Annotated in this window: 213 protein-coding genes and 1 other RNA gene (1 of these 214 cut by a window edge); 69 read left to right on the top strand and 145 right to left on the bottom strand. The window is 55.1% G+C overall.

Features of this window, described 5'->3' with window-relative positions:
- Positions 1-65, bottom strand: the beginning of a protein-coding gene (gor, locus tag AB3X55_01070) for a glutathione-disulfide reductase (protein ID MEX0502169.1). The gene continues 1,291 nt to the left of window position 1, outside the view; 65 of the gene's 1,356 nt are visible here — the first part of the coding sequence; it begins with the start codon at positions 63-65; the stop codon falls past the left edge of the window.
- Positions 66-186: 121 nt separating this feature from the next.
- Positions 187-630, bottom strand: coding sequence for a hypothetical protein (locus AB3X55_01065; protein MEX0502168.1), 444 nt, complete (start codon positions 628-630; stop codon positions 187-189).
- Positions 631-876: 246 nt separating this feature from the next.
- Between AB3X55_01065 and AB3X55_01060 the strand changes: the two genes are divergently transcribed.
- Positions 877-2,847 carry an acetoacetate--CoA ligase gene (locus tag AB3X55_01060; protein MEX0502167.1) on the top strand — a complete coding sequence of 657 codons (1,971 nt, stop codon included), beginning with the start codon at positions 877-879 and terminating at the stop codon, positions 2,845-2,847.
- A gap of 7 nt (positions 2,848-2,854) precedes the next feature.
- Here AB3X55_01060 and AB3X55_01055 read toward each other — a convergent pair whose 3' ends face one another.
- Both AB3X55_01055 and AB3X55_01050 read right to left on the bottom strand, forming a co-directional pair.
- Entirely contained in the window at positions 2,855-3,376 is a 522-nt protein-coding gene (locus tag AB3X55_01055; GenBank protein ID MEX0502166.1) for a hypothetical protein, read from the bottom strand.
- Positions 3,377-3,455: 79 nt separating this feature from the next.
- Positions 3,456-4,358: a DMT family transporter gene (locus tag AB3X55_01050; GenBank protein MEX0502165.1), complete on the bottom strand. Its 903-nt coding sequence runs from the start codon at positions 4,356-4,358 to the stop codon at positions 3,456-3,458.
- Between the two features lie 253 nt (positions 4,359-4,611).
- Between AB3X55_01050 and AB3X55_01045 the strand changes: the two genes are divergently transcribed.
- Complete coding sequence (locus AB3X55_01045) at positions 4,612-5,040, top strand: cytochrome c (GenBank protein ID MEX0502164.1); 429 nt, start codon at positions 4,612-4,614, stop codon at positions 5,038-5,040.
- A 19-nt stretch (positions 5,041-5,059) separates the two neighbouring features.
- Here AB3X55_01045 and AB3X55_01040 read toward each other — a convergent pair whose 3' ends face one another.
- Positions 5,060-5,746, bottom strand: coding sequence for a cytochrome b/b6 domain-containing protein (locus AB3X55_01040; GenBank protein MEX0502163.1), 687 nt, complete (start codon positions 5,744-5,746; stop codon positions 5,060-5,062).
- A 145-nt stretch (positions 5,747-5,891) separates the two neighbouring features.
- Here AB3X55_01040 and AB3X55_01035 point away from each other — a divergent pair, with 145 nt between their 5' ends.
- Positions 5,892-6,533: a DNA-3-methyladenine glycosylase gene (locus tag AB3X55_01035; protein ID MEX0502162.1), complete on the top strand. Its 642-nt coding sequence runs from the start codon at positions 5,892-5,894 to the stop codon at positions 6,531-6,533.
- A gap of 6 nt (positions 6,534-6,539) precedes the next feature.
- On the opposite strand, the gene AB3X55_01030 is transcribed toward AB3X55_01035, so the two are convergent.
- Positions 6,540-7,229, bottom strand: a complete 690-nt coding sequence (locus tag AB3X55_01030) for an SOS response-associated peptidase (protein MEX0502161.1) — start codon at positions 7,227-7,229, stop codon at positions 6,540-6,542.
- A gap of 230 nt (positions 7,230-7,459) precedes the next feature.
- Here AB3X55_01030 and AB3X55_01025 point away from each other — a divergent pair, with 230 nt between their 5' ends.
- The 3 genes from AB3X55_01025 to AB3X55_01015 all read left to right on the top strand — a co-directional run bounded on the left by AB3X55_01025 (position 7,460) and on the right by AB3X55_01015 (position 10,595).
- Positions 7,460-8,473: an L-threonylcarbamoyladenylate synthase gene (locus AB3X55_01025; protein MEX0502160.1), complete on the top strand. Its 1,014-nt coding sequence runs from the start codon at positions 7,460-7,462 to the stop codon at positions 8,471-8,473.
- 86 nt (positions 8,474-8,559) lie between these two features.
- Entirely contained in the window at positions 8,560-9,993 is a 1,434-nt protein-coding gene (locus AB3X55_01020) for an FAD-binding oxidoreductase (protein MEX0502159.1), read from the top strand.
- 50 nt (positions 9,994-10,043) lie between these two features.
- A complete protein-coding gene (locus tag AB3X55_01015) occupies positions 10,044-10,595 on the top strand; it encodes a DUF924 family protein (GenBank protein MEX0502158.1) in 552 nt (183 codons plus the stop codon).
- Positions 10,596-10,601: 6 nt separating this feature from the next.
- Here the strand turns inward: AB3X55_01015 and AB3X55_01010 are convergent, their stop codons facing one another.
- Positions 10,602-11,543: a glycosyltransferase family 9 protein gene (locus AB3X55_01010; protein ID MEX0502157.1), complete on the bottom strand. Its 942-nt coding sequence runs from the start codon at positions 11,541-11,543 to the stop codon at positions 10,602-10,604.
- 114 nt (positions 11,544-11,657) lie between these two features.
- On the opposite strand from AB3X55_01010, the gene AB3X55_01005 reads away from it, so the two are divergent.
- Positions 11,658-12,821, top strand: coding sequence for a glycosyltransferase family 4 protein (locus AB3X55_01005; protein MEX0502156.1), 1,164 nt, complete (start codon positions 11,658-11,660; stop codon positions 12,819-12,821).
- 100 nt (positions 12,822-12,921) lie between these two features.
- Complete coding sequence (locus AB3X55_01000) at positions 12,922-15,078, top strand: LPS-assembly protein LptD (protein MEX0502155.1); 2,157 nt, start codon at positions 12,922-12,924, stop codon at positions 15,076-15,078.
- Between the two features lie 61 nt (positions 15,079-15,139).
- Here the strand turns inward: AB3X55_01000 and AB3X55_00995 are convergent, their stop codons facing one another.
- From AB3X55_00995 to AB3X55_00980, 4 genes are all read right to left on the bottom strand, one after another.
- The gene (locus AB3X55_00995; GenBank protein ID MEX0502154.1) at positions 15,140-15,598 is read right to left on the bottom strand and encodes a GNAT family acetyltransferase; all 459 of its coding nucleotides are present in this window, start codon (positions 15,596-15,598) and stop codon (positions 15,140-15,142) included.
- Positions 15,595-16,062, bottom strand: a complete 468-nt coding sequence (locus tag AB3X55_00990) for an N-acetyltransferase family protein (protein ID MEX0502153.1) — start codon at positions 16,060-16,062, stop codon at positions 15,595-15,597. The genes AB3X55_00995 and AB3X55_00990 overlap by 4 nt, the downstream gene beginning before the upstream one ends.
- Before the next feature lie 345 nt (positions 16,063-16,407).
- Complete coding sequence (locus AB3X55_00985; protein ID MEX0502152.1) at positions 16,408-17,004, bottom strand: hypothetical protein; 597 nt, start codon at positions 17,002-17,004, stop codon at positions 16,408-16,410.
- A gap of 15 nt (positions 17,005-17,019) precedes the next feature.
- Positions 17,020-17,652 (bottom strand): hypothetical protein, encoded by a 633-nt coding sequence (locus AB3X55_00980; GenBank protein ID MEX0502151.1) that lies wholly within the window; start codon positions 17,650-17,652, stop codon positions 17,020-17,022.
- Between the two features lie 138 nt (positions 17,653-17,790).
- On the opposite strand from AB3X55_00980, the gene AB3X55_00975 reads away from it, so the two are divergent.
- Together AB3X55_00975 and AB3X55_00970 are read left to right on the top strand one after the other, a co-directional pair.
- Positions 17,791-18,228 (top strand): recombinase family protein, encoded by a 438-nt coding sequence (locus AB3X55_00975; protein ID MEX0502150.1) that lies wholly within the window; start codon positions 17,791-17,793, stop codon positions 18,226-18,228.
- 173 nt (positions 18,229-18,401) lie between these two features.
- The gene (locus tag AB3X55_00970) at positions 18,402-19,385 is read left to right on the top strand and encodes an SDR family NAD(P)-dependent oxidoreductase (protein MEX0502149.1); all 984 of its coding nucleotides are present in this window, start codon (positions 18,402-18,404) and stop codon (positions 19,383-19,385) included.
- A 42-nt stretch (positions 19,386-19,427) separates the two neighbouring features.
- Here AB3X55_00970 and AB3X55_00965 read toward each other — a convergent pair whose 3' ends face one another.
- Positions 19,428-20,339, bottom strand: coding sequence for an AraC family transcriptional regulator N-terminal domain-containing protein (locus AB3X55_00965; protein MEX0502148.1), 912 nt, complete (start codon positions 20,337-20,339; stop codon positions 19,428-19,430).
- A 723-nt stretch (positions 20,340-21,062) separates the two neighbouring features.
- A complete protein-coding gene (gene glmS / locus AB3X55_00960; GenBank protein MEX0502147.1) occupies positions 21,063-22,883 on the bottom strand; it encodes a glutamine--fructose-6-phosphate transaminase (isomerizing) in 1,821 nt (606 codons plus the stop codon).
- Positions 22,884-23,077: 194 nt separating this feature from the next.
- Between glmS and glmU the strand changes: the two genes are divergently transcribed.
- Positions 23,078-24,430: a bifunctional UDP-N-acetylglucosamine diphosphorylase/glucosamine-1-phosphate N-acetyltransferase GlmU gene (gene glmU, locus AB3X55_00955; protein ID MEX0502146.1), complete on the top strand. Its 1,353-nt coding sequence runs from the start codon at positions 23,078-23,080 to the stop codon at positions 24,428-24,430.
- 6 nt (positions 24,431-24,436) lie between these two features.
- Entirely contained in the window at positions 24,437-25,870 is a 1,434-nt protein-coding gene (gene rfaE1, locus AB3X55_00950) for a D-glycero-beta-D-manno-heptose-7-phosphate kinase (GenBank protein MEX0502145.1), read from the top strand.
- 9 nt (positions 25,871-25,879) lie between these two features.
- On the opposite strand, the gene AB3X55_00945 is transcribed toward rfaE1, so the two are convergent.
- The 10 genes from AB3X55_00945 to miaA all read right to left on the bottom strand — a co-directional run bounded on the left by AB3X55_00945 (position 25,880) and on the right by miaA (position 37,380).
- Positions 25,880-26,896: a putative transporter gene (locus tag AB3X55_00945; protein MEX0502144.1), complete on the bottom strand. Its 1,017-nt coding sequence runs from the start codon at positions 26,894-26,896 to the stop codon at positions 25,880-25,882.
- 106 nt (positions 26,897-27,002) lie between these two features.
- Positions 27,003-28,109, bottom strand: coding sequence for a rod shape-determining protein RodA (gene rodA, locus AB3X55_00940; GenBank protein MEX0502143.1), 1,107 nt, complete (start codon positions 28,107-28,109; stop codon positions 27,003-27,005).
- Positions 28,109-30,061 (bottom strand): penicillin-binding protein 2, encoded by a 1,953-nt coding sequence (gene mrdA, locus AB3X55_00935; GenBank protein MEX0502142.1) that lies wholly within the window; start codon positions 30,059-30,061, stop codon positions 28,109-28,111. The genes rodA and mrdA overlap by 1 nt, the downstream gene beginning before the upstream one ends.
- 30 nt (positions 30,062-30,091) lie before the next feature.
- Positions 30,092-30,631, bottom strand: a complete 540-nt coding sequence (gene mreD / locus AB3X55_00930; protein ID MEX0502141.1) for a rod shape-determining protein MreD — start codon at positions 30,629-30,631, stop codon at positions 30,092-30,094.
- Positions 30,628-31,542 (bottom strand): rod shape-determining protein MreC, encoded by a 915-nt coding sequence (gene mreC, locus AB3X55_00925; GenBank protein ID MEX0502140.1) that lies wholly within the window; start codon positions 31,540-31,542, stop codon positions 30,628-30,630. Before mreC ends, mreD begins: the two co-directional genes overlap by 4 nt.
- Before the next feature lie 15 nt (positions 31,543-31,557).
- On the bottom strand, positions 31,558-32,595 hold the full coding sequence (locus AB3X55_00920) for a rod shape-determining protein (protein MEX0502139.1): 1,038 nt from the start codon (positions 32,593-32,595) through the stop codon (positions 31,558-31,560).
- Positions 32,596-32,715: 120 nt separating this feature from the next.
- Positions 32,716-33,735 (bottom strand): ketol-acid reductoisomerase, encoded by a 1,020-nt coding sequence (ilvC, locus tag AB3X55_00915; GenBank protein ID MEX0502138.1) that lies wholly within the window; start codon positions 33,733-33,735, stop codon positions 32,716-32,718.
- Positions 33,736-33,864: 129 nt separating this feature from the next.
- Positions 33,865-34,389, bottom strand: coding sequence for an acetolactate synthase small subunit (ilvN, locus tag AB3X55_00910; GenBank protein MEX0502137.1), 525 nt, complete (start codon positions 34,387-34,389; stop codon positions 33,865-33,867).
- Between the two features lie 50 nt (positions 34,390-34,439).
- Complete coding sequence (locus AB3X55_00905; protein MEX0502136.1) at positions 34,440-36,251, bottom strand: acetolactate synthase 3 large subunit; 1,812 nt, start codon at positions 36,249-36,251, stop codon at positions 34,440-34,442.
- 169 nt (positions 36,252-36,420) lie between these two features.
- Positions 36,421-37,380, bottom strand: coding sequence for a tRNA (adenosine(37)-N6)-dimethylallyltransferase MiaA (gene miaA, locus AB3X55_00900; protein MEX0502135.1), 960 nt, complete (start codon positions 37,378-37,380; stop codon positions 36,421-36,423).
- 55 nt (positions 37,381-37,435) lie between these two features.
- Between miaA and serB the strand changes: the two genes are divergently transcribed.
- Positions 37,436-38,326, top strand: a complete 891-nt coding sequence (gene serB / locus AB3X55_00895; protein MEX0502134.1) for a phosphoserine phosphatase SerB — start codon at positions 37,436-37,438, stop codon at positions 38,324-38,326.
- A gap of 114 nt (positions 38,327-38,440) precedes the next feature.
- Here serB and AB3X55_00890 read toward each other — a convergent pair whose 3' ends face one another.
- The 3 genes from AB3X55_00890 to hflK all read right to left on the bottom strand — a co-directional run bounded on the left by AB3X55_00890 (position 38,441) and on the right by hflK (position 41,983).
- Complete coding sequence (locus AB3X55_00890; protein MEX0502133.1) at positions 38,441-39,871, bottom strand: DegQ family serine endoprotease; 1,431 nt, start codon at positions 39,869-39,871, stop codon at positions 38,441-38,443.
- A gap of 116 nt (positions 39,872-39,987) precedes the next feature.
- The gene (gene hflC / locus AB3X55_00885; GenBank protein ID MEX0502132.1) at positions 39,988-40,866 is read right to left on the bottom strand and encodes a protease modulator HflC; all 879 of its coding nucleotides are present in this window, start codon (positions 40,864-40,866) and stop codon (positions 39,988-39,990) included.
- Position 40,867: 1 nt separating this feature from the next.
- Complete coding sequence (hflK, locus tag AB3X55_00880; GenBank protein ID MEX0502131.1) at positions 40,868-41,983, bottom strand: FtsH protease activity modulator HflK; 1,116 nt, start codon at positions 41,981-41,983, stop codon at positions 40,868-40,870.
- A gap of 195 nt (positions 41,984-42,178) precedes the next feature.
- On the opposite strand from hflK, the gene AB3X55_00875 reads away from it, so the two are divergent.
- The gene (locus AB3X55_00875; protein MEX0502130.1) at positions 42,179-43,297 is read left to right on the top strand and encodes an Mrp/NBP35 family ATP-binding protein; all 1,119 of its coding nucleotides are present in this window, start codon (positions 42,179-42,181) and stop codon (positions 43,295-43,297) included.
- A gap of 52 nt (positions 43,298-43,349) precedes the next feature.
- Here AB3X55_00875 and AB3X55_00870 read toward each other — a convergent pair whose 3' ends face one another.
- Together AB3X55_00870 and AB3X55_00865 are read right to left on the bottom strand one after the other, a co-directional pair.
- Entirely contained in the window at positions 43,350-43,892 is a 543-nt protein-coding gene (locus AB3X55_00870; protein MEX0502129.1) for a dihydrofolate reductase, read from the bottom strand.
- Between the two features lies 1 nt (position 43,893).
- Complete coding sequence (locus AB3X55_00865; protein MEX0502128.1) at positions 43,894-44,688, bottom strand: thymidylate synthase; 795 nt, start codon at positions 44,686-44,688, stop codon at positions 43,894-43,896.
- Positions 44,689-44,775: 87 nt separating this feature from the next.
- Between AB3X55_00865 and ssrA the strand changes: the two genes are divergently transcribed.
- The 3 genes from ssrA (at position 44,776) to AB3X55_00850 (ending at position 47,377) form a co-directional block, all read left to right on the top strand.
- Positions 44,776-45,184: a transfer-messenger RNA gene (gene ssrA / locus AB3X55_00860) on the top strand.
- Positions 45,185-45,238: 54 nt separating this feature from the next.
- The gene (locus AB3X55_00855; GenBank protein MEX0502127.1) at positions 45,239-45,739 is read left to right on the top strand and encodes an SspB family protein; all 501 of its coding nucleotides are present in this window, start codon (positions 45,239-45,241) and stop codon (positions 45,737-45,739) included.
- A gap of 30 nt (positions 45,740-45,769) precedes the next feature.
- The gene (locus tag AB3X55_00850; GenBank protein MEX0502126.1) at positions 45,770-47,377 is read left to right on the top strand and encodes a fumarate hydratase; all 1,608 of its coding nucleotides are present in this window, start codon (positions 45,770-45,772) and stop codon (positions 47,375-47,377) included.
- Between the two features lie 12 nt (positions 47,378-47,389).
- Here the strand turns inward: AB3X55_00850 and glcF are convergent, their stop codons facing one another.
- From glcF to pgk, 6 genes are all read right to left on the bottom strand, one after another.
- Positions 47,390-48,673: a glycolate oxidase subunit GlcF gene (gene glcF / locus AB3X55_00845; GenBank protein ID MEX0502125.1), complete on the bottom strand. Its 1,284-nt coding sequence runs from the start codon at positions 48,671-48,673 to the stop codon at positions 47,390-47,392.
- Between the two features lie 11 nt (positions 48,674-48,684).
- On the bottom strand, positions 48,685-49,884 hold the full coding sequence (locus tag AB3X55_00840) for an FAD-binding protein (GenBank protein ID MEX0502124.1): 1,200 nt from the start codon (positions 49,882-49,884) through the stop codon (positions 48,685-48,687).
- Positions 49,885-49,933: 49 nt separating this feature from the next.
- Positions 49,934-51,421 (bottom strand): FAD-linked oxidase C-terminal domain-containing protein, encoded by a 1,488-nt coding sequence (locus AB3X55_00835; GenBank protein MEX0502123.1) that lies wholly within the window; start codon positions 51,419-51,421, stop codon positions 49,934-49,936.
- Positions 51,422-51,620: 199 nt separating this feature from the next.
- Positions 51,621-51,746 (bottom strand): type B 50S ribosomal protein L36, encoded by a 126-nt coding sequence (ykgO, locus tag AB3X55_00830; GenBank protein ID MEX0502122.1) that lies wholly within the window; start codon positions 51,744-51,746, stop codon positions 51,621-51,623.
- 131 nt (positions 51,747-51,877) lie between these two features.
- The gene (msrA, locus tag AB3X55_00825) at positions 51,878-52,516 is read right to left on the bottom strand and encodes a peptide-methionine (S)-S-oxide reductase MsrA (protein ID MEX0502121.1); all 639 of its coding nucleotides are present in this window, start codon (positions 52,514-52,516) and stop codon (positions 51,878-51,880) included.
- A 31-nt stretch (positions 52,517-52,547) separates the two neighbouring features.
- Complete coding sequence (gene pgk / locus AB3X55_00820) at positions 52,548-53,753, bottom strand: phosphoglycerate kinase (GenBank protein ID MEX0502120.1); 1,206 nt, start codon at positions 53,751-53,753, stop codon at positions 52,548-52,550.
- A 191-nt stretch (positions 53,754-53,944) separates the two neighbouring features.
- On the opposite strand from pgk, the gene AB3X55_00815 reads away from it, so the two are divergent.
- The gene (locus AB3X55_00815) at positions 53,945-54,802 is read left to right on the top strand and encodes a glycosyltransferase family 25 protein (GenBank protein MEX0502119.1); all 858 of its coding nucleotides are present in this window, start codon (positions 53,945-53,947) and stop codon (positions 54,800-54,802) included.
- Positions 54,803-54,844: 42 nt separating this feature from the next.
- Here the strand turns inward: AB3X55_00815 and AB3X55_00810 are convergent, their stop codons facing one another.
- Positions 54,845-55,243: a DUF6165 family protein gene (locus AB3X55_00810; protein MEX0502118.1), complete on the bottom strand. Its 399-nt coding sequence runs from the start codon at positions 55,241-55,243 to the stop codon at positions 54,845-54,847.
- Between the two features lie 160 nt (positions 55,244-55,403).
- Here AB3X55_00810 and AB3X55_00805 point away from each other — a divergent pair, with 160 nt between their 5' ends.
- Both AB3X55_00805 and AB3X55_00800 read left to right on the top strand, forming a co-directional pair.
- Positions 55,404-56,129 (top strand): AzlC family ABC transporter permease, encoded by a 726-nt coding sequence (locus tag AB3X55_00805; GenBank protein MEX0502117.1) that lies wholly within the window; start codon positions 55,404-55,406, stop codon positions 56,127-56,129.
- Positions 56,126-56,440 (top strand): AzlD domain-containing protein, encoded by a 315-nt coding sequence (locus AB3X55_00800; GenBank protein ID MEX0502116.1) that lies wholly within the window; start codon positions 56,126-56,128, stop codon positions 56,438-56,440. Before AB3X55_00805 ends, AB3X55_00800 begins: the two co-directional genes overlap by 4 nt.
- Before the next feature lie 6 nt (positions 56,441-56,446).
- Here AB3X55_00800 and AB3X55_00795 read toward each other — a convergent pair whose 3' ends face one another.
- Positions 56,447-56,830 (bottom strand): 4a-hydroxytetrahydrobiopterin dehydratase, encoded by a 384-nt coding sequence (locus AB3X55_00795; GenBank protein ID MEX0502115.1) that lies wholly within the window; start codon positions 56,828-56,830, stop codon positions 56,447-56,449.
- Between AB3X55_00795 and AB3X55_00790 the strand changes: the two genes are divergently transcribed.
- Positions 56,808-57,272 (top strand): flavodoxin family protein, encoded by a 465-nt coding sequence (locus AB3X55_00790; GenBank protein MEX0502114.1) that lies wholly within the window; start codon positions 56,808-56,810, stop codon positions 57,270-57,272. The genes AB3X55_00795 and AB3X55_00790 overlap by 23 nt on opposite strands.
- 27 nt (positions 57,273-57,299) lie before the next feature.
- Here the strand turns inward: AB3X55_00790 and AB3X55_00785 are convergent, their stop codons facing one another.
- From AB3X55_00785 to AB3X55_00775, 3 genes are read right to left on the bottom strand one after another with little or no spacing between them, the layout of a single operon-like run.
- Entirely contained in the window at positions 57,300-57,821 is a 522-nt protein-coding gene (locus tag AB3X55_00785) for a copper chaperone PCu(A)C (GenBank protein ID MEX0502113.1), read from the bottom strand.
- 49 nt (positions 57,822-57,870) lie between these two features.
- Positions 57,871-59,025, bottom strand: a complete 1,155-nt coding sequence (locus AB3X55_00780) for an alpha-hydroxy acid oxidase (GenBank protein ID MEX0502112.1) — start codon at positions 59,023-59,025, stop codon at positions 57,871-57,873.
- 57 nt (positions 59,026-59,082) lie between these two features.
- Positions 59,083-59,433: a cytochrome c family protein gene (locus AB3X55_00775; protein MEX0502111.1), complete on the bottom strand. Its 351-nt coding sequence runs from the start codon at positions 59,431-59,433 to the stop codon at positions 59,083-59,085.
- Between the two features lie 195 nt (positions 59,434-59,628).
- Here AB3X55_00775 and ccmE point away from each other — a divergent pair, with 195 nt between their 5' ends.
- Positions 59,629-60,078 carry a cytochrome c maturation protein CcmE gene (ccmE, locus tag AB3X55_00770; GenBank protein ID MEX0502110.1) on the top strand — a complete coding sequence of 150 codons (450 nt, stop codon included), beginning with the start codon at positions 59,629-59,631 and terminating at the stop codon, positions 60,076-60,078.
- Here ccmE and AB3X55_00765 read toward each other — a convergent pair.
- The gene (locus tag AB3X55_00765) at positions 60,075-61,088 is read right to left on the bottom strand and encodes a DMT family transporter (GenBank protein MEX0502109.1); all 1,014 of its coding nucleotides are present in this window, start codon (positions 61,086-61,088) and stop codon (positions 60,075-60,077) included. The two genes, ccmE and AB3X55_00765, sit on opposite strands and share 4 nt — an antisense overlap.
- A 191-nt stretch (positions 61,089-61,279) precedes the next feature.
- On the opposite strand from AB3X55_00765, the gene AB3X55_00760 reads away from it, so the two are divergent.
- Complete coding sequence (locus AB3X55_00760; GenBank protein MEX0502108.1) at positions 61,280-61,684, top strand: GFA family protein; 405 nt, start codon at positions 61,280-61,282, stop codon at positions 61,682-61,684.
- Here AB3X55_00760 and AB3X55_00755 read toward each other — a convergent pair.
- The 7 genes from AB3X55_00755 to AB3X55_00725 form a co-directional block, all read right to left on the bottom strand.
- Positions 61,672-62,346, bottom strand: a complete 675-nt coding sequence (locus tag AB3X55_00755) for a class I SAM-dependent methyltransferase (protein MEX0502107.1) — start codon at positions 62,344-62,346, stop codon at positions 61,672-61,674. The two genes, AB3X55_00760 and AB3X55_00755, sit on opposite strands and share 13 nt — an antisense overlap.
- A gap of 16 nt (positions 62,347-62,362) precedes the next feature.
- Positions 62,363-63,802: an aldehyde dehydrogenase family protein gene (locus AB3X55_00750; protein MEX0502106.1), complete on the bottom strand. Its 1,440-nt coding sequence runs from the start codon at positions 63,800-63,802 to the stop codon at positions 62,363-62,365.
- A 26-nt stretch (positions 63,803-63,828) separates the two neighbouring features.
- The gene (locus AB3X55_00745) at positions 63,829-64,737 is read right to left on the bottom strand and encodes a DMT family transporter (protein MEX0502105.1); all 909 of its coding nucleotides are present in this window, start codon (positions 64,735-64,737) and stop codon (positions 63,829-63,831) included.
- Complete coding sequence (locus AB3X55_00740) at positions 64,734-65,585, bottom strand: ABC transporter permease (GenBank protein MEX0502104.1); 852 nt, start codon at positions 65,583-65,585, stop codon at positions 64,734-64,736. The genes AB3X55_00745 and AB3X55_00740 overlap by 4 nt, the downstream gene beginning before the upstream one ends.
- Positions 65,586-65,595: 10 nt before the next feature.
- Entirely contained in the window at positions 65,596-66,861 is a 1,266-nt protein-coding gene (locus AB3X55_00735; protein MEX0502103.1) for an ABC transporter permease, read from the bottom strand.
- A 148-nt stretch (positions 66,862-67,009) separates the two neighbouring features.
- On the bottom strand, positions 67,010-68,116 hold the full coding sequence (locus tag AB3X55_00730; protein ID MEX0502102.1) for an extracellular solute-binding protein: 1,107 nt from the start codon (positions 68,114-68,116) through the stop codon (positions 67,010-67,012).
- 121 nt (positions 68,117-68,237) lie between these two features.
- Positions 68,238-69,338 (bottom strand): ABC transporter ATP-binding protein, encoded by a 1,101-nt coding sequence (locus AB3X55_00725; GenBank protein ID MEX0502101.1) that lies wholly within the window; start codon positions 69,336-69,338, stop codon positions 68,238-68,240.
- Positions 69,339-69,557: 219 nt separating this feature from the next.
- Here AB3X55_00725 and AB3X55_00720 point away from each other — a divergent pair, with 219 nt between their 5' ends.
- A complete protein-coding gene (locus AB3X55_00720; protein ID MEX0502100.1) occupies positions 69,558-70,772 on the top strand; it encodes an aminopeptidase P family protein in 1,215 nt (404 codons plus the stop codon).
- Between the two features lie 53 nt (positions 70,773-70,825).
- On the opposite strand, the gene AB3X55_00715 is transcribed toward AB3X55_00720, so the two are convergent.
- Positions 70,826-71,932: a serine/threonine protein kinase gene (locus AB3X55_00715; GenBank protein ID MEX0502099.1), complete on the bottom strand. Its 1,107-nt coding sequence runs from the start codon at positions 71,930-71,932 to the stop codon at positions 70,826-70,828.
- A gap of 67 nt (positions 71,933-71,999) precedes the next feature.
- On the opposite strand from AB3X55_00715, the gene AB3X55_00710 reads away from it, so the two are divergent.
- The gene (locus AB3X55_00710) at positions 72,000-72,290 is read left to right on the top strand and encodes a hypothetical protein (protein ID MEX0502098.1); all 291 of its coding nucleotides are present in this window, start codon (positions 72,000-72,002) and stop codon (positions 72,288-72,290) included.
- A 31-nt stretch (positions 72,291-72,321) separates the two neighbouring features.
- Here AB3X55_00710 and AB3X55_00705 read toward each other — a convergent pair whose 3' ends face one another.
- The gene (locus tag AB3X55_00705) at positions 72,322-72,636 is read right to left on the bottom strand and encodes a hypothetical protein (protein MEX0502097.1); all 315 of its coding nucleotides are present in this window, start codon (positions 72,634-72,636) and stop codon (positions 72,322-72,324) included.
- A 361-nt stretch (positions 72,637-72,997) separates the two neighbouring features.
- Positions 72,998-73,951 carry an agmatinase gene (speB, locus tag AB3X55_00700; protein ID MEX0502096.1) on the bottom strand — a complete coding sequence of 318 codons (954 nt, stop codon included), beginning with the start codon at positions 73,949-73,951 and terminating at the stop codon, positions 72,998-73,000.
- Positions 73,952-74,133: 182 nt separating this feature from the next.
- On the opposite strand from speB, the gene AB3X55_00695 reads away from it, so the two are divergent.
- A complete protein-coding gene (locus AB3X55_00695) occupies positions 74,134-74,964 on the top strand; it encodes a phytanoyl-CoA dioxygenase family protein (GenBank protein MEX0502095.1) in 831 nt (276 codons plus the stop codon).
- Positions 74,965-75,040: 76 nt separating this feature from the next.
- A complete protein-coding gene (locus tag AB3X55_00690; GenBank protein MEX0502094.1) occupies positions 75,041-76,183 on the top strand; it encodes a diaminopropionate ammonia-lyase in 1,143 nt (380 codons plus the stop codon).
- Here the strand turns inward: AB3X55_00690 and AB3X55_00685 are convergent.
- From AB3X55_00685 to AB3X55_00675, 3 genes are all read right to left on the bottom strand, one after another.
- Positions 76,180-77,316, bottom strand: coding sequence for an L-lactate dehydrogenase (locus tag AB3X55_00685; GenBank protein MEX0502093.1), 1,137 nt, complete (start codon positions 77,314-77,316; stop codon positions 76,180-76,182). The genes AB3X55_00690 and AB3X55_00685 overlap by 4 nt on opposite strands.
- A gap of 82 nt (positions 77,317-77,398) precedes the next feature.
- Positions 77,399-79,042: an ABC transporter permease gene (locus tag AB3X55_00680; GenBank protein ID MEX0502092.1), complete on the bottom strand. Its 1,644-nt coding sequence runs from the start codon at positions 79,040-79,042 to the stop codon at positions 77,399-77,401.
- Positions 79,036-80,097, bottom strand: coding sequence for an extracellular solute-binding protein (locus AB3X55_00675; GenBank protein ID MEX0502091.1), 1,062 nt, complete (start codon positions 80,095-80,097; stop codon positions 79,036-79,038). Before AB3X55_00675 ends, AB3X55_00680 begins: the two co-directional genes overlap by 7 nt.
- Before the next feature lie 313 nt (positions 80,098-80,410).
- On the opposite strand from AB3X55_00675, the gene AB3X55_00670 reads away from it, so the two are divergent.
- Positions 80,411-81,085 carry a TerC family protein gene (locus tag AB3X55_00670; GenBank protein ID MEX0502090.1) on the top strand — a complete coding sequence of 225 codons (675 nt, stop codon included), beginning with the start codon at positions 80,411-80,413 and terminating at the stop codon, positions 81,083-81,085.
- Position 81,086: 1 nt separating this feature from the next.
- Here the strand turns inward: AB3X55_00670 and AB3X55_00665 are convergent, their stop codons facing one another.
- Together AB3X55_00665 and AB3X55_00660 are read right to left on the bottom strand one after the other, a co-directional pair.
- Positions 81,087-82,010 carry an amidohydrolase family protein gene (locus tag AB3X55_00665; GenBank protein ID MEX0502089.1) on the bottom strand — a complete coding sequence of 308 codons (924 nt, stop codon included), beginning with the start codon at positions 82,008-82,010 and terminating at the stop codon, positions 81,087-81,089.
- A 12-nt stretch (positions 82,011-82,022) separates the two neighbouring features.
- Entirely contained in the window at positions 82,023-83,081 is a 1,059-nt protein-coding gene (locus AB3X55_00660) for a 4-oxalomesaconate tautomerase (GenBank protein ID MEX0502088.1), read from the bottom strand.
- A 228-nt stretch (positions 83,082-83,309) separates the two neighbouring features.
- On the opposite strand from AB3X55_00660, the gene AB3X55_00655 reads away from it, so the two are divergent.
- Genes AB3X55_00655 through AB3X55_00645 form a run of 3 tightly spaced genes read left to right on the top strand, consistent with a single transcriptional unit; the run spans position 83,310 to position 86,191 of the window.
- Positions 83,310-84,209: a DUF1932 domain-containing protein gene (locus AB3X55_00655; protein ID MEX0502087.1), complete on the top strand. Its 900-nt coding sequence runs from the start codon at positions 83,310-83,312 to the stop codon at positions 84,207-84,209.
- 4 nt (positions 84,210-84,213) lie between these two features.
- Positions 84,214-85,158 (top strand): Gfo/Idh/MocA family oxidoreductase, encoded by a 945-nt coding sequence (locus AB3X55_00650; GenBank protein MEX0502086.1) that lies wholly within the window; start codon positions 84,214-84,216, stop codon positions 85,156-85,158.
- Positions 85,159-85,180: 22 nt separating this feature from the next.
- The gene (locus tag AB3X55_00645) at positions 85,181-86,191 is read left to right on the top strand and encodes an amidohydrolase family protein (protein MEX0502085.1); all 1,011 of its coding nucleotides are present in this window, start codon (positions 85,181-85,183) and stop codon (positions 86,189-86,191) included.
- Here AB3X55_00645 and AB3X55_00640 read toward each other — a convergent pair.
- A complete protein-coding gene (locus AB3X55_00640) occupies positions 86,181-87,089 on the bottom strand; it encodes a DMT family transporter (GenBank protein ID MEX0502084.1) in 909 nt (302 codons plus the stop codon). The two genes, AB3X55_00645 and AB3X55_00640, sit on opposite strands and share 11 nt — an antisense overlap.
- Before the next feature lie 110 nt (positions 87,090-87,199).
- Between AB3X55_00640 and AB3X55_00635 the strand changes: the two genes are divergently transcribed.
- Positions 87,200-87,955 carry a fumarylacetoacetate hydrolase family protein gene (locus tag AB3X55_00635; protein ID MEX0502083.1) on the top strand — a complete coding sequence of 252 codons (756 nt, stop codon included), beginning with the start codon at positions 87,200-87,202 and terminating at the stop codon, positions 87,953-87,955.
- Positions 87,956-88,046: 91 nt separating this feature from the next.
- Here AB3X55_00635 and AB3X55_00630 read toward each other — a convergent pair whose 3' ends face one another.
- The 11 genes from AB3X55_00630 to AB3X55_00580 form a co-directional block, all read right to left on the bottom strand.
- Positions 88,047-89,213: a MalY/PatB family protein gene (locus AB3X55_00630; protein MEX0502082.1), complete on the bottom strand. Its 1,167-nt coding sequence runs from the start codon at positions 89,211-89,213 to the stop codon at positions 88,047-88,049.
- A gap of 175 nt (positions 89,214-89,388) precedes the next feature.
- Positions 89,389-90,627: an aminotransferase class V-fold PLP-dependent enzyme gene (locus AB3X55_00625; GenBank protein MEX0502081.1), complete on the bottom strand. Its 1,239-nt coding sequence runs from the start codon at positions 90,625-90,627 to the stop codon at positions 89,389-89,391.
- Positions 90,628-90,662: 35 nt separating this feature from the next.
- The gene (locus AB3X55_00620; protein MEX0502080.1) at positions 90,663-91,712 is read right to left on the bottom strand and encodes a proline racemase family protein; all 1,050 of its coding nucleotides are present in this window, start codon (positions 91,710-91,712) and stop codon (positions 90,663-90,665) included.
- Positions 91,709-93,382, bottom strand: a complete 1,674-nt coding sequence (locus tag AB3X55_00615) for a thiamine pyrophosphate-dependent enzyme (GenBank protein ID MEX0502079.1) — start codon at positions 93,380-93,382, stop codon at positions 91,709-91,711. The genes AB3X55_00620 and AB3X55_00615 overlap by 4 nt, the downstream gene beginning before the upstream one ends.
- A 39-nt stretch (positions 93,383-93,421) precedes the next feature.
- On the bottom strand, positions 93,422-94,609 hold the full coding sequence (locus AB3X55_00610; GenBank protein MEX0502078.1) for an aromatic amino acid transaminase: 1,188 nt from the start codon (positions 94,607-94,609) through the stop codon (positions 93,422-93,424).
- A 143-nt stretch (positions 94,610-94,752) separates the two neighbouring features.
- Positions 94,753-96,066: a branched-chain amino acid ABC transporter permease gene (locus tag AB3X55_00605; GenBank protein MEX0502077.1), complete on the bottom strand. Its 1,314-nt coding sequence runs from the start codon at positions 96,064-96,066 to the stop codon at positions 94,753-94,755.
- The gene (locus AB3X55_00600; GenBank protein ID MEX0502076.1) at positions 96,063-97,076 is read right to left on the bottom strand and encodes a branched-chain amino acid ABC transporter permease; all 1,014 of its coding nucleotides are present in this window, start codon (positions 97,074-97,076) and stop codon (positions 96,063-96,065) included. Before AB3X55_00600 ends, AB3X55_00605 begins: the two co-directional genes overlap by 4 nt.
- Before the next feature lies 1 nt (position 97,077).
- Positions 97,078-97,782 (bottom strand): ABC transporter ATP-binding protein, encoded by a 705-nt coding sequence (locus AB3X55_00595; protein ID MEX0502075.1) that lies wholly within the window; start codon positions 97,780-97,782, stop codon positions 97,078-97,080.
- A complete protein-coding gene (locus AB3X55_00590; protein ID MEX0502074.1) occupies positions 97,779-98,567 on the bottom strand; it encodes an ABC transporter ATP-binding protein in 789 nt (262 codons plus the stop codon). The genes AB3X55_00595 and AB3X55_00590 overlap by 4 nt, the downstream gene beginning before the upstream one ends.
- A 103-nt stretch (positions 98,568-98,670) precedes the next feature.
- Complete coding sequence (locus tag AB3X55_00585; protein ID MEX0502073.1) at positions 98,671-99,852, bottom strand: ABC transporter substrate-binding protein; 1,182 nt, start codon at positions 99,850-99,852, stop codon at positions 98,671-98,673.
- Positions 99,853-99,984: 132 nt separating this feature from the next.
- Positions 99,985-101,883 carry an AMP-binding protein gene (locus tag AB3X55_00580; GenBank protein ID MEX0502072.1) on the bottom strand — a complete coding sequence of 633 codons (1,899 nt, stop codon included), beginning with the start codon at positions 101,881-101,883 and terminating at the stop codon, positions 99,985-99,987.
- 203 nt (positions 101,884-102,086) lie between these two features.
- Here AB3X55_00580 and AB3X55_00575 point away from each other — a divergent pair, with 203 nt between their 5' ends.
- Positions 102,087-102,479, top strand: a complete 393-nt coding sequence (locus AB3X55_00575) for a rhodanese-like domain-containing protein (GenBank protein ID MEX0502071.1) — start codon at positions 102,087-102,089, stop codon at positions 102,477-102,479.
- Positions 102,480-102,545: 66 nt separating this feature from the next.
- Here AB3X55_00575 and AB3X55_00570 read toward each other — a convergent pair whose 3' ends face one another.
- The 15 genes from AB3X55_00570 to AB3X55_00500 all read right to left on the bottom strand — a co-directional run bounded on the left by AB3X55_00570 (position 102,546) and on the right by AB3X55_00500 (position 117,309).
- Positions 102,546-103,721 carry a serine hydrolase domain-containing protein gene (locus AB3X55_00570; GenBank protein ID MEX0502070.1) on the bottom strand — a complete coding sequence of 392 codons (1,176 nt, stop codon included), beginning with the start codon at positions 103,719-103,721 and terminating at the stop codon, positions 102,546-102,548.
- A 25-nt stretch (positions 103,722-103,746) separates the two neighbouring features.
- On the bottom strand, positions 103,747-104,442 hold the full coding sequence (locus AB3X55_00565; GenBank protein MEX0502069.1) for an RraA family protein: 696 nt from the start codon (positions 104,440-104,442) through the stop codon (positions 103,747-103,749).
- Positions 104,435-105,139 carry an alpha/beta fold hydrolase gene (locus AB3X55_00560; GenBank protein ID MEX0502068.1) on the bottom strand — a complete coding sequence of 235 codons (705 nt, stop codon included), beginning with the start codon at positions 105,137-105,139 and terminating at the stop codon, positions 104,435-104,437. Before AB3X55_00560 ends, AB3X55_00565 begins: the two co-directional genes overlap by 8 nt.
- Positions 105,140-105,147: 8 nt before the next feature.
- Positions 105,148-106,281 (bottom strand): cobalamin-independent methionine synthase II family protein, encoded by a 1,134-nt coding sequence (locus AB3X55_00555; GenBank protein ID MEX0502067.1) that lies wholly within the window; start codon positions 106,279-106,281, stop codon positions 105,148-105,150.
- On the bottom strand, positions 106,281-107,282 hold the full coding sequence (locus tag AB3X55_00550) for a cupin domain-containing protein (protein MEX0502066.1): 1,002 nt from the start codon (positions 107,280-107,282) through the stop codon (positions 106,281-106,283). Before AB3X55_00550 ends, AB3X55_00555 begins: the two co-directional genes overlap by 1 nt.
- A 4-nt stretch (positions 107,283-107,286) precedes the next feature.
- A complete protein-coding gene (locus AB3X55_00545; GenBank protein ID MEX0502065.1) occupies positions 107,287-108,255 on the bottom strand; it encodes an ester cyclase in 969 nt (322 codons plus the stop codon).
- 4 nt (positions 108,256-108,259) lie between these two features.
- Positions 108,260-109,297 carry a LacI family DNA-binding transcriptional regulator gene (locus AB3X55_00540; protein MEX0502064.1) on the bottom strand — a complete coding sequence of 346 codons (1,038 nt, stop codon included), beginning with the start codon at positions 109,295-109,297 and terminating at the stop codon, positions 108,260-108,262.
- Positions 109,297-110,064, bottom strand: coding sequence for an SDR family NAD(P)-dependent oxidoreductase (locus AB3X55_00535; protein ID MEX0502063.1), 768 nt, complete (start codon positions 110,062-110,064; stop codon positions 109,297-109,299). The genes AB3X55_00540 and AB3X55_00535 overlap by 1 nt, the downstream gene beginning before the upstream one ends.
- Positions 110,061-111,107, bottom strand: coding sequence for an ester cyclase (locus AB3X55_00530; GenBank protein MEX0502062.1), 1,047 nt, complete (start codon positions 111,105-111,107; stop codon positions 110,061-110,063). Before AB3X55_00530 ends, AB3X55_00535 begins: the two co-directional genes overlap by 4 nt.
- Positions 111,104-112,414 carry a histidinol dehydrogenase gene (hisD, locus tag AB3X55_00525; GenBank protein ID MEX0502061.1) on the bottom strand — a complete coding sequence of 437 codons (1,311 nt, stop codon included), beginning with the start codon at positions 112,412-112,414 and terminating at the stop codon, positions 111,104-111,106. Before hisD ends, AB3X55_00530 begins: the two co-directional genes overlap by 4 nt.
- 11 nt (positions 112,415-112,425) lie before the next feature.
- Positions 112,426-112,962, bottom strand: a complete 537-nt coding sequence (locus AB3X55_00520; GenBank protein MEX0502060.1) for an ester cyclase — start codon at positions 112,960-112,962, stop codon at positions 112,426-112,428.
- Positions 112,963-112,964: 2 nt separating this feature from the next.
- Positions 112,965-114,041 carry an ABC transporter ATP-binding protein gene (locus AB3X55_00515; GenBank protein ID MEX0502059.1) on the bottom strand — a complete coding sequence of 359 codons (1,077 nt, stop codon included), beginning with the start codon at positions 114,039-114,041 and terminating at the stop codon, positions 112,965-112,967.
- 11 nt (positions 114,042-114,052) lie between these two features.
- Positions 114,053-114,925, bottom strand: a complete 873-nt coding sequence (locus AB3X55_00510) for a carbohydrate ABC transporter permease (protein ID MEX0502058.1) — start codon at positions 114,923-114,925, stop codon at positions 114,053-114,055.
- Positions 114,926-114,933: 8 nt separating this feature from the next.
- The gene (locus AB3X55_00505; GenBank protein MEX0502057.1) at positions 114,934-115,965 is read right to left on the bottom strand and encodes a carbohydrate ABC transporter permease; all 1,032 of its coding nucleotides are present in this window, start codon (positions 115,963-115,965) and stop codon (positions 114,934-114,936) included.
- 108 nt (positions 115,966-116,073) lie between these two features.
- Complete coding sequence (locus AB3X55_00500; GenBank protein MEX0502056.1) at positions 116,074-117,309, bottom strand: ABC transporter substrate-binding protein; 1,236 nt, start codon at positions 117,307-117,309, stop codon at positions 116,074-116,076.
- Between the two features lie 296 nt (positions 117,310-117,605).
- On the opposite strand from AB3X55_00500, the gene AB3X55_00495 reads away from it, so the two are divergent.
- Positions 117,606-118,649, top strand: coding sequence for an ester cyclase (locus tag AB3X55_00495; GenBank protein MEX0502055.1), 1,044 nt, complete (start codon positions 117,606-117,608; stop codon positions 118,647-118,649).
- A 9-nt stretch (positions 118,650-118,658) separates the two neighbouring features.
- On the opposite strand, the gene AB3X55_00490 is transcribed toward AB3X55_00495, so the two are convergent.
- The gene (locus AB3X55_00490) at positions 118,659-119,288 is read right to left on the bottom strand and encodes an ATP-binding cassette domain-containing protein (protein MEX0502054.1); all 630 of its coding nucleotides are present in this window, start codon (positions 119,286-119,288) and stop codon (positions 118,659-118,661) included.
- Between the two features lie 135 nt (positions 119,289-119,423).
- Between AB3X55_00490 and AB3X55_00485 the strand changes: the two genes are divergently transcribed.
- The 4 genes from AB3X55_00485 (at position 119,424) to AB3X55_00470 (ending at position 124,009) form a co-directional block, all read left to right on the top strand.
- Positions 119,424-120,674: an ABC transporter substrate-binding protein gene (locus tag AB3X55_00485; protein MEX0502053.1), complete on the top strand. Its 1,251-nt coding sequence runs from the start codon at positions 119,424-119,426 to the stop codon at positions 120,672-120,674.
- 65 nt (positions 120,675-120,739) lie between these two features.
- Positions 120,740-122,407 (top strand): ABC transporter permease, encoded by a 1,668-nt coding sequence (locus AB3X55_00480; GenBank protein ID MEX0502052.1) that lies wholly within the window; start codon positions 120,740-120,742, stop codon positions 122,405-122,407.
- A 42-nt stretch (positions 122,408-122,449) separates the two neighbouring features.
- Entirely contained in the window at positions 122,450-123,118 is a 669-nt protein-coding gene (locus AB3X55_00475) for a GDSL-type esterase/lipase family protein (GenBank protein ID MEX0502051.1), read from the top strand.
- A 3-nt stretch (positions 123,119-123,121) separates the two neighbouring features.
- Positions 123,122-124,009 (top strand): DMT family transporter, encoded by an 888-nt coding sequence (locus tag AB3X55_00470; protein ID MEX0502050.1) that lies wholly within the window; start codon positions 123,122-123,124, stop codon positions 124,007-124,009.
- Here the strand turns inward: AB3X55_00470 and AB3X55_00465 are convergent.
- The 5 genes from AB3X55_00465 to hflX all read right to left on the bottom strand — a co-directional run bounded on the left by AB3X55_00465 (position 123,985) and on the right by hflX (position 128,469).
- Positions 123,985-124,662: a DUF1028 domain-containing protein gene (locus AB3X55_00465; protein ID MEX0502049.1), complete on the bottom strand. Its 678-nt coding sequence runs from the start codon at positions 124,660-124,662 to the stop codon at positions 123,985-123,987. The two genes, AB3X55_00470 and AB3X55_00465, sit on opposite strands and share 25 nt — an antisense overlap.
- A 27-nt stretch (positions 124,663-124,689) precedes the next feature.
- Complete coding sequence (locus AB3X55_00460; GenBank protein MEX0502048.1) at positions 124,690-125,829, bottom strand: aromatic ring-hydroxylating dioxygenase subunit alpha; 1,140 nt, start codon at positions 125,827-125,829, stop codon at positions 124,690-124,692.
- Positions 125,830-125,832: 3 nt separating this feature from the next.
- Positions 125,833-126,255: a RidA family protein gene (locus tag AB3X55_00455; protein MEX0502047.1), complete on the bottom strand. Its 423-nt coding sequence runs from the start codon at positions 126,253-126,255 to the stop codon at positions 125,833-125,835.
- A 3-nt stretch (positions 126,256-126,258) separates the two neighbouring features.
- Positions 126,259-127,134 (bottom strand): aminotransferase class IV, encoded by an 876-nt coding sequence (locus AB3X55_00450; protein ID MEX0502046.1) that lies wholly within the window; start codon positions 127,132-127,134, stop codon positions 126,259-126,261.
- A gap of 93 nt (positions 127,135-127,227) precedes the next feature.
- Positions 127,228-128,469 carry a GTPase HflX gene (gene hflX, locus AB3X55_00445; GenBank protein ID MEX0502045.1) on the bottom strand — a complete coding sequence of 414 codons (1,242 nt, stop codon included), beginning with the start codon at positions 128,467-128,469 and terminating at the stop codon, positions 127,228-127,230.
- A gap of 236 nt (positions 128,470-128,705) precedes the next feature.
- On the opposite strand from hflX, the gene AB3X55_00440 reads away from it, so the two are divergent.
- On the top strand, positions 128,706-129,443 hold the full coding sequence (locus tag AB3X55_00440) for an SDR family oxidoreductase (GenBank protein MEX0502044.1): 738 nt from the start codon (positions 128,706-128,708) through the stop codon (positions 129,441-129,443).
- 37 nt (positions 129,444-129,480) lie between these two features.
- Here the strand turns inward: AB3X55_00440 and cysQ are convergent, their stop codons facing one another.
- The 7 genes from cysQ to hpaE form a co-directional block, all read right to left on the bottom strand.
- On the bottom strand, positions 129,481-130,269 hold the full coding sequence (gene cysQ, locus AB3X55_00435; protein MEX0502043.1) for a 3'(2'),5'-bisphosphate nucleotidase CysQ: 789 nt from the start codon (positions 130,267-130,269) through the stop codon (positions 129,481-129,483).
- A gap of 35 nt (positions 130,270-130,304) precedes the next feature.
- Positions 130,305-131,831, bottom strand: coding sequence for an FAD-binding domain-containing protein (locus AB3X55_00430; GenBank protein MEX0502042.1), 1,527 nt, complete (start codon positions 131,829-131,831; stop codon positions 130,305-130,307).
- Between the two features lie 130 nt (positions 131,832-131,961).
- Complete coding sequence (locus AB3X55_00425) at positions 131,962-132,732, bottom strand: aldolase/citrate lyase family protein (protein ID MEX0502041.1); 771 nt, start codon at positions 132,730-132,732, stop codon at positions 131,962-131,964.
- Between the two features lie 54 nt (positions 132,733-132,786).
- A complete protein-coding gene (gene hpaH, locus AB3X55_00420) occupies positions 132,787-133,590 on the bottom strand; it encodes a 2-oxo-hept-4-ene-1,7-dioate hydratase (protein ID MEX0502040.1) in 804 nt (267 codons plus the stop codon).
- A 9-nt stretch (positions 133,591-133,599) separates the two neighbouring features.
- Positions 133,600-134,475 (bottom strand): fumarylacetoacetate hydrolase family protein, encoded by an 876-nt coding sequence (locus tag AB3X55_00415; protein MEX0502039.1) that lies wholly within the window; start codon positions 134,473-134,475, stop codon positions 133,600-133,602.
- 33 nt (positions 134,476-134,508) lie between these two features.
- A complete protein-coding gene (gene hpaD, locus AB3X55_00410; GenBank protein ID MEX0502038.1) occupies positions 134,509-135,489 on the bottom strand; it encodes a 3,4-dihydroxyphenylacetate 2,3-dioxygenase in 981 nt (326 codons plus the stop codon).
- Positions 135,490-135,498: 9 nt separating this feature from the next.
- A complete protein-coding gene (hpaE, locus tag AB3X55_00405; protein ID MEX0502037.1) occupies positions 135,499-137,019 on the bottom strand; it encodes a 5-carboxymethyl-2-hydroxymuconate semialdehyde dehydrogenase in 1,521 nt (506 codons plus the stop codon).
- 114 nt (positions 137,020-137,133) lie between these two features.
- Between hpaE and AB3X55_00400 the strand changes: the two genes are divergently transcribed.
- Together AB3X55_00400 and AB3X55_00395 are read left to right on the top strand one after the other, a co-directional pair.
- The gene (locus AB3X55_00400; GenBank protein ID MEX0502036.1) at positions 137,134-137,538 is read left to right on the top strand and encodes a 5-carboxymethyl-2-hydroxymuconate isomerase; all 405 of its coding nucleotides are present in this window, start codon (positions 137,134-137,136) and stop codon (positions 137,536-137,538) included.
- Positions 137,531-137,977 carry a MarR family transcriptional regulator gene (locus tag AB3X55_00395; protein ID MEX0502035.1) on the top strand — a complete coding sequence of 149 codons (447 nt, stop codon included), beginning with the start codon at positions 137,531-137,533 and terminating at the stop codon, positions 137,975-137,977. The genes AB3X55_00400 and AB3X55_00395 overlap by 8 nt, the downstream gene beginning before the upstream one ends.
- Here the strand turns inward: AB3X55_00395 and AB3X55_00390 are convergent.
- Together AB3X55_00390 and AB3X55_00385 are read right to left on the bottom strand one after the other, a co-directional pair.
- Entirely contained in the window at positions 137,974-138,987 is a 1,014-nt protein-coding gene (locus AB3X55_00390; protein ID MEX0502034.1) for an NAD-dependent epimerase, read from the bottom strand. The genes AB3X55_00395 and AB3X55_00390 overlap by 4 nt on opposite strands.
- Positions 138,988-139,062: 75 nt before the next feature.
- A complete protein-coding gene (locus AB3X55_00385; GenBank protein MEX0502033.1) occupies positions 139,063-139,989 on the bottom strand; it encodes an MBL fold metallo-hydrolase in 927 nt (308 codons plus the stop codon).
- A gap of 180 nt (positions 139,990-140,169) precedes the next feature.
- Between AB3X55_00385 and pcaF the strand changes: the two genes are divergently transcribed.
- Positions 140,170-141,378 (top strand): 3-oxoadipyl-CoA thiolase, encoded by a 1,209-nt coding sequence (gene pcaF / locus AB3X55_00380; protein ID MEX0502032.1) that lies wholly within the window; start codon positions 140,170-140,172, stop codon positions 141,376-141,378.
- A gap of 21 nt (positions 141,379-141,399) precedes the next feature.
- Here the strand turns inward: pcaF and AB3X55_00375 are convergent, their stop codons facing one another.
- The 3 genes from AB3X55_00375 to AB3X55_00365 form a co-directional block, all read right to left on the bottom strand.
- The gene (locus AB3X55_00375; GenBank protein ID MEX0502031.1) at positions 141,400-142,443 is read right to left on the bottom strand and encodes an LLM class flavin-dependent oxidoreductase; all 1,044 of its coding nucleotides are present in this window, start codon (positions 142,441-142,443) and stop codon (positions 141,400-141,402) included.
- A gap of 111 nt (positions 142,444-142,554) precedes the next feature.
- Positions 142,555-143,940 carry an MATE family efflux transporter gene (locus tag AB3X55_00370; GenBank protein MEX0502030.1) on the bottom strand — a complete coding sequence of 462 codons (1,386 nt, stop codon included), beginning with the start codon at positions 143,938-143,940 and terminating at the stop codon, positions 142,555-142,557.
- Positions 143,941-144,109: 169 nt separating this feature from the next.
- A complete protein-coding gene (locus tag AB3X55_00365; protein MEX0502029.1) occupies positions 144,110-145,318 on the bottom strand; it encodes an MFS transporter in 1,209 nt (402 codons plus the stop codon).
- 117 nt (positions 145,319-145,435) lie between these two features.
- Between AB3X55_00365 and AB3X55_00360 the strand changes: the two genes are divergently transcribed.
- Complete coding sequence (locus AB3X55_00360; protein MEX0502028.1) at positions 145,436-145,885, top strand: CoA-binding protein; 450 nt, start codon at positions 145,436-145,438, stop codon at positions 145,883-145,885.
- On the opposite strand, the gene nfsA is transcribed toward AB3X55_00360, so the two are convergent.
- A complete protein-coding gene (gene nfsA, locus AB3X55_00355) occupies positions 145,875-146,633 on the bottom strand; it encodes an oxygen-insensitive NADPH nitroreductase (GenBank protein MEX0502027.1) in 759 nt (252 codons plus the stop codon). The genes AB3X55_00360 and nfsA overlap by 11 nt on opposite strands.
- A 57-nt stretch (positions 146,634-146,690) precedes the next feature.
- Here nfsA and AB3X55_00350 point away from each other — a divergent pair, with 57 nt between their 5' ends.
- Genes AB3X55_00350 through AB3X55_00325 form a run of 6 tightly spaced genes read left to right on the top strand, consistent with a single transcriptional unit; the run spans position 146,691 to position 151,666 of the window.
- Positions 146,691-147,548, top strand: a complete 858-nt coding sequence (locus tag AB3X55_00350; GenBank protein ID MEX0502026.1) for a succinate dehydrogenase/fumarate reductase iron-sulfur subunit — start codon at positions 146,691-146,693, stop codon at positions 147,546-147,548.
- On the top strand, positions 147,548-147,880 hold the full coding sequence (locus tag AB3X55_00345; GenBank protein ID MEX0502025.1) for a succinate dehydrogenase: 333 nt from the start codon (positions 147,548-147,550) through the stop codon (positions 147,878-147,880). The genes AB3X55_00350 and AB3X55_00345 overlap by 1 nt, the downstream gene beginning before the upstream one ends.
- Positions 147,877-148,227, top strand: coding sequence for a succinate dehydrogenase (locus AB3X55_00340; GenBank protein ID MEX0502024.1), 351 nt, complete (start codon positions 147,877-147,879; stop codon positions 148,225-148,227). Before AB3X55_00345 ends, AB3X55_00340 begins: the two co-directional genes overlap by 4 nt.
- A 21-nt stretch (positions 148,228-148,248) precedes the next feature.
- Positions 148,249-150,009 carry an L-aspartate oxidase gene (locus AB3X55_00335; GenBank protein MEX0502023.1) on the top strand — a complete coding sequence of 587 codons (1,761 nt, stop codon included), beginning with the start codon at positions 148,249-148,251 and terminating at the stop codon, positions 150,007-150,009.
- A gap of 50 nt (positions 150,010-150,059) precedes the next feature.
- Positions 150,060-151,022, top strand: a complete 963-nt coding sequence (locus tag AB3X55_00330; GenBank protein ID MEX0502022.1) for a fumarate hydratase — start codon at positions 150,060-150,062, stop codon at positions 151,020-151,022.
- Positions 150,986-151,666, top strand: coding sequence for a fumarate hydratase C-terminal domain-containing protein (locus AB3X55_00325; protein ID MEX0502021.1), 681 nt, complete (start codon positions 150,986-150,988; stop codon positions 151,664-151,666). Before AB3X55_00330 ends, AB3X55_00325 begins: the two co-directional genes overlap by 37 nt.
- A gap of 27 nt (positions 151,667-151,693) precedes the next feature.
- On the opposite strand, the gene AB3X55_00320 is transcribed toward AB3X55_00325, so the two are convergent.
- Genes AB3X55_00320 through AB3X55_00265 form a run of 12 tightly spaced genes read right to left on the bottom strand, consistent with a single transcriptional unit; the run spans position 151,694 to position 164,942 of the window.
- A complete protein-coding gene (locus tag AB3X55_00320) occupies positions 151,694-152,524 on the bottom strand; it encodes a class II fructose-bisphosphate aldolase (protein ID MEX0502020.1) in 831 nt (276 codons plus the stop codon).
- 9 nt (positions 152,525-152,533) lie between these two features.
- Entirely contained in the window at positions 152,534-153,370 is an 837-nt protein-coding gene (locus AB3X55_00315) for a 5-deoxy-glucuronate isomerase (GenBank protein ID MEX0502019.1), read from the bottom strand.
- 28 nt (positions 153,371-153,398) lie between these two features.
- A complete protein-coding gene (locus AB3X55_00310; GenBank protein MEX0502018.1) occupies positions 153,399-154,379 on the bottom strand; it encodes a PfkB family carbohydrate kinase in 981 nt (326 codons plus the stop codon).
- Positions 154,376-155,275 carry a myo-inosose-2 dehydratase gene (iolE, locus tag AB3X55_00305; GenBank protein ID MEX0502017.1) on the bottom strand — a complete coding sequence of 300 codons (900 nt, stop codon included), beginning with the start codon at positions 155,273-155,275 and terminating at the stop codon, positions 154,376-154,378. The genes AB3X55_00310 and iolE overlap by 4 nt, the downstream gene beginning before the upstream one ends.
- Positions 155,276-155,330: 55 nt before the next feature.
- Entirely contained in the window at positions 155,331-156,164 is an 834-nt protein-coding gene (locus AB3X55_00300) for a phytanoyl-CoA dioxygenase family protein (protein ID MEX0502016.1), read from the bottom strand.
- Positions 156,161-156,958 (bottom strand): 5-deoxy-glucuronate isomerase, encoded by a 798-nt coding sequence (gene iolB, locus AB3X55_00295; protein ID MEX0502015.1) that lies wholly within the window; start codon positions 156,956-156,958, stop codon positions 156,161-156,163. Before iolB ends, AB3X55_00300 begins: the two co-directional genes overlap by 4 nt.
- 22 nt (positions 156,959-156,980) lie before the next feature.
- Positions 156,981-158,822 carry a 3D-(3,5/4)-trihydroxycyclohexane-1,2-dione acylhydrolase (decyclizing) gene (gene iolD, locus AB3X55_00290; GenBank protein ID MEX0502014.1) on the bottom strand — a complete coding sequence of 614 codons (1,842 nt, stop codon included), beginning with the start codon at positions 158,820-158,822 and terminating at the stop codon, positions 156,981-156,983.
- Between the two features lie 16 nt (positions 158,823-158,838).
- A complete protein-coding gene (gene iolC / locus AB3X55_00285; protein ID MEX0502013.1) occupies positions 158,839-160,737 on the bottom strand; it encodes a 5-dehydro-2-deoxygluconokinase in 1,899 nt (632 codons plus the stop codon).
- On the bottom strand, positions 160,730-161,560 hold the full coding sequence (locus AB3X55_00280; protein ID MEX0502012.1) for a MurR/RpiR family transcriptional regulator: 831 nt from the start codon (positions 161,558-161,560) through the stop codon (positions 160,730-160,732). The genes iolC and AB3X55_00280 overlap by 8 nt, the downstream gene beginning before the upstream one ends.
- A gap of 42 nt (positions 161,561-161,602) precedes the next feature.
- Positions 161,603-162,391, bottom strand: coding sequence for an ATP-binding cassette domain-containing protein (locus AB3X55_00275; GenBank protein ID MEX0502011.1), 789 nt, complete (start codon positions 162,389-162,391; stop codon positions 161,603-161,605).
- 1 nt (position 162,392) lies between these two features.
- A complete protein-coding gene (locus tag AB3X55_00270) occupies positions 162,393-163,979 on the bottom strand; it encodes an ABC transporter permease (GenBank protein MEX0502010.1) in 1,587 nt (528 codons plus the stop codon).
- Positions 163,980-164,036: 57 nt separating this feature from the next.
- A complete protein-coding gene (locus AB3X55_00265; GenBank protein ID MEX0502009.1) occupies positions 164,037-164,942 on the bottom strand; it encodes a sugar ABC transporter substrate-binding protein in 906 nt (301 codons plus the stop codon).
- Between the two features lie 239 nt (positions 164,943-165,181).
- Between AB3X55_00265 and AB3X55_00260 the strand changes: the two genes are divergently transcribed.
- Both AB3X55_00260 and AB3X55_00255 read left to right on the top strand, forming a co-directional pair.
- The gene (locus AB3X55_00260; protein ID MEX0502008.1) at positions 165,182-166,306 is read left to right on the top strand and encodes a Gfo/Idh/MocA family protein; all 1,125 of its coding nucleotides are present in this window, start codon (positions 165,182-165,184) and stop codon (positions 166,304-166,306) included.
- 38 nt (positions 166,307-166,344) lie between these two features.
- The gene (locus tag AB3X55_00255; protein ID MEX0502007.1) at positions 166,345-167,127 is read left to right on the top strand and encodes an SDR family oxidoreductase; all 783 of its coding nucleotides are present in this window, start codon (positions 166,345-166,347) and stop codon (positions 167,125-167,127) included.
- 49 nt (positions 167,128-167,176) lie between these two features.
- Here the strand turns inward: AB3X55_00255 and galE are convergent, their stop codons facing one another.
- The 4 genes from galE to AB3X55_00235 form a co-directional block, all read right to left on the bottom strand.
- Positions 167,177-168,190: a UDP-glucose 4-epimerase GalE gene (gene galE / locus AB3X55_00250; protein ID MEX0502006.1), complete on the bottom strand. Its 1,014-nt coding sequence runs from the start codon at positions 168,188-168,190 to the stop codon at positions 167,177-167,179.
- Positions 168,191-168,240: 50 nt separating this feature from the next.
- Positions 168,241-169,407, bottom strand: coding sequence for a nucleotide sugar dehydrogenase (locus AB3X55_00245; protein ID MEX0502005.1), 1,167 nt, complete (start codon positions 169,405-169,407; stop codon positions 168,241-168,243).
- Between the two features lie 55 nt (positions 169,408-169,462).
- Positions 169,463-170,458 (bottom strand): inositol 2-dehydrogenase, encoded by a 996-nt coding sequence (iolG, locus tag AB3X55_00240; protein MEX0502004.1) that lies wholly within the window; start codon positions 170,456-170,458, stop codon positions 169,463-169,465.
- Between the two features lie 87 nt (positions 170,459-170,545).
- Entirely contained in the window at positions 170,546-170,737 is a 192-nt protein-coding gene (locus AB3X55_00235) for a hypothetical protein (protein ID MEX0502003.1), read from the bottom strand.
- 189 nt (positions 170,738-170,926) lie between these two features.
- Here AB3X55_00235 and AB3X55_00230 point away from each other — a divergent pair, with 189 nt between their 5' ends.
- On the top strand, positions 170,927-171,238 hold the full coding sequence (locus AB3X55_00230) for a hypothetical protein (protein MEX0502002.1): 312 nt from the start codon (positions 170,927-170,929) through the stop codon (positions 171,236-171,238).
- Between the two features lie 615 nt (positions 171,239-171,853).
- On the opposite strand, the gene AB3X55_00225 is transcribed toward AB3X55_00230, so the two are convergent.
- The 14 genes from AB3X55_00225 to AB3X55_00160 form a co-directional block, all read right to left on the bottom strand.
- Complete coding sequence (locus AB3X55_00225; protein ID MEX0502001.1) at positions 171,854-173,851, bottom strand: polysaccharide biosynthesis protein; 1,998 nt, start codon at positions 173,849-173,851, stop codon at positions 171,854-171,856.
- An 18-nt stretch (positions 173,852-173,869) separates the two neighbouring features.
- A complete protein-coding gene (locus AB3X55_00220; GenBank protein ID MEX0502000.1) occupies positions 173,870-174,427 on the bottom strand; it encodes a sugar transferase in 558 nt (185 codons plus the stop codon).
- Positions 174,424-175,365: an NAD-dependent epimerase/dehydratase family protein gene (locus AB3X55_00215; protein MEX0501999.1), complete on the bottom strand. Its 942-nt coding sequence runs from the start codon at positions 175,363-175,365 to the stop codon at positions 174,424-174,426. Before AB3X55_00215 ends, AB3X55_00220 begins: the two co-directional genes overlap by 4 nt.
- Before the next feature lie 29 nt (positions 175,366-175,394).
- Positions 175,395-176,162: a glycosyltransferase family 2 protein gene (locus AB3X55_00210; GenBank protein ID MEX0501998.1), complete on the bottom strand. Its 768-nt coding sequence runs from the start codon at positions 176,160-176,162 to the stop codon at positions 175,395-175,397.
- A gap of 347 nt (positions 176,163-176,509) precedes the next feature.
- The gene (locus tag AB3X55_00205; protein MEX0501997.1) at positions 176,510-177,925 is read right to left on the bottom strand and encodes a capsule biosynthesis protein; all 1,416 of its coding nucleotides are present in this window, start codon (positions 177,923-177,925) and stop codon (positions 176,510-176,512) included.
- Positions 177,926-177,953: 28 nt separating this feature from the next.
- Positions 177,954-179,372, bottom strand: coding sequence for a polysaccharide biosynthesis C-terminal domain-containing protein (locus tag AB3X55_00200; protein ID MEX0501996.1), 1,419 nt, complete (start codon positions 179,370-179,372; stop codon positions 177,954-177,956).
- Between the two features lie 11 nt (positions 179,373-179,383).
- The gene (locus AB3X55_00195; GenBank protein ID MEX0501995.1) at positions 179,384-180,961 is read right to left on the bottom strand and encodes a hypothetical protein; all 1,578 of its coding nucleotides are present in this window, start codon (positions 180,959-180,961) and stop codon (positions 179,384-179,386) included.
- Complete coding sequence (locus AB3X55_00190; GenBank protein MEX0501994.1) at positions 180,958-182,355, bottom strand: surface carbohydrate biosynthesis protein; 1,398 nt, start codon at positions 182,353-182,355, stop codon at positions 180,958-180,960. Before AB3X55_00190 ends, AB3X55_00195 begins: the two co-directional genes overlap by 4 nt.
- Before the next feature lie 207 nt (positions 182,356-182,562).
- Positions 182,563-183,255 carry a pseudaminic acid cytidylyltransferase gene (gene pseF, locus AB3X55_00185; GenBank protein ID MEX0501993.1) on the bottom strand — a complete coding sequence of 231 codons (693 nt, stop codon included), beginning with the start codon at positions 183,253-183,255 and terminating at the stop codon, positions 182,563-182,565.
- Complete coding sequence (pseC, locus tag AB3X55_00180) at positions 183,252-184,412, bottom strand: UDP-4-amino-4,6-dideoxy-N-acetyl-beta-L-altrosamine transaminase (protein MEX0501992.1); 1,161 nt, start codon at positions 184,410-184,412, stop codon at positions 183,252-183,254. Before pseC ends, pseF begins: the two co-directional genes overlap by 4 nt.
- Positions 184,412-185,410 carry a UDP-N-acetylglucosamine 4,6-dehydratase (inverting) gene (gene pseB, locus AB3X55_00175; GenBank protein MEX0501991.1) on the bottom strand — a complete coding sequence of 333 codons (999 nt, stop codon included), beginning with the start codon at positions 185,408-185,410 and terminating at the stop codon, positions 184,412-184,414. Before pseB ends, pseC begins: the two co-directional genes overlap by 1 nt.
- Positions 185,411-185,440: 30 nt before the next feature.
- Positions 185,441-187,687: an N-acetylneuraminate synthase family protein gene (locus tag AB3X55_00170; GenBank protein MEX0501990.1), complete on the bottom strand. Its 2,247-nt coding sequence runs from the start codon at positions 187,685-187,687 to the stop codon at positions 185,441-185,443.
- Positions 187,688-187,691: 4 nt separating this feature from the next.
- A complete protein-coding gene (locus AB3X55_00165; protein ID MEX0501989.1) occupies positions 187,692-188,375 on the bottom strand; it encodes an acylneuraminate cytidylyltransferase family protein in 684 nt (227 codons plus the stop codon).
- A gap of 70 nt (positions 188,376-188,445) precedes the next feature.
- Positions 188,446-189,315 carry an NAD-dependent epimerase/dehydratase family protein gene (locus tag AB3X55_00160; GenBank protein MEX0501988.1) on the bottom strand — a complete coding sequence of 290 codons (870 nt, stop codon included), beginning with the start codon at positions 189,313-189,315 and terminating at the stop codon, positions 188,446-188,448.
- A 1,225-nt stretch (positions 189,316-190,540) separates the two neighbouring features.
- Here AB3X55_00160 and AB3X55_00155 point away from each other — a divergent pair.
- The gene (locus AB3X55_00155; protein MEX0501987.1) at positions 190,541-191,659 is read left to right on the top strand and encodes a hypothetical protein; all 1,119 of its coding nucleotides are present in this window, start codon (positions 190,541-190,543) and stop codon (positions 191,657-191,659) included.
- 68 nt (positions 191,660-191,727) lie between these two features.
- On the opposite strand, the gene AB3X55_00150 is transcribed toward AB3X55_00155, so the two are convergent.
- The 4 genes from AB3X55_00150 to AB3X55_00135 form a co-directional block, all read right to left on the bottom strand.
- Complete coding sequence (locus tag AB3X55_00150; GenBank protein ID MEX0501986.1) at positions 191,728-192,372, bottom strand: hypothetical protein; 645 nt, start codon at positions 192,370-192,372, stop codon at positions 191,728-191,730.
- A gap of 1 nt (position 192,373) precedes the next feature.
- Positions 192,374-195,970, bottom strand: a complete 3,597-nt coding sequence (locus tag AB3X55_00145) for a hypothetical protein (GenBank protein ID MEX0501985.1) — start codon at positions 195,968-195,970, stop codon at positions 192,374-192,376.
- Between the two features lie 123 nt (positions 195,971-196,093).
- Entirely contained in the window at positions 196,094-197,278 is a 1,185-nt protein-coding gene (locus AB3X55_00140; protein MEX0501984.1) for a class I SAM-dependent methyltransferase, read from the bottom strand.
- Positions 197,279-197,281: 3 nt separating this feature from the next.
- Positions 197,282-198,760 (bottom strand): hypothetical protein, encoded by a 1,479-nt coding sequence (locus AB3X55_00135; GenBank protein ID MEX0501983.1) that lies wholly within the window; start codon positions 198,758-198,760, stop codon positions 197,282-197,284.
- 1,084 nt (positions 198,761-199,844) lie between these two features.
- On the opposite strand from AB3X55_00135, the gene AB3X55_00130 reads away from it, so the two are divergent.
- The 4 genes from AB3X55_00130 (at position 199,845) to AB3X55_00115 (ending at position 205,024) form a co-directional block, all read left to right on the top strand.
- The gene (locus tag AB3X55_00130) at positions 199,845-200,717 is read left to right on the top strand and encodes a GNAT family N-acetyltransferase (GenBank protein MEX0501982.1); all 873 of its coding nucleotides are present in this window, start codon (positions 199,845-199,847) and stop codon (positions 200,715-200,717) included.
- 16 nt (positions 200,718-200,733) lie between these two features.
- Positions 200,734-201,801, top strand: coding sequence for a pseudaminic acid synthase (pseI, locus tag AB3X55_00125; GenBank protein ID MEX0501981.1), 1,068 nt, complete (start codon positions 200,734-200,736; stop codon positions 201,799-201,801).
- Positions 201,802-201,885: 84 nt separating this feature from the next.
- Positions 201,886-203,952, top strand: coding sequence for a hypothetical protein (locus AB3X55_00120; protein ID MEX0501980.1), 2,067 nt, complete (start codon positions 201,886-201,888; stop codon positions 203,950-203,952).
- Complete coding sequence (locus AB3X55_00115; GenBank protein ID MEX0501979.1) at positions 203,939-205,024, top strand: N-acetylneuraminate synthase family protein; 1,086 nt, start codon at positions 203,939-203,941, stop codon at positions 205,022-205,024. Before AB3X55_00120 ends, AB3X55_00115 begins: the two co-directional genes overlap by 14 nt.
- Positions 205,025-205,553: 529 nt before the next feature.
- Here AB3X55_00115 and AB3X55_00110 read toward each other — a convergent pair.
- From AB3X55_00110 to AB3X55_00100, 3 genes are all read right to left on the bottom strand, one after another.
- Positions 205,554-206,339 carry a formyltransferase family protein gene (locus AB3X55_00110; protein MEX0501978.1) on the bottom strand — a complete coding sequence of 262 codons (786 nt, stop codon included), beginning with the start codon at positions 206,337-206,339 and terminating at the stop codon, positions 205,554-205,556.
- Entirely contained in the window at positions 206,336-207,241 is a 906-nt protein-coding gene (locus tag AB3X55_00105; protein MEX0501977.1) for a polysaccharide deacetylase family protein, read from the bottom strand. The genes AB3X55_00110 and AB3X55_00105 overlap by 4 nt, the downstream gene beginning before the upstream one ends.
- 283 nt (positions 207,242-207,524) lie before the next feature.
- A complete protein-coding gene (locus AB3X55_00100) occupies positions 207,525-209,237 on the bottom strand; it encodes a carbamoyltransferase (protein MEX0501976.1) in 1,713 nt (570 codons plus the stop codon).
- A gap of 1,607 nt (positions 209,238-210,844) precedes the next feature.
- Between AB3X55_00100 and AB3X55_00095 the strand changes: the two genes are divergently transcribed.
- The 7 genes from AB3X55_00095 to AB3X55_00065 all read left to right on the top strand — a co-directional run bounded on the left by AB3X55_00095 (position 210,845) and on the right by AB3X55_00065 (position 218,230).
- On the top strand, positions 210,845-211,783 hold the full coding sequence (locus tag AB3X55_00095; GenBank protein MEX0501975.1) for a methyltransferase domain-containing protein: 939 nt from the start codon (positions 210,845-210,847) through the stop codon (positions 211,781-211,783).
- Positions 211,784-212,475: 692 nt separating this feature from the next.
- Positions 212,476-213,201: a hypothetical protein gene (locus AB3X55_00090; GenBank protein MEX0501974.1), complete on the top strand. Its 726-nt coding sequence runs from the start codon at positions 212,476-212,478 to the stop codon at positions 213,199-213,201.
- A complete protein-coding gene (locus AB3X55_00085; GenBank protein ID MEX0501973.1) occupies positions 213,194-214,189 on the top strand; it encodes a GDP-mannose 4,6-dehydratase in 996 nt (331 codons plus the stop codon). The genes AB3X55_00090 and AB3X55_00085 overlap by 8 nt, the downstream gene beginning before the upstream one ends.
- Positions 214,179-215,321, top strand: a complete 1,143-nt coding sequence (locus tag AB3X55_00080) for a DegT/DnrJ/EryC1/StrS family aminotransferase (protein MEX0501972.1) — start codon at positions 214,179-214,181, stop codon at positions 215,319-215,321. Before AB3X55_00085 ends, AB3X55_00080 begins: the two co-directional genes overlap by 11 nt.
- Position 215,322: 1 nt before the next feature.
- On the top strand, positions 215,323-216,423 hold the full coding sequence (gene neuC / locus AB3X55_00075) for a UDP-N-acetylglucosamine 2-epimerase (GenBank protein MEX0501971.1): 1,101 nt from the start codon (positions 215,323-215,325) through the stop codon (positions 216,421-216,423).
- Positions 216,424-216,426: 3 nt separating this feature from the next.
- Positions 216,427-217,473 carry a sugar phosphate nucleotidyltransferase gene (locus tag AB3X55_00070; protein ID MEX0501970.1) on the top strand — a complete coding sequence of 349 codons (1,047 nt, stop codon included), beginning with the start codon at positions 216,427-216,429 and terminating at the stop codon, positions 217,471-217,473.
- Positions 217,474-217,795: 322 nt separating this feature from the next.
- Positions 217,796-218,230 (top strand): H-NS histone family protein, encoded by a 435-nt coding sequence (locus AB3X55_00065; GenBank protein ID MEX0501969.1) that lies wholly within the window; start codon positions 217,796-217,798, stop codon positions 218,228-218,230.
- A 487-nt stretch (positions 218,231-218,717) separates the two neighbouring features.
- On the opposite strand, the gene AB3X55_00060 is transcribed toward AB3X55_00065, so the two are convergent.
- Genes AB3X55_00060 through AB3X55_00035 form a run of 6 tightly spaced genes read right to left on the bottom strand, consistent with a single transcriptional unit; the run spans position 218,718 to position 224,051 of the window.
- A complete protein-coding gene (locus tag AB3X55_00060) occupies positions 218,718-219,587 on the bottom strand; it encodes a DMT family transporter (GenBank protein MEX0501968.1) in 870 nt (289 codons plus the stop codon).
- Positions 219,587-220,996 (bottom strand): dipeptidase, encoded by a 1,410-nt coding sequence (locus AB3X55_00055; protein MEX0501967.1) that lies wholly within the window; start codon positions 220,994-220,996, stop codon positions 219,587-219,589. Before AB3X55_00055 ends, AB3X55_00060 begins: the two co-directional genes overlap by 1 nt.
- A 17-nt stretch (positions 220,997-221,013) precedes the next feature.
- A complete protein-coding gene (locus AB3X55_00050; protein ID MEX0501966.1) occupies positions 221,014-221,757 on the bottom strand; it encodes an SDR family NAD(P)-dependent oxidoreductase in 744 nt (247 codons plus the stop codon).
- Positions 221,754-222,773, bottom strand: a complete 1,020-nt coding sequence (locus AB3X55_00045; protein ID MEX0501965.1) for a ketopantoate reductase family protein — start codon at positions 222,771-222,773, stop codon at positions 221,754-221,756. The genes AB3X55_00050 and AB3X55_00045 overlap by 4 nt, the downstream gene beginning before the upstream one ends.
- Positions 222,770-223,474 carry a creatininase family protein gene (locus AB3X55_00040; GenBank protein ID MEX0501964.1) on the bottom strand — a complete coding sequence of 235 codons (705 nt, stop codon included), beginning with the start codon at positions 223,472-223,474 and terminating at the stop codon, positions 222,770-222,772. The genes AB3X55_00045 and AB3X55_00040 overlap by 4 nt, the downstream gene beginning before the upstream one ends.
- A 37-nt stretch (positions 223,475-223,511) precedes the next feature.
- Positions 223,512-224,051 (bottom strand): MarR family winged helix-turn-helix transcriptional regulator, encoded by a 540-nt coding sequence (locus tag AB3X55_00035; GenBank protein MEX0501963.1) that lies wholly within the window; start codon positions 224,049-224,051, stop codon positions 223,512-223,514.
- A gap of 93 nt (positions 224,052-224,144) precedes the next feature.
- Between AB3X55_00035 and AB3X55_00030 the strand changes: the two genes are divergently transcribed.
- The 5 genes from AB3X55_00030 (at position 224,145) to AB3X55_00010 (ending at position 229,696) form a co-directional block, all read left to right on the top strand.
- Positions 224,145-225,797 (top strand): ABC transporter substrate-binding protein, encoded by a 1,653-nt coding sequence (locus tag AB3X55_00030; GenBank protein MEX0501962.1) that lies wholly within the window; start codon positions 224,145-224,147, stop codon positions 225,795-225,797.
- Between the two features lie 65 nt (positions 225,798-225,862).
- Positions 225,863-226,837, top strand: a complete 975-nt coding sequence (locus tag AB3X55_00025; protein MEX0501961.1) for an ABC transporter permease — start codon at positions 225,863-225,865, stop codon at positions 226,835-226,837.
- Positions 226,834-227,715: an ABC transporter permease gene (locus AB3X55_00020; GenBank protein MEX0501960.1), complete on the top strand. Its 882-nt coding sequence runs from the start codon at positions 226,834-226,836 to the stop codon at positions 227,713-227,715. Before AB3X55_00025 ends, AB3X55_00020 begins: the two co-directional genes overlap by 4 nt.
- Positions 227,712-228,695 carry an ABC transporter ATP-binding protein gene (locus AB3X55_00015; protein ID MEX0501959.1) on the top strand — a complete coding sequence of 328 codons (984 nt, stop codon included), beginning with the start codon at positions 227,712-227,714 and terminating at the stop codon, positions 228,693-228,695. Before AB3X55_00020 ends, AB3X55_00015 begins: the two co-directional genes overlap by 4 nt.
- The gene (locus tag AB3X55_00010) at positions 228,692-229,696 is read left to right on the top strand and encodes an ABC transporter ATP-binding protein (protein MEX0501958.1); all 1,005 of its coding nucleotides are present in this window, start codon (positions 228,692-228,694) and stop codon (positions 229,694-229,696) included. Before AB3X55_00015 ends, AB3X55_00010 begins: the two co-directional genes overlap by 4 nt.
- A gap of 62 nt (positions 229,697-229,758) precedes the next feature.
- On the opposite strand, the gene AB3X55_00005 is transcribed toward AB3X55_00010, so the two are convergent.
- Entirely contained in the window at positions 229,759-230,457 is a 699-nt protein-coding gene (locus AB3X55_00005) for an RraA family protein (protein MEX0501957.1), read from the bottom strand.
- Positions 230,458-230,686: the final 229 nt, after the last annotated feature.

Here is a 230,686-nt window from a genome sequence, read left to right as displayed (position 1 = left end):
ATCCGCGAGGCGCGGACACCGCCGGAACCGGCGCCGATAACAATCAGATCATAATCAAAGGACATGGGACGGGACTTTCGCGGGACATTGCTTTACGCCCCTAACCTAATCCGCATCACACTTTATGCAAGGGGCGGCAGCAGGTTCGACAGATCAGCGCCGCGGCCATGGCCGGGCGTGCCATCGTCAGACGATCTCGCGATCAACAACCGGCATGACATCAGGCAGGCCAATGCCGCGCCTGACAAGCAATGTCGCCGCCAGCTGGGCAAAATCCATCATTTCGCGATAGATCGCTTCCGGCGTCGCATCCCGAAGACCGACCCGTTTGAACACAGTGACGGTGGCTTCACCGGAACAGACACCATAGGGGCACATCGCGGTGGCAATGGTGTCTTCAAGAAGCAGCATGGTGAGAAAGGACGCACGTAATGGCCCGCTGCCATCCCGGGCGGCCGTCGCATAGATGAAGGCTGTCAGATCATCATCGAGAAGCTCAAGCTGTACGACGGGCCCTGTCTCGCCCTCGATCATCCAGCGGCGCTGCGACAGCGCTGTCACCATACATGGACCCGAGTCCGGCGGGTTCTGGACAAGCTCGTTCATCCGGGCCTTGATTGATCTGCGCATTCAAAAATCCTCTGGGTCAGCCCGATAATCGCTGGCTGATTTCACCACATTGTTACCATGCGTTAACTTACTGTTAACGATAATTTTTACCTTGGCCTCTGCATCATCCTATTGGTTGATATGAAAGGATGAAACCCAATACGCCGATCATGTGGCCCTGGACTGTGCGCCCTGTTGTATGGGCTTGATATCACGGATATGGTGCATTCTGACCTGTTCTGTGTGTTCTCGACAAAGGCGCTCTGTATGACCGAATCAGCCTCCTCACCTGCCGGAAACTTGTTGTGGTCGCCCGCGCCGGACGCCAGCACCACAAGCCAGGTTGCGGATTTTGCCAGCTTTGTGGCCGCGCGCACTGGCATGGACTGGCAGGGCGATTTCCAGAAACTGTGGCGCTGGTCAGCCGACCGGAATGTTGCTTTCTGGGATCTGTTCTGGGACTGGCACGGCGTTGTCGGCGACAAGGGCCAGCGGCTGATCGAGCATGAACATGCGATGCCGGGTGCAAGGTTCTTTCCCGACGCATCACTGAACTATGCCGAAAACATGCTTGCCAACGCCGATGGCAGGCTGGCGCTGTCGGCACATTACGAAGATGGCAGACATGTCAGCCTGACACGCCGGCAGTTGAAGGACCGTGTCATGCGCCTTGCCGGATGGATGCAGGCGCATGGCATCACAAAAGGCGACAGGGTGGCCGCCTATATTCCGAATATTCCCGAAGCGGTAATCGCGATGCTGGCAACGGCGGCACTTGGCGGCATTTTTTCCAGCTGTTCGCCTGATTTCGGGGTCGGCGGGGCCAGCGACAGGTTTGGCCAGATTGAACCCAAACTTCTGATTGCCTGTGATGGCTATCACTATGCCGGCAAGAGATTTGACCGGCTTGATCTGGTGCGCGATCTGGCGGCATCCATGCCCTCGCTTGAACAGTGTCTGATCATTCCGTTTCTTGATGACCATCCCGATCTTTCCGGTCTGCCATCGGCCCGCCTGTTCGCCGAGGCCGAGGACCATGCGCCCCTGTCATCCTTTGTCCGTGTCGGGTTCAATGACCCGCTCTACATACTCTATTCAAGCGGCACCACCGGGGCACCGAAATGTATTGTTCACGGCGTTGGCGGAGTGACGTTGCAACATGCAAAGGAACTTCGTCTTCACAGCAATCTGACGCCGGATGACAGGCTGTTCTTCTTCACCACCTGTGGCTGGATGATGTGGAACTGGATGGTGTCGGGACTGATGGTGGGCGCGCCGGTGGTCACCTATGAGGGCAATCCCTTCCATCCCGGACCGGAACGGCTATGGGAAATGGCGGAAGCGGAAGGGCTGACGCATTTCGGCGTTTCGGCGAAATATGTCGATGCCGTGCGGAATGCCGGGTTTGCGCCGGGCCGGGCTCTCGATCTGTCGCGACTGCGGGTGATGATGTCGACAGGATCACCGCTGTCTGCTGACGCCTTTTCCTTTATCTATGAAGAGGTCAGTCCCGATCTGCAGCTTGCGTCGATTTCCGGCGGCACCGACCTGATTTCCTGCTTTGTACTCGGCACCCCGACACAGCCCGTCTTTGCCGGCGAAATCCAGACACGCGGCCTTGGCATGGCTGTCGAGGTTCTGGATGACGATGGCAGACCTGTGACAGGACAGCAGGGTGAGCTGTGCTGCATGAAGCCCTTTCCGTCGATGCCGGTGCAGTTCTGGAACGATCCCGACGGCGCCAAATACAGAGCCGCCTATTTCGAGCATTTCGAGGGGGTCTGGCGGCATGGTGACTGGGCAACCCTGACCGCACGGGGCGGCTTGATCATTCATGGGCGCTCGGACGCCACTCTCAATCCGGGAGGTGTTCGCATCGGCACTGCCGAAATCTATCGCCAGGTCGAGGCCTTTGACGAAATCGAGGAGGCGCTTGTTGTCGGGCAAAGCTGGCAGAATGACGTTCGTGTGATCCTGTTTGTGCGCATGGCCGACGGCACGACTCTGGATGACGACCTTGCCGCCGCCATCAAGGCCCGTATTCGCAGCGGCGCAACACCCCGCCATGTGCCCGGTCATATCATCGCCGTACCTGACATTCCACGCACGCGATCAGGCAAGATCACGGAGCTGGCGGTCCGCGACATCATTCATGGTCGACAGGTCAAGAATACCGAGGCGCTGGCAAATGCCGAGGCGCTGGCGCATTTCAGGGATCTGCCACAACTTGCCGAGTAGTGTACCCCTACAGCCCCTGGCGGATCAGAGTCTGCACGGCGCTGCTGTTGGCATAGCGCTTTCGGTTCTGGCGGTAATTGGGAAGCGCCATCATCAATTGCGCCGTTTCCGACTGTTTCAGCGCGGCATCGTCGTGCAAATCATCCAGTTTCGCCGCGGCACAGATGTTGGCAAGATAGGTGTGAGACGCCCCCACCCGGTCGGCAATCAGCCGGTATTTCGATTTTGACCCAACCGGCCATTTTTCCCGAAGAATCGTCATCACAACGAAGTTAACTTCGCTACCCCAGGTGGCGGCGACTGCCTGTTCGGCCAGGAATGCCGCGCCGATGGCGGTCATCGCCAGCATCGTATCGGGGTCATCCGACATGGCCTCGCCCTGGTCATGGTCAAGCCAGTGACCAAGCAGATTGATCCGGTCCGCTGCATCCAGCCCCATCAGGCGCGGATGCGCTGCCCCGTCAAATTCTGACGGGTCGATATCGATAATGTCGGATTCACCCATCAGGCGAAGCAGGGTTGTTGGCATGGCGCGGCCTCCTGAAACCAGACTAGACACCGATAGGCTTTTAGGCACCATCGCATCGACTGGCAACCGCTTCCTGTTTTCAGGCGTCCGACACTATGTCGGCGCGGGATTGTCTGGCGCGGACAAATTCCCGCCAGGCAATGAACAGGCAGCTGCCCATCACCACGACGCCGCCGACAATTTCAACAGGTGACATAATCTCGCCGAACATCATGAACGCCACCAGGGCGGCAAGCGGGATCTGCAGATACCGCATCGAGGAAATCACCACCGCCTCGGCATATTTATAGGCCGATGTGATCGACAGCTGCAGCCCTGCCGCCACCGCGCCAAGAAGAATCAGATCGTACAGAACCGGCTGGCTGACCATCATCGGCACATCCGGCACAAGAAAGGCCAGCATGGTAAGAAGCACCGCACCGCTGCCATTATACCAGACGGCAACACTGAACGGATGGTCGGCCTTGCCGAGCCGCCGCAACAGGATCGCCAGCACGGCGCTGGCCAGCGCGCCGGCAACACCGAACCCGACACTTGGCGAAAACCCGCCAACGAAGGGGTCTGTCAGCAGGATGATCCCGATCATGCCGGTGACGACCGCACTCCAGCGATATATGCCGATCACCTCGCCAAGCAACAGCGGCGACAGGATGGTGATGAAGATCACCGAACTTTGCAGCAACGCGGTCGCCTGACCCAGCGGCAACAGCCTGATCGAGGTGAACCAGCATGCCATGGCAACACACCCGAACCCGATCCGGACAATCAGTGTGCGCCGCGCATTGATCTGCAGAAACGATTTGCCACGCACAAGAACCGTCAGCAACAGCAACAGTGGCACGGAAAAGATGAAGCGATACATCAACAGCGTTATCAGGGGAATGCCGTCACCAATCAACTTGACGATCAGCCCCGTTCCCACGCCGAACATAACCGTCATGAGGGTCAGCAGAATACCGATAAAGGATCGCGGAAGAAGCACCGGAACATCCATATGTATGGACTGTCGAGATTACGGGCATTGCGTCATAAAAACCATCGCAGAATCTATCCGCGTGCCGAAAAAGCACGGTTTTAACCATTGGTGTCACTTTACTTCGCCGCCACCATCCCCATTTATCAGAAGGTGACAGTTCGGCGGCAGCGTCGTGACCTGCGCCGGACACAGCCATATGACCAACGTCATACGACCAACGTCATGCGACCAACGCCATCGGCCAGGAGACCGTCATCCCATGCGTAAATCCACATTTGCAGCCGCCGTTGCGGCAATTGTAATTGGCATATCAGCCATGTCTGCAACCGCCGGTGTGATCGAAGACCGGAAAGCCAATTTCAAGGCCAACAATATCTCGATGCGCACCATAGGCGCGGCGCTGGCCGCCGATGATTTCGATACCGTGGCAAGTGAAGCCGAAAAAATCGCCGCCTGGGCGATGATCATGCCTGATTATTTCCCGGAAGGCAGCGGCGAGGGCACCAGCGCAAAGCCGGCAATCTGGTCCAACTTCGCCGGGTTCAAGGCAGCAGCCAAAGCCAATTATGACGCCGCAAAGGCTGTTGTTGCCGCCGCGGGCCAGCAGGATGCCGCCCAGACCGGGGACGCGTTGCAATCACTCGGCGCCACCTGCAAGGCATGCCACCAGAGCTTCAAAAGCTGGTAGGCCCCGCCGCATCGTCTGATTACCAGGCAGGGCGCAGCAATGGCAGCATATGTGCCGCCAATTGCAACCCTGCCATCAGCGCCAGTCCGACCACCAGCCTGTGACGGCTGATCCGGCTGTCGGGGCCGACGATCCGGCCCGGTGCCTCGCTGGCACGGCCAGTCACCATGGCGGCTGTCAGGTTTACCTTCTTGCCGAATTTATAGACCAGAATGGCAACAAGGTGCATGACCACCAGAATGATCAGCGCCAGCTTGCCGAGATGATGGACCTTGGTGACCGTCCCGGATTGGGCCGGCACCAGATGCGCCAGCGGCCCGTCAAACAGAATGCCGTCAGTCGAAAACATGCCGGTCATGGCCATGAACCCGGTGACCAGCAGCAATGCCAGTACGGACAGCGCCGCCAGCGGCGAATGCCCTGCCTGACGAGGGGCTGACCAGTCCGACGGTTTGCGAAGCCAGGCCAGCACCGCCAGGGGCGTTTTGACAAAATTGGCAAATCTGGCGTGGTGGCCGCCCATAAACCCCCACAGCAACCTGAAGGCAACAAGTGCCAGAACGGTCAGACCGGAGCGTTCATGGATATCCATCCGTCCCATATTTGCCGTTATCACATTGGTGATCACGGCTGCCATCAGACCCCAGTGGAACAGCCGCAGCGGCAGATCCCAAACCAAGAGCCTGTCCTGAGATGTTTCAGACATGCGCGCCTCCCCTCTCTCGAGATCAAAGACTTAGCAGATTAAACAATTTAGCAAACTGCCTGCGATCGTCTTTTGGTTCCATTGGCCCCTGTTGGCCAGCTCCACTGCCACTGCTATCCTGCACAGCATGAGCAGAATGCAGCAAATGCTGTTTCACGATGCCGGTCATGGCGAAGGCGGCGCGCTCGACGCGCTCGCGGCCCGTGATGCCGATATTGCCCGTATCCTCGCCGCCTATGGCCCGCCGCCAGACAGGTCACTGCCAGCATCCTACGACACGCTGGCACGCGCCATCGTCGGCCAGCAGGTCTCGCGGGCGGCGGCGGCGGCCATTCTGGGCAAAATGCGGGCGCAGGATCTGACCAGCATTGAAAATGTTGCCAGAATGACGCCGGACCGGATGATGACAGCCGGGCTGTCACGCCGGAAGGCGGAATATCTGATCGGCCTCGCCGACGAAATTGTCAGCGGGCGTCTTGATCTGGCAAGTCTGGCAACCATGCCCGGAGATGCAGTGCAGCAGCGCCTTGTCAGGCTGCGTGGTGTCGGCGCATGGACAGCCGACAATTTCAGGCTTTTTGCGCTTGCCGACATGGATGCCTGGCCGGCCAATGATGTGGCCTTGCAAGAGGCGATGCGGCGTTTGAAATCATTGCCGACACGCCCTGCCCCCGCGGCGATGGAAGAGCTGGCACAGCCCTGGCGGCCCTATCGGGGCGCGGGCGCGCTGGTGTTGTGGCATCTGTATGCCATCGAGGTTCGCAAGGTCACCGTTGCCGACATCTAGCCGACCCTAGCCGAACAGATCGCCCTGCCCGTCTTGCGGCACCCTGGCGCCGCTGCGTTCGGCGGCGAGCGCGGCGTCATCCAGCGGCGTCACCAGTTCAGGATGATCCTGTGCGACCCGGCCGACAGCCGGTCCGACCCGGTACCAGTTGAACCAGCTTGCCGGGGCGGCGACACACAGTTCGGCGGCATCCGCCCCCGTCCCTGTCAGCCAACGCTGCCATCTGTCGGGCGACAAGACCAGCGGTTGCCGATGATGTATCGAGGCAAGATCGCCATTCGCAGCGCTTGTCATAATGACGAACCTGTCCTCATTGCCGCGCCGCACCAACAAGCCGCCAAACGCCATCACGCCGCCATCGGAAAGCTGAACATGCCAGGGCGTCTTGGGGGCCGACCATTCATACCATCCGCTGGCGACGACCAGACAACGACGATTCATGAAGGACTCCCGAAAAGTGGGCTTCTCGGCAACCGTTTCCATTCGTGCATTGATCAGGAAACTGCGGCCCTCGCCGGCCGGTGGCAGACCCCAGGGGACAGACCGCGCTTCAGGCTGAAGTCCGGTCTGGGCAATGACAAGCGCGGGTTGCGACGGGGCCACATTCCATCGTGGCCGCAGATTGTCCATCACCGTGACGCCGAACAGACGCATCAGTTCTTCAGGCGATGCCGTGCTTGTGAAACGGCCACACATGCTCAGGCCCCGTGAAATGAAACTTGCTTCGACCCTTTTATCAAATTCCCGTCGGAAAGCGAGGGGGCATGCATCTGCCGATATCGAGCGCATGGTTAATCACGATACGCGCCTGATGGATATGATCATGGGCATCCTTCGGTGGCGACCTTCGGAGATGAAATTCGGTGGCACTGACAGGCAAGCTGCGCTACACCCGCGTCACTGTATTTTCACAAGGATAACAGGCAATGTCCGGGACAGGCCGGGAACGGCAGACACAATGCCTAGATGTATCGCCATCGGCTCTGGAGGCGGGTGCCGCGATGCTTGCGAATGGGGGCCTCGTCGCCTTTCCAACCGAAACCGTCTACGGGCTGGGTGGGGACGCCTGCAACGCCGAAGCCGTTGCCGCCATCTTTGCCGCCAAGGGTCGCCCTGCCTTCAACCCGTTGATCAGCCATGTCGATACTGCGGAACACGCATTTGCACTGGGTGTTGAAACACCGGCGGCACGCGCACTGGCCGACCGTTTCTGGCCCGGACCGTTGACACTGGTGCTGTCACGACAGCCCGATTGCCCGATTGCCCGTCTGACAAGTGCCGGTCTCGACAGCATCGCCATTCGTGTGCCGGCAAGTGACGCCGCACGCCGGATGCTGTCGATTTTTGGCGGCCCGGTGGCCGCGCCAAGCGCCAATCCGTCAGGCCGCATCAGCCCGACACGCGCCGCGCATGTCATGGCTGGATTGGCCGGCAGGGTCGATATCATTCTTGACGGGGGGCGCTGTGACAGCGGCGTTGAATCAACCGTCGTCGATTGCAGTGGCGACAAGGCGGTCATATTGCGGCCCGGCGGCATTACGCGTGAAGAACTGGCAGCATGCCTTGTCATATCGGGTCTGGAACTGGCAACAACGATACCGGCATCCGAGTCCGGCCAACCCGCCAGCCCCGGAATGCTGGCAAGCCATTATGCACCCCGCGCCGCACTGGAAATGAATGTCACACATGCCAAACCCGGCATGGAACTGATCGGCTTTGCCGATATTCAGGGAGACGGGACGGAAAAGATCAATCTCAGCCCGACAGGTGATCTTGTCGAGGCCGCCGCCAATCTGTTTGAGATGCTGCATCGGGCCGATGCCCATGACAGCACGATCATCGGCGTGGCGCCCATTCCCACGGATGGAATTGGTGAGGCCATCAATGACAGGTTGCGCCGCGCGGCGGCACCCCGCACAGACGCATACAAAGACGCATAACAGAGTCGTCCGCGGCGTTGCGTCGGTTGTCGTCACGCCACCGACGGGGCTATGATGGCGTTCCAAATCCGAAGGAGACACCCACCTTGTCCACAGATCTGATCAAAGGCCTTCATAATATCGTCGGTGACGCCGGGCTGAAAACCGACAGCGCCGAGACGTCGTCATTTCTGACCGACTGGCATGGCCAGTATCATGGCCAGGCGCTTGCCGTTGTGATGCCCGACACGACGGATCAGGTTTCACAGGTGATGGCCTTTGCCGATGCGCATGACATCGTGGTCGTGCCACAGGGTGGCAATACCGGATTCATGGGAGGGGCCACGCCTGACGAGACGGGCCACAGCATCGTTCTGTCACTGCGGCGGATGAACCGCATACGCGAGATCGATCCCACCAACATGTCTATGATAGTCGAAGCGGGGTGCGTTCTGCAAACGCTGCATGAAGCCACCGAGGCAGAGGGCCTGTATTTCCCGCTGAATCTCGCCGCCAAGGGAAGCTGCACCATTGGCGGGAATCTGGGCACCAATGCCGGCGGTCTGAACGTCGTGCGCTATGGCACCACGCGTGACCTGACACTTGGTGTCGAGGTTGTTCTGATGGGAGGGCGCGTGCTGAACCTTCTCAGCGGATTGCGCAAGGACAATACAGGCTATGACCTTCGGCATCTTTTCGTTGGCTCCGAAGGCACACTTGGCGTGATCACTGCCGCCACCATGAAGCTGTTTCCGCAACCTGCTGCACGCGCCACCGCCTTTGCTGAAGTTCGTGATGTCGAAGCGGCAGTGCAGCTGCTGCACCGGCTTCAGGCGGCTTCAGGCGGCGGTGTTGAGGCGTTTGAACTGATCCCGGCCGATATTCTGCATGTTGTGTTTCGGCATTTTCCCAACATCCCGCAGCCGCTTGCCACCCGCGGCGCGATGAATGTGCTGATGGAAATCGCCAGCACCAATCCGGCCAGCGGCATGGCCGATGAAACAGGTCAGGCACCGTTGCAGACAATTATTCAGGATACGCTGGCCAGCGCCTTTGAAGATGGGCTGGTGCTTGATGCCACCATCGCCGCCAGCGAAGCGCAGCGCCGCGCATTGTGGGATGTTCGCGAGATGGCGCCGGAGTCGCACAAACTGTCAAAGGCGGTGGCCCGGTCCGACATATCGCTGGCACAGTCCTCGCTCGCGCCCTTCTATGCCGAAATGGTGGACGGGGTGAAAGCCATTGACCCCAATCTGTGGATCTGTGGATATGGCCATATCGGCGACGGCAATCTGCATTTCAATCTTGTGGCAGACGAACGAAGCAACAGTGACTTCGACGTGAAAAAAGCGGATCTGTACGACCTGATCTATGACAAGGTCGCCAAATATGGCGGATCCATAAGTGCCGAACATGGCATTGGCCAGACAAAACGCGCGCAGCTTGCCAAGGTCAAGGCCCCGGAAGTGCTTGATGTGATGAGAGCCATCAAGGCGTCGATCGATCCAAAAAATTTGATGAATCCGGGTAAGATGATCTGAGCAGCACAGCACCTGTCAGCGCATCCCGGCGGCAAATCCTGGAGACTTTCATGCCAAAGCCACAATCATCAGAGGCGGTTCTTGCCTTCTGGTTCGAGGAAAGCACACCTGCGCAATGGTACAAGAAGGATCCCGCATTCGATGACGCCATCCGCGACAGGTTTGAAACAACCGTTGTGGCGGCACTGGCCTCGCGGCTGGATGGCTGGGCGGACAATGCGGCGGGGTGTCTGGCGCTGATCCTTGTGCTTGACCAGTTCACGCGCAACATCTATCGCGACACCCCGCAGGCATTTTCGGGCGATGACATGGCGCTGGCGTTGAGCCTTCGCTGTGTCGACCGGGATTATCTGGCCCATGATGACGCGGCATGGCGACAATTCATGCTGATGCCAATGATGCACAGCGAGGATCTGGCCATTCAGGAAATGTCGCTGCCACTTTTTGAACGGCTGACCGGCCCGTTGACCCATGAATATGCAGTGAAGCACCGCGACATTATTGCGCGCTTTGGCCGCTTTCCGCATCGCAACGCCATTCTTGGGCGGCCGTCGCGTGACGAGGAAATCGAATTTCTGAAACAGCCCGGGTCGTCATTCTGAAGCCTGTCAGGCGTCCGCACGAAGTGTGGCCAGCGCGTCGATTGCCTGCTGCAGGGTGACGTTGGCGACATCGTCCTGCCTGACCCATCCAGCCCGCGCGCCAACGGGCGCCGACATTGACGGGTCGGTATCACCACCCATCACCATCAGGGTGGCCACGCCAGTCCTTGCCGCCAGAAAAACCGGACCTGTATCATTGCCAATGACAGCATAGGCCTTGCGGAACAGGTCAGCCAACGCATCGAGGCTGGTTTGCCCAACCAAATCAAGACAGTCCGGAGCGTCACCAAGCACCGCATCGGCAGCCTCGCGGTCCGCAGCTGTGCCAACAATCACCACTTTGCGGCCCTCGGCGAGAAAGCTGTTTGCCAGTGCCGCATAGGACGCTGCCGGCCATCGTTTGCTTGGCTTTGCTATCGAGCATCCTGGAACGAGAATGACCGCATCCCTGCCGTCATGAGCTGCGCCGCCGCCAGATGCAAGCCAGTCAAGAGACGCCCGCGCATCTGCATCCCCGCCCGCCATCGCAATGGCCACCCTCATTCTGTCAGCGTTGTTCACGCCGGTGAAATCCGGATAGGGGTCGCTGGCACCAGCTGCGGTACCAAACCAGCGCGTGTCGGACGAGACCAGGAATTGATGATAGCGGGCCGTTCGCCGGCTGCATTGCAAGTCGACAACCATATCCCAGCCGGACTGAAGAAAGCGGCGCATGCGAAACAGCTGAGGCAGATTGATCACCGATGCGCGGGGATCTTCAACAACTTCGTCGAACCAGGGTGTCCGTCGTGAAAAAGCAGCAAAGGCGGGCGATGTCAGCAGCGTTATGTGGGCATCCGGCCTGCCGACCCGCAAACCGGCAAAGGCGTCGAATCCCTGGACCAGATCGCCAAGGGCACCATGCTTGATCACCAGAATACGCTGCTCGTTCACCCGGAGACCTTTCATCAATTTTTTTGATAATAAGCTCTGCAAACACGCAAAGTCTTTCATCTTGCCAAGGCTGTAGCATAGACTGGCCATATTCCGCCATCAATCATGCCATCAGGACCACGACGCTTCATGCCATCTGCCACGCCAGCGCCGACAGCCTCACTTGCCAATATCACGCCGCTACCGCGGATTGATATCCTGCTGCCGTCGAAGGAACGTTTTGGCCCGGCGAATGCCGGCGCCATTTCCGGTGTTGTGCTGGACCAGATCCGAAGCAGCGCCACACCGGCCTGTTTCCGCATTGTCGGCACAGCTGTCGACCAACCATTCGACGATACTGTCTTTCTTGGACTTCACCCCCGCCATCAATGGCTTCATGGCAGCAATATAGGCCTCGCTGCGGCCTATCTGCATGCGCTGCGGGACGCCCCGCCGCCCGACCTCGTCGAGGTTCACAGCAGATGCCATGTTGCCGCCTATCTGAAAGCCAGGCGCCCGGACATGCGCGTGGCGCTCTATCTTCACAATGACCCCCGTGAGATGAAAGGAAGCCGAACGGTATCGGATCGGCGCAAACTGCTTTCCAGCCTGTCGGCGGTGATCTGCGTCAGTGACCATATCCGGGATTGTTTCCTCGACGGAATTGCCGATGCGGGAGAGCTTGCCAGCAAAGTGGCAACGGCACGTAATGGCGCCACAAGATGGCTGAAGGCACCAGCGGCAAAGGAGAAGATGATCCTGCTTGCAGGCCGGATGGTTCCCGAAAAGGGCATTCTGGAATTTGCCCAGGCACTGGCAAAGGTGATGCCGGATCACCCTGAGTGGGACATTGTGATCGCCGGCGCACGCCGCTTTGAGGACAGCGCACCGGGAAGCTATGAAGGCCAGATTGCCAAGGCGCTCGAACCACTTGGCACACAGGCTCGGATGACAGGATTTCTGCCGCTGGAACAGGTCCATGAGCTGCAGCAGAAAGCGGCCATTATCGCCTGCCCGTCAATCTGGCATGACCCGATGCCAAAGGCGGTGTTGGAGGCACTTGCCGCCGGAAGCGCGCTTTTGACAACGCGACGCGGCGGCATTCCCGAGGTTGCCGAGGGACGGGCCCATATTGTCGATACGCCCGATGTGCAGGGGTTTGCAGATGCACTTGGCAAACTTGTCAATGACGACGACTATCGCACAATGCTGCAGCAGCGGGCATGGAGCGATTTTCCGTTCACCGCGGACCAGATGGCGGCCGACGCCGATTCCATCAGAGCCACCGCGCTGATATCAAAGGCTGGTTCCTGAAATGACAGCGTGGCATGGCACTGTGAAATAGTGACGGCGGATGGACTTGGCGCAAAAAACACGCTAGCTGTTATGACTGTCCTGTGGGAGTGAAAGCTGAATGCTATTCAATCACATGTTGCGCGTTCTTATACTTCTGATTCTGGGTCTGGGCTGGTTCAGCGTGTCATTCGCTGCCGAAGGTGAGATCAGTTTCGAGGCTGACAGTGTTGCAATCAATGAAGAGGACGGGAGCCTTTTCGCCACCGGCAATGTGATCATGAAGCAGGCCGGGATGACCCTTTCAGCTGATGAGGTCAGATACAACAAGAACGAAGACCGGGCTGTCGCCAACGGCAATGTCGTTTTCGTCGAAACCAACGGGACAACACATAAATCCGATGTGATGACACTGGACAGCGAGTTTACCCACATCATTGCCGAGACGCTGCGCACCCGCAATCCTGACGGGTCATTCTTCACCGCCAAAGATGGTGACATCAAAACGGAGAGCCTGTCGATTTTTGATGCGTCGCGGTTCAGCGCCTGCAACTGCGATTTTGAAAACGGCGAAACACCCATCTGGGACCTAAGGGCGACATCAACCAGACATAATGTCGAGACCAAGACGATCGTGCATCGGAACGTGCGGATGCACATCATGAATGTGCCGATTGGCTATCTTCCCTATCTCGCGCATCCAGACTGGACGGTGCGGCGGCAAAGCGGCTTCCTGACGCCGACGTTCTTGCTAAACACCGATCTTGGGTTCACGTCCTCAATACCCTATTTCATGGTCATCGACGATACGCGCGACGTAGAATTTACGCCCTTCATCTATCAGCGTCGCGGCAAGGCGCTGCGAACACGTTACCGTCAATATTGGGACAGGTCCGAACTTGGCGTCAGCCTGTACACGGCGTCTGTTGAAACCTACAAGAAAAATCGCGAATCCGTCGCGGCGATTGATGCCGGTTATGGGGCACGAATTGGAAACGGGTGGGATGTGAAGGCCCGACTGCGCCGCGCAAGCCAGGATACATTCATGCGCCGCTACAAGTTCAACGGCGACACCAAACTTCAGTCCGATGTGGTGGCTGAACGGCTGAGGCGAGATCGCTATTACCGTGTTGAAGTATCGGATATCCAGGGTTTGAACGCAGCCGATACCCCGGACCGTGAACCAACAATCCTGCCGCATGTTGTCTATGAAAAGATCACACCCGGCCTGCGCCCCGGACAAAGACTGAAAACCGAAATCACCGCCATTCAGGTGGACAATGATGATGGCCACAACATGTCAAGATGGACGGGCAATATAGAGCTGCGCGACGAAATCAGGACCGGACGCGTCGTTACCGACCTGAAGGCAGCCGCAATCGGCGCCCATTACAGCATTCAGAAAAAACCGGCAGCCGCCACCACAAAGACCGATGATATCAGCCGCCTGACGCCACTGGTGTCAGCAGGCTGGCGCGTGCCAATCGCGGTCAGCACGCGCAATCGCTCGACAATTCTCGAGCCTCGCTTGCAATTTGTGCATGTCGGCGGCCTCAACAAGACCGACGACATTCCAAACCGTGATTCTGCCGACTACCGCATCGACGAAGGCAATCTTTTCCTGCTGAACCGCTATCAGGGTTATGACTACCTGCAACCGGGTTCACGCGCCGATATGGGCGTTTCAGCAATTGCCAGAGATGCCATCCTCGGTGATGTCACGGGCTTTGTCGGCGCCAGCTATCGCCTGTCAGGAAAAGCCTCCAAAGGACTCGCGGTCAATGAACGTGACGCTCTGTCGGACATTGTTGCGAGCCTGTCCGTCAACCCGGACCTGCCCGTTTCGGCATCTTGGGCCGGACGCATGGCCTCGAATGACCTGGAACTGAACGAATCGCGGACGAATATCACCGGCAGCTATGGAAAATTCGGCTATACCGTCGAACATCAGCAGCTGGCCCAATCATACTTTGCAAGCGCCGCGTCCAATCTTGAAGAACTCAAACTGACCATGTCATATGACCTTCCAAAAGGATGGACAGTGAAGGGCACGCAGGTCTGGGATCTGTCAAACGGACGCAGCAAACGCGATTCCGCCACGGCCGCTTTGCAGTGGACCGGTGGTCTTCAGGACTGTCTGACCTTTACGCTTGATTATGACCGCGATCTCGAAGCCGACCGGGATATTTCAGGCAATGAACAGTTCATGCTGACGATCAATTTCAAATATCTTGGATCCATCACACAAAAAGATATCTGGAAGACAAATTCACCCTGATCCAGCCAGCCCAGTCCGATGCTGATTGCCTGTGTTTAACCCGGCGGCGTTCCAGACCAGCTCAGTCATCGGGGATCAACCGCTTGCCAAACAGATGGACATCATCAACCGCATAGCCCAGCTGGTTGTAAAAGGCACACACCGCTTCATTGTCCTTGCGCACACAGAGATTTACCTTGGGACAGCCCTGGTCCACCAGAAAGGCCTCTGCCTGACGCATCAGGTGCGCACCGAGGCCAGTTCGCTGCCATGCGGCCGCCACGGCGAGATAATTGATGCTGCCGCGGTGCCCATCATATCCAATCATGACCGAGGCAATGACATCATCGGCGACATCATCGGCGACATCATCGGCCGATGTCGCAACCCAGAAAGCACCATTGCGATCCGCAAGCTTGCGCAGGATATCCCGATGCGGGTTGTTCCAGGCTCTTATCAGGCCACACTCGTCCCAGAGCGCGACCACGGCATCGGCATCTTCTGGCTGAAAATTCCTGACCACAAAAAGGGGATCACTCATGCCTCTTTCCGGCCCGTCGATGCTGCTGTCATTTCATAGGTTATCCAGTCTGAACGCACTGCCAGCCGGTCATACAAACTACGGGCACGGTAGTTGTTGTCCCGGGTGATCCACCTGACAATATCCCATCCCCGCACTGCCGCAATGGTATCGATTTCACGCAGCAGTGTTTCTGCAGCGCCACTTCCCCGATGCTCCGGATCGACAAAAAGATCGTCAAGAAACCCCACCTCGGCCCCCCGCAATGGCGACGGCATGGCCCGTATATGCGCAAGACCAACAAGATCACCCGACGCTGTCTGGGCAACGAGGCCTTCGCATACATGCACGGGGTCAAGCAGCCACCCAAAGAAGGTCTGCAGCTTCGCATCATCCGTGGCAACGCTATAAAAATCAGCATAGCCGCGATACAGGCGCTCCCATCCGGCATGGTCAGCGGCCTCTACCGGTCTGACAGTGATCATGGTTTCAGTCTCCTGTGACTCAGTCGCCCAATGGTAATTCAGTCGCCCGATGGCAAGGGGGACGCCGCAATTCGGCAGGTTGCACACGCAGGACCGGACGGTGACATGCACCCGGCAGGACGTCAATGTCCGCCACGCATCTGCACAGGATTGCGAACACAACTGAACGATTTCTTTACAAATTTGAAGATAATCCGGTTCTGAAGCCGGAATTGTTTTTGGTCCGCCATCCACACTCTGACCTGACACAAAGTCCAGCCAGATCATCAGATCAGGGCCTGCCGATCCAGACTGATGATGCTGGATCGACAGTGTGTTTGCAGACCTGCCTGGCTGTTGGCAGACCTACTGGCCTTCGCCAAGCGCAGCTTCCGCCGCCATATGCTCAGCGATCGCGGCATCGGTCTGGGCATTATGCTCCTCGATATATTCGATGGCCTGTTCAAGGTCAGCCGTGGAGATTCCTTCCCAGGCAGCTTCCGTCGCAGCTCTTGCGGCCTCGTCAATATCGACAGAGGCCAGAGCCGCCGACACCTCCTCCTTGGTTGCTTCGATATGCTCTTCGGTTATGCCGCGCGCGAGGTCAGAGGCATCAGGCGCATTGGTGCCAAGCTGTTCACCGGCAGCATCTGCAATGATATCCATCATCTGTTCCTTGGACTTGCCACGCACACCTGTCAGTGGAACAAACACCACATCCTCGCCGATAACGACAAAGATATTGGATCCGCTTACTCCGGCTTTCTTGCCATCCCCAAACAGGCCACTGCTTTTCGACCTGGCAATAATGGCCTCTTTCTGGTCTGGCGAGGCGCCGGCATAGACCTGACCATCGCTCGACAACACCTCTCCCGATTTCAATGTCAGGGCATTGGCTCTACCAGATGTGACGACAGTGAACAGAGGGGCAATCGCGAACAGGAGACATACTAGTCTGATCATCCTACCGCCCCCCATTCAACAGCCGTCGGCGGAGCCAGGCCCACCGGCACATTTTTGCGCATGGGCTGCCTCAAAGGCGGCTTCATAGCTTGCTTCGGCGGCCGCCACCTCGGCAGCATTGTCGATATCCACCGTGGCAATCGCCAGCGTGGCCTCGGTCAGTGCCTCGGCCATGGCAGGGTCGCCTGCGGCGTCCTCGGCAATCTGCGCCGCGATCTCGGCTGTCACCGGATCATTGGCCAGTTCGTTGAGACGCTCCATTGTTTCTGGATCGATGCTGCCCTCGCTGGCAATGATCTTCGCTGTGGTATCCGCCATCAGGGTATCGACAATACGGTCCTTGATGACCTTGGTAATGCCTTCCTTGGACTTGCCCTTGATATCTTTCAACGGCACAAAGACAAGCTCATCCTGCACAACAACATAGACGCTGCTTCCCTGAACGCCGGATTTCTTGCCCTCGGCGCCGAACCAGCCTGTTTCCTTTGACTTTGCGATCAGGGCTTCCTGCTGTTCGGGGCTGGCACCGTCATAGACCTGCCCGTCCGAGGACAGAACCTGCCCTGATTCCAACGTCAATGCGGCGGCACCGTGAGTGAGCCCAAAGATCAGGAGAGCTGTGAAATAGGCACATCGTAATTTGCTCATTTTCAATATCCTCTAAAAAATCGACCCTGCCGGATGGTTAATCTGGTCAAGGTACAGACAAATAAAAAATCTATTATTCCATAATTCTTATTTAGTTTTAACTAATATTATACTGAGAACCTGTCGCTATATGGTCTGGTGCCGACGAACCGGCTGATCATTAAAGGATTCTGGTGTGGGTGGCCCGCCTACTCGACCGTAGCAAAAGGACGGTGTAGGGGTGCAAGTTCTGTTGCTGACTTAACTTTCAATTTCACACTCACCTGTCGTTCCCCTGCCCTTAGTGGCAATCATTACTCCGAATACCAACTGTTCCTCTATCAGACCATTTCAGAGCATCGAGAGCAAGGAATGACCTTTGATGCCATTGCTGAGTGGATGAATAAGGAAGGATACCTAACCGTGCGAGGCAAACGGTTCAGAGGTGCTCACGTCCATTCCATCTTGAAGAAGAGGTTAGCAAAGGAAGAGTTGCTTAACCGAGAGTATCCAAAAGTGTGGTCAGACTTCAGCATGGAAGTTGTAGATAAAACTATTTTGATGAGTGATTTTGGGTTTCACAGTGAAAAAAAGTGACACTAAGAACTGCCTCTAGAGGTCATGCCCATCTGACACAGAACTTTAGTATGTTTTTACAAAAACAAAGTAGAAACTCACAAACATTCTAAATCATCGCTCAGTATGCTCTGCACACACTGAATGAATAATTCATTCGACATGTGAGTCTAATTAAACTGCAGGAGCATAAGATGAAGTCAAAAAATGAGACAAATAACCCAACAAAAGAACCAGAGAGTCCAAGCAGAAGAAGTGCAATTATAACTGCTGGAGCAGGTGTGGTTGCCGCTGTTGGAGCAACTTCCCAAACTAGCGCTGCTGAAAGTGCAACCAATAAAAATGCCCTCAATATGGACGGTGCAACATCACTTATAACAGGCGGCGCACGAGGGATTGGTCTAGCGAGCGCAATTGCGCTCGCTAAGGAAGGTTCCAACATTGTTCTTTATGATGTCGCAGAAGACCTTCCTGGCGTCAATTATCCACTTGCAAGGGAAAGTGACTTATCCAAAGCGAGAGAAAAGATAGAATCGCATGGTGTCAAATGTTCGGTCTACAAAGGAGATGTGAGAGACCGAAATCGTATGTCACAAGTGGTTGGTGAGACAGTCGAGCAGTTTGGTTCGTTGGACCATGTTGTTGTTAATGCCGGCGTTACTCAAATAGGTATGATTGAATATTTCACTGATGAAGAGGTTCAGACTGTTATCGATATCAACGTTACAGGTGCGGTGAGGACGGTCCAATCAGTAGTGCCTATAATGCGTGAACAAAACTCAGGTGGAATAACGATTATTTCTTCTGTGTTGGGACGACAAGGTGAGGAATGGTTTCCGATATATTCCGCAACCAAATGGGCAGTTATTGGATTAGCAAAGAGCACTGCGCTAATCATGGGCAAACACAATGTTACCTGTAACGCTATTTGCCCAACGGTGGTGAAAACCGACCTTATGAACAATGACTACGTTTTAGGGGCAATGTCTCCCCAAAACCCTACATGGGATGGATTGGAAGATTTGATGACACAGTGGCGTAATCCACTTCCGATGGGCGCATATGAACCCGCTGATATTGGAGAAATAGTGAGATATTTTGCAAGTGAGCAAGGAAGAAAAATCACTGGTGAAGTTTTCGGTGTTACAGCAGGTTTGTTCGCACGAAATACTGCCTAACTAAACCCTGACCCTTAGAAAAAGGTTTTTCTGAGGGTCAAATCATTTCCAAACCGCATTTGTGTAACCTAGTTGCTCTCTAGTCCTGTCCTGCAAAGGACTTCTACCAAATTTTGCCTTATATTCTTTGCTCAAATGAGCAAGACTATTATATCCCACCTCGTATGCAAGATTGGAAACTGTCTCCCCACTGTTACGCAAACGTTCACGCACTTTCATTAACCGAAGGTCACTTTGCATTTTTTTGGGTGTGGTTTTTGTTATTTTCCTGAAGTGTGCATGGAATGAAGAGGTGCTCATTCCGACCAATTTGGTGAGTTCATCAATAGACAAATCTGAATGATAATTTGATTTAATATGAGTAACTGCCCGATGAATTTTGTTGGCGTGACTATCTGCAATAAGAAGTTCTCGCAACATTGATGCCCCTTCATCGATTAGCACACGAAAGTAAATTTCACGAAGAACACTGGTTGCTAAGATGTCCATCTCTTGTGGGCGTTGTAGAAGTCTCACATACCTTAAAACCGCATCTTCCAGTTCAGATGAAGTAGTCCCTACACTTATTGCGCTTTGGTTATGCCGCTCTTGCTCTCGAAATGACATTTCAAGGGCAATGTCACGCAACTTCTGAACGTCAATTGGAATTACGATAGCAAGATAAGGTCTATCAGTTTCCGAAACTTGAATTCGTGCTTTAACATTTATGTCGTGGGTTATGATTAAAGTCTGCCCAACGCCCGCCCTCACAACCTCACCTGAGGAAATGATTTCTTTTTCGCCTTGGATGATTATACAAATAACAGGTTCATAAGTTATAAACTCAAGGGATGTATTTCTGCTCTCTTTCGTCAACACTAACCAAGAATTTCCAATCGGAACTTTGGCGTTATATTCAATCGACTTTTTTGACAATTGACAAATAAAATCAACTAATTCATTCGTTCTATTCATATTAAGTCAGTCATCAGGTTCAGAGATTAATCCATCGTAAGAAAATTGATAGATGAAATAAAGTAAGACCGACTATTTTTGGACAAAATGACAAATCAATAGGATTATTTAACAAATTTCTGTAGAGGAATAATTCGAAAATTACTGGTTCTAACCGAACAAGTTAGGCAGGTTATCTTTTCTGACTCTTCCAAGTGCCACCGTATTGGTAGGTTTTCTCAAATCTTGATTTAACGTCCGTCAGGCACTTCCCACAAAGAAACACCCAATCCTTCAAATCATCGTATCGACACCTGTACAGGACTTGCTTTGCGTCATTACAGAGATAACAGTCCTTAGTTCTGACTCTCATTGCACCATCGTCTGACTTCATCTTTGTAGTCGGAGAAATACCTCGAAATTACGTTGATATCGAATGATGACAGGATGGATGTGTTTGGTTCTCTCTCTAAAAGAAACCTAAACGAGAACTCTAACAATTGTGTCTTCGTCACATTGCTGTCGGAAAGGTCACTAAGACTTTGGTCAGTGACTGTCACCGTGTGAGTAGTTATTGAGGTTTTTGCAACAGTCACCTCAAAGACATCATCACTTAATTTTTTGATTGAAACAGACATTTCATAAATTCACTTCGAAGATATTGGGCAATATCAGAAATACATACCCACAGAAACGCTCACCTTATCAGTCTGTAATGTATTTTTATACAATAAAACCAATGAATTATTCTACAGTCACGGACTTGGCCAGATTGCGTGGCTGGTCGACATCCGTGCCCTTTTCAAAGGCTGTCAGATAGGCAAGGATCTGCACCGGCACCGTCAACAGCAGCGGTGCCAGAAGCGGGTCGATGTTCGGCACCGTGACAACCTCGTCCGCAAAGTCACCTGCACCGGCGGCGCGTTCTTCGGTAACAAGAATGATCCGCGCACCGCGGGCCTTGGCCTCCTGAAGATTGCTTGCCGCCTTGTCCATGACCTCGTCAGCCGCCAGGAGCGCGATCACAGGCAATCCATCCTCGATCAACGCAATCGGTCCATGCTTCATTTCACCCGACGCAAAGCCTTCAGCGTGGATATAGCTGAGTTCCTTGAGCTTCAGCGCCCCTTCCATCGCTATGGGGAACAGAACATCACGCCCAAGATACAGGGCCGATTTTGCCTTGATCAGCGAATGTGCCAGCGGGCGGATATCATCAAACAGGCCAACCGCCTTGCCGATGATTGAGGGCAGCCCCTTGATATGGGTGTGGATTTCATCCCGCCGGCGGACATCGATCTGTCCCTTCGCCTCGGCCAGCGCCGTTGCAAAACAGATCAGCGCTGTCAGCTGTGCGGTGAACGCCTTGGTGCTGGCAACACCAATCTCCGGCCCGGCACGTGTTGGCATCACGAGGTTCGCCTCGCGGGCAATGGTGCTTTCGGGAACATTCACCAGTCCAATCGTTCGCAATCCGGCCCCACCGGCATGATGCATCGCCATCAGCGTGTCGAGGCTTTCCCCCGACTGGGAAATCGCTATGGCGGTGGTGAATGAACCGGTGACCGGCTTGCGGTACCTGTATTCGGATGCGATCTCGCAAGACACCGGAACACGTGCCAGACCTTCAATCCAGTACCGCGCCACCATCGCTGCATAATAGCTTGTGCCGGCCGCCAGCATGACAATGCCGTCAATGGCCTGCAACTCGTCACGCGACAGGGGCGTTGACAGCGTCCCGTCAGCCCCCGTCATTGCCGCCAGCGTATGCGCAATGGCGTCGGGCTGTTCATGGATTTCCTTTTCCATGAAATGCCGATAGCCACCCTTGTCAACAAGCCCCTGACTGGCCGCAACGATCACCACCTCGCGGTTGACAGGCACCGCCGCGGCGTCAAAGACCTGCGCGGAGTCGGGGGTGACAATGGCAAAATCCCTGTCTTTCAGATAGATAACACTGCGGGTGAGATGGGACAGGGCAACCGCATCGGACCCGATATAGCTGGCCCCGTCGCCAAGACCGATGGCCAGCGGTGATGCGTTCCTGGCAACAATCATCATGTCCGGATGATCGATATGCATGGCGGCAAGGGCGAATGTTCCCTCGATCCGGGACAGCACATCGGCCGCCGCCTCGCGCGCCGACAATCCCCGGTCAAACGCGGCGAGAAACAGATGCGCCAGCACCTCTGAGTCCGTCTCGCTGGCAAATTCATGACCTGCCTTGCAGAGATCCTCGCGCAGCGCTGCATGATTTTCGATGATGCCGTTATGGACAATGGCAACCTTGTTTCCGGCGATATGCGGGTGCGCATTGCGCTCGGACACACCGCCATGCGTCGCCCATCTGGTATGGCCAAGTCCCGAACGGCCGGCCAGCGGGGCTTCCTGCATTATGGCTGCCAGCGCGCTCAGCTTGCCAACCGATCGGTTCATCGCAAACCCGTCATCCAGCTGGGTCACGATTCCGGAGGAGTCATAGCCCCGATATTCCAGTCGTTTCAGCGAATCAAGAAGCGTGTCCGCGCAATCCTGAAGGCCGACAACTCCAACTATACCGCACATGAGCATGACTCCGCTTGATGGGATCCGAACGCCACCCGCCGCGCATCCGAACCTGATAGTCACTTGGCGCCCACAATAGCGGCAGACCAAGGCAGAAAAAAGCACCATTCACATTCTTTTTCCACAGCAGGGTAATCATCGTCGAAAACACGGTTCGGATTGATGAATGACGCCCATTACGGTTATATGGGCATATGGAATTTACAGCCATTATCCTTGCCGCCGGCAAGGGCACCAGAATGAAATCGTCGCTTCCAAAGCCTTTGCATCGTGTCGGGGGTCATCCGATGCTGGGATGGTCGATTGACGCTGCCCGTGCGGCCGGGGCCGCCCGGATTGTTGCGGTGCTTTCACCCGATTCGACCGAAATCCAGCAATGGTTGCAGGATACCGACATCGCCATCCAGACAGAGCAGCTTGGCACCGGAAGCGCGGTTGCAGCCGCGGACGGGCTTTTGCAGCGGGAGGCCGGCATTGCGGTGGTCATGTTCGCTGATACACCTCTTGTCAGGGCGGACAGTATCGCGGCGCTTGTCGGCAAGGTGGCGGACGGCGCGGCGATTGCCGTCGCAGCCTTCGAACCCGCCGATCCGACCGGCTATGGCAGGCTGGTGCAGAATAAGGACGGCAGCATCGACAGCATCGTCGAGCATCGTGACGCCACCGACGCGCAGCGACGCATCGGTCTGTGCAATGGCGGCATCATGGCAGTCAGAATGCCCCTTCTGTTCGACCTGCTCGATCAGGTGACCAATGACAATGCCAAGGGGGAATATTACCTGACCGACATCGTTGCGCTGGCATCCGCCGCCGGGCATCCGGTCGTGCATCTGTTTATTGATGAACTGGAAATTCTTGGGGTCAATGACCGTGTGGATCTGGCGGCGGCCGAAGCGGCGCTGCAATCACGTCTGAGGGTTGCTGCAATGCAGGCGGGCGTGACAATGGTCGCCCCGGACACGGTTTTCCTCGCTGCCGATGCCGTTATCGAACAGGATGTGATTATCGAGCCGCACGTTGTAATCGGCAGCAATTGTCATATTGGCGAAGGCAGCATCATCCGCGCCTTCTCGCATATCGAAGGTGCCAGACTTGGCGCCTGTTGTATCATCGGTCCCTATGCAAGATTGCGTCCGGGAACCGAGGCAGATGACGGTGTGAAGGTCGGCAATTTTGTCGAAACCAAGAATTCCCGACTTGGTGCCGGTGCAAAGGCCAACCATCTGACCTACCTTGGCGATGCCACGATCGGCGCCGGGGCCAATATCGGTGCCGGCACAATCACCTGTAACTATGATGGCTTTGGCAAGCATGAGACGCTGATCGGTGACGGTGCCTTCATCGGCTCGAACACCGCCCTTGTCGCGCCGGTCACAATCGGTGCCCGTGCCATCATCGGGGCCGGCAGCACCATCACCCGTGACGTCGGTGACGACAGTATTGCGGTTGAGCGGGCCCACACGTCCGAGCGCGAGGGTGCAGCGGCGAAATTCCGGCAAACCCGCCAGAGTAAAGACAAGACACCCAAGACAAAGCCGAGGAGCTGAGACCCCATGGAAGCAACCCGTCTCGCCGCGCAGCTTCTGTCGTTTCAGGGCCGCCCGATCATGGTTGTTGGCGACGTCATGCTCGACAGATTTGTCGATGGTGCGATCAACCGCATCTCTCCTGAAGCACCTGTCCCGATCCTTGAAAAAACCGAAGACAGTATCATGCCGGGCGGCGCCGCCAATGTGGCCATCAACCTTGCCGGGCTTGGCTGCGAGGTCAGGCTACTGTCGATCACAGGCAGCGATGCGGCGGGACTGACGCTGGCACAGCTCCTTGGATCAAATCTGGCCATCGACTTTCATCAGATCGTTGATCATGACCGGCCAACCACCACCAAGACCCGTTTTCGCGCCAACAAACAACAGGTGCTTCGTGTCGACGAAGAGGTGACCAGGCCGATTACAGACGGGATCGCCAGCCAGTTGATATCCAGCTTTGCGGAAAGCCTGCCCGGTGTGAGCCTCGTTGTTCTGTCCGATTACGCCAAGGGAGTTTTGCCGCCGGCGGTGATCGCGCAAATCACGGCGATGGCGCGACAGGCTGGCATTCCAGTTGTGATCGATCCCAAGCTTGCCGATTTTTCGGTCTATGCCGGGGCGGATCTTCTGACGCCGAACCTGTCCGAACTCAAAAGCGCCATCCCGGTCACGGGGAATGGGTTGGAAGATATCGCGGTGGCGGCAAGTCAGCTTGCCACATCACATGATCTCGGCGCGGTTCTTGTGACACTCAGCGCGCGCGGAATGTTGCTTGCAAACGCTGACGGCACCTGGGAACACGACCCCACAAGGGCGCGCGACGTCTTCGATGTATCAGGCGCGGGCGATACTGTCATCGCGATGATTGCCGCCGCAATGGCCGGTGGTGGGACATGGGCCGATGCGGTGAAGATCGCGAACATCGCGGCCGGCGTTGTCGTAGGCAAGGTTGGCACCGCCACCGCCAGCCCGGGTGAAATTATCGCGATGGCCGGGCCAGCCACGCCCGACCTTGATGTGTCGGAACTGGCAGCGCGCTGCGCCGACTGGCGCGCCGACGGTGAGCGGATCGGCTTTGCGAATGGGTGTTTCGACCTGCTTCATCCGGGCCATCTGCATCTGCTGACCGCCGCCAGCCAGTCCTGTGACAGGCTGATAGTCGGCCTGAACAGCGATGCCTCGGTCAAACGCCTGAAAGGTGAAGGCAGGCCCGCACAATCCGTTCTTCAGCGCGCCGCCATCATAACCAGCCTGCCGATGGTTGCGGGGGTGGCCGTGTTTGAAGAAGACACGCCGCTGAATCTCATCACAGCACTTCAGCCCGACATCATCTTCAAGGGCGGTGATTACCGACCTGAAGATGTTGTTGGCGGTGATGTGGCAAAGGCACGGGGTGGAGAGGTGATTATCATCCCCACCCTCGGCAGCCATTCAAGCACAGCTCTGATCACGGATTGACGACTGCCATCATGACTTTGCGTCGTCGGCGCTGCCGGCTTGTCCGTCTGCTTCAATGCTGTCATTGATCTGTCGTTCAAACTCGCGAAGTCGTTTGTAGACACTGGCAAGCTCGACGATTGTCGGCCAGCTGCGGAACAGATACTGCATCGAGCCTTCAACACGACCAAAGGCCCGGATAATCTGCTGCATCACGCCAAGCGTGATCATGCCCCCGATAATGGCTGGAGCCAGAAAGATATAGGCGACAAGGACATTCGTCTGGAGATAGGCAAGACGCCCCGTGTTGAAATAGATGTAGCGAAGATAGCTCTTGAAATGAATGCGGCGCACATCGTCAAACAGCTCTTCAAGCGACTTCGGACGCACAGACCCGTCATCCTCGGCAATCACAAGAAGCTTTCGATAGGCTGCTTCCTTTTTCTGAAGGTCATACTCGATCCCGACAAGGCGCAGGATCCAGGCAAGGATGATCATCAGCACGGTGCCGCCAACTGCCCAGATCAAGGCACCCGTCACCAGCCCATATTTCCAGTCACCAAACCACATGATGGTAATGCCAGCACCAAGACCAAGCAGGATCGGGAAAAACTCGATCAGGACCAGAACACTCTCGATAAGAGATGTCCCAAGCCCCTCGACAATCCGGGAAAACTTGATGGTATCTTCCTGAACACGCTGTGCGGCACCCTCAATCGAGCGTGCGCGGTCATAGACCTCGTGATACCATTCCACCATTGCCGTGCGCCAGCGGAACAGAAAATGGCTGGTCAGAAAGCTTGTCGCAAGTCCAAGCGTGATGGCCACAGCCGCCAGTTTCCCAAAACTGAGCAGACCGCCGATATATTCACTCATCGACACCGCGTTCGGCTCGCCAAGCGCCTTCTGGATCATGTCATAGAATTCACCGAACCATTCATTGATCTTGACGTCGATCTGTACCTGCACCCACAGCGACCCCAGAATGACAATTGATCCGAGATAGGCCCAGACGGCCCATTTCGCCGTGGTAAAGAATCTGAACATGACTTGGCACTCCGTTAACGTTCAGGCCGGGCGACCCGCCTGTTATAGGTGTAGTATCACAGGACAAAAGGAAGGGCGTGCGGCAAATCACCCTTCTTGCAGCCGGTCATTCCACATCCGGGCGGTCATGGACAACGGCGCTGGTGACAATGCCAAGACCAAGAAAGACCGTCAGCATCGCCGTGCCGCCATAGGAAATCAATGGCAGCGGCGCGCCGACGACCGGCAACAGACCGGTGACCATGGCAACATTGACGAAGACATAGAGAAACAGCATCACCCCCACGCCAACACAGGTCAGCTGGGCAAAGCGGCTTTTCACCCGCATGCTGATCGTCAGCACACCGCCAATCATCAAAAGATAGAGGCCAAGGATAGACATGTTGCCAACAAGGCCGAATTCTTCGCCGATCATCGTGAACACGAAATCTGTCTGCTTTTCCGGCAGATAGTTCAGCTGGCTCTGGCTTCCCATCAGAAAGCCCTTGCCGAACATGCCCCCTGAACCCAGGGCGATCTTCGACTGAGTGATCTGGTACCCGGCTCCAAGCTGATCCGCACCGGGATTGAGGAAGGTCATCACCCGCGCCTTTTGATAGTCGTGCAGCTGCGACCACAGAACGGGAACCGCGGATACCCCCAGAACAATTGACGCCAGCAGATAGCGCCACGGAAGCCCGGCAACAAACAATATCGCCACCGACCCCAGCGCCAGTGCCAGCGCGGTGCCAAGATCGGGCTGTTCGACAATCAGCATGAAAGGCACACCAGTCATCACAAGCGGTGGCAGATAGGTCAGCACCGAGCGCATGCGTTCAAGCGGCTGGCTGTCGAAATAGCGTGCCAGCGCCAGCAGAACCGCAATCTTTGTCGGCTCGGAAGGCTGGAAGGTAAAGCCGCCAAAGGTGATCCAGCGCGCCACCCCCCCATCACCGCCAACCGCCAGCAAAGCAACAAGCATCACGATCGACGCCATATAGATCGGATAGGCCCAGATCCGGAGCAGCCTGAAATTGATAAAGGCGAGAATCAGAACCATGCTTGCGCCAATCGCCCCGCGAATGGCATGGCGGCCAGCCCAGGGTGCCCACGAACCCTCGGACGCGGAATACAGGGCCATCGCCCCTATCACCACCAGCACCCCTGCCACAAAAAGGAGGTGCCAGGGAATGCGCAGGATGGTTTGCAGAATGCCAACGGTTTCCGACTTCATCAGACCTCTCCGTTGACTTCCATCACGCGCTGCAGTGCGGCACGGGCAATTGGTGCCGCCATCGACGAGCCGCTGCCGCCATGTTCGACCACCACGGCAACGGCATAGCGGGGGTTGCGAACCGGCGCATAGCCGACAAACAGCGCATGATCACGCTCTTTCCAGGGGCGTTCGATATTCTTGGTGATTCCGGCTTCGCGCTGTTCCTTGGTGATCCGCTTGACCTGAACGGTACCTGTCTTGCCACACATCCCGCCCTGATTTGATGACAGATTGTGGCTCCGGGCGGTGCCCAGACTTCCATGCATCACCTCGAACATGCCTTCCCGAACAATGCGAAGCGCACTTTCCGAGATGCCCAGCTCTGGAAATTCAACATCACCCTCAATTTTCCTGAGCGATGGGCTGATCGCCCTGGCACCGTTGGCAAGCCGCGCGGTCATAACCGCAAGTTGAAGCGGCGTGACCAGCACATAACCCTGACCGATGCCGGCAACCACCGTTTCACCCGGGGTCCAGACAACGCCATGCGTGGCAAGTTTCCATTCATGGTTCGGGATGATCCCCGGCTTTTCACCAGGAATGTCGATGCCCGTGACGTCACCAAGGCCCAGCTTGTTGGCCATTGCCTTGATCCGCTGAATTCCGGTCTTCAGGGCGATTTCGTAGAAAAACACGTCGCAGGACCGTTCCAGCGCCCGCACCACATTGACCGACCCATGACCGTTCTCGAACCAGCAATGGAAGGTCGCATTGCCAAGCTCCATGCGTCCATTACAGAAATGGCGGGTGCTTTCATTGATGATGCCAGCCTCGAGGGCTGCCAGCGCCACAATCATCTTGAATGTCGAACCCGGCGCATACATGCCGGCTGTTACCCTGTTCAGCAGCGGATTGCGCGGATGGGCGTTCAGCCGCCGCCAGTCACGAGTCAGCAATCGGTCGGTGAACATGTTCGGGTCATAGGTTGGCGCCGACACCATCGCCAGTATCTCGCCGCTGTGGACATCCATCACGATTGCCGCACCCGACTCCGGGGGCGTGATCTTGCCGATGGGATCACGAAGCAGCATGTTCTCGCCAGAGGCAAGGTGAAGCTTGAGGTCGCTGTCTGACGCAATGGCCTGCTGGACCGACGGGCTTGCCATATCCACCTGTTCGGACTGGCCACGGCGCAGGACATTCGTCACATGCTGCTGCAAACCGATATCAAGCGCCAGCTGCACATCGGTGCCGGATTGTGGATCAAAGTCACGGAAGACGCGAATTGCCTGACCACGGGCATTGACCTCGACACGTTCATTGCCGGGCTGTCCCCGCAATTCAGGCTCCAGCGCAAATTCAACCCCGATCTTGCCGGTCGCCAGATTGGGAAGATCGCCGAGTGACCTGTTCTCCTCGACTTCGCGGCTTGTAATGGGAGATACATATCCCGTCACATGGCCGGTCAGCGCACCCTGCGGATAGATCCGGCGAAGCGTCTTTTCAAATGTCACGCCGGGAAGATAGGCTGATCGCACGGCAAGACGCGCCAACTCCCGCTGGGTCAGGCTTTCACGGACCAGGATCGGCCGGAAGGACGGGCCTTTGCGGGCCGCCTCCTTGACCCTCGTCACATCATCCTCACCAAGCTCGACAAGCTGGCCAAGCTGGGCTAGCGACCGGTCGAGATCATCGGCATAGAGCGGTGTGATATGCAGAAGATATGACTCGGCATTGCCAGCCAGAAGCCGGTTCTTGCGATCAATCAGCCTGCCACGACGCGGGGGCACAATCCGCAAATCAAACTGGTTACGGTCCGAGAGCCGCTTGTAGCGGTTATTCTGCGCCACCTGAAGCTGGTACAACCGACCGGACAGAAAACTTGTGACCAGCACCATGCCGCTGCCAAGAAGCAGCGTGCGCCGCCCCATTGTGCGGCGGCCCTCCTTCTGTTTGGCCTTCCTACTCATCGTGTCGGCCTGCTCATAGTGTCGGCCTGCTCATGTTGACAGCCTGATCTTGTTCAAAGCGAAATAGAGGCTGCTCAGTATAACATAGCCAATCGGGAACAGGATCATGGTCACGCCGATCTGGAAGATGACCGGGGTCAGCGACGGAATGGACAGGTTCAGGGCGCTGAAGATTACCAGCTGGAACAGCACCACACCAAAGACCGTTAACGCAAATTCTCCCCAAATATCGCGAAATTCGCCCTGGAGAAGCTTTTGTCGACGCCAGTTCATGGCAAAGAGGACCACGATATAGGCAGTCGCCCGACCACCCAGAAGGTCGGAAAACAGAATGTCGCTGGTCAGCCCGATCAGAAAACCGGTCACAAGCAGGACATATTTCTCGTGATGAAGGGCGATCCAGTAGAGGAATATCAGCGACAGCATCGGCGTCGCGCCGTAAAAGACCGGCCACAGCGCCAGCCCCCCTTCGGCCATCGCCAGCACCATGCCGAAAATCACAACAAGGAACTGGAAAGGCCAGTCGGATTCAAGCTCGGCTTTCTGGAAAAAACGACCGCGACGGATCATTGCCGCTCTCCCGCCGCGTTCATCCCTTCAAACAGGCGCTCTCCGGCTGCCTCGGGAAGCGGCGTGTAATAATCTTCAAGATCGAGATCAGCCCGGTCCACACCCTCGGTGCCCCCGACAAGGATCGACACATAGCTCAGATGCCGAAGATCGACCGCCGGTCGCACCAGAACATTGCCATCCTGCACGATATCGACACGCCCAACCGGAACACCAGCCGGCAACACGCCGCCATGGCCCGATGTCAGGACAAGTTCGCCAACCTTTGGTGCCGCCTCGTCGGGCAGGAACCGCAGGGACAGATAGGTACCATTGTTGCCTACCGTGACTCCAGGCCATGAGGAGGAGGACAGGATTACCGGAATCTGCGCGTTGATGTCACTGACCATCAATACACGCGCATAGGTGTCACCAACGTCGACAACAAGACCGACAAGACCGTCCGCCGTCACAACCGGATTGCCGACTTCGATGCCGTCTTCACTGCCATTTGCGACAAGCACGGTATGGGCAAAAGCCCCCCCCGGTGCGGTGACGGCGCGCGCCGTCAGCGGCTGGCGCCGTTCAGGCGACACGGCGCCGGCAACACTTCGCAGCTGCCGGTTTTCGCTTTCAAGGATCTCGGCCCGCCGGCGCCACCGCTTGAGCATCGAATTTTCAGCCTGAAGGCGGACATTCTCGGCCCGCAGCGACGCCACTGTGCGGATCCCCTGCGCCATCGTCTCGATTCCACGAATGGGCGCGGATACCAGATCGACAAAGGGTGCCATGAAGTCACTGGCCCCCATGCGGGCGTGACGCAGGGCGCTGAAATCAGCCTTGCCAAGAAACATCAGTGAAAAGCTGAATACGACAAGAAGCGTGTGCGCAATGCGGCGCTGCCTGATCTTTGCCTTCTCAGACGCGCGCATTGTACAAGCTGCTCCCTATGCGCCGATGAGGACGTTCCGAAGCGTCTTCAGTTCCTCAAGGCACCGGCCGGTTCCAAGAGCCACGCAAGACAGCGGATCCTCGGCAATCGAAATCGGAAGACCCGTCGCATCGCGAAGGACACCGTCCACGTCACGAAGAAGCGCGCCGCCGCCGGTCATCACAATACCCTTTTCAACGATATCGGCCGCAAGTTCGGGCGGCGCCTGTTCAAGCGCCATTTTCACGCCGTCAACAATCTGGCGAACGGGATCGGAAATCGCCTCGGCAACCTGTGCCTCGGTGATGGTGATTTCCTTGGGCACGCCATTGACCAGATCACGACCCCGCACCTCGATCTTGATACCTGTGCTTTTCTCGGGTTTGCGCGCCACACCGATGCTCTTCTTGATCCGCTCGGCACTCGCCTCGCCGATCAGCAGGTTATGGGTGCGCCGCATATAGGCGATAATCGCCTCGTCGATCTTGTCACCACCGACGCGCACCGAATGCGCGAAAACGATATTGCCAAGCGACAGAATGGCCACCTCGGTGGTGCCACCACCAATATCGACAACCATCGAGCCGGACGGCTCGGTCACCGGCAGGTTGGCACCGATGGCCGCGGCCATAGGCTCTTCGATCAGGAACACGCGCCGCGCGCCAGCCGCCTCGGCGGACTCCTGGATGGCCCGGCGTTCGACCGCGGTGGATCCCGACGGCACGCAGATAATCACCTGCGGGCTGGTGAAATTCAGTCGTCCGTTTACCTTGCGGATGAAGTGCTTGATCATTTCCTCGGCGACTTCAAAGTCGGCGATCACCCCGTCGGCCATCGGACGAATGGCGCGAATGTTGCCGGGGGTCTTGCCAAGCATCACCTTGGCTTCCTCGCCAACCGCCAGCACCTGGGTGCGGCCCCGCACTTCTGCCATCGCGACAACCGACGGCTCGTCAAGAACGATGCCCTTGCCCTTCACATACACAAGGGTGTTGGCAGTCCCGAGGTCAATACCGATGTCAGCGGTAAAAATATCGAGTATCGATCTAAACATTCAAACTCCCCCGCGTTGTCAAGGACAACCCTGTAAACGAGAAATGGCCGGCAACGGAAACCGCAGCATTCGCGGTTCCTGTCACCAAAGCCATTTTGTAGCTGATAAAAAAGGCGAAATCTAGTTCTTCGCCTTATCGACCAGACGGTTCTCACCAATCCATGGCATCATGCCGCGGAGTTCCTCGCCAACCTTCTCGATCGGATGCTCGGCATTGCGCCGACGTGTCGCCTTGAAGTTGGTCTGGTGAACCCTGTTTTCCAGCATCCAGTCACGGGTGAAACGGCCCGACTGGATGTCGTCAAGAACACGCTTCATCTCGGCTTTTGTTTCAGCGGTGATGATCCGTGGGCCAGTGACATACTCGCCATATTCGGCTGTGTTCGAGATCGAGTAATTCATGTTCGCGATGCCGCCTTCATAAATCAGGTCGACGATCAGCTTGACCTCGTGAAGACACTCGAAATATGCCATTTCCGGTGCATAACCGGCCTCGACAAGGGTTTCGTACCCTGCCTTGATCAGCTCGACCAGACCGCCACACAATACCGCCTGCTCACCGAACAGGTCCGTCTCGCATTCTTCCTTGAACGTTGTCTCGATGATGCCGGAACGGCCCCCACCGACAGCCGAAGCATAGGACAGGCCGACATCATGGGCGTTGCCCGAAGCGTCCTGATGAATGGCCAGCAGACAAGGCACGCCGCCGCCGCGGACATATTCGGAACGGACTGTGTGCCCCGGACCCTTTGGCGCGACCATCAGACAGTCAATATCGGCGCGTGGCTCGATCAGGTTGAAATGCACGTTCAGACCATGTGCAAACGCAATGGCAGCGCCAGGCCGGATATTGTCGGCGATCTCGTCGCGATAGATATCAGCCTGCAGCTCGTCCGGGGTCAACATCATCAGCATGTCGCCCCATGCCGCAGCTTCGGCCACATCCATGACCTTGAAACCGGCGGCCTCGGCCTTGGCACGGCTTGTCGAGTCCGGACGCAACGCAACGGCCACATCGGCGCAGCCACTGTCCTTCAGGTTGGCGGCATGGGCGTGACCCTGGCTGCCATAACCGACGATGACGACTTTCTTTTTCTTGATCAGGCCGACATCGGCGTCACGATCGTAATAGACTCGCATGAACTTGGTTCTCCTTCATGAAAATGGCCGGCAGCTGTTCAGGCACCGGCCCCAACGCGTTTGGCGGATAGCCACTGAATGACCGCCACCGGATCTTTACCCGGCCCGGCGCCGCGGCGCCAGCCCGTGTTACTTTGCCTCCAGATCAATCCTGTTGCCGCGCGAAATGGCGGAAACACCGGTACGCGCCACCTCGACATCGCCAAGCGAGCGCATCAAATCGACAAAGGCGTCGACCTTGGAGGAATTCCCCGTGACTTCAAATACAAAACTATTCAGCGTGCTGTCCAGTGTCCTTGCACGGAAGGTGTCGGCAATTCTGAGTGATTCGATACGATCATCACCAAGATTGATGATTTTCACCAGCGCCAGCTCGCGTTCGATCGCCACATCATTCTCGGTAAGATCGCGAACCGAGTGAATGGGAACCAGCCGTGCCAGCTGGGCCTTGATCTGCTCAATGACCATCGGTGTTCCCGATGTCACCACCGAGATCCGTGACAGCGCGTTATGGCCATCCGTCTCGGCCACGGTCAGGCTTTCGATGTTGTAGCCCCGGCCCGAGAACAGGCCAATCACCCGCGCCAGGACGCCGGGCTCGTTGTCAACCAGAACGGAAATGATGTGCCGTTCGATAATGGGAGTGTCAGACATGTTATATTCCTTGCCAGATCTGGCGAGACTGAAGGGGACGTGGCCTGGCGCTACACCAGAACCATGCCTTCTTCGGATACCGGCTTTTGTGCCTGGTCATCGGGGCCAAGCAGCATATCGTTATGCGCGGCACCGGACGGGATCATCGGGAAGCAGTTTTCTTCCTTCGCCACGCGAATATCGGCGATCACAGGGCCCGGTGTCTCCAGCATTTCGGTGATGACCTGGTCCAGATCGTCAGCCTGCTGTGCCACCAGCCCCTTCATGTTGAAAGTGTCCGCCAGCTTGACGAAATCCGGCAGCGAGGCACTGTAGGATTCAGAATACCGACCGCCATGGATCAGCTCCTGCCATTGGCGTACCATGCCCATCCATTCATTGTTGATGATGAACATCTTCACCGGCAGGTTATATTGCGCCAGCGTCGACAGTTCCTGCATGTTCATCATGAAGGACGCCTCGCCGGCGATATCGATTACCGTCGATTGCGGATGGGCGACCTGCACGCCAAGCGCCGCCGGAAGACCATATCCCATGGTGCCCAATCCACCCGATGTCATCCATCGGTTGGGAAGATGAAAATCGAAATATTGCGCCGCCCACATCTGATGCTGGCCCACCTCGGTGGTGATATAGACATCATGGGCAGCCGTCATTTCACACAGACGCTTGATGGCGTATTGCGGCTTGATGATCTTGCCGGTCTGGTTGAACTTCAGACAGTCGCGCTTGCGCCAGGTTTCAATCTGCGCCCACCATTTCTCGAGCGACGGCTTGTGCGGCTTGAATTTGCGCGTCTTCATCTCGGCAATCAGCGCCTCGAGAATCCGCGTCGCATCGCCAATCACGGACAGATCGACCCGAACATTCTTGTTGACCGATGACGGGTCGATATCACAGTGGATCTTTGTAGAGTTCGGCGAAAAGCCGCTCAACACCCCGGTTACACGATCATCGAAGCGCGCCCCGAGATTGAGCATGGTATCACAGCCATGCATCGCCAGATTGGCCTCATAGGTGCCGTGCATCCCAAGCATGCCAAGGAAATGCCTGTCATCGGCCGACAGCGCGCCAAGACCCATCAGGGTCAGCGTCGTTGGCCAGCCTGTCATATGCACAAGTTCGGTCAGCAATTCCGAGGCGCGCGGGCCGGAATTGATCAGCCCACCGCCACCATAGATGATCGGGCGCTCGGCGCGCATCAGAACATCGACAGCGGCGCTGATTGCCGCCGCATCGGGTTCGGTCTGCGGATTGTAGCGGGCCTGTGCCGATACCCTGTTGGGCTCCATGCGATAGGCGACATTCGCCATCAACACGTCCTTTGGCAGGTCGATCAGCACCGGACCGGGACGACCCGATGATGCCACATGGAACGCTTCGATGACCGTCTTCTGAAGTGTTTCAACATCCTTCACAAGGTAGTTGTGCTTGGTACAGGCACGGGTGATGCCGGTCGTATCGGCTTCCTGAAACGCATCATTACCGATCAGATGCGTTGGCACCTGTCCTGTCAAACAGACAACCGGCACCGAATCCATCAGCGCATCGGTCAGGCCGGTCACAGCATTGGTCGCGCCCGGCCCGGACGTGACGAGAACAACACCGGTCTTGCCGGTCGAACGCGCATAGCCTTCAGCGGCATGTACAGCTGCCTGTTCGTGCCGGACCAGGATGTGTTTGATCTTGTTGTTCTTGAACAGCGCGTCATAGATCGGCAGCACGGCACCTCCGGGATAGCCGAACACAACCTCGACACCCTCGTCCTCAAGCGCCTTGAGAAGCACCTCGGCACCCGGCATCATCGCCGTGGTGTCCGCGTCGTCCCTTGTTTCACCTGCCGCCGGTGCGGATTTTGGCATTGTCCTGTCCTCTGCACAGCCCACCTGCCGGGCCTTACCGTTTGTCGCCATTAAAAAACGCCCTCCCTGCCGGGGTGGCGTCAGTTGATAAGTGGCGGAATTTGTATAAAAACCACAGGGATGTTCATCCCTAACATACAGCAGTGATAGCGCATCAGCATGATGGCCGTCAACTGGTTTTTGACAGAATTGCAAAGATTTCTTTGACGTTTCTTTCTGATTCTTGCTTTGTAAGCGTAATTTCAGCATTAAAATTATTTCGAATCCAGGTCATCTGCCGTTTTGCATAGCGTCGGCTGTCGCGGCTGGCCTGTTCGACCGCCGTTGACCGCGATATTTCGCCAGCCTGCATCGCCATAACCTCACGCACGCCGATAGCCTTCATGACAGGCAGCGAGGCATCAAGACCACGTGCCGCCAGCGCCGCCACCTCTGTGTCAGCCCCCGTATCCATCATCACCTCAAACCGCCTGTCGATGGCGGCATATGTGACGTCACGAGGCGGCATCATGGCGATGCGGAGATGCGGCCCCATCAGAGCGCCCTGGTGGGGGTCGGTCTGCCAGTCGCTCAACGGTCGGCCGGTGGCAAGCGCCACGCCCATCGCCCGCACGAGGCGCTGGCTGTCACCATCATGAAGCCGGTCCGCCATTGCAGAGTCGAGTTTGGCAAGCGAGGCGCGGACCATCGCGCCACCTTGGTCGGCAAGCTGCCGGACACAGCTGTCATGAATGTCGCGCGGCACGTTTGGAACCGGCGCGATACCGTGTATGGCAGCGTGAAAATAAAGCCCCGTGCCGCCAACGATGATCGGCAGCGCGCCGCGCTGGCGGGCCCTTGCCACCTCAACCGATACCATATCCAGCCAGCCCGCCACCGACGCACGCTCGGCGCCATCAATCACACCGTAAAGGCGATGCGGTGCCAGTGCCATTTCGGCATCATCCGGACGCGCTGTCAGAACGCGCAGATCGCGGTAAAGCTGCATCGAGTCCGCATTGATCACCACACCGCCGGCCTGTTGCGCCAGCGCCAGCGCTAGGCTCGATTTACCGGCGGCCGTCGGGCCGCAGATCATCACGATGGCGCCAGCGCCGCCCGGTTGCGTCATTTCTGAGTGGTCAGCCATACCGATCTATGGTTTATCCTGTTGCCTCGATCGACGGAAAAAGGGACAGGCCAAGGTGCATCATTTTGCGGTTTTTTCAAGTTCCGAACAGCAGCACCTGTCCGTGGATGACGGGCTGGCACTGCTTTCCGCTGCCAATGTCGCCGCCGCACCGGACAGCATCAGATGGCTTCATGCCGGCAGGGCATGGGACGTGCCTGTCACAGAAAACGGCGTGGACGCCCTGCCACAGCTGCGACAACAGGCATCGCAATCCGGTGTCGACATCAACATTTTGCCGGCCGCAGGCCGACGCAAACAGCTGTTGATCGCCGATATGGACAGCACCATCATTACGTCGGAATCTTTGGACGACATGGCCGAGATCGCCGACCTTGCCGCGGAGATTACGCCAATCACCGAACGCTCCATGCGTGGTGAGCTTGATTTCGAGGCGGCACTGGATGAACGGGTGGCGCTGCTGAGAGGCCAGCCTTCGAGCCTTGTCGATCAGGCGCTGGCAGAGGTCGAACTGACAGGCGGTGCGGAATGTCTGGTCCGGACGATGCGCGCACATGGCGCGTCCTGCTTTCTGGTCTCGGGCGGCTTTACCGACATCACCGGCCCGGTGGCGGCGATGTGCGGATTTGATGACCATCATGCGAATGTTCTGGAAGCGGAAAATGGATATCTGACCGGCACCGTTGCCAAGCCGGTCCTGGATCGCGAGGCGAAACTGACATTTCTTGACCACTATTGCGCCAGGCTTGGGATCACTCGCAATGATGCTGTCTGTGTCGGTGACGGTGCCAATGACATGGTGATGCTGCAGGCTGCCGGCCTCGGTGTTGCCCTGAAAGGCAAACCTCTTCTGCGCGAGGCCGTGTCGACACAGGTGAACCATACCGATTTGCTGGGACTGCTGTATCTTCAGGGCTACAGCGAGGCACAGTTCGTGACCGGCTGAACGGACAGGCACACCAGATTGCAAACATCAAAAAGGGGGCCGGATAACACCGGCCCCCTTTAATATGCAAGGTGATTATGCAAGGTGATTATGCAGCGTTCAACGGCAGCGCCGTCACTCCTTGGTAAAGCCGATCTGAATGAAGCGCTCGCGGCCTTCACTCTCGACAAGAAGCAGAACACCGGCGCGACCGGCTTCCAGCGTCTCGGCAACCGATTTTCCAAGATCGGCAGCGTCCTCGACCCGGCGCTGGCCAAACCGCTTGATGATATCGCCAACCTGCAGCCCTTTGGCCGCGGCTGGGCCACCTTCGGCAACCTCAGTCACGACAACACCGCGCGCGCTGGCATCCAGCCCAAGTTCAGCCGCCAGTTCGGCGTTCAGGTTTTCAACCGCAAAGCCAAGCCTGTCGAAGCTTTCCGTATCACCGGCGGCCTCGCCATTGACGATGCCGACAAGCTCGGCCTTCTCAAGCTCGCCAAGCGTGACCTGAACTTCCATGCTCTTGCCGTTGCGGATCAGCTTGACCGGCACCGTTGCGCCGATTTCGGTTTCCGCCACGATCCGCGGCAGGTCGCGCATCTTGTCGATCATCTTGCCGTCAAAGCTGACAATCACGTCGCCGGGCTCAAGACCGGCGGCCTGTGCGGGACTGTTTTCATTCACCGTGCTGACAAGCGCCCCGGCGGCAACGTCAAGACCAAGCGATTCAGCGATATCAGGTGTGATTTCCTGAATGAAGACACCAAGCCAGCCACGCCGCGTTGTGCCGAACTCGGCAAGCTGCGCCGTCACACGTTTGGCGAGGTTCGATGAGATGGCAAAGCCGATGCCGACCGAGCCACCCGTCTGCGAGAAAATCGCCGTGTTGATACCGATCACCTCGCCATCCGTATTGAACAGCGGGCCACCTGAGTTGCCTCGGTTGATCGACGCATCCGTCTGGATGAAATCATCATAGGGGCCGTTACCGATATCGCGGCCACGCGCCGAAACGATACCTGCCGTAACCGTGCCGCCAAGGCCGAAGGGATTGCCGATCGCCAGCACCCAGTCACCAACACGAAGACTGTCGGAATCTCCGAACGGCACCGCTGTCAGGTCGACATCGCCGGGATCGATCTTCAGAACCGCAATGTCGGTTTTCTGGTCCTGACCAAGAACCGTGGCGGTGAAAGACGTCTCATCGGCAAGGGTAACCGTGATTTCCTCGGCATTCTCGATCACATGAAAATTCGTCACCACGATGCCGGCGTCATCGATGATAAAGCCCGAACCAAGCGACGAGGCGCGCCGCTTGCGGTCATTGTCACCAAAATTCTTGAAGAAGTCCTCGAACGGCGAACCCGGTGGGAATTGCGGCATATCCATTGCCGGACCTTCGCTCACGATGGTCGTCGTGGAAATATTCACCACGGCCGGCGACAGACGTTCAACCTGGTCCGCAAAACTGTCCGGACGGTCGGCGGCTCCGGCCTCGATCGTCATGAACATGATCGCCAAACCGGCGAGCGCCGGCATCGGGCGAAGCAGTTTCATCAACATGGGATCTGATCTCCTGTCAGAAAATATTACGAAACAACTGGCGGGAGCGACCGGCGCTCCCGCTGTCTGCCGTGATCAAAGAAAAGCTCCGTGACCAAAAGATGGCAGAGGTTTGGCTATTTCTGTACCGACCCGCTCTTGTCCTTGAAGAACCGGAAGAAGCTGCTGTCGGGTGACAACACCATCGAGGTGTCGTTCTGCCCCATCGACTTCCGGTAGGCCTCCATGGACCGGTAAAAGGCAAAGAATTCAGGATCCTGTCCAAAACTGTCGGCATAGATCTGAATGGCCTGGGCATCTCCCGCACCGCGGGTTTCCTGTGCCGTACGCTGCGCCTCGGACAGGATCACTGTCCGGGTCTTTTCCGCGTCGGCACGGATCTTCTGGGCCTCTTCCTCACCGGTGGCGCGGAATTCCTTCGCCTCACGCTCACGCTCGGACTTCATCCGGTTGAAGATGTTCTGGCTGGTCGCGGTCGGATAATCGGCACGCCGCAGCCGCACATCGATGATCTGGATGCCAAGCGAGGATACGGATGCGTTCACTTCCTCGCCGATCGACCTGACAATGTCATTACGCTGACCTGTCAGGATCGAGGCAAGCGTTTCCCGGCCAAGCGCCCGACGAACGGATGAATCGATGATTGCCTCGAGTCTGCCGCGAGCCCCCCGTTCATTCCGGACTGTCTGATAGAACAGCAGAGGGTCTTCAATGCGATAGCGGGCATAGGCGTCAACCTGAAGTCGCTTCTGGTCAGACAGGATCACCTCTTCGGCGTCCTGTGGAATCAGGCTGAGAACACGCTTTTCGTAATAGGTGACGTCCTGAATGAACGGCAGTTTGAAGGCAAGCCCCGGCTCCTGGATGGTACGCTTCGGCTCGCCGAACTGCAGCACCAGTGCCTGCTGGGTCTGGTTGACGGTAAACAGCGAGCTTGTTGCCGCCGTGATGAGAAGAACGATCGCGACGATCGATACAAGACGAGTGGCACCCATGTCAGTTTCCTCCCGACGACTTGTTCAGCTCGCGAAGTGGCAGATACGGCACAACGCCGCTGCCACCGGCAGGCTCGTCGATGATGATCTTTTCGACATTGGCGAAAATCTCTTCGACGGTTTCGATATAGATACGCTCCTTGGTGACATCGGGATTCGTCTTGTAGGCCTGATAGACCTGATCAAAACGCGATGCGTCACCCTCGGCGCGGTTCACAACCTCGGCAAGATAGGCCTCGGCCTCGGCAACGAGTTTTGCTGCCGCACCACGCGCCCGTGGCACAACATCATTCCGGAACGCCTCGGCTTCGTTCTTCAGCCTGTCACGGTCCTGACGCGCACGCTGGACTTCGTTGAATGCGTCGATGACGTCGGATGGCGGATCGACGGCCAGAAGCTGGACGTCACGTACACGCACGCCCGATCCGTATTCATCAAGCAGCTCCTGCAGCTGGGCACGGGCCTGCACCTGAATGTCCTGACGACCTTCGGTCAGTGCTGTCTGGATGGGGGTGCGGCCAATGATCTCACGCATCACCGCCTCGGCAGCGACCTTGATCGTTTCATCTGGCTCGGCAAGGTTGAACAGATACTGGCCGGCATCGGCAATCCGCCAGAACACCACAAAGTCGATATCGACGATATTCTCGTCGCCAGTGATCATCTGGCTTTCATCGGCGATATCGCGACGCGACGAGCTGTTGCCGCTGACGTCACGAAAGCCGATTTCGATCCGGTTGTCGCGTGTGACTTCCGGGGTCATCACAGTCTCGACCGGATAGGGGATATGGTAATGCAGCCCCGGCGCGGTGGTGCGAACCCACTCGCCAAAGCGCAGAACGACACCCTGCTGCTGGGGATTGACGCGGTAAAACCCGCTCATGGCCCAGATCGCAATGGCAATGATCACCAGAAGCGACATCGACTTGCCGCCGGACGGAACAAGCCGCCCCAGCGCATCACGGCCCTGACGAACGACCTTGTCGAGATCCTGCTGCGAACCGCCGCCGCCGGACCCCCACGGGTTGCCGCCATTGCCGCCACCGCGACCTCCACCGCCACCAGATCCGCCCCACGGGCCGCCCTGATCGCCTCCACCCTGATTATTCCATGGCATGATGCGCCTACTCCATCGACTTCGGTTTCAAGTTGGCGCCACCACCCGCCCTGTACCAGCGGCAGGCAACAGCACCTGAATCTGTTGAAGAGCCTTGCCGCTGTGCGGCGGCTGTGCAGTTGCAAAACCACCCCGGACGGCTTATGTCACCCTCAAGTCATCCACATATTTGCACACAGGCTGGTGATTTCAAGCATGGCAAACGAATTGACAGACGCAATGATCAAGGCGGCACTCGCGACGGTGACGGCACCGGGACGGGACACCGATATTGTCACCTCGGGACAGGTGTCGGGCATCGTCATAAAAGACGGACATGTCGGCTTCACAATCGAGATCGATCCGGCCGAAAAAGACCAGGCCGACAGTCTGCGCGCTGCCAGTGAAGGCGCGGTCAAGGCGCTTGCCGGCGTCTTGTCGGCGACCGCCATGCTGACCGCGCATCAACCCGCGGCAAGCCAGCAGGGCCAGCCAGCACCACAGGGCGGCGCCGGCAATGGCGCGGGGGCGCCATCACGCGAGCCGCTGAAGCCAGCCGGGCATCTGATCGCCGTGGCCTCGGGCAAGGGCGGCGTCGGCAAATCGACCACCGCCATCAATCTGGCGCTGGCCATCGCGGCAACGGGCCAGCGCGTCGGCATCCTCGATGCCGATATCTATGGCCCCTCCCTGCCACGGCTGATCGGCCAGAACCGCAAGCCGCAGAGCGATGGCAAGAAGATCGTGCCGATTGACGCATGGGGACTGCAGACAATGTCGATTGGCTATCTTGTTGCCGAGGACGCGCCGACGATCTGGCGTGGCCCGATGGTGATGAGCGCCATCGAACAGATGCTTCGCGATGTCGCATGGGACAATCTGGACGTGTTGATCATCGACATGCCACCGGGCACCGGCGATGCCCAGCTGACACTCTCGCAGCGGGCCGCCCTGTCGGGCGCGGTGATTGTCTCTACACCCCAGGATCTGGCGCTGATCGACGCCCGCAAGGGTCTCAACATGTTCCGCAAGGTCAATGTACCGGTGCTGGGAATTATCGAGAATATGAGCCATTTCATCTGCCCCGACTGTGGGGGGCGGCATGACGTGTTCGGCAATGGCGGCGCCGCCGCCGAGGCAGCGCGCATCGGCGCGCCCTTCCTTGGTGATGTGCCGCTGGAAATGACGATCCGGGCAACCTCCGACGCCGGCACGCCTGTGGTCGCCAAGGATCCGGACGGCCCGCATGCCGCGCATTACCGCGCCATCGCCGACAAGGTGATGGGACAGCTTGCCTCCGCGCCGAAGGCAGGTCCGAAGATTGTCATGGATTAGGCGGCCTCACGGCCGGACGGACAGCATCTGGCCAGCACGGACGGCAGTCAGATCACACCAGAACCGGCACCTTGCGGGTCAGTCTTTCATAGCGATGGGCGGGCACCTCGCCATCAGCCGGCACCTGTTGCAGGATCTGCCGGTCCCAAATATCGGCATCGAGATCGGGAAAAACTGCCGCCGCCGGTCCGCCATCAGGGTCAATCTCGACAACCGTCAGCTCGATCCGGTTGGTCAGCGCCATCCCGGCAGCATAGATTTCCCCACCACCAAACAGAATGACCTCGCGGCGCGCGCCCTCGGTCATCTGGATCCAGTCGCGCGCCAGTGCCAGCGCGTTGTCCATGCTGGCGGCACGAAGCGCCCCCTCGCCGGTCCAGTGCGGATCCCGCGTCATCACGATGCTGGCACGGCCCGGCAGCGCCCGACCGATCGAATCCCACGTCCGCCGTCCCATGATCAGCGGACAGCCCATCGTCAGCGCCTTGACGCGCTTCAGATCCGCCGGAAGATGCCATATCAACCCGCTGCCATCGCCGATCACACGGTTCTGCGCCATCGCCACGACGGCGACCATTTCAAGACCATCCGCCATGTCAGACAGCAATCGGTGCCGGGATGGTGGGCGCCGCCGCATAGTCGGTGATCTCGAAATCATCAAAGGCAAAGCCGTCAATCGTGTCCGGAACACGCCGCAACACAAGCCGTGGCAGCGGCCCCGGCTGGCGGGTCAGTTGCAGCCGCGCCTGGTCGAAATGGTTGGAATAGAGATGCGCGTCGCCAAGCGTGTGAACGAAGCTGCCGGGCTGCAGGTCACAGACCGCGGCGATCATATGCGTCAGCAACGCATAGGAGGCAATGTTGAACGGCACGCCAAGAAAAATATCGGCGCTGCGCTGATACAGCTGACAGGACAGCCTGCCATCGGCGACAAAGAACTGGAACAGACAATGGCAGGGTGGCAGCGCCATATGGGGAAGATCGGCCGGGTTCCAGGCCGACAGCATCAGCCGTCGCGATTCAGGCGTTGTCTTGATGGCCTCGACAAGATCGGCCAGCTGGTCGATCTCGCGTCCATCCGCCCCCTGCCAACGACGCCACTGCTTGCCATAGACCGGGCCGAGATCACCATTTTCATCAGCCCATTCATCCCAGATCGAGACGCCGTTTTCCTGAAGATAGCGGATATTGGTGTCACCGCGGACAAACCACAGCAGCTCATGAATGATCGATCGTGTGTGCAGCTTCTTGGTTGTCAGCAACGGGAAGCCGGCCTCGAGATCGAATCGCATCTGGTGGCCGAACACGGCGCGGGTGCCGGTGCCGGTGCGGTCACCACGATCAACCCCTTCGTCAAGGACACGGTTCAGAAGATCAAGATATTGCTGCATGGGAGGCGCTCGCGGCTGTCATGATGATGCCCCGGCAAGGTCGCATGACGACCGCACCCGATCAAGCCGCAATCACATTTGTGAAAACAGCTTTCAAAGCGCGGCTGCCAGACCTATATTGTAGGGGCTGGCTTGCCAGCTATGGCGATAAACGTGCTGTGAAATAAGCAGAGCGGACCCGGGGGCGGTACCCGGCGCCTCCACCATTTCAGCCGGCCCTGTTCTGTTCCATATATATCAGGGAACATATGTCAAAGACAGGCGAAGGCGGCTGAAAGACTGGGGGCGAAATAGGATCGACGCATGTAATAAAGACAGTATTTTCGCTCGGTATGGTACCCGCCGTTATCGGGCCATGTAGTAGTTGCAAATGACAACACTGCTCCGGTAGCAGCAGCAGCCTAACGGCAGCTTAAGCAACCGATCTTAAAGTCCAGTCCGCTTGAGCTCGGGCTGGCGGGGTTTGGAGCGCACCTGGCAACAGAAGCGTTCCTCTTCTTTTCAATGGTGCCACTTTTCAACAATGTCGGACGAATCAGGTTAATGCGCGATGGATGATGACGGGCAGGAATTCACCGGATTGAATTACGAACTTCTTGTCGAGGATTCGCTTCGCATGGTGGTGCGCGCCGCCTTGCAGATCACCGAAGTCAGCGGACTTCCCGGCGAGGCGCATTTTTACATTGCCTTCAAGACCGGTCATCCGGGCGTGACCATGGATGAGGCGCTTCGCGCCCAACACCCCGACACCATAACCATCGTGTTGCAGCACCAGTTTGCCGACCTCATTGTTGGCGATGACAGTTTCAGCGTGACGCTGTTCTTTGGCGGCAAGCCTTCGGCGATGACCGTTCCCTTTGCCGCGGTTACAAGCTTCAATGACCCGTCGGTCGGTTTCGGCCTGCAATTCGGCACCGATGACGATGATGACGGGCTTGACGACGATGACGGGACGATGGTGGATGCCCCGGACGAAGAGCAAGCACCCGCCGACCCGGGGGCATCAGCCGAAGTTGTGTCCCTGGACAGCTTCCGTAAAACCCCCTCCTGAGCGCCCCTTATCATTTGCGCGGATTGACCGATGACCGATTTTGCCTACAGCCCGATGTTCCCGCTTGCCGAGGACACAACCGAATATGAGCTTGTCAGCAGCGACCATGTCGAGCTTGTCGAGATGGGCGGGGACTCATTCCTGAAAGTCGCGCCGGAGGCGCTGCGCCTTCTTGCCCAGCGCGCCTTCACCGATATTTCACATCTTCTTCGCAGCGGCCATCTGGCACAGCTGGCGGCAATCCTCGATGATCCCGAAGCCACCCAGAATGACAGGTTTGTGGCACTGGAAATGCTGAAGAATGCTGTTGTCGCAGCGGATGGCCTGTTGCCAATGTGCCAGGACACCGGAACGGCAATCATTTCCGGCACCCGCGGCGATCGCGTTCTGGTAGAGGGGGATGATGGCGAGGCGCTGTCGCGCGGCGTGTTCGACACCTATCAGCAAAGCAATCTTCGCTATTCACAGCTTGCCGCGACAAGCATGTTTGACGAGGTCAATACGGCGACTAACCTGCCAGCACAGATCGACCTGTATGCCGGCAAGGGGATGGAATACAAATTCGCCTTCATCCAGAAAGGTGGCGGATCGGCGAACAAGACCTTCCTGCACCAGAAAACCAAGGCCGTCCTGAATCCCGAGTCACTGCGCGAATTCATCCGCACGGCGATTCTCGATCTCGGCACCTCGGCCTGTCCGCCCTATCATCTGGCAGTGGTGATCGGGGGCACATCAGCCGAATATAATCTGAAAACCGTGAAACAGGCCTCGATCCGGGCGCTTGACGCATTGCCAACCACGGGCAACAGCCTTGGCCATGCCTGGCGGGATCTGGAATGGGAGGCCGAAATTCTGCAGATCACGCGCGAACTGGGTATTGGCGCGCAGTTTGGTGGCAAATATTACTGTCACGATGTGCGGGTTATCCGTCTGCCGCGGCATGGTGCGTCCTGCCCGGTCGGGATCGGTGTGTCCTGTTCTGCTGACCGGCAGGCGCTTGCCAAGATCACACCGGATGGCATCTTCGTTGAAAAGCTGGAGCGTGACCCGGCGCGTTATCTTCCCGACATCGACACATCGGACGAGATTCCGGCCGTGCCAATCGATCTGAACCGCCCCATGCCCGAGATACTGGAGACTCTCAGCCAGCATCCTGTGGCCACGAGGCTGGCTCTGACAGGCCCGCTGATCGTCGCCCGCGACATCGCGCATGCCAAGCTGCTGGAACGTCTGCAGGCGGAAGGCGATCTTCCCGACTGGTTCAAGAATCACCCTGTCTATTACGCCGGACCGGCGAAAACACCCGAAGGCATGCCCTCAGGGTCATTCGGCCCGACGACGGCGGGGCGTATGGACAGCTATGTCGAGACATTCCAGGCCGCCGGCGGATCGATGGTGATGCTGGCAAAAGGCAACCGGTCACGACAGGTCCGGGAAAGTTGCCAGACACATGGCGGCTTCTATCTTGGCAGCATCGGCGGCGTTGCCGCGAAACTGGCCCTTGAATCGATCAAGAAGATCGAAGTGCTGGAATATCCCGAACTTGGAATGGAAGCTGTCTGGAAGATCGAAGTCGAGAACTTCCCCGCCTTCATCATTACCGATGACAAGGGCAATGATTTCTTCGATATCGGGTGACGTCCAGATTCCTTACGCCGGCGGTGGGCCGCCGCTGGCATAATCGATGAACTGGATCGTATGCCGAACCGGAATTTCGTCATCCAGCTGCTGGATACAGCCGATATTGCCTGCCGCCACAATGGGCGCGCCGGTGCCCCGGATATTGGCAAGCTTGCGATCACGAAGAACGGCGGCCATGTCGGGCTGAAGGATGTTGTAGACCCCTGCCGACCCACAGCACAGGTGGGGCTCCAGCGGCTGACGGACATCGAATCCCGCCTGACGAAGAAGGCTGACCGGCAGATCGTGGATTTTCTGGCCATGCTGCAGTGAACATGCCGAATGATAGGCGACAGCGCCGCGGCCTTCGGGCGCGGGCTCTATGATCCTATGCAGTGGCAGGTCGGCAAGCAGCTCGGAAATATCACATGTCAATGATGCCACCTGCGCCGCGATGTCCTTCAATTCGGGATCATCGCCAACAACATGTTCGTAATCCTTGACCATCGTACCGCAGCCTGACGCATTGACGACGATGGCATCAACCGCGCCTTTCTGCAGCTCGTCACGCCAGCCAAGAAGCGTTGACCGGATCGCCGCCTTTGCCGCGTCGGTTTCGCCGATATGATGCGCCAGCGCACCACAGCAGAACGCCTCTGAACGAACCGTGACCCGCACACCAAGCTTGTTGAGAACCCGTACCGTACTGGCATTGATGGCCGGATCGAGCGCCCGCTGGGCACAGCCTGCTAGAAGAATGACATGGCGGGTTGGTGTCATCGGCGGGTCAAAATCTTCACTTCTGCTGCCAATCTGGTCGAGGCGCGGCAATTTCCCCGGCAGTTTGGCAAGCGCCGCCTTGATCCGGCGCGGCATGACAGGCGCGCCCCATCTGCCAATTCGGCCAAGCTGGATCATCAGCCGAAACCGGCTGGCATGCGGGATGACCTGCGCCAGCAACCGCCGCATCACCCGGTCCATAAATGACCGTTCGACCTGCCGGTCCAGCCGGTCACGGCCAATCTCGATCAGATGATGGTAATCGACCCCCGAAGGACAGGTCGTCGTACAGGCAAGGCAGCCAAGGCAGCGGTCAAGGTGGAATCCGGTATCGGCCGACACACTGTCCGGTGTTTCAAGAAGCTCGCGCATCAACCAGATGCGACCGCGAGGGCTGTCGCGCTCGTCGCCGGTTACCACATATGTCGGACAGGTGGCGGTGCAAAAACCGCAATGCACGCATTTGCGCAGAATGGCGTCGGCCTCGCGTATCTGCGGATCAAGAAGCTGGGTATCGGTGAAATGCGTCTGCATGCTGCTCTCGTCTACACGCCAGGATGCATGCGTTCATAATTCAGCACGCCAAGTGGATCGAAAGATGCCTTCACCCGCTTGTGAAGCTCGAAGACCGGTCCCGGCAGCGGCTGCAACGGCGCGATGCTCTCGCGCGTTGCACCGATATCGCGCACCAGCATGGCAAAACCACTGCCAAGACCGGCAACGGCACCGCGAAGCGCCTCGCCGATGCGGGGTGATTTCCCTGCAATCCACAGCAGTCCGCCAGCCCAGTCGGCCATCATCCGTACGTCAAGCGTCGGGTCCAGCGCCGCCAGCACGGTCGGCGCATCGGAAGGCGCGCATGACACCTTCCAGATATCATGCGGATGCTCGACAAGCGGCTGTACATCCCTGATCCGGTTCCACAATGCGGCGCTTTTGGGGGCATCGAGCGGCTCTCCCTTGCTGAAGGCAAGGAGATGGCCAAGCCTGTCCGCCACCGATGCCTCGATCCCTTCCAGCCTGATCACCGCGGTGAAGGCAGTGCCAAGATCGACACCTTCCTCGGCCGCGACGGCCTGTGGCAGGATCGCTGCCGCGCCGGGCTCATGCGAGGTGGCGAATATCGATGCAATGCCGGAAACGGCGTCGCTGAACCCGTCATAGCCGACCAGCAGCGAGCATGCGGTTTCGGGAACCGGCAGGGTCTTCAGGGTGATTTCATCCATCACCCCAAGAGTACCAAAGGAACCACACATGAGCTTTGACAGATCATAGCCGGTAACATTCTTCATCACCTTGCCACCCGACTTGAATATCTCGCCACGGCCCGAGACAGCTTCGAAGCCGAGCAGATAGTCGCGCGCCGCCCCTGCGGTCAGGCGCCGTGGCCCGGAAAGATTGGTCGCAATCACACCGCCGATGGTGCCGCGGGCTGCGGGTTCGGAGGCCCCGACAATGCGGGTCATGCGCGGCGGTTCGAAAGCCAGCATCTGACGTGCCCCGGCAAGGGCGTCCTCGACGACATCCATTGGCGTTCCGGCACGAAGTGTCAGAACAAGCTCTTCGGGTTGGTAATCGACAATCCCGCTGAAGGCGCTGACATCCAGAACGGCATCATAGGTTGCTGCCCGACCAAGATGGCGTTTCGTACCGGCGGCGCGAAGTTCAAGCCGCGACCTGGAAGCAACAGCCTCCTGGACGGCATCCTGAACCTGATTGAGATCGGAAACGGCAATGTCGGTCATCAGGCAATGGCCCTTTGCAAGTCAGCCCCGGTTTTCGGGATCCGGCACACTAGAATCTTGGCAGATCGGGATGCGGTAACTTGCCCTTGTGGACATGAAGCCGGCCCAGTTCGGCACAGCGATGAAGGTTCGGGAACACCTTGCCGGGGTTCAAAAGATGCCCCGGATCAAAGGCGCATTTCAGACGCTGCTGCTGTTTCAGGTCATCTTCTGTGAACTGGATGTTCATCAGGTCGCGTTTTTCAACCCCGACACCATGTTCGCCCGTCAGCACACCACCCATTTCAACGCAGCTGCGAAGGATATCAGCGCCAAATTCCTCAGCCCGTTCCAATTCTCCGGGCTGGTTGGCGTCGAACAGGATCAAAGGATGAAGATTGCCGTCGCCGGCATGGAATACATTTGCAACGCGCAGCCCATATTGCTGGCTCAGCGAATTCATGCGCCGCATCATGTCGGGAAGACGGCGCCGGGGAATGGTGCCATCCATACACAGATAATCCGGCGATATCCGGCCAACAGCCGGGAATGCCGACTTGCGTCCGGCCCAGAACAGATTGCGTTCCTCTTCGGACTGGCTGACGCGAACGGATGTCGCGCCGGCGGCACGTACAATCGTCTCGACACGGTCGATCAGGGCGTCAACCTCAACCTCGGGACCATCAAGCTCGATGATCAGCAGCGCCGCCGCTTCACGCGGATATCCGGCATTCGCAAAATCCTCGGCAGCATTGATGGCAAGACCATCCATCATTTCCATGCCGGCGGGGATGATCCCCGCCCCGATAACGTCCCCGACCGCCATACCGGCATCACCGGTATCATCAAATCCGACAAGCAGCGCTCGTGCCGTTGCAGGCTTCTGGAGGATTCGAAGCGTCACCTCGCTGACAACGCCAAGCAGGCCTTCCGACCCTGTCATCACACCGAGGAGGTCGTAATCACCCGAATCAAGATGTTTGCCGCCAAACCGCAGAATCTCCCCCTCGATGGTGACGATTTCCACACCAAGAAGGTTGTTCGTTGTCAGCCCATATTTCAGACAATGCACACCACCTGAATTCTCGGCCACATTGCCGCCAACCGAACAGGCAATCTGGCTTGATGGATCGGGTGCATAATAGAACCCGTCCGCCTGCACGGCATGGGTGATGGCAAGGTTGGTCACGCCAGGCTGCGCGACAACGCATCGATTTGCGTAATCCACCTCCAGAATGCGGTTGAACTTGCCAAGCCCAAGAAGAACCGCATCGGCAAGTGGCAGCGCCCCACCCGACAGCGAGGTACCGGCCCCACGCGGCACGATTTTGATCCCCTGTTCATGGCAATATTTCATGACAGCGGCAATCTGGTCGACGGTCTCGGGAAGCACAACGGCCAGCGGCACCTGCCGATAGGCCGACAAGCCGTCAGAATCGAAAGCCTTCATGCTTTCGGTGGAATCGACCACGCATCCATTGGGAAGCATCCGCCGCAGCGCGCCGCAGATATCATCGCGTCGGTCAATCACCGTCTGGTCTGGTTCGGGCATCAACATCGCCGGGGTCCGTCATCTTTCAGTGTGGGTAATGCACTATACATGTAATGGCACCGACCTGTCAGCGCCATGACGCAGGTGATTTGCCGCATCAGGGCTGGAAACCGACCGCCCAGCACCACATTCATCCAAAAGAAAACGGCCGGCAAAGCCGACCGTCATTCATACACTGCCTGTCGCGAAGGGTCGCGGGGACGGTTCAGCCCTGACGCGCCTTCAGACGTGGGTTGCGCTTGTTGATCACATAAAGGCGACCACGGCGACGCACGACCTGACAGTTGCGATCACGCGACTTGAGAGTTTTGAGCGAGCTAGCGACTTTCATGTTCGGCTCCGGCACAACGCAGTAAATTGGACGGTAATTTGGGCGATAAATTCAACGAGCAGGTTATCTAGCATCGTGCCCGGATGACGTCAATGCAGAAATCCGGGTCTGCGACAAAGGCTGACAAACACCTAGCCGGCGCAGGCAACCCCGGTACCTTTCAGGCCGCAATAGCCGTTCGGCACCTTGTGAAGATATTGCTGGTGATAATCCTCGGCGTAATAGAACGGTCCTGCCGGGCCGATCTCGGTTGTGATCTCGCCAAGGCCGCGCGCCGCCAGCGCCGCCCCGTACTCGTCGGCCATCTGACGGGCGATAGCGAGTTGCGGGTCGGACGTTGTGAAAATCGCCGACCGATACTGCGTTCCGATGTCATTTCCCTGTCGATAGCCCTGCGTGGGATCATGCTCTTCAAAGAACGTCTTCAGAATGCGGCTGAGCGGCAGCCTGTCCGGATCATAGGCAACCAACACCACCTCGGTATGGCCAGTGCGCCCCGAGCATACTTCCTCATAGGTCGGGTTCGGGGTGAACCCGCCAGCATAACCAACCGCCGTCGTGAACACGCCGTCAAGCTTCCAGAACAGACGTTCGGCACCCCAGAAACATCCCAGCCCCAGATGGATTTCCTGAAGGGGCTCCGCAAACGGTCCCATCGTCGGCGTTCCCAGAACGCAATGCGGCGCACCGTCCCAGACCGCGGTCTTGCGACCCGGCAAGGCCTCTGACATCAACGGCATTCGTGCCTTGAAGGGATTTCCGAACAGCATGGCAGCCTCATATTCTGTGCATGATCTCTATTTACGCTTTGTGACGAAGCGCCTCGACGCCCGGCAGCTCGCGCCCTTCCAGCCATTCCAGAAAGGCACCACCTGCGGTAGACACATATGAGAACTGGTCGCTGACACCCGCATTTGCAAGGGCGGCAAGCGTGTCACCACCCCCGGCGACCGACAGCGTTTCACCAGCTTTGGTGGCGGCGGCAACGGCCTTGGCAACGGCATTGGTGGCGCTGTCGAACGGCGGAAACTCGAACGCACCCATCGGGCCATTCCAGACCACTGTCCGGCATCCCGCCAACCCGGCAATGATCGCATCCACGGATTGCGGACCGGCATCAAGGATCATGTCATCGGCAGACAGATCACCCGGCATCGCAATGCGATGCGGAACCTGACTGGCCAGTTCGGTGGCGACCAGAAAATCCACCGGCAGATCGATATGGCAGCCATGCGCCGCCGCCTTGTCGGATATGGCGCGCGCGGTGTCGACCATATCCGCCTCGACAAGCGACGCCCCCACATCCAGGCCAGCCGCCAGCAGAAACGTATTGGCCATCCCGCCACCAAGCACCAGACGGTCGACTCTGGTGATCAGATTCTCCAGCACCTGAAGCTTTGTCGACACCTTTGCCCCGCCGACAATCGCTGCCACGGGCCGCACCGGCGAGGCCAGCGCAGCATGCAGCGCCGACAATTCCTCGCCAAGTGCCCGGCCTGCCGTTGCCACCGACATCATGCGCGGCAAGGCATCCACAGACGCATGCGCGCGGTGGGTGCAGGAAAAGGCATCACCAACATAGATATCGCCAAGTTCGGCAAGCGCCGCCGCAAAAGCCGGATCATTGGCCTCTTCGCCTGCATGAAAGCGGAGATTTTCCATCATCACCACGTCACCATCGGCCAGCGCGGCAACGGCATCACGTCCACCCTGGCCAAGCAGGTCTGGTTCGACCGGGACAGGACAGCCGAGCAGTGCTGCCAGATGCGCGGCCACCGGTGCCACCGAGAATTCCGGTGCCACCCTGCCCTTTGGACGGCCAAGATGGGTCAGAAGCACAAGTCTGGCCCCGGATTTGCGAAGTGCGTCAAGCCCGGGAAGAATCCGCCGGATACGTGTATCATCGGTCACCTTTCCGTCGGCGAGCGGCACGTTGAGATCAAGCCTGACAAGACAGCGACGTCCAGCGGTTTCCACCTTGTCGACAAACAGAAATGGCGCGTCCATGGCTGCCCTCCACAGGCAAGGGAAAAATACGGTTGGATAGGTTGCACAAGGCCTTAACCGATCCATTCATGACTGGCAAGACCGGGACCGCATCGATATCAACCCCCTCACCCCGGATGTGACTGCGCCGGCAAAGCCACTCGACCCGGTGCGGTAAATCAGGTTAAGTACATATTGTTAATAAAGTCTTAATGTCAGCGTTATCCGTGGTGTGTGCTGTTGTGTTGCCGATCTATGTAATTTCGCTCAGGACGTCGACCAGCCGCAGACGCGCCATGACACAGCGTATGGCCGCACTCGGGCTGGAATTCGAGTTCATCGATGCCATTCGCGGCGGCGACATACCGCCAGACCAGCGGCACGACCTGATTTCAGACCAGCGCAGGCGTCATCTTGGTGCGCCGTTTTCCAACGGGGCACTTGGCTGTCTGATGAGCCACCGCGCGGCCTGGGCACAGATCCGCGACGCTCATCTCGATGCCGCGATCATTCTCGAGGATGATGCCGAACTGGCACCCGAAGCCATTGAGGTTCTGCCCCGTATCGCCGCCCTGAAAGGCCGGTTTGATCTGATCAATCTGCACAACACGGCCGGACGGCCGCTTGTGGATGCCGCGCGTATTTCATCGACGCATGCGCTGTCCATCACCCGTTATGCCAGCATTGGTGCGGTTGGATATGTTGTCAGCCGCGCGGCCGCCGAACGGTTACTGGAGGTGTCGTTGCCCGGCATCTTCGAAGTTGATGTGCTTATGAACAGGTGGTGGGAGCATGGATTGAGAACGCTTGTCCTCACCCCCTCGATTGTCAGCGAGGACGGCCATGAATCGACAATCGGCTATTCCGGCAAGAAACCACAATGGGACCGGGACCGGCTGCATGACAGGTTCATGCGGAGTGTAAACCGCAAACGGGACTCGCTGACCAAGCGCCTGTCCTTTTCGACCATGGTCAGAACGACAAAAGCTCGACTTGCCGGCGACGCGCGGCGCCGACCCGGTATCGATCTGCAAAATCCCGATTTGACCTGGTTGACCGAAACAAACTGATCGACAAGGCTGGCCCTGCGACGTGACCGGGATTGCCCGGCCTCACCCCGCGCCTGAATAATCCTCGTACGACTTCTCTTCGACAAGTTCCGAGCCGGTGGCGAGGTTTATTTTCTTCTTCAATTCGGCCCGACGGTCATTCGTGACATAGACAGCCCGCGCCAGTTCGATGAATCTGGCACCAAAGCGCTCTGCGGCCTCCTCGGCGCGGATATTGTCTTCGATATCCCACAGCGTGCTATTGACCTCGCGGAGCGCATCGGTCAGCCCGACCATTTCCTCACCGTCGAAGACCCCGCCACTGACAAGCGGGCGAAGCGATTCCAGCTCCGCCACTATGTTCTTCAGCTTGTCCGGGTCGGTGATCCGGTCCGACTTGATTTCCAGAATGGTGACCTTGTCGACGACTTCGCCAACCGACACGGGAACGTTGAGTAACATGACGAGCGCTTTTTGGCTGTTGGGGTTAGGGCTGCCCCTGTGTCGCGCAGTTTGCCAACCGGCGCAAGCGCTGACTGCACTTTGACACGACACAAGCCGCTTGTCCTTCTCGCCACCTGCGTGATAGGCAGGTCGCTGTCGCCAATAATCAAAGATGCCAATGTCTTCCGCCCCCCCACCAGCCATCTCGACACGCAGCCAGGAATTCTGGACAGGCGTCCGGCAGGAACTGCCGCTGCAGCTTGGCGTGGCACCTTTCGGGCTGGTCTTTGGCGTGCTGGGGCTGGCAAGCGGGCTGTCGCCATTGCAGACCATTCTGCTGTCATCAATTGTGTTTGGCGGTGCCAGCCAGGTGGTATTCGCCCAACTGTGGGGTGCGGGTGTGCCGTCGCCTGTCGTCGGTGCATCGGTTTCGGTGATCAATCTGCGCCACGCGCTCTACAGCGCCTCGATCGCCCCCTATCTTCGCAGTCTGCCTCTGGTCTGGCGGATTCCACTCGCCTATCTGCTGACGGATGAGGCCTATGCGGTGACGATTCACCGGCTTTGCAACGAGCCGGCATCACCGCATCAGCATTATCATCTTCTCGGTACCGGCATGACCCTGTGGCTGTGCTGGCAGATCACCACTGTCACCGGCGTCATGTTCGGATCGACAATCCCGCAATCATGGTCGCTTGGATTCGCCATTCCGCTGACCTTTATCGCGCTGGTGGCGCCGGCCATCAGGAAACGCGCCGATCTCGCCGCATGCCTGACAGCCGGCTTCATTGCCGTGGCTGGCCAGCCGCTGCCCTGGAAAAGCTGGATTATCCTGGCCGCCATTGGCGGCATCGCTGCCGGCTATCTCACGCATCGATACAGTAATCGTGAGGCAAAGGCATGATCTGGCTGGTGATGATTGCCTGCGGGATTTTCACCTTCGCAACACGGTTTGTGATGTTTTCCGATATTGCGCCACGCCAGCTTCCAGTCTGGCTTCAGGACGCGCTCGGCTTCGTCCCGATCGCGGTGCTGACGGCGATTATTGTGCCGGCGGTCATCGTAGCGCCCGATGGCGGGCTGGTACTTGCCGGCAATGCCCGGCTTCCTGCAGCTGTGGTCGCGGTAACTGTAGCACTGTTCACAAGATCGGTTCTGGCAACCATCGCCACCGGCCTTGCCTCTCTGTGGTGCCTTGACTGGCTTTTCTACTAGGTCGGACTAGTCACCGGCAAAGCGATCACAGGACCCGGCAAGCTTCAGATCGAGGTCCGACACCCCGCCAAGCGAATGCGTTGTCCAGCGGATCGTGACACGATTGTAGATATTCGACCATTCGGGGTGATGGTTGGCGCGTTCAGCGGCCATCGCCACCCGCGTCATAAAGCCAAACGCGCTGTTGAACCCCTTGAAGCTGTATGTTTTTTCAATGGCGGCGCCATCCTGCGACAGGCTCCACCCATCCAGTCCTGCCAGCAGGGAATCAAGCTCGTCACGCGCAATCAATGTCGCCATTCGCCCCTCGGCACTTGCACCATGTTCACCGTTTCGGCGACTATAGCGGCCGGAGAAATCAATCGCCATGTCGAAATCACTGCTGATCATCGCGCACGCCCCGTCCCCCAACACCATCGCGCTGGCCGAAGCGGCCCGGCGCGGCGCCAGCCATACAGATGCCGGGGATGTGTCGGTGCGACTTTTGTCGCCCTTTGATGTCACCACAGATGACCTGATGGCCAGTGACGGGATGCTGCTGGGGACAACCGAGAATATCGGCTATATGGCGGGCGCGACAAAGGACATGTTCGACCGCTGCTATAATGACTGGCTCGGACAGACCGAAGGGCTTGCCGTCGGCATCTATATTCGGGCGGGCCTTGATGGCACCGCGACAAAACGTGCGCTTGAAGGCATTGTCGGCGCACAGCGGTGGCGCTTTGTGGCAGCGCCGCTGATCCTGCACGGAGACTGGTCACAGGCGTTCCCCGGCGAGGTCGAGGAACTGGCCCTCGGCATGGCTGCCGGTCTGGACGCGGGAATCTTCTGATGCCGGCCTGATTGGCCGGTACGGGCTCTAGTTTCCCGAATGACCCTGTGAATGATTTTGCGAATGCGAGTGCCCGGCTGACATCTCGACGTCATCGAACGAAATCTCTCCTGGACGTTTGACATCGGCTGGCAGACGCAGGATCCGGCCGGAGGCGAAGGTCAATTCCACTTCCAGCCTCTGGCCCGGCTCCAGTGTCCGGTTCAATCCCATCAGCATCAGATGCACCCCGCCGGGCGCCAGCCTGACCATACCGCCAGCGGGAATCTCGATCCCGTCCGGCAGGGCCCGCATCTTCATCACCCCGTTCTCGTGAAGCATGGTGTGAATTTCGGCCTTGGCGGCAAAATCCGCCGCCACGCCAAGCAACCTGTCCGCCTCGCCGGTATCATTGTGGATCGTCAGATAGCCGCCGGTTGCCGTCATCCCGGGAACGGTGGCGCGTATCTGGATTTCGGTTGTTTTCAGACCGTCCATCGCGGCGACAGGCGCGGTCATCAGCATCAGAAGACCGGCGATGAAAGCAAGGATTGCAGGGCCTTGTATCATCCTGGGCATATTGTCAGTCGTTTCCGCTATCGTGGTTCGGTTGCCGGCCTCAGCCACCGGTTCGGGTGACTGCCACCTCGGACAGGCCGGCAATATCCTTGACACCAAGCTGCGCCATTACATCACGCATCTCTTCAAACAGGATGGCAGCGGCATGTTCACCGCCCTTGTCCCCCAGTGCCGCCACCGCATACATGAAGGCGCGCCCAATCAGCACAAAATCGGCACCGGATGCCAGCGCCTTGGCGACGTCAAGTCCGGAGCGAATGCCGCTGTCAACGATCAGCGGCACCTTGTTGCCAACAACAGAGCGGATATGAGGCAGCTGGTGAAGCGGATGCGGCGCGGCATCAAGCTGACGACCGCCATGATTGGAAATTACCAGCCCGTCACAGCCCTGGCGCATGGCACGTTCGGCATCCTGACCATGCAGAATGCCCTTCAGCAACAGCTTGCCCGGCCATTTGTCGCGGATAGCGTCAAGATAGTCCCAGTCAAGCGTGCCATTGAGCTGCGCGCCGATGAATTTGGTGATCGGCAGCGTCTTGTCCCTGTCTGCATAGGGTTCCATGTTGCGGAACCGCGGCCCGCCATTGAACAGCATCCGCAGGGCCCAGTTTGGACGGCTTGCCGCCTGCAGCAGGATTGACGGGCTGTACATCGAGTTTCCACGGCTGCCGAGCGGTGCCCCGGCAATGCGCATGCGCTCGCGGCGGCTTGGAGCCGGCACATCGGCCGTAACCACCAATGTATCGACACCGGAATCCTGCGCCCGCTGCATCAGATCGAAACAGATATCACGGTCCCGCGGTGGATAGAGCTGGAACCAGGCCATATCACCGCCAACCTTGGCCACCCGCTCGATCGAGTCTCCCGCGACCGTACTCAGCGTGTAGGGAAAGCCGTGGGCCTGTGCCGATCTGGCAAGAATTTGTTCGGCACCGGGCCAGACCGTCGAGGCCAGTCCGATGGGCGCGACACCAAACGGTGCCTTGTAGGTCTTTCCAAAAAGCTGGACAGACAGATCAGGGTCGACCCGGCCCCGCAGGAACTGAGGTGTCAGTGTCAGGCTCTCATAAAACTCGCTATTGGCAGCCTTTGTCACATCATGGCCGGTGCCGGAATCCAGATAGGCAAAGATGAAGGGCGGAATACGACGGCGCGCGGCAGGCTCCAGATCGCGGAGCCGCGGATACTTCATCATTGGATCCATGACAGCACCTTCACATTCTTAGCTTTGCCGGACCGGCTGGGTTCGACCCTAGTTGGGTGCCTTCAGATAGGCAATGATATTGGCCAGGTCGTCATCCTTCTGCAGACCGCGAAACGCCATTTTCGTGCCTTTGACATATTTCTTTGGCGCACGGAGATACTCGGTCAGCGTGGCCTCGTCCCAGACAATCCCGGACCCCGCCATAGCCTTGGAATATTTATAGCCCTCGATAGACCCGGCAGCGCGCCCGATGATGTTTACCAGATGTGGACCAGTCTTGTTCTTTTCCTGATCCACATAATGGCAGGCCTTGCATTTCTTGAACACCTTGGCACCAGCCTCGACATCGCCCGCCTGCGCCGGCGCCGCGACAAACAACACACAACCCAGCAGTGCCATGCCGACGGTCACCGCGTTTTTGAATACACTCATTACCTATCCCGAGAACATTGTTGAGAACCCCCAATGGAGATAGATGACGCCGCGCCGTCTTGCAACCCGAAGACGAAGCCGGCACCGAAATTAGACGCGCCATGACGTCACAGGGCACGGTTGCCCTTGCGTAACATCAAAGGTGACGCTAACTAACGGCAAATGGAGTCACCCACAAACAGCCTCACGCCAAAACAGCGCCGCCTTCTGGGGATTGGTGTCATTGCGATCCTTCTCGCGGGCGCGGTTGCGCTCGTTCTGAGCGCCCTGCGCGAGAACATCGTCTTTTTCTACACCCCGTCCGAGATCCCTGCAGACATCGAGGGACGTCCGGTTCGGCTGGGTGGTCTGGTCAAGGATGGCAGTGTCAGCATAGATGGGCTGGAGTCACAGTTTGTCGTCACCGATGGCACAGCGGAAATCACCGTCAGCTTTGACGGCGCGTTGCCAAGCCTGTTTCGTGAAGGACAGGGTGTTGTGGCCGAAGGCCAGATCACCAACGGCGCGCTGATCGCCAGCAATGTTCTGGCCAAACATGACGAGACCTACATGCCGCGCGAAGTGGCAGATTCACTTCGGGACAAGGGTGTCTGGCAGGGCGGTGACAGCTAGAGGCCGGGCGGATCACGCCTCTGGCCGGTTTGCGGGTCATCGTCAACTGTCTGCGCCGCAGAGGCCGAAGCCGGCATTGGCACGCCTGTCATCACCTCGACATCACGTTCCCGCTCGCGATAGATGGTGTAGAAGCCGCCAATAAGGATCATCGCCATGCCACCCCAGCTGAGCGCATCGGGCCATTCATCCCAGATCAGGATTCCCCAGATTACGGCAAACGGGATGGCCGTATATTCGAACGGCGCGATGATCGAAGCCTCGACAGACCGGTAGGCATTCGACGACACCACTGACAGGAACAGCACTGCCAGAGTGCAGAAACCAAGGAACAGCATGTCCTGCCCGGTTGGTATCGCCGGGGCACGAAGCATGAAATCAAGCGAGATATTGTCGGACACGGGTCGTGGCCAGATCATATTGAACGCCAGCATCGGCACCGCGGCGGTGACGTAACAGATCTGCTGGACCGTGACCATCGCCGCCAGGCTGCCGGTTCCCTTCAGACGCCGCGTCCAGATCTGGAACAGCGCATAGGACAGCGCCGCGCCAAAAACTATGACAGACTCGATACGAAAATCTTCGGTTCCCGGCCGGATGATCAACAAGACCCCGCACAGGCCAAGACAGACCGAAAGAACCCGATGCACGCCAATGGTCTCGCCAAGGAGCGGCACGGACAGCAGCGTGATCAACAGCGGCGAGACAAAGAAGATCGAGATCACAGTCGGGAGCGGCAGCGTGCCAAGCGGCACGAAATACAACGTCATCGACAGCACAAGACACATGCCCCGCCCGAAGAACTGCCAGAAAACACTGGCAGGCAACGCCCTGATCACCGACAGACCGCGGGCGAACACCACCATCAGGGCAAAAGCCAGAATGCCGCGGACGAGCGCGATCTCGGCCAGCGGGAGATGGTCACTCATCAACTTTATGAACGCATCATTGAGAGGAATGATGCCCATGCCAAGCGCCAGAAGCCCGACGGCAACAAATGGGCGCTGCATCCAGCCTGACATGGCACACCTCATCACGGATCGGGTTGACGATTGCAGACCCCGCCATATCAGGAAACACAGCCCCCGAAAAGCGTAGAGTCAAAGCCCAGGGTTAAAGCCCGGGATCAAAACATATAGTCATTGCCTGTCGGCGGGGCCTGCGCCACACTCACCGGATATGGCAGCAGGGGACACAGGTCATGACACCACCGAACAGCGCAAACCCGTCAGACGAAATCCAGAAAGGATCATGCCACTGCGGCGCGATAAAATTCGAAATTCACGGACCTATCCGTGATTTTCGCCGCTGCGACTGCTCGATCTGTCGGCGCAAGGGCGCGATCATGTGTACAGCCGACAAGGACCAGTTCAGGCTTGTGTCCGGCGAGGACAATCTTGGCCTGTATCAATGGAATACCAAAACGGCGCGGCATTACTTCTGCAGGACATGTGGCATCTACACCCATCACTGGCGCAGGTCACGGCCCGAATTCGGCTATAATATCGGCTGTATCGAAGGTGTGGATATCCGCAGCCTGCCGGACGTCGAGATCTTCAACGGCCAGGCGATGACACTTGTCGGCGAGGATGATCAGGCGACATAGAACGTCAGCACAAAGGCCGTATCATCGGCGTGTGCGGCATCGCGCCCGTCATAGATCGGCACTTCGCGAAGCTGTGGCACGGTGATCCGGCCCCGCGCCAGCAGACCATCCAGGCTTTGCTGAAATCCATGCGCTGCGAAATGCACGCTGTTGACACCAAGCGCCGCCACCGCGCCGGACAGGCAATGGTCGACAAGACCTGCAAGCGGTTCCGGGCCAAGATGCCCATGTGTGAAGGTGCCGGCGCTGACAATCGCCGCATAGCCTGTCGGAAGATGGCTGAAATCCTGGGTCAGATCAGCGACGAACAAGGAATCATAGGCGTCTTTCTCGCCGGCTTTTTCAATCATCTCCGGCGAGATATCAACACCGTCGAGAACGGCTTCTGGCTGGCGATCATGGATGGCGCTGGCAACCAGACCCGTGCCACAGCCGATGTCAAGAATGCGACCCGGCGGCCTGGTCAAATCGGACAGGGCAGCGGCAATGGCAAGCGGATAGACATAGCCAAGCCCATCGGCAAAGGCGCTGTCATACTGCGCCGCAAAATCCCGGTAATAGCTGACATGCTGATCGGGTGTCTGCAGCGCATAGGCCCCGGCGAGGAGTGTTTCACCCTCGCCATTGCCGGTCGGGTCGTCGGTGTTGCCATCATCCCCCATCCAGTGATGCCACCTGCTAGCCGATGATGCCGCTGATCGTCTTGATCTCGAGAAATTCCTCGATCCCCCAGGCACCGCCTTCGCGTCCAACCCCGGATTGCTTGTAGCCGCCAAAAGGCGCACCGGATATGCGGCTGGCCCCATTTACCTGAATCATGCCGGCACGAAGACGCGCCGCCACCCTGCGCGCCCGTTCGGCGCTGTCGGTCTGGATATAGGCGGCAAGACCGTAAGGCGTGTCATTGGCAAGCTCGATTACCTCATCCTCGCTGTCGAACGGCATCATCGCCAGAACGGGTCCGAAAATCTCCTCGCGCATGATCGTCATGTCGGGGGTCGCATCGGCAAACACCGTCGGGCGGGCAAACCAGCCGCGGTTCAGCCCTTCAGGGCGACCGGTTCCCCCGGCGACAAGGCGCGCCCCTTCATCAATGCCGGTCTGGATAAGCTTTTGGACCTTTTCAAACTGCACCTGCGAGACCAGCGGCCCGATATGGCCGCCCGCCTTGCTGGGAAGATCCACCTTTGTGGCTTCAGCCGTGGCCTGGGCCACTTCGACGGCGCGGTCATAGGCAGACCGTTCGACAAACATCCGCGTTGCCGCGTTACAGGACTGGCCGGTATTGGCAAAACAGAAGCTGGCTCCACGCGCCACCGCCGCATCGATATCGGTATCGGCGAAGACAAGGTTCGGTGATTTGCCACCAAGTTCCAGCGAAACGGTCTTTACCGTGTCGGCGGCAGCCTTGCTGATCAGGATTCCGGCACGGGTCGACCCGGTAAAGGAAATAACATCGATCCCCGGATGTGACGACAGGATGCTGCCAACCCCGACGCCATCGCCATTGACCATATTGTAGACACCAGCCGGCACACCGGCCTCGTGCATGATCTCGCTGAACAGAATGCTGGACATCGGCGCGATTTCCGATGGCTTCAGCACCATCGTGCAACCGGCGGCAAGCGCGGCACCGACTTTCAGCGCAACCTGGTTCATTGGCCAGTTCCACGGTGTGATCAACCCGGCCACGCCGGCTGGCTCATACACAAGATCCTGTCCCTCGACGCCGGGGCGCAGGGGATGCTGCCATTCAAAGGCATCAAGGGCGCGGATGAAGGCCTTCAGATGGCCTGTTCCCGATGCCGCCTGGTCGCTGAGCGCCATGTCTATGGGGGCACCCATTTCGTTTGAAATGGCTTCTGCCATGTCAGCGGCATGCTTTTCATACACCGCAAGAATGGCGCGCAGCACCTCGCCGCGCTCGGCCGGAGTGGTCATCGACCAGCTGCCAAAGGCTTTCCGGGCGGCAGAGATCGCCGCTTCGGCATCAGCCGCCCCGCCTAGCGAAATGGTGGCATAGACCTCTTCTGTCGCCGGGTTGTAGACCGGAAAATCCGTCCCGTCACGCGGTGCAACCCAGGCCCCGTCAATGTAGAAATTGCGCATATTCTGCATGCTGTTGTCCCCAAATGTCTGCCAGTTCAGCTGGCGCCAGACGCGGCGGCTGATTTATGGCGTTCGGCAAGATAGATCCCGCCAAGCACCATAACAGCCGAAACCGCGTGAAAAGAATAAAGCCTCTCGGACAGAATGAACACCGCCATCAACGCCCCGAAGACCGGTATCAGGTTCAGATAGAAACCTGCCCGATTGGCACCGGCAAGTTCAACCCCCCGCATAAAACAAATCTGTGCCAGCATCGACGGGAAAATCGCACAATAGGCGACGATCGCAAGCCCCTTGGTGCCCGGCATCTGCATCGTGCCAGTCCAATATTCAACACCCATCGAGACCGCAAAGACAAGGGAAGCCGGAATCGAGAAGAAGGCCAGCAACAATGCCGGTGGCATCTCGAGGCGGCGGCTCAGCCCGACCGTGTAGGCAGCATAGCACACACAGGCCAGCAACATCAGAAGATCGCCGTGATTGAAGCGCATCGCCAGCAGCACCGCCAGCGACCCCTTGGTGACAAGCACCGCCACCCCGACAAAGGACACAACAAGCCCGACAAGCTGCATGGCACCGATCCGGGTGCCGAAGACGGCAAGGCCAAGCAGCATCACAATGGCGGGAATGGCGCTTTGTGTGATGCCGAGATTGACCGCGCTGGTATGCTGTGCGGCAAGGATGAAAAAGAAGGTGAAGCCGGCCATCCCGCCGCCGCCCATCAGCACCGCCCAGCCAAGCCGTTCACGAACACGCGGCCATTCGGCACGCATCTGACGCCTGAAGATGAAGGCCAGAATGGCCAGACACGCAAACCAGCGCAGCCCCATCATCACCATTGGTGACATCTCGCCAACCGATAATCTGGCGGCAATGGTGTGGCCGGCCCACATCATCGTCGCCATTATCAGGGTGAAATGTGGGCTGTTCCAGAGTCGTGTCACGATGGGGTTACGCCACGCAACCGTTCAGACCGGCGACGCAGCAATTCAACCGTCGTCAGCAGAGCGATTGAAATAGCCACCAGAATGGTGGCGACTGCCAGAATGGTCGGGCTGATCTGTTCGCGAAGGCCGGTGAACATCTGCCACGGCAGGGTTTTCTGACCCGCCGATCCGACGAAAAGAACAACCACAACCTCGTCAAAGGAGGTGATGAAGGCAAACAGGCCGCCGGAAACAACACCCGGCAGGATCAACGGCATCTGGATCTTGAAAAATGTGGTCATCGGCCCGGCACCAAGATTGGCCGAGGCACGCACAAGGGATTTGTCAAAACCCACCAATGTCGCCGTCACGGTGATGATCACAAAGGGGATGCCAAGCGCCGCATGGGCCAGCACCACGCCGATATACTGGCCCTGAAGCCCGATCCGCGAATAGAAGAAATACATGCCGGCAGCCGAAATGATCAGTGGCACGATCATCGGCGAGATGAGGATCGCCATGATGGCCCTGCGGAACGGCACATGTGGCTGGCTGAGGCCGATGGCGGCAAGCGTTCCAAAGGCGACGGACAGAAGGGTTGCCGCCGGCGCAATCTTGAAGGAATTGCGAACCGCAATCTGCCAGTCGGAATTTGTGAAGAAATCCCGGTAATGCTTGAGCGAGTAGCCCGCCGGGTCGAAATTCAGCATTTCCTTGGTGAAGGTAAAGAAATCCTGAGCGTTGAACGACAACGGAATGATCACCAGGATGGGGGCGATCAGGAAAAAGAAAATCAATCCACAGATCACCCGGAAGCCGTAATACCAGGCGCGTTGCAGGGGGGTCGCACAAACGGGAAGACTCATCGCGCGGCTCCTATCCCAGCTTTACATTGTCGATGCCGACAATGCGGTCATAGGCGTAGTACAGCACCAGCACCGCAACCAGCAGGATGCTGCCAAGCGCCGCCGCAAGACCCCAGTTCAAAGAGCTGGAAATATGATAGGCGATCCGGTTCGAAATAAAGGTACCGGTCGTGCCGCCAACCAGCTCCGGGGTAATGTAATAGCCAATCGCCAGAATGAAGACCAGAATGCTGCCAGCGCCAATTCCCGGAACCGATTGTGGGAAATAGACCTTGGCAAAGGCGGTCAGATCATTTGCCCCAAGCGATTTCGCCGCGCGGACATAGGATGGCGGGATCGTTCGCATCACCGAATAGAGCGGCAGAATCATGAAGGGCAGCAGGATGTGGGTCATCGCCACAATCGTGCCTGTCTGGTTGTTGATCAGCTGCAGCCTGTCGGCATCGCCGAGGAACCCGATGGTTACCAGAATATCATTGATGACGCCTTCCTGCTGCAGCAACACCTTCCATGCCGAGGTCCGGACAAGAAGCGAGGTCCAGAATGGCAACAGCACAAGGATCATCAGCAGATTGGAGGTACGCGTCGGCAGATGCGACAGCAGGAATGCCACCGGGTACCCCAAAAGCAAGCACATCAGCGTGATCGCAAGGCTCATGAACAGGGTCCGCTGGAACAGCAGGATGTAGATCTGTTCGGATTCCGCGCGCGGCTCAAACCCGGCCGGGGTCTGTTTCAGATCGACGGCGTTCAGGAAATAGCCCGACGTGTAGGCCGGTGAATACAGCTTCAAAAGCTGCCAAAGCTCGGGATCGCCCCATTTCTTGTCCAGATCGAGGAATTTTTCCTTGAACGGCGCGTCTTCGGCAAGATCCCATTTCTTGATCCGGCGGCCGGACTTGCGGAACAGCGAGGCAACACCGGTTTTTTCGTAATTCAGGCGCGATCCAAGACGGGTATGTGTCTTGTTCTTCACCGCTGTCTTCATGTCGGCTGCCAGCGCCGCAAATACCGCTTCGCCCGGCACCTCGCTGCGTTCGGGATCCCATGCCTTGAGAGCCTCGGCGGTTTCGGGAAGCGTCTGCGCGACGATCTGGTTCTCTACCGAGCGGAACAGCATATCGGCGATCGGCGCGACAAAGGTCACAAGAACAAAGGCAAGCAGCGGGGCGACCAGAAGGAACGCCTCTATTTTCTGCCGACGCAGCGACCGCTGGATCGAGCGTTTGAGCGGCGTCCCATCAGCGGCAAGAAGTGGCTGTGTTCGTTCAGTCATCTATTCGTCCCGGATCGTACGGAAACCAGAAATCTGTCACCAGCGGCGACAAAACGGAAAAAACTGTGACAGGCACGGCCACCGGAATGGACGTGCCTGTCTTGTTCATGCCGAACGTGGCGACGTTGCCGTCACCACCGTCAGCTTCCTACTGTGCCAGCCACGCCTGGAATTTTGCATCCAGATCGTCGCGATAATCCGCCCACCAGGAATAGTTGTAGAGGAACGTATTCTTGGCGTTGTTCGGATCGGTCGGCATATGAGGCGCCATGTCGATACCGAGGGAGGCATGCTTGCCAACCAGCGGTGCGGACGATGCACGTGCAGGACCATAGGAAATGTATTTCGCCTGATCAGCAAGACGCTGGGTATCAGTTGCGAAATAGATGTATTCCATAGCGGCCTTCTTGCGCTCGTCGGACAGGCCGGCCGGAATGATCCAGCCGTCAAGGTCGAACACCTGGGCGTCCCAGAGCATCTTTACAGGCTGCTTCTGCTCTTCGATCAGCGCGAACAGGCGGCCATTATAGGTTGAACCGATGACAACCTCGCCGTCAGCAAGAAGCTGCGGGGTGTCGGCACCAGCCGACCACCAGATTGTCTGGTCCTTGATGGTGTCAAGCTTGGCAAGCGCCTTGGCCTGACCTGCCTCGGTTTCCAGAACGTCATAGACGTCTGCCTTGGCAACACCCGAGCACAGAAGTGCCCATTCCATGTTGTTGATCGGACGCTTTTCCAGCGAGCGCTTGCCCGGGAAGGTTTTCAGATCGAACACGTCACAGATGTCATCCGGCTCTTTGCCACCCCACTCGGCAACGTCGGAACGGAAGCCGAAAGTGGTCGAATACACGATTTGTGGAATGAAGCATTCGGAAACGATCAGGTCGCCGAAATCCTTGGATGCCGGTGTGCCGTCAGGTGCCGCTGCAAGCTGGCTGTCATGGTCGATTTCCATGGCAAGGCCTTCGTCGCAAAGGCGCATCGCGTCAGACGCGACAACGTCAACCACATCCCAGGTCGTATTCCCGGCCTCGGCCATGGCGCGAAGCTTGGCAACAGCTTCAGCCGAGCTGTCATCATTGATGATATTGACGCCAGGATTCGCGGCCATGTAGGGGTCATGGTAGGCATTTTGCTGCGATGCCGAATAGGCACCACCCCATGACACGATGGTCATGTCCGCTGCGATCGCGTTGCCCGCAGTCAGGGCCGTCAACGCGGCGGCAGCGAAGAATGTCTTGGTAATTGCAGACATTTTCTGTCTCTCCCTGTTGAACTCTGAAGCGTGCCATCACGCTTCTTCCTTGAACCCGCCGAGCATGGCTATAGCGGGCTATTCGGCCTTAACGGCCAAATTCCTCTGTCAATCCCAAGCCTCAGCCTTCCTTGAAGTCCAGCGCACGGCAGTCATCCGTCTGCCATCCGACATAGGATTCGGTGCCGATTTCCAGACCAAGATGGTCCGCCGTATTCGGCACCTTGACGATAAATTCATCATTGCCGGCGACCGTCATCCGGCAGCGGATGTGATCACCGAGATAGATCAGTTCCTGGATCCGGCCCTTCAGCATGCTGAGGCCGGCAACCTTCTTGTGGGACACCACACAGCGCTCCGGCCTGATCGACAGGCTGGTGCGGCTGGACTTGCCGTCGACATTCACCGCCAGCGCCTTGACCTTGTCACCGGAATCAAGCGTTACCGACGCCACATCCTTTGACAGCGATTCGACGCGACCACCCAGCGTGTTGTTCTCGCCAATGAACTGGGCAACAAAGGAATTTTCCGGCTTTTCATACAGCGTAACCGGATCATCAAGCTGCTGGATCACCCCGTCATCGAACACGGCGATCCGGTTTGACATTGTCAGCGCCTCGGACTGGTCATGCGTCACATAGACAACGGTGACGCCCAGATTTTCGTGAATATGCTTGATCTCGTACTGCATATGCTCGCGAAGCTGTTTGTCGAGCGCCCCAAGCGGTTCGTCCATCAGCACCAGCTCGGGCTCGAACACCAGCGCACGGGCCAGCGCGATACGCTGCTGCTGGCCGCCGGACAGCTGTGCCGGCTTGCGGTCGGCAAAGGCGCGCATCTGCACCATGTCCAGCGCGCGCGCCACCTTGTCCTGGACCTCGCCTGCCGACAATTTACGCACCTTCAGCGGAAAGGACAGGTTCTCGGCCACCGTCATATGCGGAAACAGCGCATAGTTCTGGAACACCATGCCGATGCCGCGCTTGTGCGGCGGAATGTTGTTGATCGGCTTGCCACCAAGCTCGATCTCGCCATGCGTCGCGGTCTCGAATCCGGCCAGCATCATCAGGCAGGTTGTTTTCCCCGACCCGGACGGGCCGAGCATGGTGACAAATTCACCGGCCTCGATATCAAGGTTCAGATTCTTCACGACCAGCGTTTCGCCGTCATAGCTCTTCTGAACATTTCGGAACCGAACGAACGGGTTGCTACCGTCAAGCATATGCAGTCTATAGCCTTTTGATAAAACGTCTTGGGTACACGGCGAAAAGGAAAGCACGGGCATGGCGGGCAAGGCAAGAGTCTTCTGGCCAGACCACCCTCGGTTCTGCTGCTTTTGTGGCGTGACAACACAGCGCAAGAGGAGTTGACGGGGCTGCTGAAACTGTCTACTCGGATTCTATGCAAACCCGCAGCCAGCATACCACACAGGGAGTTGACCATGGCCGCTGATGATCTGATTCACGTGACCCGCTGGCACAATGGCGAAAAGACCTTTTCTCCTTTTTCCGACGCTGAAATGACACGCCGCCGGGACGCGATGCAGGCCCGCATGGATGCTGCCGGAATCGACGCCTGCCTGTTCACCTCCTATCACAATATCTGCTATTTCTCCGGCTTCCTCTATTGTAAGTTCGGACGCCGCTATGGTGCGGTGCTGAACGCCGATGGCGTGACCACCGTGTCGGCAGCGATCGACGGCGGCCAGCCCTGGCGTCGTTCGGTCGGCGACAATGTCACCTATACCGACTGGCGCCGCGACAGCTATTTCACCGCGCTGAAAGACCTGCTGCCGAACGTGAAACGGCTTGGCGTGGAATTCGACGAGGTCAGCCTTGATCTGAAGATGCTGCTGGAAACGCATTTTCCGGGGGTTGAGCTTGTCGACTGTGCGGCGTCGGCGATGGCGCTTCGCACCATCAAGAGCGCCGAGGAACATGTGCTGATCCGCAAGGGTGCCGATATGTGCGCCGTTGGTGGCCGGGCGTTGATGGGCGCGGTCAAGGCCGGCGTGCCGGAACATGAAATCGCGCTTGCCTCGACCAGCGCGATGGTCCGCGCCATTGCCGACAGCTTTCCCCATGTCGAGCTGATGGATACATGGACCTGGTTCCAGTCGGGGATCAACACAGATGGCGCGCACAATCCGGTGACCAACAAGGTGGTCGAGGATGGCGATATCCTGTCGCTGAACACATTTCCGATGATGTTCGGCTATTACACCGCGCTGGAACGCACGCTGTTCTGTGGCCATGCCTCGAATGCCCATCGCGACCTGTGGCTGAAGAACTGCGAGGTGCATATCCGCGGCATGGAACTTCTGAAGCCTGGCGTGCGCTGCTGTGATGTGGCGAGCGAGCTGAACAGGATGTATGCCGACTGGGACCTGCTGAAATACCGCTCCTTCGGCTATGGCCATTCATTCGGCGTGCTGTGCCACTATTACGGGCGCGAGGCGTCGGTCGAGCTTCGCGAGGATATCGATACTGTTCTGGAACCCGGCATGGTGGTGTCGATGGAACCTATGATCATGCTGCCAGAGGGCGAGGCCGGCGCCGGCGGCTATCGCGAACACGACATCCTGATCATCACCGAGGACGGGGCCGAGAACATCACCAACTTCCCGTTCGGAACAGATGAAATGATCGTGGGATAAGGCGCAAACAAGACCTCAGTCCCTGCGGACATGATCGGCAGCCGGAACATCGATTACTGGTTTGGGAAATAATCTTCCTTGCCACCCTCGCGATACACATCGGCGGTACAGCAATGCAGCCCGCCACCAAAGGCGTAGGCATCGCGAAGATCAACCTCAACGACCTCCATCCCCAGCTTGTCCATCTGTTCGGCCTGATAAACCTCTGATTTTTCGACACAAACCGTCTTCTGATCAAGAACAAGAACGTTCATGCTCAACCAAACCGATGAATAGCAAAGTGGCGGCGGGGCGTTGTGTGCCGGCTGTGCCGCTTCAACAATTTCCCAATCATTCGCGGTGAACAATTTGCGTTGATCCTGTGGCAGCGGACGATGCGGGTTGTTCAGGATCAGCCCCGGACGCAACGGTGTAAAGGTGGCGTCGATATGGATTGGATAGGGATCGCCCGGGAAATTCACCGCATGAACCCGGTGGTCCGGAAAATGCCGGCGCAGCCATTCAATGCCCCGCAGATTCGTTGTAAAGCCGTGCTGCACCACCAAATCCTTGCCAAAGCGAAGGACATCCGCAGCGTCGAAAAGCGGCTCTTCCTCGGTCGTGACGAAATGTTTCTGCTCGGCCCATTCAAGGCGCTGCTGCACCCCGATCTTCTCGGACAGATAGTTGCTGTGGTAATCCGCGTCGGTCAAACGCGGCTTTGGTGCCGCTTCATGTTTGAAATTCGGATCCTCTTCCCAATATCTCTGCATCAGTGGCCGGTAGCACAGATATTCGAACCACCGGCACCGATAGGACATCGTTGCCTCGAGTATTTCGTTGCCGACCGTCAACAGCACATCGCGTGGCGGCATGCAGCCAAACTGGCTGCCGGTGTTGAAGTCCGGCGTTGTCACCGGTTGCGAGAAATCGATGGGGGTTGGCCGGTCAACTTTCACACCGCGCTTTGCCAGCATATCGGCAAAATTATCAAGCAGCTCATTCGCCCGGTCGATGGTTTCCTGCGGGCGCCTGCCCCACTGGCCGCGCATGTCACTATCCTCTGGAACCTTCGCATCAAGCGCCGGCTCCTCGGGCGGAATATGGCAGTCATCCGCGCGGCCGACGATCACATGCTTCAGCGGATCCCACTCATTCCAGCTGTTGACGATAGTAGACATGGTCTTTCCTCCAACTGACACTGCATCCTTCTTTCAATAAATTGAATCGCGCGCAAGCGATTTCTGCATGGACAGTTCCGGCACCGGAATTTCAGACCAATCAAAGCGTTGTGACGATGGATTGCAGCAGGGATTTGGCGCTATCCGCATTGGGGGAAATGTGGTGTTTGCAGCCGCTGCGCGGCCAGTGTTGTCGTGCTGTGGGGTGGGGGATAAACAGTTAATTCAACTGATCCGCCTCTTGCCCATCTTCAAACCAGAAGAACGGGCAAGAGAGAGGAATGATCTCGATGTCACGCTCAAAGCTGTGGACAACGATGAACTCGTCGTTTTGGACCAGAATCTCATAACCAAATAACGGCAAATGCTCAAACCGACTTGGATCAACTCTACGAAACGGCATTGATCTGGATTCTGTGTGCAGAATCAATCAACGCAGTCTTTCTAACCAATTTCGCAAACTCGACATTTGAAACAGCTTTGAGTGATTTCAAATTCGGCACAGAATTCTCACGGGCACGAACCTTGGAATTTATCGTTTCCAGATTCTGGGCGTAGAAATCCAGCGCGCGCTTAACCTGCTCGACCAAATCCTCTTCCGATTTGTCGAACAGGAAAAACCTTGGCTCCTGCCTGCTCACGGCGAGCCAATCAGAGTCATCTTCCGATGAGAAAAAATCGACCTTGATCTCGATGCTATCCATTGTTCATCTCCCTGGATTTCAAGATGTTTTCACACAACGGCTTCAAAAAAAGCCAAGATAGAAACATTCATAAAATTGGATTATTTGAGGATGAATTCTTTCAGGAAAATAATAACTTGGATCTAGTTGCAGTTATCATTTTTGTCAAACAACCCAGGGGTGTATTCAATTCGTTTATACGTCCCTGGAGTTGAACTTGTATGTCGGCCAGTTGATCAAGTTCACCTGACTGCAAGGCCGGGACTGGCGATTATCGCGCGATCACGACATCCCGACCATCACCGATGACGGGGCCGAACCCATCACCACCGTCCTGTCCGGAACGGATGACATGATCATGCGGTGGTGATGGCCAGACCCCTCACCTGTTATGGGCGATGCGGCCAATCAGGTTCAGCAGCAGTTGTGCCGCCAATGTTGTCGTGCTGCCGGTCGGGTCGTAATCCGGTGCCACCTCGACAAGGTCCACCCCGATGACGGTGCCGCGCTTCGTCAGCCCGTCCAGAAGCTCCAGCACCTCATAATACAGGAACCCGCCATGCGAGGGCGTGCCGGTGCCAGGCGCGATGGACGGGTCGAACCCGTCGATATCGATGGTGATGTAATAGCGCGCGCCTTCAGGAATGCGGGCCAGCATGGCATCCACCCCCATCGCGCGGAGCTGGCGCACCGACTGGATGTCGGACCCCATGGCGCGGGCATCCTCATAGCCGTCGCGGGCCGTCGATGACACATTGCGGATGCCGATCTGCGACAGGCCGGTTACATAGGGCTTTTCGGCGGCGCGGCGCATCGGGTTGCCATGCCCATAGCGAACGCCGTGACGTTCATCGACAAAATCCAGATGCGCGTCGATCTGCACCAGATGGAACGGTTCCTGGTCGGAAAAGGCATTGATGCAGGGAATGTTCACCGAATGGTCGCCGCCAAGAACGATCGGCACCGCGCCGGCCCTGAGGATGGCGCGCACACCCTGTTCGATATTGGCGTGGCTCTTGATGGTGTCGGTATGGACGATGTCAGCATCGCCGATATCGACGATCCGCACCTTGTCGGTCTCGAGATAGGTCACATCATCCTCGTGGTCATAGGCACCGGCATGACCGAACGAGAACAGGGTCGAGGCCTCGCGGATGCCGCGCGGGCCAAACCGCGCGCCGGCCCGAAACTGTGTCCCGAAATCGAATGGCGCGCCGAGAATGGCGAAATCGGCGTCGATGGAGTCCCAGTCCGGTTGATAGGGATTTTTGCCAAAGCTGCACAGCCCCACAAAAGGCAGGTTCAGTCGCCCGCTGTCATAGCCATGTCCGCTCATCATCACACCCCTTGTCGTTGTCGGCCTGTCTTCGCCGGCCTGTCTTCACCGGCTGTCAGGCTAGTCGAATTTCGGCAGCACGAGAAGACGCAGCCACCGGCCATGATGCGCAAAGGCTTTGCGTCCGGCGCACGGGTAGGGCACTCTCACCTCCTGCAGGATATATATTTTGGGTGATCAGCATGCCGATCCGACTGACCGAGGCCCAGCAGGCCGCCTATGACCGCGACGGGTTTGTCGCGCCAATCGATATTTTCAGCGCCGACGAGGCAGCGGCCATCCGCGCCGCGCTGGAGGAGGCCGAACAGGTCTGGCCGGACGAGCTGGCGGGCGCGAACCGCAACAACGCGCATTATGTGCTGCCGGTGCTTGACCAGATCACCCATGACAGCCGCATCCTGGACGCTGTTCAGGATGTAATCGGGCCGGACATTCTGGTCGCCGGCACCACGCTGTTCATCAAGGAACCGGAAACTAAGGGCTTTATCAGCTGGCATCAGGATGCCCGCTATATCGGGCTGGAGCCGCATGACTGGGTGACCGGATGGCTGGCGATCAGCGATGTGAACGAGGAAAATGGCTGCATGCGGATGATCCCCGGCTCGCACAAGGCGCCGCTGATCGAACATGTCGACACCTTTGGCGAGGACAATCTTCTGACCCGGGGCCAGACCGTTCCCGATGTCGACGAGGCCGCCGCCGTCGCGGTGCCGCTGAAACCCGGTCAGCTGTCGCTGCATCACCCGCGGATTGTCCACGGATCAGGACCGAACATGTCCGGCGAACGGCGGATCGGCTTTGCCATGCAGAGCTATATCGCACCGAATGTCGAACAGGTGATCGGCCGGATCTGGGTGCAGCAGGCACGCGGCACGGACAGATACCGGAACCATGATGTGGCCCCGCGGCCCGAAGCCGCCATGCAGGCCGGAGATATCAAATTCCGCGATGAGGCGAATGAACGGCTGTCGGACATCTTCTATGCCGGCGCCAACCGCAAGGGGCGCTACTGACGCCGCATCCGGGCCCAGAGTCGACCGGGCCCAGAGTCGACCGGCCCCGAACAATCCAGCAAGAGGTTCACACCCTATGGACACCGATCTGACAACAGCCCTGGCCAGCTTCACGCTGGATGCCAATCCGGGGCATACCAGCGGCCCCTTCCCCAACCGGGCCGGTTCGCTCGACATGGCCGCGATGGATGCTGCCGAGGCAGTGATCACCGGCTGGTCCGGATATACGCCCACCCCGCTCCACGAACTGCCGGAGGTCGCCGCCCATCTTGGCGTGGCACGGGTCGTGTACAAGGATGAATCAGCCCGTTTCGGCCTTGGCTCGTTCAAGGCACTTGGCGGTGCCTATGCGGTTGCCGCGCTGGCAAGCCGGATCGAGGCGTCCGGCGGCAGCGCCACCGACCTGACCGTCGCCACCGCCACCGACGGCAATCATGGCCGGTCAGTGGCCTGGGGGGCGGCCCGGGCCGGATGTGCCGCAAAGATCTATATCCATGCGCATGTCAGCAAGGCCCGTGAAGATGCGATGGCGGCATTCGGTGCCGAGGTGATCCGGATCAATGGCAATTACGAGGCGTCGCTTGCCGCCTGCAAGCAGGATGCCGCCACACATGGCTGGCAGATTGTCTCGGACACCTCGTGGCCGGGATATCACGAGGTGCCGCTGATGGTGATGGCCGGCTATACGGTGATGGCGCGTGAAATCCTGACCCAGCTTGGCGCGGCACCAAGCCATGCCATGCTGCCCGTGGGGGTTGGCGGGCTGGCGGCGGGAATCGTGGCACCTCTCTGGCAGGCCGCAGGATCGTCGCTTGGCCGGATGATCGCCGTCGAGTCACATATGAGCGCCTGCATGCGCAACAGTCTTGTCGCCGGGACACCGACATTGTTCGACATTACCGAGGAAACATTGATGGCAGGCCTGTCCTGTGGCGAGGTGTCGGATCTTGCCTGGGACATCCTGAAGCCGACAATCAGCCATTGCGTGACCATTGGCGATGAATCGGTGGCCCCGTTGATGCGCTGGTTCCATGATCGCACAAAGTCGATCGAAGCCGGTGAATGTTCAACCTCGGGGCTGGCCGCGCTGCTGGCCATGCATGCCGATGGCGCGTCATGGGACCAGCTGGGAATGGGGCCGGATGCGGTTGTTCTTCTGGTCGGCACCGAGGGCGCAACGGATCCGGATTTCTATCGCCAGACGGTCGGAACCGGCTAGCGGATCAGGATCGAGTCATCGACGTCGGCCAGGTTTGAGCGCCCGCACAGCGCCATTGTCAGATCGAGTTCCTTGTGCAGGATCTCGAGAACCTTGGTGACACCGTCGCGGCCACCGGCACCAAGACCATATAGAAAGGCGCGCCCAATCAGCGTTCCCTTCGCGCCAAGCGCCACGGCACGCAGCACGTCCTGGCCCGTGCGGATGCCACCATCCATCCAGACCTCGCATTTGTCGCCAATGGCGTCGACAATGGCGGGCAGCGCCGCAATCGACGATGGCGCACCGTCAAGCTGACGCCCGCCATGATTCGACACCACCACCGCATCAGCACCGACATTCACCGCCTGGCGCGCATCCTCGACGTCAAGAATTCCCTTGATGATGATCTTGCCACCCCATTGTCTGCGGATTTCACGAACGTCATCCCAGGACAGGCTGGGATCGAACTGGCTGACCGTCCAGTCGGCAAGTGACGACATATCCCCCACACCATCGACATGACCGACAATATTGCGGAATTCGCGACGGCGCGTTCCCAGCATGCCAAGGCACCAGGACGGCTTGGTGGCAAGATTGATCATATTTTTCAGAGTCGGTTTCGGCGGTGCCGACAGCCCGTTGCGGACATCCTTGTGGCGTTGCCCCATGATCTGCAGGTCAAGCGTGATCATCAATGCCGAACAGTTGGCGGCCTTTGCCCGTTCGACAAGATTGCGGATGAATTTCCGGTCGCGCATCACATAAAGCTGAAACCAGAATGGCTTGCTTGTGTTTTCAGCAACATCCTCGATCGAGCAGATCGACATTGTCGACAGGGTAAAGGGAACCCCAAAGGACTCGGCGGCCTGGGCGGCCAGAATTTCACCATCGGCATGCTGCATGCCGGCAAGACCGGTCGGCGCCAGCGCCACCGGCATCGGCACTTCCTGTCCCAGCATCTTCATGGCGGTGCTGCGCTTCGAGACATCAATCGCCACGCGCTGGCGGAACTTGATGTCCTGAAGGTCGGTTTCATTCGCGTTGAATGTGGATTCTGTCCAGGACCCACTCTCGCAGTAATCAAAGAACATGCGCGGAACACGCCGCTCCATCTGCTTGCGCAGATCGTCAACACAGGCGATCACGGCCATGACGACACCTCATTCAGAAGAGTGGGCCCGAACCGCCCCCAATGCACCGGCGCCAACTAAACCACGACGGCCCCTGCGAAGTCTAGCCCGCGCGGCGCAGCATGTTGTTCATCAGAATCACCGGCACCAGCCCGGCGACGACAATCATCAGGGCCGGCAGGGCCGCCGCCTCGAGCATCTCGTCCTTGGCGAACTGATAGGTGTAGGTGGCAAGCGTCTCGAAATCAAAGGGCCGCAGCAACAGCGTGATTGGCAGCTCTTTCATGATATCGACAAAACACAGCAACCCACCGGCCAGCATCGAGCCACGAAGCAACGGCAGGATCACCCGCTTCAGGCTGCTGCCAAATCCGTTGCCCAGAACCCGGCTGGCATTCATCATATTGTCCGGGAGCCGTCTGATCCCCGACATCAGCGCGCCGTAACCGACCGCCTGAAAGCGCACCAGATAGGCCGTGAGAAGAATGCCGGCGCCCCCCAGAAGCAATGTCGCACGCGGATCCCCCACCAATCCGGCATAGGTGCGGTCAACCACACCCGCAAACACCAGCACACCGATGGCCAGCATTGTTCCGGGAATGGCATAGCCGCTGGAAGCAGCAACAGTCAGACGGCGTACCATGACCCCGCCCCGATAGGTTGCCGCCAGAACCAGTAGCGTCGACACGACAACAATCAGCACCGCCGCCGCGCCGGCCATCAGCATCGTGGCACCCACCGTGTCGACAACCTGGCCAAACTGGTCGGTGATCGGATTCCCAAGCACGAATTTCAGCAACACCCCGACCGGAATGACAAATCCGAGACACAGCGGCAGCGCACAGACAGCCTGGCAGGCAATCTGCCCTTTCACGCCGGGCCGCAAGGGCTGTAATTCTGTGGCGGATTTGCCGTTGCCGGCAAAACGCTGGCGCGATCTGGCATACAGTTCGAGCGCAAGCAGACTGAGGATGAAGACAAACCCGAACAGGGAAATCTGCGCCGCCGCCACAATATTGTTCATGCCAAGCCAGACATTGAAGATGCCAAGCGTAATTGTCTCGACGGCAAAATATTCAACTGTCCCGAAATCGGACACCACCTCCATCAGAACGAGCGCCAGCCCGGCGGTAATCGCCGGTCGGGCGAGCGGCAGACCAACCGACCAGAATTGCGACCTGTCATGAACAAGCGCGATCTCGAACAGGCTGGCCGGTGTGAGGCGGAACGCAATCCGCGTTACCATATAGATATAGGGATAAAGCACTGTCGACATGACAAGAACCGCCCCGCCGAGCGAGCGAATATCCGGGAACCAGTAATCCATCGGGCGCTGCCAGCCAAACATGTCACGAAGAAGCGACTGAACCGGACCGGCATATTCCAGAAAATCGGTATAGGTATAGGCGATGATATAGGCCGGGATCGCCGCCGGCAGCAGCAGCAGCCATTCAAAAACCCGTTTGCCAACAAAGCTGTAGCGCGTGATAACCCAGGCCGTGCTGACACCGAACAGGATCGTCAGCACACCGACCCCGAACATCAACAGAACCGTGTTCAGGACATAGCGCGGCAATACCGTCGACACCAGATGCCGCCACAGGCCCTGACTGTCGCCAAAGGCCATCATCCACAGCGCCAGGATCGGTCCGAGGATGAAAAGACATATCACAATTGCAGAAACCGACCAGCCATCGATATGACGGGCCGGCCGGCCTGACCAATATGACAGAAAGGTGGCTACCATCCGACCCGATCAATAATCATCTGCGCGTCCGGAGCCAGTTCGGCAAGCCGCTCGATGGCCAGACTGTCACGCTTGAAATCACCCCATGAAGACAACACACCACCCGGTGCCACGGTCGGATTGACCGGATATTCAAAATTGACCTCGCCATAGAGTTGCTGGGCAACAGGTGTCGTCAGGAATTCCAGAAACCGGCGCGCGCCATCGGGATTGGGACTGTGCCGCGCCATCCCGCCACCCGAAATATTGACATGGGTGCCACGACCGCCCTGATTTGTGAACACAAGCCGGATGGCGTTTGCCCAGTTTTTCTGCTCGGCCTGATCGCCATACAGCATATTGCCGTAATAATAGTGGTTCATGATCGCCACATCGCACTGGCCCTGAAAAATGGCTTTCGCCTGCGCGCGGTCATTGCCCTGCGGCTTGCGGGCGAAATTCGAAACCATATTGCCGGCCCATGCCTCGGCCGCATCGGCCCCGTTCGCGGCGATGATCGACGCCATCAGCGACCGGTTATAGACATGGCTTCCCTTGCGGCTGCAGATCCGACCTTTCCATTCGGGCCTGGCAAGGTCCTCGATATCGGCAATGGCATCCTCGGCCACCCTGTCAACCGACGTCGCCACCAGCCGTGCCCGTGTTGAAAAGGCGAACCAGCGATTGTCGGATGCCCGCAGATGCGCCGGTACATTGCTTTCCAGAACCGGCGAGTCCACCGGCGCCAGCAGATCAAGCTCGGCATATTCGCTGAGCCGCGATATATCGACTGTCAGAATGACATCAGCCAGGCTGGCCTCGCCTTCGGCAAGAAGACGTTGCGCCAACCCCTTGGCGGCGTAGACAACGCGCGTCCTGATGCCGGTTTCGGCCGTAAAGGCATCAAGGAACGGCTGCAGCAGGAATTGCTGGCGATGCGAATAGATATTGATCTCGGCAGCGCTGGCCGCAACCGGACCACCAGCCATGAAAAGTGCGGCAAATCCCGCCAGCATGGCTGTTCCGTAGCGTTTGAACGCCGCCCGTGCCGGTGCCTTTGGCAATGCAAAACGCATATTGAAAATCTCCAACATGGTGAAAGTGTCCGTTAGATGAGAATGATTATCAAATGCAAAATCGTCGCATATTGCAAGACATTTTTGATAATGATTATCAAAATCATTATCAATTTTATTTATGTTGTTTTTCAGAAGGATGACGTCATGACGGAAACTATATCAGGGATTTTTCAGGGGAAAAGGTGATTCCGCACTGCCTGTGCATGGTTAACGACCATCCCTGATTGATGACAAAGATAATGGATTGCGAAGACAGGGGGGAGCGTCTATATCCGACGAAGCCTGTCACCTGTCGGAGTGCCCTGCCGCCATGTTCGATGACGCGCTCGTCATCGCAATTCTTCAGATCATTGCGATTGATATTATTCTTGGCGGCGACAACGCCATCATCATTGCCCTGGCCTGCCGCAACCTTCCCCCGCGGCAAAGACGGCTCGGCATTCTCTGGGGCACAGCCGGCGCCATCGGGCTGCGGGTTCTTCTGGTGTTCTTCGCAAGCACGTTGCTGACAGTGCCGTCGCTGAAACTGATTGGCGGGCTGCTATTGCTCTGGATCGGCGTAAAACTGCTGGCCGAGGAAGAGAACATCGATGAAGGTGCGATCAAGCAATCCGCCAGCCTGATGGAAGCTGTCCGCACCATCATCATCGCCGATTTCGTGATGAGCCTCGACAATTCGGTCGCCATCGCCGCGGCTGCCAAGGGCAATATGGCGCTTGTCGTATTCGGTCTGCTTCTCAGCGTGCCGATCATCATTGGCGGCAGCGCGCTGATACTGAAAATGATGCAGCGCTACCCCATCATCATCACCTTTGGCGCCGCCCTGCTTGGCTGGCTTGCCGGTGATCTGATTGCCAACGACCCGTTGCTGCAGGACTATATGGCAACCCTACCCGACCATGCCGCCAAGATATGCGCCGGGGTCAGCGCGCTGGCGGTTGTCATTGTCGGCCGGGTGCTGGCCAGCCGCAAAACGGCAGACTAGATCAGGCGTCTGACCAGTAAAGCCGCATTGGATTGTCGATCAGCAGCGCCTGCTGAAGCGCCGGTGTCGGCGCGATGCGCGCGATGGTGTCGACCAGCAGCCCGTCATCGGGCCGGTGCGATTTCATGTTGGGATGAGGCCAGTCCGTGCCCCACAGCACCCGGTCCGTGAACCGCTCGACAAGATAGCGCTGAAACGGCACCACATCGTCATAAGGCGGCCCGGCAACGGTCAGGCGTTCAGGACAGCTGACCTTGGTCCACAGGGTCGGCAGCTCTTCCATCAGCGTCACAAAGCGGGTGAAGTCTGGCCCGTCCACCGGCTGGCTGACATCCGGGCGACCCATATGGTCGACCACAACGATGCCCGGAAGTTCCTTCAGGAAGGGTGACAGATCGGCAAGATCGGGGGCTTCGAAATACACCACAATGTGCCAGCCAAGGCGCTGCACACGTTCGGCGGTCCGCATGAACACCTCGCGCGGTGTCGCATCGACAAGCCGTTTGACAAAATTGAACCTGACCCCGCGCACCCCGGCTTCATGCATCATGTCGAGGTCTGCATCAGCAATGTCGTGCGCCACCACCGCAACACCCCGCGCCAACCCGCCGGATGCCCGAAGCGCGTCGATCATCGCGCTGTTGTCCTTGCCATGACAGCTTGCCTGGACAATCACATTACGCGACAGGCCAAGATGATCGCGAAGCGCGAACAGCATGTCCTTGCCGGCATCGCCGGGGGTGTATTTGCGCTCCGGCGCGAAGGGAAATTCGTCCGCCGGTCCGAAAACATGGCAATGCGCGTCGACAGCCCCGTCCGGCACCACGAAATCGGGCGTCTTGGGATCGGGATGCCAGGTAACCTCGCCGCCGGTATTCTTGTCACCGGTGTTCTTGTCGCCGAAGTTCTTGTCATTGTCGTTCATGTTCATCTTCCCTCAGAAAATCATGCCGTCGAAAAGTTTGCGGGTGGTACGCATCATCCCGGCCTTCAGGACGTTGTCATCCCCGTCACATTCCAGAACACAGGCAGTGGCCCCATTTGGATGCTCGACCGCCATCACCTTGCGCACGCCTTCCGGGATCCGCGCAATGGCATTCGCCGGGCTTGCCGGCAGCAGCGCCGCGGTGGCGGCACTGACGGCGGCGAACACACCGATGGTGTCGTGGCATCGATGCGGAATGAAGCTTCGTGTCATGAAGGCCCCGCCATGACGCGCTTCCGCTACCATCGTCATCTTCGGAACCGACTTTTCGGTGACGTCACCAAGGTTCATCATCCTGCCACAGGCAAGACGCAGCGCCTCCAGCCGTGCCTTCAGATCGTCATTGGAATCCAGATCGGCCGGCGTTTCATAGCCGGTGATCCCCATGTCGGCAGCGCGAAGCACGACGATTGGCATACCATTGTCGATCATCGTGACCTGAACCCCCTCGACCAGGTCGACCTCATTGCCGGTTGGCAGCAGTGATCCGCACATCGATCCGGCGACGTCATCAAAGACAAGCGGCACCGGGGCGGCGCTTCCAGGAACGCCGTCGATGGATTCATCGCCGGCATAGGATACCCGGCCGTCCGGCGTGGCGATGCTGGCGGTTGCCACCTGCCCCGTATTGCGCATGAAGATTCGCACATCAGTGGTGTCGCCGGATACCGGCACAAGACCACGCTCGATGGCAAAGGCGCCGACACCGGCAAGGATGTTGCCGCAATTCTGCGCGTCGGACACCAGATCCCGGTCAACAAAGACCTGCAGAAACAGATAATCGACATCACAATCGTCACGTTCAGCGGCAGAGACTACCGCCACCTTGCTTGTCAGCGGGTTGGCTCCACCCATACCATCGATCTGGCGGGCATCGGGCGATCCCATGACCCGCAGCAACAGCGCGTCGCGCGCGGCAGTGTCCCCCGGCAGATCAGACGCCAGAAAATAGCCGCCTTTCGAGGTGCCGCCCCTCATCCACATACATCTTGTTCCCGAAGGAGACATCATGCCACCTCTCAAAAGGCCCTGTTACCGGACATATTGGTGACCGGACATATTGTCAGGCTCCCTGTCTGGCTCCGGGGCGTTCGCAAAACCGTCCCGATGACGGGATCATAGCGTGATGAACAGCATATTGACCATAAAAGCTTGGCAAGGTGCCATGCCGAAATTCTATCCTGCCGGCATGGCGTGTTTGCTGCCAGTTTGCTATCCAGTTGATATGGGAGTTGAAACATGATCATTGCCCTGATTGGATTTGGTGAAGCCGGGCTGGCAATCGCAACCAGCCTTGGCGCGGCGGATGGCGGCAGGCCGACCCTGCGGGCCTTCGACATCAAGCTTGTCGACGATGATGACACGATCGCCGCCGCCATGACCGCACGGATCAGGTCTGCCGGCGTTGACGCCGCGGCATCACCGCAGGAAGCCGTCGCCGACGCCGATATCGTGATCTCGGTGGTAACAGCCGATCAGGCAGCCACCGTCGCCGGCCTTGCGGCGCGACATCTGCCGCAGGGCGCGCTCTATCTCGACATGAACAGCTGTGCGCCCACGACCAAGCAGACTGCCGGCAGGGCGGTCGAAACCGCTGGCGGCGTATATGTCGATGTTGCCGTCATGGCACCGATCGAACCTCGTGGCCATGAAACACCTATGCTGGCCGCCGCCCCCGACCCCGAAGCTGTCGCCACACGGCTGGGCCATGCCGGGTTGCGGCCACGATTTGTCGGCAGTGACATAGGGCGCGCCTCGACCATCAAGATGCTGCGGTCCGTCATGATAAAGGGCATCGAGGCCCTGACCGCAGAATGTTTCCGCGCCGCGATCAAGGCAGGTGTTGCCGACGAGGTGGCAAATTCGCTTGACGCCTCGCAGCCGAAGATGGGGTGGGCTGAACAGGCGGCCTATAACATGGAACGGATGACGGCGCATGGCATCCGCCGCGCCGCCGAAATGCGCGAGGTCGCAAAGACGCTCCGCGCGCTTGATATTCCCCCGGCGATGACCACCGGCACCATTGCCTGGCAGGACGATATGGGGGCGCTCGACCTGACGCTGGCACCCGATGCGGCGCTTGCCGAGCAGATCGCTTTGATTGAACAGGCCATCACATCGAAAATGGAACGGAGCTGATCCCATGAAAATCTGTCTTGCGGGCGGTGGCGCCTTTGGCAAAAAGCATCTTGATGCGCTGAAACTGATCGACGGGGTCGAAATTGCATCGATAGTCGGTCGTCGTCTGGAGCCGACACAGGAACTTGCCGCCGCCTATGGCGCGGCACATGCCACAACCGATCTGGCGGAAAGCCTGGCGATGCCCGACATTGATGCTGTGATCCTGGCCACGCCGACCGGCATGCATGCCGAACAGGGACTTGCCGCGATGAATGCCGGCAAACATGTGCTGATCGAAATTCCGATGGCCGACAGCCTTGCCGATTCCGAGGCGCTTGTCGCGAAACAGAAGGAGACAGGGCTTGTCGCGATGGCCGGGCATGTGCGGCGCTTCAACCCCTCGCATCAATATGTGCATAATCTGATTACGGCTGGCGAGCTGTCCGTCCAGCAGATGGATGTCCAGACCTATTTCTTTCGCCGCAAGAATATCAGCGCCGATGGCAGCCCGCGGAGCTGGACCGATCATCTGCTGTGGCACCATGCCTGTCACACCATTGACCTGTTCATGTATCAGACAGGCGAAATGGTGACAGAGGTTCATGGCATTCAGGGACCACACCACCCCGAGCTTGGCATCGCCATGGACATGGCCATCATCATGAAGACGGCAAGCGGCAAGCTGTGTACCTTGTCATTGTCGTTCAACAACAACGGGCCACTTGGCACCTATTTCCGCTATATCTGCGACAACAACACCTACATCGCCCGGTATGACGACCTGTATGACGGTCATGAAAACCAGATCGATGTCAGCAATGTGGATGTGTCGACAAATGGCATCGAATTGATTGACCGCGAGTTCATCGCCGCCATTCGCGAGGGACGCGAGCCCAATTCCAGTCTTGCACAATGCCTGCCTGCGATGCAGGTGATGGATATCATCGAACGTCAGTTCAGCAGCTGATTGCCCCACGGGAGACACCACCATGATCATTGATTGCCACGGCCATTACACAACCACACCCCCCGGCGTCGGCGACTGGCGCGACGCCCAGAAGGCCGCCGTCGCGGCTGATCCCGACCATGTCAGTGAAAAAGGCGCGATGGCCGTCACCGATGATGAAATCCGTGAAAGCATCGAGACGAACCAGCTTCGCGTGCAACAGGAACGCGGCACCGACGTAACCGTCTTTTCGCCGCGGGCAAGCTGGATGGGGCATCATGTCGGCAACGCCACGACATCGCAGGCATGGACGGAACATTGCAATGATCTCATCCGCCGGGTCTGTGATCTGTTCCCGCGGAATTTCGTTCCTGTCTGCCAGCTGCCGCAAAGTCCGCAGACCCCGATCGAAGCCAGCATCGCCGAGCTTCGCCGCTGTGTCGACGAGATGGGCTTTATCGGCTGCAATCTGAACCCGGATCCGTCAGGCGGCTACTGGAAGGACATGCCGCTTGGCGACAAATACTGGTATCCATTCTATGAAGCGATGTGTGATCTGGACGTGCCGGCGATGATCCATGTCAGCGGTGCCTGTCATCCGGCGATGCACACCACCAGCTCTTTCTATCTCGGGGCGGACACAACCGCCTTTGTACATTTCATGATGTCGGACGTCTTTACCGACTTCCCGCAGATCAAATTCATCATCCCGCATGGTGGCGGCGCGGTTCCCTATCACTGGGGCCGGTTCCGCGGCATGGCACAGGATATGGGACTTGGTGATCTGAACGAACGTGTTCTCGGCAACATCTATTTTGACACCTGTGTCTATCACCAGGACGGCATCGACATGCTGGTCGATGTGATTCCAACCGAGAATATCCTGTTCGCCTCGGAGATGATTGGCGCCGTGCGGGGAATCGATCCACGAAGCGGTCATTATTACGATGATACAAAGCGCTATATTGACGCCAGCACGCGCCTTACCGACGCGCAGCGGCAGATGATCTTCGAGGACAATGCCCGCCGGGTATTCTCGCGGTTCAGCCTCTAGGGCCTTCATGGTGACGGCTGTGCGGGCCTGACAGGGCCACGGCCGCCCCCGCGGCGATAATCAGCCCGACGCCAAGCAGCTGCGCCGGATAAAGCCGCTCACCAAGGAACAGCGCCGCCGTACTCGCCGCGACAAGCACCTCGGACAGCATCAGGATGCCGACAAGCCCCGGTGACAGATACTGGCTGATCCGGAATACCAGCATCAGCGCCGGCAGAAACAGGAACGCGCCGAAGGCAACGGCCCACGGCGTCGCGGCGGCAATATCCGCCAGTGCCGGCGTCGGCACATCCATGATCATGATCACAAGGCCGGCCAGCACGACACCAAAACAATATTGGACAAAGGTCGTGTTGCGAAAATCAGCCTCGGGATAACGTCGAAGGACAGCACTGCCTGCGCCCCACAGCAGCCCCGAGGACAGCCCCAGAAGATCGACCGGCTCGAATGCCATCCGCCACGGGTCCAGCTGCATGACAAGGGCGCATCCGACAACGGCCGCACCGACAGCAAGCCAGCGAAGCCCGCCCGGTCGTTCGCCAAGCCAGACCCTGCCAAGGATCGTTCCCCAGACAGGTGTCAGATAGAACAGCACCGTTGTCTTGCTGACCGAAGCCATCATCAGGCCAAGCCCGAAGCAGGTGAAGCCGGCATTGATCAGCCCCCCTGCCGCAAGATAGATCAGCCAGTGCCGACGCGCCGCCAAGGTTGCCCGAAGGGCAAACGGCATCATCACCAGCGCCGGCATCAGCATGAACAGACCCTGCACCCAGATCGGCGCCAGCCCCAGCGATTCAGCCTCGCGCATGGGCAACCACATGATTCCCCAGACAGCTGAGGACAGAAACACAATCAAAGAGGCTGTGCGGTGGCTGTGCTGACGAAAGAAGAAGTGCATATGCTGCGTAACGGCTGTGGGAATGCGCGGCAGTGTGACATGCAGTGTGACATGGCATGGCTGCAGGCTCTAGGTCTTTGTTGCGCCGGTCGGGCAGTCTCGGCTAGGTTATGCGCAGTCTGTATGCACCCTGCGACACCAGCAGCCATCGCACCCTGTTTCATGAGGATATCACCGTGACCAACTATCTGTTCCAGCCTCCCGCCCCCGCCGTTATTCCGATCTTTGGCAGTGACAAGCTGTTTCCGGTAAACCGGATCTTCTGCGTCGGGCGAAACTATGAGGCGCATGCCGCCGAAATGGGGGCTGTTGTCGACCGCGAGGCCCCCTTCTATTTCACCAAATCACCAACCACGCTTGTCATGGCCGAAGGTGAAATCGCCTATGCGCCGCGGACCGAGAACTATCATTACGAGATGGAACTTGTCTTTGCGCTGAAGAGCGGCGGGACGAACATTGCCGAAGCTGACGCGCTGTCGCATATCTTTGGCGCGGCTGCCGGCATCGACATGACACGGCGCGATCTCCAGAACAAGTCCAAGGAGACACGCCGCCCCTGGGATACATCAAAGGATGTCGAGCAGTCGGCTGTCGTCACCCCGCTTCGCCAGATGGCCGAGGTGCCGTCAGTTGGTGCCGGACGCATTCACCTCGAGCAGAATGGCGAAATCAAGCAGGACGCCGACCTGTCGCAGATGGTCTGGTCGGTTCCCGAGATCATCGCCGACCTATCGACCATGTACACATTGCGCGAAGGTGACGTTGTCTTCATGGGCACCCCGGCAGGTGTTGGCGCGGTCCAGCGCGGTGACGTGCTGACAGGCGGTGTTGACGGGATCGCCGATTTCGAGGTGAAAATCGTCTGAAACCATATAGCTGTCCATCGCGGACGGGCCATGCTGGATGGGCCATGCTGGATGGGCCATCACAAGATGGCCTGATCCGGGCGGCCGGGGTCTATTGCAGGTCTGAAAACGCCCCGGCAAGGCGCTGCATCGCTTCGGCGAGGAGTGCCTGTCTGCAGGCCAGATTGAAACGCATGCACAATTCCCCTTCCGGACCAAAGCTGTGCCCCTCGCTTGGCGCAAGTCCGGCCTGGCGCAGGCGCGCCGTGAATTCCTCGCGCGTCATGCCTGTACCTGCAAAATCCACCCAGGCAAGATAGGTTGCCTCAAGATCCATCACCGACAGGCCGGGAATGGCGGCAATCGACTCGGCAAACAGCCGCCGGTTCGTGTCGAGATAGGACAGCAGCGCATCAAGCCATTCATCACCGGATTCATAGGCGGCCTCGGCCATGATCATGCCGAAACGATTGTTCGTGATCGACATTGCGGCACGGGCCTTTGCCACACGAGTGCGCAATTCAGGGTTGGCAATCAATATGCTGCCTGTTTCGATGCCGGCAATGTTGAATGTCTTGCTTGTTGCCACCAGCGTAATCAGCCTGTCAGCGATTTCAGGCGCCACCTTTGCGGTGATGTGGTGCTTGTGGCCGGGCATGACCAGATCGTGATGCACCTCGTCGCTGACAAGAATGATGTCGTGGCGGTCACACAGATCGGCCAGCGCGCGAAGTTCATCAACTGCCCAGATCCGACCACCGGGGTTGTGCGGCGAACACAGGAACAGCAATCTTTCGGTGCCGGTAAGCATGCCCTCCAGCGCCTCCAGATCCATGTGGAACCTGTTGTCCCTGATGACAAGCGACGATTCCACAAGCTGTCTGTCATTGGCGTTGATAATGCGCGCAAAGGCGTGATAGACCGGCGAAAAGACGATAACGCCATCACCCGGCACCGAACAGGACTGGATGATCATCGCCAGCGCGTTGACCAGACCATGTGTCTGAAGCGCCCATTCAGGGTCGATATCCCAATCATGACGACGTTTCATCCACGCCACCATGGCAGCGCGGAAGCTGGCATCATTCCCGTAATAGCCATGAACACCGTGATCGACCATGCGCTGGAGCGCGGCGTTGATTGGCGGTGCGGCGCGAAAATCCATATCGGCAACCCACAGGGGGATGCCGGTATCCGCAGGCACGCCATAACGGTCCATACCGTCCCACTTCTGGGAATGGGTGCCTCGGCGATCGATCACTTCGTCAAAATCAAACATTGGCGGTCTATTCCTGTGGCCAGTCTATCCCTGTGGCCAGTCTATCCCTGGCCGGTGCTATTGCATGTGCGTGCCAGACAAGCGTCACGATACGTTTACAGACACCGCTTAGCCAGCCATATCTCAATGCCGGGGAAAGGCAGCGCGAAAACCGCTGCGCGAAGACAGGACCAGCTTACAGGCAGGCGTCAAGCCCATCCATCAGCTGTCTGACCTCGGCATCCGTCGTGTAATGAACAAAACTCAGGCGCAGCACACCGGCCTCGGCATCACACCCCATCGCACCAATTGTCCGAAGCGCATAGAAATCACCGGCCCCGGCCATCACGCCATGCCCGGCAAGCGCCTCGGCGATCGCCGCAGCCGGGCGGGCGGTGTCGAGGGCCACCGTCGGCACCCGCCCGGTATCGCCCCCCACATCACCACGTCCCAGGATCCGTGCATCATTGCGACTGCCAAGAAATTCCAGCAGCGGGGCCAATGTCCGGTCTTCATGCGCGCGCTGCATCGCTGTGACCAGACGCGCCCGCTCCGCCGGGCCAGCATCACCACCGATATGATGGTCATAAAGCGCGTCGACATAATCCGCCATGCCGGCGGCGGCGGCCACCTGCGCGTGGTCCGGACCCGCCGGCGTAAACCGCTTGGTCCGCGACCCGGCATTGAAGAAATGCGCCTGATTGGCCAGCCTGTCGGCAAGCCCGCGTCGGACCACCATGATACCCTGATGCGGCCCATAGGTCTTGTAGCTCGAAAACAGATAGATGTCGGTGCCAAGCGCGCCGATGTCGGGGAACCCGTGCGGTGCCATGCTGACCCCGTCGACACAGGTGACAGCACCGGCGGCATGCGCCATCTTCACGATCCGGGACACCGGGTTTTCCTGCCCGACAATGTTCGAACAATGCGGAAAACAGACAAGTTTCACCCGTCCGTCAAGAAGCTCGGCAAGACGGTCGGTTTCCAGCTGGCCAGTTTCGGCATCGACATGCCATTCACGGATTTCCATGCCGCGTGATGCAAGCCGCCGCCACGCCCCGCTATTGGCCTCATGATCCTGATCGGTCACGATCACAACATCACCTGACGCCAAAGTCTCGGCAAAAGCCTGTGCCAACACATATGTGTTCTGGCTGGTCGAGGGACCGAAGCCGAGTTCATCTGTCTCGACATTCAACATCGCGGCCAGCCGCGACCGGGCTTCATCCATTTCATCGCCGCCGGCCCGACTGGCAGCATAGGGGGCATATGGCTGGACCTTGCGCTGGGTATAGAACCTGTGCAGCCGGTCAATGACCTGACGGCATGTGTAGGATCCGCCGGCATTCTCGAAAAACGCCTGCCCGGCCAATGTCGGCTCGGAAAAGGCCGGAAACTGGCTGCGGACAAACTCGATATCCAGATGGGGGGTCATGTATCCTGCTCCGTTCGCAAATTCATTCCGGTCCGTCATGGCCAGTTGAGGCTGCCGGCATCCGGTCCCCAGACATCGCTTATGGCATAGCCGTCAGCAAAGATATCACCCGGATCACAATCGATCACGGTCTCGCCAAACCGCCAGCCACGCCCGCTGATCCGTGGCAGCACCGCCGGCCGACCGGCAACCTCACCGGTGCCAGTCAGGGTGACATCAAATTGTGAACCGATGACCGAACATGTTGTGATGGTCTCGCCAACCGCGATGGCCCCGCGTGCATAGAGCGCCGCAAGATGCGCCGAAGACCCTGTTCCGCAAGGGCTTCGATCAAGTCGTCCAGGTGGCATGATGGTGGCGGTGCGCGTTTCACCGGATGACAGCAGCTGGCGAAACATCACATAGGCAATGCTGCTGATGGCCGGGATCTGCGGATGGATGATATCATGCGCGTTGTTGAATTCCTGCTTCAATGCCATGCCGATTTCGGCAAGCCGCGCCGCGTGTCCGGGTAGAATGTCCAGACCCACCTGCCCGACATCGACAAGCGCGTAAAACACCCCGCCATAACAGATATCCGCGCTGATCCGGCCCCACTGGTCCGAGTCCAGCGGAACATCCAACGCCTCGACAAAGGCCGGTACCATATCGAGATGCACCCGTTCGCACTTGCCATTCCGGCATTCTGCGCGGGCTGTCACCAGGCCAGCGGCTGTTTCCAGTGTCACCACCGTTTCCGGTTCGCGCATCTCGACCCTGCCGGTTTCAAGCAATGCCGTTGTCACGCAGATGCTGTTCGATCCGGAACTGGCATGCGCGCGGTCCGGCTGCAGGATGATGAAGGCGGCGTCGGCACGGGGGTCAACCGGAGGCATCAGAAGATTGACCGAACAGGCGGGATTGCCGCGCGGCGCCAGCATCAGATGACGACGAAGCCAGCCGTCACCTGAATTCAGGAAAGCCAGCCGGTCGGCAATCGTCGCGCCGGGAATAGCAGGCAGACCGTCGGTTACGACATAGCCGAGTTCGCCTTCGGCATGGACATTGATCATGCGGATTGCGGGCCTGTCCGGCAGGATGGTCATTCCGTTGCCGCAGCACGAAGGGCGCTGATCGTCGTGCGCGGCGAAATGGCTTCGGTCGCGGTGACAATCTCGACAATCGCGCCGGATGGGGCAGCGCAGGCACGCTCCCAAGCGGCTGTGAATTCCTCGGTCCTAATCACCCGCTCACCATGAAACCCATAGGCGGCGGCGATGGCCATGTAATCAGGATTGACGATTTCGGTTCCTGAAACGCGGGTTGGATAATGCCGCTCCTGATGCATCCTGATGGTGCCATAGCTGCTGTTGTTGATGATCAGGATAACCGGGTTCAGCCCGGATTGCAGGGCGGTGCCAAGCTCGGTACCATTCATCTGGAAATCACCGTCGCCGGCAAAGCACAGCACAAATCGCGACGGGTCATGCACCTTTGCCGCCAGCGCCGCCGGAAGCCCGAATCCCATTGATCCACTCTGCGGACCAAGCAGGCGTTGGTCGCGGCCATAGGTCAGAAACTTGTTCGGCCAGATCGAGAAATTTCCAGCCCCGTGGGTGACAATGGCATCCGCCGGAAGCATCTTCTGTATCTGCGCGGTAATGACCCCCATATCCACATCGCCAGGCTGGGCCGGTGGCGTCAAAGACGCCAGATAATCGGCGCGGGCCGCCTCGTACCACGCGGTTCTGGTCGAACTGTCGGCAAGGGTGATCGTCGCCAGTGCAGCAGCCATTGCGTTCGGCCCGGCATGGATCGGCAGGTCGGGCGTATAGATTTTACCGATCTCCCCATCCGATGCGTGGCTGTGAATCAGTGTTGCAGCCATCCGCGGCGCGGTGAACAGGCTGTAGCCATCCGTCGTCAACTCACCAAAGCGAATATTCACCGCGAGGATCAGATCAGCCTCGCGAAGCAGCGTCTTCATATAGCCATTCATCGCCACACCGGCATCCCCGACATAGGCGGCGCAGCCATTGTCGATGATGTCATGGAACCGGAAAGCGGCGACCACGGGAACATCATTCGCAGTGGCAAAGCCTTCCATCGCGCGGGCAGCCTTGTCGGTCCAGCGGGTGCCGCCAAGCAGGATCACCGGACGTTCGGCCGCGTCCAGTCTGGCCTTGATCGCGGCCACATCGGATGCCGAGGGTGACGGTTCGGGAATAACCACCGGCCCACAGGGCAGCGCTTCAGATGTCGCGACAAGCATGTCCTCGGGAAGCGCCACCACGACCGGGCCGGGCCGACCACTGAGCGCCACCGTCCAGGCCCGGCTCATGATCTCGGGAACCCGGTCGACATGATCGATTTCCACCGCCCATTTCGCCAGCGGCGTGAAAAAGGCGGCATAATCCACTTCCTGAAATGCCTCGCGGCCCTTCACATCGGTTCCAACCTGACCGACAAACAGGATCATCGGCACTGAATCCTGCATCGCGGTGTGAATGCCAACAGTGGCGTTGGTTGCCCCGGGGCCGCGCGTAACGAAACACAACCCGGGCGCGCCTGTCAGCTTGCCCCACGCCGCCGCCATGTAGGCCGCGCCGCCTTCCTGTCGGCACAGGACAAGGTCAAAGGCGCTGGCATGGTCAACCATTGCATCGAGGACAGCCAGATAGGATTCGCCCGGCACGCCGAAACCGCGGGTCGCACCAAGGCCGACAAGGCTGTCCATCAACAGCTGGCCACCTGTTCTGAGCCGTACCTGTGTCACCTGCCTGCCCTCCTCTGTGCCGCAAACTGGGCTTGCGACCTAGGCCGCCAGCACCTTGGCAACTGCCGCGGCAAACGGCTCATACCGTCCGCCAGACAGGCCGGCGATATTGATCCGGCTGTCACCGACAACATACATGGCGTGTTTTTCACGAAGTACCTCGACGCTGTCCTTGTCCAGTCCGAGCCGCGAGAACATCCCACGATGTGTGGCGATGAAATCGAACCTGTCGGTATTGCACTGGCGGCGAAGTTCATCGGCCAGATTCTGGCGGATCGTCAGCATGGTGTCCCGCATGTCGGCAAGCTCTGTTTCCCATTCGGCACGAAGCGTCGGATCACCAAGGATGATCGCCACAAGCGCCGCGCCATGATCAGGCGCGAACGAGTAATTCAGCCTGTTGAGAACAGCCAGATTGCGGCTGACGACATCATGCTGGGCGGCGGTCTCGCAGATCGCCATCGCACAGCCCACACGATCGCGATACAGGCCGAAATTCTTTGAACATGATGCCGCGATCAGCATTTCAGGAACACGGGACGCCATCGCCCGCAGGCCGGCAGCATCTGCATCCAGCCCATCGCCAAACCCCTGATAGGCGATGTCGACAAACGGTATCGCACCCTTGGCCAGAAGCAGGTCCGTCACCGCGTCCCATTGCGAGGCGTCGAGATTGGCCCCTGTCGGGTTGTGACAGCAGCCGTGAAGCATGACCACATCCTGTGGCTTTACATCGGCAAGATCGCGCATCATCGCGTCGAAATCGACGGTGCTGGTCGCGCTGTCGAAATAGCTGTAGCTGCGCATCGGCATGCCCATATGTTTGGCAATGCCTATGTGTGACGGCCAGGTCGGATCGCTGAGCCACAATGTCGCCTCGCCATTGATCTTCTTGATCGTTTCATAGAGCTGGCGAATGGCACCTGTGCCACCCGGGGTCTGGATTGTTGCCACCCGGTCGGCCGGTACGGAATCGCCAAGAACAAGTTCACGCATGCTGTCACGAAAGGCCTCGTCACCACCAAGCCCCTTGTAGGTTTTGGTGGTCTGGCTGTTGTGAAGGACGATTTCGGCCTTTTTTACCGCGCTCATGATCGGCGTGTTGCCGGCAGCATCCTTGAAAACACCGACCCCAAGGTCGATTTTGCCGTCCCGCGTGTCGGCGGCGAACAGCTGGCCGAGGCCAAGAATGGGATCTGGAGGAACAGGCTGGAACTTCTCGAGCATGGTACGACCTTTCAGTAACGAGATGCGCCGATGATATCGACGGCAAAACCGCCAGTGATATCAGAGCCTCTGTTTAGGGCATTCGACGGGTGGCTGGCAAGCCTGACGGAAACCAGATGGTGCATCCGACGCGGCCTGGCCGATCAGCGTTTGACTTCGGGGATCAGTCCGCGCGGCGCAAAGCGCAACACCAGCAGCAGCACCAGACCCATCGTCAGCAGACGCATATGCGCGGCGCTCTCGATCAGATGAAGCCGCAGCCAGTGGTCGGCCGCAAGGCCTGATGTCAACGCCCCCATGAGCCACAGCCCGATCGGCTCGGCCTCGATCCAGAAGAACCAGATGATGAATCCACCCAGCACTGCGCCCCAGTTATTGCCCGACCCTCCGATGATCACCATGACCCAGATCAGGAAGGTGAATCGCAGAGGCTGATAGGTTGGCGGATTGAACTGTCCATCGAGCGTCGTCAGCATGGCCCCGGCAATACCAACCACCGCCGAACCAAGGATGAATACCTGCAAATGCCGGCTGGTGACATTCTTGCCCATCGCCGCGGCGGCCGTTTCATTGTCCCGTATGGCACGCATCATCCGTCCCCAGGGCGAACGAAGCGCCACCTCGGACAGGTACAGCACGATCAGCAGCACCACCGAAAACAGACCGGCATAGCAGAGCTTCACAGTGATCGAGGCGGCCGTTTCGGCGCTCATGTTCAGGCCATCGGCCCATGACTGGAAGGCCGGGGATTGTTTCAGGTCAATCTCATAGGGAACCGGGCGCGGCAGACCGGTGACATTCTTCACACCGCGGGTCAGCCATTCCTCGAATTTCAGGAAATAGATGATGATCTCGGAGATGCCGAGTGTGGCAATGGCAAGATAGTCGGAACGAAGGCCAAGCGAGATCTTGCCGACCACCCATGCCGCGCCGGCGGCAAATATGCCCCCGACAATCCACGAGAAAATGATCGGCATTCCAAGCCCGCCAAGGAACCCGGCTGTGGCAACATCAACAGCCTCGATGGCCTCGACCGCCGGATCGATGACCGCCCGCATCATGATATAGCCGACAAGCACAACGATACCTGTCAGCCAATAGCGCCGACGTCCTAGATGCGTTGTCCGGCGCCAGGTTGATACACCTGCCACCACCGTCACCAGCGCCGCCACAAGTCCGCCGAAAATACCAGCGCCGCCAGCCTGCCATGCGCCGGCCACCGGCGGCACCGATACCAGCATCGCGGCCAGTCCGCCAAGTGCCGCAAACCCCATGGTCCCGACATTGAACAGACCGGCATAGCCCCACTGGATATTCACCCCGAGCGCCATAATGGCCGAAATGATGCACATGTTGAGCAATGTCAGCGACACGTCCCAGCTCTGCACAAACCCGACGATGGCGAACAGCAGCGCCATGACGGCGAAAAGCCCCAGATTTCTGCCAACAGCACTCATAGCGATTTTCCACTGAAGATGCCGGTTGGCTTGACCAGCAAGACGATCACCAGGATGACGAATGACACGGCAAATTTATAATCCGTCGACAGGAACTGGACCAATGTTTCAGGTGCCATCGAATTGGGCAGTATATAGGTCACCACCCGTTTGTAGGCGAAGGTGACCAAAAGCTCGGAAAAGGCGATGACAAACCCGCCGGCAATCGCGCCGATCGGGTTGCCGACACCGCCGACGATTGCCGCGGCAAAAATCGGCAGCAGCAGTTGCAGATAGACAAAGGGTTTGAAGCTCTTGTCCAGCCCGTACAGGGTGCCGGCAATGGTCGCCAGCACAGCTGTCATGATCCAGGCAATCATCACCACCCGGTCGGGATTGATCCCCGACAACAGCGCCAGATCCTCGTTGTCTGAAAAGGCACGCATGGATTTGCCGGTGCGGGTCCGGTTCAGGAACCAGAACACGGCGGCAACCGTCACTATGGCGGTGACGACCGTGACCGCCTGCGTCGTCTTGATGGCAAGTCCTTCGTTCAGCCCGGTCAACTGCTTGAATTCGCGCGCCTTCATGATAAAGCGCTGGCCATCGGCGAATACCTGGTCGCGGGGACCGATTACAAACCTGATCAACCCGTTATAGACGAACATCACACCAACCGAGACAATCAGATAGATCACCCCGGACGCCTTTTGACGACGGTAATAGCGATAGACCAGCCGGTCGGTGACAAGACACAGGATGATCGCCGCAAAAATACCGACAGGAAGCGCCAGCAACGCCGTTGGCAACGGCCCAAACCCGATGCCGGCGGCCTGCAGGCCCCATGTCGCGAGGATCACGAACATGGTGCCGATCGCCATTGTTTCGCCATGCGCGAAATTGGAAAAACGCAGCACCGCATAGACAAGCGTTACACCAAGCGCGCCAAGCGCCAGCTGACTGCCATAGGCAAGGCCGGGCACAAGGACAAAATTGGCCAGAATGACGAGGGCGTTCAGGACATCACTCATATCACCCTCCCAGAAACGCGCGCCGGACTTCAGGGTCGGCCATCAGCGCGGCACCCGTGTCGGTATAGGCATTGCGTCCCTGCACCAGAACATAGCCGCGATCGGCAATGTTGAGCGCCTGTTTCGCATTCTGTTCGACCATCAGAATGGCGATGCCGGTTTGCGCCACCTCGATGATGCGGTCGAACAGCTCGTCCATCACGATTGGCGACACACCGGCTGTCGGTTCATCCAGCATCAGGATTTTCGGCTGCGTCATCAGCGCCCGGCCAACCGCCACCTGCTGGCGCTGACCGCCGGACAGTTCTCCTGCCGGTTGGGCGCGTTTTTCATACAGGATGGGAAACAGATCAAACACCTGCTGCATCGTCGCCGCAATGTCGTCACGGCGGATGAATGCCCCCATTTCCAGATTTTCCTCAACCGTCATGCTGGTGAAGACATTGTTTGTCTGCGGCACGAACCCCATGCCACGCAGAACACGTTCCTGGGGCTTCAGGCGCGAGATATCCTCGCCTTCCAGCAATACCTGTCCCTCGCGAAGTCCCAGCATACCGAACATGGCCTTCATGGCTGTCGATTTGCCGGCCCCGTTCGGACCGACAACAACGGCAATTTCACCAGGCTCAACACCGATTGTGCATCCATGCAGGATATCGGCGCCCCCATAGCCGCACACCATGTCCTCGCCAATCAGGAAACTCATGATGCGACTCCCGACCGTGGCCGGTTCTTCAGCCCTGTGCCGAGATAGGCCTCGATGACCTCTTCATTGGCGCGCACCTCTGTGGCCGTGCCGGTGGCAAGCACACCACCTTCGGCCATCACGATGACCGGATCACACAGGCGCGAAATAAAGTCCATGTCATGTTCGATCATGCAGAAGGTGTAGCCGCGCTCGCGGTTCAGCCGCAGGATCGCATCGCCAATCGTCCGCAGCAGCGTCCTGTTCACACCCGCGCCAACCTCGTCGAGAAACACGATCTTGGCATCGACCATCATCGTGCGGCCAAGCTCCAGCAGCTTTTTCTGTCCCCCCGACAGATTGCCGGCCAGTTCATCGGCAACGTGGCTGATTTCAAGGAATTCGATCACCTCGTCGGCCTTGCGGCGAAGCTCTGCTTCCTCTGCACGGACCCTGGCCGGGCGAAGCCACGCATCAACAAGCCGTTCCCCGGACTGGTCGCCTGGCACCAGCATCAGATTCTCACGAACGGTCAGGGTCGAAAATTCATGCGCAATCTGGAATGTTCGCAGCATGCCTTTAGCAAACAGGTCGTGTGGCGGCAGACCGGTAATGTCCGCGCCATCAAGAAGCACCCGTCCGGATGTTGGCGCGTGAAGCCCGGCAATGACATTGAACAGGGTTGTCTTGCCAGCGCCGTTGGGGCCGATCAGCCCGGTGATCGATCCCGGCGCGATCGACAGCGACACGTTGTTGACGGCCCTGATGCCTCCAAAATGCTTGGAAAGGTTTTCAACGACAATCATGCGGCACCGCCACAGCTATCAGGCAAACAGATATTCAAGACAATAACCATCAAAGAAAAACGGCCCGGATGTGATATCCGGGCCGTCTGTTTATGTCTGGACCCTAGCGATAGCCAACGGTGGTGTTCTTACCACCGTCGATCAGGATCTCGGCATAGCTACCTGCCGATTCGCCAGAACCGATCAGTTCCACAGCCGAAGCGCCGACATAGTCGACGTCACCGCCATTGGCGATGATCTTCAGCGCCTTGCCAAGCTCACCGGGGAAGATCTTTTCGCCCGGTGCGTTGGCAACCATCATGACCTTTTCCTTGTAGACAGCGGCGTCGGTTGAACCGGCAGCCTGCATGGCCATGATCAGAAGCGCAGCAGCGTCATAGGATTCAGCCGTGAACGGACCGTTGGTGAAACCGGCAGCCTTGGCCATGTCGTCAAGCATGGTTGCACCCGGGCTATCTGTGCCCGGAAGGGTGCCGATGGATCCATTCAGGTCGGGACCAATGGCTTGTGGCAGTGCGTCGCCAATCATGCCGTCCGGCAGGAAGAACGAATCAAACGCACCGGTGTCGAGCGACGACTGGATGATCATCTTGCCGCCCTGGTCGAGATAACCGGCCACAACCAGCATGTCACCGCCAGCCTGCGACAGTGCCGCAACTTCGGCGCTGTAGTCACCCTTGCCTTCTTCGTGCGCCGCGTTGATGGTCACGCCGCCGCCAAGCTTTTCATAGTTCATCTGGATGCTGTCAGCCAGACCCTTGCCGTAGTCATTGTTGGTGTAGGTGATGGCAACGGACTTGATGCCCTTTTCCATCAGCATTTCAGCAACGACCTGGCCCTGACGGGCGTCGGACGGCGCGGTGCGGAAGAACAGACCCGCATCCTCGAGAGTCGACAGCGCAGGCGATGTTGCAGATGGTGAAATCATCGCAACGCCCTTGGCCATGGCCACATTCTGCAGGGTGGCGATGGTCACGCCGGAACAATCGGCACCCATGATGCCGCTGACACCGTCAGATGTGATCAGACGCTCGGCCGCGGCTGTGGCCGCTGCTGCGTCAACACAGGTCGAATCGCCCCGGACAGGGGTAACCGAGCTGCCATTCATGAAAGCACCGGATTCGGTGGCTTCCTTCATGGCGAGTTCAGCGCCAGCCGCCATGTCAGGCGTCAGCGATTCAATGGGACCGGTGAAGCCCAGCAAAACGCCGATCTTCACGTCTGCAGCCAGTGCAGGTGTCGCGACTAGCGCCGACGCCATGGCAGCAATAAGCAATCTCTTCATCAGAACCTCCAGAAGTGATGAGAATACCGAGAGGGGAGTAAAGGACAGGTCAGTACCAAATGGCAAGCAAGAATCCGTCTCTTTCGGGCGACATAACGACCCTGAAAGCCTGACTCAGCCTGCGGAGGGACGTTATGTCCGTTTTGGATAGCCCAACGTTTTCAGCGCGGCAGCGATTTCATCAAGAATGACAGGGTCGTCGATTGTCGCCGGCATGCTCCATTCCACACCGTCGGCGATTTTTGCCATGGTGCCGCGCAGCACCTTTCCAGACCGGGTTTTCGGCAGCCGGTCGATGGTCACGACCAGATTGAACGCCGAGACACGCCCCACCCGCGATTTCACCAGATCGATGGCTTCGGCACATACCTGATCGACCGGCCTGTCACAATTGGGATAGAGGCAGATCAGTCCCAGCGGCAATTGCCCCTTCAGATCATCGGCGACACCGATCACCGCACATTCCGCAACATCCGGATGTTCGGCCAGCACCTCTTCAAGCTGGCCTGTCGACAGCCTGTGGCCCGCCACATTGATGACATCGTCGGTGCGCGCCATGATGTAAAGATAGCCGTCATCATCCTTGTAGCCGGCATCACCGGTCTCGTAATAACCCGGAAAGGTCGTCAGATATTTCTCGATGAAGGCGTGATCGGCGCCCCAGATCGTTGGCAGGCAGGATGGCGGCAATGGCAGCTTGATGCCAATGGCACCGAGCTGGTTCGCCGCCTGCACCGTGCCATCTTCGCCAAGAATGTCGATCTCGTACCCCGGCATCGGAACCGATGGCGAGCCAAGCTTTACCGGCAAGGTCTCGATACCCACCGGATTGGCGCAGATCGACCAGCCTGTTTCGGTCTGCCACCAGTGATCGATCACCGGCACGCCAAGCTTGTCCTGCGCCCATATGATGGTGTCTGGATCGGCCCGCTCTCCGGCAAGGAACAGATGTGTCAGCGACGAGGTATCATAATCGTTCAGAAACGCGCCATCAGGGTCGGCGCGCTTGATCGCCCGGAACGCCGTCGGCGCGGTGAACAGAATCTTGACGCCATGATCCTGGATCACCCGCCAGAACACACCGGCATCCGGCGTGCCGATTGGCTTGCCCTCGAACAATACTGTGGTGCATCCCGCGATCAGCGGCGCGTAGACGATATAGGAATGACCGACAACCCAGCCGATATCCGACGCCGCCCAATAGACATCACCGGGCTGGACATCATAGATGTTCGGCATCGACCATTGCAGCGCCACCGCATGGCCACCATTGTCACGCACCACGCCCTTTGGCTGGCCCGTCGTTCCGGATGTGTAGAGGATATATAGCGGGTCGGTCGCCCTGACCGGCACCGGTGCCAGTTCTTCGACGCCTTCATGGGCGGCGTGCCATTCCAGATCGCGGCCCGCGACAAGATCGGCGCGCAATGCCTCACGCTGATAGATGACGCAGTTGTCGGGCTTGTGGCTTGACAGCTCTATGGCCTCATCAAGCAACGGTTTATAGGCGACAATGCGGTTCGGCTCGTGACCGCAGGAGGCGCTGATGATGGCCTTTGGCGCGGCATCATCGATCCGCTTGGCAAGTTCGGCGGCGGCAAATCCGCCAAACACCACCGAATGCACCGCGCCGATGCGCGCACAGCCCAGCATGGCCACCGCCGCCTCGGGGATCATCGGCATATAGATAATGACACGGTCGCCGGCACCGACACCAAGCCTTTGCAACATGCCGGCAAAACGCGCCGTGGCGATCTGAAGCTCGGCATAGGTCAGTGATGACGCCTTGCCGGTAATCGGCGAGTCATAGATCACCGCCTTCTGGTCGCCGCGTCCGGCGGCAACATGCCTGTCGACGGCATTGTAGCAGGTGTTCATTTCACCATCTGGAAACCAGCGATGAAATGGCGGGGTCGATGAATCCAGCGCCCGGGTCGGCATCCTGTACCAGTCTATGGCCCCGGCCGCGTCCATCCAGAATGCCGCGACATCATCCCGCGCGCTTTCGTAAACGTCCCGATACCCCGTCATGATTTTGCCCCCTTGTGTGACGCTGGCCTGCGCCAGACAGAATATATTAGCCACAAATTCAGGACCGACAAAAGCCCCGCAAATGTCGTCATCAACGCATCTTCACAAGTCCGTGAAAGCGCAGTGCATATCCCGCGCATGCCTTGGTCGGGGCGGTATCTGCCGTTATCCTGCGCAGCTGAAACCAACGCCAAGGGAAAGCAATGCCAGTTACCCAGCATGTCTCCGAGATGGTTGCCTCGGCACGAATGATGATTGAGTCAATCAGTGTGACCGAGGCGGCAGAATTGCAGACCAATGATGCCGCCATCCTGATCGATCTTCGTGATATACGGGAATTGCAGCAGGCGGGAATCATCCCCGACGCCTTTCATGCCCCCCGGGGCATGCTTGAATTCTGGGCTGATCCGCAAAGCCCCTACCACAAATCGATATTTCATACCGATGGTAAACTGATCCTGTTCTGCGCGTCCGGTTTGCGTTCGGCACTGGCGGTTCGCACACTCCAGGATATGGGCATGGGCAATGTTCTCGACATGAGTGGCGGATTCACGGAATGGAAGATGCAGGGGCTTCCGACCGATATGCTGGCCTGACGCCGTGGCACGCAAGCGTGCGCCTCTTCACCCCAACGTCTTCACCCCGCATTTCACCCCCGATGTTTACCCAAGCGCCCGCGCCGTGGCCTGCAACATCGAGACAAGTCCCGGCCTGTTATCGGGATCGACAGGGGCATCCTGTGACGCCAGATGCACGATCACAACCTCGCGCGCCGGGTTGATCCACAGCCATTGGCCATGAATGCCGATGCCACAGACTTCATCATCCGACAGACCTGTCTGGTACCATTTGGACCGGTAGCAGCCATTCGGGAAATGCCGCGGCCCGTCACTTTGCGCCATCCAGGCGCGGCGTGTGTCACAGCTCCGTAGATCGGTGATCCAGCTTTCCGGAACGATCTGAGATGCCCCGACCGCCCCGCCACACCGAACCATCTCACCAAGGCGGGCCAGATCGCGTGCGGTGACACAAATTCCGCCGGCGACGCGCGGAGCGCCAAAGGTATCGAGTGTAATATATCCCTCATGGGAAAGACCGGCAGGTTGCATCAGATACTGCGACATCAGGCTGGCGAACCGGTCACCGGCGGCGCGTTCGACAATCCAGCCAAGAAGATCGCTGTGCGGTGAACAATAATGGAATCTGCGACCATGCGCGCCATCCGATGCCGGAAGCCGGGCCAGGAAATTGCGCAGCCCTTCGCTTGCTTCACCTTCTTCGGGCGGGTTCCAGGCGGCGGCCTTGCGATAGGCCATGAAGATGCCGTCCTCATCCAGATATTCCTCGCTGAATGCCGAGGCAACCGTCATGTCCAGAACATGACGCAAGGTTGCACCGTCATAGGCGCTGCCCTTTGTTTCGGGCAGGTAATGCGCGACCTCGCGATCCGCGTCCAACACCCCCTCGCCGACCAGCGTGCCGACAAGAAGGGCCATCAGCGATTTCGATATGGAAAAGATGATGTGCTGTCTGTCAGGCGCGCCCCAGCCGCCATACCACTCATGGACAAGCCGTCCACGATGCAGAACGACAAACCCGTCAGTTGCGTTGGATTCCAGACAGGTGGCAAGGCTGGTTGCCTGATCATCAACCGTCAGCCCGGACAGATCCTGCCGTGCTTCCGGCAGTGATGCGGGGACAGGGGCTGGCGGCATTGGCGCGGTCGGCAGCAATTGCCGTACATGTGAAAATGACCAGCGGCAGACACCGGGTGCCCGCCAGTCGGCGACCGTCACCTGACTTTCCGGCGGCGGCGGCGCACCCTGCATGAGTTTCATCACATCGCGCATTGTGGCTGGCCCTTCAGGTCCGCGCCTGTTCAAAGGCGGCCCAGGCGGCCTCGAACTCGGCAAAATTCATCGGTCCCTTGCGTGCCGGTTCGAGAATGCAGCGCTCGGCGCGGAACAGTGTTTCGATGGCGGCAGCAAGATCACCAACCACATCAGGCGGAATGACCAGCGCCCCATGCCGGTCGGCATGGACCAGATCACCCTCGGCGATGTCGAGGTCGAACACACTTGCGCCAGCGGCATAGTCAACAATATGGACAAAGGCATGGCTTGGCCCGATCGACCCGGCGATGACGGGAAACCCATCGGGGAGATCCCCCAGATCGCGCATCACACCGTTGGTCAGCGCGCCGGCAATTCCGAGCGCCTTATGCACCGTTGTGTTCACCTCGCCCCAATAGGCACCGACAGCATACGGATAATCAATATCCTCGACCACGGCAATCGCCGGACCTTCGGCCTCAGACATATGCCGGTAATAGCCAAGCCGTCTTGTTCGCACCTCGTCAGCCGGATCCGATGATGGTGCCTGCGCCGCGATCCGCGCGGTGCGCGCATAGCCGACAATGGCACCGGCCTCCGGCGCCGATGACAGGACCGTGCCGCGTGTGAAGGCGCTGAAACCCCGTTGTCCCTGTGCCGTTTCGATGGCGTTGCAGACAGTGGGGGTGTCGACCGAGCGAAGCAGTGTCAAAAGGGCGTCATCCATGCGTTTCCTCCAGAAGGTCGTGAAGCGCCTGTGTTACCTCGTCAGGCTTTTCGATGGTCGGCAGATGCCCTGCATCCTCGACGATACAAAGCCTTGCATGCGGGATCATGTCCAGCATGGCCTCGTGACGTGAAACGGGGCAGAGAGTGTCATGTCGTCCGCACAGGATCAGCGTCGGGCAGGTCACCTGCCGCAGCGTCTGACTGTAATCGGGTCGGTCACGAAGCGCCAGTGATTGACGGATGAATGCCTGCGGGCCAACCGACAGCGCCATGTCCAGACACAGATCGCGAAGCGCGCGGCTATCCGCCAGATGCGTGAAATAGGCTGGCTTCATCTCGTCACGCATGATGGTTTCAAGCTGCCCCTCGCGCACAGCCTCTATCTGCGGGCCACGTCTGCGTCTGACCTCATCACGCTCGGCAAAGGGATTGGTGTCGATCAGCGCCAGATGCGAGACACGCGCCGGTGCTTGCCGCATGATTTCCATCGCAAGAATGCCGCCCATCGACACACCACCGAGCGCAAAGCGCGGAGGAAGATCGGCAAGAATATCCGCCGCCAAGGCATCCATGCTGTCCGCCATGCCATAGTCCGGAATGATGATCTGCCGGTCCTGTCCTAGACCCGCCAGCTGAGGCGCGAACAGGCGATCATCGCACATCATTCCGGGAAGCAGGGCCAGTGGCAGATTCATGGCGGCGGTCAGAGCCTGCCGCTGGCCAGCGCCGCACCCTCGGCAAGCGTTGCAAGCTTGGCATAGGCGATATCGGGGTCAACGGCACCAAAACCGGCAAAGGTGCCGAACCCGCAATCCGACCCTGCAATGACGCGATCCGCTCCGACAATGTCAACAAAACGGGCGAGGCGCTGTGCCACCAGCTCGGGATGCTCGACAAAATTCGTGGTGGTGTCGACAACGCCCGGCACCAGCACCTTGTCATCCGGAATTTCGCTCGCCCGGTCACGGAAGACAGTCCATTCATGGGCGTGCCGGGGGTTTGATGTTTCAAACAGCACATAACGCGCACGGGTCCGCATCAGGGTCGGAAACACCTTGTCCATGTCGATATCACAGACATGAGGCCCTTCATAATTGCCCCAGCAGATATGCACCCGCACCTGTGCCGGATCGATGTCCCGAAGCGCGTGGTTGAGAGCTTCGACATGCATGTTGGCAACAGCAATGAATTCATCATCGCTGAGGTCGGCAAACAGCATGTGACGCGACAAGGCCAGATCGGGGCAATCCAGCTGCAAATCCAGCCCGGCGGCAACGATGGTTTCATATTCGGCCTTCATGGCATCGGCCAGCGCCGCCAGATAGGCCTCGCGTGTCTTGTAATACTGGTTCTGAAGGAACAACGAGATCACCCCGGGCGAGGCGGCGTTCATAAAGCCGCGTTCCAGCCCCTGCGCCGCCATCGCCGCCTTGAGATTGTCGATATCCGCCTGCAGCTCGCCCTGGCCTTTCGATCGCACCTCACCCGTACACATCGGGCGCGCATATTGCGGGGTGCCTCCATCATTGGCCAGCCTTTCAAGAAAGCCGGGAAACAGCTTCAGATCACCGGGGGCGTTGCGCGGGCTGTCCCCCGAAAAGCCGGTGTAGCGGTCCTTGACATAGGTGGCGTAGGAGATTTTCGAGGTTTCACCATCCGAGACGATATCGATCCCCGCCGCGGCCTGGCGGCGCACCGTTTCGGCGCAGGCAGCTGCCATGCAGGACTGAAAGGCCGCATCGTCATATGTCTCGCCGCGTTCGCGTGCGAAGATAAAATCCACCACCTCCTGGGTGCGTGGAAGCGAGCCCACATGGCTTGTCAGGATCTCTGTCATCAGCCTCTCCCCCGGCGAAGCACCGCCGGCAATTCATGAAAATCGCTTGTCGGGCCAGGCGCATCATCAGTGGTGATGACGCGGAACAGGCTGGCCTCGCCGCTCATCGACGGTGCCAGTGTCACGGTCTGATGCGGTGGAATCGCACAGACATCACCCGGCCCAAGGCTTGCCTGCCCACCATCCCATGTGACACGCCAATGGCCGCGCATGATCATCAGAACCTCGTGACGGGCGGTTGTGTAGGGTGCGTCGTCAATACTGCCATCGCGAAGCAGTTCCAGGCGAAATCCGGGCCGGTCACGCAGCATCCCGTCAGCCGCGATAACCTGCGCCGGCTGTCCGGCCGCCATCGCCATCATGTCCCAGTAGCGGGCGACAAAACGCGGCACGAATTCCGCTGCCGAAACAACAGGAAACTGCGCCATCTCGGCATCGGTCAGGGTCGGCATCGGCCCGACACCCTCTGGCAGGCTTGCCCCTGTCTTGCTGTCATAAAGGGCACCGTTTTCGCCAAGGACAAGACCATGCGCGCCAGCTTCCCTGATCACCTGTGGCGCCCAGACAACACCGCCGCCGGAATCATCGCCGCCAAGGACAGCCATGATCATTCCATAGTCGGTGCCGATATTTTCAAAGCCCCGAAAGATACCCGTCGGGATGTTGATTAGATCGCCTTCCTCAAGCACAACCTCGCCATCATCGCCGGATGCGCCCCAGAAAAAGCGCCACCGCCCCGACAGCACAAAAAACACCTCGGCGGTACGGTGTGCGTGGAGCGAGTTGCGGCATTTCGGTGGCTGACCCGCCGCGCCGATGTTGAAACCCGGCGTGTCGGCGATATGCACATGCTGGTCAGCCGATTCCGAAACACCACCCCCAATGATGGTGAAGTTTTCTTTCCTGTCGCTTCCGGGTGTGTGCGCGTCGATAAAGGCGGTGCGGCATGGCACCAGATCACCGTACCGGACAATGCGCTGGTTCAGATCAATGGCGTTCATGTCTCTACCCCGTCTTCATGACGATCTGTTTCCAGATCGCCGTTTCGTCAAAAAGCACATATTCCCGGCGCAATCCTCGCGGACCGAATTCGGCATGGCTGATCCCCATCACATATACCTCGACACCCGAAGGCGCGCCAAAGCTTCCCCATCCGTCATGCAGGCCATGAAGCCCCCAGCGGATCGCAGCACGCGGCGGCATGTCCGGATCATCGCGACCAATCTGATGTTCAATGGTGAAGGTGGCGTTGGGAAAACTGGCCCGAAGCCCCATCCAGAAGCGGTCGGCGGCATCATGGCCATGTGCGGTTGTGCCGCCAGGAAGTTCCAGCTGGCAGGCAGGGTCGTAACAGGCCGGGATTGCCGCCATGTCAGCCCCCATCATCCGGGTCAGGATATCGGCATAGGCCGCGCCCCATTGATTGTCATTGCCCCGCCCCTTGTAGGGGCCCGGTATATCAATGGCCGGCGTAAAGGGGGGCGTGCAGTGTTCGATACCGCCCTCGCGATCAATCAGGTCAGCCGCATAGGCCTTCGGATCCCAGCCAAGCTGGCGGACAATGGCACCCTGATCACGGATCAGCCATTCATCATTGATCTGATTGTTGATGGCATGGCAATCGGCAATGATCCGATAGACCAGCTTCTGGCCGGTGGCGTTGCCATATACCCCGTCTCCGGCATGGGTGGCGGTTGACAGAACTCGATGCGAGGACAGCATTCCCTCTTCCGGTGAACCCGACCAGATCACATCCTCGCCAAGAAGCCGGCGATCTGGAAATTCGGCAAGGGTTGCCATGGTGGCCGCGATCACACCCTGATTGCCACTGACAACCGAGCCGGGTGAGCGTACCGGGATGTCAGCTGCGTAGTAATCATGCAGCGTAGCGAGCCCGCGGCCTTCCCAGATTTCGGCAGTTATCCCCAGAATGTAATCAGGGAAATCCTTCCACTTCGGATCGAAACCCTTCATTGCCCTACTCCCTTTCCGACTCTGCCACAGGCGTTTCCGGCCGACGCGCGGATCCGCGAACAATCAATCTGGCGTCCACCTGAACACGTTGAGGCGCACCGTCTCCATTCTCGATTTTGTCGACAAGCGCGGCGACTGTCGCATCCACCATTCGCCCGGATGGCTGGCGCACTGTTGTCAGATCAAAACTTGGCCAGGCGGCAAGTTGCACATCGTCAAACCCGACGACCGAGACATCTTCGGGAATCCGAAGATTCAGCCGATGCCGCAATACATCCATCACCGCAAAGGCCATATGGTCGTTGGCAACGAAGACGGCGTCTGGCCGATCAACCGACGAGAACATCTCCAGCGCCGCCTCGGCCGCCATGTCGGACTGGAAATTGCCAACACCGCGCGCGAACAGATCACGGCCATGCGCCGCCAGACCGGCCTTGAAACCGGCCTCGCGGTCACGCTGTGTCGAGGCACCTTCCCAGCCTGCGATATAGGCAATCCGCTGATGCCCACCAGCAACCAGGAAATTGGCCAGCTCGCGGCCACCCCCGAAATTGTCCGATGTGACGGTGGAAAACCGGTCATCCTTCTGGGCGCGGTTGAACAGCACCACCGGAATGCCGGCCGCATCGCATTGCTCGGCAAGTGACGATGAAATGGCCACCGAGGCGAGAACGATCCCATCGACCTGATAATCCAGAATTTCCTGCAATACCGCATCGATATTGCCAGCTGTCTGCTGGGCCATGAAAACAAGCACATGATAGCCCTGTGCCTGCAGGCGGGTTGACAGTTTTTCCAGAATTTCCGGATAGAACTGATTGTCGAGATAGGCCACCACCAGACCGATCAGGCGCGATTTCCCGGTGATCATCGTGCGTGCCAGCACATTCGGGCGATAGCCAAGTTCTTCTGCCGAGGCACGGACACGATCCGTCATTTCCCGCGACACCGACGCACCGGGGGTGAATACCCGGCTGACGGCCGACTGGCTGACGCCGGCATGGCGGGCCACATCAAGGGATGTCGCTGTTTCTCGTGCCATCAGTCCGCTGTCCACCCCCCGTCGATCAACAGGGCCGTTCCGGTGATCAATGCCGCGGCATCGGAGGCAAGAAAATTCACCGCGCCCATGATGTCCTCGACCTCGCCGACGCGGCCAAGCTTGATCTTCTCCTCGATCCAGCGCACGCGTTCGGGGCGGGCGAATGTCTGTTCGGTAAGCGGTGTTCGCACAAAGGTCGGGCAGATGGTGTTCACCCGTATCCCGTGCGGACCGAATTCAATGGCCATTGCCTTGGTAAAGCCTTCGACAGCGTGCTTCGACCCGCAATAGACAGCCCTGTCAATGCCGCCAACAACGGCCATCTGGCTGGATATGGTGATGATGGAACCTGGGCGGCCATCGGCTATCATTGCCCTGGCAACGGCCTGAGCGGCGAAATAGGCACCACGCAGATTGACATTCATCACCGCGTCGAAATCGGCAGGATCGGTGTCAACCACAGGCGAATGGCGGGCAAGTCCTGCGCTGTTGACGAAGATGTCCAGCGGGCGAAGCGATTCAACCGACGCCGCCATCGAGTCGATGTCGGCAATGTCGCCGACCATCACCTCAACCGTGTGGCCAGCGGCCCGCATCGCCGCGGCGACATCATCAAGCTGCGCACGCCGCCGTGCCATGATGATGACATGTGCGCCCGCCTCGGCAAGCGCCACCGCGCAGCCAAGACCGATACCGGACGATCCACCTGTTACAAGCGCCCGTCGGCCAGCAAGCGAAAAGGAGGGCGTTGAGGGAAGCGTGGTCATGCCGCGCCTCCTGGCGAGAGCGGCATCCCGCGTGCCTTGTTGAATTCCCGCATTCGCCCGAACACATCCACACCAATCTGGTCATACACGTGGAGCAGGTCGACAAGCACCCAGTTCTCGCGGATCACGCCATTTTCAAGCCGCCAGAAATCAAGGCTTCGCATGGTTATTTCCTTGCCGAGCGGCGGCAGCCCCAGCCAGCCATCATGGCTGATTGTCTGGATCATGTTTGGCCAGCCGGTCACACCGACATAGTCGTTGTCGCCGATGAAATGATAAGTCACCTGATCCACCTTGCTGCCACGGTCGGGCATCGCCTTCAGGAACGGGATCTGGTGCCAGTTGCGAAATCCCTCGATGCCGCGCCCAGTGCCGATCCCGGCTGGCCCATACCAGTTCATCCGTGGATGCCAGAAGCGCGGCATCTCCATCACTTCCGGTCCACCTTCCCGCGGATGGCGTTTCATATGTGTCAGCATATCGACAATCAGCCCGCAGCTTGCCGCGCTCGCCGCCTCATCCCGCACCGGCCTCACCAGACCGTCACCGCTCGCCGGACCGGGAACACAGAATTCGCGTCCAAGCGACGGCACCAGCGGCCAGGCGTTGGCCTGCATCATGACCTCGGGAATGTCCCACAGCGCCTGATAGCCGGCCACCTGCCCATTCTCGATCCGGTAGAATTCATGAAAGCGCATATGCGCCAGATGGCCGGTTGGCGGAATATCGAGAAACGGCGAGGCAAAGGTGCCGATGAAATGCCCGCCACAGCCAACCCAGTCGGCGCCATGATGATCACGACCGGCCATCACCAGCCAGTCACGGCGCTCGACATCCGGCCAGGCTTTCTTCAGCACCGCCAGAGCCTGGTCATGAAAGTCCTGCGGCACCATCATATCCCCAAAGGGATGCGCCAGCCGGAACAGGGCGTCATCTGCCACCACCGCATCGAGCGCGCGCCGCAGATCATCCTCTGCCCAGTCATATTGCGCCGCAAGAAGCGGCCGCAACGTTGCGATATTTGCGGCGTGGGATGACATCATTCGGCCGCCTCGCCATAGGGTATGTTTTTGCCACCATAGCGGCGGACCCTGACATTGCACTGCTCGGCATGACCGACAAACCCTTCAAGCATGCACAGACGGGATCCATATTCCCCGATCAGGGTCGCGGCCTCGTCGGTCACGACCTTTTGATAGCTGTGTGTTTTCAGATATTTACCAACCCACAGGCCACCTGTATACCGGCCAGCCTTTTTCGTCGGCAGCGTATGGTTGGTGCCAATTACCTTGTCACCATTCGCCACATTGGTGCGCGCGCCGAGGAACAACGCCCCATAACATGTCATGTTGTCGAGGAACCAGTCATCACGGTCGGTCATCACCTGCACATGTTCCGAAGCCACATCATCGGCCACGCTGAGCATTTCATCATAGGTGTCACAGACGATCACCTCGCCATAGTCGCGCCAGCTGACAGCTGCCGTCTCGGCTGTCGGCAGGATCGCAAGCAGCCTGTCGATCTCGGCAAGCGTGTCATTCGCCAGCGTCTCGGAATTGGTCAGCAGGACAGCAGGTGAATTGTAGCCATGTTCAGCCTGACCAAGCAGATCGGTGGCGCAGATTTCTGCATCAACCGTGTCATCGGCAATGACCATCGTTTCAGTTGGTCCGGCGAACAGATCAATCCCGACGCGACCGAAAAGCTGGCGTTTCGCTTCGGCGACAAAGGCATTGCCGGGCCCGACAAGCATATGCACCGGTTCAATCGTTTCGGTGCCAATGGCCATTGCGCCGACGGCCTGGATGCCGCCAAGGGCGTAGATCTCATGCGCGCCGCCAAGATGCATGGCGGCGATCACCGCCGGATTTGGCTGGCCTTCGAATGGCGGGGTGGTGGCAACGATGCGCGGCACCCCGGCCACCGCAGCGGTCAGGACCGACATATGCGCTGACGCCACCATTGGAAATTTACCGGCAGGAACATAGCACCCGACCGATTGCACAGGGATGTTACGATGCCCCAGAATGACACCGGGCATCGTTTCCACCTCGACATCGGTCATCGAGGCACGCTGGATCTCGGCAAAGGCACGGATCTGGTCCTGGGCAAAACGTATGTCATCCAGATCACGCTGCGATACCTGCGAGATCAATTCGTCAATCTCGTCCTGCGTCAGCCGAAAGCTTGCCGGTGAAAAATTGTCGAACTTTTCCGCCAGCTCGCGGACCGCCGCATCGCCCCGCGCCTCGATCTCGGCCAGTGCCGCCTCGACAACGGCGCGGACCTTGGCATCATCTTCGGATCTTTCTTCCTGCGGCTTGCCTGTCTTCAGATATCGTATTGCCATGAACAGCTCCGCTAGCTACTGCGCTCGGGACGTGGTGCCGGCCGCTCGCCACGATCGAACGCTTCCCATCCCTCGCCATTGAAAACATCGACGCCAAGCTGCGCCATCACATGGGGAAAATCGACCATGACCCAATTGTCGGCGATCTTGCCATCGACAACCTTCCAGAAATCCATATAGCGGATCTCAACCGTCTTGCCGGTTGGCTCAACACCCATGAAAACACCGGAATGAACAGCTTCCTGTCGCCCAAAAGCGGCCGCCCATTCACCCATATAGAGGCGTGCCTCGTCGATACAGACCTTGTCCGAGAACGCCGCCTGAAAGGGACGCTGCCAGTTATCCTGAAATTCCTTCAGGCCGGTCTTGGTGCCGCATCCGGTATTGCCCATCCAGCGGAACCCTTCGGCAAAGAAATCGCCAATATCGTCGATCCGGTGGTCATTCAGCCCGTCGACCATGCCTTCGATGACGCGCCTTGTGTCATCGGTCTTGGTCATGTCGGTGTCGCGCGTCAGCGATGCCTGTTCGGGACGGGTGCCAACCATGATCACACACCCTCCAGACGTCGCCCGTCGGCCGCATCAAACAGATGACAGGCCGCCCCGGGCAAGGTGATATGCACCTCATCGCCGATCCTGGTGCGAAATTCCTTGTGCGCCTTCACAGCGACCATCGAGTCACCGGCCCGCACCGTGACCATGGTTGCATCACCAAGAAGTTCCATCGCATAGACCGGTGCCGATATAACGCCGGTCGAGGTCGTCAAACGCGGTTTGCCGGTGGTCGAGATGGCGGCATCCTCGGCACGGAAACCAAGCGTCACCGGACCCTCGGCACCCTTCAGCCCTTTCACCGAAATGTTGGCTGCCTCGAAGGCCCCTCCCGTCAGGCTGCCGGCAACAAGGTTCATCGCCGGGTTACCGATGAAACCGGCCACAAATATGTTCGCCGGCCTGTCATAGATCTCGGTCGGGCTGCCAACCTGCTGGACGATACCGCGGTTCATGACCACGACGCGGTCGGCAAGGGTCATCGCTTCAATCTGGTCGTGCGTGACATAGATCGTGGTGACCTTCAGTTCGTGATGCAGGTGCTTGATCTGGGCACGGGTCGACACCCGAAGCTTGGCATCGAGGTTGGACAGCGGCTCATCCATCAGAAAGACATTCGGCTCGCGGACGATGGCGCGTGCCAGCGCCACCCGCTGCCGCTGGCCTCCGGACAGCGCGGCCGGGCGGCGGTGTAGAAACTCGGTCAGCTCGACCATCGCCGCCGCGCGGCGCACACGTTCATCATGTGTTGCCGGATCGACCTTGCGAACCTTCAACGGAAAGCGGATATTCTCGTAGACATCCATATTCGGATACAGGCCATAGGACTGGAACACCATCGCGATGTCGCGATCCTTCGGTTCAAGGCCATTGACCACCTGCCCGTCGATTTCGACCTCACCCTCGGTGATCTCCTCAAGCCCGGCAACCATCCGCATCGTCGTCGTCTTGCCACAGCCCGAAGGGCCCAGAAGGACGAGAAATTCCTGATCGGCAATATCCAGGTTGAAGGTATCGACAGCGACGAAGTCCCCCCACCTCTTGGTCAGATTTTTCAGCCGGATACCTGCCATATCGAGCCCCTTTATCCCTTGACCGCGCCGGCGGTAAGCCCGCTGACGATCTGGCGCTGGAAGAACATCACCAGCACGAAAAGCGGTGCCGTCGCCGAAACGACCGCGGCCACCGCATACATTACATTTCCCTGTTCCTGAGCGTTGCCGAGGAAACTGGCAATCTTTGGCACCATTGTGCGGTTTTCCTCGGTCAGCAGCAGACCTGTCAGCGCAAAATCATTGTAAGCAAGAAGGAAGCTGAACAGCCCTGTTGTAATCACCCCCGGCCACATCACCGGAATGATGACATAACGGAACGCCTGAAAGCGCGTGCAGCCGTCAACCATCGCGCTTTCATCCAGATCCTTGGGGATGTTCTGGAAAAAGGAATGCAGCATCCACAGGGTGAAAGGCTGGTTGATGGCCACCATCACGATGATCGTGGTTGTCAGATGCCCCCACAGATTCAACTCGAAGAAGGGAAGAAGATAGCCGGACACAAGCGTGATATGCGGCATCGCGCGGAACACCAGCGCGATGATCAGAATCCAGAACGCATACCGGAATCCGGACCGTGACAGCGCATAGCCACCAAGCGTGCCAAGTGTCAGCGAGATCGCGACCACCGACAAGGTCATGATGCCGGTGTTGATCGTCGCTTTCCAGAATTTCTCCTTCACCCAGGCACCTTCATAGCCAAGGCCGGTTGAGCTGGCGCCCGTCTCGGCAAGAGTACGAATGCCGAACAGAGCATTGCGCCAGTCCTGCCGCGAGAAGAAATCCGCCTCTACCTTGAAGCTTCCCCACAATGTCCAGAGGAACGGAACCGAGGCCAGCGCCAGCCACAAAACCAGAAAGCCAAGGCTCAGTGTGTTCAGCCAGATGGGTGATTTTCGTGCCATGCGCCCCCCTATGCCGCCCGCCGGTTGGCGCGCCATGTACGCAACACGACGGGGGCCAGTAGAATGCAGACGCCGATGATGGTCAGCATCGATGTGGCGGCGGCAGATCCGAACAGCATCGCCCCGTCGCTGCCGCGCAGATCATTGTAGATGATCCATGACAGCGAGGTTGCGTTGGCCTGGGCATTGAAACCGATAATCGGCTCGAACACGCGGAAATTGTCCATTAGCTGGATCAGGGTTACAAACACCGCCAACGGCATCAGATGCGGGATCACGACATGGCGCACCCGCTGCCAGCGGCTGGCGCCGTCAATCATCGCGCTTTCCAGAGTGTCCTGCGGCACCGTCTGCAGACCGGCATAGAAGACCACAAAGGCGAAGGGCGCCGAATGCCAGATGCCATAGACGATCAGGGTCAGCCAGGTCAGCGTTGTCGATGCCTTCAGTGACAGATCGGGATTGTCGAAAAGAAGCTGCAATGTCGCGCCAATGATGCCCTTTGAATCAATCATCCAGAACAGGACGAGCGAGCCGATCAGCGGTGTTACAATCATCGGCAACAACGAGAAAAAGATCGTTGGCCCCTTGAACATTCCGGGGATCCGGTTGACCGCAAGCGCAATGACAAAGCCGAGGATGATCACCAGCGGCGTGACAATGAAGGTATAGGTCAGCGTAAAGGCGAGCGCCTTGTAGAATGGCAGATTGAGGACACGGCCGAGAAAGTCCGCCGGACCTGTCGCCTCGGCCAGGGCAAGACCGATTTCATCGAACGCAAGATGGTTGCGGTTTGTATAGGTACCAAGGCCATTGAACCGGCCAAGAGGCTCGTCAGCGCGAAGCTGTGCCGTGGCTTCGGGATTCACCACCTCGACGGTCTTGCATCCAAACGGACCGCAATTCTCGACCGTCTCGATCACCTGCTCATGCGAAATGAACATCGACTGCATCCCCACCGACATGATCGGCAGGGCGATAAACAGGATCATCGCCAGCGCCGACGGCCAGATGAAGCTGATGAATGTGCGATGCGGCATGCGGCTAGTCCAATGAAGCGGGCCAATGATGCGGGTGAATACTAAAAGGCTTTCGATCAGGAAATGGACCGGGAGCGCAGGGCACTCCCGGTCACAAGGATATGAGGCCTAGAGGAAGCCTTTTTCGGTGGCAGCAGCCACATAGGCAGCCTCGATATCGGCAAGCGCCTGCTCTGCGCTTTCCTTACCCTGCAGGAAATCGGCAAGCTCGGCGCCAATGGCACCATGCATTGCGCCCATATAGGGAAGCATCGGGTATGGCGAGGCACCGCCAACGGCAGAGTCGACAACGCCTTTACCGGCAGGCCGTGGCTTTGCGCCAGCGATCAGCCAGTTGGCGGCATCAGCATTGCTGGCTGCCATCGCTGGCGAGATGCCGTTCATCACGGCAAGGAACGACGCCTCAGCGTCGGCCGCAGATGCGTTCTTGGCAATGGCAAAGCCGTCCCACCACAGCGTTGTAGCCGGAATCGAGCCACCGGATACGGTTGGCGCAGCGGCAAACATGGTGTTGCTCTCGATTTCGGCGGTCGATCCCTCACCATCGGTGACCGCACCGGCGCGTGAACCCCACAGGTTGGTCATTGCGACATTGCCGGCTTCCCATTCGGCCTGCACGGCGTTCGAGTCGTGGGTCAGGTAATCCGGGTTCATATATTCGGTCAGCGCCTTCATCATGTTCAGGGTGGCCACACCCTTGGCATTGTTGATTGCCGGCTGTGCCGAGCCAGGCTTGAAGAATTCACCGCCATGGCCAAGATACATGTTCACGAACTCTTCACCGAGGTTCCAGCCCGCCTTGTAGGTGCCGGCGATCGGATATTCCATCAGGCCCTTTTCACGGATCCGCTTTGCTGCCGCCAGCACACCTTCATAGGTGCCGGGCACATCAACGCCAGCCGCATCAAGGATGTCCTTGCGGTAAAACAGGTGCTGGGCGTTGGCCATGAAGGCCACGGCCATTACCTTGCCGTCGATGGTGATCTTCTGCATGTCCTGAATGCCGCCGCCATGTTTGGCGATCAGGCCGTCCAGAGGCTGTGCCAGACCGTCATTCATTACCGCCACAAGGGTGCTGTTGGTGACATGCGAGGCAGTGAACTCAGGCGGGTTGGCGGTAAAGGCCGCCACGATCAGATCCTTGTGGTCCTTGTTCAGGTTGACGGTAACGCTGGCACCGCCGCCGTCACAGGCAGTCGCCGCCGCGGCAATGGCCTGTGACGCCGGAAAGTCATTTGCAAGAAGCTTCGCCGAGCCCGACGCGATGCCGCAACCGGCATAGGCTGTCGACGCGCCAGCAAGCACGAAGGCCGCGGAAACGGCAAGTTTGGAAACCATATTCATCATGTTCCTCCTAGAACTCAATGTTGTGACGTTGTCGTTATGACGGTGTCGGGCCCCTGCATGAACGGGCACCAAGCCCAACAGGCACCCATCATGCCCCAGCACGTCCGGTCAGAGCGGATTTTCCTGAAGCGGGATTCCTGTTCTGGACAAGCTTTGAATACGTATGCAAATTTGTAAAGTCCTTTTCTGGCAAGCTGTCCATTCGGCGTGTCACAAGGGCACCGCTTTTCGTTGACAGGCCCGCGATCACGGCCCTTCAATCAGCACGCACAATGTCTATCAAGGACCAGACCATGCCTGTTCAGATGCCGGACGCCGACATTATCTCTTTCAAGACCCAGGCCTATGAAACGCTTCACAATCTGGCTTCGGGGCGCTGCTCGGTTTCGGATGTTTATCATGCCGATGCCAAATATTGGGGCAGCCACCCGATCAATGAAATTGCCGGCCTCGATGCCATCGAGGATGTATGGACAAAACTGCGACATGCCATGCCGGATCTTGAACGGCGCGACAGCATCTTCACCGGCGGGATCAGCAAGCCTGACCCGCGCATGCCGGCGGATGTTGCGGGACGCCAGCTTGTTGCCAGCATGGGCGTGATCCAGGGTACGATGACAGGCGACCTGTTCGACATTCCGGCGACAAACGGGGTTGTCCATCTTCGCGTCTGCGAAGTGCATCATCTGCGTGACGGGCGAATCGCGCACAGCTATGTGCTGTTCGATTTTCTGGATCTGATGCGTCAGGCCGACGTCTGGCCGATAGCCCCTTCGCTGGGGGCCGAGGGGATGTGGCCTGCGCCGACGACACCGGGCGTCCGGGTAACGGAAAACGACCAGCTGGCGGGCCAGCACGCAATTGATATCGTTCTTGGGATGCATCAGGCGCTTGGCACCTTTGACGGAAAATCGGTGCATTCAATGGATCATGGTGATGCCTGGACCAGAGATTTCCTGTGGTATGGGCCGTCCGGCATTGGCAGCACCCGCGGCATGGCCGGGTTCCAGCAGCACCATCAGATCCCGTTTCTGATCGCATACCCGGACCGTCAGGGGGCAGGTCATTATGTGCGGATCGCCGATGCCAATTTTGTTGTGACGGGGGGCTGGCCTTCGGTTCGCGGAACGCATCTTGGCGAGTGGCTTGGCCTGCCGCCGACAGGCCGCAAGGTTGATATGCGGGTGATGGATTTCTACCATCTTGTTGATGGCCGCATTCACGAAAACTGGGTGCCAATCGACATCATCCACATCATGCTGCAGATGGGTGTCGACGTCTTTGCACGCCTGCGCCACCTCCGCGGTGCCGCGCCAACCGACCTGCCACAGACATGACCGTCGGCGTCAGCTGGCAAACCTGATTGGCGGACCGTCCGCCAGCACCGCGTCGGCAGCATCATGACTGACCAGAAGCGCCGGAATTTGCCGTTGATGAATCTGCGCGCGGACAAACATGCCAAAGCCGTGCCGCAATTCAGGATCAAGAGCCGAAAAGGCCTCGTCCATCAGCAGCGCCTGCGGCTCGGCAAGAAGCGTTCGCATCAATGCCACTCGCGCGGCCTGACCACCGGACAGTGAGGCTGGATCACGATCGGCAAATCCCGCCAATTCGGCCACTTCGAGCGCCGCGCGAACCTGCGCTGCCCGATCGCGCCGATGACGCGCCGCAAGGCCAAAAGCCAGATTGTCACCAACCGACATATGCGGGAACAGAAGCGCGTCCTGGAACATCAGACCGATGCCCCGCTGTTCGGCCGGCAGAAGGGATATATCCACCCCGTTCAGCGTGATCTCGCCCGTCCAGTGGACAGCCGCGTTGCCAACCCCGGCAATCAGCGCAAGAAGCGTTGATTTTCCGCACCCGCTTGGCCCCTGGACAAGCCGCAACTCGCCACCCCCGATGGAAATGTCCAGCCCGTCGATCAGGGATGGCTGGCCATCATAGGCAAGTGTCAGGTCACGCAGCTGCAGCATAGTGGGGATCCCGGAACATGATTGCGCGAGACTATAGCCCGCGATGGCCAAGCTATGCTAGGTCGGAGCAAGAGATGATCATACAGATAGATGATCATCACAACCCTTGATCCAGAGCGTCCAATGACACAGCCCATGAGACCGTTCCGCACGGTCCGCCACATCATCGCCCTGTCGATGGCCGTACTGATGGCACTGGCCACGACACTGGCCACGGCGCTGTCCGGCCCGGCACTTGCCGGGGAGCGTGATTTTGCACAGACACTGGCGGCGGCACGCGGTCAGACGGTCTATTTCAACGCCTGGGGCGGCGACGACAAGATCAATGACTACATTGCCTGGGCTGGCGAGGAACTGGCGAAGCGACATGGCATCACCCTGAAACATGTGAAGCTGAGTGACACCGCGGCGGCGGTTTCCCGCATTCTGGCAGAACAGGCGGCCGGGCGAAGCGCCGGTGGCTCGATCGACCTGCTATGGGTCAATGGCGAGAATTTCGCCGCCCTGAAACAGAATAATCTGCTGCAGGACACAGCCTGGGCGGACTCGCTGCCGTCCTGGCAATATACCGATGCGGAGTCCCTGCCCGCCATCAGGCTTGATTTTGCCGTGCCGACCGACGGTCTGGAATCACCGTGGGGCCGGGCACAGCTCGTCTTTGCCCATGACAGCAACCGTCTGGCCTCGCCGCCACGCAATGCCGCCGAGCTGGCAACCTATATCAACAGCACCCCCGGCCGGTTCACCTATCCACAGCCACCCGATTTTGTCGGCCTGTCCTTTCTGAAACAGATCCTGATCGAAACGGCGGAAGATACCACACCTTTCTATCAGCCGGTCGACAGCGCGTTGTTCGACCAGGTGAGCGAGCCGCTGTGGCGCTGGCTGGACAGCGTAACGCCGAATTTGTGGCGTGGCGGACGGGCCTATCCTGCGAATTATCCCCTGCAGCGCCAGCTATTGGCCGATGGTGAAGTCGATATCACCATCGCCTTCAACCCGGCAGACGCCTCCTCGGCCATCGAGCGGGGCGAGTTGCCGGACAGCGTGCGCACCTACATCCATGACACCGGGACCATCGCGAACGTCCATTTCCTGGCGATACCGTTCAATGCGACCGCTTCCGAGGCAGCGCAGGTCGTTGCCGATTTCCTGCTGTCGCCGGAAGCGCAGATCCGCAAAGCCGATCCGGCCATCTGGGGCGATCCGACAGTGCTTGCCATGCACCGCCTGTCCGCAAAGGACCTGGCCGGCTTCATGGCCCTGCCGCAGGGCGTGGCCACATTGTCCGAGGCCGACCTTGCCAGAACGCTGGCCGAACCGCACCCATCCTGGATGAAGGCCATCGAGGCCGAATGGCGCCGCCGTTATGCCAGTGGTGACTGACAGCTGATGGCAAGGTCCATTGCGGCACTGACAGCTTTACCCCAATGAGTGCGGGACGGCACATCATGGCCGGCATATTGGCGGTGGCAACCGCACTGCCGGTGAGCCTTGGCATCATCGCGGTGGCGGCCCCGGCGATCGGCCTGTTTCCGGCGCTTGGCTTCGTGTCACCATCGCTGGAACCTGCCGCCATATTCCTGTCCACACCGGGGCTTGGGCCGGCAATACTGACCTCGCTTGCCACCGGATTCGGCGCGACCCTGCTTGCCCTTCTGTTCAGCTTTGCGCTTGTCATAACCTTTGAATCGGCCCGCGATACAAGATGGCTCCGGCGTCTTGCCGGCCCCCTGATCGCCGTTCCCCACAGCGCCGTCGCCATTGGCGTGCTGTTCCTGCTGGCACCGTCCGGCTGGCTGATGCGGCTGGTCTCGCCCGGACTGACCGGCTTTGAACGGCCACCACTCTGGGCGCTTGTTCCCGACGGCAGCGGGGCTGTGCTGTGTCTGGGACTTCTGGTCAAGGAAGTGCCGTTTCTGGTGCTTGTCAGCCTTGCCGCGCTGGCCACCCTGCCGGTCCGGCGTCTGCTGGCGACAGGCATGTCGCTTGGATATGAAAGATCGGCAAGCTGGATCTATCTTGTGCTGCCGTTGGTCTATCGCCGGATCAGGCTGCCGGTCTTTGCCGTGCTTGTCTTCAGCCTGTCCGTCGTCGACATGCCGCGCCTGCTTGGCCCGATGCTGCCACCGCCGCTTGCCGTGCTGATTGTGCAGGGATTCGAGAATGACGAGCTTGTGGCACGGCTGCCAGCTTCGTTCGGCGCGCTGGTCCAGATTGCGGTCACAGCGGTATCGCTGCTGATCTGGTGTGCCGGTGAATCTCTGTGCCGCCTTGCGATGGCCGGCATGCGGCGTCGCGGATACCGCCTTGCCGGGCTGCAGGGGTGGGTCAGGGCCTGCGCTGCCATGGCGACAGTGCCGGTTGCCATTGGTGGTGCCGGACTGATCGCGGCGGCGCTCTGGTCGGTGGCCGGACCGTGGTTCTTTCCGGCAGCACTGCCCGATATGCTGACATTCCGGTTCTGGATGCGGATCGACAGCCTCGCGCCGGCGCTGACAGCCAGCCTCGTCATCGCCGCTGCCGCATCATGTTTTGCTGTGGCTCTGGCCTTGCTGGCGATCGAGTTTGCCCGTGTCCGGGGCCGGATCGGAATCTGGCAGATCTGGATCCTTGCGCCCATCCTGCTGCCACAGGCTGGATTTGTTCCCGGCCTGCAGACGGTACTGACAATGGCATGGCTTGAAGGCACATGGCTGGCCATGATCTGGATGCACACGCTGTTTATCCTTCCCTATGCCTGGCTGATCCTGGCACCGGCGGCAGACACGCTGGACAGGCGGCACGATCATGTTGCGGCAAGCCTTGGTGCCGGCGCATGGCGGCGTTACAGACGCGTAACCCTGCCGATGCTGACACCTGCCATCATCACCACCTTGTTTGTCGGCATTTGCGTTTCGGTGGCGCTGTATCTGCCAAGCCTGTTTGCCGGTGCCGGACGGATCACCACAATGACACTTGAAGCGGTGGCACTTGCTTCTGGTGGCAGCCGGGCCATGGCCGGTGTCGCCACAATGCTGCAACTGCTGATACCGATACTGGGTTTTGCCATGCTTCAGACGCTGCATCGAACGACCTATGGGCGCTTTGCCGGACTGCGTGCAGGCGGCTTGCATTGACCGGCCATCGCGCGCACTCTTCTTCAGCAGGACGAATGATGAATGGACCGCACCTTGCGTATTCTTGTTTACGGCGATTCAAACAGCTGGGGTTATCTTGACGACGAGTCCGGGCACCGGCATCCGGACCGCTGGCCGGTGGTGATGGCGCGAACCCTTCACCAGGCCGGCATCGAGGTCGAGCTGGTCGAGGAATGCCTTCCCGGTCGCACAACAAATATCGATGACCCGCAGGAAGGCGCCTGGTGCAATGGACGCACCCCGCTGCGCGCGATCCTGCTGTCGCAGCAACCGCTTGATCATGTCCTGATCATGCTTGGCACGAATGACTTGAAAACCCGCTTTGGCCGCGATGCAGCGGCAATCACCGATGGGGTGATATCGCTTGTCGCCATCGCGCGTGAAACCGCGTCAGGCCCCGGCGGATGGCACAGCCAGACCATGTCACCGGTGACAGTTATCTGCCCACCGGAACTAGGCGAACGGGTCGATGATCCGGCATGGCTGCGGCATCGCGAGTGGCTTGGGGGACGCGCAACCTCGCAGACATTGCCAGACACCCTGAAACAGGCATGCCTGGCTGCCGGGGTGGGATTCATCGACGGCAATCTGTATGCGGTATCATCATCGACCGATCCGATCCACTGGAGCGGCGACACCCATATCGCCTTCGGGACAGGCATTGCCAACGACATCCTGAACGCCAGCTGATCCATGCTCTACAGGGTCATTCTTCCACTTGTGTTTGTCGGGCTGTGGTCGTCGGCGTTCGTGACCGCCAAGGTGGGTGTTCAATACGCCACACCATTTGCCATGCTTATGCTGCGGTTTGGCATTGTCAGCTGTCTTTTCGGGCTGATCATGCTGCTGGCAAAGCTGTGGCGCAAAGCGCCGCAAGCCATGCCGGACAAGCCTGTCATCGCGCTGACCGCCCTTGTCGGCCTGCTTCTTCACGGGATCTATCTTGGCAGTGTGTTTTTTGCCCTGACCCGCGGGCTGCCGGCCGGCATTGCGGCGCTCATCGTGTCGCTGCAACCACTTCTTGCCTCTGGACTGGCGATCATTCTGTTTGATGAAAAGCTGCGCCCCGTCCAGATCATCGGCATGCTGGCCGGCATTGTCGGCGTTGTTCTGGTGCTGCTGCCAAAAATGGCCGGTGCCATGCCGATGATTGGCCTTGTGTCCGTGACCATAGGTCTTGGCGCGGTAACCGGTGGCACCCTACTGCAGAAAAAGATCGGTGGCAGGATCGATCTGCTGACAGGCAATCTGATCCAGTCAGCTGCCGCCACGCTGTTTTTTCTGCTGATCTGCGCGACCATCGAACCACCGGTGATAGACTGGCAGCCCCCATTCCTGATGGCACTTGCCTGGCTTGTCCTGATGGTGTCGATGGGGGCCTATCTGATCCTGATGGTGATGATCCGGCGCGACAGCATGGCGGCTGTGTCGTCGCTGATGTTTCTGGTGCCACCGGTCACAGCGATCATTGCCGCCATCGGTTTTGACGAACCGCTGACCCTGCCGGGGATCATCGGATTCTGCGTGACCAGCGCCGGCGTCTATCTTGTGACCCGCTATTCGTCCCCTGGCACGCCATAGCTTGGCGCAGCGCCGGGATCCAGTGCCCGCAGGCTGTAGGCGTCCATCTGCGGCTCATAGTCCCGCCACAGCGCGCGAAGAACCCTGCCGGGGCAGTCCTCGGTCCAGTCGACCCGCAGATCGACAAGCGGCCAGCTCTGTTCATGCGCGACAAGCAGCGCCGCCGAATGGGTTGGCCCCTCTTCGCCGCCAGCGGCAATGCCCGCCTCCAGCGCCACCAGCAGACGTTCACCAAGATGCAGGCTTTCACCTGACTCAAAGCTGGCAATCATCGCTGATGGCACAGTGGTCGTCGCCAGCAGATTGCCTGCGGCGATGCAGCCCTGCCCGGTTGCCACGGCATTGGTGCCAAGGATTTCCCCGCCGGTGAAGTGACCCACATTTCCCGACAGATCGACAGCCGCCACCTGGCGGAACTGCGCGTGCGGCCTGTTATCCATGACCGTTGCAACCGCTTCCGCCGCACCCATACCAGCAGCCATCAGGTGCAACACTTCCGGACCGATGGACGGATCGGTGACATTCTGTGTTGTTACCGCGCCGGCGCCGGCCCGGACATGCGGGCAGCGACTGCCAACGGCGATGCTGGAGGTGGTAATGGCAATGCCCACCATATTGGTACGGGCGCAATGGCCGACAATCGAAAATGTCATGCTGGCCTGCCCCCCAGCATCAGCTGACTAGTCACAGAGCTGGCGCGCCAGATACTGCGCGAATTCATGGTTGCTGCGCTCAAGCCAGCTGAGTGGACCCGGCGCGCCAAGCGGTGATCCGGCACCGTTGAATATGCCCTCGACAACATGCCGGTCCTCGACCTGGACTTTGTCGAGAAATGCCTTTGTCGCGGCAAGATAGGCCTCACGGTCCGGCTCTCCGGCAAGCTTTTCAGGCGCGATGGCGGCACCGTAGCGGATGCGGGTCCGGGCCGGCCCGTCAGGCTGCAGCGACAGATACCAGAGATGGTCCGGGGCCAGAACATACATGTGGCTTGGAAAGACTGTCGGCATGACCGATGTATAGCGCCACACGCCTTCAAGGCTTGTATTATCATCATGCGCGCGGCCAACCGGCGCGCCGTCACTCTTTGTAAAGAACTGGCAGGTGAACCCGTCAAAGGCACCACGTTCGTCAAAGGTGTTCTCCTCAACCGAATAATGCGCCCCGACAGTGCTGCGGTGCGCCACCGGAAGATGATAGCTCTCCATGAAATTTTCGGTCAGGCACTTCCAGTTTGTATCCCAGACATGCTCTTCGCTGAAAATGGTGACGTAATCCTGCTGATTGTAACGCTCGATCAGCGGGGTCAGCGCGGCAAGCTGGTCGGCGACAGACGGAATCCCTGCGGCCAGCGTGACATAGATCCAGCCCTGAAACACCTCGCACCGCACCTGCGCAAGAGCCAGATCATCGCGGGCAAAGCAATCGGTCCTGTCCATGTGCGGCGCGGCGACCAACCGGCCCGTAATGTCATAGGTCCAGGCATGATAGGGGCAGGTGAATTTGCGCGTTGTGCCACGCCCCTCGACAAGACGCATCATCCGATGCCGACATACATTGGCGCGGGCATGGATCTGGCCATCCGCGCCGCGAATGATGATCACCGGCTGCGGCCCCAGTTCAAACGTCATATAGTCGCCGGTCGATGGCAGTTCGTCGGCCCTGCCGGCACACAGCCAGCTCTGCGCAAAGATACGCTTTTGTTCCAGGTCATGGATTTCCGGGAGGACATAGATATCCTTGGGCGGCGCGGTGGCCTCGGCAAGGGGGCGTGCCGCCAATGCCTTCAACTGATCCAGTATCGGGGCAACCACCGTCGTCATGGCTCAGCTCTCGTCATCCGGAATGACGGCTGTCACTTCGATCTCGACCACCCATTCCGGGCGCGCCAGTGCCGGGACAACAAGTCCGGTCGAACAGGGATGAACGCCTTTCAGCCATTTGCCCATCTCCCGATAGACCGCCTCGCGATAGCGAATGTCGGTCAGATAGACAACGATCCGGCAGACATGATCAAGGCAGCTTCCGGATTCCTCGAGCAGCGTGCTGATATTCTGCATCGCCCTTTCGGTTTGCCGGGCGGCATCGCCAATATGAAGTGACTCGCCGCTGTCCAGATCCTGACCGACTTGGCCACGAAGGAACACCATCGTTCCCCGCGCCACGACCGCCTGTGCAAGATCATTGTCCAGATTCTGTTCCGGATAGGTCTGTTTGGTATTGAAGGGACGGATGCGTTTATGTGCCATCGGTCATTCTCCAGCGGCCATCGCCTGTGACGGAAATTCCTGCCGCGCCAGTTCAAGATACGAGCTTCGCAGCGCTGCCGTTATCGGCCCAACGCCACCATCACCGATCCTGGTATCGTCGATCTGGCCAACCGGAAGCACATAGATCGACGAGGCGGTGATGAAGGCCTCGTCAGCGGCAAGCGCCTGATCAAGTGTGAACATCTCCTCGCGGATACGAAGCTGGTGCGTCTCGGCAACCCGCAGCATGGTCTGGCGGGTGATGCCGTGAAGAATGTCGTTGCTGACCGGGCGCACAAAAAGCTCGCGATCCTTGATGAAGAAAAAGCTTGATGACCCGGCCTCGGTCACAAAACCGTCGGGGGCGATCATCAGGGCCTCATAGGCACCGGCCCGGCTTGCCGCCTGTTTGGCCATAACCTGGCCAAGAAGATTGGTTGATTTGATGTCCCGGCGGGCCCAGCGGATATCCGGCGTCGTTGCCAGCTTTACCGGCTTTGCCGGCGCATCAGCGGCAAATTTCTCCTTCTGGGTGAAGGCAAAGACATTCGGCACATAATCGGCATCATACAGGTAACTGCGGTCCCGTTCCCCGCGCGTGACCTGAAGATACATGAATCCTTCAACAGCACCGTTCACCTCGATCAGCTGCATCATCGCCGCGAACAATGCGTCGCGCGCCATCGGTGACGGAATCTCAAGCTCGCCAAGCGACCGGTCCAGCCTGTCCATATGATATGTGAAATCCACAAGCTGCGAGTCGAGGATGCCAAACCCTTCATACACGGAGTCCGCAAAGAGAAGCCCCCGGTCGAAGATTGAGATTTTGGCCTCATTCTCTGGAATAAACTCGCCATTCAGGAAAACTGTTCTGTCCATCAACCTGCTCTGCCACTGTCACGCTATTGCACTCTTCGCACGCTATCGCGTTTCAGAAAACTTGCAAACCACTGTTGCACGTCGCGATGCGAATTATGCGCCTGCCAGAGCCGGCCAGCGGGCCCTGAACCGCGACCAGTCGGCCTCATCCATCGCCACGTTGATGGTTTCATCACCGCTGTCGGCCATTTCGGCCAGACGCACATCGCCGCGGTCGAAAAGCCAGGCTCGCGCCGCGCCGTCAGCTGGCCCGACGACAACGCTGGACAGCACACGCCCGGCACCAAGTCGGTCATCAATGGCCTGAAGCAGGCTCGCGATGCCCCGGCCATTCAGGGCCGAGGTGAAACATCCGCCTGCAAACATATTGCCAAGCATCTCGGTGCGGGCATCGTCCGCGTCCAGCAGATCAGCCTTGTTCATCACCGGCAGGATCCGGTCTGTCTGCGCCTCGTCATCAAGTCCCAGATCGGCCAGCACCTCGCGGACATCGCCGGCTTCCTCGGCAACCAGCGGCGATGCCGTATCATGGACATGAAGCAGCAGATCGGCCTGCACCACCTCTTCCAGTGTACTCTTGAACGCCTCGACAAGTTCGGTTGGCAGCTGACTGATAAACCCTACCGTATCGGCCAGAACAATCTGCCGGCCCGACGGCAGCGTGATGGCACGCATGGTCGGATCGAGGGTGGCGAACAGCATATCCTTGCTCAGAACGCCGGCACCGGTCATCCGGTTGAACAGGGTCGATTTGCCAGCGTTGGTATAGCCGATCAGCGCCACTGTCGGCACCTCGCCTCGCGAACGATTGCCACGCTGCAGGTGGCGCGTCCGCTCGACCTCCTTCAGCTCCTTGCGGATCCGGACAACGCGATCCATCAGCATTCGTCGATCAAGTTCGATCTGGCGCTCGCCGGGACCGCCAAGGAAACCACCGCCGCCACGCTGGCGTTCAAGGTGGGTCCAGCTTCGTACCAGACGCGACCGCTGAAAGGTCAGCGCGGCAAGTTCAACCTGAAGCCGGCCAGCATGGGTCTGGGCGCGGGCACCGAAAATTTCGAGGATCAGCGCGGTTCTGTCGATAACCTTGCATTTAGTCGCTGTTTCCAGATTACGCTGCTGCACCGGGCTGAGGCCTGTATTCACAATGATGACGGGCGGATCATCCTCGTCGATCCGGTCGGCAAGCCTGTCGACATAGCCGCTGCCAAGAAAGGTGCCGGCACGCGGCTTGTGAAGCGATACCGTCTCGGCAAGGGTCACCGTGAGCCCGATGGCCGCAACAAGCTGCACCGCCTCGTCAAGCATTGCCTCGGCACCTCGCGGCAGCGGCATGCTGCGCACCTCCGGGTGAATGACGAATGCCGTTGGTATTCCCACTGCTGTCCTGTCTGGCCTGTATGTGTGGCCTGTCTGTGTGGCCTGTATGTGTGGCCTGTATGAAATGAATGAGATGACAGGCTAGAGGTATGAAACTCTGCGGTGTTTCGCAAGCATGTATCGCGGCAAGTCACTGATGGACGGTCGGCGCCATGCCTCCTATCATACTGGCCTGACAGAAAGGGCCCACCATGACCAAGACCATTATCATCACCGGCGCCGGGCGCGGCATTGGCGCAGCAACAGCCGCAACGTTTCTTGAGGCCGGCTATCGGGTCGGCCTGATCGGACGCAATGAAGACACGCTTGTCAGCACAGCCAGCAATCATCCGAATGCCCTGGTGCTGCCCTGTGACGTCGGTGTGCCGGCCGAGGTCGAGGCAAGTTTTGCGGCCGCGTTCGAGGCATGGGGACGGATCGACGTTCTGTTCAACAATGCCGGACGAGGCAGCCCCGCACGGACCATTGACGAGACGGATATCGATGACTGGCTGGATGTGGTGCGGATCAATCTGACCGGATCGTTCCTGTGCGCCCGTGCGGCCTTTGGCATCATGCGCGGACAAAAACCGCAAGGCGGGCGGATCATCAATAACGGGTCCATCTCGGCACATGTGCCGCGGCCTGGCTCATGCCCCTACACAGCAACCAAACATGGCATCACCGGACTGACCCGCACCCTGTCGCTGGATGGCAGACCGTTTGACATTGTGTGTGGACAGATCGATATCGGCAATGCGCTGACCGAGATGGCGATGCCAATGACAACCGGCGTACCACAGCCCGACGGGTCAATCAGGGCCGAGGCCACGATGGATGTGGCGCATGTCGCGTCCTCGGTATTGCATATGGCCGAAATGCCTCTGGACGCGAATGTCCAGTTCATGACCGTGATGGCCCCGAAGATGCCCTTTATCGGACGCGGGTGACAGACATCAACCCTGACCGATCCCCGCGCCGGTCAATCTAGACTTTCCGGCCGGTATATCCGGCATAGGCGACAAACGGCGTGTTCCTGAATTCCGGCTTTCCATAGGCAAAGTCGGACCCGTCGAGAAACGCAACACGCCCGCCTGCCGCCAGCAAAACCGCCTCGCCGGCCGCGGTGTCCCATTCCATTGTCGGCCCAAAGCGCGGATAGACATCCGCCTCGCCAGCTGCCAGAAGCCCGAATTTCACACTGGAACCGGTGGCGATGGTGTTGCTGATCCCGTGGCTTTCAAGCCAGGCATTTGTCTGCGGATCGCGATGCGACCGGCTGGCCACGGCAAGCGGCCCGTCATCGGGAACCTCGCGCACCTCGAGCGAGCGCGTCTTTCCCCCGGACTCTTCCCACGCACCGCGGCCAACAACGCCGGCAAAGAACCTGTCCAGCGCCGGCGCATGAACGATGCCGCAGGCCGGCCTTCGGTCTATCACCAGACCGATATTGACAGTAAAGGCACCGTTTCCATCGGGCCTCAGGAATTCGCGGGTACCATCGATCGGATCAACAAGGAAAAAGGCACGCGGCGGGGTGATCGCGTGGCTTGCCGCATTTTCCTCCGACACCACGGGAATGTCGGGCGCGTGTCTGGACAGGGCCGCGAGAAGAATTGCCTCAGCGGCCTCGTCGGCCTCGCTGACGGGGGATCCATCCGACTTCGTCCGCGCCACCACACCGCGCCGGTGGATCTCCATGATCGTGTCGCCGGCTTCCCGGACCGATGCACCAAGGGTGGTCAACAGGTCTGTCATCTGGTCTGGGGAAAGCATGGCTCACTCCTATGCTGGCGGTGCAGACTAGTGCCTTAGAGATCAAGTTCCAACTGGTTCCGGTGGGTGGGTGCCGGCGACATCCGACGGCCGGCCCCGCGATCCGACACAAAATGACGACCACCACGGCTGCCATGTTTTTCGACCACGATAGCGGCTTCACTGGCATGCGCTCCGGATTTGCGAAGCGCGAACATGGCCGCCGCCGCCGCACGTCTGGCACGCCGCTCGTCGACAAGCGGCGCCGGATAGTCAGGGGCAACAGCCGGCTTCAACCAGGGTGTATGGATCAGGCTGGTTGGCATCGCCGCAAGTTCCGGCACCCATTGCCGGATGAAAACACCGTCAGGGTCCTGATCCTGGGACTGCTTGATCGGGTTGTAGATGCGGATTGTGTTGATGCCGGTAATCCCGGACTGCATCTGACACTGGCTGTAGTGAATGCCGGGTTCGTAATCGGTAAACTGCCGCGCCAGATAAAGCGCCGGCGTACGCCAGTCCAGCCACAGATGATAGGCGGCAAAGCTCATCACCATCGCCCGCATGCGGAATGTCAGCCAGCCAGTCGCCGCAAGATAGCGCATGCACGCATCGACAAGCGGATAGCCTGTCCGCCCGGCCTGCCATGCGGCCTGAAACGCGGCGGCATCGGCATGCGATTTGTCCAGATCGCGATAGGCGGAATGAAAGGGACGAAATTCAACGGTGGGTTCGTCTTCAAGCTTCTGCATGAAATGGCAATGCCAGTGGAGACGGCTGTTGAAACTCTTCAGGGATTGTTTCCAGCCACGCCGATCCGCAGGCGGGCGCGTATCGAGATCCTCCGCCTGCTGGCGTGCGGCCTGCCACACCTCGCGCATCGATATTGTGCCAAAGGCCAGATAGGGTGACAGGCGTGAACATTGCGCCGGTGCCGTGACCGGCGATGACATGGCGGCGCGATAGCCCTGTCCGCGATGTGACAGAAAGCTGGCAAGACATTCCAGACCAGCCTGACGCCCTCCCGGCTGGCGCTGCGGACAGCTATCCATCGCGAGGCCAAACCGCAGCGGGTCGGGCCATTCATCACTGTCGAGTTGAACCGGCTGCAGACCAAGCGGCGCCGGAATGGCCGGTTCAGCCATCATCGCATCCCATCTGCCCGCCCAACCGCGACGCGAGGCCATGCGGCGATGAACACCGAACTGCATGTCTTCGACAATCCGGATGCCAGACGCCCGCGCCCAGGCGCGCACCCGTCGGTCGCGCTCATAGGTCCAGCCATTCCAGGTTTCCTGATGCGTCCGGATGGTGATTACGGAATGGCGGGCACATAATGCGGCAAGAATTTCAACCGCGTCGCCGACGCGACGAACAAGCCGTTGCCCAAGCAATCCCAGATCGCGATCGAGATCAGCAAGGGATTCGGCAAGAAACTCGTAATGCCGCTGGGCCATGTCCGGTTGCCGCCACAGATCAGGTTCGAGGATATAGAGCGGGATCACAGGTCCGGCAGCCGCCGCGGCGGCAAGCGGCGCATGGTCGTGGAGCCTCAGGTCACGTTTGAACCAGACTATTTCCACACTGTTCCCCTTCTGTACCTGCCCCAAAGCAGATAGAGGGGGTACAGGCCGGCGTCAACGCCGGCACCGCTTTACCGGACCAAATGCCGCATCGCCGGGACCGGGCAATTGCGCCAGCCGGTAGAGCAGTCTAACGGGGCTTCATCTCGGTAGCGATGGCGCGAAGGCTTCGCGCCAGCGTGGTGGCGTCAATCGCAACGGCGACGAAATCCACACCGCGATCCAGATAGCCGCGAGCCGCCACCGGATCGAGCGCCATGATCCCGGATGCCTTGTCAGACGCGGCAATCCTGTCAAGTGCCGCGTCAATAGCACCGGCAACCTCCGGCGCACCGGGATTTCCGATATGGCCAAGATTGGCGCTGAGGTCGGACGGGCCGATAAAGATACCATCGACACCCTCGACCGCGATCAGATCGTCAATGGCGTCGAGACCGGCGCGATTTTCAACCTGAACCACAAGGCACATCTCGTCATTTGCCGTGGTCAGATAATCGGCATGGGCCGAAAACCCCGTGGCCCGCGCCCCGGCCCCGCCGACACCGCGAACACCATGTGGCGGATAGCGCATGGCACGCACCAGCATTTCCGCCTGATCACCGCTTTCAACCATCGGCACAATCAGCGTCTGGCACCCAAGATCCAGAATCTGCTTGATCACATGCGTCTCGCCAATGGCCGGGCGCACCGCTGCCGGTGTGCCATAGCCGGCAATGGCCTGAAGCTGGGCAAGAACCGACGGCAGGTCGTTCGGTGAATGTTCGGTATCGATCAGCAGCCAGTCAAAATCGGCGGTGGCGGCGATTTCAGCGGCGATGGCGGTACCCTGGGTCAGCCAGCATCCGATCGTCTGGCGTCCCTCTTGCAATGACTGTTTGAACAAATTGACCGGCGCTGCCATACGGCCTCTCCTGTTAACTGCATCTCGGCTGTCCGGGCAGCCGCTGTTGAACAACTATTCGAAATCGATCCGGACCGTGCCGAAGGGGCCATAATCCGCAACAAACCTGTCACCATGACGTGCCTCTATCGGTCGCACAAAACTTCCCGACAACACAACATCGCCGGCACGAAGACCTTCGCCATAATGGGCCAGTCGATGGACAAGCCACGCTATGCTGAGAACCGGGTCATTCAGAACCCCGGCACCAAGGCCTGTTTCCTCAACCTCGTCATTGCGCGCCACGATCGCGCCAACCCACCGCAGATCGGCATCGTCAATCCGATGCGTCCTGTCGCCAAGAACGATCCCGGCATTGGCCGCATTGTCCGAAATCGTATCCAGTATGCTGCGCTGCGCCCCGGTCTCGGGATCGGCGCGATAGATGCGGGTGTCAAGAATCTCCAGCGCCGGTGCCACATGATCGGTCGCCGCGATTACATCATCCGGCGTAACTTCGTCTCCGGCAAGATCACGGCTCATGATGAAGGCAATCTCGGCTTCGATCCGCGGTTCGATGAAGCGGTCGCCCGGCACGGTGCCGGCATGGTCGAAAAACATATCCTCGAACAGGATTCCGCTGTCCGGAATGTCGATATTCAGCGCATATTGCATGGCCTTTGACGTCAAGCCGATCTTCCAGCCACGGACGGTACCGCCGGCCGCCAGCTTGTGCCTGACAAAGGCCGCCTGAACGGCATAGGCGTCATCCATGTCCATGCCCGGATGGACTGCCGAAATCAGGCGGGTCTGGGTTCTGTCACGTTCGGCAAGGAACAGGGTTTCGCCGGCACTGGCAACCTGATCATCTGTCATCACTGGCACGGGCTAGACCTCCTCGTCACGCACGCCGTTCCGCAAGGTGCCGAGCCCCTCGGCAGAGATCTCGACAACATCTCCGGGGCGAAGCCATTTTGGCGGATCAAAGCGCGCGCCGGCCCCTGTTGGCGTGCCACAGATCAGCACATCGCCCGGCACCAGCGCGGTAAATGTCGATACATAATTGATGATCCTGGTGAAGCTGAAGATCATGCGGCTGGTCCGGTCCTGCTGGCGCAGCTCGCCATTGACCCGGGTTGTCAGCTCGATGTCGGCCAGCATCTCCGGCCCGGTGAAGGCGTGAAGCGCCGGCCCCATCGCCGCCGACCGGTCCCAGTTCTTGCCCTGTGTGACATTGAACTTGGCATGCCGCACCCAATCCCGGATCGTGCCCTCATTACACAGGGTCACAGCGGCAATATGGTTCCAGGCATCCATTTCCGCGATGCGCCGCCCGCCACGACCGATGACGATGGCAATTTCACCTTCGTAATCAAGCTGTTCAGATTCCGGCGGTCGTACAAGATCATCCCCGTCTCCGACAAATCCAGACGCGAAGCGCACGAAGAGCGACGGGTTCAGCTGTGATGCCTGACCGTCCTTGTATTCCTCGTTGCGATCCGGAAAATTGACCCCGACACAGACAATCTTTCCGGGCCCCACCTGTCCGGGCGCGCATAACGGGGCCAGCAAGGTAACATCATCAAGCGCCAGATCGGCACCGCCTTCGGCGGCAAACAACTCGCCAAGCGCGCCGGCATTGGCGGCTGCGGCAAGACTGTCGAACCGACCGGCGAAGCTGCCCGTAAGATTGATTATGGAGCCGCCATCAAGACGCCCGAACAGGGTCTGGCCCTGATGAATGAAGCTGACTAGCCCTGTCATGAACAACTCTCCTGCCGGTGGTGCCGGATCGGCCTATGGGGCGACAATGGGTTGCGCCTGAAGATCCGGCGCCCTGGTTTCGGCACCGGCAAATCCTGTCCCATGTTCAAACCATGAACGTGGTGCCGGCGCGCCCCACAATGTCTGTCGCTGCGGGTCCTTCAGATCCCAGTGGATCGGTTCATGGTCGGGATCGACTGTCTGATAGTCGGAACAATAGATCTCGGTTCGATGCCCGTCCGGGTCGAGGATATAGAGGAAAAAGGCGTTGGCAATACCGTGTCGGCCAGGTCCACGTTCGATATTGCCGACATAACCTGTTGTCGACATGACATCCAGCAGGTCGATGATATTCATCGGCGTTGGCACCCAGAAGGCGACATGATGCAGGCGTGGCCCGACACCATTGGTAAAGGCAATGTCATGGACACCTCCCTTGCGATGCATCCAGGCGGCCCAGAGCCTGCCGGTCTCCTGATCCTCGGTATATTCGGTGGTCCGGAAACCCATATCGTTATAGAAGGCGACGCTGTCGTCGACATGCGGTGAAAAGCAGTTGAAATGGTCGATCCGCAATGGCTTGACGCCTTTATACAGAGCGTATTGCTGGTGAATGGTCGGCAGGCGATCCATCTCGAAATAGAATTCCAGCGGAATTCCATGCGGATCGCACACGCGCAGGGTGCGCCCCTGAAATGGCCGTTCGACCCATTCGGTGTCATGCCCCTTTGCGGCAAAATACGCCGCCGCACGATCGACATCCTGTTCAGAAAACAGACGGAACGCCAGATAGCTGCATACCGGTGTGCCGCCGCGCCGCAGCACCAGACAATGATGGCCCCGTTCCTCCATCGCCCGCAGACAGATGATCTCGGAATCCTCGTAGCTGACCTGAAGGCCCAGCGTATCGGCATAAAAGGCACGGCTGGCAGCAAGATCACTGACGATCAGTTCGGCATGCGAGACGCGCACAATGTTGAAATCGGGGTAGAGGTTTGGCGCGGGAACCGGCATGGCGCGCTCCTAGAGGCCTAGTTTCGGGACGTTGCGCGGTGCGGTGGCAAAGGCAACATTGCGGGTTTCCATATAGAAATCGAAAGACCAGTCACCGCCGTCACGCCCGATTCCTGATTCCTTGGTGCCGCCAAAGGGGGTTGGCAGATGCCGCACATTCTCTGAATTCACCCAGATCATGCCAGCATCCATGCCATCACTGAACCGCAGCGCGCGCGTGACATCATTTGTCCACAGATACCCTGCCAGACCGTAGGCCACATCGTTGGCAAGGCCAAGTGCCTCTGCCTCGCTGTCAAAGGGGATCGCCGTCAAGACAGGTCCGAAAATTTCCTCGCGGGCAACCCGCATGGACTGGGTGGCACCGGTAAACAAGGTCGGCGCGACATAGCACCCGGCGGCAAGATCACCGTCCACAACCTTTTCACCACCGGCGGCAATGGTCGCCCCCTCGGCGCGCGCCACGTCAAAATAGGACAGCACCTTGGCTTCGTGATCAGGGTGGATCAACGGACCGACCACCGTGTCAGGATCCAGCGGGTGACCAATTTTCAGACGTCGCGCCTTGTCGGCCAGAACAGCCACGAAATCATCATGGACAGACGATTCCACCAATACCCGGCTTGATGAGGTGCAGCGCTCGCCATTCAATGAATAGATCATGAAGGCAGCCGCGTCGGCGGCGCGGTCCAGATCCGCATCGGCAAAGACAACAACCGGATTTTTACCACCAAGCTCGAAATGCACACGTTTCAGTGTATCCGCGCCTTGCCGCATGATCATCTTGCCGGTGGCACTCTCGCCGACAAAGGCAATGGCCTTGATCGCTGGATGTTCGGTCAGCGCACGTCCTGCTTCCTCGCCAATACCGTTCACAAGGTTCCAGACCCCCGGCGGCAAACCGGCATCAGTGGCGATATCCATCAGAATGCGCGCTGTCACCGGAGACAGTTCGGCCGGCTTGTGAACCACCGTACACCCCGCCGCCAGCGCCGGCGCAATCTTCCAGGTCGACAGCATGAAAGGGGTATTCCACGGCGTGATGACTCCAACCGGCCCAATGGGCCGCCGCGAGGTGACATTCAGCTGATTGGCGGCCTGTAGGCTCTGTCCATCGCGGGCATAGGGTGCCTTGTCGGCAAAGAAGCGGAAATTCTCGGCCCCGCGAAGCGCCGCCTTTGACATAAAGCGATGCGCCTGGCCTGTATCCATACATTCCAGAAGCGCAATTTCCTCGGCCCGCGCGACAATTCCATCGGCAATACGATGCAGAATGGCACGCCGCGCCGCGCCATCCATGTCACGCCATGCCGGAAAGGCATCACTTGCCGCCTTGGCCGCGTCGTCGATATCAGCCGCATCTCCTCGCGCAACAGTGGCGATCGGCGCCAGGTCGATCGGAGACACGCTGTTGAATGTCGCACCGGACCTGGCGGCACAGTCCCGACCCGCAATATGATTGAGGATCGGTCTGTCGCGCAAGGACGACATGTACGTCCCGGCCTTCTGCAGATTGTCGGCGAGGGTCATGGAGTCTCCCCAAGATTGACTTTCGGCACAGCTGTGGTTTAATTCACATGTTAAATAAATAATCACGGATTTGACTTGGCAAGTCAATAGCCTCCTCACGACAGGATCTACGACATGGCCCATCTGAGCTTCGAATATTCCGCCAATCTGGATCGCGATCTGGATTTGCAGCGATTTTGTGATCATCTGCGCGACGCAATGACCGGGTCAGGCGTCTTTCCGCTTGGCGGCATAAGGGTTCGCGGCACCCGGGTCGATGTGGCGACAATTGCCAGTGGCGAGGACGACCTTGCCTTTATCGATATGACGCTTCGTATGGGCATGGGGCGCGGTGAGGATGTCAGGATAGCGGTGACCGAAACAATCTATGCGGCGGCAGAGGCCTGGCTGAAGCCACAGATCACTGATCGGCCATTCGCCCTGTCGCTTGAGGTGATGGAGATCGAGTCCCGGTTTTCCGAGAAACGGTTCAACACCATCCACAGCTTTCTGACGGCAAACGAGGCGAAGGGTGACTGACGCGCCGCGCTATGATGATTCGCTGACCATCGCATTGTTGCGGGCACGCGATGCCGTCACCGCGCAGTTCCGCGATCATGTTGGCGAGGCTGGTCTGACGCTCCAGCAATGGCGGGTAATCAGGGCACTTGCCGGCGGCGCGGCGCTCGACACCACAACGCTGGCGAGGCGATGTGTAATCCTGGCACCGTCGCTGACGCGTATCGTGCGCCACCTCGGCGAACTTGGATTGGTTGAGCCGGTGGCGTCACGAGACCGGCGACAGCGGGTGATCAGGCTGACATCGGATGGCGAAGAGCTGTTCACCCGTATCTGGCAGGTATCGCAGCAGAAATACGACGCCATTGAAGAGGCATTCGGCAAGGATGAGCTTCGCCAGCTTGTGGTCAGCCTGAACAAGCTTCGCGCCTGTCTTGATGGCGGGGACCGGCCCGCCTAGTCGTTTCTGCCGTGATAGGCAACATACCAATCGGCAAAGCGCTGAACGCCGTCCCTTACATCGGTATCGGGCGCAAACCCAACCCATTCCGCCAGCTCAGACGTGTCGGCACTTGTCATCGGCACATCACCGGGCTGCATGGGCATCATGTTTTTCTTTGCCTCGATACCCAGCGCCGTTTCCAGCGCGCTGATATAATCCAGCAACGGTACCGGGTTGCCATTTCCAATATTGAAAACCCGAAACGGCGCGTGGGATGAGTGCGGGTCCGGTTCCTTGGCATCAAAGCCGGGATCCGGGGTGGCGATCTTGTCCAGCAGTCGGATCACACCTTCGACAATATCGTCGATATAGGTGAAGTCGCGCACCATCTGGCCGTTGTTATAGACGTCGATAGCCTCGCCCTTGAGCATCGCCCTGGCAAATTTGAACAGCGCCATATCAGGCCGCCCCCACGGTCCATATACCGTGAAGAAGCGAAGACCGGTTGTCGGCAGATCAAACAGATGGCTGTAGGTATGGGCCATCAGCTCATTCGCCTTTTTCGTCGCCGCATAGAGCGAGACAGGGTGATCAACGCTGTGATGCTCGCTGAATGGCATCTGTTCATTGCCGCCATAGACCGAGGATGAACTTGCATAGACAAGATGCTGAACGCCGTTATGCCGACATCCTTCCAGGATATTCATGAACCCGGCCAGATTGGCATCGACATAGGCATGCGGATTTTCAATCGAATAGCGAACACCAGCCTGGGCGGCCAGATGGATCACACGATCAGGTCTTTCGGCGGCAAAAATATCTGCCATGCCCTGTCGATCCTCAACCGAAACCACATGATTGTGGAAATCGGGGTGATCTGCGATCCGGGCAAGTCGGCTTTCCTTCAGCGACACCTCGTAATAATCATTCATGTTGTCGACACCGACGACACTGTCACCGCGCGCCAGCAGCCTTTCGGCACAATGCATGCCGATGAACCCGGCAGCACCTGTTACGAGAACCTTCATGATCCGGACCTTTTCCTGACTTCTGTCACACCCGCTCGGATGTGAATCCTGCCATACACCAACGCCCTTGCGGCGCTACCCTACCATTCCGCCGGGCTTGCCACCATGCCGGAAGGGAATGACCGAAATATTGCGACCGATCTGGATTGTCATCAGATCCTCGGCAACCAGGACCGTGCCGTCAAATTCCGTCGCAAGTTCGGTCATGACCTCATTGACCGAAACCGGATCGGGCTTCAGCAATACAAGATGCGTAAGCATGGCGAGCTTTGGCCGTGTCTTGGCAAACACACGTCCCACCTCGGCCGGTGTGGCGTGATGGTCGATCGCCACCTTCACCGCCGGATGGCTCGCAATCACCTCGGGCCGTGCGGCGGCCACCTCGTGAACGAAAACATCCGCGCCCTGTGCCTGTGCGATCAGATTTTCGTTATAGCGGGTGTCATGGCTGTGAACAAAGACACGCCCCGCATATTCAACCCTGAACCCGTAGGCCGGCCGGATGAATTCGCCGTGATCCACCTCGATGGCGCGGATCACCAGCCCCCCACGGTCATAGACGACACCTTCGGCATATTCATGCGGGATGATCCGCATATGCTCGGGGTCGATTTCATTGTCGGCGACACGGATCGCCCGGTCAGGACCGGTCGCCAGCCAGGCACCATCGGCAATATCGCGGATGCCGGGCGGACCATAGACCTGCAGCGGCGCGTTGCGGCCACCGAATTTCTGCGGAATGGTTCCCGTCATCGCCATATCGAAAAGGCCCGCATAATGGTCGGAATGGTAATGCGAGATGATGATCGTATCGACACACCCGACCCCGAGGCCAATCTGCGACAGGCGAATGGCTGTTCCCCGACCGCAGTCAATCAGAACCCGCTGATCACCGGCCTCGATCAGGGTCGACGTGCCAAAGGCGTTGATCTGAGGGTTGGGAATACCGGTACCCAGAAGCGTGACCTTCAAAAGATCATCCTGTGATGTGCTGTCTGCCATGTTCTTTCCTCAATGTCCGGCACGCAATCGATGGTCCCAACCCAAGACAGCACGCCTGCCCCGGCTGTGCAAGCCCCGTTCACCCGCAAGGGGCAAAGCGGCTTTTTTGGTGGCCTCAAAGGTTTCGTGTCGGTAATCATGCGAAAGCAAAATACGAATCCTGTCCGCAAGGAGTGACCCATGCCCGATGTGTTTGTCTGTGACGCCGTGCGATCGCCAATCGGACGGTTCGGTGGCGGCCTGTCGACGGTGCGGGCGGACGATCTTGCGGCCCACCCCATTGCCGCGCTGAAGGCACGCATGCCCGATCTGGACTGGACGGCAGTGGACGAGGTGATCCTCGGCGCGGCCAACCAGGCTGGCGAGGACAACCGCAATATTGCGCGGATGGCCCTGCTTCTTGCCGGTTTGCCGCCAAGCATTCCGGGCATCACCGTCAACAGATTATGCGCATCCGGCATGGACGCCGTCATTGCCGCATCACGGATGATCAAATCCGGTGAAGGCAGCCTGCTGATTGCCGGTGGTTCGGAAAGCATGAGCCGCGCGCCCTTTGTCATGCCAAAGGCGGACAGCGCCTTTTCCCGGAAAGCCGAAATCCATGACACGACAATCGGCTGGCGCTTTGTAAACCGCCAGATGAAAGCCCTCTATGGTACCGATTCCATGCCGGAGACAGGCGAGAATGTCGCCGAAAGATGGAAGATCAGCCGCGCCGACCAGGACGCATTTGCACTGCGCTCACAACAGAAGGCCGGCATCGCGATGGAAAATGGACGGCTTGCCGCGGAAATTGCGCCGGTGGTCATTCCGCAACGCAAGGGCGATCCGATCACCATCGACAGCGACGAGCATCCGCGCCCACAAACAACGCTGGACCAGCTGGCCAGGCTGCCAACTCCCTTTCGCGAGAACGGCTGCGTGACCGCAGGCAATGCCAGCGGGGTGAATGACGGGGCTGCCGCGCTGATCATCGCCAGCAAAGAGGCCATAAAGCTGCATGGCCTGACTCCACGGGCACGGATCGTTACAGCCGCCGCAGCCGGCGTCGAGCCCGCCGTGATGGGTATCGGGCCTGTGCCGGCGACACAACGCGCGCTGGCGCGGGCCGGGCTGACGATCGCCGATATGGATGTGATCGAGATCAACGAGGCTTTTGCAGCACAGGCGATTGCCTCGCTGCGCGAGCTTGGCATGGCCGATGATGATGATCGGGTCAACCGCAATGGCGGTGCTATTGCTCTCGGCCATCCGCTGGGAATGAGCGGGGCGCGGCTGGTGATGACAGCCACCGAGGAATTGCAGCGCCTTGACGGCGCAACACATGCCCTATGCACCATGTGTGTGGGCGTTGGTCAGGGAAGCGCCATTATCCTGGAAAAATGCTGAGGATGATTTTCTGAATGAGCCTCAGGCGGCCACAATGCCGGAATCTTCATCCCGGGCGAAATGCGGCATCACCTCTTCGGCGAAATACTGGATGGAATCCATTGTTTCGTGCGGATCGCAGCCGAAATTCACATTCATGATCAGCCGGTCGACACCCATTTCGTCATAGACCGACAGCTTGTCGATCATTTCCTGCTTCATACCGATCAGCAGGCTTTTCGCCAGCTGGTCTATAGGCTGGCGTCGTGGCAGCGCCCGCACCACACCATTATCGACAAAGCCGGGTCCACCATAGACGTTTTCGAACCGTCCAAGGAAGGAGTGCGCCATCTGCATACGTTCGCGCTTTTCCATCTCGCTGTGACACATGAAACCGACCCGCAGCAGCGTCAGCGAGGTTTCACCCGACTCGCCAAGCTCGTCCTTGCCACGGTTAAACGCCGCGACCTGATCGCGAAGATAGGCTTCATTGCCCGGCAACGGGGTTGTCTGGACGTGATATCCCTGCCTGGCACAGTGATAGATGGCGTCCGGGTTGACCGCCGCCATCATCATTTGCGGTCCGCCGGGATTCAACGGGCGCGGCATCACGGTGATTGGGCCGAATTTGTAATATTTGCCGTCCCAGGACACTTCTTCCTCGTTCAGCAGCGCGCGCAGAACATCGAGAGACTCGTCAAACCGTTCACGTGTCTCGTGCATCGGAATGCCGAGATTTTCCATCTCATAGGGGAAATTGCCACGGCCAACACCAAGCAGAAGCCGGCCTTCGGTAAAGATATCGGCAACCACGACTTCGCCGGCGAACACCCGCATGTCACGGATTGGCAGGATGGTGATGGCGGTGATGATCTTGATCTGGTCGGTATGCGCCGCGATCTTGACAGCAAATTGCAGCGGGGCCGGCATCATCAGGCAGTTCATCAGATGATGCTCGGTAATTGTAACTGATTCGAACCCAAGCCTGTCGGCAAGCCCGGCCTGTGCAAGCATGTCCTGATAGACACGGTCGCCGCCATATGCCTTATCGGGGTAATCCGCCGATAGCTGAATACTGAATTTCATTAAACCCCCTGACAGGTTCTCCCCAGACCTGTCTACCTAAACCATATACCCAAACGATGATCAGGCCAACCACAAAGGCATTCCAGATCGTCAGACCGATCCAAATAGTGTCTAGGCAGATGGGATCACCTGTTTTGTGCCACGCAGACCGCCAATCGACCCGCGCGCCACATATTCCGCCACGATCAAGGAAATGATCCATCCGGATGTAACAGCCGTCGCAATTCCGAACCAAACACCTATGACTCCAAAATCATAAATCATTACATATACATAAACAAAGAATGCGACACCAAAGGCCTGGCGATACACACCGATCCAGAACGTCCAGATGGGGCGTTTCAGGGCCTGAAGAAACGAATTGATGGCAAACATCATCATGTAGATCGGCAGGATAAATCCATCGACCCGGAGATAGCTGACGCCAATCCTGATCACCTCGGGGTCATCGGTGAAGCTGCGCATCAACAGCGGCGAGGCAAAGAACAGAATCGGACAGGCCACAGCCATGAACATCCAGCCAAACTTCCAGCAGTCGAACAGCGCCTGCCTTACACGGTCATGCTTGCCGGCGCCAAAATTCTGGGCGGCGATTGGCAACAGCGCACCGGTAAGGCCGAAGACCGGCAGCAGGAACAGTTGCTCGACCCGTAGCGCGACACCATAGGCAGCCACCGCGGATGTTCCGAAACTCTTCAGATAGAACTGCACAACAAATCCAGCCGACATCATGACAAACATCGTCATCGCCACCGGCAATGTCTGCCGCATGATCGCCCCGTAGGTCGCAAGATCGGGCCGAAAACAGGATCGTGTGACACCGGTCATCAGATCGGTTTTGAACAGCCGCCAGAATACATAGACCATGATCCCTGTCTGGCTGAGTACCGTCGATACCGCGATACCGTCGAATCCCATGCCGCCCCAAAGACCCGGAATCCCGAAGACCAGCAACGGATTCAGTACAATATTGGCAAAGAAAGCCGCGATCTGGCCACGCTGCATCGACACCGTGTCACCTTGCGATTGCAGCAACCCGTTGACGCCAAAAGCCAGCACGAACCCGGGCAACGATAGAATCAGAACCCGCAGATACCGCGTGCCGGCCTCGCGATAATCGCCCTCGGTCGACACAAGCTTGATCAGCTCAGGTCCGATGAACCAGACAGCTACCATCAGAACAAGGCTGATGGTGATGCCAAAGCCGATACCCCGCGCGGCGATCATGCGCGCCTCATCACCCTGCTTTGCGCCTATGGCATTGCCGACCAGCGCGGTCATCGCCGAGGCGAGGCCAAATCCAAAGGTGATGAACAGGAAAAATGCCTGAAAGGAAATGGCAAGGCCGGCCTGTGCCGCGGTGCCAATCAGACCTGCAAAGAACACATCGACCACATTGTAAAGTGTGGTGAACACCATGCCGATGGCCGCCGGCACGGCAAGCCGCCGGAAATGAAGGGCCAGCGAGCCCTCGGTAAGGTCATGGGTACGCGACATGGAAAGAGCCCTCAGCCATCGCCGGCTTGTCAGAACAGGTCATTCGGATGTGACAATCCGCGGGGCGCGCCAGACTATGCGCCCGGCCACAACAAAAGTCCATCGGTGGCTGGCGCATGTGTCGGCAGCGGCTGGCAGGAACACATGGCTGCTGATGTCGGCTGGCAGACTACTCGGCAGGAATACGATCCATACGCTGGGAGTCAGCCTGAACCGGCAGAATCAACCCGGCCATGACCACAAGCACCGCCAGCCCGCTCATGAGGCTGAAAAGCGCTGCCATTTCATAGCCGGACTGCAGAATGGCACCGCAAATCGGCAATACCGACGCACCGATTGTAAGATTGACCATGAATTTGATGCTCAACACCCGCGCCCGCCAATTATCCGGAACATAGCGGGACAGAATTGTGTCGGTGATCGGGATCTGCCCAAAGACAAAACACATCGCCACCAGCATCGCAAAGAACAGTGCGTAGTCGGTGAACCGGGCCGCCAGCGCGACAAAGACAACCTGCCCGACACCAATCGCGAACAGCACCCATTTTGGCGCGACCCGGTCGATCAGCCAGCCAACCCCGACCTGGGTAAACGAGGCCACCGCATAGACAATCGAGGCCAGCAATCCCGTTATCGCCACCGAGGTCGAGATGTTGGGCAGTGAAATCTCGAAATAGCGCGGCACCACAAATGTCATGGCTCCGAAGATAAACCCGCCGCTTGCCGTTGACAGCAGCATCGCGCCAAGTGCCATCTGCCAGCCCGGCGCAAACCCGGTGGCAAGCTTGCCACCCGCCTTGGCCGCCGGTGACGCCTCGTCACCAAGCGCCATCGTGAAAACGATGCCATAGGCAATGCAGAACAACCCTGAAACAATGAAACACAGCCGCCAGTCGCCAAGGGTCAACAGCAGTCCGATGATCAGCGGCGCCGCTGCCACCCCCATATTCCCGAACACGCCGTTGATCCCCAACCGCAGACCGATCTTGCGATTGCTCTTGATCAGCATGGCGATCCCGACAGGGTGATAGATGGCCGCAAACACGCCGATCAACCCAATCGCCGCACCAAGCTGCCAGACCGTTTGCGACATCCCGGCCAGAACCGCCGCGATACCGATCCCGAAATGATAGACAACCATCATAAGCGAGCGCGAATAACGGTCGGCAAGCTGCGCGGCAACGGGTGCCATGCCCCCAAACAGCACAAAGCCCGCCACCCCATAGACAATGATCTGCTCATAGCTCAGCCCGAAATGCCGGCCGGCATCATAGGCCGCCTTGGCAAAGACAAGCATGATGAAGTGATCAAGAAAATGACTTACGTTCAGATAGATATCTGAAATCGTCTTTGACCTAACGGCGGCGAAAGCTGTCATGGCCATCCCCTTTTGATGATGTCTGAACAACAGGTTCAGGGCAATCCTAGACCCGCGTTGCGCAAAACGCCACCTGTCGCAGATGACACGGCATCGCCAACAGGCCATAGTGATGCAATGAACCCTGCCCCGCCTTATGACCCGCTTCCGCTGTCCCGCATTCTCGAGATTCTCGAAACCACGGGAACGATTGCCATGGTTGGTGCCAGCGCGCGCGCCGAGCGTCCATCCTGGCAGGTGATGTCCTTTCTGATCAAAACGGGATTTACCGTTGTGCCGGTCAATCCGGGACTGGCAGGCCAGACCTTGCTTGGCCAGACAGTCTATGCCGAACTGGCGGACATCCCCCGCCCTGTCGATATGGTCGATGTGTTCAGACCGTCAGACGCCTGTCCCGCCATTGCCACCGAGGCGGTCGCCATCGGCGCGCGAACGCTGTGGCTGCAGGAAGGCGTCGTCAGTGATGAGGCCGCCGCCATTGCCGCGGGCGCCGGCCTCGACGTGATCATGGACCGGTGCCCGAAAAAGGATATCGAGGCCCATCCCGGGCGCTGGCCTAGCGTTTGATAAAACCCTGCCCCTGCAGGAAGCCCAGCATGTGCGGGCGACCCTCGCGACCAAGCAGGCCTGCCATCTGCTCTGACCATCCCTGAACCTTCTGATTGTCGGTCCGCGATCCGTAATAGGCCCGCATGTCATCATCATAGGCGGCAATCGCCTGATCCTCTCCGTCGGTGCTGTAGCCATTTTCCTTCATCACCACGGACAGTGGCAGGCGCGGCTTGACCTCCGGGTCCTGGTCCGGATAGCCAAGGCACAGGCCGAAGACGGGATAGACCTGCTCCGGCAGATCCAGAATGTCGGTGACCCGGGCAGGGTCGTTGCGGAGCGCGCCGATATAACAGATGCCAAGCCCCACGGATTCTGCGGCAACCACCATGTTCTGGGCATAGAGCGCGGTATCAACGGTGGCGATGATGAATTGTTCCGTCAGCCCTTTTGCCGCCTCACCGCCATGCTGCTCACAGCACCGCATGGACCGGCTGAGATCAGCGCAGAACACCATGAATTCGGGTGCCTCCTCGACATAGCGCTGGCCACCCGCCACCTCGCGAAGGGCGACACGCTTGTCTGGGTCGGCAACGCGGATGATGGTTACCCCCTGCAGAAAACTTGAACTGGCCGCCGCCTGGGCAGCGGTAACGATTGTTGTCAGGACATCCTGCGGGACCGGCCTGTCAACAAAGCGGCGGATGGAACGATGGTTGTTCAGAAGGTCGATTGTCGGGTTCATGTAACCTGCACTCTTGATCATCAGGGGGAATCGGAACTGCCCCCCTGCTAGCCTATTTCGACCGGATGTTCAAATATCATGACACATAAAGGGGGCGCGGCGATTTTCGTCGTTTCGCCTTTGCCTTCCACTGGCTATTCTACCCGCACATGCAATATCTGCCTTGAGGACGTCACGGTGCTGGACAACGCCCCGATCAATGAAGACAGAGCCGGCTACGGGACCATTTCGGTATCCGTATGGCGCGGCGACTCCACCAATGGAAGATGGGACCAGTTTACGGTGCCCCGACAACCAAGCCAGACGGTGCTGGACATCGTCACCTGGATTCAGCAGGAGGCGGACCCGACCCTGACCTATCGCTTTGCCTGCCGTGTCGGCATGTGTGGATCCTGTGCGATGATGGTGAATGACGAGCCGAGATGGACCTGTCGCACCCATGTCGAGCGTGTGATCAGGGATGATGCCATCCGGATCGGGCCGCTTCGCAACCTGCCGGTGATCAAGGACCTTGCCACCGATATGGACCCGTTTTTCGACAAATGGGTCAAAGCCGAGGCAACGCACCATGCCTCTGCCGACAGGCATGACGCCTTTGCCCCGATATTGCCGGACGACGCCCACCGTATCGAGGCAAGCGCCGGCATTGAGTGCATCAACTGCGCGGTCTGCTATGCGGCCTGTGACACGGTGGCCGGCAACCCTGATTATCTGGGACCGGCGGCGCTGCAACGGGCCTGGACATTGTATAACGACGCGCGGGACGATGCCGGTGACGCCATTCTTGACGCCGTATCGGTTCAAGGGGGATGCCACAGCTGCCATTCGATGGGAAGCTGCACGCATTATTGCCCGAACGATCTGGACCCGATGGGGGCGATCGCCGGGCTGAAGCGCGCCACCGCACGGCGCGCGATGGGGCGGGGGCGTGGCTGATGCTTGATTTCCGCCTCTATATGGCGCAGCGCCTGTCAGCGCTGGTCATGGTGCCGCTTGTGATTGGTCATCTTGCGGTGATGATCTATGCCGTTCAGGATGGGCTGAGCGCCGGCGAAATTCTGGGACGAACCCGCGGCAGCCTGTTCTGGGCCCTGTTCTATGGCGGATTCGTCGCTGCGGTGTCGGTTCACGCCGCGATCGGCCTTCGCACCATCATCTCGGAATGGACCGCGCTGCGCGGCGGCATGTTGAATGCGCTGGCCGTTGCTGTGTGTCTTCTTCTTCTCGGCCTTGGGGGGCGCGCCGTTCTGGCCGTGACGATGCTATGAGCAGCGCCAGCCGAGCGCCGCGTGGCCATGCCCTGTGGTATGCACACATCATTCACCGCGTTTCGGGACTGGCGCTGGCGCTGTTCCTGCCACTGCATTTCTGGGTCCTGTCGCTGGCGCTGACCGATGCGGCACGGCTTGACAGCTTTCTGGCCTTCAGCGAGCTGCCGATTGTCAAAGGTGCGGAATTCGGGCTGGTGTTCCTGCTGGCCATGCATCTGTTTGGCGGGATGCGGCTGATGGCACTGGAATGGCTTCCCTGGAAGGCACCTCACAAGACACTTGCCGCCGGGGTCTTGGCCGTCTCTGCATTCATTTCCGGCGTATTTTTTCTGCAGGCCATCTAGGCGCGTGAGAGAGGATCAGCAATGACAGCCACCCTTGAAAGGCATGATACGGATATCCTGATCCTGGGATCCGGCGGTGCCGGCCTCTTTGCCGCGCTTCACGCCCAGCAGAGCGCACCGGAAGGCACCAGAATCACTATGGCCGTCAAGGGGTTGATCGGCAAATGTGGCTGCACCCGCATGGTTCAGGGTGGCTATAATGTGGCGCTTGGCGGTGGCGACACGGTCGAGCGGCATTTCATGGACACGATCAATGGCGGCAAATGGCTGCCCGATCAGGACATGGCCTGGCGGCTGTGCAGCACCGCAGTTGAACGGATCCATGAGCTGGAAAACGAGGTCGGCTGTTTCTTTGACCGCAATGAAGACGGCACATTGCATCAGAAGGCCTTTGCCGGCCAGACCGCCGACCGTACCGTTCACAAGGGCGATCTGACCGGGATCGAAATCATCAACAGATTGATGGAACAGGTGCTTCGTCGGCCGATCGAAAAGCTGCAGGAACACCGCGCCATTGCGCTGATTCCCGGCCGTGAGGGCGATGGTCTGTCCGGCGTGCTGATGATCGATATGCGCCGCGGCATGTTTCGGCTTGTTCGTGCCAAGGCCGTGCTGATGGCAACAGGCGGCGGACCGACAATGTATCGCTACCACACCCCGTCAGGCGACAAGACAATGGATGGGCTGGCGATGGCGCTGCGGGCGGGACTGCCACTTCGTGACATGGAGATGGTGCAGTTCCACCCGACCGGATTGCTGGCCGGTGACAATACCCGCATGACCGGCACCGTGCTTGAAGAAGGGCTTCGCGGCGCCGGTGGCATTCTGCTGAATGGCGCCGGTGACAGATTCATGTTCGATTATGACGAACGCGGCGAGCGCGCCACCCGCGATATCGTCAGCCGTGCCATCTATGACGAGATGCGAAAAGGCAATGTCACGCCGCAGGGCGGGGTTCATATCGAGATGGCGCATCTTGGTCCGGAGACCGTCAGCCGCAAATTCGCCGGCATGGTCAAGCGCTGTGCCGATTGCGGGTTCGATCTGGCCGCCGGCAGGGTCGAGGTGGTGCCGACAGCGCATTACTTCATGGGCGGTGTTGTCGTTGATACCGATGCACGGACCGCCCTTCCCGGCCTGTATGTGGCCGGCGAGGATGCCGGCGGGGCGCATGGTGCCAACCGGCTTGGCGGCAATGGCGTTGCCAATTCAACGGTCTATGGCGGCATTGCCGGCGATGTGATGGGACAGGATATTGCCAGCCAGGCATCGCTTCGCGACCCTGACGAAGCGGTGCTGTCCGCGGAAATTGACCGCGCCATGTTCCCCGTCGGCAAGAGCGGCGGCAATATCCATGAACTGCGGCGTGCGCTGCAGGATGCGATGTGGGACGATGTCGGCGTGATTCGCACCGCAGCCGGCATGACGCGCGCGCTGGACCGGCTTGACGAGATCGACGCGGCGCTGGCGGATACCGGCGTTGCGGGTGGACAGCTTGCCTTCAATCTGACCTGGCATGACTGGCTGAACATGCGATCGCTGGTCGATATTTCAAAAGTCATCACACATGCCGGCCTGGCACGTGAAAATTCGCGTGGTGCCCATTATCGCGAGGATTTCCCGGAGGTTGGCGAGCTGGAGAGTTCCTACTTCACGCGCGCAACAATGGCCGGTGATGATCTCGAGGTGACGCGCGCACCGGTTGCCTTTACCATTGTCAGGCCGGGTGAAACCATCCTGCCCGAAGGCGAGCCGGACACGCTGGTCGCGGCCGCGGAATGACAGATGGCATGGCCATCTAGATAGCTGATGAACTCAATGGGGGAACACCGATGATCCCGATCGACATCATCGAAACCACGGCAAATAACCTAATGGCAAAAGCCGCTATCGAGATCCCGGACGACTATCTGACCGGTCTGAAGGCGGCAGCGGACAGCGAGGATGGCGACCTGTCATCCTTTGTCCTTCACGCCATGCTGGAAAATTATGACGCCGCAAAGGAGGATGGCCGCGCCATGTGCGGCGATACCGGCACGCCGCGCTGGTATGTGAAGATGGGTAACGAGGCCCGGATCGAAGGCGGGCCGGTGGCGCTGGAATCGGCGTTGCGCCGCGCCACCGCCGATGCGACCGCCGCCGTGCCGCTGCGACCGAACCGCGTGCATCCGCTGTGGCGGACCGACCACAACAACAATGTCGGCATCGGCGCGCCGGAAATTGAATATGCGTTCGAGCCCGATGGCGAATGGATCGATCTGATCACGGTTCACAAGGGCGGGTTGTTCGGTACCGATTACCGGATGCTGTTCCCCTCTGACGGGATTGAGGGAATCAAGCGGTTCTATCTCGACAGTCTGGTGGCGTTCGGCAAGCGCGGCCTTGCCTGCCAGCCGGCGATCATCGGCATCGGGCTTGGCGGGACCAAGGACGCCTGCATGGTGCTTGGCAAGCGGGCGGCCTGTCTTCGCACCGTGGGGGACCGCAACAGCGACCCGCGCATTGCCGAGATTGAGGATGAATTCAAGGAGCTTGGCAATTCCATCGGCATGGGGGCGATGGGGTTTGTCGGCAAACATATGGTGATCGACTGCAATATCGAGGTTGGCTATTGCCATACCGGCGGTATGCAGATGTCGGTCCATGCCTTCTGCCTGTCATCGCGGCGTGCGGTGGCGCGCATTCATGCAGATGGCCGTGTCGAATACCGGACCGACCCGGACTGGTTCACCCCCTATCAGCGACGGGAGACGGTCGAATGGGAGCTTCCCGCAAACCACGCGAAATCCGCCTGAGTACAACACCGACCGCCGAGGCCATCGCCGAGCTGCAGCTTGGCGACATCGTCTATCTTGACGGGCTGATCTATACCGCGCGCGAAGGTGTCTATATGCGCGCGCTTGATGATCAGGCGAACATTCCAATGGACCTGCCGATGCAGAGCGCGGCGAATTTCCACTGTTCGCCTGCCGCCAACATCCGGGCCGATGGCAGTTTCGACCTTGGCGCGGTAACCGCCACCGCGTCCTTCCGCTTTGCCAAATGGCTTCCCGAATGGATGGCAAAGACAGGTGCCAGGCTGATCATCGGCAAGGGCGGCATGTCATCAAAGGACTACAGGGAATATTTCGTTCCCAATGGCGCGGTCTATCTGTCGACGGTGGGATATGGCACCGGGGCGCTGCTGGGGCGTGGGGTGGAAAATGTCGAGGCCGTCCACTGGCACGAGGAACTCGGCATCGCGCAGGCCATGTGGGTGATCAGGGCAAACCGGATGGGGCCGTTTATTGTCGCCTCGGACCTGAAAGGCAACTGCCTGTTCGAACGCGAGAACGCCAAGATCGCGGCCAATCTCGAAAAGGTCTATGAAGGCACACGCCCGGCGGTGCTGAAACGCCTTGGCGAAACCGATGACCGAAGCGACGAGATGATCGGTTAGCCACCAAGGATCCTTGGGCAACTCACCTCAGTCTTTCATGAAATTCCGCATTACCCCGGCGGCCGTCATCATCACTGCGGGCTTTGTCGCGCGCAGGATTTGCAAACGATCAAAAAGTGCAGGATCTTCATCCAGCGTCCGGCGGAGCGCAGTCCCGAATATCTGTCGAAGTTCGGTGCCGACATTGAACTTGCAGACCGCGGTATTCAGCGCAAGGTGGCGACGCATATCTTCCGGCACGCCGGATGCGCCGTGGATGACCAGCGGGCAATCGGTCACGGCCCCGATGGCGGCAAGCCGGTCAAGGTCGATCTCGGCCATGGCATCTGTCTGAAGATGCACATTGCCGACCGACACCGCCAGCGCGTCACAGCCACTCTCGGTGGCAAGTCTGCCAGCTTCAGCCGGGTCCGTCATCTCTGACTGCGCGCCGGCGGCATAGCCGACAAAGCCGATCTCCGCCTCGACCGACACGTCATGCCGGTGCGCCAGTTCGACCACCGCGCGGCTGTTCGCGATGTTTTCGTCAAGCGGCAGCGCCGATCCGTCATACATCACCGAGGTGAAGCCGGCATCGATTCCCGCCTGACATTCCGCAATTGTTTTCGCATGATCTATATGCGCCACCACAGGCACCGAGGCCGCCTCGCCAAGCGTGCGGAACATCACCCCGGAAACAGCCACCGGCATCGCCGCGCGAAATCCCGGTCCCGCCTGCAGGATGACAGGGCATCCCACCTCTTCGGCTGCGGCGACATAGGCCTCGGCATCCTCCCAGCCAAGAACCACAGCGCCCATCACCGCGCGGCCCTCGGCGCGCGCTGGAACCAGTACATCCGTCAGGCTCGCAACAGGCATGCGCCCCCCTTATTTGAATTTCGCGATCATGTCCTTGATGCCGGGGATCGTCTCGATCTGATAGGCATGGGTCGGCTGGAAATACTGCACCAGCGAACGCTGGGTCAGCCCACCAAGGATGGTGAAATAATACATCTCGTATCCCGGCAGCACGCAGCAGGGATGGTAGCCATTGTCGATGCAGATGGTTGACCCGTCGACGATGTGGTAGGCGTCACCGGGTTTGCCGTCCTCGCGCTGCAGCATCTGCAGGCCGGAGCCCCAGTTCGGCTTGAAGCGGAAATTGTAGGTTTCGTCATGCCGTGTCTCGTCGGGCAGCCGGTTGGTGTCGTGCTTGTGGCTTGGAAAGCCGGACCAGCCACCGGCCCCGACAGTGAACAGCTCGGAGACCAGCAGCCTGCCAACACGGTCATGCTGCTTCTGGCCGAGGATATGCTTGATCTTGCGGTGCGTCTTGGTGTCATCGGAGCCGTACTGCACAAGGTCGGGTTCGCGGACATCGAACGGCTCCAGCACCTTGTCATATTTTGCACCGGCAATGAATGTCTCGGTGGCGTCCGACAGGCAGACAATCGTCACCTTTGCGCCGACCGGCACATAGACCCCTTCCGGCTCGCCATCCCACACATCCTCGCCGCGATTGCCAAGCTTTGTGAAACTGACGCCTTCAACGGTGACATCGACCGTACCCGTGGCCGGAACGATACAAGTCTCATATCCGGGAACCTGATATTCAAAGGCCTGACCCTTTGTCAGCTTGACGATATTGAAATAGTTCAGCGGAACGGTGCCATTCTCGGCATCGACGATCGGCCTGTTCTGATTGTCATAGGGGGCAATATGCATGCGTCCGTCTCCGTTCAGTCGCCATCCACTATATGCCGCCTATTGTGCGGGATGACATGAATTCATCAATTTCGGGGCCATTCGGCATCGCGGCGGCGCACCCACGTCGTGACACGGCAAGCGCCGCGCCGGCAGCGCCGCGCCGCACCGCATCCTCGATAGTCGCGCCATCGGCAAGCGAGGCGACAATCGTACCAAGAAAGGCGTCGCCCGACCCGAACGGTTTCAGCGCATCAACGCGGAAAATCCCGATATGAGTGGCGGTGTCGGCGGTCAGTATATCACATCCCCCCTCGCCCATCTTGTAAAGCGTCAACACCCCACCGGCAGCCATCCTGTCGGCAAATTCACGCCCCCTGCCATCGGATATGACGTCGAATTCCTCGTCATTCGCGACAAGCATATCGACCTTTTGGGCCATCGCAGCCAGTGTCCGCCCTGCATCATCAAGGTCTGCCCACGCCTGGGGGCGGTAATCAACATCAAGCACAATCGGACATCCGGCATCGCGGGCGCGTTCCATGATCCGGCCACAGGCGGACCGCGACGGCTCGCGCGACAGGGCGGTGCCGGTGATGATGATCACACCAATGGTCGCAAGATCGACGCTGTCGGCATGATCCGGGGTGATGGCAAGGTCGGCGGCATCATTCCGGTAAATCACAACATTGGGCGCATCCGTGGTGCTTTCGGCAAGCGCCAGCGAGGTGCGTTCAAGACCGGTCGTCATATGGCAGTATCGCGTATCGACCCCGTAATCCGTCAGGGCGCGGGTCACGAACCGGCCCACCCCGTCATTCGAGATGGCGGACATCAGCATCACAGGACAATGCTGTTTCGCGATGGTGACAGCGATATTGCCGGACGATCCCCCGACATCGGTGACAAGGCTTTCAGCATCCTCGATACGGGTTCCGTCCGGCACCGGATAGATATCCATCCCGGCCCGCCCGATGACGAGGGCCGCGCGACCGGCAAGCCGTTCAGAAATGCGTATTGCCGCTGTCATGATCCCAGACTGTATCCGACATCATGCAGCGCCTGATGCAGCTTGTTATAACCCATCTTCGCATATTCCAGCGGATTGGCCTTGGCGGGGTCCTGCTCGGCCTCGATGATCACCCAGCCTTCATAACCGACATCGAACAGACGCTTCATGATGTCGTCATAGTCGATCATGCCGTCACCGGGAACGGTGAACACGCCCTTGAGAACACAATCGAGGAACGACTCGGCATCCCGGTCGATACCGGCCAGGATTTCGGCGCGGATATCCTTGGTATGGAAGTGGTTGATCCGCTTGCCATGCTTGGCGATCACCGCCGCATTGTCACCGCCGGCAAACACAAGATGCCCGGTATCCAGAAGAAGCCCGACAGCCTCGCCGGTGGCGTTCATCAGCGCGTCCAGCTCGGCCTCGGTCTCGACGGCTGTTCCCATATGGTGATGGAATGTCAGCGGCACACCTTCGGATGCACAATGTTCGGCCAGCGCGGTCAGACGTCTGCCATAGGCGGCAACATCGAATTCATCCAGTCTGGGGCGGCTGGACAGGGGTTTTTCCTGCCGGTTCTGGACCGTGTTGAAGGTCTCGCCATAGACAATGACCGACGCGCCGACAGCCTTGAACAGCGCCAGTTGATCGGCAATGCGTCCCAGCTCGGCGTCCAGATCATTATTGATCAGGGTGCCGCTGTACCAGCCTGATACAAGCGCCAGATCATGCGCCTTCAGCACAGCGGAAAGCGCGTCCGCTTCCTTGGGAAATTTGCCCCCGGTTTCGGTGCCGACAAACCCGGCTTCGCGGGTTTCGGACAGGCACACCTCGAGCGGTGTGTCACCACCAAGTTGCGGCAGGTCGTCATTCGACCAGGAAATGGGCGACATCCCAAGACGCAGTTTCATAGTCATGTCCCTTTTACGAAGAACCAAACACAGATAAGGCCGGCAAAACCGACAATCAGGCCGACCGGCCCTCGGCATTGCCGGCATCGCTGTCTTCCAGCAATTCAGGATACCGCAGATCAATGCCAAGAAGCTGGCGAAGTTCGGGCGTCGCGGCATCCCGAACAACTGGATCGATCGAGCGATCAAGGGCTTCCATCGGCTTGACGAATTTTGGCAGATACTGGCCCAGAATTGACGTCCGTTCACCCTGGCTGTTGTTTGGCATCGAACAGTGCCAGGCCATCCCGACAAACAGCAACAGGCTGCCCGGTGGGCATGGCAACTGGATATGTTCATCGGCAAATTGCGCGGCTGTCGGATAGACCGCCCGTGTCTGCGATCCCGGTACAATCGCCGTGGCGCCATTTTCAGCGGTGAATTCGTGAAGGCTGATCAATGACTGACAGTTCATGTGGAACTGGGAATTGATGCCGGTCGGGAATTCATCGGGGTCATGCATGTCCCAATAGGGATAGTCGACATGCGGTTCCTGACCCGGCGCGCCGGGAAGAAGGCGGTTCGCGGCATAGGAACCAAGGATGAACTTCTTGCCAAGGATCTTGCCGAATACCTTCATGACCAGCGGGTGCTGGACCATATCGACAAACACATCCCCCTTGTTGAGCAGATTCCAGACACGGCGCTGCAGATGGATCTTGTCCTCGTGTCCGCCATGAAAATGCGTGGCTGTCTGAACGCCATCGGAATGCGCGTTGATGATCCGGTTGGCCTCGGCCACCTGATCTTCGCTGAAAACACTTTCAACAAGGTAATAGCCCGGACCGGTCAACAGCGCGTCAATAGCGGCATCTGCATGCTGGTCCCAGTTCTTAGACATATCGTTCATGATAGCATCCATTCATGTGCCGGATCGTTCCTGAACTTCCAGACCCGCTTTGGCCCGGCCATGACATTGAGATAATAGCTCTCATAGCCATGTGGCGCGCCAACGGGATGGTAGCCGCGCGGCACCATCACCACCGTCCGGTCCTCGGCGGCCATGGTTTCATCAAGTTCGCGGCTGTCGTCATAGACCCGATGCAGGACATAGCCCTGCGATGGGTTCACGCGATGATAATAGGTTTCCTCGAGATAGGATTCCTCGGGCAGATTGTCGGTATCATGCTTGTGCGGCGGATAGGATGACCAGTTGCCGGCCGGGGTGATCACTTCCACCACCAGCAGGCTGTCGGCCGGTTCGGTCTCAGGCAGGATATTGCAGACATGCCGCGTATTGGTGCCAGTGCCGCGCATTTCCAGCGGCATGCTGTCGGCCCCGATCAGGCGCGGTGGCAAGGCACCGTCGATCCCCGGCGCGCGGCAGACCGCCAGTTCGGCATCGGTGCCAGCCTCGACATGCCAATCTGTCTTCATCGGAATGTAAACGGCGTGCGGCGCCACGCGATCAAACACACTGGATCGGCCTGACAGCATGCCGGTATCAAGATCACCGGCCCTGATCCGGGCATTTCCGGAAAGCAATACAAGGCAGATTTCGTCAGCTGTGCCGTCAATTGCAAGCGCCTGTCCGGCCTTCAGGTCGTGAAGCCCGAAACCGACATAGGACCATCCTGCCGATTCAGGCGTGATGTCATGAACAGCACCACCACCAAGGTTCGGTCTGACAAGCAGTTTCGACATATTCCGTCTCCCGTCCCGTCGATCAGCGAAGCTGACGCTTCTTGTTCTGGAGCCAGCCTTCATAGGCTGCCGTCACCTCGGCGCGTTCCGATGTTGCGGGGACACCGACCTCCCACCATGTGCCGCCAGCGGCTGTCGAGGGGCCCGGGTCGGTGTCGATCACGATCACATCCACACCCTTGCGCACCACCGCCTCGGCGGCCATCGCCTCCAGCTCGGCAATTGAGCCGGCCTTTTGTGCCCGCGCGCCCATCGAGGCGGCATGCGCGACAAAGTCGATCTCGGGCAGAACCTCATGCGCCGAGTCGGCAAACAGATTGTTGAACGCCGCACCGCCGGTTGCCGCCTGCAACCTGTTGATGCAGCCAAACCCCCGGTTGTCGGTGATGATCAGCGTCATCGACCGTCCCATCATCACCGCCGTTGCCAGTTCGGCATTCAGCATCAGATAGGACCCGTCACCGGCAAACACGACATTCGGCCTGTCAGGTGCCGCCATGTCGACACCGATACCCGCTGCCACCTCATAGCCCATGCAGGAAAAGCCATATTCCATGTGATATCCGTCGACCTGCCCGACCTGCCACAGCTTGTGAAGCTCGCCCGGCATCGATCCGGCGGCACCCACGACGATTGTCTCTGGCGGACAGGCGCGATTGACGGCACCGATCACCTCGCTGTCGGATGGCAGACGGTTGCTGTCAGCCGGGGCATCGCACACGGCGGCAACCTCCGTCATCCAGCCGTCCCAGGCACTGGCGATTTCATTTTGATAGGCATCATCGGTGCGATAATCACCAAGGCCGGCGGCAAGCGCCTCGATACCGACCCTGGCATCGGCCAGCAATGGCATGGCCGCATGTTTGACAAGATCATGCGTCTGCACATTCAGCGCGATCACCTGCCCCCTGATCAGGCCATTCGACCCGGTGGTGAAATCCTGCAGTCTGCTGCCCACCGACAGCACCACATCGGCAGATTCGGCCAGCGCATTGGCCGCCGACGCGCCGGTGACACCCAGCGAGCCGACATAGACTTCATCAGCTTCGACAAGACTGGATTTGCCAGCCTGGGTGGCGGCCACCGGAATACCAGTCTTCGCCGCAAATTCGCCGAGAGCCTGTGACGCCCCGGAATAGCGAACACCGCCACCGGCGATGATCATCGGCCGTTTGGCAGCTTTCAGCGCCGCGATGGCGCGGGCCAGTTCGCCCTCATCAGGACGGACCCGGCGCACCGACCACAGACGTGGCGCAAAAAAGCTTTCCGGATAGTCCCACGCCTCGGCCTGAACATCCTGGCACAGGCCAAGCGTCACCGGCCCGCAATCGGCAGGGTCGGTCAGCACGGACATGGCCTTGGGAAGCGCCTGCAGGAGTTGTTCAGGACGGGTGATGCGGTCGAAATAGCGCGAGATCGGACGCAGACAGTCATTTGCCGATACCAGCCCGTCGGCAAAGCTTTCCACCTGCTGCAGAACAGGGTCAGGTGCCCGGGTGGCAAACACGTCCCCCGGCAGCAGCAGGACCGGCAGCCTGTTGACATGTGCCAACGCCGCCGCAGTCGCAAGGTTGGTTGCTCCGGGACCAATCGAGGTTGTCACCGCCATCATCCGGCGTCGCTGCATCTGCTTGGCATAGGCAATAGCGATATGCGCCATGCCCTGTTCATTGTGACCGCGGAATGTCGGCAAGTCATCGCGGATGCCATGCAACGCCTCGCCAAGCCCGGCGACATTGCCATGTCCGAAAATGGCCCAGACACCGGCAAAGGCGGGCGCTGTGCTACCATCAAGCTGTTCGATGCTCTGCGCCGCCATCCAGCGGGTCAGCGCCTGCGACATTGTCAGTCGAATGGTTGCCATCTCTGTCTCCCTTTGATCAGCCGGCCATGTCCCAGGCGTCGATCAGCCGCCGGTAAATGACACTCATCATTTCGCTCGCGCCCGCATCATCGATCTCACCGGCAAACCAGCGCCGCGCCGCGTCATTGAAGATCGTGCGGCCAATGGCAAAACCGCAGACAAGAGGTTCGCTGCGCGCCATACCGAACACATCGATCAGTTCGTCATCGGGCACCTGTTTGCCAAGGACAATGATGCCCTGAAGATGCGGATCATGCGCGCGGACAATATCACCGGCTGTGGTCCAGAAATCCGGGCTGGCAATCGGCTCCAGCTTCCACCAGTCCGGCATCACGCCAAGATCATACATACGTTTCATCAGGGCATGGATCTGTCCGGGATCGGCAGGCTTGTCGGCGCGTCCATTGATAATCTCGAGCAGGAATTCATGCCCCGTGCGCCGACACGCGTCGGCAAGTCCGACAAGGCTTTGTTCATGATGGGCAATCAGATCTGCCGGATCATCGGTGCGAAGCGGCGCCAGCACCTTGACGCAGTGATTGACCGGCCATTCGGCTAGACGACTTCCCAGATCCGGACCCTGTTCAAAAGCCAGAGGAAAGACACCTGACTCCTCGATCGGTCGTCCGATCCAGATATCATGATCGGACGCCGCGTGAAGCGCCGTCCGGCCAAGCCTGTCATCAACCAGAACACCAAGTCCGGCGCGGGTTGCCGACAGATCGGTGACGGCGGCAAGGGCCAATGATTTGAAATGATCAATGTCGGAGTCGTTACGGCCACAGGCCGTCGCCATCTCGGTGAACTGGACACGATGGTCAAAGGCAAAGGCAAGAAGCTGTTCATGCCGACGACGGCGCGTCGTCGCCCAATGGATCTGCTCGAGCCTGGCATCATTGCGAAGCGCAAAATGCTCGCTGCCTGTCTCGATCATGTGACGAAGCTCGATCTGCGAGGGATAGGACGGGGCGCAGCCATGACGCGACACCGCAAGGGCACCGCAGATATTGGCATAAAGTGCGCATTCGGCAGCGGACGCGCCCCGCAGCCAGCCAGACAGAAATCCGGACATGAACCCGTCACCGGCACCAAGGACATTGAACACCTCGATTTCGCGCACCGGCGAACTTATGCCATCCTGCCAGCCGGCAATGTCACCTTCGAAAACCACACAGCCAAGCGCGCCGCGCTTGCAGACCAGTGTTGCGTCAGTGATCGCGCGGGCTGCCTGAAGGGCGGCAATGGTATCGGTGCTGCCACCGGCGATGTGCCATTCCTCCTCGGTGCCGACGATCAGGTCGCAATGTGGCAGCACGGTTTGCAGATGGGCGGTCACGCGAGCGCTTTCGGCAAAGCGGCTTTCGCCATCACCATGGCCACCAAGCGCCCACAGATTGGGACGGTAATCGATATCAAAGGCAACCTTGCGCCCAAACTGGCGGGCAAGCTTCATCGCGGCGAAACTGGCACCAGCCACCCGGTCGGTGCTGAAATGCGTGCCGGTCACAAGAACCGCCTTTGCCGAGGCGATGAAATCCGGATCGATATCAGCCTCTTCGATCGCCATGTCGGCGCAGTTCTCGCGATAGAAAATCAACGGAAACTGTTCACCATCGCGAATGCCGAGGATGACCAGCGCTGTCAGGCGGTCAGGATCCGTTTTCACATGGCTTGTATCGACACCTTCGCGGGTCAGTTGTTCGCGAATGAACCGGCCCATATGTTCATCGCCAACCCCCGTGATCAGCGCAGATTTCAGGCCAAGGCGCGAACAGCCAATGCTGATATTTGTCGGACTGCCACCGATATATTTGGCAAAGCTGGACATGTCCTCCAGACGCCCGCCAACCTGACCCCCATACAGATCGACTGACGACCGGCCAATGCAGATGACATCAAGCGCCGTGTCAGCCATTCATGGAACCCTTCTCACGCTTCAGACCGGCCTCGACGGCCAGATACTGGGCCAGATTCATGGTGGCGCACAGCGAGCGGAACCCGAACAGATGTTCCTCGGTGACAAGCAGGGTCGTGTCGAGGGCGATGGGGCTGACACTGGTATCGGTGATGCTGACAATGGACACGCCCCTTTCATGCGCCTGCTGCGCCAGATTGGCGGTCATTTCGCCATAGGGCGAAAAGCTGACAACCAGAAGCACATCACGCGGGCCGATCAGCTTCAATTCGCGGAGTGCCAGCGCGGGTGAGTCACGGAATTCCTGCGAACGGATACCAAGCTGGGTCAAGAGATATCCAAGATAGACGGTGACCGGCTTTGCACGACCACCAGCCGCCAGCCAGACCGTCTCGGCCTCGGCAAGTCGCCGTGATGCCATTTCCAGGGTGTTGAACGAGACCGTGTTGGAAAGACGCTTGATCGAGTCGACAGCCGAAATGGACAGCGCCTCGAGATGATCGGCCGGATTTACCGCCGCCATTTCAGACAGGCGAATGGCATATTGTGGCCAGCTGCTGCGGACCTGCTGGCGAAAGACGGTCTGCATCTGGCTGAACCCTTCAAAGCCCAGCGTTTGCGCAAACCGGACAAAGGCGGATGTCGCGATATCTGTTTCAGCGGCAAGCTCGGCAAGCGTTGACAGGGCTATGGCTTCAGGGTGGCCAAGCGCAAAATTGCCGATTTCCTGTAACCGCCGTGGCAGACCGGCATGTTGCTGCTCAATCTTCTCGACAAGCTGGTCGAATGTCTCCGGTCTTGTCGCGACTTCAGCGGCTTCCATGGCTACGTCCAATCCAAAATGACGCCAATCCAAAATGACGATTTAATCAGCAAGCTCCTTGGCAAGATCGCCAATCTCGGCACCACCCGCCATCAACCTCTTGATGTCATCACCTTCCAGATCCCTGGACGTACCCTGCCCGATCACTTCGCCAAGGCTGAGGAAGGTGAACCGGTCGGCAATCAATCTGGCGTGAATTTCGTTGTGGGTAATCAGAATGATCGCGATATCGCCAAGTTTTTGAACCTTGCGGATGGTTTTCAGAACTTCCATCTGCTGTTTCTGACCAAGAGCCGATGTCGGTTCATCGAGGATCAGCACCTTTGCGCCAAAATAGATGGCACGGGCGATGGCAAGCGTCTGGCGCTGACCGCCCGACATCGTGCCGACAGGCTGGTTCGGGTCGGCGACATTGATCCCGATCTTTGCCATTTCGCGGGTGGCGATTTCATCCATTTCCTGCATTTTCATCAGACCGAACGGTCCGGGGAAATGGGTGATCTCGCGTCCAAGGAAAAAGTTCCGGGTCACCGAGGTCAGCGCGTTCAGGGCCAGATCCTGATAGACCGTGCCAATCCCCGCCTCGGTGGCATCACGCGGCGAGGCGAACGCCACCGGCCTGCCTTCGACCTTGATCTCGCCCGATGTCGGCTTGAATACACCAGACAGGATCTTGATCAGGGTGGATTTACCGGCCCCGTTGTCACCGAGAAGCGCATGCACCTCGCCGGGATAGACCTTGAGGTCGACCCCGTTCAACGCCGTGAAGGAGCCGAATTTCTTTACCAGGCCAATGGTCTCGATAAGCGGTTCTGTCGCGTTGTCAGCCATGTCAGAGCGTACCCATGATTCGCTTGCGTATGTTTTCATTCAGCAATGCCGAGGCGACAATCACCAGACCAAGGAAGACCCGGTAGAACGACCCGTCGATGCCGGGAATGTAGAAGAACGCTTCTTTGGCGATGCCAAAGATGAAGGCCCCGACGATGATCCCCATCACCGTGCCGAACCCGCCGGTCATCACAATGCCGCCGATCACGGCTGCCGCAATCGCCTCAAGTTCTTTCAGATTGCCCTTCGCGGCATCGGCGGTGTTGACCTCGAACACCTGACAGGTGGCAAAAATGGTGGCGCAGAAGGCCGAAAAGACAAACAGGGATATCTTGACCCTGTCGGTTGGCACACCATTGGCCTTTGCCGCCTGCAGATTGCCCCCGGTGGAATAGATCCAGTTGCCGGCCTGTGTACGGCTAAGCACCACATAGCAGAGAAGCGCCAGAATCAGCCAGATCATGACACAGGAATACAGGCCCGGCGCAAACTGGCTGCCGAAATTGTTGGTGTTCCAGTCAACCGGAAAATACAGGAAGTCAAAAATCGGCTCGAGAATGTCTCCCCCAAAGAAATTGGCGACAGGCTGTGCCGACGCGATCGTGTCGATATAGGCCCTTGCCACATCAAGATCGGTAACCGTCTTGGGGGTAACCGGCGTGACGGTGAAATTGGCAATCTTCTCCCTGATTGTCGTGACCATCACCTCGTTGCCGGACTCGATGGCATTCTCAAGCGCGCGCTCCAGCGGCTTGACGCCCTTGGCCGTCATGATTTCGGTCTTCGCATCCGCGACGCGCTGATAGGTGTATTCCAGCCGTTCGGTCAGCGCCGCGATCTTTTCCGCCGGTGCTGTCTGCAGGATCGCCAGCAGGTCGGTTTCCGGCAGCGCCTTGGCTGCCTCGCGTTCCATTTCGCCATGTCCCGGCACATCGATGATATTCTTTATGTCGGGAAGTTCGGTAACCGTTGTCGCGCCCTTTGTCTGGTCCGGGCGATGGTTGAATGCCCGAAGCGATACTTCGGTCAGGCCGCGAAGGAAGAACAATCCACCAAGCGTCACGATGAATGACGGCAGACCCGACCGCACAACGATGTAACCCTGAAGCCACCCGAAAAACAGCGTGAAACACATCGTGATCATGATGGCGCCGATTGGCGATACATTCTCGATATGGATCAGGGTGAAGAATTCGATATGCGCACCGCCCTCAAAGGAAATATAGGGAATGACGATGGCAAAACCCCATCGAAGCACCATTGCCATGCACGCGCCGGCAAAGCCGATCATCGAACCGATCGACAGGTCGAATTCACCAGCGATAATCAACAGACCGGCACCAAGGGCGATGATGCCCAATTGCGCAATCACACGCAGATTGTTGCGGATCCCGAGAGCGTTGAAGCCTTCACCGGCAAAGGGGTTGAGCGAGAATTCGCCAGCCGGGATCGAAAAATATCCGAGCATGCCAAAGAGAAGAAGCATCACGCCGATCGGGCCGATTTCCGGCCGTGCCAGCAATGATTTCAGCCATCCCTTTGATGCGAGACGATCGGATTCCTGCCTGGTGGGTGCTGTCTGGTTCATGTCTAAATCCAAAAAAAGTGGGTAGCAGAACGCTACCCACTTCGATGTTTTACGTGATTACCGGTCGACGCCCGCAAGCGAGGCAACCGAAGACGCGTTCGACTTGTCAACAAAGCCTGGGCCAGACGGGATGTTTGCACCCGGAAGCAGGCCAGCGCCGTTGTTGTACAGGTGCAGAACGATCACAGGCATGTAGCCCTGCAGACGCTGCTGCTGGTCGATCGTGTACTGAACCTTGCCAGCATTGATCATGTCCATGACCGGCGGGCTGAGGTCGAAGCAGGAGTGGTGAACGGTCATGCCAAGCTCGTCGATGGCCTGCTGAACACCGGCGCAGACATGCGGACCGACCGACAGGACGGCGTCGATGTCAGGGTTGGCCTGCAGGCCAGCAGCCGCACGGGTCGGGATGGTGGCCGGGTCGTTCGAGCTGTCAACCAGCTTGATCGGAACCGACTCGCCATAACCGTTACAGCGGTCGTTCAGAGCGGTGTTGTAGGCTTCCTGAATGAAGCAGACGCCCTTTGTGGCACCCTCTGCCTTGGCGCGGGCACCAGCAGCCTGACCAGCCAGGAATTCAGGCTGACCGACATGCATCAGGGCACCAACGTCCTTCGACGACTCGAGGCCCGAGTTCATCGTGATGACAGGAATACCGGCAGCTACGGCATCCTTGATCGCCTGACCAAGTGCATCCGGATCCGGCAGCGAGACAACCATGCCATCAGGCTGTGTTGCGGCGGCGGCGGCAATCGACTTGGCCATATCACCCATGTCACCGGACGGGGTGAAAATGTATTCAAAATCGGCACCAACAGCGCGAGCGGCATCTTCGCCACCCTTCTGCACTACGGGCCAGAATGGATCTTTACCTTCGCCATGTGTAACCATTACATAGCGTTCTGCCTGGGCGGCGCCTGAAAACAGCACAGCAGCAGACAGCGCAAGAAGCAACTTCTTCATTGTGTCCTCCAAAGGTTTGTCGGGGGACGTTTCGATGTGAATGAATTTGAATAGCCCCCGCACGAAACTCTAAGAAGGACGAAACGGTTGTAAAGACCCTATTTGGAAAAAATATTTCAAAATTTCGTTTTCGTGATTTTTGTTCTTGCGTCAATGCGCCACATGGGCGACCAAATCTTTCACAGAATACTACCCACCTCAGCGGCCGGATTGTCTGGCCGACACATCTGGAGTTCGTGATGAAGGAAATCGGCATCGGCGTCATCGGCACAGGCTTTATGGGAAAGGCGCATTCCATTGCCTACAGCGCATCAGCATCGGTTTTTGGAACCGGTCTGCGGCCCCGTCTGGAAATCGTCTGCGACCTCAGTCCCGAGCGTGCGTCACAGCGTGCGACCGATCTTGGTTTCAATCGTTACACAGCTGACTGGCAGGAGGTTGTTAACGATCCTGCGGTTGACCTGATTTCTGTCTGCACGCCGAATGATACCCATGCCGAAATCTCGATTGCGGCCCTGAAGGCGGGAAAACATGTCTGGTGCGAGAAGCCGATGTCGACAACGCTTGGCGATTCGCAGGCGATGACGGATGCCGCGTCTGCCAGTTCCGGCAAGACGATCATCGGTTACAACTACACCAAGAACCCGGCGGTCACCCATGCGCGGCGTTTGATTGAGAGTGGTGCCATCGGGCGTGTGGCGGCCTTCTTCTGCCGTTATGATGTCGATAACGAGGCTGACGAGACCCGCCCCTGGTCGTGGCGCATGTCGCGCGACCAGTCGGGAACAGGCGCCAATGGCGATGTGCTGAGCCACGTCATCAGCGTGGCGCATTATCTGACAGGATCGACAATCAAGAGGGTCGTCGGCGATATTGCGATTGTTCACAAGGACCGTGACGACCCGCAAAATGCCGGCAGCCGGAAACAGGTCGACAATGACGATATGGTTGCGGCCCTGGTCCAGTTCGAGAACGGCGTGCATGGTCATATCGGTGCCAGCCGCGTGACATGGGGCTATAAATGCGGCCTTCGCTGGGAAGTTCATGGCACCAAGGGCACCATCATCTTTGAGCAGGAACGTCTGAACGAGCTGCGTCTGTTCACCCCGCAGGATGATCCGGCAACAGACGGGTTCCGGACCATTCTGACAGGCCCGCAACATCCTCCCTATGCCGCTTTCCTGCCGAACGGAGGGCACAGCCTTGGCTATATGGATGTGAAGATCTGCGAACTTCACGAGCTTCTCGAGGCCATCGAGACGAACCAGGCGGTCTGGCCGTCCTTTGCCGACGGGCTGGTGATCGAAAAGGTCATGGATGCGGTGGACAGATCCTCGCTCAGCGGCAGCTGGGAAGATGTCTGACACCTGTTTCGACAAGGGGCCTTAAGAAGGAGCCAGCAATGGTTGATAACAGCACGACAAGCGTCATCATTTCCGGCGGCACCCAGGGTCTTGGCATGGCCGTGGCCGAATGTCTGATCGCACAAGGGTGCCGACACCTGACAATCACCGGGCGCGACGCCGACAAGGGCGAAGCGGCAGCGGCGGCGCTTGGCAGGAACGGCGTTGATTGCCTGTTTGTCGCCTGTGATGTTGCCAGCATCGAGGATTGCCAGTCGGTTGTCGAACAGGCGGTGGCACGTCATGGCTTTGTCAACGGGCTTGTCAATTGCGCCGCCGATACCTCGCGCGGCAGCCTTGTCGACACCTCGCCCGAATTGTGGGACCGCCACATGAACATCAACCTGCGGGGACCGTTTCTGCTGATGCAGGGTGTGGTACGGCACCTGCTTGATTCCGGCAAACCGGGGTCAATCGTCAACATCCTTTCGACCTCGGCACATGTCGGCCAGAGTTTCCTGACCGCCTATTCGACATCAAAGGGCGGGCTTCAGACACTGACCCTGAACACCGCCAATGCCTATCGCTCGAACCTGATCAGATGCAACGCGGTGGCACCGGGCTGGATGGACACACCAGGCGAAGATGTGGTGCAGAAGAAATTCCATGACGCGCCGGATGACTGGCTGCAACAGGCCGAGGCAGGTCTGCCGATGGGCCAGCTTGTCAAAACGGACCAGATCGCCCCGCTGATTGCCTATCTCGTCAGCCCGGATTCCGGCATCATCACCGGCGCGGTGATCAATTACGACCAGCAGATCATCGGTGCGGTCCCCGAATAGAACCGGGTGAGCGGCGTTAAAAACTTTGGTAATCGCCACAGCGCCTGTTTCAGCTGTCAAACCCGTCAGGATATTTTGACCGCCACCGCCAGACATCGGCGCACATGGTGTCAAGGGTCCGCGCCGCCTTCCAGTCCAGCACATCATTGGCCTTTGACGGATTGGCGAAAAACTCGGCTATATCACCCTCGCGACGCGGTTTGATCGCATAGGGGATCGACTGGTTGCTGGCCCGCCTGAAGGCCGCAATGACCTCAAAAACCGATCTGCCTTCACCACTGCCAAGATTGAACACCTCGACACCCTGATGATTGGCAAGATAGGCCATCGCCGCGATATGGCCATCGGCAAGGTCGGTGATATGGATGTAATCCCTGACCCCCGTGCCATCGCGGGTTTCATAGTCGTCTCCAAAGACTGACAGCTCGGGCCGCTTGCCGGTGGCAACATCCGCGATGTAGGGGACCAGATTGTTTGGAATGCCCTTTGGGTCTTCACCGATGTCACCGGATTCATGCGCCCCAACAGGATTGAAATAGCGCAACAGCGCGGCAGACCGACTTGCATCTGTCGCGGCCCAGTCGGCGATGATGCCCTCGACAATCGCCTTGGTGCGTCCATAAACATTGACTGGTGCCACCGGGTGCGCCTCATCATAGGGCAAATAATGCGGCGTGCCATAGACGGTGGCGGAGGACGAGAAGATAATTCGCCGGCATCCGGCCCGATCCATTGCCTCCAGCAGGCTGATCGATCCCTCGACATTGCTGCGGTAATAGCGCAGCGGCTGGTCCTGTGATTCCCCGACAGCCTTCAACCCGGCGCAATGGATGACGATATCTGGCCTGAACGACGACAACGCCTTTGAAAGGGCATCGCGATTACAGATGTCCTGCTCCAGAACCTCGAATGACATGCCGGTTATGGTGCGAACCTGATAAAGCGATTTTGGCGAGCTGTTCCCGAAATTATCAATCACAAGAACCTCGTGATCGCCGGTCAGCAGACCGACGAGGATGTGACTGCCGATATAGCCTGCGCCACCAGTAAGGCATACACGCATCGAAATGCTCCTTCGCACCGCCGGCATCGTAACCGGCGCGGGCAGTTACCTCAATCGACGTTGAACAGATCCCGGCTGAACACCTTGTCCGACACATCGGCAAGTTCGTCTGTCAGGCGGTTGGCCAGGATGATGTCACTGTCGCGCTTGAGCGACGAGAGATCGTCAAACCGGGTCATCCCTTCAATGTCCGTGTCTTCGGTTGTCGGCTCATAGAATTTGACCGTGATACCCTGATCAATGAGCCGCTTGACGATTCCGAACACCGCCGAATGGCGGAAATTGTCGGACCCGGTTTTCATGTTGAGCCTGTATACCCCGACAAGTTTTGGCGTGGCAGACAATATCTGGCCTGCCAGAAAATCCCACCGCGCGGTGTTTGTGGCAACCACCGCCGAAATCAGCGCCTGTGGAATATTGTCGAAATTCGCCACCATCTGCTTGGTATCCTTGGGGAAACAATATCCGCCATACCCAAAGCTGGGATTGTTGTAACCCTGCCCTATCCGCGGCTCCAGACACACGCCGTTGATGACATCACCGGTGGAAAGCCCATGCGTCATACAGAAACTGTCAAGCTCGTTGAAATAGCCCACCCGCATCGCAAGATAGGTATTGGCGAACAGCTTGACCGCCTCGGCCTCCTTTGTGCCTGTCAGCATGACAGGACAGCCAGACACACGCGCACAGCTTGCCAGCATGTCGGCAAATATCCGGCACCGTTCGGTATCACCGCCAACGATAATCCGCGATGGATACAGATTGTCATGAAGCGCCCGTCCCTCGCGAAGAAATTCAGGAGAGAAGAAGATATTCCGGCAGTCCAGCTCCTGACGCAGCTCGTCAATGAAGCCAATCGGAATGGTCGATTTGACAATGATCGTGGCGGCCGGGTTGACCTGCCTCGCCTTGTGGGCCACGGCGCGAACGCTGGATGTATCGAACCGGTTGGTGGCGACGTCGTAATCGGTCGGGGTTGCGATGACAACAAAGTCGGAGCCGGCCACAGCCGTGTCAAAATCCGTCGTTGCCGTCAGGTCCAGCTTTTCACTGTCAAGAAACGCGGTGATGTCGGGGTCATGGATGGGGGATGTGCCGGACGCCACCAGATCGACCCTGCCAGGGTCGATATCGACAGCATACACCCTGAATTTCTGTGCCAGCAAAACCGACAGCGATAGGCCGACATAGCCAAGGCCAATGACGGAAATGCTCATATCACCATACCCCTCTTGGGTCTTCTGCAATTCTGGAACACAATGTTGCGCCTGTTTACAACGCAATGTCCACCACCTTGCCGGACTGTGCGGATGCCAGCGCCGCCTCGGCAATCAGCAGCGCGTTGAGCCCGTCACGACCCACCGGAATGCCGGCTGTTTTACCGCCAAGCGCCGCGATGAAGGCGTTGATTTCATTGGCATAGGCTGCCACATAGCGGGTCATGAAGAAATCATGGAGCGGCGGGCGGGTATAGCCATCGGCAGTCGCCAGTTCGATCCGCACCGGATGTTCATTTTCGGCCGCCACCATGCCGGCTGACCCGTGAATTTCAACCCGCTGGTCATAGCCATAGACAGCACGCCGGGAATTGGAGATCGTCACCTGGCGGCCATCCGCCCAGCGCAGGATGGCGCTGGCGCTGTCATAATCGCCAAGCGGTTTGATCGCGGGATCGATCAGCACCGATCCGGTGGCCAGCACACTGACCGGCATGTCACCCATCAGAAACACCGCCATGTCGAAATCATGGATCATCATGTCCTTGAAGATGCCGCCTGAGCGACGGATATAGTCAGCTGGTGGCGGGCCCGGATCGCGCGAGGTGATGATGCCCATTTCCGGTGTCCCGATACGCCCGTCCTCAATCGCTGCCCTGACGCCCATGAAATGCGGGTCGAACCGCCGGTTGAATCCGACCATCAGTGTCGCATCGGTTTCATCGACAATTTTCAGACAGTCGCGCACGCGCGTGGAATCAAGATCAATCGGCTTTTCACAGAACACAGCCTTGCCAGCGCGCGCAAACAGCTCGATCTGCTCGGCGTGGAGGTCGGTAGGGGTACACAGCACAACAGCATCGATATCCTCAGCCGTCGCAATCTCCTCGACCGTACGGATGGTTGCGCCATATGTGTCGGCAATTGCGGAAGCGGAGGCGGCAACCGGGTCATATACCGCGGCCAGCACGGCGTGATCATTACCGGCGACGGCGCAGGCATGAACCTGGCCGATCCGGCCTGCCCCGAGAATGGCAAAACGAATGGACATGAATGAACTCCAGTCAGAACGGATTTGACTGTGCGATGTAGCACCGCCGCACGACAAGTTCAAACGATAGAATGGGGGTGTGGCGACCTAGAAGCTGATACAGCGCATCGACAGCCATTGCTGGGTTGTGACCGTGCTTTGCGATCCCGGGTAGCCAAGCACGTCATACAGGTCCGCGGGCGCCGCGGGCGCCGCCTCCATTTCGGTGGCGTCGTCCTCAGCGTCAGCCTCACGTCGCTGGCGCCGCCCCATATCGGGACGGGCCTGATGCAGTCTCATCACGTCCATGATCAGGGAGACGACACAAATTGATTTTGGTTTAGCGCCTGTGGATTAACGCGCCTGATTTCCGGTCGTGGGTGTCATTGGCCTTGCACCGGCGCAATCCCGCATTAGGGTGGGAGCCGTCTGGTGAGGCACGAATGCCGGAGCCGCTGAGGGCATGATGAACTGAAGGAGTTATGAAGCGTGCAGATACCGGGACCCACCTTTGGATTTGAAAGCCGCACCGGCCAGTTCACCTATCCGTTTCTGATCAGCGCCATGCTGTTGGTCCATCGCTATGTCTATCCGGCATATCCGGAATGGCGGACGGCTGAAGTCTATCTGTCGATGGTTTTGCTGGGCCTGTATACTGTCATGCGCAAAATGATCATTGGCGAGGCGCGCGCCAGATGGGGACGACAGATCCGGATGATAGAAAAAACCATCGAGGTCTATATCGGCGTGAGTGTAATCGCGTCGCTGATCTTCGCGCTGATCATGTCGATGTTTGGGTAGGTTGAGCTTCTGACAAAACTGAATAGCCTGACACAACTAAGTCAAAAGTGACTTCTGCTTGTAAGATTTAATGCGAAAGCCTTAGCTACATAATGGAACTATGACAAAGCCAATTAATTTTTATATTTAATAGCTTTCGTTCGTATACAAAATTTAGGTGTTTTACAAGGTGTGTAATGCAATTTCCAATGCCACACACGCTACAACTCATCTGCGAGCTTTGCACCGCGATCGAAGGCACCGCCATCAGCACTGCTATCTTGCTTTTCTTCACACTGTGCTGCGCTCAGATATCTGTTCTTCTCAACATTTTCGAGGCTTGATTCAGGGTCTCAAGAGCGGTTATCCCAATTACCATTCCGCGGCGAACTGCAGTAGCAATAAAGTGCTGAAATGCGCAACTGCAAATTTGGCAACCTGCGGATCCCTCTACCTTAATCCTTGACGCGCCAACATTCTCCACCGCAGCCGCTCCTTATTTCTTAGAACACGCTGTCAATATTCAGAGTACTGACCCCGACCATTCCTTCAACGCAAACCGGTCTTATCCGAACAATCTCAAGAAAGAGCACGAGCTAGCAAAGCACGTTCGCTTTCAATAAACGAGCACTCAGTTCAATGCATTTCACCATTCGTCTTCCTGCTTACGGCCTTAATCTGCTCTATATACGTCCAATCGGCAATCTCACTGTGTGGCTTAAACCCTGAGACCAGTTTTTGCAGCAGCCCCATGATCTCCCCTACATTGTTGTGAGCAAGCATTATTTGTAAGGTGGCCAGATGCGTCTCTAGCTCACACCAAGGGATAAATGGATCTTGGGCCCTCTGTATTTTCGGGTGCAATGTGGGTTGTGGATTATCCCCCAACAGCAACTCTTCATAAAGTTTTTCGCCTGGCCGCAGGCCGGTTATTGCAATCTCAATATCACCATCTGGGTTTTCTTCATCTCGAACTGAGAGACCAGACAGTTCAACCATGCGTTTGGCTAAATCAGCAATTTTAACAGGCTTGCCCATATCCAGCACAAACACATCGCCACCCTTTGCCATTGCACCTGCGTGAATCACCAACTGAGCGGCTTCGGGGATAGTCATGAAAAAACGTGTGATTTCCGGGTGTGTCAGGGTGACGGGGCCGCCATCGCGAATCTGTTTGCGAAAACGAGGGATCACTGAACCGGAAGAATCCAGTACATTCCCAAAGCGAACCATAGATAGCTTAGTCCTTCCTTTTTGCCTTTCAGACAGGGGCTGAGCTAGCGAAACAACGGCTTGATCAGCAAATAATGCCTGCAAACACATCTCCGCGAGCCGTTTACTGGCACCCATCACATTTGTTGGCCTTACAGCTTTGTCCGTTGAAATCAGCACAAAATCTGACACGCCTTTTTCAATAGCCACTTTTGCCATAGTCAGCGTACCCATCACGTTGTTTTTTACACCTTCTGCTAGATTGTGTTCAACTAAAGGTACATGTTTGTATGCCGCTGTGTGGTAAATCGTTACCGGCGACCATGTCGCAATAATTTCCATCATGCGATCGGGGTCCTGAACCGATGCTAGTAGCGGCACAACATGAGTTTCGTCTAGCTCCGAATGAAGCGCATACAAGGCGTATTCATTGATCTCAACCAACAAAAGCTTCTCCGGTTTGAGTTGGATGATCTGTCGGCATAGCTCACTACCAATAGAACCGCCCGCACCGGTTACCATTACCGTTTTGTTTGTAATGTTTTTCGCTAGCAGAACGTGGTTTGGAGTAACTGATCTACGACCAAGAAGATCATCAATATCTAGATCACGTAAATCAGAGAAGGTGATCCGGCCCTCGGCTAGATCCGTGAAAGACGGCAGGGTGCGCACCGCCACCGGTAGTGTCGCAATATGTCTTAGTATTTCATTACGCCGATGCCGGGCAACTGAAGGAATTGCTAGCAGAACATGGGTGACGCCCTTCGAATCAATCAGGGCAGGCAGTTCAGATGGAGAAAAAATGGGTTGGCCATTAAGTGCGTGCCCATGTAAGCGATCATCATCATCCAAAAATCCTACAACACAAATCTCTGAGTTATTGGCTAATGCCGAGACCAGTTGTCGGCCTGCCGTGCCGGCGCCATAAACCAGCGCTTTCGGACTTTCGGCTCTCTGCAACCGACTTCCATAGGCACCTCCCAACCAAAAGCGCGCCAACCCCCTCGAACCAGCCACTGCGAAAAAAAGTAACAGGGGTTGAATAATTCCGATAGTCCTCGGAACCCCGGGAATACCGGTTACGGTAATCACAGTAGTATATAACAAAAAATAAACAACCAACGCGCGAAATACCGCCACCATAGCAGGCCAGCCAGAATATCGAAAAATCGTCCTGTAAAACCCCGATACGAAAAAAAGCGGTATGGCCAGTAACAATGAGACGCCACTCGCAGACATTAATCCACCCGCAAAGTTAGTGTTTTGGGTAAAAGCAACAAACTCACCCAGACGCAGATAAAAAGCCAACCAGACGGTCAAAATGCAAAGGGTGATATCAACAAAAACCGCAATGACTTGTTTGGCGTAGCGGGGCAGGGACAAAACTGGGTGAGTCGTTTGACGTAGAGTTTTAAATATCATTGCGATGAGACCTGTTTGTCATGGCTCTGTCCCTACACGATCTCCCGAACCCTTACCCAAGATCGTCAAAAAAATGTATCTAAAATAATTGCGTAGGTTCAGAGTTTTCAGCATTTGTGCATCCATCTCTGCCAATAATTCAGGTGTCGACATATCAATCCCGAGAATCTGTGCCAACCCTGTAATTCCCGGACGAGCTTTGTAGACGCCGCGATTTTCACGTTCAGTGATTAACTCTTGCTGATTAAACAGGCAGGGGCGAGGACCGACCAAGCTCATCTCACCTTTCAACACATTCCAAAGCTGTGGCAGTTCATCTAGCTTGGTGCGGCGCAAAACATGGCCTGTTGTTGTGATTGATGAAACATCTGCAAGGTGTGAAGCAACACACGCTGTGTCAGGCCTCATAGTCCGAAATTTAACAAGGATAAACGGCTCTTTTCCGCGCCCAACACGTCTTTGACGAAACAGTGGCGAACGAGTGTCAAACCAGCTGATAATCATGACCAATAAAATCAATGGGAAAAGAATTGCTAGAGCAATAGCAGCAAGACAAAGATCCAAAACACGAATCATTTTTGAGACAAATACCACTCAGCTGTCCTCTTCAGCCCTTCATCCACACTGACCCGAGGTGTCCAATTTAGCACCTTTTTGGCATGAGAAATATCAACTCGAAGATCTCCAAGCAGACCGTGGGCTATAGCTTGCTTGCCAATTAGATTTGCGCCTAATTGAAGTAGCGATGTGGGAAGAGGAAAAAGTCGAGCAGGCTTATCCAAAGCTTCGCTCATACTGCGTAACAGTTGAGCCGTAGAAATATCTTCATCATCACTCACCAAAAACGTCTGATTAGCGGCAGCGGGGTGGTCAATGCAGGTGACGATCAGGTCTATCAGATTGTCTATACCAACTAAACTACGTTGATTATGGATTGCACCAAGCGGAAGCGGGATGCCTCGTCTCAGCCATCCGAGCATTGAAAGAAAATTGCCCTTAACTCCAGGGCCATAAACTAGGGGGGGACGAAAAATGACTGCGTCTAAGGATGATGCGCGGCAAGTTTCAACTAAATACTTCTCTGCCATAAGTTTTGATTGTGCATAAGAATTATGAGGTGCTAACGCACTTTTTTCTGAAAAGGGCTTCTCACCAGAATTATTGCCATGTACGCCAACGCTGCTGAGAAAAATAAAGCGCTTAACGCCGCATAAAGATGCTGCTTGCGATAATTTATTGGTTGTCTCGCTATTTGCCTGTAACAATGCTGACGTAGAATCTGGAGAACTTGCCGTTAGATCATGCGCCCGCCCGGCCAGGTGAACCACACAATCAACTCCTTCAAACAATCTGAGATCCTCAAAAAAGGTCAGGTTTTGCTGCAAGCGCAATTCAATGCCTATGGCCTTTAGTTCAGATGACATCGAATTTCGACTTGTTGCAACGACATGATAACCTAGCTTTGCTAATGACACGCAAAGGGCATAGCCAATAAATCCATTAGCCCCTGTTATCAGGACCTTAAATTTTTGTGACTTAATTGTTAAAATCTCCGATATTTTTTAAGCGCGTTGAGACAATAATTGGCAAAGTGCCACAGTGAGCGGAGCATATTGAGTTTCTCCACTTCTCGATAAGTTTTCCATACTTCCACCGCTGAGCGCCTCTTATTACGCGATACCGAACCAATCATAACGCGATAACGCATGAGATCTGAGTTGAGTCCAGACGCAAAGCCACCCAAGCGCAATATTTCCAGCCAGCAGCCAAAGTCATCGTAGTAGATCGATTTCATCTCAAATTCACCAGTTAGTTGCCGATCGATCAATACGGTCGAAGTCGCTATCGCGGTGTTGCTCAATAAACCAGAATAATAGAGGCGCGCTGGCACTTGGATCAAACCCCCAGTACTCCGATTATCAGCGGAGATACGGCGATAACCAGTAAAGGAAATATAAGCCCCTTGAGCCTGATGAAATGCCAACTGGGTTTCCAACTTCGTCGGTAGCCAAAGGTCATCACTATCCAGGAACGCAATCCAGCGGCCCTGTGCTTTACGAAGGGCGCAATTACGGGCTTGTGCAGGGCCTCCATTCTGCGGCAGACGTATCAGGCGAATGCGGTCGTCCTTAGTGCTGTGCTCTTCTATCACCTCACAGGTATTGTCAGGAGAGAAGTCGTCTACAATCAACATTTCCCAGTTTGAGTAGGTCTGGGCCTGCACCGACGCGATTGTTTCCTCAATGTATCCAGCTGCTCTCCAGGCTGGAGTAATGATGGATACGAGGTCGGGTTCGAAAGACTTAGTCATCACGGCTTCTTGATCAATATAAATTGATAGCGTTTAGCAGCATCAGGCCAATTCCGCTGATAACAAAAGGAGACATGGTGGCGGAACGCCTGCCATCGGACACGTTAATTTTTCGGATCCAACCTCATCAACTTTATCAACCCATTATTTAGAGTGGCTAGGGAAAAGGTCAAAACAGCGCTGGTTATCAACCCGGAGGAAACCAAGGCGAACGCTGAAACCTTGGAGTAAGTTAGCAACGCGTGTTTCGAACCGGTGAACGAAAAGCAAGCAGCCAAGTTTTCACTGCGCTCAAGAACAGCGTTATTGCCAAAACGGCGATCAGAAACTGCTTGCTTGTGTCCAGACTAACTCACCTCCATCTGTCGTTGGGGGTCTGCATCAAATACAGCAGATATTATGGAGTGGGCAAACACCTTAGTGTTTTCTTCACCCTGGACATAAAGTTCACCAGGATAAGTACTGCGCCACACCTCTTCAAAGTATCTCTCCAACTTTCCACGATCAGGTGTGAAATTTTCTGCTAAGAGTTCCCTAAGGCGCAAACCAATCTCGGTAATTGAGGTCACCGGCGTAGCCAATGGGCTGTCGCGATAGAAAGCGTCTCCGAGCACCAATACCGGCTTACCAAGCAAAATCGCTTCAGCCCCAGACTTGGAGTTAACCGAAACCACAGCTTCACTTCGGTCCAATACATCAAAGTTATTTTCCGAAGGATTGATCAATGCAAGCTGGTCATAACGATTTAATAACGTTTTTAGGCGGCCAGCATCCATCGCGCCTACCATCGCCGGATGTTCTTTTATTGCCAACTTATAACCGTTAGGTAGGTTGCGCAGGAGGTAATCAATTAAACTCAACTGATCAAGAAACTGCGGCGATCGAAGGGTTAAAGCCATGTCGCCAGGTACATGCAGGGGATAATACACAAAACGCCCAATCTTTGACATCTCTGTATATTTTCCGGCAAGCCGCATACTGTTCAGTAGCATGCCTGCATGGCTGAAAACGTGACTACGGATGTGACCAAACTCTTGGTGCTTGCCCAGCAAATATTTATCAATGATTTTCTCACCAAGTCGTCGAACATTGTGCGAATTAAGAATCTTGTTCAATGCCGCGGAGTAGTGATGCCTGTCTTTAACTGGCACTACTATAGTTTTATTTGCCTGCACCTCGCTCAAATAGGCCTTAACTTTAGTGCTGGCTGATTTAACGGAAATTGACCGTATTTCCATAGATCCAAAACGGTTTTTGAGAAAAAATTGGCGGCCCCGATAGAAGGAGGGCTCGACGAACCAGTTGTCAATATTTTGCTTACGTGCAGAAAAGAAACTGGCTATGACGCTGATAAACCCGCCCAGCTCCTGAATCATCACCAGTTGGCCATCTTTAGACAGTTCCGCCAGTGATCGGTCCGCAAGAACCAGATAGGTCAATAACCGAAGAGACATCTCCTGACTGTTACGCAGATTGAAAGCGAAGCGCTCATGGGTCAGCCAGAAATTTAAGTTATCTATCCCATATTCCTCCAGGCTCTCTTCCAAACTATGCATCAGGCACTCCGCCTTTTGCTTGTCCATTGCACAGGTGGAATAAACACGAAATTTTTTCGCAGTGAGGTATTCACTTGAGCGGTCGTCAAAGGACAGAAATGCCACAGAGTGACCCTGTTTCTGTAGGTGATGAGCCACTTCGGCCCAAAAGCGCGTTTGATAGATAGCTAGAGTCGTAATGACCCAGGTAATAGAAGTTTTAGACATTTAAATCCTTCGATTTAAGGAGTTTTGGCTAGGTCCAAATTACCAACCGGCGAACTACGCTAAGGTCAATCAGGCGAAGAACGATTGCGACCAGTGTCAATTCAATTGCGAATATGAGGTTTTTGAGCATCAAGGGCAAAGAGGCGTTCAACAAGGCGCCTAACACACCCACCTGTATCGCTACCATGGCCAAAAGCGCGCCCGACACGTGGCGCAGCGGTGAAAAGTGAAGTGCCTGTATGATGATAATAATTACCAATGCTGTCAGTGTACTGATGATGGCCCCAAAAATACCTAGCGCGGGTATCAGCAAAAGATTACCCCCAATGTTTGCCATCAACCCAGCAGCGTAACTTATAGAAATAAGGCGGGTTTTTTTCTCTAATAAAAGTACCTGCTGACCTAGATACATCAGTGTGACTAGCGCAGGATATGGGGCGAACAGCAGAAACGCCATACTCTGATCATAGGCCTTGTTTGCAAGCAAATCGACCAACCAATCGAGGTTGATCAAGACGCCACCCAATGCACCTAACAGAAAAAGTGTGCTGTACCTCAGCTGGCTTTCCAGCAGATAGCGGGTTTTGTCACCCATCCGGTTTCCCTCTTTGTGAAAAGTGTCGACCAGATAAGGATACATAATCCATATTATTGGTGAGGCTGCTAGATAGATGTAGTTGATCACCCTAGAGATAAAAGCATAGAGCCCGAGTTCTGTCTGACGGTCAAAAGCCGACAACATATAGAAATCAGCATTTTGAATAAGTTTCCAAGCGACATCCGACAATATCAAAGGCCCCCCAAATAGCAGAGCATACTTTATGACCGGTAGCCTTAGCCTTACACTGAAAAAAAGTCTTGAACCCCGAAAAAACAAAAGGTTTGTTAAAAGCAAGATCGAGTAGATTCCAATGTAAACAAGTGCAAGATGTTTTAGATCTGTCGTACCAACCCAGCAAATGGCTGCGTAGATCAGCCCCAACTCTAGGAGCTTTTCAAACGAACTGATCAACACCCGAATCTCTATCCGTTTCTGGTAGTTAAACAAGCGCCCGAACTCGCAGTAGATAAGATTAACCAAAAAAGCTAAGAGGATTGTGGCCACAGTGACTTCTTGGCCCTCAATATTTAAGCTCGACACCACCCAGGGCAGACAAATCAAGAGAAAGATGATGGACATCGCGACGTAAGCTAGTGACTCCGCCAAAAGCACTGCTTTAAAAAAACTGAGCTGTATATATAAACTGCGGCCCGGTGTTTTGATGCTGAGGACCTTCTGCAACCCCAGTGAAAAAATCATGCTTGCAACAAAACCGCTAGACAACAGCATGTTCCAAATGCCGTAGTTCTCTACTGAGAGGTTTTCGGTGAGCAAAGCGATGTGGGCCGGAACTACCACCAAATTAAGCAGCCGAGGCAAGTAAGAAAGCATAATCTGGCGGTGCATTCGACCGTTTGTCACACAAAAATCCCCCGGAAAAATGCTTGCAGTTTTTGTTCTTGTTTACGGGTACGCTGTTCAAGCAGGTAGGCAAGTGTTGAATCTGCTTTGTGGTAACGGTTGCGCTGCTCCTTGCTGGAAAGTTTCTCAAGGTTCATGCGTTTGCAAAAGTCCGATGTCGGATAGACCGGGTCGAGCGGTAACTCCGACTGATAGTGGCAATAATGCATGTAGTAAAACTCACGTAACTGGTCGAGGTCCACATCACAGCGCAGTTTGCCGGCCTGGTCGATCAAGCGCGCATAGTCGTCAACAGTTTGAGGAGTCAGGGTAAAGTCGTAGGCCACATGTGGATTGTCGCCGGCCATAACCACAGGAACACCCAGATAAGGGAATTCGTGTCCAGCAGATCCATAAACACTGAAGACAGCAGCGACGCCCTCTTTAACGAGTTGCCGGTTGGAGGTATTGGGGTCGAGAAAGTGAATCTTGGGAAAGCGGGCTTGCAGCCGCGCCATTATACGGTCGTTACCTTTAAGGCCATTGGGGTGCGCCTTAACGTACCATTCAAAAGGTGTTTGCGATGCGCGCTCGAGCGTAAAACAGATCCATTCCCAGAAATCGGCGAACAGCATTTGCCGATAAATATGCGGGCTATCAAAAAAGTCATGTAACAGTACCAGCACCTTATTGTTATGGTTGTCCAACAGCGCTCTTTTGGCACCATTCTGCGATGCATAACTCGATTGGTGCATGTAAGCCATGTTCCTGTCAGGTAGGCCGCTAAATCGCGCATCAATTAACTTGGTGGCTTGCTGTTTCGCAGTGAGCCGTTTTTTGTGGGGGAGCGCGGCAAACTGTTCCCGATAGCACCAGTATGGGACCCGTCTGTAAAAGCTCGTATCCATAGGTTGCAGGCGACATGGAATTTCCATCACCGAGTAAGTGGGAATACCCCGAAGGATCGCTATGCGAGCTACAATGCCGGAGTAGATGTAGGCAACGTCACCAGGGATTACCGAAACCACCTGATGACGAGTAAAGTGCTGTTGAGTGCGACTTGCAATAAACTGAGCCTGGATCAAGGTCCAGAGAAGGCCCCAGCTTCGGGTTCGCATGGTTTCTTGCCGATAGCGTCGTAAATAGGTGTCGTAGACCAAGGTGCCAACCGGCACTCCTTCCATCTGGAGCATAAGCACGTCATTCTTAGACCGCAGGTCCCTGAAGGTACATATTGCCCTCCAGATCAGCGCTATACTATCCGGCAACCACCAACGCCAGCTCAAACCGAGGTGTGAGCCGAAAGAGCCGTAAAGGCGCTCAAGCACAGGATGGGGCACGCCCAGCCTATCGAGGAATTCAGACTCGAAGCGGTAGTGGCGAATTGACGCCTTTCTAATGTTTGCCAGATAGTTACCAGCATGGGCGTACAACTCAATCGGCGGATATGAGTGTATCTGATTGATCAGCACGTGTCGTTCAATTTGGATTTTTGGGCGCTTAAATGCGGCTCGATTGGCCGCCATATACTTACATGCATTGGGCGAAGCGACTAGCCGACGAAACACAGTCTGTAAGAGAATGAACGGTTTCATGTAGATGTGATTCGCACAGATTTATAACTCGAACGATAGGGCAATAAGTAATCCGAGCGCAGGGTGTTTCTGACCTGAGGGTGTCTAGCGCCCCCGCCGACACGATGTATTCGCTCCATAACCTCATTGACGGCCTCGAGTGGTGGGATTTTCTTTTTACGTTCCCGTTGGAGTTTTGCGGGAGTTGTCAGGTTTTTTATCAGGCTTGCGCCACCATAACCGAGCCACCGCCTTGTCCAGTATGACATGCGCTGGCGTGCGCCCAGTGGCGACATATTCGCACTTGAGGTTAGCGGACCCTTGTGAGCTAACGTTTGCAGGGCATCTGCCACACGCTTTGCTGACTTTCCATCTATAGCGTGGTAGTTCGCACTTACTAGGTCGTTAAGTGCGTCATCACGGTTTGGCAAAAAGGGCAATGGTTCGGACTCAATGGTCAGAAACCTTAACCACTGAACAATCTCGTCAATACTGCTAGCGTTGCGGCTTACCCGAAAGGGCTCGCCGCTGTGCTGGCGTATTTCCGAACGGTTGAGCCACTCGAAACCCAGGGCCTCAATTTGCATCAGACCGGCCTCAACGCCCGTAAAACAGTTTACGTGCAACAATGCTGCAGCCTGGTTGATCCACTGCAATGACGTTCCCTCTTTGCGCAGGAGTAGGTTTGGCAGCGACGCAGCCATCGTCTCGTAAGGGCCGAGGCTCTCGAATGGATGAGGGCGCAGGACAAAAGTTTTTTCTGGCAGGGTGCGGGCCAAGGTGGCAACAACGTCTTTAATATTTTCGAATAACTCTCTAGACGCAATGGCGAAGGCGGTGGCATCAGAGTGCGAGCCCCAGCCGACTTTAACCCAGCCCTCTATTTCGGCGTTGGTACCTTTGGCAAACTGCGGGTTCACTACTGGAAAATTGGTGTTGATCAGAATGTAACCTGATTCCACATCATTGCTGGGCAACGCTTTGCGCCAGGGATCAACGATGAAATCATAACGAGGGCAACCTGAAATCATAACCTGCTCTGGCGCGAAGCTATCTGCTTCTATCAGCGTTTGTGCCTGCACTGCGCCCCAGCAGTAATACTGGCTCACAAAGGTTCTCACATTTTGCCTTTGCAAGAGGTCTGCATGTTTTGGCCACCACTCTCCAGTTCCCTCGGTGTCCAATACAACCACCCGGATTCCTTGTTGGTGGTAAAGTTTCAGAAGGTCCAAATTGTTGGCTCGTACGTAATTCACCAAAACCACATCGGGCTTCAATGAAGGAACATCAAAACCCTGCATGTGCATCGGCACTAAAAATACCTCAGCCCCTGCCTGAGCAAGGTGCCACGCGATAAGACACAGTCCGTCAAGGTCGCGCAGTGGGTTATCAAGAATCAGGCAAATTCGCGGCATGCACCAGTTAACTCAAAGTGTCTGTAGTGACTGAAGTACCATATTTGACATCTTTTTAGACGCGTTGAACGATAATTCGGCGCAATTTTTTCGTACCAGAACAGACCCAGTCAAAACGCTGCATACCGCGCCAGCGATAGTAATATTGCCCCTAATTAGATCTTTGACAAACCGAAGCGACTTAGCAGAATAGCAACATCCCTCGCTTTATCTGGCATCCCTGAGTACTTGAAACATCGCTTCAGCGCGGATCCAGTCCTCTTCCACGTCGATGTCCTGCACACGATGTTGGGGCAGGACATAGCCGACTGAGGCAGAGGTAAACAGTTGCCGCTCTTCCAGCCAGGCCTGAGCACGCCCCCAATAAAATTGACCAGCGTCATGGTAGACCTCTTCGAGGTCTTGAGAGCGAGCATAAAAATGCTCGGGATAGAACATTTCAACATTACCGGATGGCGTCATGCGGATCGCACGTTGGATGGGGAAAGCGTACTTGGTCACTGCAAAGACATAGTCTTTGTCGCTGTCTTTCAGCTTTTGAAGGCTAAGGAGCAGATCATCTGGCACCAAAAACGGCGCGGTCGCGTAGATACAGCACACCTGATCTGGTTGCTCTCCCTGAGCCATAAACCACTCAATCGCGTGTCGAATGACTAAAGTGGTCCCTGTATAGTCGTCAGATAGCTCCGCTGGCCGCTTGAAAGGGGTGGCAGCACCGTATTGCCGTGCGATACTGGCGATTTCATCATCATCAGTTGAAACAATGACCCAGTCGAAACAACAGCTTTCCAGTGCAGCTTTGATCGACCAGGCGATTATCGGCTTGCCACAAAACTCGCGGATATTTTTGCGGGGAATACGTTTACTGCCGCCTCGTGCGGGAATAATTGCAACCCTCATTTGCCAAGACTCTCAGCGAGCACAGTGACCACTTCATCCTGCAGAGACTCACTCAGAGACGGATAGAGGGGGAGAGTGATAGCTTCACGGTAATAAAGCTCTGCTTCAGGAAAGTCGCCTTCACAAAATCCCATGGCTCGGTAGTAGGGCTGGCTATGCACTGGGATGTAATGAAGATTTACACCGATTTGGTGTTCGCGCAGGCACTCAAAAACTTGGCGATGATCACTACTTTTGTTCCGGACGTCTAATCGCACGACATACAGATGAAAGGCGGAATAACTATCCGGGCGCCGCCAGGGAGTTTTAACCGGCAAATTTTCCAAAAGGGCGTCATAGCGCTTAGCAAGGCGATGCCGTTGCTCTACGTAGTCGTCCAGCCACGCAAGTTGGCTGGTGCCGAGTGCCGCTTGCAGCTCTGTCATGCGGTAGTTAAAGCCGAGATCGATCTGCTGGTAGTACCATGGGCCTTGTGAGCCACCATCCATCTTATTTGGGTCGCGGGTGATACCATGGCTTCGTAGCAGTGCCATTTTATCCGCAAGCTGTTCATCCTGGGTGCACGCAAGACCTCCTTCGGCTGTAGTTATAATTTTCACTGGGTGAAAACTAAACACAGTGATATCGCTGTACTGGCAGCTGCCTATCGGTGCGTCCTGATAGCGACCACCAATCGCATGTGAGGCGTCCTCAATGATTCGAAACCCGTATTGCTGGCTTAGTGCGTAGATGTCCTGCATTTCGCAGGGTTGACCGCATAGGTGCACCGGCATGACGACCTTAGGAAGGCGTCCTTCAAGCGCTGCCTTTTGCAGCTTCCATTCCAGCGCCTTCGGACAGAGATTGTAAGTGGCTGGGTCGATATCAACAAAGTCGACTTTAGCACCACAATAAAGCGCGCAGTTCGCGGACGCGACAAAAGTGATCGGCGACGTCCACAGCCAGTCACCAGGCCCTAAGCCCAACGCCATGCAGGCCAAATGGAGTGCGGATGTGGCGCTGTTTGCCGCAACGCCGTAATTTGCGCCGCAGTAGCTCGCCACCCGCCGTTCAAACTCCGGAACCTGAGGACCCTGGGTCAGAAAGTCAGATTTTAGGACATTCACAACAGAATCAATATCTGCCTTTGTAATCTGCTGTCGACCGTAAGGTATCATCATATCCTTCCAATCTTCTGGTGATTGGCCTCAATCCAGTCGCGCAGCGCTTCTGCACTCATCCATTCTGGGTTATTGCTCGAGTTGTAAGAGAAATCCTCAGCCACAAGGCGGCCGCCATTTATTCTGACTGGATCCTGACTCCAATTGTGAATAGCTGGCAGAATTTTGAAATATTCTTCATATTCGTAGGTATAGGGTGCGTCTTCCACACCAATCATCTGTTCATGGAGTTTTTCACCGGGGCGAATACCAATGATCCTATGCTTTGCTTCAGGAGCTACAGCCTTGGCAATATCCCCTATACTCATGGAGGGGATCTTCTTGACGTAGATTTCTCCTCCTACCATGTCCTCAAAGGCGCGCCAGACCAATTCCACCCCGTGCTCCAAAGTGATCATAAACCGAGTCATGCGCATATCGGTAATGGGCAGTTCACCGGATTGTTTCCGCTGCAAAAAGAACGGAATGACTGATCCGCGGGAACCCATAACATTGCCGTAGCGAACTATCGCAAATCGCGTCTGCTCGCTTCCCGCGTAGGAATTGCCGGCGATAAAGATTTTATCTGATGCTAGTTTGGTAGCACCGTAGAGGTTAGCTGGATTGCTGGCCTTGTCGGTGGACAATGCGACGACTTTTTTTACCTTCTGATCGATACAAGCATCAACCAAATTCATTGCGCCATTGATGTTGGTTTTGACGCATTCAAAAGGGTTATACTCAGCAGTGGGAACAATTTTAGTTGCCGCTGCATGAACTACATAGTCAATGCCGTGTAATGCTCGATGCAAACGATCTTTGTCACGAACGTCACCGATAAAGAAACGAACTCTAGGATCGTCGCCATAGAGTTTAGCCATTTCCCATTGTTTCATCTCATCACGAGAAAAGATGACAAGTTTGCTGGGGTTGTATTTTGCGAGTGTCATTGGCACGAACGTATGCCCAAAGCTACCCGTACCACCAGTTATCAGAACCGTTTTTTTTGCCAGCATGATGTTTATTCCGAAAGTGGTGACGTTAAACTAGAACCATTGCTCAAGCGCTTCCAGCGCGCGCCAAAACCCCTCACCATGGTTTTTATGCCCTTGCCAAATCTCGGGAATGAAAGAGGCATGGGGACATTCATTATGCAGCACCTCCGCTACCATTCCAAAGTCAGTGGTGCCTTCCCCAATTTGCAAGCCCTCACCATCCACTCCTTCAGCATCTACAATGTGCAGGTGAGCGGCATACCGGCTGACCCTACCGAGAAAATCTCTAAATGAAAGACTGAAATAGTTACAGGCCAGCTGCGAGTGGGATACATCTAAACAAATACGATAGCCGTATTGCTTGCAAAAGCGCTCTATATCTTCGGACATCATCATCAAATTATGGTAACGCTGTCCGCCAAAATGCCAAGGAAAGGGAGGCATTGTCTGAGGAATAATCTCGATGCCGGACTGATCCACTTGGGACAAACTCTCAGCGATGCGATCGTGCAGTCGATCACGCTCTATTGCGGGAATAAAGTCGTCAAGAGTATGGCCTCCGGCATTGATTATGATCATGGGCCGAGACGCGCGTTTGAAATAAGGAACCAGCTTTCGGGTAATGTCCAATACCCGCTGTAATTCGTCGATTGAACGCTGACGGTAACCAAAATCTTCAGCGCATAAATCCATAATATGATCCCCGGCAAAAAGTTCAGGACTGTGAACCACAAAGTCCATATCAAGAGGATCTTGAAGATACGCCGCCGGGTCTTCGTCCATATCTTTATAGCTAAGATGAAACTCTACCAGGTCCAAGTTGCTGCACCTGGCCATTTCACCAAGATCATGATAACGCACCGGCACACCGAAAGGGCGTGAGAACTTGTAAGGTCGGGCCTCGATGGCACCGGGTTCTAGGTCGGAGGGATAAAAAAAGTCCCCCGCTTTAAAGTCGCGTCCAGCTGTTGTGCCGATCAACTCCGCCAACTTGTTTGGTTGTAGCCCTTTGCCAGGACTTTTGATATCTATCATTTCCTCTCGGATAATTTCACCAGCAGCCAGGTTACAGTTAATGATAAGGCTCTTGGCAAGGACCTCTCGGTTCATAATTTCGCCCTGAGTGACACGGCGTTGCGCATTGCTTCCCAATGCTTGCTCAACCTCTCGAATCCCCTGGGCCATCTCCTTGAACTCCGCCGGCAGTAGGCTGACCCTGTGGTCATTACCTTCCATGGCTCGGTCTAATGTAAGGTGCTTTTCGATAACTCTTGCACCCTTTACAACGGCTGCGATAGCGACTGCAGTTCCGCGCTCATGCCCTGAATAACCCACGGGGCAGTCGCCAATCTGGCTAAGCCGATCCAGATAATTGAGGTTAATATCTTTGAACGGTGCCGGATAGGTGGAATTGCAGTGAAGAAGAACAAAATTAGCGTTGAGATACTGCAGTTTGCGGACGGCCTCCTTAATCTCAGACTCGCTGGACATACCAGTTGAGCAGATCATAGGTTTGCCTGTTCGAGCAACGCATTCGAGTAGTTCGTGGTTGGTGAGATCAGCCGAGGCGAGCTTATATGCTTGCATCCCATAGTCCTCGAGCACGCTAAGGCTTCTTTTATCCCATGGGGTGCAGAGCGGTAGTATATCCCTTGTTTTACAATAATCGAAAACGCGGAACATGTCTTCATTGTCGAGCTGAAAGCGAGACAGCAAGTCTAGGGTATATTGCGCTCCAAGGTCTTCGCTGGCGTCTGAGGCATCACCTAAGTTTCGATAAATATCCTGCATCGAGCGCATTTGAAACTTAGCGCAGTCGGCCCCTGAAGCCACTGCTTCGTCAACCAGACGATAGGCGAGCTCGATGCTCTTGTTGTGGTTATTGCCGATCTCCGCCACCAAAAATGCCGGCTTGTCAGGAGCAATTACGAAGTCTCCAATTTTGAACTCTGCGGGCTGGCACTGGGCGATGGCGACAAGGTGACTTTGCTTGTCCAACAAGGGCACCACGGCAATACGCTCGCTGAACAAGGCGCTTATTTCTTCTATTTGCACATCGCTTGGTAGGCTAATGTATTTCTTGTTGCTGACAGCACTTACAGGCACGTCTAGGTTGACTTGGTTGCCCTCGAGCAGCCAGCGGCGAAAATCGCCATCTGTGAGGATCCCTTCCAGTTTCCCTGTCTCAGTAACGGAAAAAATTAGACGAGATTTATTCTCACTGATCTTGCGCAGGGCGTTCAGTATGCTGTCTTCAGAATAGACAATGTACTTGGAAAGATTGCGTTCAATAATCATACCGTTACCCAGCCTCCATTAGAGCAGACAATATACGCAAGTCTGTTAGGCTGTCGATCTCCCAGCTTTCGTCTTCATTGGTTAGAAATATTGAAATTTTCCCACCCAGTCGATTTGATGTCTGCTTTAGTAAACTTGTTCGAGTAATATAAATAGATCCAGTCTCCTTGTACCTCTTCTCTTCTTCAGATATTTCCTGTCTTCGCGGTCTATTCTGATAGTCATATAGAGCTTTCGGTGCGTTAGGTTTGGGTAGCGTCCAGAAAAAAGCGTGGTCTTCACATACGCTTACTAACGAATCCGCATTCTGCATTTCGAACTGCCTGATTGCCTGTTGAATTCGATCTTTGCGTCGAAGAGGTGATGTTGGTTGTAGCAGTACAATAGCATCGAAGTAGATTTCATTTTTTTCATACCAGTCAAGCGCGTGAAGAAGCACAGGTTCGGTCTGAGTAGTATCTTTAGCAAGATCTGCAGGCCTCAAAAAAGGAGTACATGCGCCAAATAATCGAGCGATCTTTGCTATTTCTTCAGTATCAGTAGAAACACACACGGTATCTATAGCGGGAGTGCTTAATGCCTGCTCAATACTCCAGGCGATAAGAGGCTTCCCAGCCAAATTAGAAATGTTTTTGTTTGGCAACCCTTTGGAGCCAGCTCGGGCTGGAATGATGGCAAGATATTTCATATTAATTAGAAGCTCTAAACGAAATTCGATGTGATAGATCCGCTTGCATCGCGCTATAAGTACTAGCTATCTATTTTGCCTGCCAGCCATTTATCCTCATTGCGGCAATATAATCCTCTATGTTAACCGTAGGCCGCCATCCTAAAGCTCTAGTTTTTTCCGTAATTACCTCTGCAGTCAGTCGGTTGCCTTGACGCTCCGGCAGCATTTCAATGTTACCACCAAACATTTTAGCTATTTCAATAACCGAAAATGACTCAGGGCTACCAATCCCAAAATTATCGCCAAGACCATTTTTACCAACTAAAATCAAACCATTTACAATGTCGTCTACGTGGGTGAAATTGCGCTTTTGCTCACCAGGTTTAACTACAGTCAAAGGCTCTCCCGCTCGCATCTTTTCTGTAAACAGCGCAATTAAAGTCGCATACTTGCCCGTTGAAATTTCACGTTTTCCATAAGCGTTATAGAAATAAACAATAGCGTAAGGCACACCAAACCAACTGCCAAAATTTTGCACCAGTTCTGTATTTGTTGCTTTCGTCCAACCATAAGGGGTTTGACTACGGCCTAATCCACCATCTCCGAACTTGGTGCTACTTCCCGCATAGACAATTTTGGAGGCGTGCTTTCTACAAAATTGAAGAACAGCATAGGTCCCAGCCTTATTGGATTCCCAGACGCGGTCAAGGTCAGAAAAGCTTTGCTCCACTCTCGAATACTCACCTAAGTGGAAAATAACATCCGGGGAAAACTGAACTACTTGGTCAATGTCTCGAGTATCCCCTCTGATGTACGAAACATGATCTACGTGGTTGCACTCGTTCCCCATTGAGTAATTATCCAAGGAATAAACTTCGTTGGCTTTATTCTTCGCTAGCTCTTCACATAAATGACTTCCAATAAAACCCGCACCACCTGTGACAAGAACTTTTTTCATTGTATGCACCTTTATGCACGGAATGCCCCAAAAAAAAACAACGCGTAGAACTTACACAGCACGTCTTAGAAATTTGCGGTCGGCTCACAATGACACATTCACAATTTCTTTGGAGATCAAACTTCTATACACGACAACCTCGCTTAAAACACGCCTTAATCCAAGACTGGCTCACACAGGACAATTTATACCTTTAAGACACAGACCCAGAGTACCGCGTCGCCTGAATACAACCTTGCAACTTTGACTGCTGAACTGAGTAAGAAGCATCACATGCTAAAAACCCAACCAACTATTGAAGCACACATTGGAGGTGGCACTCCACAGTGTCGCAGCGAAGATGAAAAAAGTGCGACCGTAATGCCAAAAACCTGCCCGAAAAGAAGTAAAAAAATGCAACTTGCTGCGCCCACCGCCCTGTAATGCTAAATTGGAAAGGTTATTTTGGGAACGATCCTGGCAGAGAAAAATCTTGGCCTCTGTTTCGGTTACCGCAGCAGACAGCCATAAAAGGTGGAAGCGCCATGCATGTAATACGATGCAAAAACACCAATAAACTAGAAACTGCACTCTCACTCGCAGCGCCGAGATAACACCTCAAACCATTGTGCCGTGACACAATTCCAATGAATCGACACAAAAGGCTTTATCCCATTTGCTCAAGAAACACCTAAATCATTTCAGCCGACCTAGTTGGAGATTAAAGGCCAATCTGTTCGAAAAAAGCAGCCTGCGTGTATCAAACCTGGCACACACTAGCTGTAACGGAGCAACACCCGGATTTATTCAAAACAGAGATCAGTCAAGATAAGAAAACAATAACCTCGGAAAAAATGGCGTGCATAGCTCCGTTAGAGTGCAATAGTGAAAGTCAATATTTTATAAACCCAAAACATTACAGTGTGACCTAGCCTTGGGCCAAATTAACTTGAAACATTAAAGCCGTCACGCAAGATTGTGACACCGACTAAACAACTGTACAGAAGAAACAAAAACACAATAACCAGTCCGTAGGATACATTACACAACCAAAAGCGCCACATATGGTTACATGATACAAAAAAAGCTGCATAATCATACAAGGACTTAACGCACCGGCAAGTAGGACGCTCAATGCAAAAGGTGGCGGATTGTACCGGGCTTATCGGCGCAAAATTAAGAGACCATTGACCACAACATAGGTATTTCCCAAAAATACCTTTTTTATTGAGATGAAAGATTAGAGATGCAAGCAAATCACAGCCACTACATTGTAGTAGCACAAAACATTTTTATAGCGACACTTCTTGGGGTCTTGTTACATTTATTCAAAACACGTAGCGCAAAAATTGTACTACTTCCAAGTAAAATTGAATGTATACTAACTAAACAGTTCCTAAACTACTTAAATATAAACGTCTCGGTAAGGTATATCCCAAGATTACCCTTACGGGGCAAAAACAATATAAATATTGAATACGCTTTAAGAGAAGCCATTGAGGTAAAAAGGAACTCAATCTCCAAAACTAAAGCACAACAAAATGGAGAAAATTTACATTATTGGGTAAGCGAATTCCTTTCAAATTCACCCAATTCAAACCCACAATTTTGGATATTCAACAAATGGACAATTATTGGGCGGACACTTTTTAAACATTCGGCAAACCTCAACTGCTTGATATTTGAAAATGCAAACCACAAGAGAGGTATTTGTCTACTTGAAGCATACCCTGCTGAAAACGGTACCAACTTTAGAACAATGTTTAACAATAAATTTGAACCTAACGTAGCTACAAAACTCAAATCAACAGTAAGTTTATTGCGATTAATAAGATATCTGTCGCTAGCGGTTTCAGTCTTAACCAGAGGTGGTGTTAAATATTACTCCAAGAGACTAATACTAAGAGCGTTTTTTCTGTTACAGAAAAAATATCACACCCGACACACCGTCAAGGAAACTAGCGCCAAAAGGCACTTGTTATTCGTACTGCAAATCGAGGCAGACTCAGAAATCTTGAGGCATGGAACAGCATCAAATTATCAGAAGGTAATGTTAGATTGCATTATGAAAAACTATAACCAAAACACCTGTATACATTTACGCCCTCACCCGGGCGAATATACCCTTGGATGGAACAAAATAAGAAAAGCATTAAAATTGAAGAACATTCACTTTAGAGATAATTTGGCCGAGTTTAATGACTTAGACTTTCGGAGTTATGACGGCATTTATACTTTTTCAAGTAATATCGCAAGATTTATTCCAAAAGAGATTGCGGCCAAACGCCTTACAATTATTGGGTCACCACCGATATTACTCCATCAAGATATTGACAGTGATGTATTTTTCGCAGGTATATTTTAGTGAAAAATCGAAAGTATGAAATTTCAACAAGCCGCAAGACGTTTTAAAGCCCAGTATGACTGCAAAATTCAAACTAAAGAAGCATAAATGACGCCTAGCCTATTGTGCGCCTTCAACGCACGAATGATCTCAAAGAGAAAATATCTAAGAACAAAAAAGATTATAGCGACATTTATTAGCTCTGTCGAATTTGAAAAGCTTAACTGCTGAAAGAAAAATAAGTATAAAATCAACACCAAAAAAGAGGTCATGACAAGAACTTCAGTAGAAAACTTTTCATAAAGTTTATAATAAAAAGCACCTGCCAGTATTGAAAAACAAATAATCGTCTGTCTCAAACTCCCAGACAAAGCGATAATTAAGATAAAAAATAGGGAACCTAACCCAACCGCTGTATAAAAGGCTACACAAGCCGCATATAGTTTACCATGGTCACTACGTTTCCTAATCCTTAACAGCATACGGCAGAATATCCCAAATTTTGAAAAGTCTTCCTGACGTTGAAATTTAAGTTTCTCCACAATAATAAAAGAGACAAAAAACAACACTAGTACAGAAAGAAACATCAAGAACTTTGGATCTGATTGTGTAACAGCCACTGCAACTTTAATACAAAGTAGGAATGTTAACTGTCTTAAAAAGCGATGTAGTACATTGAGTGAGATCATTCCTTTTGTACTACAGGCGTTTATTTTCGTTAATGGTACCAGCATGTTATCCCTCAATCAGTTCTCTAAGAGCAACCTGCATCTGTAATCGAGTTTGTAGTGGCTCATTTTGATAGAAAGCTGGTGTGTTTACACTAAGATTGTGTGCGGCAAATCTTGTTTGTTTTGATTGAATAAAATTATCCCCAAAAAATGAGCATGCAATTGTTTCCAAGGCTAGCTTACTAACACTTTTATCAATCGAAAAATCCATATCGAATACGTCATCGATTGAACCGAGTTGTGAAAAACCTAGGGGATAGTCAATTCGAGCCTGGTAACTGAACGGAATTATCGGAAAGCCTAATGCGTTAAATTCGAGTATGGCAGAACCGTTGTAAATGAATGTTACATCCACATTTCTTAAAACAGCACCAATTGAAGCCGACTGTTGATCAATTATTGACACGTTTGAGGTCGGACGACGTATCCAACTGTTGATTGTGTCGATCAAAGCCAAGGAGATCTCAGGATTTATTTCATGTGGGTGGGGCCTAAAAAAGATAAACACATCTTCTCGTTTTTTTGCAAATGCTTCTACTCCCTTTATATAATCTTTATAACCTCCAAATATGCTTCCTCCATCTTGCACATGAGCCAAATCCACGGCTACTTTACCTAAACACATAATTGCCAGACCATCGGGAAATCTACTTCTCCATAAATGATACTTTGAAAAGACTTCATGATCCGTGATTTCTTGTTGGAATCTATCCTTTAAAATTCCCAAAGCCTCATCACAATATGTCTGCAGTTTAGACTTGTGACGGTTTTTCCAGCTTTGCAGTTCATGGTGTGCTACAAGAAACGGAGCTCGCTTAGATGAAGGCCCTGTATATTTCGAGACTTTAAACGTCGATGATGAATTTGAAAAACTAGGGTCAAGAAACCTTGAATATGTGGGTCCAAGCAAAAACACACCAATACCCTCATTGACGAGCTTCTGTTTTACAACAAAATAGGGAGAAACATGAGAGTTCGACAAAAGAAATTTTGCCTTTAAGCCAGATGATTGTTGAAATTCAATGCAGCTATTTAACACTGTGAGAAAGTCATCAGCTCTTTTTATTTCTACATCAAATAGTGCTTTTTCCTCTGGATTTTTCAGGCTGATAGAATATCTCCGGAAATAGGTCGAAATCCTTTCATAGAAACCCTGATAGTAATTTACCCCCTCGCACTCAACTAGTTTACCTTTCCAGTCTACGTTCCAAGTATTTTTCAATCCAAGAGGAAGGGACCTATATTTTTTAATTCTATTTAAACCCTCAACGGATTTCTCCTCGAAATTAAGGCAGGTCAATCCTGTTGCTTCGAAAGGATCAATGCATCCAATGTCGTTCCTCGTTAGCTCCTCCTGCAATGTGGCAAACATTGCCTGACTATTCTTACAGCCAGCAAAAAAGAGAAAAACCAATTGCGAAGGCGACTTAACATTGCTTGAAGTCTTTATGAAGTCCCTATACACAGCTGAGAATTCGACTGCTGTTTTTGCGTTTTTATAAGGAGCAGTAAGCGAAAGAGAAAGCAATCGGCCCAGTGAACCAATCCTGAAGAAATTTACCTCAATGTCAGATAAATCACCCAAGTCTCTTTTAGCTAGAAAATCATCCAATGATTGAAAATTTATTAGTTGCGAACCAATATAAGGCCGAATGATGCATTCCAGCCGTCGAAGGCTAAAGTGCTGTGGTTTCTTTATAACACTAAGAAAACATGATTTGATTAGCAAAAGGTCTAAGACCATTGGCATAGAAGATCGAACGGTAACTTGGCCACTCCGACTTTCTGATCTTAAAAAACCAAATAACTCAATTCGATTCGTAGACCTTCGCTCATCACTAGCAACTATTGCCTGGAACTCTTTGAAGAAAGCATCAATGTCTGCCGATAATCCTGCCCTACTACTTGCAAAGTCTTTTAGCACAGATTTTCTATATCGAAATGAATCAATGCCACTGACAAACTCAATGACACTTGAGCTAATTGTGGTGTCAAACTGATACCATTTCAGAGAGTTGGCTAATAGTGTCCACCGCCGAACTGCAATCTTGAATTCAGCTAGATATTTGTACGCAGAAAAAGCGAATGTGAGTTGGGCGATCCATTTAATATTAAACCGTAACAGTTCCGAGTTCGAAAAACCGCCAATTACTTGCCAAAAGTCAGCTATTAATCTTTTAGCAATCTTTGGATCACTCACTGATACAGCGATACTGCTACACAAAAAGGACAACTCTTCAACAAAACAAGACCGCTGAGTCGCACTTTCAGACAAACTTCCTCGGAGCAATAAACTTGCACATTTTAACGAAACGTTGGAAAAGCTCCGCTCACCAAGCCCAGCAAAAATCACACAGATCAAAAAGTGGTCTAAATTTCCGCACTCGAACTTGTAAGTAAATCCAAGACACTGAACCAGTACGTTCGAGTGCTGATCAATCTCAGCAGAAAGTTGTGCGCTCTCAAAGATACTTTCTGGTACACACCCCATTTTGATGGTGAGGTGATTTAAAAAATAAATTAGATGCCAATTTGCGAAACGAGGTTCAATAAGGTCGCCTTCTGTTCCACTTGCATTCCATTCAAGTTTTTCAGACCTGCTATCCGCTCTATTTGAAGGCCACAAATGGGCTGTTTGAAAAAGATAGAATTTAGCTCTTAACGCTGCTTCACTCCGCGATGTACCATTCTTTTCGAATTTTGACAGAAGCTCATTAATCCAACAGTCTTTAGAATAGAATTCAACATCACACCCTCGTATCGCCAGATCCAAACCAAACAAAGATGTCCGCGTTATAAATTTTTCTCCTGTATAGCTCTTCAAGTCCTTTTTACATTCAAATATTCCTAAACTCTCACAGTATTCAATTGTTTCTTGCTTATGCGGATCAAGCGGATGCGGTCGGAACTTAAGTTTAAGTTTTTTATACTTTTCAAATGTAGATACCCAATGAATAAAGCCAACGTTTGTGTCAACGCCTCGATAATTTTTTTGCAATAAAGACCTGTCTCTATCAACTTGACCAACAATAATTAGTGTATTTTCTACTTCCTGATTTTTTTCATCCAGGTTGATTGATGAATTATCAACGTACTTCCCGCTTCCATATGCAGGGAATTCTAACAAAGAAATAAATTTATTTATCTCTTCCTCTCTAAACACCGTTTTATTGGTTTCAATTTCAAAATTCCTCCAATATGAATCTGAAAAATATGGACGATTTTTTGTAATCGAGAAAGAATAGGACGCTTTATGTGGGAAAACACAATTTCTTAAGAAACCATCTTCAATTGAAAATACTCTAACGTTAAAAGACCCTAAGATCATGTTAGCAATTTTGTTCAAATAGCCAAATTGGTGGTAATTTGACCATGTGAAAAAGGTCTTGTTCTTCCTTCCATCTAAAGCTGCGATTAAAACGCAGACCCAAAAAGGAAGTAATCGGTTAAAAAACGTGACATTATCCGCTTTATCGTACAAATTAATTTCAGAAAAACTTAAAGCCTTTCTCTTTGAAAATTTAATTAGATATACTGATGCCCTTTGGTTGGAAGAGTGAGATTTCCTCAACGGAACTGTACCACAAAAACTAAAAAACAACCTTCATTCACCTTTTAACGTCGCTTATCTACACCAAAGGAGTTCAGCCATATCCTATGACAACGACTCAATCGCTGTCATTACCGGTCTAATTACGTAAAGACCTGAAACGCATCAACTTGCCTATTTCTTAAGCTGAAATACCACTGTTATTTGCTTTGGGCCGGTGGATTTATCTCCGATTAAGTCCGGTGCGCCGTAAAAATATATTTGTCCTATGTGTCCTTTAAATAAGTCAGTGATGTCTTCAACGGAAGAAAACCGAGTAGGATTAAGGTTTGTTCCAGTAACCGGCCTATCTTCTCGATCAGGGGGGCTATAAGCACACCCAATCGCAACAAATGAATCTGGCTTCGCGACACGAATAATTTCTGAAGCAGCTAATTCATTGTTATTAGAATATGCCAATACCCACCCGGCAATGATAACGTCGAATTGATTATCCTCAACAGGTAGCGCATGCATATCGCCTGATTTGATCAACGGACTGTAGCTAATTAAGTCGATCGATTCGACTTTATCGGGATTAAAACCGGCTGCATAAATCGAAAACAGTTCGGACTCAGACCTGGTTCCAATCGACAGGACCTTAGATTGATTAGCGTGCTTCTTCACGTAATCAATAGCCGTGAGGGGGTTCAAAAGCAGTTCTGCCCTCACACCATCATCGGCCCCAAGGTCCATTGTTTCCAAATTGTGGATCACGGTATTTTTGATGGAAAACTCGCCATCGGCAGCGTCAACAGAATATATATCGGCAATAAAGTCCGCACGCCGACGCCTCGCGAGATAAGAACGAATCTGTGGAACCTTCAAAAGCACCAATGGATTGCGCGTAATAACCCGGCCTGCAGCCCAGAGGTCAAGATCCTCCAGCAGGATATCGTTATTGTGCCCCCGTGTTAATGGCAATGCTTTTTCGAGCTTCCGAAACACACTCTCTTTCCTAACTTCCTGACCAAGAACCTGTGGGGCTATGCGGTTCGACGAGATGAAGTCCCTGTTCTTTGCAAAATAGTCATATGCCATAACTGCAACGTCATGACTTAACCGCCATTCCAATATTAGCTTTTCAACTTCAGACACGCTTTCTGCTGAAACCATGTCAGATCTAAGAGCTTTTATTAACGCCTTCATCGCAGCATTTTGTGAAGAAAACATCTGATGCTTATCAGGGTTTTGGATGACCTCAACCAGTAATTTTTGAGGGCTCTGTCCTTTGGAAACATAACGTTCCAGGACGTTTGTTTTAACTGAATCCACAAATCGCCGTTCTTTGACAGATTTAACTATTTTTTTAATTAGCATGATTTAGCTCATCGTTCTTTTTTGAAAATTAGTAAGGCCAGATAGGTTTGCAATGGAAAGTTTTTTTCCATCATCAGTAACCGGCGACGTCTCTTTTAGAAAAGTGGCCATTGCAATCAACCTTTCACCCTGTGTCACATACCCACCCCTATGAAAGCCGTTGGTATCAAGGAAGATTATTGACCCCTTCCGCCCGGAAGCAACGGTCTTTGTCACCTGCGGCTGTCCGATAACGCCTTCAAAAAACGGCTGATTGGGATATCCGGTGGAAAAGGGGAACGGATGGAACATGAACTCATCGTTTGAAAAACGCTCGCAACTTTGATCGATATATTCAGTCGCCCCAGTCTTTTCATCTACATCGCTGTAATAAACGAAGCATTTCAAAATCGATGTATCTTCTTGGTCCCTATGCCATTGTTGAGAACCCTTTTTCCCGCTCCGATTGCTTTCATTCACACTTGGATTCACCCACATCACCGGATTACGCAGCTTGGTCGGACAATTGTGGTATGTCCATGCAATTTCCAATATTTTCTCTTCACAGAAAAGTGCTCCAACTGGATGATCGGCACCAAGCGTGCCGAAGAACGAGTCATAGGGGACTTTTGTGGGAACATGCTTTCCTTTGAACTCATCATCTTGATCAAAATCAACGGAATTCTTGATCCTTGAAATGAGTTCCGCCACGGAGTCGTCGGCTTTAAATTTTTCAAAAGCATTGACACCGTCGTTCCAAAGTTGCTCACCGCCAAGTAGTTCATACACACTAGTTATAGCAATACCACGGTCATTTAAGTCGCTTAATACGCGAAGCTGAACGGGGCTTAACTTAAACACTTCCCCTGCTACTGAAACATCTTCTGAAAACGTTCTTTCAATCGGTGAAGATGAATGTCTGGCAAGACCACGTAAGTGTGAAACTCTGCGGACAACTGCTTTTGACGAACTGATCTTCTTTAGGTCAGCTGACTCCAAAGCTCTTGCAGCATTTTCAAATTGCCCGAGACCCGTCAAGCAATCGGCCTTTCTCAACTTCAGCTGACTATTTTCTGGATCATTTACGATTAATTTTTCAAAAATCGGCAGGGCCATCTCGAACTTGCCGCACATCGCTAACAAATTGGCCAATAGAGCGAGATGACGATTTTCCTCTGGGAAATTAGCCTGGAAACCTAACAACTCATCACACGCCTCAAACAGCCTCCCCTCGTCCCTCATCTTTTTTGCTGACGCTACAGCCAATTTAAGCGCTGCGTTTTGACGTTGTACCCGCTCCTTCAGTGAGCCTGAAGTCGATGATTTTTCAGGCACACCTGGACCAACAGTTACCTCCGAATCAAGGCCACGCAAAGTCTGAAACTTATCCTTTTTATCTGAGAAGGGTCTTGTTTTATTTTCACGGTATATTTTTTTCAACAGCTTGACAGCAGTCACCGGGAGAACAGCTTTCAAAAGACGCTTAATCAACACAACTATCATTTCAATCTCCGAAAGAAATAACCACGACCAAATAAAGTTACCAGAATTTGGAGACGAGCTCACACGTTCCTAAACACCAAAATTTCCAAGAATGAATACAATAAAGACCAGACCATGACAATGAGAAATGGGCCATCAAAACACGCGTGTTCCTATACCTGCAGATAAACCGATACCAGCGCACGCACTATTGAGCAAATAGCAAAAAGCCAGCTTCAAAACACCTTCAATCACCGCTGGCAGATAAAAATATTTGTGCAAACACTTTTGATTTACACCTAAAAGTAATTTAAACAATTATGAAGAATTTTTTCGTGTACGCCCAAGCCGTACGATAACGTGAATTCTGCTGATTTTATAACGCGGAATCTATTCTGTGGATCCACAATAAACGTGGACAAAGTAATTAAAAAACCTGTCACGCTGAACTGAAAAATCACAATAGGACATTCATTAAAAAAGTTAGCCTGTAACGCAATTCTCTATGAATAAACTTTAATAAATTTCTGTAGAGATTTGAAAGCTCCTCCCCTGGGCGCAAAATTAACAAGAGCCATCCATAAAGGCTTTTACTTTTGCCTTTGCCTACACCAAGTGAGTTCTGTCTAACATTGAAAACCAAATCAGAGATTCACCCAGACTATATGCAGCATTGATGCTCGACTACGCGGTCTCGCCTTGCGCATGTAGCTTGCCTAGAGTAAACAAAAGCTGTCTTGGGAAACATGTGAGCTTGCAAATCCACCCAGGAGTTTTGCGCACGAAAGAAGCAAAGATCACTTATTGGTCTTGGCGATATATATGCGAGAATTGATATGCCGAAAACAGTCACTATAGATTTAGCTCTGCAATGTTGATCTTGATGATAATTCATAACAAGTAGGCAAGAATACATTATCGTGCATAAACTCAAATTGTAAAAACTGGGATATAACATTTGAAGTAAAGTTACTTCATAATACATTAGTATATTTTTTGGCTGTATATTCTCGCTAAAAATCACCAAAAAAGCGTCTTCACCGTCACATTATTATGTTAATTATATTACCTAGACAAATGCACAAGTCAGCGGAGGCCTTAAAATATGGCATTAGATGAATTACTGACAGTCCGTTTGATCACATTAGACGACAAGTCTGATATTCTCACATGGAGAAACGATGTCATTAGTGTTGAAATGGCTTTTGTATCGAGGAAAATATCTCAAGTTGAGCATGATTTGTGGTTCAAAGATGTAATGGAAGACAAATCTCGAACAATCATGATGGGGGAAATTGAGGCTGGCAAGGTTGGTATCTGTCGGTTTGACATAAGCCCAACTGGCAATTGTGCAGAGGTCTCTATAAATATAAACCCCGAGTTTAGAGGCAAAGGTCTTGGAAAGAAACTTCTAGAAACAGCGGTGCATACTTTTCTTGATCAAACTAATTTGGACCTATTTGCTACGGTTAAACCAGAAAACAAGGTCAGCCAGAAACTTTTTCTAGGTTCAGGGTTTGATGTTTTCGAATCGAATGAAAGGGTGATCTCGTTTAGAAAACTTAAAAGAAGTCTAACGTTCCGAGAAGTGACCACTGCTGATACAAAGGTTTTATATGAACTACTAAGGAACCGTCAGTTTGCAATCAGCCATTCAATTATGCCAAGCTACGAGGAGCATTCAAGTTTTGTAACCCAGGCGCCTTATCTGAGTTGGTTTATTGTTGTAAGAGGCGCTCCGATAGGCACTTTTTATATAAAGGCTGACAACTCAATTGGCATTAACCTTAACAACCCTACTCATGACGAGATTAAGCAAGTGTTAGATTTTATATCGCGGAATTTTACACCTTGTAAACCAACCGCTTCCGTTATTCCCAATTATTTTTATATCAATGTTTCAGATAATAATTCTGAGCTTAAAGATACACTTCAAAAGTGTGGCTTAAAATCCATTCAAACATCATTTAAATTGTAGATACGGAGAGGTTGGGATGTTTCAAATCAATGGTGATTTTGTAGGAACAGGTTATAATCCATTTATTATCGCTGAATTATCTGCGAATCATGGCGGCTCCATTGAAAGAGCAAAAGCGTCTATAGCAGCTGCGAAAAACGCTGGTGCGAGTGCTGTTAAGATACAAAGCTATACTCCAGACACCATGACAATGAAATCTTCCAAGGAAGATTTCTTGATTCCCGAAGGCTTGTGGAAAGGCTACAATTTATATGATCTTTACCAGGCTGCTTATACTCCTTATGAGTGGCACAGTGAGTTGTTTGCTTTTGCAAAACAGATAAACGTGACGCTTTTCTCTACACCATTTGACGAAACGGCAGTTGACCTCCTTGAAAGATTAAATACACCTGCTATCAAAATCGCCTCATTCGAGCTAACCGACCTACCACTGATTGAATATGCTGCTAGGCTGAAAAAGCCAATGTTTATGTCAACAGGGATGGCTACCTTGGAAGAAATAGCTGAAGCAGTGGAAAGTTGCAAAAAAGCCGGATGCAAAGATCTTCTTCTTTTTCACTGTATCAGTAATTACCCGGCGGATCTTTCTGATGCGCAACTTAATAATATTCTTGCTTTAAAACAGGAGTTTAACGTTGAAGTTGGTCTTTCGGACCACACTACATCCAACTTGGCTTCGATCATAGCAGTTTCAATGGGTGCTGTTGCAATAGAAAAGCACTTCAAACTGGATGATGAGGACTGCGGACCAGACGCTAGTTTCTCAATTTTGCCTGACCAACTTAAGTCATTGGTCGAAGACTGTAGTTTCGCTCGCCATGCTCTTGGCAAGCCAGACTTTAGCAGGCCTAAAACAGAGGCATCAAATAAACGCTTTCGTCGCTCCCTATACTTTTGCAAGCCGCTAAAAGCTGGACACGTTATCACCGACGCAGACATAAGAAGAATAAGACCTGGCTTTGGCCTTGACCCAAAGTTTTTTAAAGATGTCATTGGGCTTAAACTAGCAAACTCTGTTGAAGCAGCTGACCCGGTGAAGTGGGAACATTTTGAATCAAAAAACCTTCCAAACCGTCGTCCTTGACGCAATTTTAATTGGAAAAACTATTTCAAAATTATCTAACGCTTCTAACTTGATGTTTTCATCTTCTAACGGCTGAACAGATTGATGATAAAAAAATATTTAACAAAAATGCCTTGGTTCAACAAAATTGCAAGCCTTTCGGCAAGGAGCAACTATGCCTTGGGGGGTGAAGTCTGTGAAAAGATAGGAGATCTTATTAAAGAAAATAACAAACAGGAAACAAAACGCCTGAAGATTGCACACGCTTCAAAAACAGCCAAACAACTGGCTTCGAGTCATCTGTGGAAAGACGTTCTTATTTTCTGTAAGTGGTTTCATGAACAGATTGGAGAGTTTCCAAAGATTTTTTCATACCTCGGGCGAGCCGAACTAGAATGTGGAAGCCCAAAGTTAGCCGTAGCTTACCTTTATGAGGCAGTTAATACTGAAGATACAAAAAATAATAATATGTCGCTTTTTCAGGCACTCAAGATCACGGGGCGATGGGATGAAGCGATTGCGATAATGGCAAAAATGCAGGATCGGTTTGAGCAAGCTCCTGACGTGCCAATTGAAACATCGTTTTCTCGCTTAAAGGGTTCAGCTGAATTTTTAAGAAGAGCAGATGAGCTGTTCCATTCTGTTAATCAGCCTACACAAATAAAAGGAGTAGTGTTTCTGTCAAGCTATAGTTGCGAAAATACAATAGGTTTAAACTTATTAGCCTTAAACACCCTCAAGAAAAGAGGGTATGCCGTGATACACCTTTGTGAAGGTATACTGAGCAAACAGGCAACAGGCGACACGACATTAGATAAATTCCATGGGATGTTAGGCTACAAAAAGAATTTCATAAGAACTATCCCAAAAAATAGTCACCGGTATTATGACTGGGAGATAGACTGGTCAAACAAAATCATAAAAGCTCAGGGAATTAATTTTTACCAATGTTTCTTCGAGCGCTTATCGCGCGATTATCGCAAATATTCAATATCTTACGATATAAAAACCAGGTCGTATATTGACAGCTTAATTAATCAAGCTGACGTAGCTTTGAAAGTAATTAACGAGATCAGGTCTTCACTCGGAGACCGGCCTAACTTTCCTGTCCGCTTTTTATCGGGCAGTTCCCAATATGTCCCCTATGGGATTTTCAGGACTTATTGTGCAAATTTATCAGGTGAAATTGACTTCGAATTTGTTTCTACCCTGATAGGCAAAGAATTCAATTTTTATAATAAAATCAATGCGAATAGCCACTTCGTATCGACAAGGAATGTAACGGCCTACAAAGACACTAGAATGCCACAATTACCCACAGCAGATGGTTTCTCTAAATGGGTCAAAAACCATCGAATTAGTACTGAGGAACGTAATTTTGTTGATCGCTTTATATCTTACGATCGGAACTTAACTTCCAAAATACACCCAAAAGGCCAAGAAGTGCTTGACCGGATTGAAAAAGAAAAATCTTTAGGTCGACCAATAATTTGTGTTTTTGGAAAAGTCATCTGGGATTTTGATTACCCATATGATTCTGGTCCTGCACACAATAGCCTTAAGGATTGGATTAACCACACTGTTGATTGTGCTCGTAACAGCGAAGCTATTTTTCTTATCAAGCCACATCCTCATGAAGAAGTTGAGCAAATAGCTGGCAAACCCAATGAACGTTTCATTGATCTTATTGAGTGTGAGATACCTAGTAATGTAGTTATCTTGGGCACTCATTGGTTAAACACCCGTGATTTGGTAGATAAAATCGATCTTGGTGTTGTGTGGGCGGGAACAGTTCAACTGGATTTGGGAATTAATGAAGTACCAGTTCTTACCTGTTGTGACTGGGGCGCTAAAGATTACCCCATTGATTTTATGCGACCTAAAAATAGGTCCAATTACCAATATCTGCTCTCGAATGTTGAGGCGGTTACCCCACCAAAAAATTATAGGGAAAACTGCATTGATGTCCTGAGATACATGGCTAGTGACGAATTATTTATTCCTTACTCTTATTATGTCCGCTCGACCACAAACTTGTTGATAATCCCTAGCTGGATTGAGCACGACATTGATAACTTCAATCGAAACGGTGACGTTTTCGTGGAGCAACAAGCGGACCGATTTTTTGATGATCGGCCAATAACATTGGAAAACAGTAATGGGCCGTCTTGAATTTAAGCTATCATCACTAAAACAACCTAAGGTTTACATAATAGCTGAAGCTGGAGTTAACCATAACGGTCAAATTGACTTGGCATACAAGTTAGTCGAAGGAGCTGCAAAGGCGAAGGTGGACGCCATTAAATTTCAAACATTTATACCAAACGAAATGACAAGCCCAATTGCACAAACGGCACTGTATCAGAAACAAAACTTTGGAAAAAACCAAAGCCAATTGGAAATGCTTGAAAAATTAACATTGTCTTTTGATGATTTCAAAAACCTTAAAGCCTATTCAGAAAGTTTGGGATTAGATTTTTTATCAACACCCTTCGATCGGACAAGCCTTGTATTTCTTTCAGAACAGTTAGGCTGTGAGGTTATAAAACTTGGCTCGGGAGATTTGACCAACCTGCCCTTAATATATGATCTTGGCTTTAAAAGGCAGAAAGCAATTATTTCTACCGGTATGGCAAATGAACAGGAGATCGATGAGTGCCTTAATGCTTATCTGGCTGGCTTTAACAAAGAAGAATTTCCCAATTTTGACAATCACATTTTTGACATGCTTTCTGGACAATTAATTTTGCTACATTGCGTATCTCAGTACCCAGCACCAATAGATCAATTAAACCTAAATTATATTCCCCTCTTAGCAGAGAAATACCCATTTCCCGTTGGTTTCTCTGACCATACAATGGGCTTTGAAGCTTCCATTGCTTCTATTGCACTTGGTTGTCGTGTGATAGAGAAGCATATTACCTTGGACAATAATCTAAATGGACCTGACCATTTGGCGTCTTTAGAAATAGCGGCACTAATTCAATTTGTGGAATGCTTAAGAAACACTGAATTAACATTAGGGTTGCCCGAAAAAAGGTGTATGCCTTGTGAAATTGAAACGAAACGCGTTGCAAGAAAATCAATATTTGCCAAGAAAAATATTGTTTCTGGCGAAGTTTTCACAAAAGAAAATATCGTGATACTCAGACCTGGGATTGGAATTAAGCCAAATAGATTTTGGAGCTTACTTGATACACCAGCCTCTCAAGATTACAAAAAGGGGGACTTGATTGAAGATTGAGATTTAAATCATGTTCTTAGGAATTTGCTTTTGTAGCACCAGACTGTGTTTTAGACTTTTCTGCTGGAAACAAACGACAGATGTGTAACTCAGTATCCTTTCGACTATTCAAAGTTAGTAATGAATTGCAGTAGTGAAAATACAGAGAGCATAAATCAAAGTCGACCAGATACTCAGTTCGTAAAATTCGATTTAAGTAATAAGGTGTTTTTGATTTGTTATATTTTTATACACTTGCCTAATGGCTACAAATAGTAAATTTATTGGCATTTTTCCCGTTGTTTGAGAAGGCATTTACGTATGCTTTTCCTATTTTCTTGATGAAACTTAGCCATAGTAGTTTTAGTACCTTTAATAGGTCCAACTTTGTATCCAGTTTGTTTAAGGGAAATTTATTTATCCTTTAACATGGTTTTCCAATTTAAAGTTTATAGAACCTCCATATAGAGCAGCAAAATTCAGATTTATAGGATTTTCTACTTACCGTTTTGGCAATTATGTTGACCGTCCGGCCCGTCTATCAATTCGGCTAAACAAAAATAGGGTTCACTAATTGGGGATATTGCGCCAGTGCTCCACTATTAACTGAGTAGCTTCTACCAAGAAATTCACTTACGATTTCATTAGTGAAGTCTGAATTCCTTGTATACCGAAGCTCTTGTGCTTTGTCTTGCTTCACGCATTTCATCGTCAATATGTTTCCTTCTTGGATTGATTGGCATAAGCCTTTATGAGCGGCAACAACAGAACGCATTGTAAAGTCGAAAGGAGTATCACCTTCTTCTAACTTGGGAAGACAATGAAACAACATTTCACCACTATCTAGCCCCTTACTTAGTCGATGGATGGTTGCTCCAACATAACTAGGATTGTCGTCGTAAAGCGCCCAAAAGTTGCACGACGAACCTCTATAGTATGGAGACAATCCCATATGTATATTGATCGCGTTATTTTGTACCAGAAAATCGAGCAACCATCCTTTAATGTAGCTTGATCCAAAAACCACATATAGATCTGAGTTGAGTGCGTCTTTGAGTTGCTCTCTTTTTATTAGGTTTAAGTCTCCTATTTTAATGGAAAGCGTACTGATGTGAGTTTCTAAAAATCCTATGTCACCAAATAATCTTCTTTCTGATTTCAAAACACTCGCAAAATAGCTTTGCATGACATCAGATTTTTTAAAAAAATCATCTATTTTTCCAGGAAAAACAGTTTTTACCTCTGAAATAAAATAAACATGTTCGGCAAACTTTCCAAGCTCTTTGGCAAGGCTAATATGTCTCGGCTGATTGCCTGAAAAAATAGTGATCTTCATTGAAACACAGCCTTGTGTATATTTACATGATCCTGTCTTGGAATTTCAAACCTGCTATTAGTATGCGTTTTACTGAGGCTCGAGCGAAACCCTATTTTTATCCCTAAATCATCCAGTATTTTTACGGTATCGGCATTGTAATCACCACATGGGTGAGACATGCAAACAACATCACCAACAACCGTAGTCAAATGATCAAAGTTCGCCTGGTATTGAAATAGCTGCTCTTTATAGGTTAATTTGCTCATCTGCGTTGGGTGGCTATATGAATGTAAACCAACAAGGTGTCCATAATTAGCGATGTCTCTGAGGTGGTCCTCTGACATCCAAAGATCGTTTATTATTTGGCTCGAAGAAAACCCTTTAATCGACATTAACTGGAGCATTACACACTCATATTTTTCCCTGCCTAGCATTTGGTCCCTTATGAAGCGAAAACACTTATCATTCTCCGTATAAAAAGGGAATTCGGCAAGATAGTTAGAACTGAGTAATGCCAGCTGCACTTGGCCTAAATCTATATCAAAACTATTTTGGACCAGTGTAAAAAATTGACTGTAGAATTCATCAAGATCAACAAAACAATTCGTTCGGAAATAACGAAATGTCTCCAAGTAACACGGGCTTCCCGTAAAAGGAGACGAATACACGAAAAAAAACGCATCCAACCCAAAGTTCTGTAAAACAGGGACTGCTATGTCATATTGAGAGAGGAGAGCATCATCAAACGATAAGCATATATCTTGATCCGCCAGACAATCGTTTTCATATTTTTCCAAGTACTTACTTGCGCCGATTAAATTATATTCCTTGGCAAGCCACTCTATCATTTTTAAAAAATCAGCCTGACTAAGACTTCCCTGTGTCTCCAGATGCTTTCTGTCGTGAAAATGATGAAACATGATTGAGTGACTGTGGCTCATAACTTTGCACTACCTTCATACAACAACAGCATTAAAACGCTAAATTGTTACTATCAGTGTTATCCGGTCGCCATAACAATTCAGTAGTCCACTCTAACCCTTGTCACACTTTGCAAGACGAACATCAGTCATCGTTGTTCAGAAATTTATCGAGCTAAAAATCTGGAGTTTCAATTACTGGCGCTGCGTCTCTGGCGATGTTATTCATTACCCATTAACTGCCAATAGCTTCAAATTAACAAGCTACATATATAATTATCAATCACTTTTTCCTTATCAACCAATCCTCCATCACTAAATACTCAAGGCCTGAGTTGAAAAATGTATTGAGGGCATCATCAGGGGATAATACGATCGGTTCGCCATTTACATTGAATGACGTATTCAAAACGACTGGTATATCAGTCAGTTTTTCAAATTCTTTTATTATTCTGTAGAAGTATGGATTTTCAGATTTTTGAACCGTTTGCAATCTTCCAGAGCCATCGAAGTGCGTCACAGCAGGTATTTGGTCCCAAAATTCCCGTCGTACCCTAACGACTTTTTCCATATAATTGCAAAGATAATCTTTATTCACCTCAAAGATTTGATGCGAGCAATCAAATAAAGTTGCTGGTGCAAAGGGGCGATAGCTCTCCCTATATTTTATCATTCTGTTAATCTTATCTTTAATTTCATGGGTTCGTGGATCACCTAATATAGACCTAAACCCTAAAGCTCTATCCCCAAACTCCATCCTCCCCTGTAAAACAGCTACAACTTCGCCTTTCGCTAAAATCTCTGCAATTCTTTGCTCAGGATTACTTAGCTTTTCGCTGGAAACTTTACGGCGCTTTATGACTTGATGGATTTGACTAGATGTAAACTTTGGACCGAGATTACTCGCTGATCGTTGCTTCAATTTGGGCTTCCCTAAAATACAGTGGTGGACATACAAAGCAGCACCAATACTGTTCCCTAAATCATCTGGCGAATGTGAGATATATACATTTTGGAACTTTGTGTTCTCTGTAATTTTACCGTTAATTACGCTATTCATAAAAAAGCCACCTCCCAAAACTAAGTTTTTTGCTTTAGTTTTTTCATACAAATCAGCCAAAACATGCCAAATAATCCTCTCCGCAACCTTTTGCATTACTTTTGCAACCTTACATTGCCAATAATAGTCACTATTTGAGATTTGAAGATCGTCAGGAGTTGTATCGAGCAACAGCAGCAGTTCTCGTGAATATAAATATGGTTGATCTACTAAGGCGCCCGTATAGTAAGTTTGATTGAGCTCAAAACGACCGTTATCAAGAAGCGAAACTGTATTAAGAATTTTATCTTCAAAGTCACCCATATCAACGGCTTCGGCAGACATCGCCATGACTTTCCATTCGTCATTGTCGGGCCGATAGCCAAGAATTTGAGTAAAGGTTGCGTAGAACATGCCTATTGAATGGGGCATCCACTGTGTATCAAAGATGTCAATATTATTGCCGCTACAAAAGCCTTTGGTTACCGATTCCAGCTCACCTTGCCAATCTGCAGTCAACACTGCCGCTTCATCGAAAGGAGATAAAAAATACGCGTTTGCTGCATGGCATAGATGGTGTTTGATATAATAAACTGGCGGCAAACCGCACTCAAAATTCTGAATAACGTAGTTAGGGATTCTTGTGCTGCCAAACAAATTAAACAAATGGTCTGGAATAGTATAAAAATAATCTTCTCTCTTAACTTGAGTCGAAGATATCAACGGATTGAAGGAAACCCATTTTGCTCCAGGGTTCCAAGCCTGAGAAAACGCATCAACGTTGGATAATTTAATTTCTTGCGCTGATAAACAAAACTCTAAAGAATTTTTAGGAAATTTTTTTGTTTTTTTCTCCCGCACAAACCTCTCTTCTGCGGCTGCAGCTACAACCTCTCCGTCGACAATCAACGCAGCTGAAGAGTTAAATTCACCGTGATTCAATCCGACTATTTTCATAGTTTCTTTTTTCCCTTAGCTGATGAACGAACAATACTAGTGATAAAGATGCCGTTTGATAACCAATCCATTTAACTTCAACACCTCAATAACAGCTTCAGTATTGTCTGGAGCACGACCCTGTTAAACTCATCAAAGACCAATAGTGATCCCTTCATTAAACGTGGCAAGCAAAACCCAAATCGTTTTCACTTTCTTTGTAAATATCATTTTCAAACATGATCATGAATATTCCTTTATATGGATTTCTGCCCAAAAACATGTGACCTTTCAAAAGAGGCTTCCCCCAAAATCAAAGTGTCTTCTGGGCATGTGGCAAAAGTGAGTAATCGGTATGAAAGCCCAAAAGTGCCGCTAAGTCTGCGTTCCAGCTGTCAATTATTGAACAATCGCCATGAACTGACAGACAACCATAAATGGCGTAATCAGAGATACCAAAACCCTCGAGGGAGTCGAGACCAATAATCTCACGAGCACAATTATATGCCGCGTTAATTCCATAACGTGGAGAGAAATTAAGGTATTGAACGCCACATTCGACAAATGTTCCTGACTTATCGAAATTTTTTTTTGAGAAAATCCCAATAAAGGACACGGCTGGAGCCCTGCCTTGTTAGGGTGAAAAGGACAATTGTGTGCCAATTTCGACCCAAAACTGCCTATAATTTTGTTTGAATTCGCTTCAATATTTCTTTTCAACTTAATTCGTCTCTTCGACTATGAGTACTGGCGCACAGGATTCTATCTATTAGCAATGTTGCCCCTCGCCTAAATGCCGAGACAACACCTCAGCTATAATTTTATTTCCCAAAGGGGCAAAATAACCTGCTCCAACAAAAAGCTTCAATCGATAGCCTAGCAAATTTGATCACCTGTAGATAAATCAAAAAGTTGTTTTAAAATACCTATCGACAGGAATCTACCTTTGACTAAAAGCTTCTCATCCTACAAGAAAAACTATTTGACCAAAATCGACTACTCCAGCAGTGACTAGTCACTGAAAAATACTAAAACTGACCAATCAAAACAGAAATAGAAACGATGTTTGCTGTCTTTCAACCAATTTACCAATTGTATTTACTAGGTTTTATCAACAAACTATTCAAACACTGAATTATAGAATTTAACCGTAAACACCGATGGAAATGAGCACCGTTTGATCTTCCAATCACACTTCAATTCATGGTTGGGTATACCACCTAATAATCAACTGAAAATTCGCTTTTATGTTAAAAGATATTTGAGAAATAAAATATAAAGCGAAACTGCGTTATTATATTCAGTTATAATTTAAACCTGTTACAGACAAAAACAAACTCAAACTACAGCTGGACCTCCGTTTATGATGCATTCTTGTCTCTAGCCATTCTTATAATCGTCAATGTGCAAAGCTATGGATCATATTTTTGATTTAGTTTCTTTTCTTGACATAAATCACTTAACTGTCAAAATTGTATCTTGTTAGGCCCAGTCCGCTTTACAACAAAAATCTTAGTGTTTTGAAAGCTCACATTTCAGCACTATTGTCGTCTCCAAAAGGGGCCGTCTTATAGGGAACATGTGCTGCATAGAAAAATACCTTTCAAATAAACTTTTATTGGCAAATTATGGAAAAAACCGTTTCTGGGCAATTGCTAAAGTCCTTCCTCTCTTACTTCTGGCTGCGGCCCGAGAATGCTCTTACCCAAACCAACAGAGCTTTATCGCTCCAGAAGTATCTAGTTCAAGAAACAGATTGCGCGATTGATATTTCATGTGGTGATGGCGTCTTTTCATATATTTGTCATGGGGGGATATTGAGCCCTACCGATGATATGTTTCAATCTATCAAAATTGATAAACCTCGGACCGCTGATTTTGATCACTTCGATCACTTTGAAGAGGACTCTCATACTATCAATCCGCTGTCGAAGCCTCATAATTTCTTCCATACTGGGATTGATTGGAAGTCCACTATGCTGAAAAAAGCAGGTGTTCTAGGCGCTTATACGGACCTTGTTTTGCATGACAACAATAACAAGCTCAAATTCCAAGATGACACGTTCACCTATGTTTATTCAAATAGTATATATTGGGTTGATAAGATTAAAGAACATGCAACTGACATCGTTAGAGTTTGCAACTCAGATGGCTTAATTCTACTGCATGTAAAAACTAGGGCGATGCTTTTGCATACAGCCGCAGTATACGCACCTGAATTAGGAAAAAATTTTGCGGATGTCATCGATGCAGGCCGGCTTAATAGCTACAAGGGATTACTAGACCTGGATCAGTATATTGATATGTTTCGTAGCGTGCCAGGTGTCTACGTGGAGGATGTAATTCCTGTTTATAACGGAGCGACCGCCAGAATTTGGGACATTGGACTTCGGCCTTTATTTAAACCTTTGTTTTCCATGACCAGAAAAATTCCGAAAGACGAATTGTCAGAAATCAAAGAAGAATGGGTAGACACCTTACACAATCTTTTACAGGATACTCTCCATACGCCTGCGAAAAACATCAAGGATGCGATGGAGTTTTTAATTGTCATTAGGAAACTTTGATGTGCATTTTGATGTGAATTTTTTCTACCTAAAGAGAATTTCACATTATCCTTTTATATAAAGATTTAACTTCTCAATTATAATATCTTTAGAATATCTCACCCATTGTGGTTGGATTTAATAATTCTATTTTCACTCTCTCTATCGTTGATTTTGCAATTTGCTACATACTAATTGTTAGCTTTTAGCTACCCTGTAGTGTTTAAGGGCCGTAGCTTAATTGTTTTATCTCCAATGAAGAATTTGTGCATCCACTGAGTCATGTTAATTTATCCCACAATCAAAAAGTTTCTGTAGACTAATTGTCCTTTTGCCCACGCATACCTTTCAGAAACATTTTTCAGCACTATCATCCAGTTTTGGTTAGGGATTTTTGAATATTTATTTTTGCTCTTTGAGCATCAAATTTTGTCATTTTTTGAACTGGTCAGGTATCTGATACTTCAACTTCGTAACTGACGAGCGGACGTTCATCGCCTTTTTTTTAACGTTGGTATCAAACTTAGCAAAACGACATTTAAGGAGCCAACTGATTCCAAAACAGAAGCTGCTGGAAGCGATGAAAATATGAAATACTCTTATGACCCTGATACCAGCAAATTTTGACTTAAGATAAACTGGTCGATGAAATTCGCGCATCAATTTGCTAGATTAACAATGCCCAGCGTAATCAATTTTGTGGTGTTGAAAAAATGCTCCAAGGTAAAGAAATTTGGTCTTGCGTATTCGCAAGAGCTGGCTCAAAGGGTGTGCCAAAAAAGAATCTCAGGAAAATTAACGGTATAAGTCTTATAGAGCGCGCTGTTTTAAAGGCGAAGTCTGCGCCGGCGATTGATAAGGTGTTTGTATCAACTGACTGCGATGACATAATCAATATGGCCAAAAGTGCTGGGGCTGAGGTTCTCTTTAAACGACCCAGAAATTTGGCTAGCGATACTTCTCCTGAAATTTTATCCTGGAAACATTTGATAGGGTGTTGGCATGAAAGATATCAAACTTTACCGGACCTATTCGTATCAGTCCCAACAGTGTGCCCTCTTGTCGACCCTAATGATCTAGAACAAACCATTAGATGTCACTTAAACTCCTCTTCGGACATTACGATTACAGCAACACAAGATCATTCTAAATCCGCTTTCTTATCTGGGATAGAAAATGATCAAGGCTTTAGCTTTTTAAGCGAAAATAAATTCTTCCAAAGGCAAGAGGGGCCAGATATTTTTAAATTAGTTGCTGGATGCTATGTAACTACCCCTGGATATATAGAGTCAGTCGACAGCATCAAAGAAGGTAAAATTGGAATAAGTGAGATTTCTCAGGAAAAGGCTGTAGACATAGATACAGAATTTGATTTTCTTGTAGCAAAATTACTTCTGGAAAACAGCGAAAGCTGGCTTTGGGAGCATCTTAATGTCTAAGATTTTAGTAACAGGTGCTGGTGGCTTTATTGGATCTCATTTAGTTGAGAAGTTAGTCAACGATGGCCACGACGTTAAAGCTATGACGCATTACAGGTCAGATGGGGGTTTGGGTTGGCTTGATGACATCCCTTATGATGTTTTCAAAGAAATCGAGATATCCAAAGGCGATATTGTTGACTTTTCATTTATAAACCAAGTCGCAAAAGGCTGCGAGTTGATTATAAATATGGCTGCCTTAATAGGCATTCCATACTCGTACACAGCTCCCCAAAGTTATGTCAACACAAACGTCCTAGGTTGCAGTAATATTCTGAATGCGGCCTTGAACAACAATGTTGGCAGGGTTATCCAAATATCCACCAGTGAAGTATTTGGATCTGCTTTGATCCGACCAATGAATGAAGATCATCCCAAAAATGCTCAATCACCGTACGCAGCAACCAAAACTGCAGCCGATCAATTATCCCTGTCATTTTATAGAAGTTTTGGTTTGCCAGTTACAATAATCCGACCATTTAACACATTTGGCCCAAGGCAATCGTTAAGGGCAGTTATACCCACAATCGCTGCACAGATGATTAACGACAATGGGAAGATTGAGTTAGGTAATGTTCATACGACACGTGACTTCAGTTATGTAGATGATACTGTCGAAGGCATAGCCTTAGCAGTGACAGCAGGAAAAATGATTGATGGGCATGAGATTAATCTTGGGACAGGTATTGAATATAGCATAAAGGAAATTGTTGACCTTTTTTGTTTAATCAAAGGCAAAGAGGTATTCATCGTGACTAAAGAAGAAAGGCTTCGGCCTGGAAAAAGTGAAGTTCTACAACTGATATCAGACAACTCAAAAGCAAAACAACTATTAGGCTGGTCACCGAAATATAGTAATCCACAAAAATTTAAGGAAAGCCTTAAGACTGTTGCGGACTGGGTAGAAAAACAAAGCTATCACTCATCGAAACAACACTATGCCACATAAAGACCTTACAAAAAGAATCATCACCCTTTTGGAAAGAGTGTGTGGCACGCCACAAACACCTATGCAGGTACACGAACCTATTTTTTCTGAAGACGAAAAGTTATCCGTAGCCAATGTTCTAAACACAGGTTGGGTTTCTACTGCAGGTCCAGAAATTTCTATTTTTGAAGATGCCCTAAAAACAAAATTACAACTTAACCATTGTGTTGCGGTAAACTCTGGAACGTCAGCGTTACATTTAGCACTAAAGTGCCTCGGAATTGGCGCTGGCGACGGTGTAATATTACCTTCGCTTGGTTTCATAGCGCCAGCGAATGCTATATCTTATGTTGGCGCTAATCATCATTTTGTTGATGTAGATCCTCATTTTGGACTTCTAGATACGAACGCTATCGAAAAATATTTAAACAAATCCATGCACCTAAATATAAAGGCCATAGTGTTTATTTGTTTATTTGGGCAAAAAACTGATCCTAAGCCTTTGCTTAATCTTGCTAGGGAAAGGAACCTTAAGGTTATCGAGGACGCAGCAGGCGCACTTGGATCAAAATTTTCTGGAAATTATGTTGGGAACGATTTTGACGCTACAATTTTCAGCTTCAATGGCAATAAAATAATCACAACTGGTGGTGGTGGTGCGCTTAGTATCTTTGACACTCAAGCCGCTGAGCATGCTCTACACTTAGCTAATGTTGCCAAGACTTACAAAAATCACGTTCCATCGCACGATCAAATCGCTTTCAATTACCGTATGCCCAATCTAAACGCAGCAATTGGCATACCTCAATTAGGCGACTTGGATAATAAAATTGCAAAAAAGCTCGCACTAAAAATTAGATATAAACGTGAGAGCGAAAATTTAGGCCTAACGATTTTGGAAGATCCTCCTGGGTCTACCTCAAATAATTGGCTTATAAATCTGAAACTAGACCCGTTGCAAAGTCTTGCAGAGTCTCAGAAAAGACTATTTCAGATAATAGGAGAATGTCACGACAGAGGCTACATTGTTCGTCCTATTTGGGAGCCACTGCACCGCACCAAAATGTATAATTTTTCGGAAAATTTAAGTCTTCCAAATACTGACATTCTTTCGACTAGCCTTATCAGTCTTCCTAGCAGCGAATTCATCTAAGATGAAAAACGCACTCTCCATAAGTTTTTTTTCTGGGAACAGAGCTGACTTTGGCCCATTACAGCAAGTATTGCTTGAAGCCACAAAAAACAAGTTTATTGACACTAGCTTAATCATTTCAGAGACGCAGAGACTTAAGCCTATAAAAAATTGTAACATATTTGAATATAAAGAGGATCTTAATGGGGATGACGAAGCGGCTACATGCAAATCTTCAGGCAATGTGATCACAAAAGTTGGCAGTGCTATTAAAAAAATTAATCCTCGTTGTCTTGTAATTCTTGGAGATAGGTTTGAAGCGCTTGCCGCTGCGCAGGCTGCCGTCATATTCAAGGTCCCCATTGCACACATTTGTGGTGGCGACACTACAAACGGGTCTTTCGACCAATATTTCCGAAACGCGATTTCGATTTTATCAGAATTGCATTTTTCTACAAATTCACAGTCAACGAATGCGCTCAAAAACCTCGGCATCAAAGATAAAGCTATCTTCGAATTTGGCCATCCGGGAGTTGATGCAATTCAAATGGGACCCGTTGTCTCAAGGCAATCATTTTTCAAAGCTACTGAATTAAACCCCGAACTGAAAACAATTCTTGTGTCGTTTCATTCAATTACCTCGCTTAGTGATCTGGGGGCACACGAATTAAGTGAATTGATTGCCGCAATTGAGATATTGTCGGACGATCATAGTTTACAATTCCTAATTACGGCAGCTAACCCTGATCCTCTTGGGCAAAAAATCAATGCTTCCTTTATTGAGCTTTGTAGCAAATTGAAAAGGTGTTGCTTTATTCATACGTTGGGCACAGAGCTATTCAGGGGTGCGCTGATCCATTGTGATATGTTTATTGGGAACTCCTCGGCTTTGATATACGAGGCGCCTGTCATTGGGCAACACGCGATACTTATTGGCGAGCGACAGTCTCAAAGGACAATGCCGACTGTTGTTCAATGCATAGGTGCTCACCGTGCACAAATTGTGAATTCAATTAATGCTACACTTTTTAAATCAAAGCCAAACCCAGACACTTTTTTTGGCACTCAAGGCATTAGCAAAAAAATTGTCGATCAACTAGTATCCACTTTCTCTGAGGATTAAGGCATGAGGTTAATAGAAACAAGTAAAGTAACATTACCCATCAATGCCACAATAAAAGATGCGATTGTAAAGCTGAATGAAAATTCAGAAAAAATAATCCTTATTTTGGATGGTTATCAAAAAATTGTATGTGTTATCACCGATGGAGATATAAGACGTGCTATCTTGATTGATAACAATTTAGATAGACCAGCAGTAGACATTGGCAATAAATCGCCTTTGGTTGCGAAAGAAACACTAGGTGAAAATCAGATATTGAGCTTGATGTCCAAAAACAATATTGAGCATATTCCAGTAGTAGATAGCTCAAATAAATTTAAATTCGTTTACAGGATGGCATCTCGACAGAGAAACAAAATAACTACAGCCGTTATAATGGCTGGAGGTTTGGGAACGCGCCTTCGACCACTAACAGAAAATATACCAAAACCGTTGGCTGATATTTCCGGAAAGCCAATATTGGAACGAATTATCCTACTTTTGATTGAGCATGACATCACCAAAATTTATATAAGTATTAATTATCTAGGTGAAATGATAGAGCAAGTAATTGGCGATGGTTCCCGGTTTGGAGTGAAAATTCAATATGTTAGAGAGGAAGAAAAACTAGGAACAGCAGGAAGCCTATCTCTGATTAAAGATCAGATTAGTGGTAATTTTTTTGTATTAAACGCCGACATCTCAACCAGAGTAGACCTGTCTGAACTTTCAAAGAAGCACTGTGCCAATGGCAATATTGCTTCGATAGCTGTTGCTCAAAACGAGGTACAAATCCCTTATGGGGTAATAATGAATGGCGATGATGGCAAATTAATTTGGGAAGAGAAGCCAAAATATAGCTTTCTTGCTGCCGTTGGGATATATGTACTCAGCGACAGGATTTTCAAGTATTTACCCGAAATTCCTCAAAGAGTTGATATGCCGGAGTTATTGATAGGAGCTCAGGGCAATAAAGAGACCCTCAGTCTATTCCCTCTTTTTGAAACCTGGGCCGATATTGCAAATATCGAAGATCTTAATATGGTCCGACAAACTTTTTCAAATATCTGACATATGGCAACACATTTTGTTCCACATGATGATTATACTTTTATGTCCAATTTCAAATATGATTATGATAAAGCAGGCCGTGTTTTGTTCGTCTCACTTCGATTTAGTTGACATAGACCAGCCACAATGTAGCTAAACACGAGGTAGGCCAGTTTGATTTAGGTATATTTTTTCCTAACAATAATGTCCTTATTTTGCTTTTTTAAATTTTGGGAGTAGTTTACCAGTGCACATAGAGTGATGGTTGAACGAAATTGTTTGGTAACTCGTTTGTTGCGTTGCCGTTTGGCATTCGAACTTCAATTATTCGGTGAGGTTAATCATGGAGTCTTTTAAAAACAAAACTGCGAGCGAGCTGTCCAAAATCTTGCGCGAGTCTCAAGCAGAATTGAAGCGTCGCGAAAATGCGGAGGCGGCAAAAAAAGAGATCTCCACCATTTTGAAAACTTATAATCTAACGATTGAAGATTTGGATTTTGGAAAAAAAACCAAGTCAAGGGCGTCTAATCAATCCAAAACGAACAAGTCACGAAAAGTTACCAAAACGAACAAGCACTCAGATACAGAAAACGCTGAACTAAAAAAGCCTTTAAAGAAAATAGATGAACGGCGCATTGTCGTTTCAAAATATAAACATCCGGTCACCAATGAGAAATGGTCAGGCCGTGGACGGCCTCCAAAGTGGGTAGTCGAACTTTGTGACGTTGAAAAAATTAGTACTAAAAAATTTAAAGAAGACGAACGCTTTAGAATCTAGAGTGTAATTGCCGCGTGGTCATCATTTGAGCGTTTCTCGCGCTACATAGCACTGTAGGGGCTGTCCTTCTAATATGAGGAGCTCTGTAGTTGATATGCAATGACTTGAGGCACGTCATAGTATGTGTGATGTTTGTTTTTGATAAAGCCCTATCAATAGCCGGGCGGTGTCGGCAAAACCTACTAACAGAACAGTCAGCCAAGTTATCTAGGTAAGTTTTATGCAGATAAATCACGGTTTTGTGTAGTTTGGTAGCGGAGGAGGGACTCGAACCCCCGACACGCGGATTATGATAAAACTGCTTCAACTTTTTATATTCAAAATCAGTATTTTGCAGTCATGAAAATCAGGTGTGTTAAAAAGTGTGTAATGGTAATTGCTTGTGGGGACGCGCCACCACCTTTATTTGCATCCGAATTGTGTAAATTTGCACTATCGGATCCCCAATGCAAACACACGCCAGAACGATGACTGCGCCTACACTTCGTCAGACCATTGAAGGCTTACGTCTTTCGCTGGCGATCAGCCCACAAATGACAATGATCACCGCGCCGGATATTTCATAAGCACTGACTTTCTCAGCAAAGAGAAAATAACCAGCGCCGAGCGCAAACAAAATCCGTATATATGGGAATGGGGCCAGGGCTGACACCTCGCCAAAGCGATAGGCTTCGACCGTCAACAGCATGCCAAATGTACCCAGTGCCCCGGCAAGGCATAAAAGGGCTAAATCCTGAATGCCGACGAAAGTCCAGCCGAGTATAGCGCCTGGTGTGGTGCCGATGGTTGCGACCAAGCCAATCCAGAACATGATGGTTGCTGTATGTTCCGTTTTGACCAGCAGCCGATTTTGAAAAATCAGTATCGCGGCCGCTAAAGCCGACCCAAGTCCCAGCAGCACGCCAACATCAACACCATAACCATCAATCTCACTCGCCAGAACAACACCAATGAAACCGAGGACGGTTGCAATAGCCCGCCTCCCCCCAATCTTCTCGCGCAGCACGATAGGAGCCAGCAAAACAACAAAAAGCGAGGTTGTAAAAGTGAGAGTTGACGCAAGCGCCAGATCCAACTTCCTGAAGCTCAGATAGTACAGCCACCAACAGGCGAGGCTGGTCCCCCCCCTTATAACAAGCATAGGCCAGCGCGGTGACATGAACGGAGCATTAGCCTGCGTTTTTATGTAGGCCGTAACGATCAAAAGCTGCAACAGCGACCGGAAGAATATAATCAGAACAAAGGGAACATCTGGGCTGAGATACCTCAAAACCGTGACATCAGCGGTGAATATTGCCGCCGACATGATCAGCAGGATCGCACCACGCCGGTTATCTGCCATTCCCTCGTTGCTCATCAATGCCTGTATGGCGCGTAATCGGCCACATCAGACTCTGCTATTTCGCGCAGGATTCTGACCCATGCAGCGAGTCCGTCAGATATCGAATCGAGGCGAAAGAACTCATTTGGCGCATGGAAGTTTTCATCTGAAAGCGCGAAGGAAAACATAATCGTATGCAATCCCAGCAAACGATGCACAATGTCTGTCAGAGGCAGCGATGCACCTATACGGACGCGTCGGGGCACCGTTCCAGTTGTAGCCTCGAGCGCCTTTGATGCCGCCGTCAACAGCGGATGGTCGCTGGGCACTGTATAGGCTCCTGACGCACCACGCTCACCCAAGAACTCCAATCTGACACCCTCCGGGGTGTTTGTTTCAAGATGCCTCATGATGGATTCCTGTGCAGCCAAAGGATCCTGGCCTTCTACAAGGCGCATGGTGATCTTGGCTGATGCTTCATTCGCGATTACTGTTTTCGACCCGGCGCCGATATACCCACCCCACATGCCATTTACATCCAGCGTGGGGCGCAGCCACAGCCTCTCGAGGGTTGAATAGCCCTTTTCCCCATGGGGAACCGCACCGATTTCCGACAGCAGTCTGGAGCTATCATAGGCAATGGAATGGATCTCAGCGCGTTCATGTTCACTAGGTTCACAAACACCATCATAAAAACCTGGCGCAGCTACGCGGCCGTCTGCATCGTGGAGGCCACTAACGAGTCTGGCCATTTCATGCAAGGCATTGCGGACTATGCCACCATAGCGACCTGAATGCAGGTCCTGAGATGCTGTGATGAGTTTCACTTCGAACCCTGCATTCCCCCGCGATCCTACATTTAGGCTAACAAGATCAGGGCGCCAACGCGCGCCATCGGCTGACAGTACAGCATCAGCACTCAGCAAGGATCGATGACTTTCAAGAATGCCTGGCAAGGAGGGAGAGCCGGTTTCCTCTTCGCCTTCGATCAGCAGTTTGACGTTGATTGGCAATGTCCTTTCAACAGCAATGAATGCTGCCAGTGTTTCAAGGGCAATCATCATGGGGCCCTTATCGTCTGAAATGCCCCGCCCATAAATTCGGTTATCCTTCTCGACCGGTTCAAAAGGCGGCGTATGCCAATTGTCTTCAGGATCTGGCGGCTGCACATCATAATGGGCATAGATCAGCATCGTAGGCTTGTCAGGCGCATCAAGCCTTTCGGCAAAAATGGCAGGCTGGCCCAAGCCATCGCCAGATACCAACCGCTGACGGTTCTGAAAGCCCATTTGATCCAGCTTTTGCTCGATCAGCTGTCGTGCCTTTTCCATCCCGTCGGCCATTGCCGGATCAGCACCGACAGAGGGGCAGGCAACAAGCTGTTTCAATTCTTCAATCAACGATGCTCTTTTGTTCAGGGCATATTCAAGAACAGCATCAGACATGGCAGTCCATCCTCTTGTCAGACAATGCCGCCATCAACACTCAGGATCTGGCCGGTGATCCAGTTTGCTTCGTCAGACGTCAAGAAAGCAGCAGCCGCCGCGATATCTTCCGGCCTGCCAAGACGACGTGTGTGAATGCGGTTTATGATTTCAGCCTGGCCATCTCGCCCATAGGCTTCCCATTGTCGTTCGGTTGCTGCATTCGACAAGATGAACCCAGGCGCAATCGAATTCACGGTTATACCATGTTGACCCAGCTCAAGACTGAGCTGTTTGGTCAATCCGACCAGGGCGTGTTTTGCTGCTGTATAGGCGTGGATGCCTGTCAGGCTTGGTCGCAGCCCAGCCCCCGAGCTGATGGTGATCACCCTGCCCCACTGATTAGCTTTCATTGCAGGAACAAAGGATTGAGCAAGATGTAGAGCGGAATCAACATTGGCGGCAAAAATAGTTTTCCAGCCAGACGGCTCTACCTCTTCCAGGGATGTTCCAATCTGATTACACACCCCACCAGCAGCGTTAACAATAATGTCTGGGTTCCCATACTGGGCGACCACATTATCTTTCAAGTCTTTAGCAGAAAGGGGATCACCGAGATCAGCCGCAACCATCGGAAGCCGCAACCGGTCTGCGACACTCGCAAGGGTCTCTCCAGGCAAATCAGACACAATCACCCTTGCCCCATCAGTTGCAAGTCTTGAAGCTATGGCAGCGCCTATGCCGCCCACAACGCCTGTTACAAGCGCTGTTCTTGCCGTCATGATATAGTCCTCGTCAGTTCATGAAAGGTTGTGGACGACATCTCACGCCGACCTTCCTCAATGTCATGAATCAATTCGATCAAGCGGCGCAGTAGTGGCGTGTCGATACCATGACCCACCGCAATATCAACAATGACTCCCAATTGCTGATCGACTTCCGTCTTGCGCTTGCGCACAGCAAGATCACGATAAATTCCTGTGTGAGTTTTGGCTGTCTTGGAATTGAAATCCGCAAGGTCAGCCAGGCTTTTCAGCGCAGATTCCTCGGCCGCATCAGGCATGAATGCTCTTGGTTCAAATCCGTTGAACGGTCTGGGATTTACACCCTCGGCCACGGCAGTTCGCATGACTTCGCGGGCCAGTCCCATCAATGCCGGGCCTCGCTCTAGATCAGCAAAATTTGCAGTCATGCTGTCAGAAGTTAGCGCGGTTGCAAATAGCATCGCGCCATAGCCCATTTTTCCCCAGAGATAACCCCAGATATCATCCGTAAGCACGGCATCGGGCTCGAATATCTGAAGCAATTTATGCACGCGTTCAGTTCGCGCGCGAATGACATTGTCTATTTCACCGACAACAACGGCGCCTCGATTGCCGAAAAGGATCCGCCCCGGTTCAATCCAGTCAGCGCCATAATTGACGAAAGCACCCATGGTTCTGTGGGCACCTGCAAGATCCGCGATCATTTTTTCGTTCAGCCCATTCTGTGCGGACAGAATGAACCCATCCTCCCGCAAGTGGGGCAGGATCGATGCCACAGCAACCTCCGTGGCCTGCGCTTTCACGGCAAGCACCACACAGCTGTAGGTTTTAGTCAACTTTTCCGGCAGAACGGCAGGGACAACCTGCGTAAATTCTTCAACAGGACCTTCAATCTTCAATCCTTCCGTGCGGCAGGCGGTGACGTGGTCTGCAACGATATCGACCATTGTTACCGGTTGACCAGCACGTGCCCAGTAGGCCCCCAATACCCCACCTATGGCACCGGCGCCCCAGATCAGGATCTCATTTTTCATATGGCATCTTTCAACTCAGGCCAGGGCCCTTCGAGGGCTTCACGGGTTTCGTTGATGCCGGTTTTCCAAATAGCCAGCATCTCTTCATCCTCCCGTTGCCAGGGGCCGCCAAAAGAACCATCCCCAAGCATTTCACGGACTTTCTTGGGAGAACTGATCTTCATAAGTGCCATATTGATAACTTGCTTTTCACCCTCTGGTGCCGGTGCGTGTGCCAATCTTGTCCATGGAAAATTCTCCATCCAATTGGCATGAGAACCCGTTGAGTCGATGCTTTGCGCCTTGGCCCATGTTGCAGGCGCATTCCACCAATTGTGAAATTTGACAGAGATGTCGTTATATTCCGCCATCAGTTCCTGCGCCAATGCGCCGACCGGGTTATTGCCGCCATGACCATTAACAATCAGAATCTTTCTGAACCCTGATTGATACAGCGATGCCACAATATCTCTGATCACCGCCATGAGCGTTTCGACACGAAGACTTACAGTGCCAGGGAACGCAGCAAAATAAGGAGCAAGGCCATATGGCATAACTGGAAAAACAGGAATATTGAGTGGTTCCGCAACATCCAGTGCCATTTTTTCGGCTAAAATCATGTCAACACAAAGCGACAGTTGCGCGTGCTGTTCGGTGGACCCGATTGGCAATATGCAGCGCTGGTCCTTTTTAACAGCTGCCTCCATATCAAGCCAATTCATGTTAGCGACTTTCACAACTTTAGTCCTTTCACTTCCATCAAGTATGTCCCGGCAAGCTTCCCGACCAATCCTCTGCATGAATGACAACTTTGGACAGCAGTTCAAACAGCATCTGGCGCTCACCATCGGTCAGCGTTTCTAGCATACGCTTTTCCTGTTGTTCGAAAGCAGGCTTGGTCTTGTTGATGATTTCCCATCCCGTTTGAGACAAATGCAACGCCTGCTTTCGTCCGGGGCCAGACATCTTTTTACCCTTCTCTATAAGCCCGGAGGACTCAAGCAGCTTTATCGCCCGGCTGAGAGTGTTCTTCGGGAACCCAGAAGTGGTGGAGATATCACGGGCACTGCTTCCATCAGCCAAAGACAATGAATACAGCACCACATATTCTGGCCGTTTCAATCCGTAGACATCCTGCACCCAGTTATAAAGAGGAGTGTTGTAGAGCAGAGCAAGATAATTGATGCGAAAGGTAAATGGGCATGGATTCGCCCAGAGCTTTGCCTCCAACATATCAGGGGCCATATCTTGGCCGTCGCTAAAATAATTTTCCTCGAGCGCGACCTTTGTGGCTGGCATTGCAGAAATTCCTGTGCTGGTTCGTGACCCTAAGTTCCAAATTGAACTTGACTGCCACAATAAGTCTTTACATTCTGCAATGGCAAGTCCCAAATGGGACTGAATACAACAATAACTCGTTGGGGCACGCCGCCTCTTTTGATTTTGGGAGGGAAGAAAATGCGAAAACAAAAATTCCTAGCAGCTATGGCAGTGGCGCTGGGATTAACTGCGACCAGCATGGCCTCGGCGCAGACGCTGACGATGGGTGTTCGTGGTGGGCCTGAGTCGATAGACCCACATTATTCGGCACTAGGTCCGCACGCCGAAGCGGCAAAGCACATCTTCGACACTCTTGTCTGGTCAGGCACTGATCTTCAGATTGAACCGGGGCTGGCCACAAGCTGGTCACCCGTGGATGATGACACATGGGAATTCAAGCTTCGTAAGGGTGTTAAGTTCCATGATGGCTCGGACTTTGACGCTGAAGATGTAAAATTCTCAATAGAGCGCATCCCGGTTGTGTCAGGCCCAACCACCACAACAATCTATGTTCGCCGGGTGGCCGATGTTGAGATCATAGATTCCCACACCATCCATATCCACACAGATGGGCAGGCAGCAACGCTGCCAAATGATTTCATCCGGCTCTTCATCGTCTCATCAGAAGCTGCTGCAAATTACTCCACACCGGAAACGGCCGCTGAAGGATTCAATTCAGGTGCGGCTGCTGTCGGTACCGGCCCCTATAAATTTGTGAGCTGGGAGCCGAAGGGAGACCTTGTGCTGGAACGAAATGACGATTACTGGCGCGGCAAGGGGTCATGGGAAAAGGTTATCCGCAAGGAAATCCCGAATGACAGTTCACGCCTTGCGGCGCTGAAAGCCGGACAGGTTGATGTCATCAACTATGTCTCTTCTGTTGACTACCTAGCCCTTGAAAACGATGCAAATATCGATGCGGTAAAGGGTGATTCGGTCTACATCATGAACCTGCAGCTTGATCAGCGTAAAAAGACACCACTGGTCAGAGCTATTGATGGTTCGGAGCTGGCCGAAAATCCGTTCCGTGACTTGCGTGTCCGCCAGGCGATTGACCACGCAATCGATCGTCAGACCATGGTCGATATTGTCCTCGAAGGCCTTGGCAGACCGGCAAATCAGATGATGCCCCCAGGCTTCTTCGGCTCCAGTGAAGACATCCCAATGCCTGAATATAATCCTGCCAAGGCAAAGCAACTTCTTGCTGATGCAGGCTATGCCAACGGCTTTGAAGTTGATCTGTACTGCACCGCTGACCGTCTTCCCGGTGATGGCGCGATCTGCCAGGGTCTTGGCCAGATGTTCACGCAGGTTGGTATCAAAACCAATGTCAACGCGATCTCCAAGACCGTTTATTTCCCAGCGCAAGCACGCCTTGAATACTCGATGTTCATGAATGGCTGGGGAACATTGACTGGTGAAGCATCCTACACTCTTGGGGGACTGGCACATTCCAATAACCCGGATGTGAAACTCGGCGCTTACAACCGCATCGAATATAAAAATGATGATGTTGACCGGTTGTTGCAGACAGGGGCTCGGATGATGGACGCAGATCAGCGCCGCGCCACATACGAGGAAGCAATGGAAAAGGTCATGGCAGACAAGGCCTATATCTCAATTGTACAGCTTCAAACTGTCTGGGGCGCAAAGGCGGGGAGTGTCGAATTCACACCTCGTTATGACGAAGACACGCTTGCCTTCTTCATCAAAAGCGCAAACTAGATCACCTATCCATAGGACCAGGCAATAAAGACCATTGCCTGGTCCTTAATTTGTGGGGATTGCCAATGCTTGGCTTCATTATCCAGCGATTATTGCAGGCTATTGGCGTCATGGCAGTTATGTCCCTGATTGTTTTCTGTGGCGTTTACGCTATCGGAAACCCCATTGATATCGTTATCCCACCAGAGGCCACGCAGGATTTACGCGATGAAGTCATTCGCCGCCTGGGACTCGACCGGCCACTCTATGAACAGTATTTCATTTTTATAGGAAATTTACTGAAGGGCGATCTGGGACGGTCATTCGTCTACAACATCCCTGTTCTTGAATTGATTGGTGGTCGCTTGCCGGCAACATTGGAACTGGTGCTTATCTCGGTCATTTCAGCCTCTGTCATCGGGGTCAGCCTGGGCATCTATGCAGGCTATCGACCTGAAAGCTTGACAGCAAAAACGATCATGGCTGCGTCGGTTCTTGGCTTTTCAGTGCCTTCATTTTGGGTTGGTCTGATCTTGATTTTGACATTTGCAGTGAATTTGGGCTGGCTTCCGGCGGGAGGCCGAGGAGCGACTATAGACATCGGGGGCATCGCATGGTCATTTCCAACACTGGATGGTTTGTCACATATTATTCTGCCGGCAATTAATCTGGCGCTGTTCAAACTGGCCATGATGATCCGTCTGGCAAGGGCTGGAACGCGTGAGATTATGCTTACGGACACAATCAAATTTGCCCGTGCTGCCGGTCTTTCAGAAATCACGATTCTGCGCCAGCATTTGCTCAAGCTCATTTCCATACCTATCATAACGGTGTTTGGTCTGGAACTGGGTTCCACGCTGGCGTTTGCTGTAGTGACTGAGACCATTTTCAGCTGGCCTGGGGTTGGCAAGCTAATCATCGACAGCATTTCCGTGCTGGACCGGCCCGTCATGGTTGCCTATCTCGTTCTCGTGGCCTTTCTTTTTGTAACCATCAATTTTTTGATTGATCTGACCTTTGCGCTGATAGACCCCCGGGTCCGGCGTGGAGTGACATCATGAGCAGACAAGACACACCTCTCACACGGTTCTGGCACGAGTTTAGAGAAAACAAAATTGCTGTTGTGGCCTTGTCGGTTGTTGTGGTTTTGATGCTGCTGGCCTTGTTTGCGTCTCTTGTGTCCCCTCAAAACCCTTACGATCTTGCCAATTTATCACTGATGGACAGCCGTCGTCCCCCCGGTTTTGTGGGTTCGGGCGGATACATTCATTTGCTTGGCACTGATCCGCAGGGACGAGACCTTCTCTCAGCCATATTCTATGGATTGAGAATATCAATCCAGATTGGTCTGGCTGCCGGGTTTGTTTCGCTGAGCATTGGCGCAGCCTTGGGGATTCTGGCGGCTTATAAAGGTGGCCGTATAGAAAGTTTGATTATGCGGCTGGTTGATCTTCAGCTATCTTTTCCCGCGATCCTGCTTGCGTTGGTGATTGTCGCTTTACTCGGGCAGGGAAAGGTGCAGCTGATCAGTGCGCTGGTTGCCGCACAATATGCCTACTTTGCCCGCACCGCTTATGGAGCGGCCAAAGCTGAGAAAGGCAAAGACTACATTGAAGCTGCTGTAGCCACACCTCTTGGAAGCCGGCTGGTGGTATTAAGGCATCTTGTGCCGAATTGCACTCCACCATTGATCGTCGTGGCAACCGTACAGATTGCCAATTCGATTTCTCTTGAAGCCACACTGAGCTTTCTTGGCCTTGGCCTGCCCGTTACCGAACCTTCACTTGGTATGCTGATCTCCAACGGCTTCCCCTATATGATGAGTGGACGCTACTGGATTTCTGTGTATCCCGGTGTTGCGTTGATCATCCTTATTGTTGCGATCAACATCGTTGGGGACCAGGTGCGTGACCAATTCAATCCGAGGTTGCGCAAATGACCGAAACGGCGCTCAGCGTTAAAAATCTTGCGACCCATTTTTTCACCCGCACAGGCGTAATCAAGGCGGTAGATGATGTTAGCTTTGATCTCGCCAAAGGTGAAATTATGGGGCTGGTTGGTGAAAGCGGTTCGGGGAAAACTGTAACTGGCTTTTCACTTCTTGGTCTTGTTGATGAACCTGGGCGGATCGTGAATGGCTCCATCACGCTCAAGGGAAAGGAGCTGACCACTCTTTCCAATGCTGAATTGCGCCGCTTACGTGGTCGGGAAATCTCCATGATTTTCCAAGACCCCATCGCCACACTCAACCCAGTCCTCACCATCGGCCAGCAAATGCGACTGGCCCTCGCCGCACATGAACGAATCACTGCCCGTGCTGCGGCAGACCGATCAGCGGATCTACTAACAAAGGTAGGGATTCCATCTGCTCGCGCCAGAATGAATGCCTACCCTCATGAATTCTCTGGTGGTATGCGACAACGAGTTGCAATTGCCATAGCCCTACTCCATCGACCATCGGTTATCATCGCTGACGAACCGACCACCGCTCTTGATGTCTCCATTCAGGCACAAATTCTTCAACAGATGCGGGGTCTTGCAGCGGAAACGGGTACAGCATTGATCTGGATCAGCCATGACCTTGCTGTGGTATCGAGCCTTGCCACCAAATTAGCCGTCATGTATGCGGGACGAATTGTTGAACAAGGTCCAACGGCTGGTCTGCTGAGAAACCCCCGACATCCCTATACAGCCGGCTTGATTGGCTCCCTACCAGCGATGACCAAAGCAGGCAGCCCCCTCAAACAGATCCCGGGAACCACCCCATCACTTTTGTCTCTCCCGTCTGGATGTCCATTTGCGCCGCGATGTCAGCGTGCAACTGAAATTTGCCAGCGGGCACCTGAGATGGTCACGCATGGTGACAGAGGATGGCGATGCTTTGACCCTGTCGGCCAGGTCGACGAGGTGACTTCATGACCGATTTTGTAAGCCTTGAAAACATCAGCAAGATCTTTGGCCCCAACCTTACAACCGGGGACAGGATTGCATCAAAACTCGGGGCAAGAGTTGAAACCCGCTCCATTCATGCAGTATCCAATGTGTCCTTATCCATAGCAAAGGGCGAAACAATTGGTCTGGTAGGCGAATCTGGATGTGGAAAGTCAACGTTAGGCCGCTTGATCGCAGGGATATTATCGCCCAGTTCTGGCCGGATAATTCTGGATGGGGGCCCCGTAATTAGAAATGGCGCCAAGGTTACCACCCGCGTGCAGACGGTATTTCAAGACCCCTTTGCCAGCCTTGATCCACGCATGAAAGTAGGAGAAACGGTTGCTGAAGGCCCAATCACCCACGGGCTCACCACAAAAAGCGATGCCCGCGCCTATGCTGCACTCTGGTTTGAGCGGGTTGGCCTCGATCCTGTCTGGCTCGACCGGTATCCACACCAGTTTTCAGGTGGGCAAAGACAGCGCATCGCTATTGCCAGAGCCCTCGCCATGCAGCCTGATGTTTTGGTGTGTGATGAGCCTGTGGCGTCTCTAGACGTGTCCATTCAGGCACAAATCATCAATCTGTTTCTGGAACTGACCCGTGACCTTGATCTGACAACCATTTTTATCAGCCATGATCTATCTGTGGTGCAACATGTCAGCGACAGGATTGCGATCATGTATCTCGGTCAGATTGTCGAATTGGGCCCAGTGGATGAAGTTTATGAAAATCCCGCGCATCCCTATACGGCGGCATTGTTTGGCTCGGTCCCCAAGCTGGTGCTTGATGATGATGAGCTTGTTCACTTTGATACAATTGAAGGTGAAGTCCCGTCGCCTCTTTCACCTCCTTCAGGATGTTTCTACCATCCAAGATGTCCATTGGCCGACGAGAATTGTGCAAAAGCTAGGCCCGAAATGACCGGCATCTCGAACAGCCGCAGCGTGATGTGCCATAACTATCAACAGCAACTCACCAAAGACTAAAGCTTTCGTCGTACATCAAACACCATATCTTGCAGGCCATCCGGGATGCAGGAACCGTTTCGTCAGTCGACAAACTCCACCTGATCACTTGCCAACAGATCTTTGATATTTTGCGGCACTGTCAGCCCGTTGCGTACTTTAGAATCCAATTCAGTTTCAAGGTTCAGGATCTCATGGCACCGCTTGGTAACCGCGCCCAGTTCCTTAAATGGGATCACGACAACCCCGTCCAAATCAGCGACAACCACGTCCCCGCTACAAACGGTTTGGCCACCTATTTGAATATCCATCCCGATTGTGCCCGGCCCGTTACTGAAGGGAGAAGCAGGTGTCAAACCTGAACACCAGCTGGGCAAATTCACTTCACGCAGACCAACCAAGTCACGCATTGGCCCGTCCGTGATAAAACCGGACGCACCACAGTTCTTCATCATTCCCGAGACACGATCACCTGCCGACGCGCAGTTTTGATGCGCACTGAAAGAATGAACAACCATGTCGCCAGGCTGGATAAACGCCAAACTGGCAAGCAGCGCAAGAATATCAGCGGGGCCCGTTTCCACGGTTAATGCAGGACCAACTGCATGCGCGGCCATCTGACGATGGTGATCGACAGGTTTGATATCCTTATGAAGCGCACCGCGCCCCCAAAGCGCGTCATTCACAACGCCAGTCGGGACGGTCGCAAGTGCCTCAATTTCCGCCGCTGATGGCCGTGGAAAGTCACGCTTGATCCGTAACAATTTTGGCTCGTCAATCATATCACAGCCTCTCATCATTCATAGAGTGATACAGCCCGGAAGGCTATGACACGCGAAGCATAGTAGTCCATACTGGAAATCACTGGCATCTGCCTTCACTATGACAGCCGCACGGAACGGCCAGCAACGGAAAATCATGAGTGTGCTTTTGAGGCCACCTTGGAACCAGAACCAGTCTTTGTTGTTGATTGAAGACTCACTCTAGGGGCTTGTTTGCTTGCGCCAGCTT

Source organism: Alphaproteobacteria bacterium LSUCC0719, assembly GCA_040839025.1.
In the GTDB taxonomy this organism is placed as follows: domain Bacteria; phylum Pseudomonadota; class Alphaproteobacteria; order Puniceispirillales; family Puniceispirillaceae; genus UBA8309.
This window is presented reverse-complemented; position numbering and strand designations above follow the sequence as displayed.

Excerpts from the sequence above, each read along its gene's own strand:
- AB3X55_01065 (MEX0502168.1), bottom strand. The coding sequence starts at position 630 with ATGCGCAGATCAATCAAGGCCCGGATGAACGAGCTTGTCCAGAACCCG.
- AB3X55_01060 (MEX0502167.1), top strand. The coding sequence starts at position 877 with ATGACCGAATCAGCCTCCTCACCTGCCGGAAACTTGTTGTGGTCGCCC.
- AB3X55_01055 (MEX0502166.1), bottom strand. The coding sequence starts at position 3,376 with ATGCCAACAACCCTGCTTCGCCTGATGGGTGAATCCGACATTATCGAT.
- AB3X55_01045 (MEX0502164.1), top strand. The coding sequence starts at position 4,612 with ATGCGTAAATCCACATTTGCAGCCGCCGTTGCGGCAATTGTAATTGGC.
- AB3X55_01040 (MEX0502163.1), bottom strand. The coding sequence starts at position 5,746 with ATGTCTGAAACATCTCAGGACAGGCTCTTGGTTTGGGATCTGCCGCTG.
- AB3X55_01035 (MEX0502162.1), top strand. The coding sequence starts at position 5,892 with ATGCTGTTTCACGATGCCGGTCATGGCGAAGGCGGCGCGCTCGACGCG.
- AB3X55_01030 (MEX0502161.1), bottom strand. The coding sequence starts at position 7,229 with ATGTGTGGCCGTTTCACAAGCACGGCATCGCCTGAAGAACTGATGCGT.
- AB3X55_01025 (MEX0502160.1), top strand. The coding sequence starts at position 7,460 with ATGTCCGGGACAGGCCGGGAACGGCAGACACAATGCCTAGATGTATCG.
- AB3X55_01015 (MEX0502158.1), top strand. The coding sequence starts at position 10,044 with ATGCCAAAGCCACAATCATCAGAGGCGGTTCTTGCCTTCTGGTTCGAG.
- AB3X55_01010 (MEX0502157.1), bottom strand. The coding sequence starts at position 11,543 with ATGAAAGGTCTCCGGGTGAACGAGCAGCGTATTCTGGTGATCAAGCAT.
- AB3X55_01005 (MEX0502156.1), top strand. The coding sequence starts at position 11,658 with ATGCCATCTGCCACGCCAGCGCCGACAGCCTCACTTGCCAATATCACG.
- AB3X55_01000 (MEX0502155.1), top strand. The coding sequence starts at position 12,922 with ATGCTATTCAATCACATGTTGCGCGTTCTTATACTTCTGATTCTGGGT.
- AB3X55_00995 (MEX0502154.1), bottom strand. The coding sequence starts at position 15,598 with ATGAGTGATCCCCTTTTTGTGGTCAGGAATTTTCAGCCAGAAGATGCC.
- AB3X55_00990 (MEX0502153.1), bottom strand. The coding sequence starts at position 16,062 with ATGATCACTGTCAGACCGGTAGAGGCCGCTGACCATGCCGGATGGGAG.
- AB3X55_00985 (MEX0502152.1), bottom strand. The coding sequence starts at position 17,004 with ATGATCAGACTAGTATGTCTCCTGTTCGCGATTGCCCCTCTGTTCACT.
- AB3X55_00980 (MEX0502151.1), bottom strand. The coding sequence starts at position 17,652 with ATGAGCAAATTACGATGTGCCTATTTCACAGCTCTCCTGATCTTTGGG.
- AB3X55_00970 (MEX0502149.1), top strand. The coding sequence starts at position 18,402 with ATGAAGTCAAAAAATGAGACAAATAACCCAACAAAAGAACCAGAGAGT.
- AB3X55_00965 (MEX0502148.1), bottom strand. The coding sequence starts at position 20,339 with ATGAATAGAACGAATGAATTAGTTGATTTTATTTGTCAATTGTCAAAA.
- glmS (MEX0502147.1), bottom strand. The coding sequence starts at position 22,883 with ATGTGCGGTATAGTTGGAGTTGTCGGCCTTCAGGATTGCGCGGACACG.
- glmU (MEX0502146.1), top strand. The coding sequence starts at position 23,078 with ATGGAATTTACAGCCATTATCCTTGCCGCCGGCAAGGGCACCAGAATG.
- rfaE1 (MEX0502145.1), top strand. The coding sequence starts at position 24,437 with ATGGAAGCAACCCGTCTCGCCGCGCAGCTTCTGTCGTTTCAGGGCCGC.
- AB3X55_00945 (MEX0502144.1), bottom strand. The coding sequence starts at position 26,896 with ATGTTCAGATTCTTTACCACGGCGAAATGGGCCGTCTGGGCCTATCTC.
- rodA (MEX0502143.1), bottom strand. The coding sequence starts at position 28,109 with ATGAAGTCGGAAACCGTTGGCATTCTGCAAACCATCCTGCGCATTCCC.
- mrdA (MEX0502142.1), bottom strand. The coding sequence starts at position 30,061 with ATGAGTAGGAAGGCCAAACAGAAGGAGGGCCGCCGCACAATGGGGCGG.
- mreD (MEX0502141.1), bottom strand. The coding sequence starts at position 30,631 with ATGATCCGTCGCGGTCGTTTTTTCCAGAAAGCCGAGCTTGAATCCGAC.
- mreC (MEX0502140.1), bottom strand. The coding sequence starts at position 31,542 with ATGCGCGCGTCTGAGAAGGCAAAGATCAGGCAGCGCCGCATTGCGCAC.
- AB3X55_00920 (MEX0502139.1), bottom strand. The coding sequence starts at position 32,595 with ATGTTTAGATCGATACTCGATATTTTTACCGCTGACATCGGTATTGAC.
- ilvC (MEX0502138.1), bottom strand. The coding sequence starts at position 33,735 with ATGCGAGTCTATTACGATCGTGACGCCGATGTCGGCCTGATCAAGAAA.
- ilvN (MEX0502137.1), bottom strand. The coding sequence starts at position 34,389 with ATGTCTGACACTCCCATTATCGAACGGCACATCATTTCCGTTCTGGTT.
- AB3X55_00905 (MEX0502136.1), bottom strand. The coding sequence starts at position 36,251 with ATGCCAAAATCCGCACCGGCGGCAGGTGAAACAAGGGACGACGCGGAC.
- miaA (MEX0502135.1), bottom strand. The coding sequence starts at position 37,380 with ATGGCTGACCACTCAGAAATGACGCAACCGGGCGGCGCTGGCGCCATC.
- AB3X55_00890 (MEX0502133.1), bottom strand. The coding sequence starts at position 39,871 with ATGTTGATGAAACTGCTTCGCCCGATGCCGGCGCTCGCCGGTTTGGCG.
- hflC (MEX0502132.1), bottom strand. The coding sequence starts at position 40,866 with ATGGGTGCCACTCGTCTTGTATCGATCGTCGCGATCGTTCTTCTCATC.
- hflK (MEX0502131.1), bottom strand. The coding sequence starts at position 41,983 with ATGCCATGGAATAATCAGGGTGGAGGCGATCAGGGCGGCCCGTGGGGC.
- AB3X55_00875 (MEX0502130.1), top strand. The coding sequence starts at position 42,179 with ATGGCAAACGAATTGACAGACGCAATGATCAAGGCGGCACTCGCGACG.
- AB3X55_00870 (MEX0502129.1), bottom strand. The coding sequence starts at position 43,892 with ATGGCGGATGGTCTTGAAATGGTCGCCGTCGTGGCGATGGCGCAGAAC.
- AB3X55_00865 (MEX0502128.1), bottom strand. The coding sequence starts at position 44,688 with ATGCAGCAATATCTTGATCTTCTGAACCGTGTCCTTGACGAAGGGGTT.
- AB3X55_00855 (MEX0502127.1), top strand. The coding sequence starts at position 45,239 with ATGGATGATGACGGGCAGGAATTCACCGGATTGAATTACGAACTTCTT.
- AB3X55_00850 (MEX0502126.1), top strand. The coding sequence starts at position 45,770 with ATGACCGATTTTGCCTACAGCCCGATGTTCCCGCTTGCCGAGGACACA.
- glcF (MEX0502125.1), bottom strand. The coding sequence starts at position 48,673 with ATGCAGACGCATTTCACCGATACCCAGCTTCTTGATCCGCAGATACGC.
- AB3X55_00840 (MEX0502124.1), bottom strand. The coding sequence starts at position 49,884 with ATGACCGACATTGCCGTTTCCGATCTCAATCAGGTTCAGGATGCCGTC.
- AB3X55_00835 (MEX0502123.1), bottom strand. The coding sequence starts at position 51,421 with ATGTTGATGCCCGAACCAGACCAGACGGTGATTGACCGACGCGATGAT.
- ykgO (MEX0502122.1), bottom strand. The coding sequence starts at position 51,746 with ATGAAAGTCGCTAGCTCGCTCAAAACTCTCAAGTCGCGTGATCGCAAC.
- msrA (MEX0502121.1), bottom strand. The coding sequence starts at position 52,516 with ATGCTGTTCGGAAATCCCTTCAAGGCACGAATGCCGTTGATGTCAGAG.
- pgk (MEX0502120.1), bottom strand. The coding sequence starts at position 53,753 with ATGGACGCGCCATTTCTGTTTGTCGACAAGGTGGAAACCGCTGGACGT.
- AB3X55_00815 (MEX0502119.1), top strand. The coding sequence starts at position 53,945 with ATGTCAGCGTTATCCGTGGTGTGTGCTGTTGTGTTGCCGATCTATGTA.
- AB3X55_00810 (MEX0502118.1), bottom strand. The coding sequence starts at position 55,243 with ATGTTACTCAACGTTCCCGTGTCGGTTGGCGAAGTCGTCGACAAGGTC.
- AB3X55_00805 (MEX0502117.1), top strand. The coding sequence starts at position 55,404 with ATGTCTTCCGCCCCCCCACCAGCCATCTCGACACGCAGCCAGGAATTC.
- AB3X55_00800 (MEX0502116.1), top strand. The coding sequence starts at position 56,126 with ATGATCTGGCTGGTGATGATTGCCTGCGGGATTTTCACCTTCGCAACA.
- AB3X55_00790 (MEX0502114.1), top strand. The coding sequence starts at position 56,808 with ATGTCGAAATCACTGCTGATCATCGCGCACGCCCCGTCCCCCAACACC.
- AB3X55_00795 (MEX0502115.1), bottom strand. The coding sequence starts at position 56,830 with ATGATCAGCAGTGATTTCGACATGGCGATTGATTTCTCCGGCCGCTAT.
- AB3X55_00785 (MEX0502113.1), bottom strand. The coding sequence starts at position 57,821 with ATGATACAAGGCCCTGCAATCCTTGCTTTCATCGCCGGTCTTCTGATG.
- AB3X55_00780 (MEX0502112.1), bottom strand. The coding sequence starts at position 59,025 with ATGATGAAGTATCCGCGGCTCCGCGATCTGGAGCCTGCCGCGCGCCGT.
- AB3X55_00775 (MEX0502111.1), bottom strand. The coding sequence starts at position 59,433 with ATGGCACTGCTGGGTTGTGTGTTGTTTGTCGCGGCGCCGGCGCAGGCG.
- ccmE (MEX0502110.1), top strand. The coding sequence starts at position 59,629 with ATGGAGTCACCCACAAACAGCCTCACGCCAAAACAGCGCCGCCTTCTG.
- AB3X55_00765 (MEX0502109.1), bottom strand. The coding sequence starts at position 61,088 with ATGCAGCGCCCATTTGTTGCCGTCGGGCTTCTGGCGCTTGGCATGGGC.
- AB3X55_00760 (MEX0502108.1), top strand. The coding sequence starts at position 61,280 with ATGACACCACCGAACAGCGCAAACCCGTCAGACGAAATCCAGAAAGGA.
- AB3X55_00755 (MEX0502107.1), bottom strand. The coding sequence starts at position 62,346 with ATGGGGGATGATGGCAACACCGACGACCCGACCGGCAATGGCGAGGGT.
- AB3X55_00750 (MEX0502106.1), bottom strand. The coding sequence starts at position 63,802 with ATGCAGAATATGCGCAATTTCTACATTGACGGGGCCTGGGTTGCACCG.
- AB3X55_00740 (MEX0502104.1), bottom strand. The coding sequence starts at position 65,585 with ATGAGTCTTCCCGTTTGTGCGACCCCCCTGCAACGCGCCTGGTATTAC.
- AB3X55_00735 (MEX0502103.1), bottom strand. The coding sequence starts at position 66,861 with ATGACTGAACGAACACAGCCACTTCTTGCCGCTGATGGGACGCCGCTC.
- AB3X55_00730 (MEX0502102.1), bottom strand. The coding sequence starts at position 68,116 with ATGTCTGCAATTACCAAGACATTCTTCGCTGCCGCCGCGTTGACGGCC.
- AB3X55_00725 (MEX0502101.1), bottom strand. The coding sequence starts at position 69,338 with ATGCTTGACGGTAGCAACCCGTTCGTTCGGTTCCGAAATGTTCAGAAG.
- AB3X55_00720 (MEX0502100.1), top strand. The coding sequence starts at position 69,558 with ATGGCCGCTGATGATCTGATTCACGTGACCCGCTGGCACAATGGCGAA.
- AB3X55_00715 (MEX0502099.1), bottom strand. The coding sequence starts at position 71,932 with ATGTCTACTATCGTCAACAGCTGGAATGAGTGGGATCCGCTGAAGCAT.
- AB3X55_00710 (MEX0502098.1), top strand. The coding sequence starts at position 72,000 with ATGGACAGTTCCGGCACCGGAATTTCAGACCAATCAAAGCGTTGTGAC.
- AB3X55_00705 (MEX0502097.1), bottom strand. The coding sequence starts at position 72,636 with ATGGATAGCATCGAGATCAAGGTCGATTTTTTCTCATCGGAAGATGAC.
- speB (MEX0502096.1), bottom strand. The coding sequence starts at position 73,951 with ATGAGCGGACATGGCTATGACAGCGGGCGACTGAACCTGCCTTTTGTG.
- AB3X55_00695 (MEX0502095.1), top strand. The coding sequence starts at position 74,134 with ATGCCGATCCGACTGACCGAGGCCCAGCAGGCCGCCTATGACCGCGAC.
- AB3X55_00690 (MEX0502094.1), top strand. The coding sequence starts at position 75,041 with ATGGACACCGATCTGACAACAGCCCTGGCCAGCTTCACGCTGGATGCC.
- AB3X55_00685 (MEX0502093.1), bottom strand. The coding sequence starts at position 77,316 with ATGGCCGTGATCGCCTGTGTTGACGATCTGCGCAAGCAGATGGAGCGG.
- AB3X55_00680 (MEX0502092.1), bottom strand. The coding sequence starts at position 79,042 with ATGGTAGCCACCTTTCTGTCATATTGGTCAGGCCGGCCGGCCCGTCAT.
- AB3X55_00675 (MEX0502091.1), bottom strand. The coding sequence starts at position 80,097 with ATGCGTTTTGCATTGCCAAAGGCACCGGCACGGGCGGCGTTCAAACGC.
- AB3X55_00670 (MEX0502090.1), top strand. The coding sequence starts at position 80,411 with ATGTTCGATGACGCGCTCGTCATCGCAATTCTTCAGATCATTGCGATT.
- AB3X55_00665 (MEX0502089.1), bottom strand. The coding sequence starts at position 82,010 with ATGAACGACAATGACAAGAACTTCGGCGACAAGAACACCGGTGACAAG.
- AB3X55_00660 (MEX0502088.1), bottom strand. The coding sequence starts at position 83,081 with ATGATGTCTCCTTCGGGAACAAGATGTATGTGGATGAGGGGCGGCACC.
- AB3X55_00655 (MEX0502087.1), top strand. The coding sequence starts at position 83,310 with ATGATCATTGCCCTGATTGGATTTGGTGAAGCCGGGCTGGCAATCGCA.
- AB3X55_00650 (MEX0502086.1), top strand. The coding sequence starts at position 84,214 with ATGAAAATCTGTCTTGCGGGCGGTGGCGCCTTTGGCAAAAAGCATCTT.
- AB3X55_00645 (MEX0502085.1), top strand. The coding sequence starts at position 85,181 with ATGATCATTGATTGCCACGGCCATTACACAACCACACCCCCCGGCGTC.
- AB3X55_00640 (MEX0502084.1), bottom strand. The coding sequence starts at position 87,089 with ATGCACTTCTTCTTTCGTCAGCACAGCCACCGCACAGCCTCTTTGATT.
- AB3X55_00635 (MEX0502083.1), top strand. The coding sequence starts at position 87,200 with ATGCGCAGTCTGTATGCACCCTGCGACACCAGCAGCCATCGCACCCTG.
- AB3X55_00630 (MEX0502082.1), bottom strand. The coding sequence starts at position 89,213 with ATGTTTGATTTTGACGAAGTGATCGATCGCCGAGGCACCCATTCCCAG.
- AB3X55_00625 (MEX0502081.1), bottom strand. The coding sequence starts at position 90,627 with ATGACCCCCCATCTGGATATCGAGTTTGTCCGCAGCCAGTTTCCGGCC.
- AB3X55_00620 (MEX0502080.1), bottom strand. The coding sequence starts at position 91,712 with ATGACCATCCTGCCGGACAGGCCCGCAATCCGCATGATCAATGTCCAT.
- AB3X55_00610 (MEX0502078.1), bottom strand. The coding sequence starts at position 94,609 with ATGCTCGAGAAGTTCCAGCCTGTTCCTCCAGATCCCATTCTTGGCCTC.
- AB3X55_00605 (MEX0502077.1), bottom strand. The coding sequence starts at position 96,066 with ATGAGTGCTGTTGGCAGAAATCTGGGGCTTTTCGCCGTCATGGCGCTG.
- AB3X55_00600 (MEX0502076.1), bottom strand. The coding sequence starts at position 97,076 with ATGAGTGATGTCCTGAACGCCCTCGTCATTCTGGCCAATTTTGTCCTT.
- AB3X55_00595 (MEX0502075.1), bottom strand. The coding sequence starts at position 97,782 with ATGAGTTTCCTGATTGGCGAGGACATGGTGTGCGGCTATGGGGGCGCC.
- AB3X55_00590 (MEX0502074.1), bottom strand. The coding sequence starts at position 98,567 with ATGATTGTCGTTGAAAACCTTTCCAAGCATTTTGGAGGCATCAGGGCC.
- AB3X55_00585 (MEX0502073.1), bottom strand. The coding sequence starts at position 99,852 with ATGAAGAGATTGCTTATTGCTGCCATGGCGTCGGCGCTAGTCGCGACA.
- AB3X55_00580 (MEX0502072.1), bottom strand. The coding sequence starts at position 101,883 with ATGACGGGGTATCGGGACGTTTACGAAAGCGCGCGGGATGATGTCGCG.
- AB3X55_00575 (MEX0502071.1), top strand. The coding sequence starts at position 102,087 with ATGCCAGTTACCCAGCATGTCTCCGAGATGGTTGCCTCGGCACGAATG.
- AB3X55_00570 (MEX0502070.1), bottom strand. The coding sequence starts at position 103,721 with ATGAAACTCATGCAGGGTGCGCCGCCGCCGCCGGAAAGTCAGGTGACG.
- AB3X55_00565 (MEX0502069.1), bottom strand. The coding sequence starts at position 104,442 with ATGGATGACGCCCTTTTGACACTGCTTCGCTCGGTCGACACCCCCACT.
- AB3X55_00560 (MEX0502068.1), bottom strand. The coding sequence starts at position 105,139 with ATGAATCTGCCACTGGCCCTGCTTCCCGGAATGATGTGCGATGATCGC.
- AB3X55_00555 (MEX0502067.1), bottom strand. The coding sequence starts at position 106,281 with ATGACAGAGATCCTGACAAGCCATGTGGGCTCGCTTCCACGCACCCAG.
- AB3X55_00550 (MEX0502066.1), bottom strand. The coding sequence starts at position 107,282 with ATGAACGCCATTGATCTGAACCAGCGCATTGTCCGGTACGGTGATCTG.
- AB3X55_00545 (MEX0502065.1), bottom strand. The coding sequence starts at position 108,255 with ATGAAGGGTTTCGATCCGAAGTGGAAGGATTTCCCTGATTACATTCTG.
- AB3X55_00540 (MEX0502064.1), bottom strand. The coding sequence starts at position 109,297 with ATGGCACGAGAAACAGCGACATCCCTTGATGTGGCCCGCCATGCCGGC.
- AB3X55_00535 (MEX0502063.1), bottom strand. The coding sequence starts at position 110,064 with ATGACCACGCTTCCCTCAACGCCCTCCTTTTCGCTTGCTGGCCGACGG.
- AB3X55_00530 (MEX0502062.1), bottom strand. The coding sequence starts at position 111,107 with ATGATGTCATCCCACGCCGCAAATATCGCAACGTTGCGGCCGCTTCTT.
- hisD (MEX0502061.1), bottom strand. The coding sequence starts at position 112,414 with ATGGCAATACGATATCTGAAGACAGGCAAGCCGCAGGAAGAAAGATCC.
- AB3X55_00520 (MEX0502060.1), bottom strand. The coding sequence starts at position 112,962 with ATGGTTGGCACCCGTCCCGAACAGGCATCGCTGACGCGCGACACCGAC.
- AB3X55_00515 (MEX0502059.1), bottom strand. The coding sequence starts at position 114,041 with ATGGCAGGTATCCGGCTGAAAAATCTGACCAAGAGGTGGGGGGACTTC.
- AB3X55_00510 (MEX0502058.1), bottom strand. The coding sequence starts at position 114,925 with ATGGCACGAAAATCACCCATCTGGCTGAACACACTGAGCCTTGGCTTT.
- AB3X55_00505 (MEX0502057.1), bottom strand. The coding sequence starts at position 115,965 with ATGCCGCATCGCACATTCATCAGCTTCATCTGGCCGTCGGCGCTGGCG.
- AB3X55_00500 (MEX0502056.1), bottom strand. The coding sequence starts at position 117,309 with ATGAATATGGTTTCCAAACTTGCCGTTTCCGCGGCCTTCGTGCTTGCT.
- AB3X55_00495 (MEX0502055.1), top strand. The coding sequence starts at position 117,606 with ATGCCTGTTCAGATGCCGGACGCCGACATTATCTCTTTCAAGACCCAG.
- AB3X55_00490 (MEX0502054.1), bottom strand. The coding sequence starts at position 119,288 with ATGCTGCAGCTGCGTGACCTGACACTTGCCTATGATGGCCAGCCATCC.
- AB3X55_00485 (MEX0502053.1), top strand. The coding sequence starts at position 119,424 with ATGAGACCGTTCCGCACGGTCCGCCACATCATCGCCCTGTCGATGGCC.
- AB3X55_00480 (MEX0502052.1), top strand. The coding sequence starts at position 120,740 with ATGGCCGGCATATTGGCGGTGGCAACCGCACTGCCGGTGAGCCTTGGC.
- AB3X55_00475 (MEX0502051.1), top strand. The coding sequence starts at position 122,450 with ATGGACCGCACCTTGCGTATTCTTGTTTACGGCGATTCAAACAGCTGG.
- AB3X55_00470 (MEX0502050.1), top strand. The coding sequence starts at position 123,122 with ATGCTCTACAGGGTCATTCTTCCACTTGTGTTTGTCGGGCTGTGGTCG.
- AB3X55_00465 (MEX0502049.1), bottom strand. The coding sequence starts at position 124,662 with ATGACATTTTCGATTGTCGGCCATTGCGCCCGTACCAATATGGTGGGC.
- AB3X55_00460 (MEX0502048.1), bottom strand. The coding sequence starts at position 125,829 with ATGACGACGGTGGTTGCCCCGATACTGGATCAGTTGAAGGCATTGGCG.
- AB3X55_00455 (MEX0502047.1), bottom strand. The coding sequence starts at position 126,255 with ATGGCACATAAACGCATCCGTCCCTTCAATACCAAACAGACCTATCCG.
- AB3X55_00450 (MEX0502046.1), bottom strand. The coding sequence starts at position 127,134 with ATGGACAGAACAGTTTTCCTGAATGGCGAGTTTATTCCAGAGAATGAG.
- hflX (MEX0502045.1), bottom strand. The coding sequence starts at position 128,469 with ATGCCGCTGCCGCGAGGTGCCGAGGCAATGCTTGACGAGGCGGTGCAG.
- AB3X55_00440 (MEX0502044.1), top strand. The coding sequence starts at position 128,706 with ATGACCAAGACCATTATCATCACCGGCGCCGGGCGCGGCATTGGCGCA.
- cysQ (MEX0502043.1), bottom strand. The coding sequence starts at position 130,269 with ATGCTTTCCCCAGACCAGATGACAGACCTGTTGACCACCCTTGGTGCA.
- AB3X55_00425 (MEX0502041.1), bottom strand. The coding sequence starts at position 132,732 with ATGGCAGCGCCGGTCAATTTGTTCAAACAGTCATTGCAAGAGGGACGC.
- AB3X55_00415 (MEX0502039.1), bottom strand. The coding sequence starts at position 134,475 with ATGACAGGGCTAGTCAGCTTCATTCATCAGGGCCAGACCCTGTTCGGG.
- hpaD (MEX0502038.1), bottom strand. The coding sequence starts at position 135,489 with ATGCCGGTTCCCGCGCCAAACCTCTACCCCGATTTCAACATTGTGCGC.
- hpaE (MEX0502037.1), bottom strand. The coding sequence starts at position 137,019 with ATGACCCTCGCCGACAATCTGCAGAAGGCCGGGACGTACATGTCGTCC.
- AB3X55_00400 (MEX0502036.1), top strand. The coding sequence starts at position 137,134 with ATGGCCCATCTGAGCTTCGAATATTCCGCCAATCTGGATCGCGATCTG.
- AB3X55_00390 (MEX0502034.1), bottom strand. The coding sequence starts at position 138,987 with ATGAAGGTTCTCGTAACAGGTGCTGCCGGGTTCATCGGCATGCATTGT.
- AB3X55_00385 (MEX0502033.1), bottom strand. The coding sequence starts at position 139,989 with ATGGCAGACAGCACATCACAGGATGATCTTTTGAAGGTCACGCTTCTG.
- pcaF (MEX0502032.1), top strand. The coding sequence starts at position 140,170 with ATGCCCGATGTGTTTGTCTGTGACGCCGTGCGATCGCCAATCGGACGG.
- AB3X55_00375 (MEX0502031.1), bottom strand. The coding sequence starts at position 142,443 with ATGAAATTCAGTATTCAGCTATCGGCGGATTACCCCGATAAGGCATAT.
- AB3X55_00370 (MEX0502030.1), bottom strand. The coding sequence starts at position 143,940 with ATGTCGCGTACCCATGACCTTACCGAGGGCTCGCTGGCCCTTCATTTC.
- AB3X55_00365 (MEX0502029.1), bottom strand. The coding sequence starts at position 145,318 with ATGACAGCTTTCGCCGCCGTTAGGTCAAAGACGATTTCAGATATCTAT.
- AB3X55_00360 (MEX0502028.1), top strand. The coding sequence starts at position 145,436 with ATGAACCCTGCCCCGCCTTATGACCCGCTTCCGCTGTCCCGCATTCTC.
- nfsA (MEX0502027.1), bottom strand. The coding sequence starts at position 146,633 with ATGATCAAGAGTGCAGGTTACATGAACCCGACAATCGACCTTCTGAAC.
- AB3X55_00350 (MEX0502026.1), top strand. The coding sequence starts at position 146,691 with ATGACACATAAAGGGGGCGCGGCGATTTTCGTCGTTTCGCCTTTGCCT.
- AB3X55_00345 (MEX0502025.1), top strand. The coding sequence starts at position 147,548 with ATGCTTGATTTCCGCCTCTATATGGCGCAGCGCCTGTCAGCGCTGGTC.
- AB3X55_00340 (MEX0502024.1), top strand. The coding sequence starts at position 147,877 with ATGAGCAGCGCCAGCCGAGCGCCGCGTGGCCATGCCCTGTGGTATGCA.
- AB3X55_00335 (MEX0502023.1), top strand. The coding sequence starts at position 148,249 with ATGACAGCCACCCTTGAAAGGCATGATACGGATATCCTGATCCTGGGA.
- AB3X55_00330 (MEX0502022.1), top strand. The coding sequence starts at position 150,060 with ATGATCCCGATCGACATCATCGAAACCACGGCAAATAACCTAATGGCA.
- AB3X55_00325 (MEX0502021.1), top strand. The coding sequence starts at position 150,986 with ATGGGAGCTTCCCGCAAACCACGCGAAATCCGCCTGAGTACAACACCG.
- AB3X55_00320 (MEX0502020.1), bottom strand. The coding sequence starts at position 152,524 with ATGCCTGTTGCGAGCCTGACGGATGTACTGGTTCCAGCGCGCGCCGAG.
- AB3X55_00315 (MEX0502019.1), bottom strand. The coding sequence starts at position 153,370 with ATGCATATTGCCCCCTATGACAATCAGAACAGGCCGATCGTCGATGCC.
- AB3X55_00310 (MEX0502018.1), bottom strand. The coding sequence starts at position 154,379 with ATGACAGCGGCAATACGCATTTCTGAACGGCTTGCCGGTCGCGCGGCC.
- iolE (MEX0502017.1), bottom strand. The coding sequence starts at position 155,275 with ATGAAACTGCGTCTTGGGATGTCGCCCATTTCCTGGTCGAATGACGAC.
- AB3X55_00300 (MEX0502016.1), bottom strand. The coding sequence starts at position 156,164 with ATGAACGATATGTCTAAGAACTGGGACCAGCATGCAGATGCCGCTATT.
- iolB (MEX0502015.1), bottom strand. The coding sequence starts at position 156,958 with ATGTCGAAACTGCTTGTCAGACCGAACCTTGGTGGTGGTGCTGTTCAT.
- iolD (MEX0502014.1), bottom strand. The coding sequence starts at position 158,822 with ATGGCAACCATTCGACTGACAATGTCGCAGGCGCTGACCCGCTGGATG.
- iolC (MEX0502013.1), bottom strand. The coding sequence starts at position 160,737 with ATGGCTGACACGGCGCTTGATGTCATCTGCATTGGCCGGTCGTCAGTC.
- AB3X55_00280 (MEX0502012.1), bottom strand. The coding sequence starts at position 161,560 with ATGGAAGCCGCTGAAGTCGCGACAAGACCGGAGACATTCGACCAGCTT.
- AB3X55_00275 (MEX0502011.1), bottom strand. The coding sequence starts at position 162,391 with ATGGCTGACAACGCGACAGAACCGCTTATCGAGACCATTGGCCTGGTA.
- AB3X55_00270 (MEX0502010.1), bottom strand. The coding sequence starts at position 163,979 with ATGAACCAGACAGCACCCACCAGGCAGGAATCCGATCGTCTCGCATCA.
- AB3X55_00265 (MEX0502009.1), bottom strand. The coding sequence starts at position 164,942 with ATGAAGAAGTTGCTTCTTGCGCTGTCTGCTGCTGTGCTGTTTTCAGGC.
- AB3X55_00260 (MEX0502008.1), top strand. The coding sequence starts at position 165,182 with ATGAAGGAAATCGGCATCGGCGTCATCGGCACAGGCTTTATGGGAAAG.
- AB3X55_00255 (MEX0502007.1), top strand. The coding sequence starts at position 166,345 with ATGGTTGATAACAGCACGACAAGCGTCATCATTTCCGGCGGCACCCAG.
- galE (MEX0502006.1), bottom strand. The coding sequence starts at position 168,190 with ATGCGTGTATGCCTTACTGGTGGCGCAGGCTATATCGGCAGTCACATC.
- AB3X55_00245 (MEX0502005.1), bottom strand. The coding sequence starts at position 169,407 with ATGAGCATTTCCGTCATTGGCCTTGGCTATGTCGGCCTATCGCTGTCG.
- iolG (MEX0502004.1), bottom strand. The coding sequence starts at position 170,458 with ATGTCCATTCGTTTTGCCATTCTCGGGGCAGGCCGGATCGGCCAGGTT.
- AB3X55_00235 (MEX0502003.1), bottom strand. The coding sequence starts at position 170,737 with ATGAGACTGCATCAGGCCCGTCCCGATATGGGGCGGCGCCAGCGACGT.
- AB3X55_00225 (MEX0502001.1), bottom strand. The coding sequence starts at position 173,851 with ATGATATTTAAAACTCTACGTCAAACGACTCACCCAGTTTTGTCCCTG.
- AB3X55_00220 (MEX0502000.1), bottom strand. The coding sequence starts at position 174,427 with ATGATTCGTGTTTTGGATCTTTGTCTTGCTGCTATTGCTCTAGCAATT.
- AB3X55_00210 (MEX0501998.1), bottom strand. The coding sequence starts at position 176,162 with ATGACTAAGTCTTTCGAACCCGACCTCGTATCCATCATTACTCCAGCC.
- AB3X55_00205 (MEX0501997.1), bottom strand. The coding sequence starts at position 177,925 with ATGTCTAAAACTTCTATTACCTGGGTCATTACGACTCTAGCTATCTAT.
- AB3X55_00200 (MEX0501996.1), bottom strand. The coding sequence starts at position 179,372 with ATGCACCGCCAGATTATGCTTTCTTACTTGCCTCGGCTGCTTAATTTG.
- AB3X55_00195 (MEX0501995.1), bottom strand. The coding sequence starts at position 180,961 with ATGAAACCGTTCATTCTCTTACAGACTGTGTTTCGTCGGCTAGTCGCT.
- AB3X55_00190 (MEX0501994.1), bottom strand. The coding sequence starts at position 182,355 with ATGCCGCGAATTTGCCTGATTCTTGATAACCCACTGCGCGACCTTGAC.
- pseF (MEX0501993.1), bottom strand. The coding sequence starts at position 183,255 with ATGAGGGTTGCAATTATTCCCGCACGAGGCGGCAGTAAACGTATTCCC.
- pseC (MEX0501992.1), bottom strand. The coding sequence starts at position 184,412 with ATGATACCTTACGGTCGACAGCAGATTACAAAGGCAGATATTGATTCT.
- pseB (MEX0501991.1), bottom strand. The coding sequence starts at position 185,410 with ATGCTGGCAAAAAAAACGGTTCTGATAACTGGTGGTACGGGTAGCTTT.
- AB3X55_00170 (MEX0501990.1), bottom strand. The coding sequence starts at position 187,687 with ATGATTATTGAACGCAATCTTTCCAAGTACATTGTCTATTCTGAAGAC.
- AB3X55_00165 (MEX0501989.1), bottom strand. The coding sequence starts at position 188,375 with ATGAAATATCTTGCCATCATTCCAGCCCGAGCTGGCTCCAAAGGGTTG.
- AB3X55_00160 (MEX0501988.1), bottom strand. The coding sequence starts at position 189,315 with ATGAAAAAAGTTCTTGTCACAGGTGGTGCGGGTTTTATTGGAAGTCAT.
- AB3X55_00155 (MEX0501987.1), top strand. The coding sequence starts at position 190,541 with ATGCAAGCAAATCACAGCCACTACATTGTAGTAGCACAAAACATTTTT.
- AB3X55_00150 (MEX0501986.1), bottom strand. The coding sequence starts at position 192,372 with ATGCTGGTACCATTAACGAAAATAAACGCCTGTAGTACAAAAGGAATG.
- AB3X55_00140 (MEX0501984.1), bottom strand. The coding sequence starts at position 197,278 with ATGCTAATTAAAAAAATAGTTAAATCTGTCAAAGAACGGCGATTTGTG.
- AB3X55_00135 (MEX0501983.1), bottom strand. The coding sequence starts at position 198,760 with ATGATAGTTGTGTTGATTAAGCGTCTTTTGAAAGCTGTTCTCCCGGTG.
- AB3X55_00130 (MEX0501982.1), top strand. The coding sequence starts at position 199,845 with ATGGCATTAGATGAATTACTGACAGTCCGTTTGATCACATTAGACGAC.
- pseI (MEX0501981.1), top strand. The coding sequence starts at position 200,734 with ATGTTTCAAATCAATGGTGATTTTGTAGGAACAGGTTATAATCCATTT.
- AB3X55_00120 (MEX0501980.1), top strand. The coding sequence starts at position 201,886 with ATGATAAAAAAATATTTAACAAAAATGCCTTGGTTCAACAAAATTGCA.
- AB3X55_00115 (MEX0501979.1), top strand. The coding sequence starts at position 203,939 with ATGGGCCGTCTTGAATTTAAGCTATCATCACTAAAACAACCTAAGGTT.
- AB3X55_00110 (MEX0501978.1), bottom strand. The coding sequence starts at position 206,339 with ATGAAGATCACTATTTTTTCAGGCAATCAGCCGAGACATATTAGCCTT.
- AB3X55_00105 (MEX0501977.1), bottom strand. The coding sequence starts at position 207,241 with ATGTTTCATCATTTTCACGACAGAAAGCATCTGGAGACACAGGGAAGT.
- AB3X55_00100 (MEX0501976.1), bottom strand. The coding sequence starts at position 209,237 with ATGAAAATAGTCGGATTGAATCACGGTGAATTTAACTCTTCAGCTGCG.
- AB3X55_00095 (MEX0501975.1), top strand. The coding sequence starts at position 210,845 with ATGGAAAAAACCGTTTCTGGGCAATTGCTAAAGTCCTTCCTCTCTTAC.
- AB3X55_00090 (MEX0501974.1), top strand. The coding sequence starts at position 212,476 with ATGCTCCAAGGTAAAGAAATTTGGTCTTGCGTATTCGCAAGAGCTGGC.
- AB3X55_00085 (MEX0501973.1), top strand. The coding sequence starts at position 213,194 with ATGTCTAAGATTTTAGTAACAGGTGCTGGTGGCTTTATTGGATCTCAT.
- AB3X55_00080 (MEX0501972.1), top strand. The coding sequence starts at position 214,179 with ATGCCACATAAAGACCTTACAAAAAGAATCATCACCCTTTTGGAAAGA.
- neuC (MEX0501971.1), top strand. The coding sequence starts at position 215,323 with ATGAAAAACGCACTCTCCATAAGTTTTTTTTCTGGGAACAGAGCTGAC.
- AB3X55_00070 (MEX0501970.1), top strand. The coding sequence starts at position 216,427 with ATGAGGTTAATAGAAACAAGTAAAGTAACATTACCCATCAATGCCACA.
- AB3X55_00065 (MEX0501969.1), top strand. The coding sequence starts at position 217,796 with ATGGAGTCTTTTAAAAACAAAACTGCGAGCGAGCTGTCCAAAATCTTG.
- AB3X55_00060 (MEX0501968.1), bottom strand. The coding sequence starts at position 219,587 with ATGAGCAACGAGGGAATGGCAGATAACCGGCGTGGTGCGATCCTGCTG.
- AB3X55_00055 (MEX0501967.1), bottom strand. The coding sequence starts at position 220,996 with ATGTCTGATGCTGTTCTTGAATATGCCCTGAACAAAAGAGCATCGTTG.
- AB3X55_00050 (MEX0501966.1), bottom strand. The coding sequence starts at position 221,757 with ATGACGGCAAGAACAGCGCTTGTAACAGGCGTTGTGGGCGGCATAGGC.
- AB3X55_00045 (MEX0501965.1), bottom strand. The coding sequence starts at position 222,773 with ATGAAAAATGAGATCCTGATCTGGGGCGCCGGTGCCATAGGTGGGGTA.
- AB3X55_00040 (MEX0501964.1), bottom strand. The coding sequence starts at position 223,474 with ATGAATTGGCTTGATATGGAGGCAGCTGTTAAAAAGGACCAGCGCTGC.
- AB3X55_00035 (MEX0501963.1), bottom strand. The coding sequence starts at position 224,051 with ATGCCAGCCACAAAGGTCGCGCTCGAGGAAAATTATTTTAGCGACGGC.
- AB3X55_00030 (MEX0501962.1), top strand. The coding sequence starts at position 224,145 with ATGGGACTGAATACAACAATAACTCGTTGGGGCACGCCGCCTCTTTTG.
- AB3X55_00025 (MEX0501961.1), top strand. The coding sequence starts at position 225,863 with ATGCTTGGCTTCATTATCCAGCGATTATTGCAGGCTATTGGCGTCATG.
- AB3X55_00020 (MEX0501960.1), top strand. The coding sequence starts at position 226,834 with ATGAGCAGACAAGACACACCTCTCACACGGTTCTGGCACGAGTTTAGA.
- AB3X55_00015 (MEX0501959.1), top strand. The coding sequence starts at position 227,712 with ATGACCGAAACGGCGCTCAGCGTTAAAAATCTTGCGACCCATTTTTTC.
- AB3X55_00010 (MEX0501958.1), top strand. The coding sequence starts at position 228,692 with ATGACCGATTTTGTAAGCCTTGAAAACATCAGCAAGATCTTTGGCCCC.
- AB3X55_00005 (MEX0501957.1), bottom strand. The coding sequence starts at position 230,457 with ATGATTGACGAGCCAAAATTGTTACGGATCAAGCGTGACTTTCCACGG.